The 227,413-nt window shown below is 67.2% G+C and carries 203 protein-coding genes and 3 tRNA genes (2 of these 206 running past the window's edge); 85 read left to right on the top strand and 121 right to left on the bottom strand.

Going from position 1 to position 227,413, the window contains the following annotated elements; all coding sequences use genetic code 11:
* The 8 genes from AC5P7I_RS06395 to AC5P7I_RS06430 all read left to right on the top strand — a co-directional run.
* Positions 1-548: the 3' portion of a suppressor of fused domain protein gene (locus AC5P7I_RS06395; protein WP_049441482.1), read on the top strand. 55 nt of this gene lie to the left of the window's left edge; the window shows 548 of its 603 coding nt (coding positions 56-603); its start codon lies off the left edge, out of view; its stop codon occupies positions 546-548.
* A 186-nt stretch (positions 549-734) separates the two neighbouring features.
* A complete protein-coding gene (gene rpsP, locus AC5P7I_RS06400) occupies positions 735-995 on the top strand; it encodes a 30S ribosomal protein S16 (protein WP_005415733.1) in 261 nt (86 codons plus the stop codon).
* A 44-nt stretch (positions 996-1,039) separates the two neighbouring features.
* A complete protein-coding gene (gene rimM / locus AC5P7I_RS06405; protein WP_010483256.1) occupies positions 1,040-1,552 on the top strand; it encodes a ribosome maturation factor RimM in 513 nt (170 codons plus the stop codon).
* A gap of 8 nt (positions 1,553-1,560) precedes the next feature.
* Positions 1,561-2,319, top strand: a complete 759-nt coding sequence (gene trmD / locus AC5P7I_RS06410; protein WP_262088420.1) for a tRNA (guanosine(37)-N1)-methyltransferase TrmD — start codon at positions 1,561-1,563, stop codon at positions 2,317-2,319.
* Between the two features lie 154 nt (positions 2,320-2,473).
* Complete coding sequence (rplS, locus tag AC5P7I_RS06415) at positions 2,474-2,875, top strand: 50S ribosomal protein L19 (RefSeq protein WP_005415736.1); 402 nt, start codon at positions 2,474-2,476, stop codon at positions 2,873-2,875.
* Between the two features lie 82 nt (positions 2,876-2,957).
* A complete protein-coding gene (locus AC5P7I_RS06420) occupies positions 2,958-3,338 on the top strand; it encodes a DUF6404 family protein (RefSeq protein WP_164077111.1) in 381 nt (126 codons plus the stop codon).
* 79 nt (positions 3,339-3,417) lie between these two features.
* A complete protein-coding gene (locus tag AC5P7I_RS06425; protein ID WP_164077110.1) occupies positions 3,418-3,852 on the top strand; it encodes a DUF1801 domain-containing protein in 435 nt (144 codons plus the stop codon).
* A 38-nt stretch (positions 3,853-3,890) separates the two neighbouring features.
* Positions 3,891-4,298 (top strand): DUF1801 domain-containing protein, encoded by a 408-nt coding sequence (locus AC5P7I_RS06430; RefSeq protein WP_164077109.1) that lies wholly within the window; start codon positions 3,891-3,893, stop codon positions 4,296-4,298.
* Positions 4,299-4,367: 69 nt separating this feature from the next.
* Here AC5P7I_RS06430 and AC5P7I_RS06435 read toward each other — a convergent pair whose 3' ends face one another.
* Entirely contained in the window at positions 4,368-5,828 is a 1,461-nt protein-coding gene (locus AC5P7I_RS06435) for an MATE family efflux transporter (protein WP_262088382.1), read from the bottom strand.
* A gap of 62 nt (positions 5,829-5,890) precedes the next feature.
* Between AC5P7I_RS06435 and AC5P7I_RS06440 the strand changes: the two genes are divergently transcribed.
* Both AC5P7I_RS06440 and AC5P7I_RS06445 read left to right on the top strand, forming a co-directional pair.
* Positions 5,891-6,130, top strand: a complete 240-nt coding sequence (locus AC5P7I_RS06440; protein WP_014646407.1) for a hypothetical protein — start codon at positions 5,891-5,893, stop codon at positions 6,128-6,130.
* Between the two features lie 9 nt (positions 6,131-6,139).
* On the top strand, positions 6,140-6,547 hold the full coding sequence (locus AC5P7I_RS06445) for an RNA-binding S4 domain-containing protein (protein WP_069117404.1): 408 nt from the start codon (positions 6,140-6,142) through the stop codon (positions 6,545-6,547).
* Positions 6,548-6,585: 38 nt separating this feature from the next.
* Here the strand turns inward: AC5P7I_RS06445 and AC5P7I_RS06450 are convergent, their stop codons facing one another.
* The 4 genes from AC5P7I_RS06450 to AC5P7I_RS06465 form a co-directional block, all read right to left on the bottom strand.
* Positions 6,586-7,188 carry a DUF937 domain-containing protein gene (locus AC5P7I_RS06450; RefSeq protein ID WP_046429556.1) on the bottom strand — a complete coding sequence of 201 codons (603 nt, stop codon included), beginning with the start codon at positions 7,186-7,188 and terminating at the stop codon, positions 6,586-6,588.
* A 108-nt stretch (positions 7,189-7,296) separates the two neighbouring features.
* Positions 7,297-8,940, bottom strand: a complete 1,644-nt coding sequence (locus AC5P7I_RS06455; RefSeq protein ID WP_049441489.1) for a catalase — start codon at positions 8,938-8,940, stop codon at positions 7,297-7,299.
* Between the two features lie 189 nt (positions 8,941-9,129).
* Positions 9,130-11,721 (bottom strand): DNA mismatch repair protein MutS, encoded by a 2,592-nt coding sequence (mutS, locus tag AC5P7I_RS06460; RefSeq protein ID WP_262088383.1) that lies wholly within the window; start codon positions 11,719-11,721, stop codon positions 9,130-9,132.
* A gap of 135 nt (positions 11,722-11,856) precedes the next feature.
* On the bottom strand, positions 11,857-12,249 hold the full coding sequence (locus AC5P7I_RS06465) for a barstar family protein (protein WP_262088384.1): 393 nt from the start codon (positions 12,247-12,249) through the stop codon (positions 11,857-11,859).
* Between the two features lie 1,169 nt (positions 12,250-13,418).
* On the opposite strand from AC5P7I_RS06465, the gene AC5P7I_RS06470 reads away from it, so the two are divergent.
* Both AC5P7I_RS06470 and AC5P7I_RS06475 read left to right on the top strand, forming a co-directional pair.
* On the top strand, positions 13,419-15,641 hold the full coding sequence (locus AC5P7I_RS06470; RefSeq protein WP_262088385.1) for a methyl-accepting chemotaxis protein: 2,223 nt from the start codon (positions 13,419-13,421) through the stop codon (positions 15,639-15,641).
* A gap of 166 nt (positions 15,642-15,807) precedes the next feature.
* Positions 15,808-16,176: a glycine zipper 2TM domain-containing protein gene (locus AC5P7I_RS06475; protein ID WP_014646414.1), complete on the top strand. Its 369-nt coding sequence runs from the start codon at positions 15,808-15,810 to the stop codon at positions 16,174-16,176.
* A gap of 129 nt (positions 16,177-16,305) precedes the next feature.
* Here AC5P7I_RS06475 and AC5P7I_RS06480 read toward each other — a convergent pair whose 3' ends face one another.
* The 5 genes from AC5P7I_RS06480 to AC5P7I_RS06500 form a co-directional block, all read right to left on the bottom strand.
* Complete coding sequence (locus AC5P7I_RS06480) at positions 16,306-17,433, bottom strand: ABC transporter permease (RefSeq protein ID WP_014646415.1); 1,128 nt, start codon at positions 17,431-17,433, stop codon at positions 16,306-16,308.
* The gene (locus AC5P7I_RS06485) at positions 17,430-18,617 is read right to left on the bottom strand and encodes an ABC transporter permease (protein WP_069117398.1); all 1,188 of its coding nucleotides are present in this window, start codon (positions 18,615-18,617) and stop codon (positions 17,430-17,432) included. The genes AC5P7I_RS06480 and AC5P7I_RS06485 overlap by 4 nt, the downstream gene beginning before the upstream one ends.
* Complete coding sequence (locus tag AC5P7I_RS06490; RefSeq protein ID WP_069117396.1) at positions 18,602-19,615, bottom strand: HlyD family secretion protein; 1,014 nt, start codon at positions 19,613-19,615, stop codon at positions 18,602-18,604. The genes AC5P7I_RS06485 and AC5P7I_RS06490 overlap by 16 nt, the downstream gene beginning before the upstream one ends.
* Positions 19,608-21,008 carry a TolC family protein gene (locus AC5P7I_RS06495; RefSeq protein WP_262088386.1) on the bottom strand — a complete coding sequence of 467 codons (1,401 nt, stop codon included), beginning with the start codon at positions 21,006-21,008 and terminating at the stop codon, positions 19,608-19,610. Before AC5P7I_RS06495 ends, AC5P7I_RS06490 begins: the two co-directional genes overlap by 8 nt.
* A gap of 78 nt (positions 21,009-21,086) precedes the next feature.
* Positions 21,087-21,980: a LysR family transcriptional regulator ArgP gene (locus AC5P7I_RS06500; RefSeq protein WP_032958043.1), complete on the bottom strand. Its 894-nt coding sequence runs from the start codon at positions 21,978-21,980 to the stop codon at positions 21,087-21,089.
* A gap of 106 nt (positions 21,981-22,086) precedes the next feature.
* On the opposite strand from AC5P7I_RS06500, the gene AC5P7I_RS06505 reads away from it, so the two are divergent.
* Entirely contained in the window at positions 22,087-22,701 is a 615-nt protein-coding gene (locus AC5P7I_RS06505; protein ID WP_014646420.1) for a LysE/ArgO family amino acid transporter, read from the top strand.
* Here the strand turns inward: AC5P7I_RS06505 and map (AC5P7I_RS06510) are convergent.
* The 18 genes from map (AC5P7I_RS06510) to AC5P7I_RS06595 all read right to left on the bottom strand — a co-directional run bounded on the left by map (AC5P7I_RS06510) (position 22,698) and on the right by AC5P7I_RS06595 (position 37,310).
* Positions 22,698-23,480: a type I methionyl aminopeptidase gene (gene map / locus AC5P7I_RS06510; RefSeq protein ID WP_262088421.1), complete on the bottom strand. Its 783-nt coding sequence runs from the start codon at positions 23,478-23,480 to the stop codon at positions 22,698-22,700. The two genes, AC5P7I_RS06505 and map (AC5P7I_RS06510), sit on opposite strands and share 4 nt — an antisense overlap.
* 7 nt (positions 23,481-23,487) lie before the next feature.
* Entirely contained in the window at positions 23,488-23,700 is a 213-nt protein-coding gene (locus AC5P7I_RS06515) for a ParD-like family protein (protein WP_262088387.1), read from the bottom strand.
* A 68-nt stretch (positions 23,701-23,768) separates the two neighbouring features.
* Positions 23,769-24,128, bottom strand: a complete 360-nt coding sequence (locus AC5P7I_RS06520) for a bleomycin resistance protein (protein WP_014646423.1) — start codon at positions 24,126-24,128, stop codon at positions 23,769-23,771.
* Between the two features lie 139 nt (positions 24,129-24,267).
* Positions 24,268-25,152 (bottom strand): arginase family protein, encoded by an 885-nt coding sequence (locus AC5P7I_RS06525; RefSeq protein ID WP_262088388.1) that lies wholly within the window; start codon positions 25,150-25,152, stop codon positions 24,268-24,270.
* A gap of 3 nt (positions 25,153-25,155) precedes the next feature.
* Positions 25,156-26,220, bottom strand: a complete 1,065-nt coding sequence (locus AC5P7I_RS06530) for a GNAT family N-acetyltransferase (protein WP_053494653.1) — start codon at positions 26,218-26,220, stop codon at positions 25,156-25,158.
* A gap of 28 nt (positions 26,221-26,248) precedes the next feature.
* Complete coding sequence (locus AC5P7I_RS06535; protein ID WP_014646426.1) at positions 26,249-27,649, bottom strand: aspartate aminotransferase family protein; 1,401 nt, start codon at positions 27,647-27,649, stop codon at positions 26,249-26,251.
* A 64-nt stretch (positions 27,650-27,713) separates the two neighbouring features.
* Positions 27,714-28,430 (bottom strand): MtnX-like HAD-IB family phosphatase, encoded by a 717-nt coding sequence (locus tag AC5P7I_RS06540; protein WP_262088389.1) that lies wholly within the window; start codon positions 28,428-28,430, stop codon positions 27,714-27,716.
* 168 nt (positions 28,431-28,598) lie between these two features.
* A complete protein-coding gene (locus tag AC5P7I_RS06545; RefSeq protein WP_014646428.1) occupies positions 28,599-29,807 on the bottom strand; it encodes a DegT/DnrJ/EryC1/StrS family aminotransferase in 1,209 nt (402 codons plus the stop codon).
* A gap of 10 nt (positions 29,808-29,817) precedes the next feature.
* Complete coding sequence (locus AC5P7I_RS06550) at positions 29,818-30,216, bottom strand: DMT family transporter (RefSeq protein WP_032958031.1); 399 nt, start codon at positions 30,214-30,216, stop codon at positions 29,818-29,820.
* A complete protein-coding gene (locus tag AC5P7I_RS06555) occupies positions 30,213-30,572 on the bottom strand; it encodes an EamA family transporter (protein WP_014646430.1) in 360 nt (119 codons plus the stop codon). The genes AC5P7I_RS06550 and AC5P7I_RS06555 overlap by 4 nt, the downstream gene beginning before the upstream one ends.
* Before the next feature lies 1 nt (position 30,573).
* Entirely contained in the window at positions 30,574-31,410 is an 837-nt protein-coding gene (locus tag AC5P7I_RS06560; RefSeq protein ID WP_032958029.1) for an alpha/beta hydrolase, read from the bottom strand.
* An 80-nt stretch (positions 31,411-31,490) separates the two neighbouring features.
* Complete coding sequence (locus AC5P7I_RS06565) at positions 31,491-32,870, bottom strand: sensor histidine kinase (protein WP_049441505.1); 1,380 nt, start codon at positions 32,868-32,870, stop codon at positions 31,491-31,493.
* Complete coding sequence (locus tag AC5P7I_RS06570; protein WP_014646433.1) at positions 32,867-33,550, bottom strand: response regulator; 684 nt, start codon at positions 33,548-33,550, stop codon at positions 32,867-32,869. The genes AC5P7I_RS06565 and AC5P7I_RS06570 overlap by 4 nt, the downstream gene beginning before the upstream one ends.
* A 298-nt stretch (positions 33,551-33,848) precedes the next feature.
* Positions 33,849-34,463, bottom strand: coding sequence for a DUF4326 domain-containing protein (locus AC5P7I_RS06575; RefSeq protein WP_262088390.1), 615 nt, complete (start codon positions 34,461-34,463; stop codon positions 33,849-33,851).
* On the bottom strand, positions 34,424-34,867 hold the full coding sequence (locus tag AC5P7I_RS06580) for a DUF488 domain-containing protein (RefSeq protein WP_262088391.1): 444 nt from the start codon (positions 34,865-34,867) through the stop codon (positions 34,424-34,426). Before AC5P7I_RS06580 ends, AC5P7I_RS06575 begins: the two co-directional genes overlap by 40 nt.
* Before the next feature lie 7 nt (positions 34,868-34,874).
* The gene (locus AC5P7I_RS06585; protein ID WP_262088392.1) at positions 34,875-35,549 is read right to left on the bottom strand and encodes a dual OB domain-containing protein; all 675 of its coding nucleotides are present in this window, start codon (positions 35,547-35,549) and stop codon (positions 34,875-34,877) included.
* Between the two features lie 107 nt (positions 35,550-35,656).
* The gene (locus tag AC5P7I_RS06590; RefSeq protein ID WP_262088393.1) at positions 35,657-36,787 is read right to left on the bottom strand and encodes a metallophosphoesterase; all 1,131 of its coding nucleotides are present in this window, start codon (positions 36,785-36,787) and stop codon (positions 35,657-35,659) included.
* 73 nt (positions 36,788-36,860) lie between these two features.
* Positions 36,861-37,310 (bottom strand): winged helix-turn-helix transcriptional regulator, encoded by a 450-nt coding sequence (locus AC5P7I_RS06595; RefSeq protein WP_014646435.1) that lies wholly within the window; start codon positions 37,308-37,310, stop codon positions 36,861-36,863.
* A gap of 89 nt (positions 37,311-37,399) precedes the next feature.
* Here AC5P7I_RS06595 and AC5P7I_RS06600 point away from each other — a divergent pair, with 89 nt between their 5' ends.
* Positions 37,400-38,602 carry an MFS transporter gene (locus tag AC5P7I_RS06600; RefSeq protein ID WP_401750001.1) on the top strand — a complete coding sequence of 401 codons (1,203 nt, stop codon included), beginning with the start codon at positions 37,400-37,402 and terminating at the stop codon, positions 38,600-38,602.
* Positions 38,603-38,697: 95 nt separating this feature from the next.
* Here AC5P7I_RS06600 and AC5P7I_RS06605 read toward each other — a convergent pair whose 3' ends face one another.
* Positions 38,698-40,113, bottom strand: a complete 1,416-nt coding sequence (locus AC5P7I_RS06605; RefSeq protein WP_262088394.1) for a GGDEF domain-containing protein — start codon at positions 40,111-40,113, stop codon at positions 38,698-38,700.
* Between the two features lie 286 nt (positions 40,114-40,399).
* On the opposite strand from AC5P7I_RS06605, the gene AC5P7I_RS06610 reads away from it, so the two are divergent.
* Positions 40,400-42,649 carry a TonB-dependent siderophore receptor gene (locus AC5P7I_RS06610; protein WP_262088395.1) on the top strand — a complete coding sequence of 750 codons (2,250 nt, stop codon included), beginning with the start codon at positions 40,400-40,402 and terminating at the stop codon, positions 42,647-42,649.
* Between the two features lie 180 nt (positions 42,650-42,829).
* On the top strand, positions 42,830-43,810 hold the full coding sequence (locus AC5P7I_RS06615) for a cation diffusion facilitator family transporter (protein ID WP_032958024.1): 981 nt from the start codon (positions 42,830-42,832) through the stop codon (positions 43,808-43,810).
* A 38-nt stretch (positions 43,811-43,848) separates the two neighbouring features.
* Here AC5P7I_RS06615 and nfi read toward each other — a convergent pair whose 3' ends face one another.
* The gene (gene nfi / locus AC5P7I_RS06620; RefSeq protein ID WP_014646440.1) at positions 43,849-44,523 is read right to left on the bottom strand and encodes a deoxyribonuclease V; all 675 of its coding nucleotides are present in this window, start codon (positions 44,521-44,523) and stop codon (positions 43,849-43,851) included.
* A 93-nt stretch (positions 44,524-44,616) separates the two neighbouring features.
* Here nfi and gpmA point away from each other — a divergent pair, with 93 nt between their 5' ends.
* Positions 44,617-45,366 carry a 2,3-diphosphoglycerate-dependent phosphoglycerate mutase gene (gene gpmA / locus AC5P7I_RS06625; RefSeq protein ID WP_014036448.1) on the top strand — a complete coding sequence of 250 codons (750 nt, stop codon included), beginning with the start codon at positions 44,617-44,619 and terminating at the stop codon, positions 45,364-45,366.
* 110 nt (positions 45,367-45,476) lie between these two features.
* On the opposite strand, the gene AC5P7I_RS06630 is transcribed toward gpmA, so the two are convergent.
* Positions 45,477-45,938: a hypothetical protein gene (locus tag AC5P7I_RS06630; RefSeq protein ID WP_230374561.1), complete on the bottom strand. Its 462-nt coding sequence runs from the start codon at positions 45,936-45,938 to the stop codon at positions 45,477-45,479.
* A 137-nt stretch (positions 45,939-46,075) separates the two neighbouring features.
* Here AC5P7I_RS06630 and AC5P7I_RS06635 point away from each other — a divergent pair, with 137 nt between their 5' ends.
* Positions 46,076-48,169 (top strand): M13 family metallopeptidase, encoded by a 2,094-nt coding sequence (locus AC5P7I_RS06635; RefSeq protein WP_142234437.1) that lies wholly within the window; start codon positions 46,076-46,078, stop codon positions 48,167-48,169.
* A gap of 189 nt (positions 48,170-48,358) precedes the next feature.
* On the opposite strand, the gene AC5P7I_RS06640 is transcribed toward AC5P7I_RS06635, so the two are convergent.
* The 4 genes from AC5P7I_RS06640 to AC5P7I_RS06655 form a co-directional block, all read right to left on the bottom strand.
* A complete protein-coding gene (locus tag AC5P7I_RS06640) occupies positions 48,359-48,976 on the bottom strand; it encodes an HD-GYP domain-containing protein (RefSeq protein WP_197621020.1) in 618 nt (205 codons plus the stop codon).
* A 45-nt stretch (positions 48,977-49,021) separates the two neighbouring features.
* Positions 49,022-52,486: a transcription-repair coupling factor gene (gene mfd, locus AC5P7I_RS06645; RefSeq protein WP_262088396.1), complete on the bottom strand. Its 3,465-nt coding sequence runs from the start codon at positions 52,484-52,486 to the stop codon at positions 49,022-49,024.
* Between the two features lie 149 nt (positions 52,487-52,635).
* A complete protein-coding gene (locus tag AC5P7I_RS06650) occupies positions 52,636-53,181 on the bottom strand; it encodes a GNAT family N-acetyltransferase (protein ID WP_014646444.1) in 546 nt (181 codons plus the stop codon).
* Positions 53,182-53,276: 95 nt separating this feature from the next.
* Entirely contained in the window at positions 53,277-54,134 is an 858-nt protein-coding gene (locus AC5P7I_RS06655; RefSeq protein WP_014646445.1) for a 23S rRNA (adenine(2030)-N(6))-methyltransferase RlmJ, read from the bottom strand.
* A 35-nt stretch (positions 54,135-54,169) separates the two neighbouring features.
* Between AC5P7I_RS06655 and creB the strand changes: the two genes are divergently transcribed.
* The 7 genes from creB (at position 54,170) to AC5P7I_RS06690 (ending at position 62,013) form a co-directional block, all read left to right on the top strand.
* Complete coding sequence (creB, locus tag AC5P7I_RS06660) at positions 54,170-54,895, top strand: two-component system response regulator CreB (RefSeq protein ID WP_080376403.1); 726 nt, start codon at positions 54,170-54,172, stop codon at positions 54,893-54,895.
* A gap of 3 nt (positions 54,896-54,898) precedes the next feature.
* Positions 54,899-56,359, top strand: a complete 1,461-nt coding sequence (creC, locus tag AC5P7I_RS06665; RefSeq protein ID WP_262088397.1) for a two-component system sensor histidine kinase CreC — start codon at positions 54,899-54,901, stop codon at positions 56,357-56,359.
* Between the two features lie 81 nt (positions 56,360-56,440).
* The gene (gene creD, locus AC5P7I_RS06670; RefSeq protein ID WP_075076206.1) at positions 56,441-57,760 is read left to right on the top strand and encodes a cell envelope integrity protein CreD; all 1,320 of its coding nucleotides are present in this window, start codon (positions 56,441-56,443) and stop codon (positions 57,758-57,760) included.
* Between the two features lie 10 nt (positions 57,761-57,770).
* Positions 57,771-58,181 carry a hypothetical protein gene (locus AC5P7I_RS06675; protein WP_014646449.1) on the top strand — a complete coding sequence of 137 codons (411 nt, stop codon included), beginning with the start codon at positions 57,771-57,773 and terminating at the stop codon, positions 58,179-58,181.
* Positions 58,182-58,336: 155 nt separating this feature from the next.
* Positions 58,337-59,929 carry a M20/M25/M40 family metallo-hydrolase gene (locus AC5P7I_RS06680; protein ID WP_049441520.1) on the top strand — a complete coding sequence of 531 codons (1,593 nt, stop codon included), beginning with the start codon at positions 58,337-58,339 and terminating at the stop codon, positions 59,927-59,929.
* A gap of 154 nt (positions 59,930-60,083) precedes the next feature.
* On the top strand, positions 60,084-61,487 hold the full coding sequence (gltX, locus tag AC5P7I_RS06685) for a glutamate--tRNA ligase (protein WP_262088398.1): 1,404 nt from the start codon (positions 60,084-60,086) through the stop codon (positions 61,485-61,487).
* Positions 61,488-61,521: 34 nt separating this feature from the next.
* Entirely contained in the window at positions 61,522-62,013 is a 492-nt protein-coding gene (locus tag AC5P7I_RS06690; protein ID WP_004150412.1) for a Fur family transcriptional regulator, read from the top strand.
* A gap of 111 nt (positions 62,014-62,124) precedes the next feature.
* Here the strand turns inward: AC5P7I_RS06690 and AC5P7I_RS06695 are convergent, their stop codons facing one another.
* The 4 genes from AC5P7I_RS06695 to AC5P7I_RS06710 form a co-directional block, all read right to left on the bottom strand.
* Positions 62,125-63,279 carry an HlyD family secretion protein gene (locus tag AC5P7I_RS06695; protein WP_262088399.1) on the bottom strand — a complete coding sequence of 385 codons (1,155 nt, stop codon included), beginning with the start codon at positions 63,277-63,279 and terminating at the stop codon, positions 62,125-62,127.
* An 8-nt stretch (positions 63,280-63,287) separates the two neighbouring features.
* Complete coding sequence (locus AC5P7I_RS06700) at positions 63,288-64,961, bottom strand: MFS transporter (RefSeq protein ID WP_032956775.1); 1,674 nt, start codon at positions 64,959-64,961, stop codon at positions 63,288-63,290.
* Positions 64,961-65,527, bottom strand: coding sequence for a TetR/AcrR family transcriptional regulator (locus tag AC5P7I_RS06705; protein WP_014646454.1), 567 nt, complete (start codon positions 65,525-65,527; stop codon positions 64,961-64,963). Before AC5P7I_RS06705 ends, AC5P7I_RS06700 begins: the two co-directional genes overlap by 1 nt.
* A 199-nt stretch (positions 65,528-65,726) precedes the next feature.
* Positions 65,727-67,937, bottom strand: a complete 2,211-nt coding sequence (locus AC5P7I_RS06710) for a TonB-dependent receptor (RefSeq protein WP_262088400.1) — start codon at positions 67,935-67,937, stop codon at positions 65,727-65,729.
* 136 nt (positions 67,938-68,073) lie between these two features.
* Here AC5P7I_RS06710 and AC5P7I_RS06715 point away from each other — a divergent pair, with 136 nt between their 5' ends.
* Positions 68,074-68,487: a MerC domain-containing protein gene (locus AC5P7I_RS06715; protein WP_008264835.1), complete on the top strand. Its 414-nt coding sequence runs from the start codon at positions 68,074-68,076 to the stop codon at positions 68,485-68,487.
* A gap of 110 nt (positions 68,488-68,597) precedes the next feature.
* Positions 68,598-68,777 carry a 30S ribosomal protein THX gene (locus AC5P7I_RS06720; protein WP_004150462.1) on the top strand — a complete coding sequence of 60 codons (180 nt, stop codon included), beginning with the start codon at positions 68,598-68,600 and terminating at the stop codon, positions 68,775-68,777.
* A 130-nt stretch (positions 68,778-68,907) separates the two neighbouring features.
* Here the strand turns inward: AC5P7I_RS06720 and AC5P7I_RS06725 are convergent, their stop codons facing one another.
* From AC5P7I_RS06725 to AC5P7I_RS06735, 3 genes are all read right to left on the bottom strand, one after another.
* Positions 68,908-70,158 (bottom strand): alkaline phosphatase family protein, encoded by a 1,251-nt coding sequence (locus tag AC5P7I_RS06725; protein ID WP_262088401.1) that lies wholly within the window; start codon positions 70,156-70,158, stop codon positions 68,908-68,910.
* 104 nt (positions 70,159-70,262) lie between these two features.
* The gene (locus tag AC5P7I_RS06730; RefSeq protein WP_164109072.1) at positions 70,263-70,754 is read right to left on the bottom strand and encodes a methylated-DNA--[protein]-cysteine S-methyltransferase; all 492 of its coding nucleotides are present in this window, start codon (positions 70,752-70,754) and stop codon (positions 70,263-70,265) included.
* The gene (locus tag AC5P7I_RS06735; protein ID WP_014646458.1) at positions 70,751-72,229 is read right to left on the bottom strand and encodes a DNA-3-methyladenine glycosylase 2 family protein; all 1,479 of its coding nucleotides are present in this window, start codon (positions 72,227-72,229) and stop codon (positions 70,751-70,753) included. Before AC5P7I_RS06735 ends, AC5P7I_RS06730 begins: the two co-directional genes overlap by 4 nt.
* A gap of 470 nt (positions 72,230-72,699) precedes the next feature.
* On the opposite strand from AC5P7I_RS06735, the gene AC5P7I_RS06740 reads away from it, so the two are divergent.
* The 4 genes from AC5P7I_RS06740 (at position 72,700) to ubiM (ending at position 76,126) form a co-directional block, all read left to right on the top strand.
* Complete coding sequence (locus AC5P7I_RS06740; RefSeq protein ID WP_262088402.1) at positions 72,700-73,863, top strand: COG3904 family protein; 1,164 nt, start codon at positions 72,700-72,702, stop codon at positions 73,861-73,863.
* A gap of 58 nt (positions 73,864-73,921) precedes the next feature.
* On the top strand, positions 73,922-74,467 hold the full coding sequence (locus tag AC5P7I_RS06745) for a DUF4019 domain-containing protein (protein WP_262088403.1): 546 nt from the start codon (positions 73,922-73,924) through the stop codon (positions 74,465-74,467).
* A gap of 11 nt (positions 74,468-74,478) precedes the next feature.
* Positions 74,479-74,868, top strand: coding sequence for an MAPEG family protein (locus AC5P7I_RS06750; protein WP_046429692.1), 390 nt, complete (start codon positions 74,479-74,481; stop codon positions 74,866-74,868).
* 79 nt (positions 74,869-74,947) lie between these two features.
* Positions 74,948-76,126 carry a 5-demethoxyubiquinol-8 5-hydroxylase UbiM gene (ubiM, locus tag AC5P7I_RS06755; RefSeq protein ID WP_164165458.1) on the top strand — a complete coding sequence of 393 codons (1,179 nt, stop codon included), beginning with the start codon at positions 74,948-74,950 and terminating at the stop codon, positions 76,124-76,126.
* 11 nt (positions 76,127-76,137) lie between these two features.
* Here ubiM and AC5P7I_RS06760 read toward each other — a convergent pair whose 3' ends face one another.
* Entirely contained in the window at positions 76,138-76,359 is a 222-nt protein-coding gene (locus AC5P7I_RS06760; RefSeq protein ID WP_014036469.1) for an RNA-binding S4 domain-containing protein, read from the bottom strand.
* Between the two features lie 266 nt (positions 76,360-76,625).
* On the opposite strand from AC5P7I_RS06760, the gene AC5P7I_RS06765 reads away from it, so the two are divergent.
* From AC5P7I_RS06765 to AC5P7I_RS06790, 6 genes are all read left to right on the top strand, one after another.
* Positions 76,626-78,563, top strand: coding sequence for a DEAD/DEAH box helicase (locus tag AC5P7I_RS06765; protein WP_046429684.1), 1,938 nt, complete (start codon positions 76,626-76,628; stop codon positions 78,561-78,563).
* A gap of 218 nt (positions 78,564-78,781) precedes the next feature.
* Positions 78,782-81,205 carry a putative bifunctional diguanylate cyclase/phosphodiesterase gene (locus tag AC5P7I_RS06770; protein WP_262088404.1) on the top strand — a complete coding sequence of 808 codons (2,424 nt, stop codon included), beginning with the start codon at positions 78,782-78,784 and terminating at the stop codon, positions 81,203-81,205.
* A 109-nt stretch (positions 81,206-81,314) separates the two neighbouring features.
* Positions 81,315-82,979 (top strand): sensor domain-containing diguanylate cyclase, encoded by a 1,665-nt coding sequence (locus tag AC5P7I_RS06775; RefSeq protein WP_262088405.1) that lies wholly within the window; start codon positions 81,315-81,317, stop codon positions 82,977-82,979.
* Between the two features lie 34 nt (positions 82,980-83,013).
* Entirely contained in the window at positions 83,014-83,736 is a 723-nt protein-coding gene (locus tag AC5P7I_RS06780) for a pseudouridine synthase (protein WP_014646467.1), read from the top strand.
* A gap of 117 nt (positions 83,737-83,853) precedes the next feature.
* On the top strand, positions 83,854-84,924 hold the full coding sequence (locus AC5P7I_RS06785; protein ID WP_014646468.1) for a sensor domain-containing diguanylate cyclase: 1,071 nt from the start codon (positions 83,854-83,856) through the stop codon (positions 84,922-84,924).
* A gap of 142 nt (positions 84,925-85,066) precedes the next feature.
* Positions 85,067-86,227, top strand: coding sequence for an AAA family ATPase (locus AC5P7I_RS06790; RefSeq protein WP_049406996.1), 1,161 nt, complete (start codon positions 85,067-85,069; stop codon positions 86,225-86,227).
* 30 nt (positions 86,228-86,257) lie between these two features.
* Here AC5P7I_RS06790 and AC5P7I_RS06795 read toward each other — a convergent pair whose 3' ends face one another.
* On the bottom strand, positions 86,258-87,205 hold the full coding sequence (locus AC5P7I_RS06795; protein ID WP_014646470.1) for a DMT family transporter: 948 nt from the start codon (positions 87,203-87,205) through the stop codon (positions 86,258-86,260).
* A 79-nt stretch (positions 87,206-87,284) separates the two neighbouring features.
* Between AC5P7I_RS06795 and AC5P7I_RS06800 the strand changes: the two genes are divergently transcribed.
* The gene (locus AC5P7I_RS06800; RefSeq protein ID WP_032956806.1) at positions 87,285-87,899 is read left to right on the top strand and encodes a Pr6Pr family membrane protein; all 615 of its coding nucleotides are present in this window, start codon (positions 87,285-87,287) and stop codon (positions 87,897-87,899) included.
* Here the strand turns inward: AC5P7I_RS06800 and AC5P7I_RS06805 are convergent.
* Both AC5P7I_RS06805 and AC5P7I_RS06810 read right to left on the bottom strand, forming a co-directional pair.
* The gene (locus AC5P7I_RS06805) at positions 87,820-88,695 is read right to left on the bottom strand and encodes a DUF72 domain-containing protein (protein ID WP_262088406.1); all 876 of its coding nucleotides are present in this window, start codon (positions 88,693-88,695) and stop codon (positions 87,820-87,822) included. The two genes, AC5P7I_RS06800 and AC5P7I_RS06805, sit on opposite strands and share 80 nt — an antisense overlap.
* The gene (locus tag AC5P7I_RS06810; protein ID WP_014646472.1) at positions 88,692-89,135 is read right to left on the bottom strand and encodes a VOC family protein; all 444 of its coding nucleotides are present in this window, start codon (positions 89,133-89,135) and stop codon (positions 88,692-88,694) included. The genes AC5P7I_RS06805 and AC5P7I_RS06810 overlap by 4 nt, the downstream gene beginning before the upstream one ends.
* Positions 89,136-89,245: 110 nt before the next feature.
* Here AC5P7I_RS06810 and AC5P7I_RS06815 point away from each other — a divergent pair, with 110 nt between their 5' ends.
* From AC5P7I_RS06815 to agp, 3 genes are all read left to right on the top strand, one after another.
* A complete protein-coding gene (locus tag AC5P7I_RS06815; protein ID WP_262088407.1) occupies positions 89,246-90,808 on the top strand; it encodes a serine hydrolase in 1,563 nt (520 codons plus the stop codon).
* A gap of 156 nt (positions 90,809-90,964) precedes the next feature.
* Positions 90,965-92,797: a multidrug efflux ABC transporter SmrA gene (gene smrA / locus AC5P7I_RS06820; protein ID WP_032956816.1), complete on the top strand. Its 1,833-nt coding sequence runs from the start codon at positions 90,965-90,967 to the stop codon at positions 92,795-92,797.
* A gap of 120 nt (positions 92,798-92,917) precedes the next feature.
* Positions 92,918-94,141, top strand: coding sequence for a bifunctional glucose-1-phosphatase/inositol phosphatase (gene agp / locus AC5P7I_RS06825; protein WP_262088408.1), 1,224 nt, complete (start codon positions 92,918-92,920; stop codon positions 94,139-94,141).
* Positions 94,142-94,150: 9 nt separating this feature from the next.
* Here the strand turns inward: agp and AC5P7I_RS06830 are convergent, their stop codons facing one another.
* The gene (locus AC5P7I_RS06830; RefSeq protein WP_262088409.1) at positions 94,151-95,149 is read right to left on the bottom strand and encodes a polysaccharide lyase; all 999 of its coding nucleotides are present in this window, start codon (positions 95,147-95,149) and stop codon (positions 94,151-94,153) included.
* 211 nt (positions 95,150-95,360) lie between these two features.
* Between AC5P7I_RS06830 and AC5P7I_RS06835 the strand changes: the two genes are divergently transcribed.
* A complete protein-coding gene (locus AC5P7I_RS06835) occupies positions 95,361-95,597 on the top strand; it encodes a hypothetical protein (protein ID WP_046429698.1) in 237 nt (78 codons plus the stop codon).
* 89 nt (positions 95,598-95,686) lie between these two features.
* Here AC5P7I_RS06835 and AC5P7I_RS06840 read toward each other — a convergent pair whose 3' ends face one another.
* Complete coding sequence (locus AC5P7I_RS06840; protein ID WP_032956825.1) at positions 95,687-97,495, bottom strand: DUF885 domain-containing protein; 1,809 nt, start codon at positions 97,493-97,495, stop codon at positions 95,687-95,689.
* Positions 97,496-97,607: 112 nt separating this feature from the next.
* On the opposite strand from AC5P7I_RS06840, the gene AC5P7I_RS06845 reads away from it, so the two are divergent.
* Both AC5P7I_RS06845 and AC5P7I_RS06850 read left to right on the top strand, forming a co-directional pair.
* Positions 97,608-97,964 (top strand): GFA family protein, encoded by a 357-nt coding sequence (locus AC5P7I_RS06845; protein ID WP_014646478.1) that lies wholly within the window; start codon positions 97,608-97,610, stop codon positions 97,962-97,964.
* Entirely contained in the window at positions 97,961-98,776 is an 816-nt protein-coding gene (locus tag AC5P7I_RS06850) for a DUF4349 domain-containing protein (protein WP_197557382.1), read from the top strand. Before AC5P7I_RS06845 ends, AC5P7I_RS06850 begins: the two co-directional genes overlap by 4 nt.
* A gap of 31 nt (positions 98,777-98,807) precedes the next feature.
* Here the strand turns inward: AC5P7I_RS06850 and AC5P7I_RS06855 are convergent, their stop codons facing one another.
* Together AC5P7I_RS06855 and AC5P7I_RS06860 are read right to left on the bottom strand one after the other, a co-directional pair.
* On the bottom strand, positions 98,808-99,101 hold the full coding sequence (locus AC5P7I_RS06855) for a hypothetical protein (RefSeq protein WP_005408721.1): 294 nt from the start codon (positions 99,099-99,101) through the stop codon (positions 98,808-98,810).
* Positions 99,102-99,169: 68 nt separating this feature from the next.
* Positions 99,170-100,114, bottom strand: a complete 945-nt coding sequence (locus AC5P7I_RS06860) for a LysR substrate-binding domain-containing protein (protein ID WP_014646480.1) — start codon at positions 100,112-100,114, stop codon at positions 99,170-99,172.
* A gap of 115 nt (positions 100,115-100,229) precedes the next feature.
* Between AC5P7I_RS06860 and AC5P7I_RS06865 the strand changes: the two genes are divergently transcribed.
* Positions 100,230-101,102, top strand: a complete 873-nt coding sequence (locus AC5P7I_RS06865) for a DMT family transporter (protein ID WP_014646481.1) — start codon at positions 100,230-100,232, stop codon at positions 101,100-101,102.
* 588 nt (positions 101,103-101,690) lie between these two features.
* Here the strand turns inward: AC5P7I_RS06865 and AC5P7I_RS06870 are convergent.
* Positions 101,691-102,593 (bottom strand): peptidylprolyl isomerase, encoded by a 903-nt coding sequence (locus AC5P7I_RS06870; protein WP_262088410.1) that lies wholly within the window; start codon positions 102,591-102,593, stop codon positions 101,691-101,693.
* A gap of 136 nt (positions 102,594-102,729) precedes the next feature.
* On the opposite strand from AC5P7I_RS06870, the gene AC5P7I_RS06875 reads away from it, so the two are divergent.
* Both AC5P7I_RS06875 and AC5P7I_RS06880 read left to right on the top strand, forming a co-directional pair.
* Entirely contained in the window at positions 102,730-103,095 is a 366-nt protein-coding gene (locus AC5P7I_RS06875; protein ID WP_004150914.1) for a PadR family transcriptional regulator, read from the top strand.
* Complete coding sequence (locus AC5P7I_RS06880) at positions 103,092-104,081, top strand: sensor domain-containing protein (protein WP_142234456.1); 990 nt, start codon at positions 103,092-103,094, stop codon at positions 104,079-104,081. Before AC5P7I_RS06875 ends, AC5P7I_RS06880 begins: the two co-directional genes overlap by 4 nt.
* Positions 104,082-104,280: 199 nt before the next feature.
* Here AC5P7I_RS06880 and AC5P7I_RS06885 read toward each other — a convergent pair whose 3' ends face one another.
* Together AC5P7I_RS06885 and AC5P7I_RS06890 are read right to left on the bottom strand one after the other, a co-directional pair.
* Entirely contained in the window at positions 104,281-105,588 is a 1,308-nt protein-coding gene (locus AC5P7I_RS06885) for a polyhydroxyalkanoate depolymerase (protein ID WP_014646484.1), read from the bottom strand.
* A 93-nt stretch (positions 105,589-105,681) separates the two neighbouring features.
* Positions 105,682-106,272 carry a class I SAM-dependent DNA methyltransferase gene (locus AC5P7I_RS06890; RefSeq protein WP_262088411.1) on the bottom strand — a complete coding sequence of 197 codons (591 nt, stop codon included), beginning with the start codon at positions 106,270-106,272 and terminating at the stop codon, positions 105,682-105,684.
* 149 nt (positions 106,273-106,421) lie between these two features.
* On the opposite strand from AC5P7I_RS06890, the gene AC5P7I_RS06895 reads away from it, so the two are divergent.
* On the top strand, positions 106,422-106,877 hold the full coding sequence (locus tag AC5P7I_RS06895) for a CopD family protein (RefSeq protein ID WP_014646486.1): 456 nt from the start codon (positions 106,422-106,424) through the stop codon (positions 106,875-106,877).
* A gap of 139 nt (positions 106,878-107,016) precedes the next feature.
* On the opposite strand, the gene AC5P7I_RS06900 is transcribed toward AC5P7I_RS06895, so the two are convergent.
* From AC5P7I_RS06900 to AC5P7I_RS07015, 24 genes are all read right to left on the bottom strand, one after another.
* A complete protein-coding gene (locus AC5P7I_RS06900) occupies positions 107,017-107,976 on the bottom strand; it encodes an acetyl-CoA carboxylase carboxyltransferase subunit alpha (protein WP_014646487.1) in 960 nt (319 codons plus the stop codon).
* A gap of 113 nt (positions 107,977-108,089) precedes the next feature.
* The gene (locus AC5P7I_RS06905) at positions 108,090-108,959 is read right to left on the bottom strand and encodes a hypothetical protein (protein WP_014646488.1); all 870 of its coding nucleotides are present in this window, start codon (positions 108,957-108,959) and stop codon (positions 108,090-108,092) included.
* Between the two features lie 64 nt (positions 108,960-109,023).
* Complete coding sequence (gene dnaE / locus AC5P7I_RS06910; RefSeq protein WP_014646489.1) at positions 109,024-112,614, bottom strand: DNA polymerase III subunit alpha; 3,591 nt, start codon at positions 112,612-112,614, stop codon at positions 109,024-109,026.
* Between the two features lie 237 nt (positions 112,615-112,851).
* Positions 112,852-113,511: a ribonuclease HII gene (gene rnhB, locus AC5P7I_RS06915; RefSeq protein ID WP_014646490.1), complete on the bottom strand. Its 660-nt coding sequence runs from the start codon at positions 113,509-113,511 to the stop codon at positions 112,852-112,854.
* Positions 113,508-114,710 carry a lipid-A-disaccharide synthase gene (gene lpxB / locus AC5P7I_RS06920; protein ID WP_134967132.1) on the bottom strand — a complete coding sequence of 401 codons (1,203 nt, stop codon included), beginning with the start codon at positions 114,708-114,710 and terminating at the stop codon, positions 113,508-113,510. The genes rnhB and lpxB overlap by 4 nt, the downstream gene beginning before the upstream one ends.
* A gap of 53 nt (positions 114,711-114,763) precedes the next feature.
* Positions 114,764-115,555: an acyl-ACP--UDP-N-acetylglucosamine O-acyltransferase gene (lpxA, locus tag AC5P7I_RS06925; protein ID WP_014646492.1), complete on the bottom strand. Its 792-nt coding sequence runs from the start codon at positions 115,553-115,555 to the stop codon at positions 114,764-114,766.
* A gap of 16 nt (positions 115,556-115,571) precedes the next feature.
* A complete protein-coding gene (gene fabZ / locus AC5P7I_RS06930) occupies positions 115,572-116,030 on the bottom strand; it encodes a 3-hydroxyacyl-ACP dehydratase FabZ (protein WP_005415845.1) in 459 nt (152 codons plus the stop codon).
* The gene (gene lpxD, locus AC5P7I_RS06935) at positions 116,027-117,049 is read right to left on the bottom strand and encodes a UDP-3-O-(3-hydroxymyristoyl)glucosamine N-acyltransferase (protein ID WP_262088412.1); all 1,023 of its coding nucleotides are present in this window, start codon (positions 117,047-117,049) and stop codon (positions 116,027-116,029) included. The genes fabZ and lpxD overlap by 4 nt, the downstream gene beginning before the upstream one ends.
* A 382-nt stretch (positions 117,050-117,431) precedes the next feature.
* Entirely contained in the window at positions 117,432-119,795 is a 2,364-nt protein-coding gene (gene bamA / locus AC5P7I_RS06940; protein WP_032956838.1) for an outer membrane protein assembly factor BamA, read from the bottom strand.
* Positions 119,796-119,869: 74 nt separating this feature from the next.
* Positions 119,870-121,228, bottom strand: coding sequence for an RIP metalloprotease RseP (gene rseP / locus AC5P7I_RS06945; protein ID WP_014646495.1), 1,359 nt, complete (start codon positions 121,226-121,228; stop codon positions 119,870-119,872).
* A gap of 55 nt (positions 121,229-121,283) precedes the next feature.
* Positions 121,284-122,474, bottom strand: a complete 1,191-nt coding sequence (locus AC5P7I_RS06950; protein WP_014646496.1) for a 1-deoxy-D-xylulose-5-phosphate reductoisomerase — start codon at positions 122,472-122,474, stop codon at positions 121,284-121,286.
* A 2-nt stretch (positions 122,475-122,476) separates the two neighbouring features.
* Complete coding sequence (locus AC5P7I_RS06955; RefSeq protein ID WP_014646497.1) at positions 122,477-123,313, bottom strand: phosphatidate cytidylyltransferase; 837 nt, start codon at positions 123,311-123,313, stop codon at positions 122,477-122,479.
* Positions 123,310-124,077 carry a polyprenyl diphosphate synthase gene (gene uppS / locus AC5P7I_RS06960; protein WP_032956844.1) on the bottom strand — a complete coding sequence of 256 codons (768 nt, stop codon included), beginning with the start codon at positions 124,075-124,077 and terminating at the stop codon, positions 123,310-123,312. Before uppS ends, AC5P7I_RS06955 begins: the two co-directional genes overlap by 4 nt.
* Before the next feature lie 5 nt (positions 124,078-124,082).
* The gene (gene frr / locus AC5P7I_RS06965; protein WP_014646499.1) at positions 124,083-124,637 is read right to left on the bottom strand and encodes a ribosome recycling factor; all 555 of its coding nucleotides are present in this window, start codon (positions 124,635-124,637) and stop codon (positions 124,083-124,085) included.
* A gap of 96 nt (positions 124,638-124,733) precedes the next feature.
* Positions 124,734-125,462 carry a UMP kinase gene (gene pyrH, locus AC5P7I_RS06970; RefSeq protein ID WP_014646500.1) on the bottom strand — a complete coding sequence of 243 codons (729 nt, stop codon included), beginning with the start codon at positions 125,460-125,462 and terminating at the stop codon, positions 124,734-124,736.
* 121 nt (positions 125,463-125,583) lie between these two features.
* Positions 125,584-127,122 (bottom strand): sensor domain-containing diguanylate cyclase, encoded by a 1,539-nt coding sequence (locus AC5P7I_RS06975; RefSeq protein WP_032956845.1) that lies wholly within the window; start codon positions 127,120-127,122, stop codon positions 125,584-125,586.
* 258 nt (positions 127,123-127,380) lie between these two features.
* Complete coding sequence (gene tsf, locus AC5P7I_RS06980) at positions 127,381-128,256, bottom strand: translation elongation factor Ts (RefSeq protein ID WP_032956847.1); 876 nt, start codon at positions 128,254-128,256, stop codon at positions 127,381-127,383.
* 125 nt (positions 128,257-128,381) lie between these two features.
* The gene (gene rpsB, locus AC5P7I_RS06985; RefSeq protein ID WP_005408748.1) at positions 128,382-129,188 is read right to left on the bottom strand and encodes a 30S ribosomal protein S2; all 807 of its coding nucleotides are present in this window, start codon (positions 129,186-129,188) and stop codon (positions 128,382-128,384) included.
* Positions 129,189-129,408: 220 nt separating this feature from the next.
* Complete coding sequence (locus tag AC5P7I_RS06990) at positions 129,409-130,107, bottom strand: fimbrial biogenesis chaperone (RefSeq protein WP_049403809.1); 699 nt, start codon at positions 130,105-130,107, stop codon at positions 129,409-129,411.
* Entirely contained in the window at positions 130,107-130,322 is a 216-nt protein-coding gene (locus tag AC5P7I_RS06995) for a hypothetical protein (RefSeq protein WP_032956850.1), read from the bottom strand. The genes AC5P7I_RS06990 and AC5P7I_RS06995 overlap by 1 nt, the downstream gene beginning before the upstream one ends.
* A 152-nt stretch (positions 130,323-130,474) precedes the next feature.
* Positions 130,475-131,512 (bottom strand): Csu type fimbrial protein, encoded by a 1,038-nt coding sequence (locus AC5P7I_RS07000; RefSeq protein ID WP_262088413.1) that lies wholly within the window; start codon positions 131,510-131,512, stop codon positions 130,475-130,477.
* Complete coding sequence (locus AC5P7I_RS07005) at positions 131,509-133,878, bottom strand: fimbria/pilus outer membrane usher protein (protein WP_262088414.1); 2,370 nt, start codon at positions 133,876-133,878, stop codon at positions 131,509-131,511. Before AC5P7I_RS07005 ends, AC5P7I_RS07000 begins: the two co-directional genes overlap by 4 nt.
* A gap of 7 nt (positions 133,879-133,885) precedes the next feature.
* On the bottom strand, positions 133,886-134,635 hold the full coding sequence (locus AC5P7I_RS07010; RefSeq protein ID WP_049403820.1) for a fimbrial biogenesis chaperone: 750 nt from the start codon (positions 134,633-134,635) through the stop codon (positions 133,886-133,888).
* Entirely contained in the window at positions 134,635-135,165 is a 531-nt protein-coding gene (locus AC5P7I_RS07015; RefSeq protein WP_032956855.1) for a Csu type fimbrial protein, read from the bottom strand. The genes AC5P7I_RS07010 and AC5P7I_RS07015 overlap by 1 nt, the downstream gene beginning before the upstream one ends.
* A 230-nt stretch (positions 135,166-135,395) precedes the next feature.
* On the opposite strand from AC5P7I_RS07015, the gene map (AC5P7I_RS07020) reads away from it, so the two are divergent.
* Genes map (AC5P7I_RS07020) through dapE form a run of 6 tightly spaced genes read left to right on the top strand, consistent with a single transcriptional unit; the run spans position 135,396 to position 142,286 of the window.
* Positions 135,396-136,181 (top strand): type I methionyl aminopeptidase, encoded by a 786-nt coding sequence (gene map / locus AC5P7I_RS07020; RefSeq protein ID WP_005412748.1) that lies wholly within the window; start codon positions 135,396-135,398, stop codon positions 136,179-136,181.
* Between the two features lie 20 nt (positions 136,182-136,201).
* Positions 136,202-138,811: a [protein-PII] uridylyltransferase gene (locus AC5P7I_RS07025; protein WP_445978323.1), complete on the top strand. Its 2,610-nt coding sequence runs from the start codon at positions 136,202-136,204 to the stop codon at positions 138,809-138,811.
* On the top strand, positions 138,811-139,890 hold the full coding sequence (dapD, locus tag AC5P7I_RS07030) for a 2,3,4,5-tetrahydropyridine-2,6-dicarboxylate N-succinyltransferase (protein ID WP_164076957.1): 1,080 nt from the start codon (positions 138,811-138,813) through the stop codon (positions 139,888-139,890). The genes AC5P7I_RS07025 and dapD overlap by 1 nt, the downstream gene beginning before the upstream one ends.
* 2 nt (positions 139,891-139,892) lie before the next feature.
* Positions 139,893-140,759, top strand: coding sequence for a hypothetical protein (locus tag AC5P7I_RS07035; RefSeq protein WP_262088415.1), 867 nt, complete (start codon positions 139,893-139,895; stop codon positions 140,757-140,759).
* A gap of 31 nt (positions 140,760-140,790) precedes the next feature.
* Positions 140,791-141,162 (top strand): Spx/MgsR family RNA polymerase-binding regulatory protein, encoded by a 372-nt coding sequence (locus tag AC5P7I_RS07040; RefSeq protein ID WP_197602840.1) that lies wholly within the window; start codon positions 140,791-140,793, stop codon positions 141,160-141,162.
* The gene (gene dapE, locus AC5P7I_RS07045; RefSeq protein ID WP_069117346.1) at positions 141,159-142,286 is read left to right on the top strand and encodes a succinyl-diaminopimelate desuccinylase; all 1,128 of its coding nucleotides are present in this window, start codon (positions 141,159-141,161) and stop codon (positions 142,284-142,286) included. Before AC5P7I_RS07040 ends, dapE begins: the two co-directional genes overlap by 4 nt.
* Before the next feature lie 120 nt (positions 142,287-142,406).
* Here dapE and AC5P7I_RS07050 read toward each other — a convergent pair whose 3' ends face one another.
* A complete protein-coding gene (locus AC5P7I_RS07050; RefSeq protein WP_164076955.1) occupies positions 142,407-143,285 on the bottom strand; it encodes an SEL1-like repeat protein in 879 nt (292 codons plus the stop codon).
* 338 nt (positions 143,286-143,623) lie between these two features.
* Between AC5P7I_RS07050 and asnB the strand changes: the two genes are divergently transcribed.
* Positions 143,624-145,315, top strand: coding sequence for an asparagine synthase B (gene asnB / locus AC5P7I_RS07055; RefSeq protein ID WP_164076954.1), 1,692 nt, complete (start codon positions 143,624-143,626; stop codon positions 145,313-145,315).
* Between the two features lie 101 nt (positions 145,316-145,416).
* Positions 145,417-146,805 carry a cation:proton antiporter domain-containing protein gene (locus tag AC5P7I_RS07060; RefSeq protein WP_262088416.1) on the top strand — a complete coding sequence of 463 codons (1,389 nt, stop codon included), beginning with the start codon at positions 145,417-145,419 and terminating at the stop codon, positions 146,803-146,805.
* An 82-nt stretch (positions 146,806-146,887) separates the two neighbouring features.
* On the opposite strand, the gene AC5P7I_RS07065 is transcribed toward AC5P7I_RS07060, so the two are convergent.
* Complete coding sequence (locus AC5P7I_RS07065; protein WP_046429734.1) at positions 146,888-149,215, bottom strand: penicillin acylase family protein; 2,328 nt, start codon at positions 149,213-149,215, stop codon at positions 146,888-146,890.
* A 123-nt stretch (positions 149,216-149,338) separates the two neighbouring features.
* Here AC5P7I_RS07065 and bfr point away from each other — a divergent pair, with 123 nt between their 5' ends.
* Positions 149,339-149,827, top strand: coding sequence for a bacterioferritin (gene bfr / locus AC5P7I_RS07070; protein WP_005408763.1), 489 nt, complete (start codon positions 149,339-149,341; stop codon positions 149,825-149,827).
* A gap of 319 nt (positions 149,828-150,146) precedes the next feature.
* On the opposite strand, the gene parC is transcribed toward bfr, so the two are convergent.
* Complete coding sequence (gene parC, locus AC5P7I_RS07075) at positions 150,147-152,390, bottom strand: DNA topoisomerase IV subunit A (RefSeq protein WP_053496133.1); 2,244 nt, start codon at positions 152,388-152,390, stop codon at positions 150,147-150,149.
* A 60-nt stretch (positions 152,391-152,450) separates the two neighbouring features.
* Positions 152,451-153,332 (bottom strand): helix-turn-helix domain-containing protein, encoded by an 882-nt coding sequence (locus AC5P7I_RS07080; protein WP_046429737.1) that lies wholly within the window; start codon positions 153,330-153,332, stop codon positions 152,451-152,453.
* A gap of 172 nt (positions 153,333-153,504) precedes the next feature.
* Here AC5P7I_RS07080 and emrR point away from each other — a divergent pair, with 172 nt between their 5' ends.
* From emrR to emrB, 4 genes are read left to right on the top strand one after another with little or no spacing between them, the layout of a single operon-like run.
* The gene (emrR, locus tag AC5P7I_RS07085) at positions 153,505-153,948 is read left to right on the top strand and encodes a multidrug efflux system transcriptional regulator EmrR (protein WP_014646521.1); all 444 of its coding nucleotides are present in this window, start codon (positions 153,505-153,507) and stop codon (positions 153,946-153,948) included.
* Positions 153,945-155,438, top strand: coding sequence for a multidrug efflux transporter outer membrane subunit EmrC (emrC, locus tag AC5P7I_RS07090; protein ID WP_262088417.1), 1,494 nt, complete (start codon positions 153,945-153,947; stop codon positions 155,436-155,438). Before emrR ends, emrC begins: the two co-directional genes overlap by 4 nt.
* 11 nt (positions 155,439-155,449) lie before the next feature.
* Entirely contained in the window at positions 155,450-156,631 is a 1,182-nt protein-coding gene (gene emrA, locus AC5P7I_RS07095) for a multidrug efflux MFS transporter periplasmic adaptor subunit EmrA (protein ID WP_032956867.1), read from the top strand.
* 7 nt (positions 156,632-156,638) lie between these two features.
* Positions 156,639-158,225 (top strand): multidrug efflux MFS transporter permease subunit EmrB, encoded by a 1,587-nt coding sequence (emrB, locus tag AC5P7I_RS07100; RefSeq protein WP_005408769.1) that lies wholly within the window; start codon positions 156,639-156,641, stop codon positions 158,223-158,225.
* Between the two features lie 153 nt (positions 158,226-158,378).
* On the opposite strand, the gene AC5P7I_RS07105 is transcribed toward emrB, so the two are convergent.
* A tRNA-Leu gene (locus tag AC5P7I_RS07105) sits at positions 158,379-158,463 on the bottom strand.
* Between the two features lie 50 nt (positions 158,464-158,513).
* Positions 158,514-159,413 carry a LysR family transcriptional regulator gene (locus AC5P7I_RS07110; protein WP_262088422.1) on the bottom strand — a complete coding sequence of 300 codons (900 nt, stop codon included), beginning with the start codon at positions 159,411-159,413 and terminating at the stop codon, positions 158,514-158,516.
* Between the two features lie 98 nt (positions 159,414-159,511).
* On the opposite strand from AC5P7I_RS07110, the gene AC5P7I_RS07115 reads away from it, so the two are divergent.
* Positions 159,512-160,258 carry a sulfite exporter TauE/SafE family protein gene (locus tag AC5P7I_RS07115; protein ID WP_262088418.1) on the top strand — a complete coding sequence of 249 codons (747 nt, stop codon included), beginning with the start codon at positions 159,512-159,514 and terminating at the stop codon, positions 160,256-160,258.
* 56 nt (positions 160,259-160,314) lie between these two features.
* Here the strand turns inward: AC5P7I_RS07115 and AC5P7I_RS07120 are convergent.
* Together AC5P7I_RS07120 and AC5P7I_RS07125 are read right to left on the bottom strand one after the other, a co-directional pair.
* A tRNA-Leu gene (locus AC5P7I_RS07120) sits at positions 160,315-160,399 on the bottom strand.
* Between the two features lie 207 nt (positions 160,400-160,606).
* Positions 160,607-160,691 (bottom strand) — tRNA-Leu (locus tag AC5P7I_RS07125).
* Between the two features lie 128 nt (positions 160,692-160,819).
* On the opposite strand from AC5P7I_RS07125, the gene rnr reads away from it, so the two are divergent.
* The 3 genes from rnr to rlmB all read left to right on the top strand — a co-directional run bounded on the left by rnr (position 160,820) and on the right by rlmB (position 164,667).
* A complete protein-coding gene (gene rnr, locus AC5P7I_RS07130) occupies positions 160,820-163,279 on the top strand; it encodes a ribonuclease R (RefSeq protein WP_262087140.1) in 2,460 nt (819 codons plus the stop codon).
* An 84-nt stretch (positions 163,280-163,363) separates the two neighbouring features.
* Positions 163,364-163,846 (top strand): GFA family protein, encoded by a 483-nt coding sequence (locus tag AC5P7I_RS07135; RefSeq protein WP_014646528.1) that lies wholly within the window; start codon positions 163,364-163,366, stop codon positions 163,844-163,846.
* Positions 163,847-163,923: 77 nt separating this feature from the next.
* Entirely contained in the window at positions 163,924-164,667 is a 744-nt protein-coding gene (rlmB, locus tag AC5P7I_RS07140) for a 23S rRNA (guanosine(2251)-2'-O)-methyltransferase RlmB (protein WP_005408775.1), read from the top strand.
* A 104-nt stretch (positions 164,668-164,771) separates the two neighbouring features.
* Here rlmB and AC5P7I_RS07145 read toward each other — a convergent pair whose 3' ends face one another.
* From AC5P7I_RS07145 to AC5P7I_RS07155, 3 genes are read right to left on the bottom strand one after another with little or no spacing between them, the layout of a single operon-like run.
* Positions 164,772-166,211: an efflux transporter outer membrane subunit gene (locus tag AC5P7I_RS07145; protein ID WP_049407969.1), complete on the bottom strand. Its 1,440-nt coding sequence runs from the start codon at positions 166,209-166,211 to the stop codon at positions 164,772-164,774.
* Positions 166,208-168,166 (bottom strand): MacB family efflux pump subunit, encoded by a 1,959-nt coding sequence (locus tag AC5P7I_RS07150; protein WP_049442200.1) that lies wholly within the window; start codon positions 168,164-168,166, stop codon positions 166,208-166,210. Before AC5P7I_RS07150 ends, AC5P7I_RS07145 begins: the two co-directional genes overlap by 4 nt.
* Entirely contained in the window at positions 168,163-169,404 is a 1,242-nt protein-coding gene (locus AC5P7I_RS07155) for an efflux RND transporter periplasmic adaptor subunit (protein ID WP_262087143.1), read from the bottom strand. Before AC5P7I_RS07155 ends, AC5P7I_RS07150 begins: the two co-directional genes overlap by 4 nt.
* 204 nt (positions 169,405-169,608) lie before the next feature.
* On the opposite strand from AC5P7I_RS07155, the gene AC5P7I_RS07160 reads away from it, so the two are divergent.
* The 3 genes from AC5P7I_RS07160 (at position 169,609) to AC5P7I_RS07170 (ending at position 174,956) form a co-directional block, all read left to right on the top strand.
* Positions 169,609-170,337, top strand: a complete 729-nt coding sequence (locus AC5P7I_RS07160; RefSeq protein WP_041863210.1) for a response regulator — start codon at positions 169,609-169,611, stop codon at positions 170,335-170,337.
* A 6-nt stretch (positions 170,338-170,343) separates the two neighbouring features.
* The gene (locus AC5P7I_RS07165) at positions 170,344-171,753 is read left to right on the top strand and encodes an ATP-binding protein (RefSeq protein ID WP_164076950.1); all 1,410 of its coding nucleotides are present in this window, start codon (positions 170,344-170,346) and stop codon (positions 171,751-171,753) included.
* Positions 171,754-171,929: 176 nt separating this feature from the next.
* Positions 171,930-174,956 carry a ligand-binding sensor domain-containing diguanylate cyclase gene (locus AC5P7I_RS07170; protein WP_041864114.1) on the top strand — a complete coding sequence of 1,009 codons (3,027 nt, stop codon included), beginning with the start codon at positions 171,930-171,932 and terminating at the stop codon, positions 174,954-174,956.
* 162 nt (positions 174,957-175,118) lie between these two features.
* On the opposite strand, the gene rnt is transcribed toward AC5P7I_RS07170, so the two are convergent.
* The 11 genes from rnt to pstS (AC5P7I_RS07225) all read right to left on the bottom strand — a co-directional run bounded on the left by rnt (position 175,119) and on the right by pstS (AC5P7I_RS07225) (position 184,713).
* Positions 175,119-175,769, bottom strand: coding sequence for a ribonuclease T (gene rnt, locus AC5P7I_RS07175; RefSeq protein ID WP_032956522.1), 651 nt, complete (start codon positions 175,767-175,769; stop codon positions 175,119-175,121).
* A 131-nt stretch (positions 175,770-175,900) separates the two neighbouring features.
* Positions 175,901-176,422, bottom strand: coding sequence for an HvfX family Cu-binding RiPP maturation protein (locus AC5P7I_RS07180; RefSeq protein WP_164076949.1), 522 nt, complete (start codon positions 176,420-176,422; stop codon positions 175,901-175,903).
* A 24-nt stretch (positions 176,423-176,446) separates the two neighbouring features.
* Complete coding sequence (locus AC5P7I_RS07185) at positions 176,447-177,202, bottom strand: HvfC family RiPP maturation protein (RefSeq protein WP_069117332.1); 756 nt, start codon at positions 177,200-177,202, stop codon at positions 176,447-176,449.
* Positions 177,195-178,070, bottom strand: a complete 876-nt coding sequence (locus AC5P7I_RS07190) for an HvfB family MNIO-type RiPP peptide maturase (RefSeq protein ID WP_164076948.1) — start codon at positions 178,068-178,070, stop codon at positions 177,195-177,197. The genes AC5P7I_RS07185 and AC5P7I_RS07190 overlap by 8 nt, the downstream gene beginning before the upstream one ends.
* Entirely contained in the window at positions 178,057-178,410 is a 354-nt protein-coding gene (locus tag AC5P7I_RS07195) for an HvfA family oxazolone/thioamide-modified RiPP metallophore (RefSeq protein ID WP_014646537.1), read from the bottom strand. Before AC5P7I_RS07195 ends, AC5P7I_RS07190 begins: the two co-directional genes overlap by 14 nt.
* 236 nt (positions 178,411-178,646) lie before the next feature.
* Complete coding sequence (phoU, locus tag AC5P7I_RS07200; protein WP_005408787.1) at positions 178,647-179,354, bottom strand: phosphate signaling complex protein PhoU; 708 nt, start codon at positions 179,352-179,354, stop codon at positions 178,647-178,649.
* A gap of 76 nt (positions 179,355-179,430) precedes the next feature.
* Positions 179,431-180,261 (bottom strand): phosphate ABC transporter ATP-binding protein PstB, encoded by an 831-nt coding sequence (gene pstB, locus AC5P7I_RS07205; protein ID WP_005408788.1) that lies wholly within the window; start codon positions 180,259-180,261, stop codon positions 179,431-179,433.
* Positions 180,262-180,280: 19 nt separating this feature from the next.
* Positions 180,281-181,144 carry a phosphate ABC transporter permease PstA gene (pstA, locus tag AC5P7I_RS07210; protein ID WP_014646538.1) on the bottom strand — a complete coding sequence of 288 codons (864 nt, stop codon included), beginning with the start codon at positions 181,142-181,144 and terminating at the stop codon, positions 180,281-180,283.
* On the bottom strand, positions 181,144-182,112 hold the full coding sequence (pstC, locus tag AC5P7I_RS07215) for a phosphate ABC transporter permease subunit PstC (protein WP_005412771.1): 969 nt from the start codon (positions 182,110-182,112) through the stop codon (positions 181,144-181,146). The genes pstA and pstC overlap by 1 nt, the downstream gene beginning before the upstream one ends.
* A 79-nt stretch (positions 182,113-182,191) precedes the next feature.
* Positions 182,192-183,280, bottom strand: a complete 1,089-nt coding sequence (gene pstS, locus AC5P7I_RS07220) for a phosphate ABC transporter substrate-binding protein PstS (RefSeq protein ID WP_262087154.1) — start codon at positions 183,278-183,280, stop codon at positions 182,192-182,194.
* Between the two features lie 416 nt (positions 183,281-183,696).
* Positions 183,697-184,713, bottom strand: coding sequence for a phosphate ABC transporter substrate-binding protein PstS (gene pstS / locus AC5P7I_RS07225; protein ID WP_014646540.1), 1,017 nt, complete (start codon positions 184,711-184,713; stop codon positions 183,697-183,699).
* Positions 184,714-185,267: 554 nt separating this feature from the next.
* Between pstS (AC5P7I_RS07225) and AC5P7I_RS07230 the strand changes: the two genes are divergently transcribed.
* On the top strand, positions 185,268-186,500 hold the full coding sequence (locus tag AC5P7I_RS07230; protein WP_014646541.1) for a porin: 1,233 nt from the start codon (positions 185,268-185,270) through the stop codon (positions 186,498-186,500).
* Positions 186,501-186,581: 81 nt separating this feature from the next.
* On the opposite strand, the gene nth is transcribed toward AC5P7I_RS07230, so the two are convergent.
* Genes nth through AC5P7I_RS07245 form a run of 3 tightly spaced genes read right to left on the bottom strand, consistent with a single transcriptional unit; the run spans position 186,582 to position 188,414 of the window.
* The gene (nth, locus tag AC5P7I_RS07235; protein WP_014646542.1) at positions 186,582-187,274 is read right to left on the bottom strand and encodes an endonuclease III; all 693 of its coding nucleotides are present in this window, start codon (positions 187,272-187,274) and stop codon (positions 186,582-186,584) included.
* On the bottom strand, positions 187,274-187,627 hold the full coding sequence (locus tag AC5P7I_RS07240; protein ID WP_049442206.1) for a hypothetical protein: 354 nt from the start codon (positions 187,625-187,627) through the stop codon (positions 187,274-187,276). The genes nth and AC5P7I_RS07240 overlap by 1 nt, the downstream gene beginning before the upstream one ends.
* A gap of 4 nt (positions 187,628-187,631) precedes the next feature.
* Positions 187,632-188,414, bottom strand: a complete 783-nt coding sequence (locus tag AC5P7I_RS07245) for an enoyl-CoA hydratase/isomerase family protein (RefSeq protein ID WP_262087158.1) — start codon at positions 188,412-188,414, stop codon at positions 187,632-187,634.
* Positions 188,415-188,581: 167 nt separating this feature from the next.
* Between AC5P7I_RS07245 and AC5P7I_RS07250 the strand changes: the two genes are divergently transcribed.
* From AC5P7I_RS07250 to AC5P7I_RS07260, 3 genes are all read left to right on the top strand, one after another.
* Positions 188,582-189,283: an FKBP-type peptidyl-prolyl cis-trans isomerase gene (locus AC5P7I_RS07250; protein WP_014646545.1), complete on the top strand. Its 702-nt coding sequence runs from the start codon at positions 188,582-188,584 to the stop codon at positions 189,281-189,283.
* A 166-nt stretch (positions 189,284-189,449) separates the two neighbouring features.
* Complete coding sequence (locus AC5P7I_RS07255; protein ID WP_041863217.1) at positions 189,450-190,253, top strand: CoA pyrophosphatase; 804 nt, start codon at positions 189,450-189,452, stop codon at positions 190,251-190,253.
* A complete protein-coding gene (locus tag AC5P7I_RS07260; protein ID WP_164232477.1) occupies positions 190,250-191,152 on the top strand; it encodes a sulfurtransferase in 903 nt (300 codons plus the stop codon). Before AC5P7I_RS07255 ends, AC5P7I_RS07260 begins: the two co-directional genes overlap by 4 nt.
* A gap of 262 nt (positions 191,153-191,414) precedes the next feature.
* On the opposite strand, the gene AC5P7I_RS07265 is transcribed toward AC5P7I_RS07260, so the two are convergent.
* Positions 191,415-191,981, bottom strand: coding sequence for an N-acetylmuramoyl-L-alanine amidase (locus AC5P7I_RS07265; RefSeq protein WP_014646548.1), 567 nt, complete (start codon positions 191,979-191,981; stop codon positions 191,415-191,417).
* A 72-nt stretch (positions 191,982-192,053) separates the two neighbouring features.
* Between AC5P7I_RS07265 and AC5P7I_RS07270 the strand changes: the two genes are divergently transcribed.
* Together AC5P7I_RS07270 and rlmKL are read left to right on the top strand one after the other, a co-directional pair.
* On the top strand, positions 192,054-192,581 hold the full coding sequence (locus AC5P7I_RS07270; protein ID WP_032961606.1) for an alpha/beta hydrolase: 528 nt from the start codon (positions 192,054-192,056) through the stop codon (positions 192,579-192,581).
* Positions 192,582-192,726: 145 nt separating this feature from the next.
* Positions 192,727-194,865, top strand: coding sequence for a bifunctional 23S rRNA (guanine(2069)-N(7))-methyltransferase RlmK/23S rRNA (guanine(2445)-N(2))-methyltransferase RlmL (gene rlmKL / locus AC5P7I_RS07275; protein WP_046429770.1), 2,139 nt, complete (start codon positions 192,727-192,729; stop codon positions 194,863-194,865).
* A 121-nt stretch (positions 194,866-194,986) separates the two neighbouring features.
* Here rlmKL and AC5P7I_RS07280 read toward each other — a convergent pair whose 3' ends face one another.
* From AC5P7I_RS07280 to aptA, 6 genes are all read right to left on the bottom strand, one after another.
* On the bottom strand, positions 194,987-195,316 hold the full coding sequence (locus AC5P7I_RS07280; protein WP_046429772.1) for a DUF3325 domain-containing protein: 330 nt from the start codon (positions 195,314-195,316) through the stop codon (positions 194,987-194,989).
* Positions 195,313-196,950, bottom strand: a complete 1,638-nt coding sequence (locus AC5P7I_RS07285; protein ID WP_046429773.1) for a PepSY-associated TM helix domain-containing protein — start codon at positions 196,948-196,950, stop codon at positions 195,313-195,315. Before AC5P7I_RS07285 ends, AC5P7I_RS07280 begins: the two co-directional genes overlap by 4 nt.
* Positions 196,947-197,261: a DUF3649 domain-containing protein gene (locus tag AC5P7I_RS07290; protein ID WP_046429774.1), complete on the bottom strand. Its 315-nt coding sequence runs from the start codon at positions 197,259-197,261 to the stop codon at positions 196,947-196,949. Before AC5P7I_RS07290 ends, AC5P7I_RS07285 begins: the two co-directional genes overlap by 4 nt.
* Positions 197,262-197,506: 245 nt before the next feature.
* Positions 197,507-198,793, bottom strand: coding sequence for a DUF445 domain-containing protein (locus AC5P7I_RS07295; RefSeq protein WP_046429775.1), 1,287 nt, complete (start codon positions 198,791-198,793; stop codon positions 197,507-197,509).
* Between the two features lie 124 nt (positions 198,794-198,917).
* The gene (locus AC5P7I_RS07300) at positions 198,918-199,796 is read right to left on the bottom strand and encodes a ParB N-terminal domain-containing protein (RefSeq protein WP_014646555.1); all 879 of its coding nucleotides are present in this window, start codon (positions 199,794-199,796) and stop codon (positions 198,918-198,920) included.
* Between the two features lie 63 nt (positions 199,797-199,859).
* Positions 199,860-201,212 carry an omega-aminotransferase AptA gene (gene aptA, locus AC5P7I_RS07305; RefSeq protein ID WP_014646556.1) on the bottom strand — a complete coding sequence of 451 codons (1,353 nt, stop codon included), beginning with the start codon at positions 201,210-201,212 and terminating at the stop codon, positions 199,860-199,862.
* Between the two features lie 103 nt (positions 201,213-201,315).
* Here aptA and AC5P7I_RS07310 point away from each other — a divergent pair, with 103 nt between their 5' ends.
* Positions 201,316-202,812: an aldehyde dehydrogenase gene (locus tag AC5P7I_RS07310; protein ID WP_046429777.1), complete on the top strand. Its 1,497-nt coding sequence runs from the start codon at positions 201,316-201,318 to the stop codon at positions 202,810-202,812.
* 200 nt (positions 202,813-203,012) lie between these two features.
* Complete coding sequence (locus AC5P7I_RS07315) at positions 203,013-204,314, top strand: MFS transporter (RefSeq protein ID WP_032961593.1); 1,302 nt, start codon at positions 203,013-203,015, stop codon at positions 204,312-204,314.
* On the opposite strand, the gene AC5P7I_RS07320 is transcribed toward AC5P7I_RS07315, so the two are convergent.
* The 3 genes from AC5P7I_RS07320 to AC5P7I_RS07330 all read right to left on the bottom strand — a co-directional run bounded on the left by AC5P7I_RS07320 (position 204,295) and on the right by AC5P7I_RS07330 (position 207,844).
* Complete coding sequence (locus AC5P7I_RS07320) at positions 204,295-204,756, bottom strand: bacteriohemerythrin (RefSeq protein ID WP_004151683.1); 462 nt, start codon at positions 204,754-204,756, stop codon at positions 204,295-204,297. The two genes, AC5P7I_RS07315 and AC5P7I_RS07320, sit on opposite strands and share 20 nt — an antisense overlap.
* 85 nt (positions 204,757-204,841) lie before the next feature.
* Positions 204,842-206,185 carry a diguanylate cyclase gene (locus tag AC5P7I_RS07325; protein ID WP_046429784.1) on the bottom strand — a complete coding sequence of 448 codons (1,344 nt, stop codon included), beginning with the start codon at positions 206,183-206,185 and terminating at the stop codon, positions 204,842-204,844.
* 96 nt (positions 206,186-206,281) lie between these two features.
* Positions 206,282-207,844, bottom strand: a complete 1,563-nt coding sequence (locus tag AC5P7I_RS07330) for an MASE1 domain-containing protein (RefSeq protein ID WP_046429786.1) — start codon at positions 207,842-207,844, stop codon at positions 206,282-206,284.
* Between the two features lie 459 nt (positions 207,845-208,303).
* On the opposite strand from AC5P7I_RS07330, the gene AC5P7I_RS07335 reads away from it, so the two are divergent.
* Positions 208,304-208,792 carry a hypothetical protein gene (locus AC5P7I_RS07335; RefSeq protein ID WP_049405537.1) on the top strand — a complete coding sequence of 163 codons (489 nt, stop codon included), beginning with the start codon at positions 208,304-208,306 and terminating at the stop codon, positions 208,790-208,792.
* A gap of 158 nt (positions 208,793-208,950) precedes the next feature.
* On the opposite strand, the gene AC5P7I_RS07340 is transcribed toward AC5P7I_RS07335, so the two are convergent.
* Positions 208,951-210,543 carry an MASE1 domain-containing protein gene (locus AC5P7I_RS07340; protein WP_046429789.1) on the bottom strand — a complete coding sequence of 531 codons (1,593 nt, stop codon included), beginning with the start codon at positions 210,541-210,543 and terminating at the stop codon, positions 208,951-208,953.
* A gap of 225 nt (positions 210,544-210,768) precedes the next feature.
* A complete protein-coding gene (locus tag AC5P7I_RS07345; protein ID WP_046429788.1) occupies positions 210,769-212,046 on the bottom strand; it encodes an NAD(P)/FAD-dependent oxidoreductase in 1,278 nt (425 codons plus the stop codon).
* A 161-nt stretch (positions 212,047-212,207) separates the two neighbouring features.
* Here AC5P7I_RS07345 and AC5P7I_RS07350 point away from each other — a divergent pair, with 161 nt between their 5' ends.
* The 7 genes from AC5P7I_RS07350 to AC5P7I_RS07380 all read left to right on the top strand — a co-directional run bounded on the left by AC5P7I_RS07350 (position 212,208) and on the right by AC5P7I_RS07380 (position 220,107).
* A complete protein-coding gene (locus AC5P7I_RS07350) occupies positions 212,208-212,969 on the top strand; it encodes a gamma-glutamyl-gamma-aminobutyrate hydrolase family protein (protein ID WP_032960941.1) in 762 nt (253 codons plus the stop codon).
* A complete protein-coding gene (locus AC5P7I_RS07355; protein ID WP_046429791.1) occupies positions 212,966-214,363 on the top strand; it encodes a glutamine synthetase family protein in 1,398 nt (465 codons plus the stop codon). The genes AC5P7I_RS07350 and AC5P7I_RS07355 overlap by 4 nt, the downstream gene beginning before the upstream one ends.
* A gap of 92 nt (positions 214,364-214,455) precedes the next feature.
* The gene (locus tag AC5P7I_RS07360) at positions 214,456-215,565 is read left to right on the top strand and encodes a polyamine ABC transporter substrate-binding protein (protein ID WP_014646565.1); all 1,110 of its coding nucleotides are present in this window, start codon (positions 214,456-214,458) and stop codon (positions 215,563-215,565) included.
* 189 nt (positions 215,566-215,754) lie between these two features.
* Positions 215,755-216,891, top strand: coding sequence for an ABC transporter ATP-binding protein (locus AC5P7I_RS07365; protein WP_014646566.1), 1,137 nt, complete (start codon positions 215,755-215,757; stop codon positions 216,889-216,891).
* Complete coding sequence (locus tag AC5P7I_RS07370; RefSeq protein WP_014646567.1) at positions 216,888-217,820, top strand: ABC transporter permease subunit; 933 nt, start codon at positions 216,888-216,890, stop codon at positions 217,818-217,820. Before AC5P7I_RS07365 ends, AC5P7I_RS07370 begins: the two co-directional genes overlap by 4 nt.
* A complete protein-coding gene (locus AC5P7I_RS07375; RefSeq protein WP_005415928.1) occupies positions 217,817-218,659 on the top strand; it encodes an ABC transporter permease subunit in 843 nt (280 codons plus the stop codon). The genes AC5P7I_RS07370 and AC5P7I_RS07375 overlap by 4 nt, the downstream gene beginning before the upstream one ends.
* 83 nt (positions 218,660-218,742) lie before the next feature.
* Positions 218,743-220,107 carry an NAD-dependent succinate-semialdehyde dehydrogenase gene (locus tag AC5P7I_RS07380; RefSeq protein WP_049408076.1) on the top strand — a complete coding sequence of 455 codons (1,365 nt, stop codon included), beginning with the start codon at positions 218,743-218,745 and terminating at the stop codon, positions 220,105-220,107.
* 166 nt (positions 220,108-220,273) lie between these two features.
* On the opposite strand, the gene AC5P7I_RS07385 is transcribed toward AC5P7I_RS07380, so the two are convergent.
* From AC5P7I_RS07385 to AC5P7I_RS07415, 7 genes are all read right to left on the bottom strand, one after another.
* A complete protein-coding gene (locus AC5P7I_RS07385; RefSeq protein WP_014646569.1) occupies positions 220,274-221,296 on the bottom strand; it encodes a magnesium and cobalt transport protein CorA in 1,023 nt (340 codons plus the stop codon).
* Positions 221,297-221,302: 6 nt separating this feature from the next.
* A complete protein-coding gene (locus tag AC5P7I_RS07390) occupies positions 221,303-222,562 on the bottom strand; it encodes a DUF4105 domain-containing protein (protein WP_262087173.1) in 1,260 nt (419 codons plus the stop codon).
* Positions 222,559-223,440, bottom strand: coding sequence for a CorC family transporter (locus AC5P7I_RS07395; RefSeq protein ID WP_014036584.1), 882 nt, complete (start codon positions 223,438-223,440; stop codon positions 222,559-222,561). Before AC5P7I_RS07395 ends, AC5P7I_RS07390 begins: the two co-directional genes overlap by 4 nt.
* A 64-nt stretch (positions 223,441-223,504) precedes the next feature.
* Positions 223,505-224,071 (bottom strand): hypothetical protein, encoded by a 567-nt coding sequence (locus AC5P7I_RS07400; RefSeq protein ID WP_014646571.1) that lies wholly within the window; start codon positions 224,069-224,071, stop codon positions 223,505-223,507.
* Positions 224,072-224,148: 77 nt separating this feature from the next.
* Positions 224,149-224,724, bottom strand: coding sequence for a hypothetical protein (locus AC5P7I_RS07405; RefSeq protein ID WP_014646572.1), 576 nt, complete (start codon positions 224,722-224,724; stop codon positions 224,149-224,151).
* 77 nt (positions 224,725-224,801) lie between these two features.
* Positions 224,802-225,287, bottom strand: a complete 486-nt coding sequence (gene ybeY / locus AC5P7I_RS07410; protein WP_014036587.1) for an rRNA maturation RNase YbeY — start codon at positions 225,285-225,287, stop codon at positions 224,802-224,804.
* Entirely contained in the window at positions 225,284-226,270 is a 987-nt protein-coding gene (locus AC5P7I_RS07415) for a PhoH family protein (protein ID WP_032960924.1), read from the bottom strand. Before AC5P7I_RS07415 ends, ybeY begins: the two co-directional genes overlap by 4 nt.
* A gap of 523 nt (positions 226,271-226,793) precedes the next feature.
* On the opposite strand from AC5P7I_RS07415, the gene AC5P7I_RS07420 reads away from it, so the two are divergent.
* Positions 226,794-227,413, top strand: partial view of an HlyD family secretion protein gene (locus tag AC5P7I_RS07420; RefSeq protein WP_014646574.1) — the 5' portion only. Its footprint extends 337 nt past the window's final position; only the first 620 of its 957 coding nucleotides appear in the window; its start codon is at positions 226,794-226,796; its stop codon lies beyond the right edge, outside the window.

The raw sequence follows: 227,413 nt of genomic DNA on the forward strand, positions 1-227,413 counted from the left end.
TGGGCTCTGAGGGGCGGCCCAAGGTCCAGGCCTTTCACGATGATCATCGCCTACGTTCAGTCGATATCCTCACGACGTTCAGCTCTCCGGAAGCAGGGCTGAAGTCCATCTCGTCCATCGGCCTATCGGATTCTGGGTTACGTCATGCGGAGGGGCACGAACTGGAAACGCGCGTCGAGCTGTGTGCGTGTGCAGAACAGGACGCGCTGCATTGGGACAACGTCGTCGCCTCGACGGCTTTCGCGATCATGCGCGATCGTGCGGCGGTGCAGCCTGGTAGCGTGATTCCCGACATCCTGCAGGACTACTTCCCGTCGACCCGGATGCCGCACGTCTATCTGGTGCCGCCCTTCTTCTGGAATGACGCCAGGTTCCCGGGGCTGCAGTTCCCGCCGGTTGCCATCAACTGGCTGCAGTGCATCGCCATCCACGAATCCGAGCGGCAACTTGTCGAGCGGATTGGCGGCGATGCATTTGACGACCTGCTGCAGCGGCACGAGGTAGATGTGCTGGACATGCATCGGGCGCCGGTAGCGGGAGCGCTCTGACGCTATCGCCCCGGGAATCTTGGAGGGGCGGTCGGAGGTTGATCACTTTGCTGAACGAAAGTGGCGAGGCATAGCACTGCGCTACCGTGAAGATGGATACAGCCCGGGGTTGGCTCGGCCGGGCTCTGCCGCTATAATCGCCCGCTTACCTCGCCATCCTGGCGACTGGGCAATAGGAAAAACACCATGGTCAAGATTCGACTGACCCGCGGCGGCGCCAAGAAGCGTCCGTTCTACCACATCATCGTCACCGACGTGCGCAGCGCGCGCGACGGCCGCAACATCGAGCGCGTTGGCTTCTACAACCCGGTTGCCCAGGGCGCCGAGAAGCGCATCGAGCTGGACCTGGCCCGCGTTGACCATTGGGTCAAGAACGGCGCCCAGCCGACCGACAAGGTCCGCAACCTGATCAAGGAAGCGACCAAGTCCCAGGCCGCTGCGGCCTGATCCTGACGGGCCACGCTTCGGCGTGGCCCTCTTGGTTGAAGCAGATGAAAGATATCGAGCGCCGCATCCTGCTGGGCAGGGTTGTCGGCGCTTTTGGTGTGCGCGGCGAAATCAAGCTCGAGTCCTGGACCGAGCCACGTTCCGCCATTTTCCGTTACCAGCCGTGGATCGTGCGCAGCCCGTCCGGCGTGGAAACCACGATTGAAGGTGTGCGTGGCCGCGACAGCGGCAAGCACCTGGTCGCCCGTTTCCCCGGCGTCGAGGACCGCGATACCGTCGAAGCGATGCACGGCACCGAGATCTACGTGGCCCGCAGTGCATTGCCGCCACCGAAGCCCGATGAGTACTACTGGGTGGACCTGGAAGGCCTGGACGTGAAGACCACCGAGGGCGTTGCCCTGGGCCAGGTCTCGCACCTGTTCAGCACCGGAGCCAACGACGTGGTGGTGGTCCGCGGTGACCGCGAGCGGATGATTCCGTTCGTGCAGCCGGACTTCGTCAAGTCGGTCGACTTCGAGGCCAACCTGGTCGTGGTCGACTGGGATCCCGAGTTCTGAGCGTGAGCATGCGTTTCGACGTCATCACCCTGTTCCCCGAGTTCCTCGCCCAGTCCGCCGGACTGGGCGTGGTCGGGCGCGCGCAGGAGAAGGGGCTGTTCAGCCTGCACGGCTGGAACCCCCGTGATTACGCCGAAGGCAACTACCGCCGCGTGGACGACCGTCCGTTCGGTGGTGGCCCGGGCATGGTGATGCTGATCGAGCCGTTGCAGGCCTGCCTGCAGGCGATCCGTGAGGCCGATCCGACCCCGGCGCGGGTGATCTACCTCAGCCCGCAGGGGGCGCCGCTGACCCAGGCCAAGGTGCGGGAACTGGCGGCGCTGCCGCGCGTGGTCCTGCTCTGCGGCCGCTACGAGGGCATCGACGAGCGTTTCCTGGAGGCCAATGTCGACGAGGAGATCTCCCTCGGCGACTACGTGCTGTCCGGGGGGGAACTGGGCGCGGCGGTGATCATCGACGCCGTGGCCCGCCTGCAGGACGGTGCCCTGAACGACGCCGAATCGGCGGCGCAGGACAGCTTCGAGGGCGACCTCGGCCTGCTCGACTGCCCGCATTACAGCCAGCCGGCCCAGCACCCGCTGGGTGACGTGCCGGACGTGCTGCGCTCGGGCAACCACGCGGCCATCGCCGCTTGGCGCCGCCAGCAGTCGCTGCTCCGGACCGCCGAGCGGCGCCCGGACCTGCTGGATGAACAGGCACTGGACAAGGCCGACCGCAAACTGCTGGAGCAGGGCCGTCAGGCCCGGAACCAGAAGGCCAGCCCCTAGCGCAGGGTCGGCTTTATCGGCTATCATGGCCAATTACCGTCGACCCTGGTCGGCGCGCGCAGTACCCAAAACAAACGTGCAGCACAGTCCGGTGACTGCATGAGCCTACGTTGTCGATACGACACGCCCACCCGAACAAGAATCGGTGTAACCCATGAGCAAGCTGAACAAGTCCATCGTCGCGGAATTCGAATCCGCCCAGATCACCCGTGAACTGCCGAAGTTCAGCCAGGGCGACACCGTTGTCGTCAACGTGAAGGTGAAGGAAGGCAGCCGCGAGCGCGTGCAGGCCTACGAAGGCGTCGTCATCGCCACCAAGAACGCCGGCCTGAACTCCTCGTTCACCGTCCGCAAGATCTCGCACGGCTACGGCGTCGAGCGCGTTTTCCAGACCCACAGCGCCATCATCGACTCGGTCGAAGTGAAGCGTCGTGGTAAGGTCCGCGCCGGCAAGCTGTACTACCTGCGTGGCCTGGAAGGCAAGGCTGCCCGCATCAAGGAAGACCTGGCTGCCGCTGCTGCCGCCAAGGCTGCCCGTCTGGCCGACAAGGCCTGATAAACAACTTCGGTTGTTGCCGCGACGGCCACCTTCGGGTGGCCGTTTGCGTTTCCGGCATCGCATCGGCCACGATCAGGTGATGAACGACATCAACCTTCGCTATCCGGCCGTGATCCAGTCGGCGTTGCGCTTTCTCGACGGCAAGGGGCTGGCACGCGTGCAATCGGCGCCGTTGCTGCATCGCCTGTTGTGGCGCCTGGGCATCGCACTGCCGCCACCGATCCTGGCCGGCTTTGGCACCAACGCGTTGGTGCAGGGCCTGCTGTTCGGGCTGTTCTGGACCGCGCTGATGTGGCTGATGCTGTGGCAGGGCAGCGAACGTCCGCTGGTGCTGTTGCTGGTGGCCGATCTGGTGGCCGGCGCGCTGTTCGGCCTTGTGATGGCGGCGCTGATGCGCTCGCTGCGCCGCCACCGCAAGCTGCCGGATTGGCGCCAGTTCCGGGCGCGGCAGGCGGACTGAGCCGATGGCGCACTGCGCCGTGACCGACGGCTACGGGCCGCGCTAGGCTGCCGCATCATCCCGATGCCCGTACCGTGCGATGCCTGCCAAGCGAACCGCACCCACCGCTGCGCCCACCCTGCTGTCCGGTGGCAACCCGCAGATCGCCAAGGGCGAGGGCGATGCCCCGGTGCGGGCGTACATCGCCGCCATGCCGGACTGGAAACGCCCGATTGGCGCGCGACTGGATGCCCTGATCGAACGGGCCGTACCCGGCGTGCACAAGGCGGTGAAGTGGAACTCGCCGATGTATGCGATGGCCGTCGGCGCGGGCTGGTTTCTCAGCTTCCATTGCTTCACCCGCTACATCAAGGTGGCCTTTTTCCGCGGCGCTGCACTGACGCCGCCGCCACCGGAGCCGTCCAGGAGCGGCGACACGCGCTACCTGCACATCCACGAATCCGGCCTGTTGGATGAAGCGCAGTTCCTGGACTGGGTGCGCCAGGCCGCCGCGTTGCCCGGCGAGCGCATGTAAGCCCACCGTTCTGATTCCTTTCCCGACGAGAACCGCTGATGGCCACGCACGCGCCGAACCCTGACGATGCCGGAACCCCGGCGACCGAACTGATCGATGCACGCATCGCCGAGCTGGGAGACTGGCGCGGCGAAACGCTGGCACGCGTGCGTGCATTGATCCATGAAGCGCTGCCGGACGTGCAGGAAGCCTGGAAGTGGCGCGGTACACCGGTGTGGGAGCACAACGGCATCCTGTGCACCGGCGAAACCTACAAGCAGGCAGTGAAACTGACCTTCGCCAACGGTGCGGCGCTGACCGATCCCAAAGGCCTGTTCAACGCCAGCCTGGAGGGCAACACGCGGCGTGCGATCGACATCCATGAAGGTGCGATGCCGGATGCCGCTGCGTTCAAGGCGCTGCTGCGCGCAGCGGCGGCGTTCAATGCGGCGAAGAAGAAACGGTAGAGCCGGCCGCTGGCCGGCTGTTGCGCGATGCTGCTGGAGAGGTGTGAGGTTGCCGGCCAGCGGCCGGCACTACCGTGGCGGTGCGGCATCCGGGTCGGCCACCGGCGACGGCGGACAGGCCGGAATCTCCGACGGCGTCGCCAGTTCTTCGGCATGCGAGGGCCTGCCCATCATCTTCGCCTTGCGCCAGCCGCCCCAGCGGTAATACGCCAGCGACAGCAGCATCGACACCAGCGAGCTGACCGGGAAGCTCCACCAGATTGCATCGGCGCCCCAGTACGGCTGCAGCAGTTCGGCGAACGGCACGCGCACGCCCCACAGCGAGCCGGCCAGGATCAGCAGTGGCGGAATCACCGCGCCGGTGGAGCGCACCACGCCGGAGATCACGAAGCTGACGCCGAAGAACAGGAACGAGCCGATCACCACATGGTTGAGGTGGCGGGCGATGTCCAGCGCCTGGCTGGCCGGCGGCAGGAACAGCGCCAGCAGCTGGCGATCGAACACAACCAACGGCAGGATCAGCGCGCCGGTCAGCAGGAAGTTGAACAGCACGCCCTGGCGTGCGGTACCGCGCACGCGGTCCCAGCGCTGCGCACCGACGTTCTGTGCGGCCATCGAAGAACACGCCGCACCGATCGCCATCGCCGGCATCTGCAGGTAGTTCCACAGCTGCAGGGACGCGCCGTAGCCCGCGCCGGTGTCGGTGCCGTACTGGTTGACCATGGTCATCAGCAGGATCACCGACAGCGAGATCAGCACCATCTGCAGGCCCATCGGCACGCCCTTGACCACCAGCGCCTTGAGGATGGTCATGTCGAGCTTGAACAGGCGCAGGTCGGCGCGGCCCAGCCACAGGGTGTGGCGCTTGTGCCGCATGTACAGCAGCAGGCCGGCCAGCGACAGCGTCTGCGCGACCAGCGTGGCCCAGGCCGAGCCGGCGATGCCCAGCGCGGGGAAGGGCCCCATGCCGAAGATCAGTACCGGGTTCAGCACGATGTCCAGTGCCACCGATACCATCAGGAAGCGGAACGGCGTGCGCGAATCACCGGCACCGCGCAGGGCGGCGGTGAGAAAGGCGAACGCGTACAGCGTCGGCATCGCCAGGAAGATGATCTGCAGGTAGGCCTCGGCCAATGGCAGCGAGGCGGCCGGGGTGCCCATCGCCGCCAGCAGCGGATGGGCCATGAACCAGCCGGCGATGGCGATGATCACCGACAGGCCGATGAAGAAGGTGGCACTGGTGCCGACCACGCGCCGCGCCTGCGCGATGTCGCGCGCGCCGATCGCCTGTCCGATCAGGATGGTCGAAGCCATGCCGAAGCCGAACACCGAGCCGATAAGGAAGAACATGATGTTGTTGGCGTTCGCGGTGGCGGTCAGTGCCGCCTCACCGAGGAAGCGCCCGACCCAGACCGCATTCACCGAACCGTTCAGCGACTGCGCGATGTTGCCTGCCAGGATCGGCAGGGAAAACAGCAGGAGATTGCGGCCGATCGGGCCGGAGGTCAGGTCAAGCGGCGCTTTGGCCATGGAGTGGTGATCGAATCCCGGGAGGCGCACACTAGCACCAAGCCGGTTTGCGGGATGTGGCAATGCATCAACGACTGCAGGTGAAGTGGAGCCTGGCGCTGGCCTTGATCAGCGTCGTACTGGCCGCATGTTCGACAGGTGACCGGCTGGGCGATACCCAGGTGCGGCCCACCGACCGGCCCGAGTGCCTGGTCGGCAGCCAGCGCCAGGATCTTTCTGCCGGCGTACCCACGCTGATCGGGGGCAGCGGCTGCCGCACCGACCCCGACAACCCGCGTCCCCTGAACAAGCGAACGGAGTAGTCCCTGCCGATGACCGAGCTTTCCCCGCTGCCGCCCAGTGTCCGACTGGACATCTGGCTGTGGGCGGCCCGTTTCTTCAAGACCCGCAGCCTGGCCAAGCAGGCCATCGAGACCGGCAAGGTCAGCGTGGCTGGGCAGCGCCCGAAATCCTCACGCGCGGTGCGCGTCGGCGAGCAGCTGCAGGTGGAACGCGGCGAGGAGCATTTCGAGATCCAGGTGCTGGGGCTGAGCGATCAGCGCGGGCCGGCGCCGGCGGCGCAGCAGCTGTATGCCGAGAGTGAGGCCTCCAGGGCCCGCCGCGCCGAGCAGCGGGCGCTGCGCATCGCCGCACGCGATGGTTTCCAGCCGCCGGAGCACAAGCCGGACAAACGCGCACGGCGGTTGATCCGCGCGCTCGGCGATATCGACGCGTTGTAAGTTGCAGGGCGCCAGACCGGGTCCGGCGCCCCCTTGGCTCAGCGCTTGCCGCCCAGCAGGCTGCCGCCGATCTTCAGCAGATCGCCCACGCCGAGCTGGCCGTCACCGTCCTGGTCCAGCACGCTGCCAAGCAGGCCGCCGGCAAGGCCGCCCTGTTGCTGCACCTGCTGCTTTTCCTGGCCGAGGGCCTGGCTGAGCGAGCCGGCATCGGCCTGGCCACCACCGAGGCGCTGGGCGAGGAAGGCCATCACGATCGGTGCGAGCATCTGCAGCAGCTGGCTGGTACGGCCGCTGTCGAGCTGGGTGGCCTGGGCCAGGCCGGTTTCCACCTTCTGCTGGCTGCCGCCGAAGATGTGGCCGAGGATGCCGGCACCGTCGCTGGCGGCGCCACCGCCACCGCCGCCCAGTACCGAGCCGAGCACGCTGCCCAGGTCCAGGCCGCTGTGGTTGTTCTGCAGTGCACCGAGCAGCGCCTGTGCGCCCTGCGGCTGCGAGGCGTTGTTGCCCAGCGCGCCCATCAGCACCGGTAGCGCGGCACTGATCGCACCGGAGGCCTGGGTATCGCTGATGCCGAGCTGCTGCGATACCTGCTGCAGCGGGGCGCCCTGCAATTTGGCGAGAAGTTCGTCGGTCAGGCTCATCTGCGGAATCCTTGATTGGGGTTGGGCGTGCAGAAGGTACGACGCAGACCGTTAAAACGGCGACGCCGCCTCACGGGGAGGCGGCGTGGCGTTCACGGGGCGGGGCGATCAGAGCTCGATGTCTTCGGCGCCCGGGGTCGCGGTGGGGAAGTCCGCTTCCGGCTGGGCCGGCTTGAACGGATCCGTCGGCTGGCTGGCCAGCGCCTTCAGCGCCGCGGCAACACCAGCGCCATAGGCCGGGTCGGCCTTGCTGCAGTTGTCGATGTGGCGCTGCTTGATGAAGTCCGGCGCATCGCCCAGGGCACGGGCGGTGTTGGCGAACAGTCGCTCCTTCTGTGCCTGGTTGTAGCTGCGGAACAGCGCACCGGGCTGGCTGAAGTAGTCGGCGTCGTCCTCACGGAAGTTCCAGAAGTCGGCGTCGCCGCGGATCTTCATCGGCGGTTCGCGGTACTGCGGCTGTTCCTGCCACTGGCCGTAGCTGTTGGGTTCGTAGTGCGGCAGGCCGCCGTAGTTGCCGTCCACGCGCATCGCACCGTCGCGGTGGTTGCTGTGCACCGGGCAGCGCGCCGCGTTCACCGGAATCTGGTGGTGGTTCACGCCCAGGCGGTAGCGCTGCGCATCGGAGTAGGCGAACAGGCGCGCCTGCAGCATCTTGTCCGGCGACGGGCCGATACCCGGCACCAGGTTGCTCGGCGCGAACGCTGACTGCTCCACGTCCTGGTACCAGTTGACCGGATTGCGGTTCAGTTCGAACTGGCCCACTTCGATCAGCGGGTAGTCGCTCTTCGGCCACACCTTGGTCAGGTCGAACGGATGGATGCGGTAGGTTTCCGCCTCCAGTTCCGGCATGACCTGGATGAACAGTTTCCACTTCGGGAAGTCGCCCTTCTCGATCGCGGCGAACAGGTCGCGGCCGTGGCTTTCGCGGTCATGGCCGACCAGGATCTGCGCCTGCGCGTCGGTCAGCGATTCGATGCCCTGCTGGCTGACGAAGTGGAACTTCACCCAGAAGCGCTCGCTGTCGGCGTTGGTGAAGCTGTAGGTGTGCGAGCCGAAACCGTGCATGTGGCGGAAGCTGCGCGGAATGCCGCGGTCGCTCATCACCACGGTCACCTGCAGCAGGGCTTCGGGCAGCAGCGTCCAGAAATCCCAGTTGTTGCGTGCGCTGCGCAGGTTGGTATGCGGGTCGCGCTTGACGGCCTTGTTGAGGTCGGCGAACTTGCGCGGGTCGCGCAGGAAGAACACCGGCGTGTTGTTGCCGACCAGGTCCCAATTGCCTTCTTCGGTGTAGAACTTCAGGGCGAAGCCGCGGATGTCACGCTCGGCGTCGGCGGCGCCACGCTCGCCGGCCACCGTGGTGAAGCGGGCGAACATCTCGGTCTGCTTGCCGACCTTCTCGAACAGCTTGGCGCGGGTGTACTTGCTGATGTCGTGAGTGACGGTGAAGGTGCCGAATGCGCCCGAGCCCTTGGCGTGCATGCGGCGCTCGGGAATGATCTCGCGGTTGAGGTTGGCCAGCTTTTCCAGCAGCCACACGTCTTCCATCAGCAGCGGGCCACGCGGGCCGGCGGTCTTGCTGTTCTGGTTGTCCACCACCGGTGCGCCGAAGGCCGTGGTCATCGGCGTGACCGGTTCATCGCCGTGCTTCTGCTTCGGGGTAGTGCTCAGCTCGCGTTGCTGCTGGGCGCCTTCCGCAGGCGACGGCGCGGTGTGATACGGACATTTCGGGCTGTTGTTATCGGACTGGCTCATGGCTGGCTCCTGCGGGTGAAGACGGGATGGAACATCTTCACTCGACTTTAGCTAGGGCCAGATGAAATGAATAATCGAATGATCCGCTCAGTTTGATAGTTTTTGTCAATTGAAACAAAGAATCAGATTTGCCGGATCTTTCGACAGGCCTCCCGCGTGGCGGCGGGAAGCCAGGGGTGCGTGCTGCGGTTACAGCAGTGCTTTCAGTCGGTACAGCGCTTCCAGTGCCTGCTTCGGCGTCAGTTCGTCCGGATCGATGGCGGCCAGTGCTTCCTGTGCCTTGTTCGACGGCGCCGCGAACAGGCCGAACTGCTGCGGTGCATCCAGTGCCTGCGGCGCCAGCTCGGCGGCATGGCTCTCACCGCCGCGCTGTTCCAGCTCGGCCAGTCGACGGCGCGCCTGCGCCACGGTGGCGCGCGGCAGGCCGGCCAGTGCGGCCACCTGCAGGCCGAAGCTGCGGTTGGCCGGGCCGTCCTTAACAGCGTGCATGAACACCAGCGCTTCACCGTGCTCGACGGCATCCAGGTGCACGTTGGCGATGCCGCTGCGGCCGCCCTCGTGCTGCTCGTCGGCCAGCGCGGTCAGCTCGAAGTAGTGGGTGGCGAACAGCGTGTAGCAGCGGTTCTGGTAGGCCAGGTGGCGGGCCACCGCGTCGGCCAGCGCCAGGCCGTCGTAGGTGGACGTGCCACGGCCGATTTCGTCCATCAGCACCAGCGAATGCGCGGTGGCGTGGTGCAGGATGTAGCTGGTCTCGGCCATCTCGACCATGAAGGTCGACTGCCCGCGGGCGAGGTCGTCACCGGCGCCGATGCGGGTCAGGATGCGGTCGATCGGGCCGATCAGCGCCCGGCTGGCCGGCACGAAGCTGCCGATGTGGGCCAGCAGCACGATCAGCGCGTTCTGCCGCATGTAGGTCGATTTACCACCCATGTTCGGACCGGTGATGACCAGCATGCGGCGGTCCGGATGCAGATCCAGATCGTTGGGTTCGAACGGCTGCTCGCGCACCGCCTCGACCACCGGATGGCGGCCACGCTCGATCTTCAGGCACGGTGCCGTTTCAAGTTCCGGTCGCGACCAGTCCAGCGCCTGCGCGCGTTCGGCGAAGGCGGCCAGCACGTCCAGTTCGCTCAGCGCGGCGGCGCACTGCTTCAGCGGTTCCAGCTGCGCGCCGAGGGTATCCAGCAGCTGCTCGTACAGGTACTTCTCGCGCGACAGCGAACGGTCGCGCGCGGACAGCACCTTGTCCTCGAATGCCTTCAGTTCTTCGGTGATGTAACGCTCGGCATTGGTCAGCGTCTGGCGGCGGGTGTAGTGCACCGGCGCGCGATCGGACTGGCCCTTGCTGATTTCGATGTAGTAGCCGTGCACGCGGTTGTAGCCCACCTTCAGGGTGGGAATGCCGCTGCTCTCGCGCTCGCGCAGTTCCAGGTCAACCAGGAACTGGTCGGCATGGGTGGACAGGCGGCGCAGCTCGTCCAGCTCTTCATCGAAGCCATCGGCCAGCACGCCGCCGTCGCTCAGCTTCAGTGGCGGCATTTCGGCGATGGCGCTGGCCAGCAGCTGTGCGCACGCGTCGTGCTCGCCCAAGGCGGCATGCAGTGCCTGCAGGCGCGGTGAATCCAGCGGCGCCAGCACTTCGCGCACCGCCGGCAGCAGGCCCAGGCCATCGCGCAGGGTGGAGAAATCACGCGGGCGCGCCGAACGCAGTGCGACGCGGGTCAGGATGCGTTCCAGGTCGCCGAGGCGGCGGAACTGTTCGCGGATGTCGGCATCGCTGCCGTGATCGATCAGGGTTTCCACCGCATGGTGGCGCTGTACCAGCACCTCGCGCAGGCGCAGCGGGCGGTGCAGCCACCGGCGCAGCAGGCGCCCGCCCATTGGCGTCACCGTGCTGTCGAGCACGCCCAGCAGGGTATTGCGGGTATCGCCGTCGACGCGCGTATCCAGTTCCAGGTGGCGGCGGGTGGCGGCGTTCATCGCGATCGCCTCGGCGGCGGTTTCCATCGCGATCGAGGTCAGGTGCGGCAGGCGCTGCTTCTGGGTTTCCTCGACATAACCGAGCAGGGCGCCGGCGGCGGCGGTGGCACGTGGCTTGTCATCGATACCGAAGCCGCTCAGATCGTGCAGCTTGAAGAAGTTCAGCAGCTGGCGGCGGCCGCTGTCCGCGTCGAACAGCCACGGCGCACGGCGGCGCACGCCGGTGCGGTGGCGCAGGAAGTCGGGCCAGTTCTCCTCGTCGGGCACCAGCAGCTCGGCCGGTTCCAGTCGGGCCAGTTCGGCTTCCAGCGCGTCGTCGGTCTCGACTTCATTGACCAGGAAGCGGCCACCGGCCAGGTCGGCCCAGGCCAAGCCGTAGCCTTGCTTCGTGCGCGACAGCGCCATCAGCAGGGTGTCGCGGCGTTCGTCCAGCAGCGCTTCGTCGGTGACGGTGCCGGGGGTGACGATGCGCACCACCTTGCGTTCGACCAGGCCCTTGGCCAGCGCCGGGTCGCCGATCTGCTCGCAGATCGCCACCGACTCGCCCAGCGCCACCAACCGCGCCAGGTAGCCTTCATAGGCATGTACCGGCACGCCGGCCATCGGAATCGGCGCGCCGCCGGAGCTGCCACGCTGGGTCAGGGTGATGTCGAGCAGGCGCGCGGCCTTGCGCGCATCGTCGTAGAACAGCTCGTAGAAGTCGCCCATGCGGAAGAACAGCAGCAGGTCCGGATACTCGGACTTGGCTGCGAAGAACTGCTTCATCAGCGGGGTGTGTTCGGCGGACTTTTCTTTGGACATGGGGCTCGTGAATCCGGGGCGTCCGTTCGCGCCGGAGGGCAGCGGCAACGGAGCGGGTACAGGGCCGTCCATGGTAACTGCTGGGGCACAGGGCTGCCGCCACCGGTGGCAGGCGGGTACCGCACAGCCACGGGGTCAGGCCGGGACCAGGGTGATCTGCCGGTGGCTGGCGAAGATATCCATCACGATCTCGAAGTAGGTTGGGCCCTCGCCCCGTTGCAGGGCGTCCAGCTGGCGCGAAATGGTCCGCGTGTTGAAGGTGCCCGGGGCTTCCAGCTTGGACTGCAGCCACTGGCATGTGGTAGTTCGTCCCAGTGCGGCGCGGCTGTGCTCGATATCACTCCAGATCACCGTGGCCCGCTCATGGCCGGCCAACACGCCATGGACGCCATGCAGCAGATCATCCAGGGCGTCCAGGCTTGGCCCGAGCTGCCAGTCCTCGCCGGGCATGAACACGCGGTTGATCTCCGCGTACAGGCTGGGGATGTCGTGAATGGCACAGCCTTCGATCTGCAGGATGAGCGACATATGTCGACTGTAGCGTTGTTCCCTGTGCATTGGACATGGCTGAGCGCCGGATGCTTTGCGGACCCATGCTGGGGTTTGGCAAACTACTTTGCTGAGTCAAAGTGCTCGGCACTCCCGTCGTGGCGCGCGCCGGTTTGCAGGGAAGAAAACGACGTGACCCATCGCCAATAGCAGGGCCATCAGCTGGTAGAGAGTTCGCCCGAAGTCTTCTTCTTCATTGATTGGTGCCATCGGCAGCAGGACCCCCTCGGGCGCGTTCAACTTCCACTGTCAATGATGACTGGCTGGGTGATGGAAATAGATTCTCCTCCTGTATCATCGGCAAGAAAGGTCTGGGAAATTGTTTCTGGGATGGTCAGTAAGTTTGTATCTGCATCTCCGGTGCGATGGGGGTTGTTTGATCTGTCCCCGTTGTGAGCAGGGTGAGGTGTTGAAAGCTCAAGTAAAGGAGCGCGGCGTTCAGATATTTGTCTGCGACGAGTGCGATGCCGTGTGGTTCTCCTTCGCTGCTATAGGGGTCTCTCCGTTCAGAGACCTTGAGCGGTATCTCGAGGAAATTTCCGTCGCGCGGTCCTGGGAGTCAATTTCCGTGGACAGGCATGAGTAGAAAGTACGCAGTTTCCATGCACTCCTCGACCGTATTGCCTCAGCGCAGCGCGTGGGTCAGTGCAGCGTGGGGTGACCTTCCCGTCTCCCACTTCCAGAGCGACGAAAATCTCAATGGCTGCGGTTTTATTGACTTGAAGGTCAATAAGTGGGAGATCAGTGGCAGTCGATTGCAATGGGGTCTGGACCCCTTCATCAGGGTTGAAATACTCAAGGGTCGGGGCCCTGCGATGGCAGATGCCAGATTGCAGCCCTGACGGTAGTCGCGAAGCAGCGCGTTGTTCCTCTGGACAGGAGGGTGCCGGGATCGATGGGCTTCATCCTCCCCCTCCGTCCATCAAGTGACGGTTTCTGCGGTCACGACTCGCAAGCGCTGCGTGATGACTGCGATTGATGTGCTCGTGCATTGATATGCCCGGCAGGAATAACCACCTCCATTAAGTGTTTCCTTCACACCTGTCTGCACAGTTCCATAGATTTGGATCGATACAATAATATCGACCCATAAAGTTTCCCTGTGCTGCGCCGCCATCGATCGTACGGCCATGATCAAGGGAATTGAGATGCTCGCCTTACGCAACCTCCGAGTGGGATCCCGGCTGGGTGCCGGGTTTGGATTGCTGCTGCTGTTCATCGTGGCCATCGTTGGCCTGGCGCTGTACGGAAATCACCTGAAGTCCGCCCAGTTCGAGAAAGTGGTGGACGTCAACATGGTGAAGATGCGGCTGTTGAACGACATGCTGGATACCAACAACGCGGTGTTGATGCACCGCCGCCTGATGGTGATCAAGCGCGGCGAGGATTTTGACAGGGATTATCAGAAGGCGCAGGAGCTGTCGCAGACCTACGACGGTATCTGGGCCAGGTACATCAGGATTCCGCGCGACGCGACCGGCGATACCCTGGTGGCGAAAATCGACGCGGCACGCAAGGCCACCGACGCCTCCACCCGGCATCTTCACGAGCGCATGAAGGCCGGGGATTTCGACGGCGCGGCCAAGGAACTGCTTGCCGAGCAGGGGCTGGCAACCGCGTGGAACGAAGCGATCTGGACCCTGCTGCGGCATCAGGAGACACTGACCGAGCGCAGCCGCGAGGAATACCGTTCAACCGAATCCTGGACCGGCACGCTGTCGATCGTGTTCGGCGTGTTGAGCCTGGTACTGGGCTCGCTGGCCGCGTGGGCCATCACCCGCAGCCTGACCCGCCCGCTGGAAGGCGCGGTGAAGCTGGCCGACGGCATCGCCAATGGGCGGCTGGACAACAGCATTGACGCCTCCGGCAACGATGAGGTCACGCAGCTGCTCAGGTCGATGCAGCGCATGCAGGCGCAGTTGCAGTCGGTGATGGCGGCGCAGGGCGAGTTGGCCCGCCAGCACGATGCGGGCAGCCTCAGCTATCGCATGGACGAGAGTGCCTTCCCTGGTGACTACGGGCGCATGGTGCACGAGACCAACGCGCTGGTCGGCTCACACGTGCAGGTACAGAACCGGCTGATCGAAGTGATGAAGCATTACGCCCGTGGCGACCTGTCGGTGGACATGGATCCGCTGCCGGGCGAGAAGGCGGCGATCACCCAGGCAATGGACGAGACCAAGACCAGCCTGTCGGCGATCAACAGCGAGATCCGCCGGCTGGCGACGGCCGCGGCGGCGGGCGACTTCAGCCTGCGCGGCGATGAAGATCGCTTCGCCTACGATTTCCGCGACATGGTGGCCGGGCTCAATCGCCTGATGCAGACCACCGACCAGAACCTGGTGCAGGTGTCGAGCCTGCTGCAGGCGATCTCGCGCGGTGACCTCACCGTACGCATGCAGGGCGACTTCCACGGCGTGTTCGCCCGCATGCGCGATGACTGCAATGCCACCGTCGATCAGCTCAAGCAGATCGTCGGGCGCATCCAGGCCAGCGCGTCCAGCATCAATCTGGCGGCAGGCGAAATCGCCTCGGGCAACACCGATCTGTCGCGGCGCACCGAGCAGCAGGCGGCGAACCTGGAAGAGACGGCGGCGTCGATGGAGGAACTGACCTCCACCGTGAAGCAGAACGCCGAGCACGCCCGCCAGGCCAACCAGCTCGCCATCGGTGCGCACGGTGTCGCCTCGCAGGGCGGCGAGGTGGTCGGCCAGGTGGTCACCACGATGTCGGCCATCGAAGCCTCGTCGAAGAAGATCGCCGAGATCATCTCGGTCATCGACGGCATTGCCTTCCAGACCAACATCCTGGCGCTGAATGCCGCAGTGGAAGCCGCCCGTGCCGGCGAGCAGGGCAGGGGCTTTGCGGTGGTGGCCAGTGAGGTGCGCACGCTGGCACAGCGCTCGGCCGGTGCGGCCAAGGAGATCAAGGGGCTGATCGAGGATTCGGTTGGCAAGGTCGCCGATGGATCGGCCCTGGTCCGACAGGCAGGCACCACGATGGGCGAGATCGTTGCTTCCGTGCAGCGCGTGACCGACATCATGGCCGATATCTCTGCTGCCTCGCAGGAGCAGAGCTCGGGCATCGAACAGGTGAACCAGGCGGTGGTGCAGATGGACGAGACCACGCAGCAGAATGCGGCACTGGTGGAAGAGGCCAGTGCTGCGGCGCGTTCCATGGAGGAGCAGGCGAACCTGCTGGCCGAGGCGGTTTCGGTGTTCCGCACCGGCGCGGTAACGGCGGCTGCAGCCGTGCGTCCGGCCCTGGCTGCGGTGGCCGCGAAGGTCACCCCGGTGCGCAGGGCGGCAACGCTGTCGCCGCGCATCGAGCCGACACTGGCGGCCAATGCCGGGGGGTGGGAAGAGTTCTAGCAGAGGGCAATGCCGGCAAGGAGACGGCGCCCATCACGCTGGCTGATCGTGATGGGCGCGGATTTTCTTCCTGAACGCGCGATGGCCGATGAGGCCGCGGACACGCGCATTTCACTTCCGGTTGCCAGCGGCGGGAGGACACTTGCGCCATACCGGAACCTAGGAGATGGCCATGAAGACCTCGACCCGATTGCTTGTGCTGGGCACCCTGCTGGCGGCTTCGTCGGTGGCCGGCGCGCAGACCTATGGTCCGCGCGATGAGGGACGCCGATTCAACGATGGCAGCCGCGTGGTCTGCAAGAACGTGGAAGTGCAGCGCAACTCGCGCGATCCGAACCGCATCGCCGGTACGGCCACTGGCGCGGTGATCGGCGGCCTGCTGGGCAACCAGGTGGGCGGCGGCAATGGCAAGAAGCTCGCTACCGTGGCCGGTGCTGTTGCCGGTGGTGCGGCGGGCCGCCAGATCCAGGGCAACAGCCAGCAGAAGAACGGCGACCGCGTGGTCGAGCGCCGCTGCGAACGCGTCTATCGCTGATCGATCGCCGACGGCCCCCGTTTTTCCCCTTCCACATCGCAGTACTCGAACGCCGGCCTCGCGCCGGCGTTCTTCATTGCAGGAAAAGGGGACGGAGGGGATTAAGTCGCAATCCCCCCAACCGGCCGCTTACGACTTAATCCCCTCCGTCCCCTTTTTTGCGAGGAGGCGCCAGGTGGCGAGGCTGCCGTAGAGCAGCAGCAGGACGGTGAGGGTGATCAGTTCGTGGCTGACTTCGGCCAGGCTGGCGTCCATCTGGTTCAGGCGCACCATCAGGTTGATGCCGGAGGTGGTCGGCAGCAGCTGCGCCAGCCAGACCAGCGGTTGTGGCGTCATCACCGAGGGCCACGACAGGTTGGCGAGGAAGAACAGCGGGATCGAGGTGGCGATGATGTACTGGAAGGCGCGTTCGCGGGTGCGGAAGAAGCTGCCGACGAACAGGCCGAAGGCCACCGTCGCCGCGATGAACAGCGTGCCACCCAGCAGCTGGCCCAGCGGGTTGCCTCCGCGTGGATAGTCCTGCACCCAGGCAGTGAACCCGGCATACCAGAACAAACCGAACAGGCCGATCAGGCCGAAGCCCAGTGCCATGCCGGCCAGGGTCGGCAGGTCGAAGCGCAGGCGCCGGCCGAGCGCGAGGCGGCGGCCGCCGAGCAGGACGCCGATGCCCATCAGCAGCGTCTGGTGCACGATCAGCTCGGCCACGCCGGGAACGATGGCGCTGCCATAACCTTCCTGCGTGTTGTACAGGGGGCGCTGCACAAGCGTGACCGGCGGTGCCTGCGGTGCGCCCATGAAGGCGGCCTGGCCGACCACGGCATCACGCCCGAACGCACCCAGCGCGTCAGCCACGCTGCCCAGCACCCAGCTGGCGCGGCCCAGGTAGGCACCGTTGCCAAGCAGTACCAGCTTGGCCGGGTGGCCGCGCAGGATGTCGCGCTCCAGATTGGCCGGGATCACGACGATCCCTTCGGCATGGCCGGCTTCCAGCTGCCGGCGTGCGCTGTCGACGTCCGCGGGTTGACCGACCACGCGCGCAACGCGCAGTGCGTCGAGCTTTCGCAGCAGCTCGCGGCTGGTCGCGCTGTGGTCTTCGTCCACCACCAGCACCGGCAGGTTGCCGGCCACCTGGTGCCGGTAGGCGGCTGGATAGAAGAACGAGTACAGGATCACCGCCCCGACCATCACCACGATCGCGTAGCGGTCGCAGAGCACTGCCATCAGGGTCTGCCGCAGGCTGCGCCAGAGTGCGCTCATGCGTCGGCCCCTGCGGGCTGTGCGGCGGCAGGTGTGCGCGCAAAGGCGATCAGGCGCAGGCCGCCGACGCCTCCTGCCACCACCGCCATCAACAACAGCGTGGCCAGCGGCCACACCGAAACCTGCAGCGGCGAACCGATGAACTGCTGCTGGGTCTGCAGCTTGATGTAGGCGCTGAGGGGCAGCAGTTGATGCCAGATACGGGTGAACAGAGGGCCGTCCAGCACCGGGAAGGTGGCGCTGGAGAAGGCCAACGCGGTGCCGATGCTGAGGCCGACTGCGGACAGCGCGGTACCCATGTCGCGGGTGACGCCGACGAAGAACAACGCGTAGGCGGCCGTGGCCAGGTAGAACAGTGGCTGTGCGAGCAGCAGCAGGAGCACGCTGCCGGCCACGCCGTCACCGCGCAGCCAGGCCAGGTAACCGATGCCGAGCGCGCCATACAGCGAGAACAGCAGGATGTATGGCGCGACCTTGCCGGCAATCGCCGGCCATGGCGTGCGTCCCAGCCAGGCGGGCAGGGTGCCGTCGCGGATCTCGCGGCCAAGGCTGCCGGCCACTGCAAGTGCCAGTACCAGCGACAATACCGCCGGGAAGATCAACGGCAGCAGGAACAGCTCGTAGCTGCGTGCCGGGTTGTACAGAATGTCCGACTGCACCGCGATGGGTGCCGCGCGCAGCTTGCCCGGGCCGACCTGCAGGCCGATGCGCTCGCGCAGCAGGCGCGCGTTCCAGGCCGAGACCGCGTCGCCGATATCGCGCGACGCGGACTGGCCGGTGGTCATGTAGGTGGCGTTGTAATAGGCGAACACCGTGCCCTGGCGTCCACGCAACGCCTGCCGGGTGACATCGCGCGGCACCAGTACGATGGCGAACACATCCAGCCGACGCAGCTGCGAACGTGCGTCTTCCAGGTCCACCGGCTGGCTGGCGACGCGCACGCCGGGACTGGCGTCGAGCATGCGCAGCAGCAGGCGGCTGTCACTGCTGTGGTCGAGGTCGACCACGGCGATCGGGATATCGCGCATCACCGAGGGCGTGAACATCCAGGCCATCACCGCCAGCATCAGCAGCGGCAGCAGGGTGACCAGCATCAGGTCGGCGCGGTTGCTGCGCAGCGACTGCAGCTCGCGCCGCCAGCTGGCGGCGAAGCCGCCGCGGCCGGGGCTCAGTGCTGGGGCCATGCGAACAGCACGCTCATGCCGGGGCGGAAGCCCTCGATGCGGCGTACCGGGCGCACCCGCACCTCGAAGCTGCGGACGTCGTAGCCGGACGACTGGCGGGTGGTACGCCAGGTTGCATAGTCACCGGCCGGATTGATGAAGTAGACCTCGAATTCGCCGTCCAGGCCGAGCGCCGGCACGCTGCCCTGCAGCTTGCTGCCGGCCTTCAGGCCCTGCATCTGCGATTCGCGCAGGTTCATGGCGACCCACATGCGGTCGATGTCGACCAGGGTGAACACCGGGTAGCCGGCCGGCACCAGCTCGCCCGGGTCGGCCATGCGCTTGTTGATTTCGCCGGCCACCGGCGCGCGCCCTTCCACTTCGACACGCGCGGCGTTGACTTCGGCCACCGCGCCCTGTGCCTGTTGCACCTGACCCTGCGCGGCACGCTTGTCCTGCTCGCGCGCGCCGGCCAGGGCCATGTCGTACTGCGCGCGCGCGGCACGGGCCAGTTCACGCGAACTGGTGGCCTGGGCATGCGCTTCATCACGCTTCTGCCGGGTCATCACCCCTTCGTTGAACAGGTTCTGCACGCGCTGGTAAGTGGCTTCAGCCAGCGCCGCACCGGCTTCGGCCCGCTTCCAGTTCGCTTCGGCGGCGCGGATGTCTTCGCTGCGCGCGCCTTCGTCGGCCTTGTCGGCCACTGCCTGTGCGGCGGCCAAAGCGCCGTGCGCCTGCTGTTCCTTGGCGGCCACTTCGGGGCTGTCGAGCAGGAACAGCACCTGCCCGGCCTGCACGCGGTCGCCCTCGCGCACCTTCAGTTCGGCCACGCGCGCGGTGATCTTGGCGGCCACGTTGATCGTGTCCGCATCGGCCATGCCCTGGATCTGGTCGGCCGGGCTGCGCCAGGCCAGCCACAGGCCGAGCACCACCACGACCAGCAGCACCACTGCCAGGATCGGTCCCAACCGGCGCTTGCCCGGGGGCGTCGTCGCATCGTCGTGCAGCACATCACTCATGGTCGATCACCTCGTCCGCCCGCCGCCGGAACTCTTCGAAACGGTCCATCTGTCCACTGATCTCCAGCAACTGTGCCAGCGCAATATCGTATTGGTAGGCGGCCTGTGCGCGCTCGACGCGGGCGCCACCCAGGCCGAGCCGCGCGTCGATCACATCCAGCGAAGTCGCCTGGCCTTCGCGGAACGCCAGCTCCTGCAGGCGCAGGTTTTCCTGTGCCTGGGCGATGCTGCTGTCGAGCAGCACGTACTGCTGGCGTGCGGTTTCCAGCTCGTTCCAGGCCTTGCGCACACCCAGCGCGACCTGGTTCTCGGCCTCGCGCAGGCCCGCTTCGGCCTGGTCCTGCTGCGCACGCGCGGCGCTGATCTGCGCCGGCCGCGAGTTCGGCGACAGGAAGGTGTACTTCAGGCCGATGCCGAACGCCCAGTCCGGATCGGTCAGCATCTCGTCGCGGCGACGGAAGTCGTACTGGCCGAAGGCGAAGATCTGTGGTTTCAGCTTGGCCTGCTGCACGCGCACGCCCTGTTCGGCCTGCGCCACCATCGCCCGCAGGCGCGCGAGCTGCGGCTGCCGCGCCTGCGCGGTGCGTTCGAAGCTGGCCACCGGTTCCAGTGGCACGCGCTGCACGAACAGCGGCGACACCGGCTGCACCTCGCCGCCACTGCGCAGCAGCGTGGCCAGTGCGGCCTTCAGCGTGGCCAGGTCGTTCACCGTCTTCTGGTATTCGCGCTCGGCCTTGTCGCGGGCCACGGTGGCCTGCAGGCGCTGCGCGCGGGTGGCGAAGCCCTCGCGTTCCAGCTTCTCTGCGTCGGACAGGTGGCGGTTGAGGCCATCGCGCACATCGCGGCGCACGTCCACCGCCTGCTCGGCCAGGCGCTGGCCGAAATAGGCCTGGGCCAGCTGCACGGTCAGCGATTGGCGTTGTGCTTCGCGCTCGGCGCTGGCCTGTTCGTGGGCGGCACTGGCCGCACGTTGCGCGGCCGGAATCACGCCGCCGGTGTACAGCGGCAGTACTGCAGTCACCACCGGGCGGGTACGCCAGTCGCGTTCGGTGAACGACAGCGGCGAGTCGATGCCAAAGGCCTCGGCCACCGGAGCCAGCGAACCCAGGGGCAGGGTGAGCGTCTTCTGGAACTGCAGCCGGCGCACTTCGCCGGTGATCTCCGGCAGGCGCAGCAGGCGGGTCGCGTCCTGCAGGTCCTGCTTGTTGCGCACGGCGGCGTCGGCAGCGGCCAACGCATCGGAGACCTGCTCCAGACGTTGCCGTGCCTGTTCCCAGTCCAATGCCGGTGCGTCGCTGGTGGGCTGCGCGGGGGCAGCGAATGGCAGGCAGGCTGCCAGCGCCAGCGCGGCCTTCGCGCGGTGCATCCTTGTACGTCGGCCGATCACGCCCATGCCGTCCCAGTAGTGAAGAAGTGCGCAAACGGTAGTGCGTGCAGCGTGAAGCCCGGGTCTGCGATCATCGGTTTGTCCTCAACGAAGGGTGCCTCTGGCCGCAGTGCGCAGCGCCTGGGTGATGTGCTGCAGCGTGCTTGAGCGCACGGCGGCATGCTGCCAGTACAGCGGCACATCGAGCCAGCGGCGGGGTTCCAGTACCACCACGCGGCCGGTGCGCACGGCGGGCGCGACCAGGGTTTCCGGGGCCATGCCCCAGCCGAGTCCGCACGCGGCGGCTTCGACGAAACCGGTGGAGGAGGGCAGGTAGTGTAGCGGCGGCTGCAGCCGCGCGCGGGTCAGGCGCCGCACGAAGCGCCACTGCAGTTCATCTTTGCGGTTGAACACCAGCATCGGTGCGTGCGCCAGGGTTGCGGCCTGCATGCCATCGCGGAAGTACTGGCGGGCGAAGCCGGGCGAGGCGATGGCGTGGTAGCGCATCGCGCCGAGCGGGTGCACGTTGCATCCCTTCACCGGTTGGCTTTCGGCGGTGACCGCGCCGAGCACGCTGCCATCGCGCAGCAGCTGCAGGGTGTGGTCCTGGTCGTCCATGCGCAGGTCGAACAGATAGCCGTGGCGCTGGTGCAGGTCGGCGATGGCCGGTACGAACCAGGTATCAAGCGAGTCATCGTTGACCGCCAGGGGGATCGGCGTGCGCGCAGCGTCGCTGCCACGCTCGGGTAGCAGCTCGGCCAATGCCTCGGCCTCCAGCGCCTGCATCGGTCGCACCCGGCGCAGCAGCGCTTCACCCGCGGCGGTCGGCCGGCAGGGTGCCTGGCGCACCACCAGTACCTGCCCGAGCCTGTCCTCCAGGGCCTTGATCCGCTGCGACAGTGCTGACGGGCTGATCGACAGGCGGCGTGCCGCAGCCTCGAAGCTGCCTTCCTCCAGCACCGCGGCAAACGCGGCCAGTTGCGGGTGTACCAGGTCCATGCCGGTGCCTCTTCAGTTTTCCTGCACAGGGTAAAGAAAAATCAGTTTGTCTAATCAAGGCTGTTGGCCGCACCCTGCGCGTCCCCTCGCTGCCTGGCCTGTCCCGATGTGGATTGCCGCTACCGCCGCCGGCCTGTTCGCAGGTGCCGGCCTGATCATCGCCATCGGCGCGCAGAATGCCTTCGTGCTGCGCCAGGGCCTGCAGCAGCGCAATGTGGGGACGGTAGTGCTGGCCTGCGCCGGCGCGGATATCGCGCTGATCCTTGCTGGCGTTGGCGGCATGGGCGCGCTGGTGCTGCAGTGGCCGCTGCTGCTGCAGGTGCTGCGCTTCGGTGGTGCGGCCTTCCTGTTCTGGTATGGCCTGCGGGCGGGGCTGCGCGCGTGGCGCGGTGGCAGTGCCCTGGCCGCCGCCGAGGCGCAGGGCGGCAGCGGACGGCAGGTACTGCTGACCTGCCTGGCGTTCACGCTGCTCAACCCGCACGTCTATCTGGATACGGTGGTGCTGCTGGGCAGTCTGTCCACGCGCTACCCCGGTGACCTGCGCTGGGCGTTCGCCGCCGGTGCCTGCGCCGCCAGCGTGGCCTGGTTCTGCACGCTGGGCTATGGCGCGCGCCTGTTGCAGCCGGTGTTCCGCAGGCCGGGCGCCTGGCGGGTGCTGGATGCCGCCGTGGCGGTCTTCATGTCCTGCCTCGCCACGCTGCTGCTGTTGCGCCCGCTCTAGGCCGCGTCCACCGCGCACTGCGGGGTTTCGCCGGGGCGCAGGGTCAGCACGCGCACGCCGCTGCGGGTGACCGCCACGGTGTGCTCGAACTGCGCCGACAGCTTGCCGTCGCGGGTGTAGACCGGCCATTGGTCCGGCTGCTGACGGATGGCCGGCTTGCCCTGGTTGAGCATCGGCTCGATGGTGAACACCATGCCTTCTTCCAGCACCATGCCGGTGTTGGGATGGCCGTAGTGCAGGATCTGCGGTTCCTCGTGCATCTGCTGGCCGATGCCATGGCCGCAGTATTCCTTCACCACGCTGTAGCCGTGGCTGCGCGCGTGGCGGGCGATGGCGTGGCCGATATCGCCCAGGCGCGCTCCCGGGCGCACCGCAGCGATGCCTTTCCACATCGCCTGGTAGGTGGTCTGCACCAGCCTGCGCGCGGCGTAGTCGACCTCACCGACCAGGTAGGTGGTGCTGGAGTCGGCGATGTAGCCGTTCTTCTCCAGGGTGATGTCGAGGTTGACGATCTGGCCGTTGCGCAGCACGTCGGTGGTGCTGGGAACGCCGTGGCAGACCACGTTGTCGATCGAGGTGTTGAGCACATACGGGAAGCCGTACTGGCCCTTGCTGGCCGGCCGCGCCTGCAGCTCATCGACGATCATGCGCTCGACGAAGTCGTTGATCTCCATCGTGCTGCGTCCCTGCAGCGGCAGCTGGTCGAGCGCGGCGAACACCTGCGCCAGCAGGCGCCCGGATTCGGCCAGCAACGCGATTTCGTGCGGCTGCTTGATCATCGTCATGTCAGGCCCGCCCGGACGCCAGCGCCTGCGGCTGCACCCCGGCTGCCCGCAGTTCGCTGGCGACGATGTCCTGGAAGCTCAGCGTGGGGTTCATCTCGCACAGCATGCCGACCCGGATCCAGAAGGTGGCCTGGGCGTTGATCGAACGGCTGGAGACGGTGCAGGCACGGCGCAGCTGGTCGTGCAGGGTGTCATCGATGTTGACGATGCCCATGGGCGGTCCTGGCGGAATGGATATACGAAGCATATATGTTCCGTATATCCGCCTCAAGCCCGCGTCGTTCAGTCCACGTGGGTGGCAAAGCGCAGTCGGTTGCCGTCCGGGTCACGCAGGAGCATCTCGCGGCTGCCCCATCCGGTGTCGTGCGGTGGCTGCTCGATCGGTACGTTGGCGGCACTGAAGGCGCGGTGCAGGGCGTCGACGTCTTCAACGATGAAGTACACCGCGCCGCCGACCTCACAGTCGCCGCTGTGTTCGGTGAGGAAGATCGTCTGGCCGTCGCGGGTGAGCTGGGCGAACAGCGGGAAGCCGGGTTCGAAGCGGTGTTCCCAGTCGACCACGAAACCCAGCCCCTGCACGTAGAACGGCAGGGTGGTGTCGGCATGGCGCATGCGCAGTTGCGGGATGACGGTCTGGGGCATCGCGAGGCTCCGGGGCGGGAGTCCAGTGTAGTGCCGGCCGCTGGCCGGCATCCCGGCGAGCCTGGGAACGATGAGGTTGCCGGCCAGCGGCCGGCACTACCGAAGCCACGCCGGCCAGCGGCCGGCACGACCGGCGCGGTCAGCAGGCGGTCGGCACGGCGGCCATCGCCGCCAGCAGTTCGCGATTCACCTGCTGGTGCCGTGCCTGCCACACCGGCAGATCCTCGGCGCTGACGTCAGGTTGGCCGTCCAGCGACGACAGCCAGCGCTTGAAGCGGCTCTGGTAGTTGGCCAGCGACACTTCGCCGGTGATGTCGCTGCCGACCAGGCCGCCGACGCGCAGCGCTTCGATCACCACCAGTGCGTGTTCCAGCTGGAAGCGGCCCTGGTCCCAGTTGCTGCGGGCGACGTCCTCGGCGAACACATCCTTGTCGATCGACAGGTAGGTCGGTTGCGGCGACTTGGCCTGCTCGGCGGCGAACGCGGCAACCAGTGCCTCCGGGTGCTCGAACCGTCGGAATGCACGGCCGCTGCCGAGGCGGTGGCCCCAGCCCACGTCCACATCCATGCACCAGTAAGTCAGGCGCCCGCCCATCAGCGGGCGCCAATGGTTCTCCCAGGCGTGGCCCAGGCCGATGTCACTGGAGGTGATGCCGAGCACATGGATGTGCGAGATCTGCGGCAGCTTGCTGGCCGCGTTCACCCACGACCCGCAGTGCATGCCGAACGGGAAACGCATGTTGTCCGGATGGTTGTCCAGCACCACCAGCTGGAACGGCTGGTGCGCACGCATGCGACGCAGCAGCGGCAGGCTGAGGTGGTGGAAGTCGCCACTGCCGAGCATCACCGTGCCGAGCTGGGCCGGCAGCGGTGCCAGCACTTCAGCGGCGAAACGGTCCAGGGTTGAAGTGCTGCAGGCGAAGCGCAGCGGATCGTGCCACTGCGGCAGCGCCAGGGTCTGCGCCTGTGGCAGCGGCAGTACGCCACCGTCCAGGTCCAGGATCAGCGGAAAACGCGACGACATCGTTCAACCGCCTCCATCAGGTTCACCCTGCAGGTACGGGGCCAGCTTGCGCAGGGCAGCGCGCAGCAGCGGGGAGCGGGCGTGGATCGCGTGCCGGGTGGAGGTGAAGCGGGCGCCCAGCTCGGCCTTGATCCGCGAGTCGGTCCAGCCGGCCACGTAGTGGCTCAGGCCGTGCTGCAGCGCGTACTCGAGGTTGTGCATCCAGCTGACCGCGTACAGGTTGTGCTCGCGTGATTGCGGGTAGGCCAGGCCGATGTACTTGTCCACCAGCTTTCCGGCGTGGATGTAGCACAGGTTCCAGCCGATCAGCAGACCCTGGTGGCGGTACAGGAACATCCGTCCCTGGCCCTGGCTGTCGGCCAGCAGGTGTTGGAAGTAGGGCAGGTCGAGCTGGTCGAAATGCACCGCGCTCTGCGCGAACACGCCCAGGTACAGCGCGTACAGTTCGGCCTGCAGTCGCGGGTCTGCGAGGGCCGGATCGCCGGTGGCGATGCAGTCGATCTGCAGGCCATCGCGCGAGCGCAGCTTGCGCCGGATGTTCTTGCGGCGCGAGGACGACAGGCGTCCGAGATAGCCATCGATCGAATCGAAATCGATCGCCACCCAGGCCAGCGGCATGCCTTCCAGTTCGACGAAGCCGCGTGCCAGCAGCGCCTGCAGGAAGGCGCTGCTGTGTGCATTGGCCGCGTCGTCCAGCAGCGGCGAATCGATTGCCAGGTCCTTGACCACCAGCAGCCGGGAATCGCCGATCGCGTGACGCGTCACGTCCTCGGCCAATGCCTCTGGTGCGACGTGCGCGGGCAACGGGGTGTACTCGGTGCTGGTGGCACCGACGAAGCGGGTCTTCCAGGTGATCCAGGGCCGCCACAGGCGCGACAGCGGCAAGCCAAGCAGCTTGCCGCGCAGGTCGTCGTCCATCGTGGTGGTCAGGTCGAGCGGCGCACGGAAGGTCGGCAGGCCGCTGGGAAGCAGGCCTGCCTCGAATCCAAGCGGCGGGTGGGCCAGGAAGCCCTCCAGCAGCGCGGCCGGTTCCAGCGCGGTGCTGGATGCGCGTGACGTCATCTCCATCGGCACGGGAACCGGCAGCGCATCGACCTCAGCCCTTGGCCTTGGTCAGCGCCTGGTCGAGCAGGGTGATCGCCAGGTCGATCTCTTCGTAGCTGATGTCCAGCGACGGCGCGAAGGTGATCACGTTCTTGTACCAGCCACCCACGTCGAGCACGAGGCCCATGCGCTTGCCGTCGTGCAGGAGGTCACCGGCCAGGCCGATGTCGACCATGCGGTCCAGCAGTTCCTTGTTGGGGGTGTAGCCGTCGGTCTGGCAGATCTCGGCGCGCAGGGCCAGGCCCAGGCCGTCGACGTCGCCGATCTCCGGGTGACGCTTCTGCAGGCCACGCAGGCCGTCCAGGAAGTACGCGCCCTTCTCCGGCACGGTGCGCTCGTAATCCATTTCCTTGCCCAGCTTCAGCACTTCCAGGCCGAGGCGGGTGCCCAGCGGATTGGAGTTGAAGGTGGAGTGGGTGGAGCCCGGCGGGAACACGGTCGGGTTGATCAGTTCTTCGCGCGCCCACAGGCCCGACAGCGGGTTCAGGCCGTTGGTCAGCGCCTTGCCGAACACCAGCACGTCCGGGGTAACGCCGAAGTGCTCGATTGACCACAGCTTGCCGGTGCGCCAGAAACCCATCTGGATTTCATCGACGACCATCAGGATGCCGTACTTGTCCAGCACGCGCTTGAGGCCAGTGAAGAAGTTGCGCGGCGGGATGACGTAGCCACCGGTGCCCTGGATCGGCTCGACGTAGAACGCGGCGTACTCGGCCTGGCCGACCTTGGGATCCCACACGCCGTTGTATTCGCTTTCGAACAGGCGCTCGAACTGCCACACGCAGTGGTCGGAATACTCGTCCGGGGTCATGCCCTTCGGGCGACGGAACGGGTACGGGAACGGGATGAACATCGCGCGCTCGCCGAAGTGGCCGTAGCGGCGGCGGTAGCGGTAGCTGGAGGTGATCGACGAGGCACCCAGGGTGCGGCCGTGGTAGCCGCCTTCGAAGGCGAACATCAGGCTCTTGCCGCCGCGCGCGTTGCGCACGATCTTCAGCGAATCTTCAATGGCCTGCGCGCCGCCGACGTTGAAGTGCACGCGGCCGTCGAGGCCGAACTTCTGGTGCATGTCCACGGCAATGGTCTTGGCCAGCTGCACGCGGGTCGGGTGCAGGTACTGGCTGGCGACCTGCGGCAGGGTGTCGATCTGGTCCTTCAGCGCGTCGTTCAGGCGCTTGTTGCTGTAGCCGAAGTTGCAGGCCGAGTACCACATCTGCAGGTCGAGGTAGGGCACGCCCGCACCGTCGAACATGTAGCTTCCTTCGCCGCGCTGGAAGATCTTCGGCGGGTCGACGTAGTGGACGGTGTCGCCGAAGGAGCTGTAGCGGGCTTCGTCGGCCAGCAGCTGCGCGTCGGAGGCAGCCGCGTCGGCGTTCTTGTCAAAAATGTTCATGCAGTTCGGTTCCGTGAAGGACGTTCGAAAGGGGTGACGGGGGAGCGCGCCTGGAAGGGAGTGCTCAGGCGGTGGCCAGCAGCAGGGGCAGTGCGGCGGGCTGCGGGCTGGCGTCGAGGCGACGTGGCTGCAGCAGGCTGCCATCGAGCAAGCGCGGCAACAGTGCGATTGCATCGTGGAAGGTATCGATGGCGGCATGCTCGATGCCGGCCTTCGTGCAATGGGTGATCAGGCGGCGCTTGGCGAACACGAAGTCGGCATCTTCGGAGACGCAGAAATCCGAGCTGCCATCGCCGATCATCAGCACGCGTGGTGCTTCGTCGACACGCGCCTGCGCGGCGCAGGTGCACTTGCAGGTACCACTGCGGCATCCTTCGGCCTGGTAGGGCGACTCCAGTTCCCAATGGTCTTCGCACCAGCGCAGGTGGTTGGCCACCACCGGCAGTCGCGACAGGCCGTGGTTGGCGAGGATGCGGTGGATCGCATAGTCCAGCCCGTCGCTGACGATGCGCAGCGGCACGCCCAGCTGTTCGGCGCGGCTGACAAAGGCGGCGAAGCCCGGATCGATCTGCACCTGGTCCAGGTGCGCGTCGAGCGTGGCCGGGTCCAGCTTCAGCAGCCGCACCTGGCCCTGCATGCATTCACGCGAGCCGATCTGTCCCGCCTTCCACTGGTCTTCCAGTTGCTGCCAGCCCGGCTGGCCGTACTTCTCCAGCAGCGAGTCGATGACATCTTCGAGGCTGATGGTGCCATCGAAGTCACACAGGATGCTCCAGTGCATGGGCAGGTCCGTCGATGAAAGAAACGTCCGGCACGATGCCGGGGCAGGCTCAATGTAGGCAGGCAGCCTTTCTCGTTCCTTTCCTGTTGAAAGCCTGCACCGCCGGGTGGGGAAAGTGTTCAGGAATCGAGCGTGCTGAATGGGCGTGATGCCGTGAAAACCGCGCTTTCAGGGCTGCGCAGCGGCCAGCGCCCGCAGGATCTGCGCGGTCTCTTCCCGGGTCTGCCAGGCGCTGTTGCCGAGGGTCAGCATGCGTGCGGCGAAGTCGCGCGCGTTCGGCATGTCGTCCTGCGGCACGATGCCACGCAGGTAGGCGTAGTCGGGCAGGGCATGGATGAACATGCGGCTGGCACCGAGGCCGCGCGGCCACAGTTCGTCCAGTGCGGCATCGCGCGCGCGCTGGCTGGGCAGCAGCAGCATCAGCATCGGCCAGGTGCCGCCGGTGCCGGCCAGGCCATCGACCACCTCCACCGCCGGCAGCTGTGCCAGCTGCACACGCAGCTGCAGTGCGCGCAGGCGCCCGGCCTGCAGGAACGCAGGCAGCCGCCGTGCAGCGTGGGCGCCCACGTTCTGCCGCCACTGGCTGACCCGGTGCTGGGGGATGTCCAGCGGGAAAATGTCTCCGACCGCGTCTTCCAGATCGCCGCGTTGCAGGGCGCTGCGCAGCGGATTGCCGTACACCAGCGACAGCAGCGAGGGGCGGTAACAGGCGGCAAGACCCAGCAGCTGCACGCTGCGAAGCAGCTCCCAGCGCAGGCTGAAACGTACCTGTTCGGCGGCATGTTCGGCCAGCGCGGCGCGCAGCTCGTCATCGCGGCTGACCAGTAGGCCGCCTTCATGCAGGCTCAGCCCCTTGCCGGCGGCCAGGCTGAAGAATCCGATGTCGCCACGCAGGCCCACGCTGCTGTTGCCGACCCGTGCGCCCAGCGCCTGTGCGGCATCTTCGATCACCCAGGCGCCGGCGCCGCGTGCGACCTCGCAGGCCCGTTCGACATCGGCGATGCGCCCGCCGAGGTGGGTGGGCAGGATCGCCAGCGTCCGTGCGTCGGCCAGGCGCGAGAGCTGTGCCGGATCAAAGTCGAAATGGCCACGCCGGGTATCGCACAGCTGCACGCGCAGGCCGAGGCTGTGCACCGCGATCGGCACCAGCGGACAGGTATAGGCCGGCAGGATCACGGTATCGCGCTTGGGCGCGCGCTTGCGCAGGGTGCGCAGTGCGATCAGCAGCGCGTGGGTGCCGGAACAGGTCAGCTGCAGCGGCGGTGTGCCGAGCTGGGTGGCCAGGATGTCGCGCAGGTCGCCGCCGCCGGGAAGGAAGTCGCTGGCCTGCATCGGCAGGCCAGCGGTCGGCGGCAGTTCGCGCGCGAACAGGCTCATCGCAGCCCGCTCACGAAGTGCTGTCAGCGGGGCTGTGCGGATCATCCGCTTCGGCGCGGCCGAGGCAGACGATGCCAGCCACGATCAGTACCGCACCGACAAGGTGGTGCAGGGTCAGCGGCTCTTTCAGCAGCCAGGCCGACAGCAGCAGCACACTGATCACCTCCAGGTGCGAGGCCGCGAACGCCGGGCCGATCGGCGCATGGCGCAGCAGGCTCATCCAGGTGAAGAACGCGCCGATGTAGCCGAGGACCGCGCCGTATACCCACGGCTGCGACAGCACGCGCAACAGCCACGCGGTGTTGGCCTCGACCGGCAGCGCGGCGTCACCGGCGTACTTGAAGCACAGCTGGGCCAGCGTGTCGAAGGCCATCAGCAGGGGAAAGCCGATCACATACAGGCGCCTCATGAGCCGGCCCCCACCACCGCCACGCCCGCCGTGACCAGCAGCATGCCGGTCACCCGCAATGGCGTGAGCTTTTCGCGGAACAGGATGCGGCCGGCGATCATCAGCGCGACGATGTTGATCGAGCCCAGCAGCACGCCCTTGGACAACGGCACCAGCGACAGGAACGCGATCCAGGCAACGAACTCAAGCACGTAGCAGGCGATGCCGATCCACAGCCAGGGGCGGCTGAGCATGTGTTTCCAGCGTTGCAGTCCTTCGCCATCCTGCGGGTCGCTGGCGGCGGCCTTGAAGGCGAGCTGGCCACCGGTATCGAGCACCACATTGGCCAGCCACAGCAGCGTGGCGAGTGCCCCCATCTCAGGCCACCGCCTTGAGCACGCCGCTGCGTTCACCGATTTCGGTGAAGAAACGCGCGCTGCGGCGGATCACCTCGCGGCGTTCGCGGTCGATCGTGATCATGTGGTAGCTGTCTTCCAGCACCACCAGTTCCTTCGGGCCGCTGACCCTCGATATCACCAGTTCGGCGTTGCCCATGCTGGCCACGTCGTCTTCGCGGGCGTGCATCACCAGGCACGGTGCGGTGACCTGGTGCAGGTGGCGGCGGGTCCAGTTGCTCAGGGCGCGCATCTCGGCCAGCGCGTGCCAGGGGTTGCCCGGCAGGCCGGCCGCGGCGCTGTCGCCGGACAGCATGGCGGCACTGACCTGCGCACGCAGGCGCTCGTCACGCAGGCCATAGGGCGGCTCTTCCATGAACATGCGGTCGCGGCCGATGTTGAAGCGCTTGAACCACGGCAGCAGGAACGACAGGCGGGCCACGGCGGGAATGTTCCAGCCGTCGTAGCGGAAGGTGGCGCCATACACGCCGACGCCGGACACCCATTCGGGGCGGCGTGCAGCCAGCGCCAGCGCCAGTACCGCGCCCATCGACAGGCCGCCGACGAACAACTGGTCGACCTTGCCACGCAGGCTCGCCGCTGCATCTTCCACGCCCTGGTACCACTGTTCCCAGGTGGTCGCCAGCAGGTCATCCACGGTGCCGCAATGGCCGGGCAACTGCACGCCGTGTACGGTGAAGCCGGCGTTGTTCAGGCCCTTGCCCAGCATGCGCATTTCCGCCGGGGTGCCGGTCAGGCCGTGGACCAGCAGCACGCCCTGCGGGCCACCGGGGAGGAAGAAGTCGTGCGATTCGGTCACCTGGCGGCTCCGGGACGGCAGTGGGGATGGTCAGGATCGCAAGCGCGATTTTCGCCAGCCTTTCAGCGCCCCGGTACGGGTCAGGGGGCCTTCAGCAGCGGCAGTGTGATGGCGACCTTCAGGCCCCCACCGGCGCGGTTGAGGAAGGTCAGGCGGCCGCCGGAATGCTCCACCGCTTCGTGCGCGATGGCCAGGCCCAGGCCGGTGCCGCTGGCTGCGGTGCCAGGCGCACGGAAGAAGCGCTCGCCCAGCCGTGGCATCACGTCCTCGGGCACGCCGGGGCCGTTGTCCTCCACGTACAGTTCGACGTCATTGTCATCCAGCGCATGCACGCCGACCGTGACGGTCGCATCGCGGCCGGCATAGCGCAGCGCGTTGTCGATCAGGTTGTCCAGTGCTTCCTGCAGCTGGGCACCGTTGCCGAGCACGCGCAGCGGGTGGGGGCTGCCGCGGTAGCCCAGATCGATGCCATCGCGGATCGCTTCGGGCACGCGCATGCCGACCCACTGCGGCACCAGCTCGCACAGGTCCAGTGCCTCCACGGTATCGGGCACGGTCTGCGCCCGGCTCAGTGCGAGCAGCTGGGTGCTGACCCGGGCGGTGCGCTGGTTGAGCCGGCGGATGTGCTGCAATGCCTCGCGCACCGTGTCCGGGTCACCATGGGCCAGTGCCTGGTCCACGTGCAGGGCCATGCCGGCCAACGGCGAGCGCAGCTGGTGCGCGGCGTCGGCGATGAAACGGTTCTGCAGCGTGATCATTTCCGCCTGGCGCGCGAACAGATCGTCGATGGTGCTGATCAGCGGCTGGATCTCTTCGGGCACGTCGGCATCGGAGATCGGTGCCAGTTCGCCGCGGCGCTGCGCCAGGCGGGTCCTCAGCGGGGTCAGGATGCGCAGGCCATGGGTCACCCCGAACCAGACCAGCGCGGCGGTGCCCAGCGCCAGCATGGTCATCAGCGGGATGATGATCATCAGGATCTCTCGCGCGCGCTGGCGTCGTTCGGCCATGCTTTCGGCCACCGTCACCGCCAGCTGGTCCTGCGGATCGTTCATCGCACGCGTGCAGACGGTGGCCATGCGCACCGGCTGGCCGTTGAGAATGCCATCGTACAGGGTGGGGTCCACGCCGGTGCATTCCTGCGAAGGCGCGTAGGCACTGAAATCCGCATTGCCGCTGAGTGTCCCCTGGCGGCTGCTGTCCACGTTGAAATAGCGATGGCCGTCGGGCTCGTATTCGATCAGGAAGCGCGCCTGCGGAGACAGGTCGCTGGTCACCGGCATGGTGCTCAGCATCTGCGCGAACGAGTGCGTGTCGTCGATCAGGTTACGGTCGTGGATGCGGTTGGAATAATCCAACGCAACGTAATAGGCCAGGATCGTATTGAAGGTAAGCAGGCCCAGCATCGGCAACGCCAGGAAGGCGAGCAGGCGCCGGCGCAGGCTGGGGGGGCCGCTGATCACGGGGCGCTGTCGTCCTGCGCGTCTTCCAGCATGTAGCCCAGTCCGCGCACGGTGCGGATGCCCATGCCGCCGGGCTGCAGCTTGCGGCGCAGGCGGTGCAGGGCGATGTCCAGGCCGTTGTCGGTCAGGTCCTGGCCCCAGTCGCACAGCGCCTCCACCAGCTGTGCGCGCGAGACGATGCGCTCGGCGCGTACCGCCAGTGCCGACAGCAGGCCGAACTCGCGTGCGGTCAGTTCCAGCGACTGGTCGTCGATCCACACCCGATGCCCGGCCAGATCGATGCGCAGGCGGCCGATGCGCAGGTCCGGGTTGCCATTGCTGGTCACGCGGCGCAGCTGTGCGCGCACGCGGGCTTCGAATTCGTCCAGTGCGAATGGCTTGACCAGGTAGTCGTCGGCACCGAGGTCAAGCACGCGCACGCGTTCGGCCAGGCCGTCGCGGGCGGTCACCACCAGTACCGCCAGGCCATCGCCGCGCTGGCGCAGGCGCTGCAGCACGTCGCGGCCATCCAGCTGCGGCAGGCCCAGGTCCAGCACCAGCAGCGCGTATTGGGTCGAACCCAGCGCGGCGTCGGCGTGCGCGCCGTTGTCGACGTGGTCGACCACATGCCCCTGCCGGCGCAGCGAGGCGCACAGGCCGGAGGCGATGTCCGGGTCGTCTTCAGCAATCAGAACGCGCATACACAGAGGGCTCCTCGGGCGGGGGGGGAGGGGCGGTCCCGCCGGCCCGGTGCAGACCGGTCGGCGTCTCGGCTGCGGAGGATAGCGGCAAACCGGGTGAAGAGGGGGCGGCTACTCCTCGAACTGTGAGAATCCGCAGAGGCCGAAATTCACGTTCCTTTCTTTCGACGTTATCGAGCGCTTGATTTGAATGGAATGACACTGAGTTCTATGGATGTTGTTGGGATTTTGCTATCAGCTGGATCTTCTGTGCTCGCAGTCCTCGTGTTCCTTAAATGAGTTGAGTTTCTTATTTGGATTAGAGTCCGTCGTCAAGCGAGTTTACGTAATCGGCAATGATGTCTCCATGGCAGGCGGATGGCTTGCAGTGACATCCAAGAATTTTTCCTCTGATTGATTCTATGTTGGCGTCGTGATTTTCAAAAAATCTGAGGAGCTTTCGATCAAAATCATATTTATACTTCCTTAGCACTTCCTCGCGATCTCCTTCTCTTCCGATTGGATACGGATTTCCCCAGACTGTTCCTCGTCCTATGTACACGTCAAAAATTTCACCTCTGTCCTTGTTTGCAACTGTCGTTAGTTTTATGGGTATTCTCTTCTGTGGAATATTTCTTTTTGTCAGTGCGGTTATTAGTGATGGGTCTGATCTCTGGTCCAGGAATAGTATTGCGTGTGTGCAGTCATTTGCGGCGTCTTCTGTTTGATGGAATGTGGATCCGTTCGAAAGGCAGTAGCTGGCAAGGAGTTCTTCTGGGTCGCAAATTGCCGAAAATGATGGCTTGCTAATTTTTGAAGTGTAATTCCTGATCTTTCTGTTGAATTTATCTTGCGATTTGAATCCTTTTGGGTAGTTTACAAATATGTTGTTTTCTATTTTAGGTGAATTATTTCTACTTTCTCGTCGTTCCATTTTCTTTTCAAGTATTCGGCCACTAGGCGGCGGTGGCAGTGGTGGGGTTTATCTTCGCTGCAAAGGAGGCAGCTGTGCTCAATTACGCTCTTGTCCAGGGTGTGTTCGATGTTTCTTTTTTCCATTAGGTTGATGAATTCGGACTCATACGATTCCCATGACATTTTTTTGTCTTGATATGCTTTGAGTGCTTCCTTCTGTGGTGCAAGGTCGGTGATGTGGATGTACTCTATTCCACATATTTTCTTTAAGAAGAATTTTAGGTCGTCTCGCTTGGCGAATCCCGAAAGTTGGGAGATGTTGTTAAGTCGGACGTCAATCAGTGTTTTTGTGTTTGACTCTTCCAAAATTCTGAAGAAACGCTGCGCAGACTTTTTTGTGAATCCGATGGTTGATATCTTCATTTTATAATTAAAGTGCTGCTGCTACGAGTTTGTAGGCGTGGCCCTTGTAAGGCTCGCCAAGGCTAATGGTGAGGTGGGTGACTGATGCGTCCTTGTACCTCCCGTTCTCCATGGATAGGTACCTCTCTATGATTGATGGGTCGGTAACCTTTAGGGAATATTTAGTTTCGTTAAAACTAAAGTGAGCCCTAACCGATCTTTTGTGGTCGCCAAAGCTGGCTCCCTCAGCGAGTACTGTGAATTCAAGATCCTGTGGCTGTATCAGGTAGAGGGTTTCTCTCTGGTGTGTAAGAATGTTGATATCGACACGGTCGTTGAGTCCCGAATAGGATGAGTCGCCGTTCTCCCAAAGTGTGCTTGGCCTGTCTTCAAGGGTTTTCAGAATTGACTTATCGAAAGTCGACTCTTTGATCCAGTAGTGGCGATTATCAATAACAACGTTTTCTTTCTGGAACTGATGGTTGTCTTTCTTTAGTACGGCTATGTTGATTACGTCGAAGACTTGCGCCGTTTTTCCAGATTCGTAAACCCGGTCCTGTTCTGTTATCTCTTTCCCTTCGGTCGTGCCGACGGGTCTAATCCACACCCAATCGCCGCTATTTAGCCTTATCTTTCCAGCTATGCATCTTCCGCTGTGCTTCTTTGAGTTGGCTAGACAGTAAAAGTCGTCAATTCGTTGCATTAGATCAATCCTTGATATGAACGGCGTTAGGCCGAACATAGCCTGCCACGAATTTGGAAGCGGTTGTAGTGCTCCTGCACGGTCCGATGCTTACTGTTGCGGATGGATCATTTGCTTGTTTCTTTTGCCCAGCCTTCTGCCAGCGGCACCCGTGAGCCGTCCAGCAGGCCGCGGCTGAGCCTGCCATCCTCGATGAACAGCAGTTCGCCGTTCTCGCCGTTCTTGATGCTGCTGTCGATGGCGATCACGCGGTCGCCGTGGAAGCTGCTGACGTGTGGCATCGAGGTATGGCCAACCACGATGCGCTTGAGCTGCAGGCGGTCGAGCACGGTCTGTACCCCCGCGGTGTCGAGGCGGCCATCGAAGTAGCCGCGGTACCAGATCGGGCTGGTCTTGCCGTCATACAGCGGTGCGGTGGCCGGGTCGGCCTTCACTTCGGCCTTGGGCAGGCCCAGAGAGGCCTGGTAGGCCGCATTGGTGCGTGCCGGGTCCAGCGCCAGCTGCACCGCTTCGGGCGAGATGCCGCCATGCAGGAACAGGGTATCGCCAATCTTCAGCAGCACCGGGCGGGTGCGCAGCCACTGCCCGATCACCGAGTCGGCGCCATACAGTTGCGGGTAGCTGCGGCCCAGCAGCTGGGCGCTGCGCAGGTACTTCGGGTTGACGTAGCGCAGGTCGTCGTACAGCACCATGGTTTCGTGGTTGCCTAGCACGAAGTGCACTGCGCCACCGGCGGCGGCGGCCTGCTGCTGCAGGCCGTACAGCAGCCAGAACGCCTCGGTCACCTGCGGGCCGCGGTCGAATACATCGCCAGCGATGACCAGCGTGTCCTTGCCCAGGGCCCAGCGATCCTGGGCGTCGATGACCTGGTGGGCGCGCAGCAGGCGCACCAGCAGCCCGTACTGGCCATGGATGTCCGACAGCGCGACGATGCGCGGCGCGGCCGGCAGCACGGAGACCGAGGCCGCATTCGGCGCGGCCACGTGCACGGTGTGTTCGTAGCCACAGCGCGGCGCGATATCGGTGCCCGTCGTGTTGATGGCCAGCGAGCGCGACTCGACCTTGTCGTCGCAGATCCACTTGGCCTGCAGCTGGTCGCCCCGGCGGAATACATAGGGGCCATCGGCCTGCACGTGGTCGGCGGGCGCGGCAACCTCGCGGGCCTGCGTGGTTGCTGTGGCGCAGGCCAGCAGCGGCAACAGCAGGGCGGTCAGCAGGAAAGGGCGATAGCGCGGCATCGGCGGCGTCCGGCGGCGGAAACCTCCGATGCTAACCGGCGCGGCCGGATCGTGGTGTGCGCGAATGGGCGGATCAGGCGCCGCGCCGGTCGTCCTTGAGCTTGCGCACGCGGGTGGCGGCGGCCTGCAGCGGCTGACCGTCGCGCCCGTGTGGCTGCATGTAGGGCAGTGGTCGCCGCGTGCTGGATTCGATCAACTGCGAATGGGCTTCACCGGCGCTGAAGCGATGGCGTTCTCCCCACTGGCGCAGCGCGACCAGCAGCGGGAACAGTTCCTGGCCGGCGTGGGTGAGCACGTATTCCTGGTAGGCCGAGCCATCGGAGGCCGGTTGCAGTTGCAGGATGCCGGCCTCGACCAGCCTGCGCAGGCGATCGCTGAGGATGTTGCGCGCCGCGCCGAGGCTGCGCTGGAAGTCGCCAAAGCGCGTGACGCCGTCGAAGGCATCGCGGATCACCAGCAGTGCCCAGCGATCACCGAGCAGGTCGGCGCTGCGGGCAACGGGGCAGGGACTGTTGGCGTGCATGCTGTGGCCTCCGAATGTGGTTGCAGTTTAAAACCAATGACGATAGCCTGCATCAAGTTTCAAATTGCAACTACATCATGAGCGCATCGATGTCCCGCCCATTGCTGACCCTGCTCGCGGTCGCGGCCGGCGCCAGCGTTGCCAACGTCTATTACGCGCAACCGCTGCTGGATCGGCTGGCACAGGCCTTCGCACTGGACCGTGCCGTGGCGGGCGCAGTGTTGGCGGCAACCCAGGCCGGCAGTGTGCTGGCATTGCTGGGCCTGCTGCCGCTCGCCGATCGCGGTGACCGGCGACGCCTGCTGCGGATGCAGTTGATGGCGCTGGTGCTGGCCCTGCTGTGGCTGGCAGCGGCACGCACGGCCGGTTGGCTGTTGTCGGGCATGCTGCTGGCCGGGCTGTTGGGCACCGCGCTGACCCAGGGCTTGATCGCCTATACCGCCACGCTTGCGCCGCCCGAGCAGCGCGGGCGCCTGGTGGGCGTGGTGCAGGGCGGCGTGTTCATCGGCCTGTTGCTGGCGCGCGTTGTATCGGGCGCGGTCGCGGCCACCGTCGGCTGGCGGGCGGTCTATCTGCTGTCGGCAGCGCTGATGGCGGCCCTGGCCGTGCTGCTGTGGCGGCGCCTGCCGGCGGTGCCGGTGCCGGCGGTACCACCGCGCTGGCGCGAACTGCTGGGTTCGATGCTGGGCATGCTGCGCCGGGACCGCGCGCTGCGCGAGCGTGGGCCGCTGGCATTGCTGCTGTTTGCTGGCCTCAACGTGTTCTGGGCGGCGGTGCCGCTGCCGTTGTCGGCGCCGCCGTTGCAGTGGTCCACCGCGGCCATCGGCGCACTGGGCCTGGCCGGCGTAGTGGGCGCCTTGATGGCGGCGCGGGTCGGGCACTGGATGGACCGCGGTTTCGCCGGTCGGGTCAGTCTTGGCGCGTTGCTGCTGATGCTGGCCGCGTGGTGGCCGCTGCTGGGCCTGCCGCAGGCGCTGTCGTTGCTGCTGCTGGGCGTGATCGTGCTCGACCTCGGTGGGCAGGCACTGCACGTATCGAACCAGGCGCTGCTGCTGCGTGCACCGGCAGAACAGCATGGACGCCTGGTGGCGTTGTACATGCTGTTCTATGCAGTGGGCAGTGGTGCCGGTGCGGCTGCCGGGCCCTGGATGCAGGCCCGGCATGGCTGGCCTGCCGTGTGCCTGCTGGGTGCAGGCATCGCGGCGCTGGCGCTGTTGTGGTGGGCAGCATGGCGGGTGGTGGCGTCCAATGCATCGGCTGGCGCGCGAACCGGTAGAGTCGACTGTCGGTAGAGTCGACTGTCAGTCGACTGCTCTTCGCCCCGCGTGCGAAAAATCCCGCGCTGCGCGCGATAGTCGACCAGCGGTCGACTCTACCTGTCCTGTCGTCATCGCTGCAGTGCGCGCCGCCCCGGGGCTTCCTCAAGGTCCGCGCTGGCCACTACCACGCGGTTGCGGCCGCTGCGCTTGGCCTCGTACATCGCCGCATCGGCCCGTGCCATCAGCCGCTCGTAGTCCGGGTGGCCGTCATGGCCGGCTACGCCGATGCTGGCGGTCAGTGCCAGTACCTGGCCGTTGGCCAATGCCACCGGTGACTGCGCGATCTGCCGCCGCAGGCTTTCGGCGATCACCGCGGCCTGTGATTCGCTGGCCGCGACCAGCACCACCACGAACTCCTCGCCGCCATAGCGGAACAGGTAGTCACTGCCGCGGGTCAGCTGGCCGAGCAGGCCGGCGACGTGCTGCAGCGCGCGGTCCCCGGCGTCGTGGCCGTGGCCGTCGTTGATCGCCTTGAAGTGATCCAGGTCGAGCAGCAGCAGCGAGAATGGCGTGCGGTTGCGCGTGGCCAGCTCGATCTCCCGGCGCAGCACGGTAGGCAGGAAGCGGCGGTTGAGCAGGTTGGTCAGCGCATCGCTGCCGGCATCCAGCTCGCCGATGCGCTCGAACAGCAGCGTCATCAGGGTGCGGATGGCGGCCAGGTCCTCGCGGATGGCCGACAGCACCGCCAGTCGTTGTGCCGGGGCATCGTTGCTCGCCCGCTGCAGGTTGCTGTCGATGCGGGCCATCAGCTGGCCGACCTGCCGGGTCTCGCTGCTCTCGCCGAAGCTGGGGATGCCCTTGTGGGTGAACCACAGGCCGAACTCGGAAGTGGCCAGGCTGGCGCTGTCGCTGGCCTGTACGTGGCCAGCGAGCGCGTAGAGCAGGGCGTTCTCCCAGTCCAGCAGCAGTGCGCGCTGGCGTTCGCGTTCGGTGCCGACGTTCTGCACCAGCGAGAACAGCCGGTACGCCGCATCGGCACGGGTCGAGCGCTCGCGTGCATGGGTATAGGCCAGGGTCATGCCTTCCATGGCGATGTCCATGATCGCGCTGAGGCAGTCGATGGCGGCGAACGCAGTGGCACTGTCGGGCGCGTCGTCGTGCAGGCGCACGAACAGTTCGTGCTTGAGCACGCGCGCGCCGCGGGTGACCAGGTCCACCGGAATGCCGACCCGGGCATGCACATCGCCGATTACCCGCTGCGAGGCAACGGCGCCGGCAATACCGTCGGCATTGGTGGTCAGCAACTGCACCAGCCAGCGCTGCATGGCCGGCTGCAGGCGCTGCTTGACCTGGTCGTGGGACAGGAAGCGGCGTGCACGCCCGTCCTGCAGCAGCACCTCGTAGAAGCGTTGGGCCAGCGCCGGCGGGGCATCGGCGGCGGCGGCGTGCAGCAGCGCGGTGGCGGCAGGGCCGGCCTGTTGCAGGCAGTGCTGCCAGGCCTCGGCCAGCGGTTGGCTGGCATCGTCCAGTTGGGGTGGTTCCACGTCGATCTCTGACTGCGTACGGCAAACCACGGGTATCGGCCGCGGTGGCGCACGGTTGATGGCGGGTTGGCCGGTCAGTTTATGCGCGATGCAGGGTTGCACGGCGCGCAAAGCACGTCGGCGCCGCGGCGGCAATGAGTGAACGCATTTGAGAATCACTCGCATTGATGGGAGAATGCGCGCACGGATCGGCCCGCAGGCGACTGCAGCGACGCTCCGCCTCCTCCTCGTCGTTGCCTCAAGCCCTTTGCCAGAGGCCCCGTTGCCCTGCCAGAAGGTCCAGATCATGTCTCCTGCCGTTGTCCTTTCGCCGCGCCCGCTGGCGCTCGCCGTTGCCGCCCTGCTGGCGGGAAGCGCCCTGACCGCCCAGGCCGAAACCGATGCCACCGATATCGACACGGTGCATGTCACCGCCTCGCAGATTGCCCGCCAGGCACTGGGTACCTCGACCATCACCGCCGAGGACATCGCCAAGCGCCCGCCGGCCAACGACATCGCCGAGCTGCTGCGCACCATGCCGGGCGTCAACCTCACCGGCAACAGCGCCTCGGGCCAGTACGGCAACAACCGCCAGATCGACCTGCGTGGCATGGGGCCGGAAAACACCCTGATCCTGGTCGACGGCAAGCGCATCGGTGCGCGTGACGCCGTGCGCATGGGCCGTAGCGGTGAGCGCAATACCCGCGGTGATACCAACTGGGTGCCGGCGGAAATGATCGAGCGCATCGAAGTGCTGCGCGGCCCTGCGGCGGCACGCTATGGCTCCGGTGCGTCCGGCGGCGTGGTCAACATCATCACCAAGCGCCCGACCGGCGACCTGACCGGAGCGGTCGACCTGTATGGCCTGGTGCCCGAGCACAGCGCCGAAGGCGGCAGCGAGCGCGTCGGCCTGCAGCTGAGCGGGCCGATGACCGACACCCTGTCGTTCCGCCTGTACGGCAACCTCAACAAGACCGACGCCGACTCACTGGACCTCAACCGCCAGTACGCCACCAACCCGAACGCGGTGCCACCGGCTGGCCGCGAGGGTGTCAAGAACCGCGACGTCAACGCGTTGCTGCGCTGGGACATCACCGCCGACCAGGTGGTGGAGTTCGAAGCCGGCACCAGCCGCCAGGGCAACATCTACGCCGGTGACCGCGCGGTCAGCACTACCGGTACCTCGACCGGCGTTGACCTGGCGGCGCTGGCCGAAGGCGAAGCGGAAACCAACCGCATGTACCGCAACACCGGCGCGATCACCCATCGCGGCCGCTGGGGCGACGTGACCTCGCGGGTGACCGCCGCGGTGGAAGCGGTCAACAACTCGCGCATCAATGAAGGCCTGGCCGGTGGCCCGGAAGGCAGCTTCAACGGCACCGACTGGTCGACCTCGCGCCTGCGCAACTACCAGCTGGATGGCGAAGTGAGCTTCCCGACCTCGCTGGGCAGCGCCGAGAACATCTGGACGCTGGGCTTTGAATACCTGGACAGCCGCCTGACCGACCCGTACTCGATGAGCCAGTCCAGCAGCAGCGGCGGCGGCATCCCGGGGCTGTCGGCCGATCGCGCGCGGGGCAAGGCCGACGCGCAGACCACCGCAGTGTTCGTCGAAGACAACATCTACCTGGGTGAGCGCTGGATCGTCACCCCGGGCCTGCGCTTCGACCACCACAGCCAGTTCGGCAACAACACCAGCCCCAGCCTCAATGCGCAGTTCCGCATCAACAGCGACTGGGTGGTGAAGGGCGGCATCGCCCGCGCGTTCAAGGCGCCGAACCTGTACCAGTCCAATCCGGACTATCTGTACTACACCCGTGGCAACGGCTGCCCGAATGCACTGCCGAGCCTGGGTGCCGGTTGCTACATGCGCGGCAACGCGGACCTGAAGGCGGAAACAAGCCTGAACAAGGAACTGGGCATCGAGTGGGCACCGCAGAGCGGCTGGCAGGCCTCGTTGACCTACTTCCACAACGACTACAAGGACAAGATCCAGGCCGGCTACACCCAGGTTGGCCTGACCGCCGACACCAAGGGCCGCATCTTCCGCTGGGAGAACGCGCCCAAGGCGATCGTGCAGGGGCTTGAAGGCAACCTGGTGATCCCGCTGCTGGGCGAGCAGGGCAACCGCCTGAAATGGAGCAACAACTTCACCTACATGGTGGAAAACGAGAACAAGAGCACCGGCCAGCCGCTGTCGGTGATCCCGAAGTACACCGTCAACACGATGCTGGACTGGCAGGCCACCGACAAGCTGTCGGTGCTGCTGACCGGCACGTTCTACGGCAAGCAGAAGCCGGCCACCGCCAACATCAACAATGATCCGCGCTGCACCGGCAGCTGCGATCCCTCGATCGCGCTGCAGGACCGCGGTGCCTACAACATCTGGGGCGTGAGCGCGCGCTACAGGGTGACCGGGACCGTCAGCTTCGGCTTCGGCGTGAACAACCTGGCCGACAAGCGCCTGTTCCGCGAGGCCAACAGCAGCGATGCCGGTGCGGCGACCTACAACGAACCGGGCCGCGCGTACTGGGCCAGCCTGCGCTTCGGGTTCTGACCGCACGCGGACGCCGGTCCGCTGCGGTCGCCAGGCCAGGCCTGGCGCTGCCGGCCACGCTCCGGTAGCGCCGGGCCATGCACGGTGAGGGATCGCCTGGGCTGCAATGTTATAAACACCGTAATAGTCTCCCCCGCCAGCACGGCGTAGCCTGCACCGCATCGCAAAGGAGCTGTTGCCATGGGCCACGACCACGATCACCTGCCATCCCAGATCCGCCACGAGAAACCCTTGTGGTGGGCGCTCGGCCTGACCTCCACCTTCCTCGTCATCGAGGTGGTGGGCGCGTTCTGGACCAACAGCCTGGCGCTGCTGTCCGACGCGGCACACATGGCCACCGATGCACTGGCACTGATGATCGCGCTGGTCGCTGTGCGGTTGAGCCGACGCCCGCCGGACGCGCGCCGCACCTACGGCTATGCACGCCTGGAAGCGCTGGGCGCGATGATCAACGGCGCCATGCTGTTCGTGGTCGCCGCCTACATCCTGTGGGAGGCGATCGGTCGTTTCCGCGAACCGCAGGAGATCGCATCTTCGGGCATGCTGGTGATCGCCGCCGCAGGCCTGGTCATCAACCTGATCTCGATGCGCCTGCTGCAGGCCGGCAGCGGCGAGAGCCTGAACGTGAAGGGCGCCTACCTGGAAGTGTGGGCGGACATGCTTGGCTCGGTGGCGGTGATCGCCGGTGCGTTGTTGATCAAGTGGACCGGCTGGAAGCCGATCGACCCGATCCTGGCGGTGCTGATCGGCCTGTGGGTACTGCCGCGCACCTACGTGCTGATGCGCGAGGCGATCAACGTGCTGCTGGAAGGCGTGCCCAAGGGCATGGACGTGGCCAAGGTGCGCGACAGCCTGTCCGGTCATGCTGCGGTGCTGGACGTGCATGACCTGCATGTGTGGGCGCTGGCCTCCAGCACGCCGGCGCTGACCGCGCACATCGTGATGCGCGACGGCACCGACGCCGATGCGCTGCGCCGTGAGCTGGGCGGGCGCCTGCACGATGACTTCGGCATCGAGCACGTGACGCTGCAGATCGAAGCGGACCACTGTGGTGAAGCCTGCGCTGGACCGGCGTCGGCCAAGGGCGGCGCGCAGCAGGGCCATGAAGGCCACGACCACGGTGAGGACGCGCAGGGCCATCGCGGCCACGTGCATCATTGAATGAAAATGAAAGCCGCACCGGGGAATGCCCGGTGCGGTCATTCGTCCCGTCGCGAGGCCAGCCGATCCGCCAGCCGGGTCGGTTCCGGCAGCCGGTAACCGCGCAGCGTGCGCTGCACCCAGTCCAGCGCGGTATCGGCACTGACCCGATGGCCGCCGGCCACGAACAGCGGCTTGCAGCGCACCTTGCTGCGCAGCACCCAGCCCAGTTGTTCGTCGCCATCCTGCAGCGGCGCATGTGCACCGGCCTCGGCGCCCGGTTCGACGAACCGGCCCACCAGCTTCGACTTGGCCACGCCGATGCTGGGCAGGTCGGTGACCACGCCCAGATGCGCGGCCACGCCCAGCCGGCGCGGATGGCTGATGCCATGGCCATCGACGAACACCAGGTCCGGCGTGCGCGGCAGCAGCGCCAGCGCGGCCAGCAGTGCCGGCAGCTCGCGGAAGCTGAGCAGGCCGGGGATGTAGGGCATCACCGTGGGGATGCGCGCGATCTCCTGCGCCACGGGCTTCAGCGTCTCCACGTCCAGCAGTACCGCCGCGGCGCGGGTGATGGCGCCGTCGTCTTCAAAGCCAACATCCAGCCCGGCCAGCCAACGGACGTCGCGTGGCAGGCGGTCCTGGCGCTCCACGCGGCCGGCCAGCTGGAGCTGCTGCGCGCGTGCCGCGGAGACGCTGCCTTCCCAACATCCGGGATCGATCACCGTATTCATCGGTCACAGCATCGCACGGGCGGCGCCACGGCCCGGTGAGCGGCGGCCGGGCTACAATGGCGGCCTGCCTTTCCTCGCGTTGGAGACCCTGCAGTGACCCGTAAACTCGTACTGTTGCGCCATGGCCAGAGCCAGTGGAACCTGGACAACCGCTTCACCGGCTGGGTCGATGTCGACCTGACCGAGCAGGGGCGCCGGGAAGCGGCCGCCGCCGGTCGCCTGATGCGCGAGGAAGGCCTGCAGTTCGACGTCGCCCACACCTCCGTGCTCAAGCGTGCCATCCACACCCTGCAGGGTGCGCTGGCCGAGCTGGAGCAGGACTGGCTGCCGGTGAACAAGTCCTGGCGCCTCAACGAGCGGCACTACGGCGGCCTGCAGGGGCTGGACAAGGCCGAGACCGCGGCCAAGCACGGCGAAGAGCAGGTCAAGGTCTGGCGCCGTTCGTACGACATCCCGCCGCCGCCGATGGACCTGGAAGATCCGGGCCACCCGATCCATGACCGCCGCTACGCCGGTCTGGACCGCAACGCGCTGCCGGGCACCGAATCGCTGGCCACCACCCTGGACCGCGTTCTGCCGTACTGGCACGACGCCATCGCGCCGCAGCTGAAGGACGGCAAGACCGTGCTGGTCACTGCCCACGGCAACTCGCTGCGCGCGCTGTACAAGTACCTCAACAATGTCTCGCGCGAGGAGATCCTCGAGCTGAACATCCCGACCGGCATCCCGCTGCTGTTCGAACTGAACGACGACCTGACCGTGCAGTCGTTCCGCTACCTGGGCGACCCGGAAGCAGCGCGCAAGGCCGCCGAAGCCGTGGCCAACCAGGGCAAGGCGAAGTAAGAAGCACAAGGCCGGCGCAAGCCGGCCTTCGCTTTTGTCGAGCCGAGCCCACGCTCGGCCGGCGCTGTCGCAACCCGGTAGAGCCAACCCATGGGGGCTGCATCAGCCAGCTACGAGGGATCCATGCGGCGCACCTTCGGCGGCCGCAACGCGGCAATGTCGATGACGTGTTCCTGGCATATCACCTGATAGTGCGTGAATGGGCCCGGGTAACTGCCATCGGCAAAGGTGGCATGGTCCAGATAATCGAGGAACTTCGAACGGCTGTAGCGGCGGAACAGGTTGCCGCTCCAGGTTTCGGCGTCGTCCCAGCTCTGGTAGGACTCGTTGTGCACGGCGTAGCTGATGTAGTGGTCCCAGATCAGCTCAAAACGCTGCGAGTGGGGCATCACCTCTATCGCACGCGCATCATCGATTGAACGTCCATGAGCGAGCTCCACACGGGAGGGCTTTCCGACCACCAGGCCTTCCTCGACGACCAGGCGCAGACGATTCGCTTCCGGCTCGCCGATGCCCGCCAGGAACAGACACTCACAAGCGTCGATGGCCTGCAGCAGCGCAGCTTCGTCCATGGTCATGAAGTCCAGTGATCGCGGAAGCCAGAGCATAGCGGCATGCAGACGGAGCCGCGCCATGCGCTCGTGACCTTTGGCCGGTCCCCAGCGTCGCTCCCGCGGCTACCCTGTGAAATTACCCGCAGGAGAGCCTCATGAACGTCCGCAACCTGGTCCCGCTGGGCCTGACCATCGCCATCGCTGCCTCACTGGCGGCCTGTGGCAAGAACGAAACCGCCCCGGCGGCCAGTGCCGACGCCAAGCCGGCCTTCGACCTGTCGCAGATCAAGACGCCGCTGATCTCGCTCAACAGCGCCGACCTCGATCCGGCCATTCCGGCCTGTACCGACCTCAATGGTTTCGTCAACAGCAAGTGGCTGAAGGCCAACCCGGTGCCGGGCGACCAGACCACCTGGGGCAGCTTCGAGATCCTGCGCGAGCGCTCGCTGGAAGTGCAGCACGCGCTGGTGCAGCAGGCCGCCGCCAGCCAGGCCAAGGCGGGCTCGGTGGAAGCGAAGATCGGTGACATCTGGAAGACCGGAAACGATGAAGCGAAGATCGAAGCTGCCGGCCTGGCGCCGCTGCAGCCGCAGCTGGACAAGATCACCGCGCTGAACGACACCGCCGCCATCACCCGGTACCTGCGCGACAGCCAGGCCGAGGGCAAGGGCGTGCTGTTCTCGCTGTTCGCCAATGCCGACTACAAGGATTCGGCCAACGTCATCGCCTACGTCGGCCAGGGTGGCCTGGGCCTGCCGGAGAAGGGCTACTACTTCGACGATGCGCAGGCCAAGATCCGCGACGCCTACGTGGCCTATATCGCACAGGTGCTGACCCTGTCCGGCGTGGACGCGGCGCAGGCCGCCGAGCAGGCGAAGGCCGTGATGGCCTTCGAAACCCGCCTGGCCAAGGCCTCGATGTCGCGCATCGAAATGCGTGACCCGGCCAAGCGCTACAACCCGCTCAGCGCGGCTGAGGCCGACAAGCTGACCCCGAACTTCAGCTGGACCGCGCTGTTCGAGACCCTCAAGGTGCCGGCCGCGCAGAAGTTCTCGCTGGCCCAGCCGGGCTTCTTCGGTGAAATGGACAAGATGCTGGCCGATGTGCCGGCCAGCACCTGGCAGGCCTACCTGCGCTTCCACACCATCGACGATGCCTCGCCGTACCTGAGCAGCCAGTTCGAGAAGGCCAACTTCGATTTCTACGGCACCACCCTGCGTGGCCAGAAGGAAATGCAGCCGCGCTGGAAGCGCGTGCTGGAGTCGGTCAACGGTGGCATGGGCGAAGCCCTGGGCCAGCTGTACGTCGACGCCGTGTTCCCGGCCGAGTCGAAGGTCGCCATGCAGCACCTGGTGGAAAACCTGTCGCAGGCGCTGAAGGCGCGCCTGGAGCAGCTGCCGTGGATGGGCGAAGAAACCAGGAAGAAGGCCCTGGAGAAGTGGGCCAGCTTCACCCCGAAGATCGGTTACCCCGACAAGTGGCGTGACTGGGCGGGCCTGCAGACCAACGGCGACAGCTACCTGGGCAACATGCAGGCGGCGCGTGCGTTCAACTACCGCTACATGCTGGACAAGATCGGCAAGCCGGTGGACAAGACCGAGTGGGGCATGACCCCGCAGACCGTCAACGCGTACTACAACGCCACCAAGAACGAGATCGTGTTCCCGGCGGCGATTCTGCAGGCACCGTTCTTCGACGCCAAGGCCGATCCGGCGCTGAACTACGGCGGCATCGGTGCGGTCATCGGCCACGAGATGATGCACGGCTACGACGACTCGGGCAGCCAGTTCGCCGCCAACGGCAACTTCGACAACTGGTGGACCGACGCCGACCGCAAGGCCTTCACCGCGCGTACCGACCAGCTGGTCGCGCAGTTCGACGGCTATGAATCGGTGCCGGGCGTGTTCGTGAAGGGCAAGCTGACCCTGGGCGAGAACATCGGCGACCTCGGCGGCCTGACCGTGGCCTACGACGCGTTGCAGATGGCGCTGAAGGAAGACCCGAAGGCGAATGTCGAAGTGGATGGCCACAGCCAGGACCAGCGCTTCTTCATGAACTGGGCCACCGTATGGCGCCGCAACTTCACCGATGGTGAGCTGCGCGTCCGCCTGAACACCGATCCGCACGCCCCGGCCAACTTCCGTGCCAACGGCGCACCGTCGAACATGCCGTCCTATGCCGCTGCATTCCAGTGCAAGGCCGGCGACGCGATGGTGCGTGCCGACGACAAGCGCGTGGTGATCTGGTAATCGATCACCCGTGACTGCGTGATGCGAAAGGCCCGGCGAATGCCGGGCCTTTTGTCTTCCAGGCCGGTAGCGCAGCGCCGACTGGTAGAGTCGACTGTCGCGCGCAGCGCGGGATTTTCGCGATCTGGACGAAGAGCAGTCGACTGACAGTCGACTCTACCGACGGGTCGTTTCACCTTCCGGAAGATCTCAGGCCAGCTCCGGCTCCCGCGCCAGCATGCGTTGGAAGCGCTGCAGCACGTAGGGATCCACCAGCCCTCCAGACTGCGAATCGATGATCCGCAACGCGGTTTCGTGCTCCATCGCGTCGCGGTACGGGCGCACGCTGGTCATCGCATCGTAGGCATCGGCGATGGTGACGATGCGCGCGCCCAGCGGGATGGATTCGCCGCGCAGCCCATCGGGATAGCCGCTGCCATCGAAGGCTTCGTGATGGGCGCGGATCAGCCGCGCCACGGGCGCGGCGTCGCTGCGGCCGGTGGCCAGGAAGATGTGCTCGCCGCGCACCGGATGCTCGCGCATGATCGCGCGCTCCTCATCGGTATGCCGGCGCGGCGCCAGCAGTACGTCGTCGGGAATGCCGATCTTGCCGATGTCGTGGAAGCGCGCGGCCAGGCCGACCTGCGCACAGGCCTCGTCGTCGAGATCGCAGTGCGCGGCCAGCCGCTGCGCGAACAGGCCGACGCGGTCGCAGTGATGGCGGGTGTAGGCGTCGCGCATCTGCAGCGACATCGAGAGGGCATCGATCAGGCAGGCCTGCGCGTGCAGCAGGTCGGGGGCGGGTACGGCGTCAGGAAACATGGTCATCCGCCCGCACCGGGTGGGGGCCGGTGCGGGGTGTTCGGGGGGCGATCAACCCGGGGCGAGGGTGGTCAGAAGGGCGCGGGCCGCGTTGAAGCGGTCTTCCGGCAACGGCAGCGGGTGCTTGATGCGCAGCTTGTCGGGCCCTTCCATGGCGTACAGGTTCGGTTGCTTCTGGATCAGCTGGATCACCGCCATCGGGTCGATGTTCGGCTTGGATTCGAACACGATGCGGCCACCATTTTCGCCCAGGTCCAGCTTGCGGATGCCCAGCGTGTTGGCCTTCAGCTTCAGCTCGGCGATGGCGAACAGGTGCTTGGCCGCATCCGGCAGCAGGCCGAAGCGATCGATCATCTCCACCTGCAGTTCGCGCAGCGCATCGCTGTCGCGCGCGCTGGAAATACGCTTGTACAGGGTCAGGCGGGTATGCACGTCCGGCAGGTAGTCTTCCGGGATCAGTGCCGGCACATGCAGTTCGACCTCGGCACCACGCACTTCCTCGCCGGCATCAAGGTCGGGCAGCTTGCCCTGCTTGATGCTGCGCACCGCGCGCTCCAGCAGCTCGGTGTACAGGCTGAAGCCGACCTCGGCCATCTGCCCGCTCTGGTCCTCGCCGAGCAGTTCGCCGGCACCGCGGATTTCCAGATCGTGCGTGGCCAGGGTGAAGCCGGCGCCCAGCTCGTCCATCGAGGCGATCGCTTCCAGGCGCTTCTCAGCGTCGGGGGTGATCGCGCGGCGGTCGGGCGTGATCAGGTACGCGTAGGCGCGGTGGTGTGAACGTCCGACGCGGCCACGCAGCTGGTGCAGCTGGGCCAGGCCGAAACGGTCCGCACGGTTGATGATGATGGTATTGGCGTTGGGGATGTCGATGCCCGACTCGATGATCGTGGTCGACAGCAGCACGTTGAAGCGCTGCTTCTGGAAATCCAGCATCACCTTTTCCAGCTCGCGCTCGGGCATCTGCCCATGGGCGATGCCGATGCGCGCCTCCGGCACCAGCTCGGACAGCTCGCGCTGCATGCGGCCGATGCTTTCCACGTCGTTGTGCAGGAAATACAGCTGGCCACCACGCGCCAGCTCGCGCTGGAAGGCTTCGCGCAGCAGCGCGTTGTCCCACTGGGTGATGAAGGTCTGCACCGCCAGCCGGTTCGGCGGCGGCGTGGCGATGATCGACAGGTCGCGCAGGCCGGCCATGGCCATGTTGAGCGTGCGCGGAATCGGTGTGGCGGTCAGGGTCAGCAGGTGCACGTTGGCGCGCAGCGCCTTCAGCGCTTCCTTCTGGCGTACGCCGAAACGCTGCTCCTCGTCGACGATGACCATGCCCAGGTCCTTGAACTTCACATCCGGCTGCAGCAGGCGATGGGTACCGACGATCACGTCGATGGTGCCGGCGGCGACCTTTTCCAGCTCGGCCTTGATTTCCTTGGTGGTCTTGAAGCGCGACAGCACCTCGACCTTCAGCGGGTAATCGGCGAAGCGGTCGCGGAAGTTGCGGTAATGCTGTTCGGCCAGCAGCGTGGTCGGCACCAGCACAGCCACCTGCTTGCCGGCACTGGCGGCCGCAAAGGCCGCACGCACCGCCACCTCGGTCTTGCCGAAGCCGACGTCGCCGCAGACCACGCGGTCCATCGGCTGGCTGCTGGCCAGGTCGCGCAGGGTGGCGTCGATCGCGGCCAGCTGGTCCGGGGTCTCCTCGAACGGGAAACCGGCCGCGAACGGCTCGTACATCGCGCGGTCGACCTGCAGTGCCAGGCCGGCACGCGCCTGGCGGCGGGCCTGGATCTCCAGCAGTTCGGCGGCGACGTCGCGTACTTTCTCGGCGGCCTTGCGCTTGGCCTTGCTCCACTGCTCGCCACCGAGCGAATGCAGCGGCGCGGTTTCCGCCGACGCACCGGAATAGCGGCTGATCAGGTGCAGCTGGGCGACCGGCACATACAGGCGGTCGCCCTTGGCATATTCGATTTCGAGGAACTCGCCGGGCATGCCGCCGACGTCCATCGCGATCAGGCCACGATAGCGGCCGACGCCATGATCCTCGTGCACGATCGGCGCGCCCTCGGTCAGTTCACCGAGGTCGCGGATGATCGCTTCCGGCTCGCGGCCGGCACGGCGCGTGCGCCGGGTGCTGCCGGCGCGCTCGGGGAACAGCTGGCGCTCGGTCAGCACCGCGATGCGCGGATCGTCCAGCGCGAAGCCATCCTCCAGTGGTGTTACCGCGATCGCGAAGCGCGCATCATCGGCGAGGAAGCTGGGCAGGTCGGCCACCACCGGCGGCTTCAGCTCGGCGGCCTGCAGCACTTCCAGCAGCGCCTCGCGGCGGCCGGGTGAATCGGCGGCGATCAGTACCCGGCCCGGATAATGGCCGAGGAAGGATTTCAGCGCATCGCCAGCGGGGGCTTCGCGCGCGGCCACCGGCAGCGGTGGCAGCGGCTGGTCGCCCAGCGCGTGCGCGTCGGCGATGCGCGCATGGTCAGCCGCCCACACCTCGATGCGCGGGGCATCGTTCAGGCGCTCGCGCAGCAGCTCCGGCGACAGGTACAACGCCGACGGCGGCAGCAGCGGGCGCTCCACATCATGGCGGCGCTGCTCATAGCGGTCCGCAGTCTGCGCCCAGAACGCGGCGGACGCTTCATACGCACCGGCACAGACCACCGGCAGGCTGCCGCTGGGCAGGTAGTCGAACAGGGTTGCGGTGCGTTCGAAGAACAGCGGCAGGTAGTACTCGACGCCGGCCGGCGCCAGTCCGGACTTCAGGTCCTGGTACAGCGAACTGCGCCGGGTATCGACATCGAACCGCTCGCGCAGCGTGGCCAGCACGCGGGCGATGCTGGCTTCATCCATCGGCACTTCGCGGCCGGGCAGCATGTGCACCGCCTCGACCTTGTCCAGCGAACGCTGGCTTTCCGGGTCAAAGGCACGGATCGAGTCGATGTCCTCGTCCAGCAGTTCCACCCGCAGCGGCTCGTCGGCACCCATCGGGTACACGTCGAGCAGGCCGCCGCGCACAGCGAAGTCGCCCGGGTCCATCACCTGCGGCACGTTGCGGTAGCCGGCGCTTTCCAGGCGGCGCTTCTCGGCTTCCAGGTCCAGGCGCTGGCCGACCTTCAGGTCGAAGCTGCCACCGATCACGTAGCTGCGCGGGGCCAGCTGCTGCAGCAGGGTCTGCACCGGCACGATCACCAGGCCACGCTTCAGCGCGGGCAGGCGGTGCAGGGCGGCCAGGCGCTGCGAAATGATGTCCGGATGCGGACTGAAGCGGTCGTAGGGCAGGGTTTCCCAGTCCGGGAAGGCGACCACCGGCAGGGCCGGATCGCCGCCGAGCAGGGTGTGCAGGTCGGCTTCGAGCTGGTTGGCACCGTGGTTGTCACGGGCGATCACCAGCAGCGGGGCGTCGTGCGCACGCGCGGCCTGGGCAAGGTACCAGGCCAGGGCGGTCGGCGAGGCGGGGGCGCGCCACCAGGCGCGGAGCTGGCCGGCGCGCGGCAGCGGCGGGGCGGGGTATGAGGTACGCGACATGGACCCCGGATTTTAGCAGAAGCCCGATCGAAGCCCGGTGGGTCGTGCCGGCCGATTGCCGGCAGCCTCATGTGCCGTTGGGGTAACGCAGTTCAGGCCAGCGGCCGGCACTACCGGCAGGCGTCGCCGGGCGGGGCCCGGCGCATCTGTCAGTTGTCCAGCTCCAGCACCATCCGCACCAGGCCTTCGGCACCGGCCGGGTGCGGGACCGGCTTGAAGCCCAGCGAGGCGGCCAGCTGTTTCATCGGCTCGTTCTCGGCGGCGACGTCGCCGTACAGGCGGTCCAGGTACTTGCCGCGGCCCCACTTCACCAGCTTGCGCATCAGCTGCCGGCCCAGGCCCTGGCCAATGAGGAAGCGGCTGATCAGGATCGCGTACTCGGCTTCACGGGTGCCGGGGATGATCGAGGCCCGGGCGACCGCGCCGACCACCGCTTCGCCAGCAGGCAGGGATTCGGCTGCGACCAGGGTGATCTCGGTCTTGGGATTCGGGTGGGTCAGGCGCTGGGTGGTTTCCGGCGAAAGCTCGGTCACCGCCTGCAGGAAACGATCACGGATTTCTTCCGGCCCGAACAGGCTGAACGCCGCTTGCAGCGGTGCGCCATCTTCCGGGCGGATGGGGCGGATCAGCAGCTCGTGGCCGCTGGGAGCCTTGAAGATCTCATGCCAGGGCGGCATGCGGTTGCGAGTGGCCATACCGGGTGATTCCTTGGTGGTCCATCGATTGTGGCATCACCGGGGCTGCATTCCGTGAACGAAAGGCTCACGGCGGTACAGCCTCGTGAAGGCCGTCATTCGGGGGCTTTGAGCCAATCGAGGCGGGTGCTGGCCCCCGGTTCGCCCAGGTGCTGGCGCAGCGCCGGCAGGGCCGGGCCGACCACCCGGTCGAACTGCCACGGCGGGTTGAGCAGCAGCATGCCGCTGCCGTTGAGGCGCAGCGGCGAGTCGTCCGGGCGCACCAGGAACTCGATCGTCATCGCCGATTTCACCGGCAGAGCGGTGGCCTTGCGCAGGAAGTGCAGGATGGTGCGGCGCTGCTTGATCGGGAACCACACCGCGCAGGTCGCCTGCGGCCAGCGCGCCAGGGTCTCGGCCAGGGCGGCCAGAACGGCCTGGTACTCGGCGTCCTGGGCCTCGTACGGCGGGTCGATCAGCACCAGGCCACGGCCGATCTTGCTGCCGTTGAACTTCGGCGGCAGCAGCGAGCGCAGCAGGGCATAGCCATCGCCAGCGCGCACATCGACGCGGCTGTCATGGGCGAACAGGGCCTTCAGCGTGGCCGTTTCGGCTTCCTGCAGCTCGCAGACCGCCATGCGGTCCTGCGCGCGCATCGCCTGTGCGCTCAGCAGCGGCGAGCCCGGGTAGTTGGTCAGCGCGCCCACCGGGTTGTCGGCCTGCACCGCCTTCAGGTAGCGCTCGACCACCTCCGGCAGCCTGGGCTGGGCCATCAGCCGCATGATCCCGGATTCGGCCTCCAGGGTCTTGCGGCTCTCTTCGCTGGCCAGCAGGTAGCGGCCGGCACCGCCGTGGGTGTCGAGCACGAAGAACGGGCTGTCCTTGCGCTTGAAGCTGTCGATCAGGGCCAGCTGCACGATGTGCTTGAGCACATCGGCGTGGTTGCCGGCGTGGAAGGCGTGGCGATAGTTCATGGGCGGCAGTGTACGGGGCGGCGGCCGCAGCGGCTATGCTGCGCGCCATGACAGCTCCCGTTGCCCATGTCCTGGTGGTCGAGGACGAAGCCGCCATCGCCGAAACCGTGCTCTATGCGCTGCGCAGCGAAGGCTATGCCGCCAGCCACTGCCTGCTGGGCGGCGAGGCCCTGCAACGGCTGCAGGCCGGCGATATCGACGTGGTGGTGCTGGACGTGGGCCTGCCGGACCTGGGCGGTTTCGAGGTCTGCCGGCGGCTGCGTGCGCAGCCCGGACCGGCGGCGCAGCTGCCGGTGATCTTCCTGACCGCCCGCAACGATGAAGTGGACCGCGTGCTCGGCCTGGAACTGGGCGCCGACGATTACATGACCAAGCCGTTCTCGCCGCGTGAGCTGGTGGCGCGGGTGCGTGCGCGCCTGCGTCGCGTGGCACCGGTCGTGGCAGCCCCCGGCGCAGATGCGGGCTGGCAGGAACATGGCGCCTTCGCCATCGACCGCGAAGGCCGGCGTATCCGCTTCCGCGGCCATGCGCTGGACCTGACCCGATACGAGTACGCGTTGCTGGAAGCGCTGCTGCAGCGCCCCGGTGCCATCCTCAGCCGCGCGCAGCTGATGGACCGGGGCTGGGACAGCAGCGCCGACAGTGCCGACCGCACCGTCGACACCCATGTAAAGACGTTGCGCGCCAAGCTGCGTGCGGCTGGTGCCAGCGACGACCCGATCCGCACCCACCGTGGCCTTGGCTACGCGCTGGAGGTCTAGCCGATGCGTCTGGTACTGAAGCTGTTCCTCGGCTTCTTCCTGATCACCGGCATCGCCGCGTTCTTCGTGATGCGCGTATTCGTCAACGAGGTGAAGCCCGGTGTGCGTCAGGCGATGGAATCGACCCTGGTCGATGCGGCCAACGTGCTGGCCGAGATGGCCGCCGCCGACGTCAAGGACGGCACCATCCGCAACGGCAGCTTCACCCGCAACCTGGCCAAGGCGCGGCAGCGCGACCTGAAGGCGATGGTCTGGCGTTTTCCCAAGCGATCGCTGGATTACCGGGTGACCATCACCGATGCCAGGGGCATCGTCATCTACGACTCGCTGGGCCGCGACCTCGGGCGTGACAATTCGCGCTGGAACGATGTCTACCGCACCCTGCGTGGCGAGTACGGCGCCCGCTCCAGCCCGGAAATACCAGGCGAAGAAGGCGATACGGTGATGCACGTGGCGGCGCCGGTATACGACCCGGCCGATGGGCGCACCCTGATCGGCGTGCTCAGCCTGGCCCAGCCCAACCGCAGCATCGATCCGTTCATCGCCGCCAGCCAGCGCGCCATCATCGAGCGCGGCGCCTGGTTGATCGGGCTGTCGGCGCTGGTCGGCGTGCTGGTGACGATGTGGCTCACCACCGGCCTCGGCCAGCTCAGCCGCTATGCACGCGCGGTCAGCGCCGGCGAACCGGTGCCACCGCCACGGCGCCGCCGCGACGAGATCGGCGACCTGGGCCAGGCGCTGGAAACCATGCGCCGCAAGCTTGAGGGCAAGGCCTATGTCGAACAGTACGTGCAGTCACTGACGCATGAAATGAAGAGCCCGCTGGCGGCGATCCGCGGTGCCGCCGAGCTGCTGCAGGAGCCGCTGCCCGAGGCCGACCGCGTGCATTTCGCGCGCAGCATCGTCGACCAGCAGGAGCGGCTGACCGAGACCATCGACAAGCTGCTGGCGCTGGCCGAAGTGGAACAGCACGGCTGGCTGCAGACCCGCGATCCGATCGCGCTGCCAACGTTGCTGGCCGATGCGGCAGCGGCGGCGCAGGTGCGTGCGCAGGCGGCCGGCGTGCAGGTCAGCATCGGCAGCGCGCCCGACCTGCGCGTGCAGGGCGATGCCTATCTGCTGCGGCAGGCGTTGCACAACCTGATCGACAACGCCATTGCCTTCTCACCGCCCGGCGCGGACATCGCACTGCAGGCCGAGGTGGACGGGCAGGGCGTGCGCCTGCAGGTGGCGGATCGCGGTGCCGGCATTCCCGACTACGCGCGCGAACGGGTGTTCGAACGCTTCTATTCGCTTGCCCGCCCGGGCAGCGGCCGGCGCAGTTCCGGCCTGGGCCTGCCGTTCGTGCAGGAGGTCGCGCGCCTGCACGATGGTCGCGCCAGCCTCGACGCGCGCGACGGCGGTGGCACCGTGGCCAGCCTGTGGCTGCCGTTGTCAGTGCCGGGCCAGCGTCCGCGCCGCTGACTTCACACTCGCTTCAACTTCGCCACAAACCCTGCTCACCGCAGCGGTCCATCCTGCAGCCCTCTCCAACGAGGATGGACCATGAAATCCCTGAAGATGCTGCTGAGGTTCGCCATTGTCGGCGGGCTGATCCTGTTGCTGCTGGTGCCGCTGATGATGATCCGCGGGGTCATCACCGAGCGCAGCCAGTACCGCGACGAGGCCTTTGCCCGGGTGGCCGACAGCCGTGCCGGCACGCAGCAGCTGGTGGGCCCGGTACGGGTGGTGCCGTGGGTGGAACGCAAGCAGGTTGAACTGGTTGACCCGCTGGGCGTCAAGAAGACCGAGATCCAGGTGACCGAGGGCCACTGGCTGCAGATGCCGGCGTCGCTGGAGGTGGGCGGCGAGATGCTGCCGAGCCAGCGCGAGGTCGGCCTGTTCAAGGTGCCGGTGTACAGCTGGAATGGCCGGTTGAAGGCGACCTTCGCCGAAGACGACTATCCGGTGAAGAACGGCCGCACCTATGGCCAGCCCTATGTGGCGCTGGGGGTTTCCGATGTGCGCGGCCTGGTGGGCACGCCGAACCTGCGGGTGGACGGCAAGCAGCTGCGGTTGCTGCCCGGTGTAGGCGTGGCCAGCGAAATCGGACGTGGCCTGCATGCGCCGGTGAGCGGTTTCGCCGCGGATCAGGGCGGCGCGCTGGCCGCCAGCACCGTTGAACTGGAGCTGCGCCTGGATGGCAGCCGCATGCTGTCGGTGGTGCCGGTGGGCGATGACACCCGCATCGCGCTGCGGTCGAGCTGGCCGCATCCGTCGTTCAGCGGCGCCTTCCTGCCCAACGAACGGCGTGTCGATGCACAGGGCTTCGATGCACGCTGGGCGGTGTCCTCGCTGGCCTCCGATGCACAGCGCCAGCTGCGCAGCGAGGGGACGATCGATTCGCAGGCCGTGACGGTGTCGCTGGTCGATCCGGTCGATACCTACACCCAGGCCGACCGTGCCTCGAAGTACGGCGTGCTGTTCGTGGTGCTGACCTTCGTCGGCTTCATCCTGTTCGAACTGATCAAGTCGCTGCGCATCCATCCGCTGCAGTACCTGATGGTCGGCCTGGCGCTGGCGATCTTCTTCCTGCTGCTGATCAGCCTGTCCGAGCACATCGCGTTCTGGAAGGCCTACCTGGTCTCGGCCGTGGCCTGCATCGGCCTGCAGGCGGTGTACCTGGCCAACGTGCTGGGCCACTGGAAGCGCGGCCTTGGCTTCGCTGCGCTGCTGACCGTGCTGTACGGCGCGCTGTATGGCCTGCTGGTGTCGGAGAACAACGCACTGCTGATGGGATCGCTGCTGCTGTTCGTGATCCTGGCGCTGGCGATGTGGGTGACCCGCCGGGTCGACTGGTACGCGCTTGGCGCGGACCTGAAGTAAGGAGCACGCCATGAGCTGGCGCCAGGGATTGCGGCAACGGGCGCGGCAGGGCATTCCGGCCCTGCTGGAAGTGGATGCACTGCTGCAGGCACATGGCGTGCTGGCGGCCCTGCCGGGGGCACGGATCGCCCCCGGCCTGGTCCGCTTCCAGCTGGCCGCGGTGACCTGCGAGGGATTGCAGGGCAAGGGCCTGGCCTGGTTGCAGGGCGCGCGGCAGGGACGCGGTGCGCTGGCGGGGAAGGTGCCGCGCTACCGGCCATGGAAGGCCGGGGCGGAAGCACTTGCGGAAATCGGCATTGGTGGCCTGCCCGATGACTGGCCCGCGCATGCGGCGGTGTATGGCTGCAGCAGCATCGACCGGCGGCACTGGTTGCTGCTGCTGCCGGAGCGGGCGCAGCTGTGGCTGGGGTGGAGTGGGTGAGGTGGTTTGGCAGATGCGACCCAACCACTCTTCTGTGGGGGCGAACCCTGGTTCGCACGCTTCCGCGCCGCCCATGACCGATGGGACGGTATCGCGGCGCCGCTGCTGGCTAGACTCGATGGGTTGATGAGCAGGCCGGAAGGCAGGGGTGCGATGTGTTGAAGTGGGGCGTGCTGGCCGTAGCGCTGGCAATGGGTGGCAATGCAGCGGCGCAGCAGCGCGAATCAGTGGACCTGGACATGGTCAGCCGCATCCGCCAGGAGGCCTTCCACCGTTCGCAGGTGATGGACACCTTCAGCTATCTCACCGAACGCATCGGCCCGCGGCTGACCAACTCCCCGGCGATGGGCCGCGCCAACGCGTGGACCCGCGGCAAGTTCAACGAATGGAAGCTGGACAACGTCCACGACGAAGCGTTCGATGACTTTGGCCGTGGCTGGGAGTTCACCTCGGCCAGCGTGGAAATGCTGGGCGACCGTGTGCAGCCGCTGCATGCACTGCCCAAGGCCTGGACGCCGGGCACCAAGGGGCCGGTTGAAGGCGAGCTGGTCCAGGTCGAGATCAAGAAGCCCGAAGACATCGAGAAGTATCGCGGCAAGCTGCGCGGCAAGATCCTGCTGCTGGGCGAGGCGCGCGAGTACAAGCGCGGCACCGAGCCGGATTCCCATCGGCATGACGCGACTTCGCTGGAAGGCCTGCAGGCGTTCACCCTGCCCAAGGACCAGGACGCCACCGCCGAGCGCGCCAAGCGGGTCAAGGAGTACCAGGAACGCCAGCAGCTGGCGACCAGGGTCAATGCGTTCTTCGTCGAAGAAGGGGCGCTGGCCTCGATCAGCATCAGCAGCTGGGACAACGGCATCATCCGCGTTGCCGGTGGTGGTTCGCGCAAGGCCGGCGAGCCGGTCGGCATCCCCGAGCTGGCGATGATCAGCGAGCACTTCAACCCGCTGGTGCGCGCGCTGAAGGCCGGGCAGACCGTGCGCCTGCGCGTGGATGTGGCCGCGCGCTTCACCGATGACGCCGACCAGCCCGGCTACAACACGCTGGCCGAGATCCGCGGCAGCAGCAGGCCTGATGAAGTGGTGATGATCGGCGCGCACCTGGATTCCTGGCACAGCGGCACCGGCGCGGCCGACAACGCCGCAGGCGTGGCGGTGATGATGGAGGCCATGCGCATCCTCAAGGCCACCGGCGCCAGGCCCAAGCGCACCATCCGCGTGGCGCTGTGGAGCGGCGAGGAGCAGGGCCTGATCGGCTCGCAGGCCTATGTGGCCAAGCATTTCGGCCGGTTCCCGGAGCCCACCGACCCGGCGCAGAAGGCGCTGCCGGCGTCGCTGCGCGAGCCGACCGGTGCACTGCAGAAGACCCGCGATTACAGCAAGTTCCAGGTCTACTTCAACATGGACAACGGCTCCGGCCGCTTCCGGGGCATCTACGCCCAGGAAAACCTGGCGGCGATGCCGATCTTCGAAGCCTGGCTGGCGCCGTTCCATGACGTCGGCGCCACCACCGTGGCGACCCGCAACACCGGCAGCACCGACCACATCAGCTTCGACCGCATCGGCCTGCCGGGCTTCCAGTTCATCCAGGACCGGCTGGACTACTTCACCAATGTCCACCACAGCCACCTGGACACCTGGGACCACGCCGAACCGGAAGACCTGAAGCAGGCCGCAGCCATCGTCGCCTCGTTCGCCTACAACGCCGCGATGCGCGAGCAGCCGTTCCCGCGCAAGGCGGAACCGTAAAAGGGGACGGAGGGGATTAAGTCGCATCTCCCCTCCGTTTCCCGGTTGCAGTGCCCACGGGCTGGGCAATCGCGACTTAATCCCCTCCGTCCCCTTTTTCCGTCGGGGGCGGCGGGCTGGTAAAATCGGGGGATTCCCGTTCCTCGAGCCGTCCATGACCTGCCGCACCCGCTTCGCCCCCAGTCCCACCGGCTACCTGCACATCGGTGGTGCCCGCACCGCGCTGTACTGCTGGCTGGAGGCCCGCCACCGCGGCGGCGAGTTCGTGCTGCGCATCGAGGACACCGACCGTGAACGCAGCACCCAGGGTGCGATCGACGCCATCCTGGAGGCGATGGAGTGGCTGGGCCTGGACTATGACGAAGGCCCGATCTATCAGACCGACCGCGTCGCCCGCTACCGGGAAGTGGCAGAGCAGCTGATCGCCGACGGCAAGGCCTACTACGCCTACGAAACCCGCGAAGAGCTGGACGCGATGCGCGAGGCCGCCATGGCCAGGCAGGAAAAGCCGCGTTACAACGGCGCTGCACGCGAACTGGGCCTGCCGTACAAGGACGACCCGAACCGCGTCATCCGCTTCAAGAACCCGCTGGAAGGTACGGTGGTGTTCGACGACCTGATCAAGGGCCGCATCGAGATCGCCAACAGCGAGCTGGATGACATGGTCATCTTCCGCCCGGACGGCTACCCCACCTACAACTTCGCGGTGGTGGTGGACGACTGGGACATGGGCATCACCGAGGTCATCCGCGGCGACGACCACATCAACAACACCCCGCGCCAGATCAACCTGTACGAGGGCATTGGTGCGCCGGTGCCGAAGTTCGGCCACATGCCGATGATCCTGGACGAGCAGGGCGCCAAGCTGTCCAAGCGCACCGGTGCGGCCGACGTGATGCAGTACAAGGACGCCGGCTACCTGCCCGACGCGCTGCTGAGCTACCTGGCCCGCCTGGGCTGGTCGCACGGTGACCAGGAGCTGTTCAGCCGCCAGGAACTGATCGACCTGTTCGACGTGAAGGACTGCAATTCCAAGGCCTCGCGCCTGGACATGGCCAAGCTGGGTTGGGTCAACCAGCACTTCCTGAAGACCGAGGACGTGGCCGCCATCGTGCCGCACCTGGTCTACCAGCTGCAGAAGCTGGGCCTGGACGTGGCCGCCGGCCCGGCCCCGGAGGATGTGGTGATCGCCCTGCGTGAACGCGTGCAGACCCTGAAGGAAATGGCCGAGAAGGCCGTGGTCTGGTACCAGCCGCTGACCGGGTACGACGAAGCGGCGGTGGCCAAGCACCTCAAGGCCGGTGCCGAGGTGGCGCTGGGCAAGGCCCGCGAGCTGCTGGCGGCGCTGCCGGAGTGGACCGCCGAGTCGGTGGGCGTCGCCCTGCACGACACGGCCGCAGCGCTGGAGATCGGCATGGGCAAGGTCGCCCAGCCGCTGCGCGTGGCCATCACCGGCACCCAGGTCAGTCCTGACATTTCCCATACCGTTTACCTGGCCGGCCGCGAGCAGGCCTTGAAACGCATTGATGCGGCCATCACCAAGGTAGCAACGGCCTGAGGCATCCTTGCCAGGCCCGAACCGGAGAACACGCATGCCCGCCAAGACCGCCACTGCCTGTACCGCCCCGCACCACCACGTCCACGACGCATCGGATTTCGTGGCGGTGGTCGAGCGTGTCTCGCGCGAACGCGGGCTGCGCCTGACCCCGATCCGCGCCAACGTGCTGAAGCTGATCGCCGAGGCCGGCAAGCCGGTCAAGGCCTACGAGCTGCTGGAATGGGTGCGCAACGGCAAGGGCGTGGGCGCCGATGCCCCGCCCACCGTGTACCGCGCGCTGGACTTCCTGATGGCCAATGGCTTCGTGCACAAGCTGGAATCGGTGAATGCCTTCGTGGCCTGCCACCATCCCAGCAGTGCCGCGCATTCGGTGCCGTTCCTGATCTGCAACAGCTGCCACAGCGCGGTGGAACTGGAAGACCGCGAGATCGTCACCCAGCTGGAGAAGCGCGCCAAGGAGCTGGGCTTCCAGCCGCAGGCACAGACGCTGGAAGTGCATGGCCTCTGCGCGCGCTGCGCCGGCTAACGCAACGGTAGGGCCGGCCGCTGGCCGGCATTTTGGAAACGGGGTCAGATCCCTTTGCCACTGGCAAAGGGATCTGACCCCGTTTCATACCGGTGCGGCAGGGCCTGCGTCCTAGTCCATCGGCTTGGACCGGGTATCCACCCGCACGATCACCGACATGCCGGGCCGCAGCTGCTTTGCCAGCTTCTGATCCCTGTTGATCGATATCCGCACCGGCAGCCGCTGCACCACCTTGGTGAAGTTGCCGCTGGCATTGTCCGGGCGCAGCACGCTGAATTCCGACCCGGTCGCTGGGGCGATCTCCTGCACGCGGCCCCGCAGCACCTGGCCCTGGAACGCGTCCACCGAGAACGTCGCCGGTTGGCCGATCGCCATGCCCCAGGTCTGGCCTTCCTTGTAGTTGGCCACCACCCACAGCGTGTCAGGTACCAGGAACAGCAGCTGCGAACCGGCAGCGACGTACTGGCCCACGCGTACGCTGGCTTCGCTGATCTGGCCGTCGCGTGGTGCGTGGATCACCGTGTTGGCCAGGTCGATGCGGGCCAGTTCCAGCTGCGCCTGCGCGCTTTCCACCTGCGCTTCCAGGCTCTTGCGCGCGACCTGGGTCGACACCAGCGTTTCCTCGGCGATGCGGATCTGCGCCTGCGACTGTTGCACGCTGGCCTGTGCCGACGCCTGGGTGGTGCGGAACCTGTCGCGGTCGTTGATGGACACCAGCTGCTGCGCCGCCAGTTCCTCGTAGCGTTTCAATTCATTGCGCGAACGCTGCAGTTCGGCCTGGCCAGCCGACAGCGTGGCGCGGGCGGAGGCAATCTGTGCGCGGTTCTGCGCCTGTGACTGGTCCGAGTTGGCCAGCGCCGCGCGCGCGCTGTCCAGCGTCGCCTGCGCCTGGGCCACGCGCTGCGCATAGATGCGGTCATCGATGCGCAGCAGCGGCTCGCCCTGCTTCACATGCTGGAAATCCTTCACCAGCACTTCGGTCACATAGCCGTTCACCTGCGGCGCCATCACCGTGATCTGGCCGCGTACATAGGCGTTGTCGGTCACCATCACGCTGCTGGTGAACGGCCACAGGTGCCAGGCGCGCAGGATCAGCGCAATGCCCAGCAAGGCCACTACCACCATCACCACCACGCTGCGGGCGCTGGGCTTGAGGTACTTCGGCGCGACCGCAGGTTCTACCGGCGTGGCCGCGGGCGCCGCGTCGGTCGGCGGCGGTGGGGTGACGTTGTCGGTGTCGTCGGGGCGGGGCGGGACGGGAGGCATGGGAGGACTCAACGGGACGCGGCCGGCGTGGACGCGGTGGAAAGGGCGGGGTGGCGCTTGCGCCATTGCTTGAGCACGGCGGTGCGCAGCGACAGCAGCAGCAACCAGCACAGGAAGCCGATCGCCAGCCAGCCGCTCAGCGTGAACACGTCATTGAAGCCACGCACGTTGGCTTCGCGGCGCGTGGTCTGCGCCAGCTGCGCGCTGCCCTGCGCACTGCGCAGCACCGGGTCGGTGATCTGCGCAGCGTACAGCTGCTGCTGGATGCGCAGCCGTTGCGCGACCACCGGATCGGCCGGATCGAGCTGGCTGGTCAGCGCGCTGGAATACAGCTGCTCGCGATGCAGCTGGAAGGTCCCCAGCACCGCCGAACCTGCCAGGCCACCCAGGGTCTGCGTGATCGACAGCGTCACCAGGAAGGTGATCATGTGGTCGACGCCCTGTTTCAACGCGGCGGAGATGCCGAGCATGATCAGCGGGCCCATGAACATGCCGGCACCGACCGAGGCCAGGAACTGGCTGGCGTAGAAGTCGTGCGGCCGGTCCAGGCTGGTGCGGTGCTGGTCGAAGAACGCGGCGGCGCCCAGCAGCAGGATCGCCATCAGCAGCTGCGCGATCAGCCGCTTCGGTCCGAAGGTGAGCGAGGCGCCGGCGATGCCGACGATCACCCCGGCCAGGATCACTACGAACAACGGCCGCATCTGGTCAGGCCCCATGCCCAGCGTGCGCATCAGGTTGACCACGCCGTAGGACTGCTCGGTGGTCAGGAAGCGGATCAGGAACGCGCCGACGATGAAGTGCAGCACCGGCAGCTTCGACAGCCAGCGGATCTGCAGCAGCGGATTGCGCCGGTAGTGTTCGATGATGAAGGCGGTGGTGGACAGCACGATCGAGGCGACCAGCGCCCAGCCCAGCCATGGGGTGTTGAGCCACCAGCGGGTGTAGCCCTGCGCCAGCACGATCACCAGCAGCGCGACCGCCGGCGCGAGCAGGGCGAAAGTGAGGAAGTCCAATGGCTCGAACGCCTTCACCTGGATGCCGGGCGGCAGCTTCAGCACTACCACTGCCGCGAACGCGCACAGGGCCAGGCCGGCTTCGAAGGAGTACAGCTGGTGCCATTGGCCGGTATCGACCAGGCCTGGTGAAACGATCCAGGCGATCGGCACCGCCAGCTGCGACAGGCCGACACCGACCACCAGCAGGTTGCCGGTGAATCGCCGCGGCAGCGCCTGCAGCATGTACAGCGTGCCCAGTGTGGAACAGGCCGCACCCGCGAAGCCGCTGGCGGCTCGGGTCAGCATCGTGGTCTCGAAGCTGCCGACGAACAGGTGCAGCACCGCCAGCGCCGCATACAGGCCCAGGCCGATCTCGGCGAACAGGCGGATGCCGTACTGCTGGCGGAACTTGAAGGCCAGCAGGTTGGCGGTGACATTCACCATCGCATACGCGGCCACCAGCCAGCTGCCCTGGGTCGGAGTGAGCGCCAGCTGGCCCTGCAGGAACGGCAGGTTGGCGGTGACCAGCGCATTGCCGAGGCCGCCGGTGATCGCCACCAGCAACGATACCAGCGCATAGGCCGCGCGCCGGTACGGCGGGTGCCAGGGCATCGACGCCGAGCCGGGCATGGTCGGCTTCTCATGCTCCTCCCAATCCGGAACCGGCTTCAGATACGGCTGGACCATCAACGGGCCTCGCTGGCAGCTCCCTGGAGACCCCCACGCAGCAGCTGCAGGGCACGCCCGGCCAACTGGGCGCGCTCGTCGCGGGTCTTGCCGCGCAGGGCCGCACCCAGCATGCCCGAGATCAGTGAAATATCCGTCTTTTCCAGGTCGTCACGGCACAGCCCGGCGGCCTTGGCGCGCGCGATCGGTTCCTCCAGCAGGTCGCGCACGGTCTCGCGCGCGGCGCGCATGGACGGCACGTCCGAATCAACCGCACGCCAGTAATCGGCCAGTGCCGGCGAATCGATGATGCGCTGGGCCATGCCCTCGAACACCTCGAACAGGGCGTCATCGCGGTCACCGAGCTGTTCGACCTGGCGCCGGATGCGGTCGACCGTGCGCTGCAGCAGCGCCTGGATCAGCGCGGTGCGGTCGGGGAAGTTGCGGTACAGGGTGGCGCGGCCCACCTGGGCGCGTTCGACCACCAGATCCAGCGGGGCGGTGACGCCATGTTGGCCGAAGACATGATCGGCGGCGTCGAGGATGAGGGCACGGCGGGCAGCTGCATCGGCACGTTGAGCGGTCATGGAATTATTTTCGGACAAAAGTGTCCGATTGGCGAGACTTTGAGTGACGGGATTGTCCGGTTGTTGTCGTACGCACACCTTTGTGACGGATGCGTGATGGCGTGGGACGGAATGAAAACGGGGGCCCGAAGGCCCCCGTTCAATGCGGTGGTGCCAGAGCCCTTTCCTTCGGAAAGGGATCCGACCCCGCCGTGCGCGATCAGAAGAACGCGCGGATCCCGAATGCGACTCCACGGCCTGGCAGCGGCGAGTAGTCGCGCAGCAGCGAGGTATGCGGGCGCACTTCGCGGTTGGTCAGGTTGCTGCCATCCAGGAACACCTCGTAGCTGTTGCCCGCGTTGCGATCCCAGCGGTAGGCCAGGTGCGCGTCGACCAGGGTGTAGCCGTCGCTCGGGGCTTCGTTCTGGGCGACGTCCTTCTGGCGGCTGTAACGCACTGCACCGACCGAGGCGCGCCAGCCGTCCTTCGACCAGCGCAGGTCGGCGCCGACGCGGGCCGGGGCGATGCGCGGCAGGTAGCCGGTGTTGGCCAGCTCCACGTTGTAATTGTGGTTGTGGTCGCCGTGCGGTACGGCGATGTCGAGGTTGCGGCTGCCGTTGCCATCCAGCTTGGCCTTCACATAGTCACCGAACAGGCGCAGATCCCAGTCACCGGCGCCACCCTCGAACAGGTGCACCAGCGCTTCGGCCTCGGTGCCGCGGAACACCGCGTCCTGCTGCGTCCAGGCGCGGACCGGCAGGCCTTCGGTAACACCGGTGTCGGCGAGGTAGATGAAGTCCTTGAACTTGGTCTGGTAGACCGACGCGGAGAAGTCCAGGCGATCGCTGTGGGTATGGATGCCCAGTTCGACGCGCTGGCCGCGCTCGGTTTTCAGGTTGGCGTCGCCGATCTCCAGCGAGCGGGTGGCGATGTGCGCGCCGGCGGCGTACAGCTCTTCGTTGGTGGGTGCACGCTCTGAGCTGTCCACGCCGATGCGCAGGTCAACGGCATCGTTGAGCTTCCAGATACCGGCGGCAGACAGGTTGGTGGCACCGAACGTGCGGCGACGGTAGTCACCGGTCGGGTCCAGCTTGACCTGGTCGTGGCGGCCACCCAGTTCCAGCTTGAACGGGCCGAACTGCTTTTCCTGCAGCACGAACAGGCCGATGTTCCTGGTGCCGGTATCCGGTACGAACGCTTCTTCGCCCTTGGCGCCGAAATCGCTGTTGCCGAACTGCAGGCCGAACGCGCCGTCCCAGCCGCCGATCTGCTGCTGCACGGCTTCCAGGCGCGCTTCGATACCACGGTTGGTGAAGCGCGTCGACGGCGTGCCGGCCTCCAGCTCCACGTGCTCGTAGTCGGTGTAAGCCACGCGTGCGTTGATGTTCTTCAGGAACGAGACCGGGTTGTAGATGCCGGCCTTGGTCTCGAAGCGGTTCTGCACCATGTCGATGCGCACGTCATGCTCGTCGCCGCCTTCCTCTTCATCGCCGTGGTCGTGACCGTGGTCATGGCCATGGTCATCACCATCGGCATGCACGTGCGCGCCGTTGGGAATGCCGTAGTTGGTGCGATAGGTGCTGGCCGACACACCGAAGTAACCACCGTCGCCCAGCCACGTTGCGCCGACGCCGCCGGCGCGGGTGCGGATCGAACTGTTGTCCAGGCGGCCGCGGCGCGGTTCTTCGCCCTCGGCTGCGTCGTGATCATGGTCGTGATCGTGGTCATGGTGGTCTTCAAGGCTGTCGATCACCGCGTAGCCGGGAATGCGGTAGTCGTCGCCATTGCGCACCAGGCCATCCACGTGCAGCACGACGTTGCCGCTGACACCATCGAGGCGGAACATGCCGCTGCGCTCATTGTTCACCGAGTTGCCGCGCAGCTCGGCGCGGCCGCTGAGCGGGCGCTCCGGCAGCTCGCGCGCGATGCGGCCATCCACCACATTGACCGCACCACCGATGGCGCCGCTGCCGAACAGCAGCGTGGCCGGACCCTTCAGCACTTCGATCTGGTCGGCCAGGAACGGCTCGATGCTGGTGGCATGGTCGGCGCTGACCGTGGAGGCGTCCATGTTGCCCATGCCATTGGACAGCACGGCAACGCGCGGGCCTTCCTGGCCGCGGATGATCGGGCGGCCGACGCCGGGGCCGAAGAAGGTGCTCTGTACGCCGGGCAGCTTGGCCACGGTATCGCCCAGGGTGCCGGCCTTCTGCTCGTCCAGGCGCTCACCGGCCAGCACGTCCACCGGGCGCGCCAGGGATTCGGCATCGCCCTGCAGCGGCGACGCGGTGACCTGTACCGAGGAGAGTTCGGTCAGGTGGCGGTCACGGTGGGAGGTGTCCTGGCCGGCTGCAAAGGCGACGGACGGCAACAGGGCGGCGAGGGCCAGGGCCAGGGAATGCGGCTTGAGCCGAGGGGTGTGGGCGGGCATGGGCAGGTCCTTTGTTACAATGTATCAATCGCAGGGCGCACGAATCCCGTCGAGGGGACAGGGGGAGGGGAAACCGTGCGGTTCGGAGAGGGATGTTATATTATTCCATAACGATTCGCCGACCCTGCTGGAAGTCATGTCCCTGTCCTCACGCCTGCGCCACCTGCTCGACCGTTTCGGTGCCACTGGTTCGATGCTGTGCGCAGTGCATTGCGCGGTGATCCCCGTGCTGCTGGCGGCGGCGCCGTCGCTGGGCCTGTCGTTCTGGCTGAGCGATGGCGTGGAACAGGCGCTGGTGGTGTTCGTGACCCTGCTCGGGCTGTTCAGCCTGGTCTGGGGCTATCGCCGCCACGGTGCGCTGCGTGCGCTCGGCTTCCTGATCCCCGGCCTGGTCGCGCTGTGGGCCGGCGTGCTGTACGACCCGCTGCACCACAATGCGGTGCCGCATGCGGTGGTGATGACCATCGGCGGCCTGCTGGTGGGCGTTGCCCACCTGGTCAACCTGCGCCTCAACCACGGCCACGTGCACGACGCAAGCTGCGCGCACTAGGCACGCCGTGATAGGATTTCCGATCGTGCGCGGGGGCGCCCAGCAAGGCGGCCCCGCCGAACCCGTGTCAGTACGGGGTAACCAGATTTCACACTTGAGGAGTTGAAGACATGGGTAAGGGTGACCGCAAGACCGCCAAGGGCAAGCGCTACAACGCCAGCTACGGCAACGCCCGTTCGCACACCGCGAGCAAGGTCGCCGTAGGCGCCGCCGCCCCGGTTGCCAAGAAGACCGTGGCCAAGGCTCCGGCGAAGAAGGCCGTGGCGAAGAAGGCCGTCGCCAAGGCCTGATCAGGCCGACCGACCGGTCCAAGGAAAACGCGGCGCCTGGCGCCGCGTTTTTTTATGCGCGTTCCTGCAGGGCCGAGCCCATGTTCGGCTGGCGTAATGCAGCCGAGCATGGGCTCGCTCTACAGGGAATTCAGCGCAGGGTCTGCTTCAGCGTTTCCGGATTGCCATCGTTCGGCGCGGCCGGCACCTGCAGCAGGTGGGCCAGCAGCGGGTAGACGTCGACATTGTCGAAGCCGTCGATCACCAGGCCCTGGCGGAACGACGGGCCGCTGGCCACGAACACCGCACGCATCGACGGTAGGGCATTGTCGTAGCCGTGCGAGCCACGGTCCTGCTTCGCGCGCTTGGCGATCTTCTCGCGGTGCAGCGCATCCCAGCCTTCATCCATCGCACAGACGATGGCCGGAACCCGCGGATGCGTGCCGTAGTGCCAGCGCGCCGGCAGGTTCTCCTTCTTCCAGCACTCGTAGTGCGCATGGCGGCCGAGCAGGGCGCGTTCGGCCTCAGCCTCACGACCGGCCACTGGCGCGAAGCCCACCGACTGGCCCTGGCTGACGTTGCGCGCGATGGACGGGTCGGCCATCGATTCGGTGGCGATCACGTGGCCGTCGGCGACGCTGGCCATGCCGTGGTCGGACACCACGATCACATTGGTGGCGGCGACCAGGCCGCGCTGCTGCAGGCCGTCGAGCACCTGGCCGACGATCAGGTCGGCGCGTGCGATGGCGTCGGCGTACTGCTTCGACCCGGGGCCGTAGTTGTGCCCGGCCTTGTCCACGTGCTCCATGTACAGCGTGGTCAGTCGCGGGGCATCGGCGTCGGTCTGTGCCAGCCAGTCGAGCACGATACCGGCACGCTGCTCCAGCGGTTCCTTGCCGTCGTAGATGCGCCACTGGCTGGGGCGCACACCACGGATTTCCGATTCACTGCCCGGCCACGACGTCGTGGCTGTGCGCACGCCGGCGTTCTCGGCGCCGACCCAGATCGGTTCACCGCCCCACCAGGCACTGGTGGTGACGGCCTCGCGGTTGCTCAGCTCGAAACGGCCCAGCGCTTCATCGTCCATGCTGTTGTTGACGATGCCATGGTGGTCCGGGCGCAGGCCGGTGACGATGGTGTAGTGGTTGGGAAACGTCAGGGAAGGATAGGACGGTGTCATCCAGCGGGCGCGCACGCCGCCGTCGATCATCCGCTGCAGGTTCGGGGTCAGCCCGCGGTCCAGCGCATCGGCGCGCAGGCCGTCGATGGAGATCAGCAGCAGCTTCGGCGGTGCGGCCGATGCGACGGACGTGGGAACGGAGGCGGTAGGGGCAGGCGCAGTGGTGCAGGCAGCCAATGGCAGCAGCAGCGCCAGCGAACAGGTCAGGCGTACGGAAGTCATCCGTGCATGATAAGCCGGTGCAATTACCGGCCCAAGACATGACGCGCCAGGATCGCCCGGGGTCAGATCCCTTTTCCACGGGAAAAGGGATCTGACCCCGATGTTCAGGCGAACAGCGGGGGCTGGCGTTGTTCCAGCCGCAGCAGCGCCGCCTTGGTTTCCAGGCCGCCACCGAAGCCGGTCAGTGCACCGTTGCTGCCGATCACGCGGTGGCAGGGCAGGATGATCGGCAACGGGTTGCGCCCATTGGCCGCGCCCACCGCGCGGGTCGCGCTGGGCTGTCCCAGGTGTTGCGCCAGCTGCAGGTAGCTCCAGGTCTGGCCGAACGGAATCAGCGCCAGCGCTTGCCACACGCGCAGCTGGAACGGCGTACCACGCGGCGCCAGCTCAAGGTCGAAGCTGTTGCGCTCGCCGTGCAGGAACTGCAGCAGCTGCTCGCGTGCTTCCGGCAAGGCATCCGGTGCGTAATACCAGTCATCACGCCCGCGCGCGGGGTGGCGGTTCTCCGGGAACAGCACGTGTGACAGGCCACGCTCGTCGCCGGCGATGGTCAACACGCCGATCGGGCTGTCGAAACGATCGAACAACAGTGTCATGTCGGTTCTCCAACGAATGTGCCGGACAGGTGCCACAGGTGCAGCACGGCGTAGGCGCGCCAGGGACGCCACGGTTGCGAGCGCGCTTCGGTTGCGCGTTCGCTCAGCCGCTGGCCCTGCGCGTGGCCGAGGACCTGCTGCAGTACAAGATCGCCGGCCGGGAAGGCATCGGGCTGGCCGAGGCCACGCAAAGCGATGTACTGCGCGGTCCATGGGCCGATGCCGGGCAGTGCCACGCAGCGGGCAACAAACTCTTCCAGCGCCTGGCCGGGCCCGAAGTCGAGCTGGCCGCTGGCGCAAGCGGTGGCCAGTGCACGCACGGTCGCGGCGCGGCTGCGCGGCAGGCCGATTGATTCCAGAGGCGCCTCGGCCAATACCTCGGGTGCCGGGAACTGGCGATCAAAGTCGGACGACATGCCCGGCAGGTGCGCGCCATAGGCATCGACCAGCCGCCGCGCGAAGGTGGTGGCGGCGGCAACAGTAACCTGCTGGCCGAGCACGGCGCGCACGCCCACTTCGAAGCCATCCCAGCCGCCGGGCACGCGCAGCCCGGGGCGTTCGGCGATACCGCGCGCCAGCAAGGGTTCCTCGCCCAATGCGGCGTGCACCTGCTGCAGGTCGGCATCCAGATCAAACACGCGACGCACGCGGCGCACGATGTCCGGGATCAGGCGCGGATCCACCGCACCCAGCTGCAGGCGCAGCTCCGGGCGCTTCGGGTCGGCAGTGACGCGCAGCAGGGTGGGGCGCTCCGGCGTGCCCAGCACGCGCTGATAGCTGTCCTCGCCAATCAGCTCGATGCCGGGCAGGCTGCGCTTGCGCAGGAACGCCAGCATGCGCGGGAAGTCCAGCGGCGGACGGTAGCCCAGGCGCAACACCAGGCCGCCATCGTCGGCGGCCAGCGGTTGATGCTGGCGGCGCAGTGCGGTGGGGGCCATGCCGCAGCCCTGCAGGAATGCGGTATTGAAGCGGCGCAGGCTGTTGTATCCGGCGGCCAGTGCGACGTCGGTCACCGCCAGCGTGGTCTCGGTCAGCAGTTGCTTGGCCAGCAGCAGGCGATGGGTGGCGTGGATCTGCCCGGGCGTCGCACCCAGGCGTTCGACGAACAGGCGCTGCAGCTGGCGCGCGCTGAGGCCGAGCTTCGTAGCAAGATCGGCCACCGGCTGCTCCTGCAGGAAGCCGCCGTGGATCAGGGCCAGGGCGCGCTGTACGGTCTGCCCGGCCAGTGCCTGCTGGGCCTGTGGTGCCAGCTCCGGGCGGCAGCGCAGACACGGGCGATAGCCGGCGGCGGCGGCAGCAGCGGCGGTCGGGTAGTAGGTGATGTTGCGCGGCTTCGGGGGCGGTGCGGGGCAGACCGGGCGGCAATAGATGCCGGTGCTGCGCACGGCGGTGAAGAACACGCCGTCGAAACGTGCGTCGCGGGCCAGGCGGGCGCGGTCGCAGGCGGCGGTGTCGAGGGCGAGGGCGGTGTCCATGGCGGCAGTCTAGGCGGGTGCGGGCGGGGATACTCGCCACATTCGGACATGGATGCTGAAGGGGGTCACGCCGGGCTGCGCCCGGACCCGCGGTAGTGCCGGCCGCTGGCCGGCAACAGCAACAGCAGAAGCGGGATTCCTGTGGGATGGCGTGGTGGGTCCGGTGGCAGGGGACGCCGTGAACCCCCAGACCGGCCCAGCCGCTGGCGGCTGTGCGTTCGGGCGCTTGCGAAGCAGTGCTTCGCAAGCAAAGCGCCCTCACCCCTGGGGACTTGGTCGCGGCATCCATGCCGCTCGCACCCCTGCCACCGGCCCCACCACGCCTTCGACAGGTTCCTGAGGCTGTTGGTAGGTGTCGACCTTGGTCGACACGCTTTCCCAAGGGTCAGAAGGGGTTCAGTGCCACGCGCTGAATGCGCGGCCTGGACGGGTAGACTGTGGCTCTTGGTCCCATGAATCCCGGTTGCCCGATGTCCGCCAAATTCCGCTGGTTGCCCCTGTTGTGCCTGGCCCTGGCGGGCTGCAGTCAGCTGGAGAATCCGGGCAACGTGACCGCTGCCGACAAGGCAGCGCGGGCGCCGGCCAGTGATGGCGAGAACATGGTTTCGATCAATGCCGCCGACGCGCCACCGGCACCAGCGCCGCCGCGCAGCCAGGCGGGTCGGCCGTGGCCGCAGGCGCAGCTGGAAAATGGGCGTGCGTGGGTCAGTTGCAGCACGGAATATGCGGGCGATGCCGGCGACGGTGTCGAACTGGAAGGGCTGCAGCGCGAGCAGATCACCCAGGCCCTGGCGCCGTGTGCCGAGCGTCGGCTGATGCGCGTGCGTTACGCCGGCAAGATCAATCCCGGCTTCGCCGAAATGATGTGGCGGTTGGCGGTGGTCGCTGACGAACTGAAGATCCACAAGCGCATCCTCGACCTGGACTCCAGTGGTGGCCAGGTGGAGTCGGCGATCGTGGCCGGTGACAGCATCGGTGAATCGGGCTGGACCATCTGGGTGCGCGAAGGCTCCATCTGCCACAGCGCCTGCGTGTTCGTGCTGGCTGCCGGTGACAACCGCCTGCTGTCGGGCAAGGTCGGCATCCACCGCATGATGCGGATCAGCTCCAAGGCCACCTCGCGCGCCGAGCTCAACCGCGAGCTGCACGAGGTCTACGACAACGTGAAGGATTACCTGCAGCGCAATGGCGTGGCGGTGGGCGTGGCCGATCTGATGATGACCGTGCCCAATCGCAGCCTTCGCCTGCTGACGCCGGATGAGCTGCGCCAGTACGGCCTGGATGGCACCAACGCGGTGCAGGACGATCTGGAACGGATCAAGCAGATGCGCGCCTGCGGCGATGACTTCGTGCAGCGCAAGGACGCGTTCCTGATTGCCTTCGACCAGCAGTGCAAGCGCGACGGCGCCGACATGGAATCGATCAACAGCTGCGGCCAGGCCCTGAAGCAGCGCTTCGGTTTCCCGGATGCGGTATGCCCGGACGAAAGCCCGCTGTCGGAGATCGATGTGGCGACGCTGCCACCGGCACCGTCGGAGCCGCCGCCGGTGGCCGAGCAGCCGCCAGCGAACACCGCCGCGCCCGCCGCGCAAGCTGATGCGGCAGCGGTGGAGGGCAACGCTCCGGCACGCTGACGGCGTAGTCACCGCGCTGGCGTAGACTGCGGTTCTCTCCAGAAAACCGGCGGTGTCCATGAAGCGCGCGTTCCTGCTGCTGTCCCTGCTGCCCCTGACCGTGTTGGCGCAGGCCCCTGCGCCGGCCACGCCTGCACCGGCCCCGGCACGCCCGGCACCAGCCTCGCCGGCAGCTGCGAAGCCCGCTACCGCCGGTTCCCCTGCGTTGACCGCTGCTCAACAGGCGCAGGTGCAGAAACAGGACGCGGAAATGGGCGCCGCCGCAGTGAAGGCAGCGCAACTGGTCGACGCCAACCGCGCCGGCGAATTGTGGGATGGCGCTTCGGCCGTCGCGCGTCGTGCGGTGCCGAAGGCCGCCTTCGTCAGCCAGTTGGCCGCCGAGCGCACGCGCCTGGGTGCGCTGGCCGGGCGTGGCCAGCCGGCCATCACCCGGGTCAAGTACAGCGCCGGTGCAGCAGTGCCCGAAGGGCTGTACATCAACGTCAGCTTCCCGACCCGTTTCGCCAACAGCGCACAGCCGGTGCGCGAGCTGGTCTCGTTCCGTTTCGACGAGGACCAGGTGTGGCGCCTGGCCGGTTACAGCCTGCGCGCGTCGGCACCCTGAGGAGGTGAATGATGGCAACTGAACTGACGATGCTGGCCTGGTCGGTACTGCTGGGCTTCGTGTACATCTTCGCCACCTCCACGGTGGTCACCCGCGAGCGCGGGATGAAGTGGAATGCTTCGGCACGCGATGGCGATGCAAAGCCACTCAGCCCGCTGGCCGGCCGCCTGCAGCGCGCGCAGGCCAATTTCCTGGAGACGTTTCCGTTCTTCGCCGCCGCCGCCATCGCAGTGGTCGTGGCCGGTCGCGGCAACGACACCACTGCACTGGCCGCGCAGGCCTACTTCTGGGCGCGTGTGGTCTATCTGCCCCTGTACGCCGCAGGCGTGCCCTACGTGCGCAGCCTGGTGTGGCTGGTGTCGCTGCTATCGATCCTGGCGCTGGTGTTCGCACTTCTGTAAGTCGGCCTGATCCAGATCAAGGCCGCTCAGGCGCGCGGCGCTATGCTGGCGCGGACTGGATCAACGGCAGGAGGCGCGCATGCGCAGGATGGACGTGGTGGTGGTCGGCGCCGGACCGGCAGGTCTGTGCTTCGCGCGCGCGCTGGCCGGCAGCGGGCTGCAGGTCGGGCTGGTCGAAGTGCAGCCGCGCCAGGCGCTGGCCGAGGCCGCCTTTGATGGCCGTGAGATCGCGTTGACCCATGCCTCGCGGCAGAGCATGGAGCAGCTGGGGCTGTGGCAGCGCCTGCCGCACGCTGAAATTGCTGATCTGCGCGATGCCAGGGTGATGAACGGCGGCTCGCCGTTCGCGCTGACCTTCGCCAGCAGCCAGGTCGACGGCCAGCCGCTGGGCTGGCTGGTACCCAACCATCTGATCCGTCGCGCCGCGTGGGATGCCGTGCAGGGCCAGGACGGCCTGGAGCTGTTCGACGGGCGCAAGGTGCTGGGCGTGCAGGCCGATGCGCAAGGCCACGTGGTCAAACTCGATGACGGCAGCCAACTGCATGCGCGGCTGCTGGTGGCCGCTGACAGCCGCTTCTCCGCCACCCGCCGCATGCTCGGCATCGGTGCGCAGATGCGCGACTTCGGCAAGTCGATGCTGGTGTGCCGCATGCAGGTCGAGCGCGACCATCACCACACCGCCTGGGAGTGGTTCGGCTACGGCCGCACGATGGCGCTGCTGCCGCTCAACGAGGGCCAGGCATCGGCGGTGATCACGCTGCCGCCGCGGCAGATCGAGGCGCTGCTGGCGATGGACGAGGTGGCCTTCGGTGAGGCCATCAGTGCCTGCTTCGAACACCGCCTGGGCCGGATGCAGCCGGTGGCCACGCCGCAGGCGTATCCGCTGGTGGGTGTGTACGCGGATCGCTTCGTCGGCGAGCGTTCTGCGCTGATCGGTGATGCCGCGGTGGGCATGCATCCGGTCACCGCGCATGGCTTCAACCTGGGCCTGGCCAGCGCACAGCGGTTGGCGCAGGGCATCATCGCGCAGCAGCGCCGTGGTGCCGACATTGCCGCCGCCGGCATGCTGGCCAGTTACCAGCGTGGTCATCGGCTGGCGTCGCGGCCGCTGTACGAGGTCACCAATGCGATCGCCAGCCTGTACACCGACGACCGTCGACCGGCGCGCCTGCTGCGTGCGGCCGGCCTGCGCCTGGCGCAGGGCGTGGCACCGTTCAGGCAGCTGATTGCCTCGCACCTGACCCAGCGCGTGGCCTGAACAGCTTCAGATCAGCCTGCAGCCAGCACCCGGATCTGGCTGTCGGCGAATTCGACCACCTGGCCTGCGCGGATCTTGCAGGCCTTGCGCAGTTCCACTTCGCCGTCCACCCGTACCTGGCCCTCGCTGATGACCATCTTGGCCTCGCCGCCACTGGTGACCAGATCGGCCAGCTTGAGCAGCTGCTTGAGTTCGACGTAGTCACCGTCGAGGTCGAATTCGAGAATCTGCATGGAGCGGGGTTCCTGGGAAGAGGGCGCAGGCCAGCGGCCGGGCCGGGAAGAGGGCGCGTATTGTGCGCCAGCACGGGCCCGACGGCATCTGTGAGGAAAGCTGTATGCCTCGTTCAGCATCAATGCGGTATCATTCCGCTCTGAGCGAGTGAAATCTCCTCCGACCGAGCAGCGCCAGGGCACGCGATAAGAAGGGCGCCCAAAGCGCGGACCATCACCTTTTTTATCGCACTGCCAGGAAGACGGCAGTGCCTTCGGAGTTCCCCATGTCCCAAGATTCCCAAGCGCCGCTGCAGTTTGCGCAGCTCGGCCTGTCCGAGCCCGTGATGCAGGCCGTCACCGCCATCGGCTACGAAACCCCGTCGCCGATCCAGGCCGCCACCATCCCGGCGATGCTGGAAGGCCGCGACGTGCTGGGCCAGGCCCAGACCGGTACCGGCAAGACCGCTGCCTTTGCACTGCCGGTACTGTCCAACATCGACCTGCAGCAGATCAAGCCCCAGGCCCTGATCCTGGCGCCGACCCGCGAGCTGGCCATCCAGGTTGCCGAGGCGTTCCAGTCCTATTCGTCGAAGATCCCCGGCTTCCGCGTGCTGCCGGTGTACGGCGGCCAGCCCTACGGCCAGCAGTTGTCGGCCCTGCGCCGCGGCGTGCATATCGTGGTCGGTACCCCCGGCCGCGTGATCGATCACCTGGACCGCAGCACCCTGGACCTGTCCGAGCTGAAGACGCTGGTGCTGGACGAAGCCGATGAAATGCTGCGCATGGGCTTCATCGACGACGTCGAAGCGGTGCTGAAGAAGCTGCCGGAGCAGCGCCAGGTGGCCCTGTTCTCGGCCACCATGCCGCCGCAGATCCGCCGCATCGCGCAGACCTACCTGCAGGACCCGGTGGAAGTGACCATCGCGGCCAAGACCACTACTTCGGCCAACATCCGCCAGCGTTACTGGTGGGTGAGCGGCATGCACAAGCTGGACGCGCTGACCCGCATCCTGGAAGTCGAGCCGTTCGACGCGATGATCATCTTCGCGCGGACCAAGGCCGGCACCGAAGAACTGGCCAGCAAGCTGCAGGCGCGTGGCCTGGCCGCTGCCGCCATCAACGGTGACATGCAGCAGGCCCAGCGTGAGCGGACCATCGCCATGCTGAAGGAAGGCAAGCTGGACATTCTGGTCGCCACCGACGTGGCCGCGCGCGGCCTGGACGTGGAGCGCATCAGCCACGTGCTGAACTACGACATCCCGTACGATACCGAAAGCTACGTGCACCGCATCGGCCGTACCGGTCGTGCCGGCCGCAGCGGCGAGGCGATCCTGTTCGCCACCCCGCGCGAGAAGGGCATGCTGCGCCAGATCGAGCGCGCCACCCGCCAGCCGATCGAAGAGATGCAGCTGCCGAGCGTGGAAGCGGTCAACGACACCCGCATCAACAAGTTCACCTCGCGCATCAGCGAAACCCTCGGCGCCGGTGGCCTGGACTTCTACCGCCAGCTGCTGGAGCGCTTCGAGAACGAGCAGAACGTGCCGGCCATCGAGATCGCTGCCGCGCTGGCCAAGCTGCTGCAGGGCGATACCCCGTTCCTGCTGCAGCCGCCGGTGCGTGCCCCGCGCGAAGAGCGCGCACCGCGCGAGCGCTTCGACCGTGGTGACCGCCCGGAACGTGGTGATCGCTTCGACCGCAACGAACGGGGTCCGCGCTTCGAACGTGGCCCACGCCGTGACGACGCCGAAGGTGGTTTTGAACAGCGTCCGCGCCGTGAGGTTCCGCCGCGTGGTGCACCGGAGCAGGGCATGGAGACCTACCGTATTTCGGTCGGTCACCAGCATGGCGTGAAGCCGGCCAACATCGTCGGCGCCATTGCCAACGAAGCCGGCCTGGAAAGCCGCTTCATCGGCCGCATCGACATCCACGACGACTTCTCGCTGCTGGACCTGCCGGCACAGATGCCGCCGGACGTGCTGTCGCACCTGCAGAAGGTCTGGGTGTCCGGCCAGCAGCTGCAGATGCGTGCGCTGGCTCCGGGTGAAGACACCAACCCGGCCCCGCGCCCGTTCAAGCCGCGCTTCGACAAGCGTGGCCCGGGCGGTCCGGGTGGCCCGCGTCGTGGCGGCCCGGGCGGCCATGGTGGCGACCGCGGCGGTGACCGCGACAGTCGCCCGCCGCGTCGTGACGGCTTCAAGCCGCGCGGCCCGCGCAGCTTCTAAGCCGCACCCGCAGCCGTCCACACCACCGCCAGCCCCCGGGCTGGCGGACAGAAAAAGGGGACGGAGGGGATTAAGTCGTATCTGGCTGGTCATGCGCCTGTGCCAAGAACGACTTAATCCCCTCCGTCCCCTTTTTCGCATGGCCCACACATTGCCGGTCCTAGGCTGAGCCGGTTCCTAAGGAGGTTGTCACCGCAGCACATTCGGGGGGATCCGGGATGGGTAGGAGTGGCACGGACCAACACAGCCGGCGGGTGCCGATGACCCGGGGGCTGGGACTGCGATTTGCGCTGTTGACCGGCATGGCGATCGGACTGGTCGCACTGTCCGCCCTGATCCAGGAACTGCAGGCGGCCTCTACTGCCTGGATCGCCGGCCAGGGCTACTGGTCGCGTGGCCAGCAGGATGCCACCGCCGCACTCAGTCGCTACCTGGCGCGTGGCGATGCCGAGGACCTGGACGACGCACGCCAGGCCCTGCAGGTGCCGTTGGGCGATCTGCAGGCGCGACTGGCGCTGGAACAGGCCGAACCGGACGAGGAGAAGGCCAGGCAGGGCTTCCTGCAGGGCGGCAATGCGCGTGCCGACATCCCACGCCTGGTGTTCTCGTTCCGCTACGCGCGCGACATCGGTGCATTCCGCGAAGCGAGCGCGTTGTGGCGGCAGACCGATGGCGACCTGATGGCGCTGCAGCAACTGATCGATGAACTGCAGCTGCGGCACGACGGCAACCTGGTGCCCGTTGCCGCACGCGACCGCTACCTGCAGCAGCTGCGTGACCTGGACCAGCGGATGAAGGTGCAGAGCCAGGCGTTCTCGCAGGCGCTGCTGCGGATGGCGACGCTGGTGAGGCTGGCCACGTTGATGGTGGCGGGCCTGTCGGTGCTGGCGATCAGCCTGATGGCGGTCGCCCTGGCGCGCCGCGTCGGCAAGGACCTGACCGAACACGAGAGCCGTTTCCGCGCGGCGTTCTACCAGGCCAACGTCGGCATGCTCAAGCTCGATGCCGAAGGCAAGGTGATCGAGGCCAACCAGGCGATGGCCGATATCCTCGACCATCGTCGTGACATGCTGCTGCAGCTGTCGCTGGGCGACCTGCTGATGGACGGCGAGCTGGTCATCGATGGGGTGGGCCGCATCGATTGGGACCGCCAGCTGCGCCCGAGCGAACTGCGCTTCCGCCGTCGCGATGGCAGCCTTGTCTGGGGCCGCTGGAGCGGCACCGGCGTGCGCAGCACCGGCGGTGGCCTGTCGGTGTTCGCCATCATCGAAGACGTCAGCCAGAACCATGCACTGGCGCGCGAGATCGAGCACCACGCCAGCCACGACCCGCTGACCGGCCTGATCAATCGCCGCGAGATCGAACGGCTGCTGGAACGCGCGCTGCTGCAGGTGCGCAGCGAAGGTGGCACGCACGCGCTGTGCTACATCAACCTGGACCATTTCAAGCTGGTCAACGACAGCTTCGGTCACGCCGCCGGCGACCAGATGCTGCGCAGCTTCGCCGACTACCTGGTGGCGGCGGTGCGCGATGGCGACTGGGTGGGCCGGCTGGGCGCGGACGAGTTCGCCGTGTTCCTGGCCCATGCCGGGCAGGACGAGGCCAAGCGCGTGCTGCAGCGGGTAATCCGCAACCTGGGGCAGGCGACGTTCCCGGTCAGCGAAGGCAGCCCGCAGCTGAGCTGCAGCATCGGCGTGGTCGAGGTCAGCGCCGATGCGCCGGATGTGAACTGGCTGATGAGCGCCGCCGACAGCGCGTGCTATGCGGCCAAGCAGGCCGGCCGCAACCGCGTGCACTGCTTCAACGAGAACCGCATGGCGCTGGAGGAACGGCGCCAGGAAGCCGAGCGGCTGCAGGGCGTCAGCCTGGCCATGGCCGAAAACCGCATGGTGTTGTATGCGCAGCGCATCGCCCGCGTCGGCGATCCCTCCTACCTGCACTACGAGGTACTGGTGCGCATGCGTGGCAGCGATGGCAGCCTGCACCTGCCGGGCCAGTTCATGCCGGCGGTGGAGCGCTATGGCATGGCCGTGGCGCTGGACCGGCACGTGCTTGGCCTGCTGTTCCGGCACCTGCAGGTGTGCCCGGCACACGTGCGGCAGCTGGGCCTGTGCAATGTCAACGTCTCGGCGCAGTCGATCGCCGAGCCCGGCTTCCTCGCCTTCGTCTGCGACCTGCTGGAGCGCAACCGCGCGCTGGCCTCCAAGCTGTGCTTCGAGATCACCGAGACCGCTGCGATCAGCAACCTCAGCCAGGCGCGTGCCTTCATCGATGCAGTGAAGGCGCGTGGCTGCCGGATGGCGCTGGACGATTTCGGTTCCGGGCTGTCCTCGTTCGGCTACCTGCGCCAGCTGCCGGCCGACATCCTGAAAATCGACGGGGCCTTCGTGCGCGACATGGATACCGATCCGGTCAGCCATGCCACCGTGCGCGCGATCAGTGAACTGGGGCGCGAGCTGCAGATGGAGGTGGTGGCCGAATGGGTGGAGACTGCCGACGTCGCCGCCGCGCTGACCCGGCTTGGGGTGCAGGGCCTGCAGGGTTATGCGGTCGAGCGGCCGCAACCGCTGGAGCGGATGACCCTGGCCGACCTGCGGCCGGTGCGCCTGGTGGCGGTGAAAGGTCCGCCCGCCGCTGGCTGAACGCCCGTCGGCGACTTTGGTCTACACGTGGGCTGCAGCCGCGGCTGCGATAATGCCCGGCAGGGGCGACGCGCAGTGGGCGCGGGCGTAAGCAGGAACAGGACGTGGCGTGGGCGGCAGGCAGGGGCAGTACGGAACGGGAGCGGTGCTGGTCGTGCTGCTGGTGTGGTTGGCAATGCCGTGGCCGCTGTCGGCGGCCGTAGCCGAAGCCGGGCGTGACTACCTGCTGGTCGGTGCGGCGACCGATGAACCCACCCCGCATCGCGCATGCACGCCGGAGATGCTGGCGGGGCCACGGCAACAAGTGCAGGTGTCCGCGCCAACGGGCGGCTGGTCGGGCCAGCCGCAGGCACTGGACGTGTTCAATGTGTTCGCGGGCGAAGTCCGCGTGCAGCATGGGGATCGCGAAATCTGCGGCAACATGCACGATGCCCGTACCCGTGATTCCCGGTTCCGCGCAGGCATCGGCCTGGTCGCGGTGCCGCCGGCGGGCAGCCATGAACCGTTCCTGGTGTCATGGCAGACGCCGCTGAAGGCGCGCTGGGTACCGACCCTGCGGCTGGGCGCGCCCAGTCCCGTGCAGCAGAACGATACTGCCCGCCTGCTGGTGCGCGCGGCCTGCATTGCCGTGGCAATCGCACTGGCGTTGTCGGCCCTGATGGCCTTCCTTACCACCCGCGACCGCAGTTTCCTGGTCTACATCGCCGGTACCACCGTGCTGGTGCTGTGGCAGGCGATTCTCGGAGGGCTGAGCGGCTACCCCGAGCCATGGCTGCCGGTGGGTGAGCGCAGCGCGTGGTGGCTGCTGTCGTTGACCGCTGCATCCCAGGCGCTGGTGCTGCCCGCGTTGTGGCGACTGAACGGCGGCGACCGCCTGCTGCCGCGATCGCGCCCGATGCAGCTGCTGGCGCTGTGGGGATTGCTGGCGCTGGCCGCGTGGGTGCCCTGGCTGCAGCGGGACAGCCTGGCCTGGGTGGCGCAGGTCCTGCAGGTGTCCTACCTGCTGGGCTGCGGCCTGGCATTGATGGCCGGGGTGTGGGCATGGCTGCGCGGCGACCGCTGGGCGCAGGCGGGGTTGGCGGCGCTGGCACCGATGCTGGTGTTGATCCTGGCCGACGCCTGCCGCGCTGCGTGGTTGCTGGAGTACCGCGTGGAGGCACTGCAACTGTCGGTGACCTGGCTGCTGATGATGGCTGCCTATGCGCTGAACCAGCGGCTGGGCCGCCTGCGCCAGCAGCGCGATGAACTTCGCCAGCTGGCCGAGACCGATGGCCTGACCGGGCTGCCCAACCGCCGTGCCGGGCTGCAGCAGCTGGCACGGCACCTGGAACGGGTCGATCGCGAGCGCGGCCCGCTGGTGATCGGTTTCCTCGATATCGACCTGTTCAAGGACATCAATGACCGCCATGGCCACGCCGTGGGTGACCAGGTACTGGTGGCGGTGGCACGTGCATTGCGTGCCGCGGTCCGCAGCCAGGACCAGGTGGTGCGGATGGGTGGCGAAGAGTTCCTGCTGCTGATGCCGGGCATGCCGCGCGAGGCGGCATCGGCGCGTCTGGATCGCCTGCGCCAGCACCTCACCGAGGCGGCCCGGGCGCTGCAGGTGCCCGGTCTGGAGGTCACCGCCAGCATCGGCCTGGCGCAGTGGCGGCCGGGCGAGGACGATCTCGCCGCGCTGCTGCGCCGGGCCGACCACGCCATGTACGTGGCCAAGCGTGCCGGCCGCAACCGGGTATTCGACGGCGAAGAACTCGATCCGCCGCCCCCGGCATGAAGCGCAGCGGGCGGGGATGCCGGATAATAGGGCGATGACCACCCGACTCAACAAACATATCGCCGACACCGGCTTCTGCTCCCGCCGCGAGGCCGATCGCCTGATCGCCGCCCGCCGGGTCACCGTCAACGGCCATCCGGCCGGCACCGGCGCGGTGGTGGGCGAGGAAGACCAGGTGCTGGTCGACGGCCAGCCGCTGCGCGCGCGCGTGGCCCGCAAGCCCGGTGCCCGCCGCCATGTCTACATCGCGCTGAACAAGCCGGTCGGCGTCACCTGCACGACCGAGACCTCGGTCAAGGGCAACATCGTCGACTTCGTCGGCCATGAACAGCGCATCTTCCCGATCGGCCGCCTGGACAAGGAGTCCGAAGGCCTGATCCTGATGACCAGCAACGGCGACATCGTCAACCAGATCCTGCGCGCCGAGAATGGCCACCAGAAGGAGTACCTGGTGGCGGTGAACAAGCCGGTCACCGACGAGTTCCTGCGTGGCATGGCCCGTGGCGTTCGCATCCACGACCAGATGACGCTGCCGTGCAAGACCTCGCGCATCGCCAAGTTCGGTTTCCGCATCACCCTGCAGCAGGGCCTGAACCGACAGATCCGCCTGATGGCGGCCGAGTTCGGCTATCGGGTGACCCAGTTGCGTCGCGTGCGCATCGACAACATCAAGATCGGTGCGCTGAAGCCGGGCCAGTGGCGCAACCTGACCGAGCAGGAGCTGCAGGGCCTGCTGCCGAGGCAGCTGGACTGGTAAACGGCTTCTGTAGAGCCGAGCCCATGCTCGGCTGCTCTTTTGTCCGGGTGCAGCCGAGCATGGGCTCGGCTCTACATCAGCTAGACTTCGCGGTGACCTGCCGGAACGTGACGCTGCATGATCAAGCCCGACAAGCCTGCCAATGAAGCCCTTCGGCTTGAGGCGCTGTACCGCTACCGTATCCTCGATTCGGAGCGTGAAAAATCCTTCGACGACCTGGTGGTGATCGCCAAGGCGGTCTGCGGCACCTCGATGGCGGCGGTGACCCTGATCGACGTCGAGCGGCAATGGTTCAAGTCGATCCAGGGCATCGATGCGGCAGAAAACCTGCGCAGCGAATCGATGTGCGGCCACGCGATCCTGCAACCGCAGCAGGTCATGGTGGTCGAGGACGCGCTGCAGGACATCCGCTTCCACGACAATCCGGTGGTGGTGGGCGATCCGCACATCCGCTTCTATGCGGGCGCGCCTCTGATCAGCTCCGATGGCCTGCCGCTGGGCACGCTGTGCGTATTCGATGCGCAGCCACAGCACCTGGCCAGCGACAAGGCTGAAGCGCTGGCGGCGCTGTCGCGGCAGGTGATGCTGGTGATGGAACTGCGCCGCTTCGCGCTCGACATCCAGAAACACATGCTGGAGCGCGATGACTACGAGCGACTGCTGTCTGAGTACCAGGACGTACTGCTCGCGCAGAATGCCGACCTGGCCGAACAGAGCCGCACCGACGCGTTGACCGGCCTGCCGAACCGCCGTGCGATGGCGGCAGCGCTGGAAGAGGCGGTGGCGGTGAACGGAGACCAGCCCGGGGTGGCCTGCGTCGCGCTGCTGGACATCGACCATTTCAAGCACATCAATGATTTCCAGGGCCACGCCACCGGTGACCGCGTGCTGGCCGAACTGGGCGTGCTGCTGCGTTCGCATTTCGCCGGTCGCGGCATGGCCGCGCGCTATGGCGGCGAGGAATTCGTGGCGGTGATGCCGGCTACCGACCTGCGCACCGCCGAACTGCAGTGCGAGTTCCTGCGCCTGGCCGTGGCTGATCTGCCGCTGGGATTCCCGGTCACGATCAGTATTGGAGTGGCCCAGCACCAGCCCGGTGAAAGCGTGGATGACACGCTGGCACGTGCCGACAAGGCGCTGTACCGGGCCAAGGGCAATGGCCGCAACCGGGTGGAAGTGGCCGGCTGAAGCATCTGCCACCCGCGCGGTAAACGGATGCCGCTCCAGTAGATCAATACGATGCGTGGATGCTGTCACCGATTCACATCGCGTCGCAGCTCCTGCGATCAGAACCGGGCAGCATGATCCCCTGGTTCCCCGGACGCCGACCATGCTGCAGACCCTGGCCATCGCCCACTATCGTTCGTTGCACGGGCTCGTACTGCCGTTGCAGCAGTTGAATGTGGTGACCGGTGACAACGGCAGTGGCAAGTCCAGCCTGTACCGTGCCCTGCGCCTGCTGGCAGAGACCGCGCAGGGCGGCGTCGCGGCGGTGCTGGCCCGCGAAGGCGGGCTGGGCTCGGCGCTGTGGGCGGGTCCGGAAAAGATGGACCGTCGGGTTGCTGCCGGCGAAATCCCCCTGCAGGGCGGCCCACGCCAGGAATCGGTGGGATTGAAGCTGGGCTTCGCCACTGACGAATTCGGCTACGCCATCGATCTGGGCTACCCGCCGCCCAGTCGATCGGTCTTCGCACTGGACCCGCAGATCAAGGCCGAGGCGATCTGGGCCGGCCCGTTCCTGCGCAGCGCCAACCTGCTGGTCGACCGTCGTGGAGCGATGGTGCGGCAGCGCCATGCGCGCGGTTGGGATCTGGTGGATGACCGGTTGTCGCTATTCGACAGCCTGTTCACCCAGGTCGGCGATCCGCAGCGCCTGCCGGAAACCATCGCCCTGCGCGAGTACATCCGGCGTTGGCGCTTCTACGATCATTTCCGCAGTGATGCCGATGCCCCGGCGCGGCAACCGGCGATGGCCACGCGCACGCCGGTGCTGCATCACGACGGCCGGGATCTGGCGGCGGCCTGGGTCACCATCCTCGAGATCGGTGACCCGGTGGCGTTGGCACGCAGCGTCGATGACGCGTTCCCGGGCGCCACGGTCGGTTTCGAGGAGCTGGATGGACGCTTGGCGCTGCGTTTCCACCAGCCTGGGCTGCTGCGGCCCTTGTCGATGGCCGAACTGTCCGACGGCACGCTGCGCTTCCTGCTGCTGGCCGCTGCGCTGCACACGCCGCGTCCACCGCCGCTGCTGGTGCTCAACGAGCCGGAGACCAGCCTGCATCCGGACCTGCTGCCGGCGCTGGCGCGGCTGATCATCGCAGCCAGTGCGCGCAGCCAGGTATGGGTGGTGTCGCACGCCAGCCGGCTGATCGCGGCGCTGGAACAGGCGCCAGGGTGCCATTCGCTGCATCTGTACAAGGAACAGGGCCGCACGTTGCTGAGCGGGCAGGGCCTGCTGGATGCACCTGCATGGCACTGGCCGCAGCGTTGATACGGGCATCCACGCCATGCGTGGATGCACTCAATCGGCGATGTTGCGCGCCTCGGCCGTGCCAAGGATTTCCGGATGCTGCACCGGCTTGCGGCGGTTCAGCAGCGGATGCAGGAACACCGCGCCGACGATGATCGCCACGCCCAGGTAGAACCACGGGGTGACTTCGTGCTGCTCGCGCAGCAGCACCACCGCCAGCACCACCGCATAGACCGGCTCCAGGTTGGTCACCAGCTGCACCGTGTAGGCGCTCAGGTGGCGCAGTGCGACCAGGGCCAGGGCAAACGGCAGCAGCGTGCAGAACCCGGCCAGCACCAGCAGCAGGATGCCGTCGTGCAGGTCCGGGACCACCCACAGCGGGCTGGCCAGCGCAGGCAGCAGGTAGGGCATCAGCGGCGCCAGCAGGGTCAGGGTGAGGGTGCCCGCACCCAGCTCCAGCGCGGTGACCGTGAGCGGATCTGCGTGGCTGACCATGCGCTTGTTGAGCGAGCCGAACACTGCCACCAGCAGCGCCGAGATCGCGCCGATCAGCACACCCAGGCGCATGCCGTCGGGCACGCCACCGACCACCAGCGCGACACCCGGCAGCACCGCCAGGCCGAACGCCAGTTCACGCAGCTGGAATGGCCGCTTGGCCACCCACGGTTCGATGATCGAGGTGAACACCGGCGCCAGCGCGATGCAGGTGGCGGCCACCGACGCATTGGCCAGCTTTACCGCACCGTAGAACGTCAGCCAGTGCAGGGCGACCAGGGCGCCGATGCCGGCATAACCGGCCACCAGCCGCACTGGCAGCGTACGCAGTCCACGCCAGACCCGCGGCAGCAGCGCCAGCATCGCCGTCACCAGCAGCATGCGCCACCACACCAGCGGCAGTGCGGGCAGGGTGATCAGCTTGCCGAGGATGGCGGTGACGCCCCACAGCAGGACACAGAAGTGAATCTGCCACAACGCTTTGCGGGTGTCGGGTGTGCTCATCCGCCTATTGTGCGGCAATCGCACGGCCGCCGGCGATGCCTGTGGCATGCTCGCGGAAACTCCCCAGGGGAACCCCGCAATGGCTGCCAACCGTTCCGCCCAGCGTGCATGGGCAGCGCTGACTGCACTGATGGCGGCCACCTCGTTGCTGCTGCAATACCTGTTGCTGCTGCATGGCCCCGGGGCGGCTGCCGGGGTCGGCATGGCGACGCTGCGCTTCGTTGGTTACTTCACGATTCTCAGCAACCTGGCGGTGTGCCTGGGATGCGTCCGGCTGATCCGTGCGGGTGTGCTGAACGCGACTGTCGCCGCGGCGATCGCGTTGTGCATCGGGGTGACCGCGTGCATCTACGTGCTGGCGTTGCAGGGGCTGTGGCAACCCACCGGGCTGCAATGGTGGGTCGATGCCGGCCTGCACTACGCTGTGCCGGCGCTGTACCTGCTGGGGTGGTGGTGGCTGCTGCCGCATGGCGCGCTGCGCTGGCGCGCACTGGGCGGGGTGCTGCTGGTACCGCTGGTGTACCTGGGCTGGGCGATGCTGGTGGCCGAAGTGACAGGACAGGCGCCGTATCCGTTCCTCGAACTGCAACGCCTGGGGCTGGCGGCGTTCCTGCTCAACGTGCTGCGCGTTGCGAGCGTGTTCGTGGTGGGGTGGACCCTGCTGTGGGGGCTGGACCGCTGGCGCTGTCGATGAGGCGCTGCAGGGCCATCGCTGCCGCCGGGTTGCGCGCTTTGCCTGCGCCGATGCACAGCAGGTAGACCTCGCGCGGGGCCTCCGCAGCGGGCCCGGCCAGGCAGGGCAGGTCATCCACTGGTTCACCGCGTGACCAGCGGCGTGCGCGTTCGGCCCAGCGTTGCTGCACGGGCACCGGCAGGCCCTCGTTCAAGCGGGCCTGGCTGCGCTTGATCCGCGCATAGACGAAGCCGGCACTGACATCACCGTGCAATGGCGCCTCGTCGCTGTCCTCGATCACCAGCGCCACGCCATGGCGGCGGGCGGCGTCGACCAGTGCCGGGCCATGTGCCTCGGCGTTGCGGACCTCCAGCGCATGCTGCAGCGGCACCCCGTCCAGCTGCTTAGGCAGCTGTGCCATCAGCGCCTCCAGTGCATCGGCGTCGGCCGGGTGGCGCGGATCGAACTGCCACAGCAATGGGCCGAGCCGGTCACCGAGCGCCAGTGCCGCCTGCAGGAACGGTGTGGCCGCTTCCACGGTGCTGGACAGGTCGCGTCGCTGCACCAGGTAGCGCGGCGCCTTCATCGAGAAGCGGAAACCGTCGGGTGTCTGCGCAGCCCATTGCGCGCACTGGGCCGCAGTTGGCGTGCGGTAGAACGTGCCGTTGATCTCGATGCAGCGCAGGGCGCGGCTGGCGTGGGCCAGTTCCTCCCGCTGCGGCAGGCCTGCTGGATAGAACACACCGCCGCGCCATTCGGGAAACACCCAGCCGCCGATGCCGCAGCGGATCTCTGCCTGCCTGCCGGCCGTGGTCACTGGCCGTGGTCCGTGCGCCACGGGTCGTAGCTGCCGAACCACCACAGGTAGCCTTCCGGGTCGGCGCAGGCGTAGCCGCGTCCGCCATAGTCCTGGTCGGCGATGTCGATGACGATGCGGGCACCGGCGGCCTTGGCCCGCGCGTAGTGCGCATCGGCATCGGTGACGATCACGCAGGCGCTCTGGGTCTGGCGTCCGCCGACCTCGTCAGGCAGGGCAGCGTGTTTGCTCCACGCACTCTGGTTGCTGGCCGAGCCCAGCATGATCATGCCGCTGCCGAAGGTGAGCTGCGCATGGAAGACCGTATCGCCATCGGCGTAGACGGCCTGGGCATGGAAGCCGAAGGCGCGCTGCAGCCAGTCAATGGCGGCCTGCGCGTCGCGATAGCGCAGGCACGGAATGATCGTGGAGCCGCTGCTGGGTTGGCCGTTCTCGCCCATGACACCCCTCCTATGGCACAGGGCAGGATGCGCCGCCGGACGTTACCATCCCGCGAAACCCCGGTGACGGCCTGCACATGGCCGCCACCCCTGTTCGGAGATCGTGCTGGATGAAACCCTGGATCGGAGGAGCCGTGCTGCTGGCGTGCACGACCATGGCGAGCGCGGCGACCCCGCCGCCGCTGCAGGACCTGGATGCGACCGTCGAGCGCGTGCGCGCGCAGTTCGACGTGCCCGGCATTGCCGTAGCGGTGGTCAAGGATGGCGAGGTGGTGCTGGAGCGCGGCTGGGGCGTGCGCGAGCAGGGCAAGCCGGAACCGGTGCAGGCCGATACGCTGTTTGCCATTGCGTCCAACACCAAGGCGTTCACGGCCACCTCGCTGAACCTGCTGGCGGAAGAGGGCAAGTTGAAGATGGACGACAAGGTGATCGACCACCTGCCGTCGTTCCGCATGTCCGACCCGTTCGTGACCGGGCAGATGACGATCCGCGACCTGCTGTCGCATCGCAGCGGCCTGAGCCTGGGCGCCGGTGACCTGCTGTTCTGGCCAACCACGTCCTACAGCAACGCCGAAGTGGTGCAGCGGCTGGGCAAGGTGCCGCTGAAGGGCGGCTTCCGCGAAAGCTATGCCTACGACAACATCCTGTACGCGGTCGCCCAGCAGGTGATCGAGCACGTCTCGGGCGTGAGCTACCAGCAGTTCCTGCAGACCCGCATCTTCGACAAGGTGGGCATGGCCGGCACGCGCTACAACGCCGACCACCTGAAGCCAGGTGACACGGCGGCGGTCGGCCACGCCAAGTACGATTTCAAGGACCTGCGCACCGTCGCACCGCTGACCTGGTCGAACAATGCCGGCGCCGGTGGCATTTATTCCAGTGCGCACGACATGGCGCGCTGGATGCAGGTGCAGCTGGCCGAAGGCAAGCTGGCCGACGGCACTGCGCTGTTCAGCGAAAAGAGCCAGCAGCAGATGTGGCGGATGATCACCCCGCAGTCGATCCCGGCGCCGAGCGTGCCGGAGCTGGCACCGGCACGGGCCAACTTTGCCGGCTATGGCGAAGGCTGGAGCCTGAGTGACTATCGCGGCCGGAAACTGGTCTGGCACACCGGTGGCTGGCCGGGCATGGTCTCGCGCTTGACCCTGGTGCCGGGCGAGAAGCTGGGCGTGGTGGTGCTGACCAACCAGGAAGTGGGCGCGGCGTTCAACGCGATCACCCTGAGCGTGCTTGATGCCTATCTGGGCGGCGACAAGCACGACTGGGTGGACGCCTATGCCAAGGCCGTGGCCAAGGGCCAGGACAAGGCCGACGAGGCCTGGGCCAAGCATCAGAGCGCGCGCGACAAGGGCAGCAGGCCGTCGCTGGCGCTGGCCGGCTACACCGGCACGTTCCGCGACCGCTGGTATGGCGAGATGCAGGTCAGTGCCGCAGGCAAGGGCCTGCGCCTGCGCTTCATGAAGACCGCGCAGCTGAGCGGCCGCCTGGAGCACTGGCAGCACGACACCTTCATCGTGCGCTGGGATGACCGCTCGCTCAACGCCGATGCGTTCGTGAACTTCAGCCTGGACCCGGACGGCAAGGTGCGCGAGGTGCGCATGCAGTCGATCTCCGACCTGACTGATTTCAGCTTCGATTTCCAGGACCTGCTGTTCACCCCGGTCAACGAATGAAGGTAGTGCCGGCCGCTGGCCGGCAACCTCATGATCTTCCGAAATGCCGCAAGGGTGCCGGCCAGCGGCCGGCACTACCGGAGTGGCGGCGATCATCGGCTGGCGTACACATCCGGCGTGGGATACTTCGCCGCTTGCAAGAGGCGAGGGAGTGCGATGTTCCGTTGGTTTGAATCCCTGATCCCGGTGTTCCCGCCCGTGGATGGGCGCATGCCACCGCGCAAGGTGCTGCCGTTCTACCTGCACTACCTGCGCCCGGTGTGGCCGGTGCTGCTGGCGACCCTGATCGCCGGCCTGCTGCTGGCGCTGGTGGAAGTGGCGATGTTCGATTACCTGGGCCGCATCGTCGACATGGTCGCCGAGCAACCGGGGGCCGATTTCTTCAAGCGCCATGCCAATGAACTGGGCTGGATGCTGTTCATCACGGTCATCGCGCGGCCGATCCTGGTCGGCCTTCACAACCTGCTGGTCAACCAGGCGATCGTGCCCGGCCTGAGCAACCGCTCGCGCTGGCTGATGCACAACTACGTGGTGCGGCAGAGCCTGAGCTTCTTCCAGAATGACTTCGCCGGCAGCGTCGCCAACCGGGTGATGCAGACCGGTACCTCGCTGCGCGAGTCGGCGGTGCAGATGGTCGACTCGCTCTGGTACATCGTGGTCTACACCGGCACCGCGCTGTACCTGTTCGCGCAGGCGGACTGGCGGCTGATGGTGCCGCTGATCCTGTGGCTGCTGGCCTATGCGGTGATCATGGTCTACTTCGTGCCGCGCGCGAAGGAACGGGCCTGGATTGCGTCCGAAGCGCGTTCCAAGGCGATGGGCCGCATCGTCGATGGCTACACCAACATTCCCACGTTGAAGCTGTTCGCCCATGGCGGGCGCGAGCAGGCCTATGTGGCCGAATCGATCCAGGAACTGGCGGTCAAGCACCGCGCGCAGACCCGGGTGACCACCGGCATGGACCTGACCATCGCCATCGTCAACGGTTTCCTGATTGCCGGTACCTGCGGGCTCGCGCTGTGGTTGTGGAATGGCGGCCACATCACCGTCGGTGCGATCACGCTGGCGACCGGCCTGGTGATCCGCATCCACAACATGTCCGGCTGGATCATGTGGACCATCAATGGCATCTTCGAGGACATCGGTACGGTGCAGGACGGCATCACCACCATCGCCCAGCCGCTGACCGTGCAGGACCGCGAGGACGCGGTGCCGTTGCAGGTGACCCGCGGTGGCGTGCACTTCCAGGACATCCACTTCCACTATGGCAAGAAGGGTGGCGTGATCGCAGGCCTGGACCTGGTGGTGAAGCCGGGCGAGAAGATCGGCCTGGTGGGTCCTTCCGGTGCCGGCAAGTCGACCCTGGTCAACGTGCTGCTGCGCCTGTACGACCTGGAAAGCGGCCGCATCCTGATCGACGACCAGGACATTGCCTACGTCACTCAGGAAAGCCTGCGCCAGCAGATCGGCGTGGTCACCCAGGACACCTCGCTGCTGCATCGCTCGATCCGCGACAACCTGCTGTACGGCCGTCCGGACGCGACCGATGAGCAGTTGCGCGCTGCGGTGGCCAAGGCGCGTGCCGAAGCCTTCATCGACACGCTGGTGGATGGGCAGGGGCGTCGTGGTTACGACGCACATGTCGGCGAGCGTGGCGTGAAGCTGTCAGGTGGCCAGCGCCAGCGCATCGCCATTGCCCGCGTGCTGCTGAAGGATGCCCCGATCCTGGTGCTGGACGAAGCGACCTCGGCGCTGGACTCGGAAGTGGAAGCGGCGATCCAGGACAGCCTGGATGAGCTGATGGGCGGCAAGACGGTGATCGCGATCGCGCACCGGCTGTCGACCATCGCACGCATGGACCGGCTGGTGGTGATGGACCAGGGCCGCATCGTCGAGACCGGCAGCCACGCCGAACTGATCGCCGCCGGTGGTCTGTACGCGCGCTTGTGGGCGCGACAGACCGGTGGTTTTGTGGCCGCCGATCAATGATTGCTTTCGGGGTCGGAGCCTTCTCTGCGAGCAGGATCCGACCCTGGCCACGTATGCCTTGGGGTCGGATCCCTTTCCGCAGGAAAGGGCTCTGACCCCAGCGTGTTTCCGGAGACCTGCATGATCCGACCCGTACGCTCCTTGTTGCTGGCACTCATTCTGGCCACCACGGCCGCAGCCGCGGCACCGACACCGGTGCAAGGCGACCAGCTCGAGCAGGTCGTCCTGCTCAGCCGCCACAACCTGCGCGCGCCGGTGGTGGCGTCGGGCGCCCTTGCCCATGCCACGCCGGAACGCTGGCCACGCTGGGATGTAGGCCCCGGCGAGCTGACCACCAAGGGCGGCGTGCTGGAGGTCTACATGGGGCGCTACATCGGCCAGTGGCTGCGCCAGGCGCAATTGTTGCCGGCGTCGGGTTGCCCGCAGCCGGCTGACTTCCACGCCCATGCCAACAGCCTGCAGCGTACCCAGGCCACCGCGCAGTTCTTCATTGCCGGTGCGTTTCCGGGCTGCCATGTTGCGGTCGAACAGCGCATGGCGCTGGGGACGATGGATCCGCTGTTCGACCCGGTGATCCACAACGATGACGCGGCATTCCGCAAGCGCGCGCTGGCGGCAATGCAGCAGGCGCTGACAGCATCGGATCTGGCATCCGCACTGTCCGTGGTGGAGGAAATCACCCGTTACCCGCAGTCGGCGGCCTGTACGGGGCGCAGCGACTGTCATCTGGTGCTGGGCGACACGACCTTCAATGCGGAGCCGGGCAAGGAGCCACGCGCTTCGGGTTCACTGGCACTGGCCAGCGGTCTGGTCGATGCCCTGCTGATGGAGCATTACCAGGGAAGTGGCGTTCCGCGCGAAGGTTGGGGCCGCTTGAACACGGAAGGCCAATGGCTGGCGTTGGCGCAGATCCGCAACCGCTACCAGGACATCCTGTTTGGAACACCCGCGGTGGCGCGTGACGTGGCCGCTCCGCTGCTGGCGCGCGTGGATGCGTCGTTCGGTGATCCGGCGTCGCCGAAGGTGATCCTGCTGGTCGGCCATGATTCCAATATCGGTTCGGTGCTGGCGGCGTTGGGAATCCGCGACTACAGCCTGCCAGGCCAGTTCGAGAAGACGCCGATCGGTGGCCTGCTGCAGTTCGAGCGTTGGCGTGACCGCCAGGGCGGTGGCGAGCGTTTCCGCCTGGCCTACGTCTATCCGACCGCCGCGCAGCTGCGCGATGCCGTGCCGCTGACCGAGGCACAGCCGCCGGGACGCGTCGCACTGCCCTTGCCGGGCTGTGACCGGCAGGGCTGCAGCCGTGCGCAGTTCCAGCAGCTGCTACAGCGGGCCCGTCGCTGAAACAGGGGGCTATCGCAGCGGCGTGCGCACGATGCCCTGCGCAGCCATCAACGTAAGGTCGCCGCCCAGCCGTGGGGAACGGAACGGTCCGCGTGCATGCGCGGCATCGAACAGGCCGCCATCGGGTGAGCGCAAGCGGTAGAACTCGACCCAGCCGCTGGCCTGCAGGGGCAGCTGTGCAACGCCGGTGTGTTCGTTGAACCATGCAGGGTCCTTGCTGCCTTCGATGACGCGGCGGGCAAGGCGGTCAATGGCGCGATCCCTGCTGGCGTACCAGTCCTGGCCGCGCAGCCGTGCCAGCTCGGCCATCATCACCAGCGGCGCCAATGCGTAGTCGTGATAGTGCAGGGCGCGTTGCCCGCGCGCCATCTCCAGCGGCAGGCTGCCATCGTCCTGGATGTCATCGACGCCCTGCTGGAAGGCGGCGTGGCCGGCTTGCCACAGGGCATCGTCGTCGGTGGCCAGTCCGGTGGCCAGCACGCCCAGGCCGCCCCAGTAGTAGTGGTTGTTGCGGCGCCGTTTCGGATTGTTCCAGTACGCCAGGTTGGCCCGGGCCAGCCTCTGCAACCACGGATCGATGCGCGCGCGCTGCCGGGCATCTGCCTGGTCGTGCACCTTCAGGTAGGCCATCGCTACCGCATCGAGCATCCACTGCCGCATGTAGAACGACTGGTTGTTGTTGACCCGGATCATCTGCCCGAGCATGGCGCCGTCGTCGGCCCACGCACCCAGCCAGGCCAGTGTGCATTGCGCCGCCGCCCGGTCACCGGTGCGCAGGTAGTCATCGCTCATGCGTGCCACGTCGGCGGCATAGCGGTCCAGCGGCGCGGTTGCGTCCTTGTTCTGCTGGCGAAGTGCCGGGTGGATCACCGAACCAGCCTTGTCGGTGTAGTAGCCCAGGGCACGGATGTCGGGCTGTCCCGCCGGTGGCGGCGGGCAGGCAGCGTAGGCAGGAGTGCTGGCCAACAGCGCGGGCAGCAGCGCAAGACGCAAGAGGGGGAGAGACATGGACGCCGGCGGAAGGGGGAACCTGGCGAAAGATGCGCCCGGAGTTGTTCGCCAGGTGTGAGGTCACGCACGCCCGATGTGCAACGGTTCAGGACCGGAGCGGCTCCAACGTGGCGGGAAGGATGCGTTGCCCTGTAGGCGACGCGTGCCCTTCTGGGCTGCGGGGTTGCGATGTAGTCTGCGGGTGATTCACCTACTCTGGAGATCGACCATGAAAATCACGGACTTTCTGGTAATGGATCACTATGGCGACCAGATCGACGCCGATCCCCATGGCAACAACATTGCATTCTGCTGTTTCGACTGCGGGCATCCCATACTGGCCGTCGCGCTGGAGAACCAACGTGGGTTTGATGAAGTGCATCCGGCGGCATGCCGGGGCTGCAAGGTGAAGTACTTTCTTGATATCCGCAGCAATGCCGGGAAGCTGTACATACACCGGATGTGAGGCCGTCGGGCGCTTCAAACGAGAACGGCCCGGGAAGCCCGGGCCGTGAGGTGCTGCCAGAGCCGCGGGGCATTCAGCCCCGCAGCCGATCACTCGATCGGCTGGTCCAGCATCAGCTGGCGTGCGAAACGCACCGGCGGTGCGCCGTAGGACAGTACCTGGTCGTGGTACGCCTTCAGGTTGAACTTGTCGCCCAGCTTTTCCTGCACCGCCTTGCGGGTGTCGAAGTGTTCCTGCGCACCCACGAAGTAGGTCGGCAGCTGCGCCGAGGTCAGCTGCGCGCGCACCCACTTGCCGGCCGCTTCGCTTTCCTGCTGGAACGCGTCGTGGGTCATCAGGTGCATCGCCTTCTCGCGATCCCAGTTGTCCACGTGCACGCCCTGGTCGAGGATCGCGTTGGAGATCGTGCGCAGGTAGAACTTCAGCTGCACCAGGTGGAACAGCGGGTCGTTGTCGAGGTAGCCCTGCTCCTGCATCATGCGCTCGGTGTAGACCGCCCAGCCTTCGGCGAACAGGCCCGAACGCAGCACCGCACGCAGGGTGGAGGGGAACTTGGCCGAATGCCAGCCCTCCAGGTAATGGCCCGGGGTGCCTTCGTGGATGCTCAGCAGGTGGATCATGCGCGAGTTGTATTCACGCAGGAACGAGTCGACCTGCTTCTCGTTCCAGTCGTCCGGAATCGGCGACACGGCGTAGAAGGTCTTCAGGTTCTTGTCCAGCGGGCCCGGAGAATCGCAGTAGGCCACGGCCACGCCACGCTGGAATTCCGGCATCAGGATGATGTCCACCGGCGCATCGGGCAGGGTCACCAGGTCGTGCTCGCGCACGAACGCGGTGGACTGCTCCAGCGCGGCCTTGGCATCATCGACCACCTTGTCGCGCGCCGGCTTGTCGGCGTAGGCCAGTTCCAGTGCGGCCTCGATCGCCTTCTGCTGCTGCTCGTCGGTCGGCTGGGCCGGCATCTCCGGCGCACCCGGCTTGTCCTTCAGTACGGTCTGCGCGATGCCGTACATGTCCTCGCGCACGCGCTTGAGTTCGGCGCGTGCACGCTCACCGATCTCCTGGCGCGACAGCGAGGAGCTCAGCGCGAACTTCAGCTTCTGGTCGTACTTTTCCGCACCAATGCGGAAGTCGCCCTTGGCGTTCGGCACCAGGGTCTTGTCCAGCCAGGTCTGCTGCTCGTCCACGGCCTTCTTCAGGCCGTCGATGGCGGCCTGCAGGCGCTGCTGGTCGGCCTGCGGCAGTTCGCCGATGTGCGGGGTGATGAAGGTATCGACGATGCTGAGGATGCCCTTGTTCTGCTTGGCCACCGTCTCGGCATGGATCTTCGGAACGCGGGCCGGATCCAGGTTCTCGCGTGCCTGGGCGAAGATCGCCGGCAGCTTTTCCATGCGCGCGGTCGCCGACTTCAGGCGTTCCGGCAGCGGCGCGAACTCCCGGGCCATCAGGCCATAGATCGCGCTGCCGGCGATGCCGTTGTACAGCTGCGGGTCCCACTTGCCGGACTGGAGCACTTCGGCGTTCCAGATTTCCGACTGCAGCTGGTTGCGCAGGATCGCCGCGTCCACCTGGTTCTCGCGGCCCAGCTTGGCCACCTCGATCTTGTCCAGCTCACCCAGCAGCGCCTTGTAGGCGGCCACGGTCTTCTGCTGGCCGGCGGCGCTCAGGTCGTCCAGTTCGCTGTCGTAGCGGTGGTCACCGATCTGGGTGGCGCTGACCGGCGACAGCTGCATCCAGGTGTCCAGGGCGCGCTTGGACAGATCGGCGAAGGCGGCATCGACCGCCGCGTCACCGGCCTGCTGGCTGGTGGCCGGGGTGGAAGCGTTGGTCGGGGCGTCGGCAGGCTGGCAACCGGCCAGCGCAGCGACCAGGGCGAGGGCAAGAAGATGCGGGCGCATCGGCATTCCTGTACGGGGTCAAACCCTGAGCATAGGGCCCCGTCGCTGCTTTGTCCCCGTGCCATAGGATTACCATGGGCGGATTCAAGGACCCTCCAAAGGAGCGCAGGACATGGAATACCAAGGAAGCTGCCATTGCGGCAGGATCGCATTCACCGTACAGGCCGAGGCGCCGATCAGCGACGTCATCGACTGCAACTGCTCGATGTGCCGCCGTCGCGGCAGCCTGCTGTGGTTCGCCCCGCGCGAGGCGTTCCAGCTGGCCACCGATCCGGCTGACGTGGCCACCTACCACTTCAACAAGGCGCATATCGACCACCACCACTGCCGCCAATGCGGTATCGCCCCCTACAGCGAAGCGATCGATCCGCGTACCGGCACACCGATGGTGGCGGTGAACGTTCGCTGCGTGCCGCAGGTGGATCTGGCCGGTCTTTCGGTGACCTCCTACAACGGAGCCGCGCTGTGAGGCCGCTGTGCGCGTGGACGCGCACGCTGGCAGTGCCGGTGCTGCTGTTGGCACTGGCAGCCTGCGCCAAGAACGGTGAGCGCGCTGCAGAGGCGGGCGCGACCGCGGCCGATGCCGCTGTTGCTTCGCCGGAAGGCGCATTCCTGGCCTACGAACATGACGTGCAGGTGCAGCTGGAGGCGGCGCAGATCGCACCGCGCATCCAGCAGATCGCCCAGGCCTGCCAGAGCGCGAAGTTCGGCGACTGTGCAGTGTTGCAGGTCGACCAGCGCGGCGGCGAGCAGCCCAGCGGTGAAGTGAAGGTGCGCATCGCGCCGAAGGGCACCGAGCCGCTGATCGCGATGGCCGGTGAGGGCGGCACGCTGCAGTCGCGCAACACGCGCGCGGAGGACCTCGCGCAGGAAGTAGCGGACACCGCGCTGACCAAGTCCCGGCTGGAGAAGGAACACGCGCGGCTGTTGTCCTACCAGGACCGCAAGGACCTGAAGATCGAGGACCTGATGGCGATCACCACGCGGCTGTCGGAGATCGAAGCAGGCGTCGAGCAGGCCAACAAGGATGCCGCACAGCAGCGTCGGCGCATCGATACCCAGCTGGTGACGATCCACGTCGACACCACCTCGGGCCAGCGCAGCCGCAGCGAGATCGGCGAGGCGCTGAGCGAGTCGGGCAGCATCCTCAGCGGCAGCATTGCGTTCCTGATCCGCGCCGTCGCCGCGTTGCTGCCGGTGGGTGTGCTGGCCCTGGTCGTGGCCTGGGGTGTGCGGGCGTGGTGGCGTCGCCGCCGTCGCACGCTGCCGCCCACCCGCTGAGGTGACGGCTGATGCCGGCAGGGAGCCGGCGTCAGCCCTCGTCGGTCTCGTACTCGACGAACACATCCAGCTCCAGCGCCAGTTCCTGCACCGCGTCGCGCACCTTCTGCGCGGTGCTTTCATTGCCGACTTCCACTTCCAGCTCGTGGATGCCCGGGCCGATGTCATCGGACAGCCCGGCCGAACTGGAATCGTCGTCGTCCATGTGCGGCATCAGGTCGTCGGTTTCCTCGACATGTTCGATGCCCTCCAGGCCGAGCAGCAGGTCGCTGATGGCGCGGGCGTCGTCTTCGGTTCCGGTGATGCGCAGTCGCAGCATGGCCATGGCGTAGGTACGTTGTGGAGTTGCCTGCAGCCTAGCCAGCGCCGGGCAAAGAACGGGTGAGGGCGCAGTCAGGCGCGTGTGGCCGGGCGTCCGAGCAGGCTGTCCGGCAATGCGGGAATCGGCGTGCGTTCGTCCTGCGCCTGCTCCAGCAACCAGTCGATGAACAGGCGTGCGGCCGGGCTCGGCGGTTGTCCTTCGGCATGCACCACGTGATACGCATAGCGCGCCTTCAGCGCCGGGCCGGGCAGGCGTACCACCTCGTAGCGCTGCAGGTAGGGCTGCGCGATGTGGGTACGTGCCAGCACCGCGCCCATGCCGTACACCGCTGCACGCATCGCATCGGTGCTGTCGGCGAAGGTGTGCATTGGCGGCAGCGGCGAGGGCGGGCGCACGCCGGCATGACGGAACCAGTCGCGCCAGCCCTGCGGCGACAGGTCGGTCAGCAGCGGCAGGTCGGCGATGCGCGCCGGATCGACCAGTGCTTCGACCCCGGCCAGCGCCGGCGAGGCCACCGGGAACAGGTAGTCGTCCATCAGGTGCTGCGCACGCAGGCCCGGCCACTGGCCCAGACCGTAGCGGATGCCGACTTCCGGCCCATTGTCGTCGTAGCGATCCAGGCCGCTGCCGGTGTGCAGCTCGATGCGGATGTGCGGATGGGCCTGGGTGAAGCGCGGCAGCCGTGGCAGCAGCCAGCAGTAGGAGAGCGAGCGCAGCGTGGTGATCCGCAACGGCACGCTGTCGGCATCCGGCTGCAGGTGATGGGCGACGGCCGCGACATCGGTGAAGGCGGCGCTGGCGGCGTCGGCCAGTTGCCGGCCCTCGGCGGTCAGGCGCACGCCGCGGGCGTGGCGCAGGAACAGGCGTACTTCCAGCACTTCTTCCAGCCGGCGCACATGGTGGCTGACCGCGCTGGCGGTCAGGTGCAGCTCCTGCGCGGCCTGGGCGAAGTTCTGGTGGCGCGCGGCGACCGCGAACACGGCCAGTGCGGGGAGCAGGGAAGGGCGTAGCTGCATGTCGAGCCTCAAACCATATTTGTGGCTGGCAGCGATACTACGCGCTTGTGCGGCAGGCGTCTGCGCCCGATCCTGTCTGCCTTGGCGAAGAATTGACGATGGACGGAGGCGAGGCATGAATGCGGTCCCACAGGCAGCCGAGCGCGACTGGCGCACACCGCTGGAGTTGACCCTGCTGGGCGCCATCTGGGGCTGCTCGTTCCTGTTCATGCGGGTGGCGGTGCCGTCGTTCGGTCCGTTCGCGCTGGTCGAGGTGCGGCTGGTGCTGGGCGCGCTGGTGCTGCTGCCGTTCCTGTGGCGTGCCCGCGCGCAGTTCCCACCGCGGCGCTGGCTGTGGCTGGCGCCGATCGGGCTGATCAACTCGGCGCTGCCGTTCGTGCTGTTCGCCTACGCGGCCGAGCGAGCCCCTGCGGCGATCGGCGCCATCTGCAATGCGATGACCGTGCTGTTCGCCGCGCTGATCGCGTTCCTGTTCTTCGGTGAAAAGATCGGCATGCGCCGTGCGGGCGCGCTGCTGGTCGGCTTCGCCGGCGTGGTGGTACTCGCCACGGCCAAGGTCTCGGGCCTGAGCATCGGCACTGCAGTGCTGGCTGGTGCCGCGGCTTCGTTGCTGTACGGCCTGGGCGTGAACCTGGTGAAGCGGCACATGACCGGCCTGCCTTCGGCGGCGGCCGCTGCTGCAACGCTGTCGTGTGCCTCGCTGTGGATGTTGCCGATGGCGGTGACCCACTGGCCGCAGGCGGCGATTCCGCTGAAGGCGTGGGGCGCGGCGATTGCCTTGGGCGTGGCCTGCACCGGGCTGGCGTTCCTGATGTTCTACCGCCTGATCGGTCGTATCGGCCCGTCGCGGGCGTCGACGGTGACCTACCTGATTCCGCTGTTCGGCGCGGCGTTTGCGTGGTTGTTCCTGGGTGAGCCGGTGACGTTGCAGATGTTGATTGCCGGTGTGTTGATTCTGGGGAGCGTGGCGGTGAGTCAGAAGGGCTGAGCGCGCCGACGCACTGGTAGTGCCGGGCGCTGCCCGGCAGCTCTTTTCCACGCCTGCGGAGAGGTGTCACTTTCTTTGCTCGTGCAAAGAAAGTAACCAAAGAAACACGCCGCCAGGCCGCGAGCCGGTGCTGCGCACCGGTGCCCTGCGCTCCTCGGCCCGTCGAGGGACGGCGCGGGAACTCGCTGCGCTCAGACACCCGCGCCTCTTCGCCCTCGCCAGACCTGCGGTGCTCGGCTCGCTCAAGGCGGACTGGAAGGTCAAGATCAACAGCAAAAGCATCCACGCATTGCGTGGATCTTCTGGGTGCAGCTGTGGCCTTTGAACTGGGTCCGCCTTGAGCGACCCGAGCATCGCAGGGGAATCAGGGGCGAAGAGGTGCCGATGTCCTGTAGAGCCGACTGCTAGTCGGCTGCCTTGTGCACACCGTCCCCTGATTCACCGAGAAGCGCAGGGGACCGACGTGCGAAGCACGGCGGCTCGCGACCTGGCGGCGCGTTTCTTTTGGTTACTTTTCTTTGCGTACAAAGAAAAGTAACGCCCATGAACAGTGAAGCACCTTCAGCACGCGTCACGCGCAGGAAACCATCAGCGAACCGGCACCGGAATATTGCACAGATCGATATGCCCGGCCGGGCGCTTGTAGAAATCATCCACGCGGTTGCGCCGCGCCTCCACCGTATCGGCGAAGGTCTTCGAGTCGGTACGCAGTACCTGGATCGGCGTGCGCTCGGCTGCCGGCACGTCGCTGGCGCGGCGGATCGACACGATCGGCGTGCGCAGTGTCGGGTCGGTGTAGAAGCCCATCGGCGCCGGCCCGCGCGGCGTCGCGCTGAGCAGCTCCATGCCCTTCAGCACGCGACCGACCAGGGTGATGTTGCGGTCCAGTTGGCGCGGCGACTGTCCGGTCACCACGTACAGTTCGGCACCGATGCTGCTGTCTTCCTCGTTGCTGCGGCCCGCGCCCAGCATGCCGTAGCAATGTGCCAGCCAGGCCTTGCCGGCCTGCGGGTCCTGGCCGACCGGGAAGCCGTCGACAAAACCGGTCTGCGCGGCCCAGCCATCGCGGTCCGGCAGCACGGTGACCTTCAGGCCGGCGCTGGCGCGCTCGAACTCGGCCGGCAACTTGCGCGCGGCGCTGCCGAACGGCTTGGCCTTGGCTGCGTCATCGGCGTCGGCATCGCCGAACTGCACCACGAAGTTGTCCTGCGAGCGGTAGATGCTGGTGCCGTCCCAGAAATGCTCGTGGGCGAAGGTCTGGATGTTGGCGACATGGCGCGGGGCGAACTGCGGTGCCAGCTCGATGATGACCCGACCGGCCGGCAGGTCCATGTACAGCAGGTTGGCCGGGTCCGGGGTGCGCCAGTCGCTGGCCGCCGAGGCGTCGAGGATCTGCTGAGGGCTGCGGTAGGGCGTGGCCGCGCTGGCCAGGGCGGGCAGCAGGCAGGCCAGGGCGAGGGCGGTCAGGGCAAGGCAATGGCGGTGCGGCATGGGAACCCCGGAACATGAACGAGGCTTCGATTCTGCGCGAGCCGCGCAGCGGCGCCAACCGGGAGAGTGACTAACGACACATTCGCTATACCGAACTTCGCACTACTGTGGACTTCAACGTAGTGGAGGGCCGGTCATGTCCGAGGACGATGTCCACCTGAAGAAGTTCCAGAAGGAACTCAGCGCCGGAACGGTGTCGCTGGCCCTGCTGGCGGTGCTGGCCCGGGCCGGGGAGCCGCTGTACGGCTACCTCATTGCCAAGGAGCTGGAGCGGGTGGGCGAGGGCGTGCTGAGCGGCAAGCAGAGCGCGCTGTACCCGGTACTGCGCAACCTGGAGGGCGCCGGCCTGCTGGAAAGCCATGTGGAACCTTCCAGCAGCGGGCCGCCGCGGCGCTACTACCGCATCAACGAACGTGGCCGCGAGGTGCTGGCGCAGTGGCGCCAGGCCTGGCAGGCCACCCGCGATTCCGTCGATTCCGTGTTGGAGGGGGTACCGCAATGAACGACCCGAGCCTGGCAGGCCGCGCCCTGCCCACGACCATCCCGCAGTACCTGGCGCAGCTGCGCGCGGCGCTGGAAGGTGCCGATCCGGCGATGGTGCAGGACGCGCTGTACGACGCCGAGGAATACCTGCGCTCGGAGCTGGCGGCGCAGCCCGGCCGCAGCGAGGCCGAGGTGATCGCCGACGTTGCCGGCAGCTATGGCGCGCCGGATGAAGTGGCCGACATCTACCGCGAGACCGAAGTGACGGTGAACCGCGCGCTGCGTACGCCGCGTGCGGATACCGCGCCGGTGCTGCGTGCAGCGGCGGAAGCCAGTGGCGTCGAGCCGGCCTCACCGCCGCAGGCGCCGGTGCAGCGTTCGCTGCTGGCGCGCTTCTTCGGCGTGGTGACCGATCCGCACACCTACGGTGCGCTGTTCTACATGCTGCTGTCGCTGGCCACCGGCATCTTCTTCTTCACCTGGGTGGTGACCGGCCTGTCATTGTCGCTGGGCCTGCTGATCCTGATCATCGGCATTCCGCTGACCGTGCTGTTCTTCGGCTCGGTGCGCGGGCTGGCGCTGCTGGAAGGACGGCTGGTGGAAGCGCTGCTGGGCGAGCGCATGCCGCGCCGCCCGCGTTACACCGACCGCAGCCGCACCTGGCTGCAGCGCATCGGCGACATGTTCACCGATGGCCGTACCTGGCTGACGCTGCTGTACTTCGTGCTGATGCTGCCGCTGGGCATCATCTACTTCACCATCGCGGTGACGTTGCTCTCGCTGTCGCTGAGCCTGATCTGGGCGCCGGTCGCGGCGATCTTCAGTGGTGACATCCCCGGCGTGTACATCAACGACGTGAATGTACTGCCGATGGCGGCCTCGCCGCTGGTGGCGATCGCGGTTGCTGCGGCGGGCGCACTGCTGCTGGTGCTGACGATGCACCTGGCACGCGGCATCGGCAAGCTGCATGGGCTGATTGCCAAGAACCTGCTGGTGCGGTTGTAAGCGGGCGCACATGCTTCGGCAGGTGCCAACCTTGGTTGGCACAAGCCATCAGCGTCGGGACGTTTGGTGGGCCTTGCTTTGGCAGGTGCCAACCTTGATTGGCACGATCCATCAGCTGCAGGGATTCACGGTAGAGCGCCAACCAAGGTTGGCATCTACCAAGGCGTACCGACCAAGGTCGGCACACGCCAGAGGCGAGTTACCCCGCCTTGCGCCGCAACGGGGTGACGTTGCTCTTCTTCTTCGCGGCCTTCGCCGCAGGGGCTTCGGCATGCGCGGCGAAGAAGTCGCGCACCTTCGGGTACACCACCTCGCGCCAGCGACGGCCGCTGAAGATGCCGTAGTGGCCGGCACCTTCGACGATGAAATGCTCACGGCGGTCCGCAGTGATGCCGGTGCACAGCGCCTGCGCGGCTTCGGTCTGACCAAGGCCGGCGATGTCGTCCAGCTCGCCTTCGATGCTCAGCAGCGCGGTATCGCGGATTGCCGACGGATCGACCTTCTCGCCGTTGACCACCCACTCGCCACGCGGCAGCAGGAAGTCCTGGAACACCACGCGGATGGTATCGAGGTAGTACCTGGCCGGCATGTCCAGCACCGCGTTGTACTCGTCGTAGAAACGACGGTGCGCGTCGGCGTCTTCCAGGTCGCCCTTGACCAGGTCGGTGTAGAAATCCCAGTGCGAGCTGAAGTGGCGGCTCGGGTTCATCGACAGGAAGCCGGCGTGCTGCAGGAAGCCCGGGTACACGCGGCGGCCGGCACCCGGATAGCTGGCCGGCACGGTGTGGATGACGTTGTTCTCGAACCACGACAGCGGGTTCTGCGTGGCCAGGTTGTTCACTGCGGTCGGGCTGCAGCGCGCATCGATCGGGCCACCCATCATCACCAGCGTGCGCGGCGTCGGTTCACCACGGCTGGCCATCAGTGAAACCGCGGCCAGCACCGGTACGGTCGGCTGGCACACGCTCACCACGTGCAGGCGTTCGACGCCGAGGTGGCGGATGAACTCCTGGATGTAGGCGATGTAGTCATCCAACCCGAACTCGCCTTCGCTGGCCGGCACCATGCGCGCGTCGACCCAGTCGGTGACGTACACGCGGTGGTCGCGCAGCAGCGTGCGCACGGTGTCGCGCAGCAGCGTGGCGTGGTGGCCGGACAGCGGCGCCACCACCAGCACGAACGGCTGGTTGAGCATGGTGTGCAGCTGGTCGGCTTCATTGCTGTGGCGCTTGAAGCGCAGCAGCTTGCAGAACGGCTTGCTCACTTCCTCGTGCACGACGATCGGCACGCGCTCGCCATCGACGTCGATTTCGTTGATGCCCCACTCGGGCTTCTCGTAATCCTTGCCGATGCGGTGGAAGAGTTCATTGACCGCCGCCAGGCGATCAGCGCCGGGCATCTGCGACCACCAGTGGCCCTGGTTGGCGAAGAACCTGGCGTTGGCCTGGGCCTGGTGCACCCAGGGGGCGAGCAGGTTGCGGGTCAGTTCGTGCAGTTGATAGAGCATGACGACCGAATATGTATGGTCATATGTTGCCGCGCAGCATATCCCATCCAGGTGTCCCGCAGGTTAAGTCGGCTGAAAATAATGAATCCGGATTCACATCCGTTCCAGCGCGGCCGCATCGCCCGCCAGGGCGGGGCCGAGCCAGCAGTGCGACCCTACCGGCTGCAGGCCCTGGCCGGCCAGCGTGCGGCGGTACCAGCGCGCCGGTCGGGCCTGGAGGCCGTCGTGGTCGCCTTCGAACGCGTCCTCGGCGGCGAAGGTCTCCAGGAAGGCCACGCCGCCGGTCAGCTCGGCCACGCCGGCCAGTCCTGCACGCAGCTCGCGGTCGGGCACGTAGTGCATCACGTCCGAACACACCAGCAGGTCAACCGGGGCGCAGGGCCGCAGCCAGGCGAAGTCGCCGAAGCGGGCCAGGTGCAGGTTGCGGGTCCTGCCGTAGCGGCGCACAGCGTACTCGCTGCTGTCGAAGCCGAGATATTCGACCTTCGGACGCAGCTTCAGCAGCGGCGCGCGCCAGGCGCCTTCACCGCAGCCGATATCCAGCACGCTGCGGATCGGTCGCTCCAGGTAGTACTCGGCGCTGGCCACGGCCAACGCCACCTTGCGCCCCAGGCGGGCGCTGCCGCCGATATCGGTACGGCGGTACCAGCGTTGGAAATAGGCGGCGTCGTAGGTCTTGTCCATGGGGCAGTGCGCGATCGGGGAAAACGGCGCCTATCGTACGGTGTTGCGGCGCGCCATGCGTCGATGTGTCGCGGCGCGCGTGCCTGCGGCGGCTTCGCCACGGCATGCGAGAATGGCCGCCAACCTACGCCAGCCGCCGGAGCGAGCGCATGCAGAGCTACTACTGGGTCAAGACCTTCCACATCGTGTTCGTGGTGGCGTGGATGGCCACGGTGTTCTACCTGCCGCGCATCCTGGTGAACCTGGCCGAGACCGCGGGCCAGCCGGCGGTGACCGAGCGCCTGCAGCTGATGGGCCTGCGCCTGTACCGCTTCGGCCACTCGATGTTCGGCCTGGCGTTCCTGCTCGGCCTGGTGCTGTGGCTGGGCTACAAGGTCATCCCCGATTTCCCGACCATGGTGGCGCCGGGAGCTGCCGGCTGGCTGCACGCCAAGCTGGGGCTGGTGGTGGTGCTGCTGGTGTACTTCGGCTGGACCGGCCGCCTGCTCAAGGGCGTGGCCAAGGGCCGGGCGCTGCCGTCGTCGCGCGCGCTGCGCTGGATCAACGAGATCCCGCTGCTGGCGTTCATTCCGATCGTGTGGCTGGTGCTGGCCAAGCCGTTCTGAGGCGGGGTCACCTGCGTCCGGTAGATCCACGCCATGCGTGGATGCTGTCAGGGCGCAAACGAAGGAGCCGGGCAAATGCCCGGCTCTTTCATTTCTGCAATCACCTCGTGTTGCCGGCCAGCGGCCGGCACTACCGGGCTTAGGCTGCTTCGTACGTGCCGTAACTGCGCAGGCGCGTGTAGCGCTGTTCCAGCAGCTGTTCGGTGGACAGCTTGTCCAGCGCGTCCAGTTCGTTCAGCAGCACGGCCTTCAGGCGCTTGGCCATCTGCGTCGGGTTGCGGTGGGCGCCACCGGTCGGCTCGCGCACGACCTTGTCGACCAGGCCCAGGCTCTTCAGGCGCGGCGCGGTCAGGCCCAGCTGTTCGGCCGCTTCCTTGGCCTTGCCCGCGTCCTTCCACAGGATCGAGGCGCAGCCTTCCGGGGTGATGGTCGAGTACACCGCGTATTCCAGCATCACGGTGCGGTCGCCCACACCCAGTGCCAACGCACCGCCGGAGCCGCCTTCACCGATCACGGTGCAGATGATCGGCACCTTCAGCTCGGCCATCTCGATCAGGTTGCGCGCGATCGCTTCGGACTGGCCGCGCGACTCGGCGTCGATGCCCGGCCAGGCGCCGGCGGTGTCGATCAGGGTCAGCACCGGCAGGCCGAAGCGCTCGGCCATCTTCATCAGGCGCAGTGCCTTGCGGTAACCCTCCGGCTTGGGCATGCCGAAGTTGCGCTTGATCTTTTCCTTGGTGTCGCGGCCCTTCTGGTGGCCGATCACCATTACCGCGCGGCCATTGATGCGGGCCAGGCCGCCCATGATCGCCTTGTCGTCGGCGAAGGCGCGGTCACCGGCCAGCTCCTGGAACTCATCGAACATGACGCGGAGGTAGTCGGCGGTGTACGGGCGCGACGGGTGGCGGGCCAGCTGCAGCACCTGCCACGAGGTCAGGTTGCGGAAGATCTGCGCGGTGCGCATGCGCAGCTTGTCCTGCAGCGCGTGCACTTCCGCCTCGACATTGACCGCCGGCCCGGCACTGGCGTTGCGCAGCTCCTGGATCTTGGCTTCCAGGTCGGCGATGGGTTGCTCGAAGTCGAGGTAGTTCGGATTCATCGGAAGCCGTCGTGTAAAGAAGGGGGGAATTCTAGCCGAATGCGTGCAAACCACCCGTACGCCTTCGTCTGGAAGGCGACGGTAGCGCAGCCGGGCAGGGGGCGCCAGTCAGCTCAGGGCACCACCAGGGCGCTGCGGCCCATCAACTGGCTGCGCTGGGAGACGAAGTCGTTGTAGGCCTCGTTGGCTTCCCGGCCAAGGCCGCTGCCCAGGGTGGCAGTGGCCGAGGTGAAGGCCATCTGCGCGGCGAAATCCTGCTTGCGCAGGGCCTTCTGTTCATCGGCGGTGGTGGCCTTCAGCCAGCGCGCATAGACCTCGCGCAGGGGCGCGGCGTGGGCCTCGAAGGCCGGCACCAGCGCCGGCAGGCTGGCCGGGGCCGGTTCCAGGCTATAGGCCGGGGCCACGTAGCCACCTGGCTGTTCGCGCTTGAACGCGCCGGGCTCGCCCATGCCTTCTTCCACGTAAGCGATGAAGTCGGGAGCGGTGAACACCTTGGCCACGATCTGGCCGCCGCTGGAATCAACGTGGGCCACCACCTTTTCCTTGGGGAAGGGTTCGCGCACGCCGTAGGTCCAGGTCTTGTCGATGAACAGGTCGTGGCGCTTCTCGAACGGGCCTTCGAAGTCGACGCCGCCGAGCTGGATACCGCTGTTGCCGACGCCGAAGTTCTTCACCTTGCTCTCGTCGGTGACGTAGATCTCGCGGGCGATCACGTACTCGCTGAGGGTCGGATTGATCAGCCCGCCACGACCGTCGACGTAGACGATGAAGCGCACATCACCGAGCTTGTCGGTATGCAGGCGATGCTCGCCGACAGCGAGCGAGACCGGGCGCGAGCCCTGTGCGGCCACCGGCAGGTCCTGGCCGTCGATGCTCAACGCCAGCGGCGTGTCGGTCGGGTTGTCGATCTGGAACTCGATCTTCGACGGGGAGCAGGCGGCCAGGGCCAGTGCGGCAGCGAACGGGAACAGCAGGGTCTTCATCGGCAATCGTCCTTGATACTTGGAACGGGGAAACAGGGGAGACAGGGCAGTGAGGGAGCCAGCCTCAGCTGGCCCATGGCGGGCTGTAGCGCACCTTCAGCGTGCGCACGGCCGGGTCGGCGCGCAGCGCCTCCATCAGCTTGGAATCGATGCGTACCGCGCTCTGCCCGGACACATCGAGCATGCCGGCGACGCCGCCGTGCGGCCCCTTCAGCAGCAGGTCCAGGCGCAGTGGCGTCCGTCCCGGGCGATGGCGGTCGAGCAGCGCATCGATGCGCTCCCAGACCGGGCGCTGCTGGCGCAGGTCCAGGCGCAGCGACAGCCGCGTGGCGTAGTTGGCGCAGACCTCATCGAAGTCCCAGCACTGGCGGATGCGCAGCGCGAAGCCGCCATTGAACTCGTCCTCGCGCAGGCCGCCCTTGACCACCAGGATGCGGTCCTTGGTCATCAGGTGGCCGAACTCGGCCATCGCGTCGGAGAACGCGCTGCACTCGACGCGGCCACGTCCGTCCTCAAGCTGGATGAAGATCTGGCTCTCGCCCTTGCGGCGCACGCCGACCACCTGGCCGGCCAGCACCGTCTGCACTTCCGGGCGCCAGCGCTTTTCGCCGCCGCCACCACCACCGCTGTTGGCGCTCCAGATCTTCTCCACCGAACCCAGGTCGTTGCCGACCAGATCGCGCACATCGTCGCGCCAGGGATCGAACGGGTGGCCACTGAGATAGAAGCCCAGCGTGTCGCGCTCGCCGTTCAGGCGCTGCAGCAGCGGCCACTCCTCGGCTTCGGGCAGGTCCAGCTGGATCGTGGTCGCGCTCGGGTCCGGGCCACCGAACAACGAGTTCTGTCCCGAAGCCCGCTCGCGGGCCATCTGGTCGGTAGCCTTGATTACCTCCGGCAGCTGCAGCATCAGCGAGGCACGGTTGCGGCCGAGCTCGTCCAACGCACCACAGTTGATCATCGCTTCCAGCGTGCGCCTGTTGAGCTTGGCCGAACCAACGCGCGTGCAGAAGTCGAGCAGGTCCTTGAACGGGCCGCCCTTCAGCCGCTCCTCGACCACCGCCTCGCAGGCACCCTGGCCGACGCCCTTGATCGCCCCGAGGCCGTACTGGATGGTGTCCGGCGTCACCGCTTCGAACATGAAGGCCGACTGGTTCACCTTGGGCGGCAGCACGGTCAGGCCGAGGTTGCGCACCTCGTCGAGGAAGCCGACCACTTTGTCGGTGTTGTCCAGATCGGACGACAGCGTGGCCGCCATGAACTCAGCCGGGTAATGGCGTTTCAGCCAGGCGGTCTGGTAACTGACCAGCGCGTAGGCAGCGGCGTGCGACTTGTTGAAGCCGTAGCCGGCGAACTTCTCCATCAGGTCGAAGATTTCGTCGGCCTTGGGGCCATCGACGCCGCCCTTGGCTGCACCTTCGCGGAAGATCTCGCGGTGCTTGGCCATTTCGGCCGGCACCTTCTTGCCCATCGCGCGGCGCAGCAGGTCGGCGCCGCCCAGCGAGTAGCCGCCGACGATCTGCGCCATCTGCATGACCTGCTCCTGGTACACCATGATGCCGTAGGTGTCCTTCAGGATGGCTTCGGTGCGCGGATCGGGATAGATGATCTCTTCCTGCCCGTGCTTACGCGCATTGAAGGAGGGAATCAGGTCCATCGGGCCGGGGCGGTACAGCGACACCAGCGCGATCAGGTCTTCGAAACGGTCGGGGCGCGCGTCCTTCAGCAGGCGGCGCATGCCCGAGGATTCGAACTGGAACACCGCGCCGGTATTGCCGTTGGCGAAGATGTCCCTGTAGGTGGGCGTGTCGTCCAGCGGGATCGCGGCGATGTCCACCGGCGGGATGCCGGCGCGCTCATGGCGCTTGTTGATCGCCTTCACCGCCCAGTCGATGATGGTCAGCGTGCGCAGGCCCAGGAAGTCGAACTTCACCAGGCCCACTTCTTCCACGTCGTTCTTGTCGAACTGGGTGACCGGGTTCTTGCCGAGGCCGTTCTCGTCGTGTTCGGCGTACAGCGGGCAGAACTCGCTCAGCGGCTCGGGCCCGATCACCACGCCACCGGCGTGCTTGCCGGCGTTGCGGGTCAGGTCTTCCAACTGCAGCGCCAGGTCGATCAGGTCGCGGACATCGTCCTCGGTCTCGTAGCGCTGGATCAGTTCGGCCGACGCCATCTCAGAGCTCGGGCCTTCCTTGCCCTTGCCCAGCGCATCTTTCAGGTGGATGCCCAGAATGTTCGGGATCAGCTTGGAGACGCCGTCGACCAGGCCGTACGGGAAGCCGAGCACGCGGCCGGAGTCGCGCACCACCGCCTTGGCGGCCATGGTGCCGTAGGTGATGATCTGGCTGACGCGCTCGCGCCCGTACTTGCGGGCGACGTAGTCGATCACCTCGTCGCGGCGGTCCATGCAGAAGTCGATGTCGAAGTCGGGCATCGACACGCGTTCCGGGTTCAGGAAGCGCTCGAACAGCAGGTTGTACGGCAGCGGGTCCAGATCGGTGATCTTCAGCGCCCACGCCACCAGCGAACCGGCACCCGAACCACGGCCGGGGCCGATCGGAATACCCTGGTTCTTGCCCCACTGGATGAAGTCGGCCACGATCAGGAAGTAGCCCGGGAAGCCCATCTTGATGATGGTGTTGAGCTCGAATTCCAGGCGCTCGAAATACTCTTCGCGGGTCTTGCCCGGCGCCAGCGGATTCTTCTCCAGGCGCTCTTCCAGGCCATCGCGCGACATCTTCTGGATCCAGGTGTCCAGCGTCTCGTCGTCCGGCACCGGGTAGTTGGGCAGGAAGTAGGTGCCCAGCCGCATCTCGATGTTGCAGCGCTCGGCCAGCGCCAGCGTGTTGTCGATCGCATCGGGGATGTCGGCGAACAGCGCGCACATCTCCTCGGCCGACTTCAGGTACTGCTGGTCGCTGTATTCGCGCGGGCGCTTGGGGTCGTCCAGCACGCGGCCGGTGGAAATGCACACGCGCGCTTCGTGCGCGCTGAAGTCCGACGGCGACAGGAAGCGCACGTCGTTGCTGGCCACCACCGGCAGGCCACGCTGGCCGGCGGCCATCAGCGCGAACTGGTTGAAGGTTTCCTCGCCCTCGCGGCCGGTGCGGGTCAGCTCCAGGTGCAGGCCATCGCCGAACACGCGCTGCCAGTCGGCCAGCTGCTGCTCGGCCAGTTCATGCTTGCCGTCCAGCGCCAGGCGCCCGGCCAGGCTCTGCCGCCCGGCCAATGCGAACAGGTTGGCGTTGCCGGCCTTCAGCCAGTCCGGGTGCACGGCCACGCCGCCCTCGGGGCGATGGCCTTCCATCCAGGCGCGGGTCAGCAGCCGCGACAGGCTCAGGTAACCCTCGCGGTCGCGGCACAGCAGGGTCATCCGCCACGGGTCCTGGCCTTCCTCGGCGATCAGCACGTCGGCACCGGCGATCGGCTTGATGCCCACGCCTTCGGCGGCCTTGTAGAACTTGACCAGGGCGAACAGGTTGTTGAGGTCGGTCACCGCCAGCGCGGGCAGGCCGAGTTCGACCGAGCGCGACAGCAGGTTGGCCTGCTTGGCCTTCTTCGGGTCCGCCTGGTCCGGTTTGGCCGGCACACGGATGGTGGAGTCCGCCAGCGAGAACTCGGTGTGGACGTGGAGATGTACGAAGCGGGAGTTGGACATGCCGGACCAGGTTGGAGCGCGCGGGCCCCGGGTGCTGACGGAAGATCGTCGCCGGGGTCGGGAAGCGCTGGAATGCCCGGTCAGGGTAGCGAGGGCAGGGGGTTGCCACAAGGCTTGACAGGGGCACGGCGTGGCGCCGGATTCAGGCGTGCGGGAGGCCGCCTTCTGTAGAACCGAGCCCATGCTCGGCTGTCCACAGCAGCCGAGCATGGGCTCGGCTCTACAACTCCAGCAGGCTCAGGCGATGGCCGCCGCCTGCGTCAGGCCCAGGCACTCACGCACCGGGGCGAAGCTGCGCCGGTGTTCCATGCAGGGGCCGTGCTCGCGCAGGGCGGCCAGGTGGGCCGGGGTGCCATAGCCCTTGTGCTGTTCGAAGCCGTACTGCGGGTGGCGGGTATGCACGTCCTGCATGTAACGGTCGCGCGAGACCTTGGCCAGGATCGAGGCGGCCATGATCGCGCGGTCGATGCCATCGCCGCCGACCAGCGCCTGCGCCGGCAGCACCAGGCCCTTGGGCACCACGTTGCCATCGATGCGGGCGAAGCCGGCCACATGGGCAACCGCTGCAACGACGTCACGCATGCCCTGCAGGGTGGCCTGGTAGATGTTCAGGCGGTCGATGGTGTCCACGTCCACCAGCACCACGTGCCAGGCCAGGGCACGCTCGATGATGCGGTCATGCAGCTGTTCGCGGCGGGCCGCCGTCAACTGCTTGGAATCGTCCAGGCCGTTGATGCGTGGCCGTGACGGATCGAATACCACCGCCGCCACCGCCACCGGCCCGGCCAGCGGGCCACGTCCGGCCTCGTCGACGCCAGCGACCAGGCGTTCCGGCTCGACCACCGTCGCGCCGTCGAACAGGGCCAGGCTGGCCGCTGCGGCGTGACGGCGGCTCATGCCTGCGCCTGGTCGCGCATCAGCAGTTCGCCGACGGCATCGGCGGCACGCGCCGAAGCATTGCGGCGCAGGCGCTCGTGCAGTCGCACGTACGTGTCCTGCAGGTCGATCACCCGCTGCGGGTGGTCGAACCATTGCTGGATGGCCGCGGCCAGCCTGTCCGGCGTGCAGTCGTGCTGCATCAGCTCCGGCGCCAGGTCCTGGCCGGCCAGGATGTTGGGCAGGGCGAAGCGGTCGACCTTGATCAGGCCCAGCGCCTTGACCAGGCGATAGGTCAGTTCGTTGACGCGGTAACCGACGACCATCGGCCGCTTCACCAGCATGGCTTCCAGGGTCGCGGTGCCGGAGGCCAGCACCACCACGTCGGCGGCGATCATCGCGTTGCGCGCCTGGCCATCCAGCACGTGCGAGTAGGCCACCGGCAATGCCGAGCGCGACAGCTGTTCTTCGATCAGCTGCCGGCAGGCCGGGTTGGCGGCAGGCACCACCACATGCAGGCCCGGAATGCGTTCAGAGACCTGCCAGGCGGCTTCGAAGAAGGGTTCGCCCAGGCGCGAGATCTCGCCCAGGCGGCTGCCCGGCAACACCGCCAGCACCTTGGCCGAGGTCGGCAGCCCGAGCGCGGCACGGGCTTCCTCGCGGTTGCCCTGCAGCGGAATGTCATCGGCCATCGGGTGGCCGACGAAGCGTGCGTCGATGCCGTGCCTTGCATAGATCGGCGGTTCCATCGGGAACAGGCACAGCACCAGGTCCGCGCTGCTGCCGATCTTCTCGGCGCGCTTCTCGCGCCAGGCCCAGACCGAGGGACTGACGTAATGCACGGTGCGCACGCCGCGTTGCTTCAGCCAGCGCTCGATGCCCAGGTTGAAGTCGGGTGCGTCGATGCCGATGAACACGTCCGGCTGCCATTCCAGGGCGCGCTGGCGGAACGCCGAGCGCAGCTTGAGCAGCCGCGGCAGGTGGCGCAGCACTTCGGTCAGGCCCATCACCGCCAGCTCGCTGGCATCGTGCCAGGTCTGGCAGCCGGCGCTGCGCATGGCATCGCCGCCAATGCCGGCGAACTCGGCATTCGGGAAGCGCGCCTTCAGTTCACGCACCAGGCCCGCACCGAGCAGGTCGCCGGACGCTTCGCCGGCAACCAGCGCGATCCGCAACGGGCGCTCGCTGAGCACCCGCTGTGCGGGAACGCTGCCGGCCATCGAGGCCAACGGAATCACCGCGGCGCCGGCCGCCGCCTGGCCGGTCGTGCTGCTCATCGCAGCAAGGGCCTCTCGGCGTGCTCGATGAAGTCCAGCATGGCCTTCACGTCATTGCTGTCACGCGCCTGTTCGGTCAGCTGCTGCTTGGCTTCGGCCAACGGCAGGCCGGCCACGTACAGCGTGCGGTAGGCACGCTTGATGGCCGAGATGCGGTCGGCGTCGAAGCCGCGGCGCTTCAGGCCTTCGCTGTTGATGCCGCGCGGGCGGCCCAGCGAATCGGTACCGACCATGGTGAACGGCGGTACATCGCCATTGGTCAGCGCGCCCATGCCGAGGAAGGCATGCGCACCGATGCGGCAGAACTGGTGGGCACCGGCGAAGCCGCTGATGATCACGTAGTCGCCCACGGTCACGTGGCCGGCCAGGGTGGTGTTGTTGGAGAACACGCAGAAATTGCCGACATGGCAGTCGTGCGCCACGTGCGTGTAGGCCAGCATCCAGTTGTCGTTGCCGATGGTGGTGATGCCGCCGCCGCCGCCGGTGCCACGGTTGAGCGTGACGAACTCGCGGAACACGTTACGGTCGCCGATCACCAGTTCGGTGCGCTCACCGGCGAACTTCTTGTCCTGCGGCTCGCCACCGATCGCGGCGTGGCCGACGAAGCGGTTGTCGCGGCCGATCCGGGTCGGGCCGTGGATGCTGCAATGGGGGCCCACCACCGTGCCGGCGCCGATTTCAACATCGGGGCCGATCAGGGTGAAGGCGCCCACCTGCACATCGTCGGCCAGGCGCGCGGCCGGATCGATGACGGCGGTGGGGTGGATCCGCGGTGCGTTGTCAGTCATTGCTGCCTCCAGTGGATCAGCCCTTGGCGCCGGCGCACATGACCTCGGCCGACGCGACGACTTCGCCGTTGACCTTGGCTTCGCCGTAGTACCAGCCCATGTTGCGGATCAGGCGCTTCATCTGCACGTCCAGCATCAGCACGTCGCCGGGCACGACCTGCTTGTTGAAGCGGGCGTTTTCCACCTTGACCATGTAGAACAGCTTGGACTGCGCATCGCGGCCGAGCGTGAGCTGGGTCATGACGCCGCCGGCCTGCGCCAGCGCTTCGATGATCAGCACGCCGGGCATGATCGGGCGGCCCGGGAAGTGGCCCTGGAAGAACGGCTCGTTGATGCTGACGTTCTTCTGCGCCAGGATGCGCTTGGCCTCGACGTCGAGTTCAAGCACCCGGTCCACCAGCAGGAACGGGTAGCGGTGCGGAAGCAGTTCCTGGATCTGGCAGACATCGATCGGAAGCTGCAGCGAATCGTTCATTCTTTCTCCTTGCCAGCAGCCAGGACGCGGCGAGCCAATGCGTCCAGCTGCTTGAAGCGCGCGGCGTTCTTGCGCCACGTGCGGTTGTCGGTCAACGGGGTGCCGGACGAGTACTCGCCTGGCTCATGGATGGAGTTGCGGACCACCGACTTGCCGGTGATCACGACCTTGTCACAGATTTCGAGGTGGCCGACCACGCCAACGTGGCCGCCAAGCAGGCAGTAGCGGCCGATCTTGGCGCTGCCGGCGATGCCGGTGCAGCCGGCGATGGCCGAATGCGCGCCGATCTGCACGTTGTGGGCGATCTGCACCAGGTTGTCCAGGCGCACATCCTCGTCCAGCACGGTGTCTTCCAGCGCGCCGCGGTCGACGCAGGTATTGGCGCCGATCTCGCAATCGTCGCCGATGCGGACGCCGCCGAGCTGCGGCACCTTGATCCACTTGCCAGCGTCCATCGCCAGGCCGAAACCGTCGGCGCCGAGCACGGCACCGGGATGCACGCGCACGCGCTTGCCCAGCGTGACCCGGGTGACCAGGGTCACGCGGGCGATCAGTTCACAGCCGGCATCCAGGCTGCAGTCCTCGCCGATCACGCTGCCGGTGCCGATGATGCAGTTCTCGCCGACCACGCTGCGCGCACCGACCGAAACGAACGGGCCGATATGGGCGCTGGCGGCCACCTGGGCGCTGGGGTCGATGACGGCGCTGGGGTGGATGCCCGGCGGGCGGGTCGGCGCGATGTCGAACAGCGCGGCGATCTTGGCGAACGCGGTGTACGGGTCCTTGGCGACGAGCGCAGTGCCCGGGGCGGCCTCGGCGTCGTCGGCACGCAGGATCACCAGCGAGGCCTGGCTGTCGGCCAGCTGGGCGCGGTAGCGCGGGTTGGCAAGGAAGGTCAGCTGGCCAGGGCCGGCATGGGCGAGGGTGGCCACGCCATGGATGGCGGTGGCGGGGTCGCCATGGACCTGCAGGCCGAACTGCTCGGCGAGTTGCTGGGCGGTGTAGGTGGGAGTATTCACGGCGGGAGTTTAACGTGTGACGCCATTTCGGTCATGCGGGGGGCAGGGCTTGGCGCCTGCCTGGTACGGGCGGGAGGCGGCGGGTGGCCCTGGCCAGGACACGCAAAACCCCCTCCATGGTGCTCGATGGCGCCATCCATGGCGCCAACGGTCCTGTCCAGGGCCACCCGCCGCCTCTGGACAATTTCCCGCGAGCGCGGCCAAAAGCCCGTGCCGTGCAGCGTCATCTGCAAAACGAAAACGCCGGGCAATGCCCGGCGCTTCGCACCCCGTCTGGTGGAGAGCCCCCCTTTGTTAAGGGGGGCGCGCCAGCGGCGCGGGGGATAGGTGAAATGCGCGGGCAATTCACCGGAGGTGGATCAGTTCTGAGGAACAACGTTCCTCAGAACTGGCCACCGAACGTGAATTGCAGACGCTCGATCTTGTCATCGTCTTCCTTCTTCAGCGGGAAGGCGTAGCTGATCGAGATCGGGCCGACCGGGGCGCGCCACAGCAGGGCCACGCCGGTGGACACGCGCAGCTCGTTGGCCTTGAAGTTCTGGGTGCCGTTGTAGACGTTGCCGAAGTCGACGAAGGCCGACACGCGTGCCGACGGGCTGTCGAACAGGCGCGGGAAGTAGGCTTCGACCGAACCGACGGTCTTCAGCGAACCACCCAGCGGCTGGCCTTCCGGATAACCGGTGGTGACTTCGCGCGGGCCGAGGGTGTTGTCCTCGAAGCCGCGCACCGAGTTGGTGCCACCGGCGTAGAAGTTCTCGAAGAACGGCAGGCCGCTGGCGGTGACGGTGCGGGTGGTGCCATCCGGATTGGTCAGCGTACGGGTGTAGTCGTTGCCGTAGGCATCGCCGTAGCCGATTTCCGCGCGGGTGTTGATCACCAGCGACGGCATGATCGGCCAGTACTTGCTGATCTGGTAGTTCAGCTTGTAGTACTCGATGGTCGAACCCGGCAGCGTGGTTTCCAGGCCGATGCGCTGGTAGGTGCCGCGCGTCGGCATGAAGTAGTCGTTGCGCGAGTCGCGCGCCCAGCCCAGCTCGGTGCGCCAGGCGTGGAAGGTGCGCTTACCGACCGCGTTGATGTAGTCGATGATCGACTGCGGGGTCGAGCCCTGGTAGGTGGTGATCTGGTTGCTGTCGATGCCGAACATCAGCGAGACGGTATCGGTCTCGGTCAGCGGCACGCCGAACACCACCTGCGCCGAACCATTGGTGCTGTTGTACTGCGCGGTATTGAAGTCGGAGTAGTCCAGTTCGCGCCAGGACAGGTTATAGCCCAGCGACACGCCGTCATCGGTGAAGTACGGGTTGGTGTAGCTGAAGCCGTAGCGCTGCAGGTAGCTGCTGCGCGAGGCTTCGACCGACACGCGGTTGCCGCCGCCAAGGAAGTTGTTCTGCGACAGCTGCACCGAGGTGGTCATGCCGTAGGACTGCGAGTAGCCCAGGCCGAACACGAAGCTGCCCGAGGTGGTTTCCTTGACGTTGTAGACGACGTCGACCTGGTCGTTGCTGCCGCTGACGGCCGGGGTCTCCACTTCCACCGATTCGAAGTAGCCCAGGCGCTGCAGGCGGATCTTGGAGCGGTCGATCGCGGCCTGCGAGTACCAGCTGTTCTCGAACTGGCGCATTTCGCGGCGCATCACCTCATCGGAGGTGCGGGTATTGCCACGGAACAGGATGCGGCGCACCGACACGCGCGGGCCGGGCACGACCTGCATGTTGATGGCGACGGTCTGCTCGGCGCGGTTGGTGGTCGGGATCGGGTTCACCTTGGCGAACGCGTAGCCGATGTTGGACAGCGAATTGGTGATGGTGTCCGAGCTGAATTCCAGCAGGGCACGCGAGAACGTGTCGCCGGACTTCTGGATCACCATGCGCTCGACGTCCTCCTGCGGGAGGATGGTGTCGCCGCTGACCTTGATCTCGGAGATCTTGTACTGCGCACCCTCGGTCACGCCCGCGGTCAGGAACATGTCGCGCTTGTCGGGGCTGATCGAGACCTGGGTGGAATCGATGCTGAAATCGACGTAGCCGCGGTCCAGGTACCAGGAGTTGAGCTTTTCCAGGTCACCGGACAGCTTTTCCTTGGAGTACTGGTCGTCACGGCGGTACCACGACGCCCAGTTGTGCTCCTTGGACTCCCAGGTCTCCAGGATGTCCTTGCTCTCGAACTTTTCGGTGCCGACCAGGTTGACGTGGCGGATCTTGGCCGCCTTGCCTTCCTTGATGGCGATGGCGATGTCCACGCGGTTGCGGTCCAGCGGGCTCACCGTCGGGGTGATGTCGACGTTGTATTTGCCACGGTCGTTGTACTGGCGGCGCAGTTCCTGGGTCACGCGGTCCAGGCTCAGGCGATCGAAGGTGCCGCCCTCGGTCAGGCCGATGTCGGACAGGCCCTTGAGCAGCTGGTCGGACTTGATGTCCTTGTTGCCGGTCACGGTCAGCTTGTTGATCGCCGGACGTTCCTTGACGGTCACCACCAGGATCGTGCCCTGGCGGTCCAGCTGCACGTCTTCGAAGAAGCCGGTCTTGTACAGGGCGCGGATCGTCTCGCCGACCTTGTTGTCGGTGACCGTCTCGCCACGTTCCACCGGCAGGTAGGTGAATACCGTGCCCGAGCTGATGCGCTGCAGGCCATCGACGCGGATGTCGCTGACAGTGAAGGGCTCGGCTGCCTGGGCCAGGGCGGGAGCGCCGGTGACGGCGGCGAGGGCGAGGGCCAGCAGGCGGCGATTGGGGAGTCGCGTCATGTCACGTCCGGTAGGAAGGTCGATTTCATTGGTGCGGGATGCCGACGCTGTAGACGGCAACAACATGGAAAAGTTCATCGCGGGACCAGGCCGAGGATGTCGTTGTAGAACGCCAACCCCATCAGCCCGGCCAGCAACGCCAGGCCGATGTATTGGCCGGCGGCGATGGCACGCTCGCTCAGCGGGCTGCCCTTGACCAACTCGATAAGGTAATACAGCAGGTGGCCGCCGTCCAAGATCGGGATCGGCAGCAGGTTGATGATGCACAGGCTGAGGGACAGCAGGGCAAGGAACTGCAGGAACCAGTCGAGGCCGCGCTTGGCCGAGACATTGGCCACGCGGGCGATGGTGACCGGCCCGGAAACGTTCTGAAGCGAGGCCTTGCCGGTGACGATGCGGCCCATCATGCCCAGCGAGTCGGCCGCCAGGCGGCCGGTTTCGCGTACCGCGACGGTGACCGAGTCCAGGGGACCGTAGCGCAGGAGGGTGTCGTAGGGGGGGCTGAACTTGGTCGGGAACTGAACGCCGATCTGCCACGTGGGGCCGCCCTTGGCGTCCTGGCCCTTGCGTGGCGTCACTTCCAGCGCCAGGCGCTCGCCGCCACGCAGGACCTCGATCATGCCCGGGCCACCGGCACGGCCCAGGGCCTGGATCTCGCCGATCACCTGGTCGGCGCCGTCGATGCGCTGGCCGTCAATGGCCACGATCAGGTCGCCCGGCTGCAGTTGCCCGGCCACCACGGAGTCCGCGGTGAGCGACTCGACCAGCGCGGGCTGCAGCCACGACTGCCAGTACATGCCAGCCAGGATCGGCACCCGCCGCTCATCGAAACCCGCCGGCAGCTGCGACAGCGGCAGGGTGCGCGTGCGCACCTGGTCGGCCGTATCCAGCACTTCCAGCTTCACGTCGCGGCGGTCCATCGCGGCCGCGGTCAGTGCCATGCTGGCCTCGCCGAGGGTGACCACCTGGCGGTCGTCCACGCGCAGCACGCGGTCGCCGCTGGCCAGGCCGGCACTGGCGGCGATGCCGCTGACGCGGCCGACGGTGGGCGAGTAGTCCTGCTTGCCGATCACGAACATCGCCCACAGCAGGAGGATGCACAGCAGCAGGTTGGCGATCGGGCCGGCGGCAACGATCGCGATGCGCTGCCAGACCGTCTTGTGGTTGAAGGCCTGGCCGCGCTCGTGCGGGTGGACTTCGACCTCGCGTTCGTCGAGGAACTTCACGTAGCCACCCAGCGGAATGGCGGCGATGGCGAACTCGGTACCATGCCGGTCGCGGCGCGACCACAGCGGCCGGCCGAAGCCGACCGAGAAACGCAGGATCTTGACCCCGCACAGGCGTCCGACCCAGTAATGCCCGAACTCGTGGAAGGTGACCAGCAGCCCGAGGCTGACAATCATCCACCAGACCGATCCGATGAAGTCAGTCATGCAGGCTCACAGTGGCGGGCAGGGGCGGCGGCGTCATGCTGGGCGAGGCGGTCGTTCAGGCGGCGTCGATGGCGTTCAGGGTGAGCTGGCGTGCCCGCTGGTCGGCGGACAACAGGACCTCCAGTGTATCGGCTGCTTGCGTCGGCAGTGTTGAAAGAGCGTTAGCAACCAGCGCCGGGATCGTCAGGAAACCGATCCGGCCCTGAAGAAACGCTGAAACCGCCTCCTCGTTGGCAGCATTCAGCACCGCCGGTGCGGTGCCGCCGGCCTGCATGGCCTGCCAGGCCAGCGCCAGGCAGGGGAAGGCGTCGGTGTCCGGGGCCTCGAAATCCAGCCGGCCCTGGGCCAGCAGGTCCAGCCCGGCCACGCCCGATTCGATGCGCTGTGGCCAGCCCAGGCCAACCGCGAGGGTGGTGCGCATGTCCGGCAGGCCCATCTGCGCCAGGGTCGAGCCGTCGACGAACTCGACCAGCGAATGGACCAGGCTCTGCGGGTGCACCAGCACTTCGATGCGCTCACCGGGCACGCCGAACAGGTGGTGGGCCTCGATGACTTCCAGGCCCTTGTTCATCAACGTCGCCGAATCGACCGAGATCTTCGGTCCCATCGACCACTTCGGGTGGGCAACGGCCTGGGCCGGGGTGACCTGGGCCAGTTCGGCGCAGCTGCGGCCACGGAACGGGCCGCCGGAGGCGGTCAGCAGGATCCGGCGCACGCCGGCGCCGTCGACGCTGGCGTCGCGCGAGCGCAGGCACTGGAAGATGGCGCTGTGTTCGCTGTCGATCGGGATGATTTCGGCGCCGGCACGTTCGGCGGTACGGGTCAGCAGTTCGCCGGCCAGCACCAGCGATTCCTTGTTGGCCAGCAGGATGCGCTTGCCGGCGGCGGCCGCGGCCAGGGTCGAGGACAGGCCGGCAGCGCCGACGATGGCCGCGACCACGGTATCGCAGGCGTCGCTGGCGGCCAGCTGGTCCAACGCGGCATGGCCGGCATGGGCTTCGGTGGCCAGTCCGGCGTCGCGCAGGCCGTCACGCAGTTCGGCGAACAGCGATTCGTCGGCGATCACCGCGTGCGCGGGCTTGTGCTGGCGGCACAACGCCAGCAGCCCCTGCACCTGGCGTCCGGCGGCGAGCACGGTCGCCTGGTAGCGCTGCGGGTGGCGGGCGATCACGTCCAGCGTGGAGGCACCGATCGAGCCGGTGGCGCCGAATACGGCGACCCGGCGCAGGTCTGCAGCAGCATTCATGGTCAGAACCCGAAGATTTCCTTGCCCAGCGCGAACACCGGGACGGCGGCGAGGACGCCGTCGACCCGGTCGAGCACGCCGCCATGGCCCGGGATCAGGTGGCCCGAATCCTTGGCGCCCGCGTGGCGCTTGATGAGGCTCTCGAACAGGTCACCCAGCACCGAGGCGAACACGGCCACGACCGCGGTGATCAGCAGGCCCGGCAGGTGTGCGGTATCGATCCCGGCCAGCCAGCCCAGGCCGACGGCCACGGCGACACCGGCCAACAGGCCGCCGAACAGGCCTTCCCAGGTCTTGTTGGGGCTGATCCGCGGGGCCAGCTTGTGCTTGCCGAAATGGCGGCCGGCGAAGTAGGCGCCCGAGTCGGCCGCCCACACCAGTGCCAGCGCAGCCAGCAGCCACAGGTGGCCCTGCTTGCCCGGCGGATCGCCACCGGCATGGATCAGCACCAGCGCGGCCCAGGCGGGCACGATGGCAAGCGTGCCGGCCAGCATCTTCAGGATGCGCGAGGGCGCCGACGGCTGTGCACCGAAATTGAAGAAGCGCAGCCAGACCAGCGCGGCCAGCCACCAGGCAACGCCGGCCAGCGTGGTTATCTGGAACAGCACCAGCGTACTGCCATCGGCCCAGACCAGCAGCACCATCAGCAGCAGGTTCAGCACCAGAAGTACGGTGCGTGCCAGGGTGTCTTCGATACCGGCCAGCTTCAGCCATTCCCACAGGCCGATCAGCAGCACCGCAGCGGCGGCGGCGGCCAGCCATTGCGTGGGCAGCAGCAGGATCGCCGCAATGGCAACCGGCGCCATGATCAGCGCGGCGAGGACTCGGGTCTTGGTCATGGGCTGGAAGTCTCGGTGGCCAGTGCGGCAATCTGGGCGCTGGTCAGGCCGAAACGACGCTCGCGGCCGGCATAGGCGTCCAGCGCCTGCTGCAGCTGCCCGGCATCGAAGTCCGGCCACAGGGCCTCGGTGAACCACAGCTCGGTGTAGGCCAGCTGCCACAGCAGGAAGTTGCTGATGCGGGTGTCGCCGCCGGTGCGGATGAACAGGTCCGGCGGCGGCAGGTCGGCAAGGGCGACCTGGCTGCCCAGCAGCGATTCGTCGATCTGCTCGGGCAACAGGCGACCGGCCGCCACTTCGACGGCCAGGGCGCGCGCGGCGCGGGCGATGTCCTGGCGGCCGCCATAGCTGGCCGCGATCGACAGGGTCAGGGTGGTGTTGTCGGCGGTGCGCTGTTCGGCCAGCTGCATGCGGCTGACCAGCCCGGCACCGAAGCGCTCGCGTTCGCCGATGAAGCGTACGCGCACGCCGCGCCGGTGCAGCTCGTCCACCTCGCGGTCGAGCGCGCCGAGGAACAGCTTCATCAATGCATCCACTTCCTCCTGCGGCCGGCCCCAGTTCTCGCTGGAGAAGGCGAACAGGGTCAGCGCCGGAATGCCCAGTTCAAGGCAGCGCTCGATGGTGCGGTTGACCGCGCGCGCGCCGGCACGGTGGCCGATCACGCGGGGGCGACGGCGCTGCTGTGCCCAGCGCCCATTGCCATCCATGATGATGGCAATGTGGCGGGGCAGGGCGGCCGGTAACGGAGGCGGGGCTGAAGGCATCGACTTCAGACCGACAGCAGTTCTTTTTCCTTGTCGGCAACGACCTTGTCGACGTCCTTGATGTTGGCGTCGGTCAGCTTCTGGATGTCGTCTTCGCCGCGCTTCTTCTCGTCTTCGCTGATCGCCTTGTCCTTGACCAGCTTGGCGATTTCCTTGTTCGCGTCCTGACGGATGTTGCGGATCGCGATCTTGGCGCCTTCACCTTCCTTCTGCACCTGCTTGGCCAGCTCCTTGCGGCGCTCTTCGGTCGGCGGCGGCATGTTGATGCGGATCGCGGTGCCGAGGGTGTTCGGGGTGAACTCGGCGTTGTAGAGACCCTTTTCGATCTCCTTGATCATGCCCTTGTCGAACGGCGTGACCAACAGCGAGTGCGCGTCGGCGTTGGAGATCGAGGCAACCTGGTTCAGCGGGGTGCTGGCGTTGCCATAGGCACTGACCGTCACGCGGTCCAGCAGGGCAGGCGTGGCACGCCCGGTCCGGATGGAGGTGAGGGTGTGCTTCAGAGCGTCGATGCTCTTGGCCATGCGCGTCTGCGCGTTGTTCTTGATGTCGTTGAGCATCGCCCGGTCCTGGATGTATCTGGAATCGGGCGATTATAGGCGAATACGGGACGCTGCCGGGCCTGAATCGGCCCGATCGCCGCTTCGCGCTCAGGCTCAGGCCGGGTCGCGGCCCTGGACCAGGGTGCCGATGTTCGCGCCGTTGAGGATCTTCAGCAGCTCGCCCGGCTGGCCCATGTCGAACACGCGCATCGGCAGGTCGCTGTCGCGGGCCAATGCGAAGGCCGCCGTGTCCATCACTTCCAGGCCGCGGCGGATCACTTCGTCGTAGCTCAGGCTGTCGAAGCGGACCGCATCGCTGTGCTTGTTCGGGTCCTTGTCGTACACGCCATCGACCTTGGTGGCCTTCAGCAGCAGGTCGGCGCCGATCTCGATCGCGCGCAGGGCGGCGCCGGAATCGGTGGTGAAGAACGGGCTGCCGACGCCGGCGGCGAAGATCACCAGGCGGCCCTTTTCCAGGTGGCGGATGGCGCGGCGGCGGATGTAGTCCTCGCACACGTCGTTGATCTTGATCGCGCTCATCACGCGGGCCTTGGCGCCCAGCTTCTCGAGGGCATCCTGCATGGCCAGGGCGTTGATGACCGTGGCCAGCATGCCCATCTGGTCGCCGGTGACCCGGTCCATGCCGCCGGCGGCCAGGCCGGCGCCGCGGAAGATGTTGCCGCCGCCGATCACCAGCGCTACTTCGGCACCGGCCTGCTGGGCTTCGATGACCTCGCGGGCCAGGCGATTGATGACCTTCGGGTCGATGCCGTAGTCCTCGTCTCCCATCAGCGCCTCCCCGGACAGTTTCAGAAGGATGCGGCGATAGGCGAGCTTGGACATGAGGACCTCGGGTGCGTGGAAATCGCGGGCGATTCTACGCGCATGCGGCGTCGTGCCAAAGTGTTTTGTGCACTGCGGCGCAGAATCCGGTCGTTCGCCCCGGTCAAACGGGGCTTCCCGTTCAGCCCAGCTCGGCGCCAGCGGTGGCCGACAGCTCGTCGTGGCCGAGGGCACCTGGCGAGCGGGCGATCACCCGGTTGCGGCCCAGGTTCTTGGAGCGGTACAGCACGTCGTCGGCTGCGCGCAGCAGGTCCTGCACGTCGGCGAAGCGCTCGTAGCCACCCTGGGTGGCCACGCCGGCGGAGAAGGTGACGAACAGCGGCCCGCCCTCCAGCTCGGCCATCGGCGTGGCGACGATATTGGCCAGCACCCGGCGGATCACGTCCAGGGCCACGCTTTCGCTGGTGTTTGGCAGCAGCGCGACGAATTCCTCGCCGCCGAAGCGGGCGACGGTGTCACTGTTGCGCAGCTGGCCCTGCAGCTTGCCGGCGAAGGCGCGCAGTACCTCGTCGCCGGTCAGGTGGCCGTGGGCGTCGTTGATCTTCTTGAAGTCGTCCAGGTCGATGAAGGCCACCGACAACGGCCAGCCCTGGCGGCCGGCGCGCAGGAATTCCTGCTCCAGCACCGCTTCCAGCTGGCGGCGGTTGAGCACGCCGGTCAACGCGTCACGATGGGCCTGGTCGGCGAGGCGCTTGGCGCGCGCCTCGAACTCGTCGGCGCGGCGTCGTGCCTGGTCGGCGTCCTGCAGTTCGCGCAGGTTGCGCAGCGTGGCCAGCTCCTGCGCGTGATCGATCAGCTCGCGCACCCGCGCCGGTGAATTGAGGCCGGCATCAAACAGGCTGGCGATGTCGGGCAGGGCTTCACTGATGCGGGCGAGGACCTGGTCGAAGCGCGCGCTGTCCAGCTCCAGGCGGTCGTGCACCTGCTGCAGGGCGCGCTCACGCGCGGCGTCGGCGTCGCTGTCCAGCCAGATGTCGGCCACCGCGCCGGACAGCTGCACGCAGGCCTGGAACGGCGATTCGGCGACGTCCTCGTCCTCGCTGTGGCTGATGCTCTCCACCAGGTAGCGGGGCAGGCCCCATTGCTCGGCCACCCACGCGCCGACCTCGGCATGGCTGCAGCCCAGTTCCTCGCGTTCGCGGGCGACCAGGTCGGTGTTGTCGCGTGCCTCGCGCAGCAGCGGCAGGTAGCGCTCCGACTCGGCCTGGGCCAGGCACAGTACGCCCAGGTCCTGCAGCAGGCCGGCCAGCATCAGTTCTTCCAGCCGGCGCAGGCCTCGCGCCTGGCCCAGCTGGCTGGCAGCCAGGGCGCTGAGGATGCTGCGCTTCCAGGCGCGCTGGCGCAGGTCGTGGTCGGCGCCGGTGCCGCCGGTCAGGCCCTGGGTGACAGTGAAGCCGAGGGCGAGGCTGATCGTGGCGTTCAGGCCCAGCATGGTCAGCGCCTGGCCGAGGTTCTCGATCCGGCGGCGGCTGGCGTACAGCGGCGAATTGGCGATGCGCAGCATGCGAGCGCTCAGCGCCATGTCGATGGCGATGATGTCGGCAGCGGTGGCGATGTCCGCTTCCGGGTCCTGGGCCAGTTCGATGATGCGCAGGGCAATACCGGGTGGCGAAGGCAGGTTGCGGCAGAGCGCCAGGGCAGCTGTCAGCTCGGGAGGCATGTCGGGTCGTTCAATTCCATTAGGACAAGAATACCTAGGAATGCATCACAGTCCGCGATTTTCGTTCCTGCTAAATGACTGTGGATTCCCTGCGCCGAGTATCGGCTTGATTCGCGCGCAACGCAAAGGTGCCGGTTGTGCGCACCAACGGTGCGCACCCACCGGTGGGCCATGGGTTGATCCCTGGGCCCATGCATAAAAAAAGAGCCGCGGTTTCCCGCGGCTCCTTCTGGTCGCTTCACAGCCGGAAGGCTGGAATCAGACCTGCATCGCCTTGGCAACTTCGGCGGCGTAGTCTTCCACCACCTTCTCGATGCCTTCGCCGACGATCAGCAGCTTGAAGCCTGCCACGTCGGCGCCGGCGGCCTTGACCACCTGCTCGACGGTGGTGTCGCCCAGCACGTAGGTCTGGCCGTACAGGGTCACGTCGCTGACGATCTTGTTGATCTTGCCGCTGATGATCTTTTCCAGGATGTCGGCCGGCTTGGCCTTGTCCTTATCGGTCATCTTGGCCAGCTCGATTTCCTTTTCCTTCTCGACGAACTCGGCCGGGACGTCCGCAGCCTTGTTGTGCGGCGGCTTCAGCGCGGCCACGTGCATGGCCAGGCCACGGGCCAGCTCGACGTCGCCGCCGATCAGGTCGACCAGCACGCCGACCTTGCCGTTGGTGTGGACGTAGGCGCCGATGTTGCCGGTGGTGTCGACCTTGACCATGCGGCGGATCTGGATGTTCTCACCCAGGGTCTGCACGGCGGTGGCGCGGGCTTCCTCGACGGTACGGCCGTCGGCCAGCGTGGCGGCCTTCACGGCTTCGACGTCGTTGGCGCCCGATGCCAGGGCAGCAGCGGCGACGGCGTTGACGAAGGACTTGAAGTTGTCATCGTTGGCGACGAAGTCGGTTTCCGAGTTGACTTCGACCAGCACGGCCTTGCCGCCGTCCTGGGCCAGGCCCAGGCGGCCTTCGGCGGCCACGCGGTCAGCCTTCTTGTCGGCCTTGGCGGCGCCGGACTTGCGCATGGCTTCAGCAGCGGCGTTGATGTCGCCGTTGGCTTCGGTAAGCGCCTTCTTGCATTCCATCATGCCGGCGCCGGTGCGCTCGCGCAGTTCCTTGACCAGGGAAGCAGTGATTTCCACGGGATTACCTCACGAAAGAAAGGGGTTGGGCCGGCATGGTGGCCGGCCCGTGTGACACGGTCCTGTCACGCGCCGATGGCTGCGTGCAGGGAGGGTGGACGCCGGGCGTCCACCCGGGGCCTGGATCAGGCCTGGGCGTCGTCGCCCTTCTTGGCAGCCTTCTTGGCCGGAGCGCGGCGGGCCGGCTTCTCTTCGCCTTCAGCAGCGGCTTCAGCGAATTCTTCCTCGCGCACCGAAGCGGCGTGCGGGGCAGCCGCCTTGCCTTCCAGCACGGCGTCGGCAGCGGCGCGGGCGTACAGCTGCACAGCGCGGATGGCGTCGTCGTTGCCCGGGATGGCGTAATCAACCAGTTCCGGGTTGTAGTTGGTGTCGACCACGGCGATGACCGGGATGCCCAGCTTCTTGGCTTCCTTGATCGCGATGTCTTCGTGGCCGATGTCGATCACGAAGATGGCGTCCGGCAGGCGGTTCATGTCCTTGATGCCGCCCAGCGAGGCTTCCAGCTTGTCGCGCTCGCGACGCAGGCCCAGCACTTCGTGCTTGACCAGCTTCTCGAAGGTGCCGTCGGTTTCACCGGCTTCCAGTTCCTTCAGGCGGGCAACCGACTGCTTGACGGTACGGAAGTTGGTCAGGGTGCCGCCCAGCCAACGCTGGTTCATGAACGGCATGCCGCAACGCTCGGCTTCTTCCTTGATGGTTTCGCGGGCGCTGCGCTTGGTGCCCAGGAACAGGACGGTGCCGCGCTTCTGGGCAACCGACGAGATGAAGTTCATCGCATCGTTGAACAGCGGGACGGTCTTTTCCAGGTTGATGATGTGGATCTTGCCGCGGGCGCCGAAGATGTACGGAGCCATCTTCGGGTTCCAGTAGCGGGTCTGGTGGCCGAAGTGGACGCCGGCTTCCAGCATCTGACGCATGGTGACCTGGGGCATTGCAATACTCCTGATATGGAACCAGCGATTCCGCCCGCGGGGATAGGTATGCGGGACGCGTGGAAGCGCGATCGGTTCCGGGGTTGGGCTTCCCTGTTGCCTCCGTGGCCGAACTCCTTGCGGAGCACCCCGGCACGGATGGGGGCAGCAGGTGTGGATTCACCGGTGACGTCCGGTGTGGACGGGTTCGCGCGCACGCTGGCGGCAGGAATCCGGTCGATTATAGCCCGCTGGGGGCGCTTGCTGCAATTGCAGGGTCAGTTGCGGCCAGATCGACCTCGCGGCCGTCCTGCAGGCGTGCCTGGAAGCGGCCGCCTGCATAGCCATCGGCGCGGGCAGGCAGGGGCCAGCGGCGTTCATGGCCCGCCAGAATGTAGCCGGCCAGGCCAGCCGTCAGCAGCGTTGCCTGGCCGTCCGCCGTGATGAAGCGCAGATCGTGCAGGCGGCCGTGCAGGGTACCGGCATTGCTGAGTCGCAGTACGGCCAGAGACCCGTGGGCCTCGACGCGGCCCAGCAGCCGGGCCTGCAGTGCTGGCCCCGCTGGGCCGCGGAACAGCGGCAGCGAATAGCGCGGCAACCCCGGCAACGTCGGTGCCAGTACGACCCGATAGGCCTGTTCAGCGGCCGCCGCTGGCGGATCGCCTGGCAACAGCCAGACGCGCTGGGTGCTGCCGGGGGCCAGGTCCAGCCGCGCCGGGCTGACCCGGATCTGGTCGCTGGGGTGCAGTCGTTCGGCGTCCAGCTGCTGATCCCACGCCAGCACCTGCACCTGGCCCTGCCAGCGGCCGGGCCCGGGGTTGTGCAACCACAGTTCGGCGCTGCCGCCCTGGGCCGGCAGCTGCAGGGTGGTCGGCAACAGCTCCAGCGCTGCGGCAGGCAGTGCCAGCAGCAGTGCCAGCAGGATCAGCAACGCGCGCATCAGTAGATGAGGGTCACGGAGGGTGTTGCGTTCCCGTCCGTCGCCGGTGGTGCGAGCTCGCGGACCTGGCGCGGCGCCTGGGGTGCGTCACTGCGCTGGTGCGGTGCCGGGCAGCGGATGCCGCCGCCATCGTCGCTGCAGGATTCAACCACGGTCAGCCGGATCTGCAGGGGGCTGCTGGGTTCGGCCCATGCCGGCAGGCTGGCGACCAGCATCGCCCCGATCAGGAATGTGCGAACCACCTGCCATCCACCATGCTGAAAGACTTGCTGCGCGGTATCGGCGGGATGTGCCGGAACTGTAGCGCCGAGCCGGCGCTCGGCACGGCCTTCGTCCGGTGGGTGCCGACCGTTGGTCGGCACGCCGGTCAGTAGGTGATCGTCACCGTCACCAGGTCGTTGTAGGTGCCGGCCGGCGGCTGGCCGCTGACCGGTGGCACCCGGCCATGGATGGTCAATTGCTGCGCGCTGCCGGTACCGGTGCCGCTGGCCGTGTCGACGGTCAGGGTATTGCCCCAGCGCAGGCTCCGCGCCGAGTCCCGGTAGAGCTCGTAGGCGAGGTAATAGGTGCTTCCGCCGAGGGTGGTGGCCATGCGCCGGGTGGTGGTGGCGGTGGGATTGTTCTGGCCGTTGTTGAGGCCGACCTGGAAGGCAGTGTTCTTCAGGCAGGTCAGGGTGAGGGTGGCGGTCCGGTCGATGTTGGCCGGAATGCCGCCGGTGACGTTGCCGAAGTCCATGGTGGTGGTGACGTAGCTGCCACATTGCGGCAGCACGTTGGCGGTGGCGGTGAAGCTGAAGGCTGCACTGGCGCTGTTGGTGCCGGTGGCGCCGCCATTGCAGGTGGCGGGCACGGTGGCGGTACCGAGCAGGACTTCGTTCCAGGCCCAGGTCAGGACCACGTTGGCCCCGCTGAAGGTGCTGCTGTACGCGCCGGAGGCCAGGATCTGGTTGGCCGGGATCTGCCCGAACAGCTGTATGGACTGCGCACCGCTGCCGCCCGTCACCAGCGGCACGTTGTAGGTCATGGTCAGTTCCTGCGCAGGTGGCGTGCCGCGCGGCACCAGTCCGGTGACCTGGCCGAAGCTGGCGTTGTTGTACAGCTGGAAATTCAGGGTGTCACTGCTGGAGGTGACCATCGTGCGGAAGGTGGAACTGCTGCCGCCGCCACTGCCTGCGCCGATGCCCACGCAGACGCGCACGCCGGTGGTGGCCAGCAGGCTCAGCGCGGCGGTGGTGCAGGTCACCGTGATGTTGAGGTTGGCCGTACTCGGGCCGGGTGCATTGCTGTTGATGTTGCCGAACGGCAGGGTCGGATTGGCGACCGCCGTGCAGACCGCGGTGGCACCGGCGGGCGCCGCTGCCAGCAGGCCGGCGCAGAGCAGCAGGACGAGCAGCAGCACCCTCATGGCGCCACCTCCGGGATGCACTGCTGCGGCGCCGGCTTCGGCCGTGCGCCGGACGCCACCACCTTGGGCAGGTCCGGCACTTTCACGCGGCAGGGGCCGCGGCTGGTGGTGGCGTACAGCACGCTGCCGGCGGCAACGTCTTCCAGATAGAGCAGGCCGTCGTAGCCGACCGTGGCCTGGCGGCCATCGGGCAACCGCACCTCGCTGCCGACCTCCAGAGGCTGGCCGTCCATTGCCAGCAGGGTCAGGCTCAGTGACGGCCGCGAGCGCAGCTGGAAGGTCACGCGGGTGCCGGCGCGCTGGCGCGGGGTCACCCAGTCCTCGATGCGGTCGGCGCGCATGTCTTCGGGCAGGTCCAGGGTGTCGATCGAGACCCGGTTGCGCTGCCAGGACAGCAACGGACTGACCAGCAGCAGGCCGCGATCATCGGTGACGCCGATCAGGCGGTTCTCCAGCCGCACCGGGACGCCGCCCACCCCATTGGTGCTGATCACCGCGAACGCATCGGACACCTCGCGCGTGGCGAAGGTGTGCCCGCCCATCCACACCAGGCTGCCGCTGGCGCTGGCGTAGGCATAGTTGAGTCCACCCTGGCGCGAGGCGCCGAACGAGTAGCGACCGACATCGTTGAGGATGCCGACCTCGGCCAGGCCGCCGTTGCCGTCCTCGCCGTGGCGCAGCTGCGCGCGCCAGCCGACGCCGCCGGCGCTGCCATCGCCCGGCACTGGCTGGGTCACGTCCGCCACCCAGCTCTGGCTGTCGCCGTTGCGCTGGCTCGAAAGGCTGGCCTGGCGGTTGTTGCCCAGGCTGGCAGTCACCGACAGGTAGATGCTGCGGTCGTCGCTGCGGTCCAGGTTCTGGTTTACCGAAAGATAGGCCGACCAGCGCTGGCTCCAGGTACGTGACCAGAACAGGCTGGCATAGCGGTTGTCGTCTCCATCCGGGTAGCGCAGGCGCAGATAGCTGGCGCTGAGCGTGCCCAGCCGCAGCAGGTCCAGGCCGAGCGTGGCCTGCTCGCTGATGCTCGGCGGCAGGTTGCCCTGCAGTGCGCCGAGGTCGCGGTAATCGCCATGGCTGCGTACGCTGCGCAGATTGACGTTGAAGCGACGGTTGTTCCAGCTGTAGCCCAGTGCCCATTGCCCACCCTGCAGGCCGTGGTAGCCGCTGTGCGCATAGGCGGCATTGAACACGCCAGCGGCGCCGAGCAGCCACCAGCCACCGACACCGGCCTGGGCCAGGCCGCCGCCGCCTTCGGCATGCGCCTCGCCGGTGAACGTGTCGGTGACACCGCCGCGCCAGCTGGCACTGGCCACCGTGCGATCGTCATAGGCGAAGGAGCGCTGGCCAAAGTCCTCGCGCAGGTGGCCGACGCCGGCCGACCAGTCCGAAAGGCCCCTGGCCAGCAGCTGCTGGGTGCCATAGAAACTGAAATCCAGCGTCTGCATGCGGCCGAACGCATCGGTCACCACCACCTGCGCGTTACCGGTGCCGCTGATGCCGGGCTGCGCCGCCAGCTGGAAGGGCCCGACCGGCACCTGGCCGCTGTACTGGCGCAGGCCATCGACATACAACTCGACCGTGGAGGGCACCACCGCCTGGCCGAGGAAGCTGGGCGTGGGCGTGAGCACGCGGTAGGGCTGCAGGCCGTAGTTGCGGCCGATCTGCAGGCCGCCCAGGCGAACCGGGCGGGTCCAGTCGACGAAGCCGCTGTAGAAGTCACCGACCTCCAGCGTGGTTGCACTGTCCGGGAAATCCAGGCTCCAGCGTGTGTCCAGGCGCACGCTCTCGCCGCGCCAATGGCGGTCGCCGGGTTGCTGGTAGCGGCGGCTGATGGCGGTGTTTTCGAAGGTGCCGTTGCCGATACCGAACACGCGCAGCTCCGCGCTCAGGCTGAGGTTGCTGAGCGTGTCCACCCGGCTGGCGTAGACGTCGTAGTTGAGCAGCGCGCCGGGCGAGGCACTGCCGGTGGGCGCGCGCGTCTGCGGGCGGCTGAGCACGGTGGTGGGCAGGATGAGCTGGTCCAGCGGCACGTCCAGTGCCAGGGTCTGCATGTGCGCGTCATAGCGCACCACCGCACCGCTGATCTGGTCCAGGTAGACCGGCGCATCGCCGCTGGCGTTGAAGCCAAGCTGGCGCAGCACTTCGGGGCTGGCCTGCAGCCGGCCGCGGTTCTCGGTGAATGGCAGCAGGCCGCGCGGGGTGCTGTTGAGCGACACATCCAGGTACAGCGCCTGGCTGGCGGTCAGCGGGGTCGGGGGAGGCAGGATGGCATCGGCCGACACGCCGGATACATCAACGGCCGCCACGCCGGACACATCGGCGGCCTCGGTCGCCGCGGGAGCCAGGGCCGCCAACAGCGCGCCCATCAACGCCTCAGCGAGCCGGTGGGGGCGACAGTGGCGTCTGTTCCGACTCGCCATTGAGCTTGGCCGTGATCTGGTCGTTGTCGCGGTCGATCGCCGTGCGTTCGATCGGCCAGCGCATCACCTGGCCCGGCAGCACGTAGCCCAGCAGCCCGGGATGGACAATGCGCGGGCGCGCGGCGCTGCCCAGCGCAAGATCGGCGATCTGTGCGTAGCTGTCGCCCGTATTGGCGACTTCCACGCCATTGCGGCCGTCCGCCAGTTTCACCAGGTGCGCCTGCAGCCGTGGGGCCAGGCGGCCGGCCGAAGGCTGCACGAATACCGGGATCGAATAGCGCAGCACGAACTGCATGCCCTCGGCACGGGTGGCCAGGTCGGGTACCTCGTCCACGATCAGCCGGTAGTGCCGCTGTGCAGGCGGTGGCTCGCTGTCCGGACGCATCACCCGCACCAGCTGCTGCTGGCCGGCGGCCAGTTCCTGCATCGGCGGCGTGGCCATCACTTCATCGGTGGGCAGCAGCTGTTCCTGGCCGTCCTGCTGCACCCAGCGGAACACGCGCACCTGCAGCGTCACCGGTGAGGTGCCGCTGTTGGTCAGCCACAGCTCGCCGGCACGCTGGCGGGCTTCCAGCTGCAGGCTGGTCGGGGCGACCTGCAGGCTGGTGGCGCCGGCACCGGCGGGGGCCAGCAGGTACAGGGCGAGCAGCGCCACGCCGGTGGCGCGCCACGGGCGGGGTCCGGCCATGCGGGCGTGCTCCATCAATAGGTGATCGTGGCGGTAACCGTATCCAGGTAGTTACCGGTGGCCGGGTTGTTGGTGCTCAGGTTCAGGATCTGGCCATAGACGATGTAGGGCACGGCCAAGCCAGTGCCGATGCCGGCCTGGGTATTGGTGCCGGTTGTGGCGCCCCAGACCAGGGTATGTGCGGCATCCTGGTAGAGCTGGTAGCCGACATAGTTGTTGGCGGTCACCGCGGCATTGGTGTTCTTCATGCGCCGGGTGGTGACGTCGTTGGCGGTGCCGGCGTTGGCGCCCGCGTTCAGCGCAATCGTGTAGGGCGTCAGTGCCGAGCACTGCGCGGTCACCGTACCCTGGCCCAGGGTGGGCGTGGCGGTGGTCGAGGCCGCCGTGCCGAAGTCGACGTTGGTGGCGGCCGCCGCCGTGATGGTGCAGGCCTTGGTGACCACCAGGGTGACGTTGAAGGTGGTGGTGTCGGCGGCCAGCGCCGGGCTGGAAAGCAGCAGCCCGGCCATGACCCATGTCAGCGGGGATCGAACTGGGGATCGCATGGACAACCTCCCTGACCCGAAGGTCCGTTGAACAAGGCGAAGACGGCACGTTCGGCTCCGCTTTGACGACAGTGGGTCCAGCTTAGGAGGCGTAAGTGTCTGTAATCCGTGATAAATAGGCAGGCGCAAGAGTGGAGGCCATCACGCTTTCACTTTCCTTGCCGGAATCGTGCATGGCCCGGATCGCCAGTTGGGCGGCGTTCGTTCAGATTGCGGCCGGATCGGCGATAATGGGTGCCATGAGCGTGAATCTGAAAACCCCGCAGGAAATCGAGATGATGCGCATCGCCGGCCGCCTGGCCAGCGAAGTGCTCGACATCGTCACCCCCCACGTCAAGCCCGGTGTCACCACCGAGGAACTGGACCGCATCTGCCACGACCACATCGTGAACGTGCAGGGTGCCATTCCGGCCAACGTCGGCTACCGCGGCTTCCCGAAGACCGTGTGCACCTCGGTCAACAATGTCATCTGCCACGGCATCCCCAGTGAAGGGAAGGTGCTCAAGGATGGCGACATCATCAATATCGACGTCACCGTCATCAAGGACGGCTGGCACGGCGACACCAGCCGCATGTACTTCGTCGGCACCCCGTCGGTGATGGCCCGCCGCCTGGTGGAAACCACTTACGAAGCGATGTGGCGCGGCATCCGTGCGGTGCGTCCGGGCGCCACCCTGGGCGACATCGGCCATGCCATCCAGAGCTACGCCGAAGGCGAGCGTTTCAGCGTGGTGCGCGAGTACTGCGGCCACGGCATCGGCAAGGTCTACCACGACGAGCCGCAGGTGGTGCATTACGGCCGCCCGGGCCAGGGCCTGGTGCTGCAGCCCGGCATGACCTTCACCATCGAGCCGATGATCAACGAGGGCACCCGCTACAACAAGGTGCTGCCGGATGGCTGGACCGTGGTGACCAAGGACCGCAAGCTGTCGGCGCAGTGGGAGCACATGATCGCGGTCACCGAGACCGGCGTGGACGTGCTGACCCTGTCGCCAGGCGAGTCGCAGGTTTCCTGAAGATGCTGCCGGCGAGTTCGCTGCTGGACACGCCGGCCGCGTCGCTCAACGACCCGGATTGGGCTGCTGCCGCGCGCCAGGCGCTGCAGCAGGCCGACGCGCGCCTGTACCGCCGCTTCGACCAGGGCGACAACATCGAGCGCCTGCTGGCGTTGCGCGCGCGCGCTGCCGACCATCTGATCCGCCTGGCCTGGCAGCGCTGCCTGCCGGCCGACAGCGGCCTGTCGCTGTTCGCGGTCGGCGGCTATGGCCGCGGTGAACTGTTCCCGCGTTCGGACATCGACCTGCTGGTGTTCGGCGATCCGCCGGCACAACTGGCGCACGAGGCGGCATTGGCGCGCCTGTTCGCGCTGCTGTGGGACTGCGGATTGGCTGTCAGCCATGCGGTGCGTTCTGCATTGCAGTGCCGGGAGGCGGCGGCTGACCAGACCGTGCTGACCGCGCTGATCGAGGCGCGCCCGATCCTGGCCGATGATGCTGCGCGCCGCGCGCTGCGCGAGGCGATCGACGACCGCGAACTGTGGCCGGCACGCGCCTTCTTCCTGGCCAAGCTGGAAGAGCTGCGCAACCGCCACCAGCGCTTCGGCGATACCGCCGACAACCTGGAGCCGGACCTGAAGGATGGCCCCGGTGGCCTGCGTGATCTCAATACGCTGGGCTGGATGGCGTTGCGTGCCTTCGGCGTGCGCGACCTGGAGGCCCTGGTCGGGCTCGGCCACCTGGGCGCCGACGAAGCCGCGGCGTTGAAGCGCGAACGTGCAGTGCTGGCGCGGTTGCGCTTCGGCCTGCACCTGGTCGCGCGCCGTCCGGAAGAGCGCCTGCGTTTCGATTACCAGAAGACCCTGGCCGCGCGGCTGGGCTTCGAAGACGATGCCGAGAACCTCGGCGTCGAGAAGATGATGCAGGGCTTCTACCGCGCCGCGCTGGTGGTGCGCCGGATCAGCGACCGGCTGCTGCAGCGCTTCGAGGAGCAGTTCGACGGCGAGGCCCAGCCGGAGCCGCTGACCGTGGGTTTTTCCCTGCGCCGTGGTTACCTGGCCGCCAACGAGGCCGACTGGCCGCGCGGCGACATCGGCCAGGTGTTCGCCCTGTTTTCCAGCTGGGCCAACAACCCGCAGGTACGCGGCCTGCATTCGCTCACTGCGCGTGCACTGGCCGAGTCGCTGCCGCTGCTGCCGGCCTATGACCAGGCCGATGCCGATGCACGCGAGCAGTTCCTGGCCCTGCTGCGCGGCCAGCGTCCGGTCGATACGCTTTCGCGCATGGCGCGGCTGGGCGTGCTTGGCCAGTGGATTCCCGCGTTTGCCCAGGTCAGCGGGCGCATGCAGTTCGACCTGTTCCATGTCTATACGGTCGACCAGCACACGCTGATGGTCCTGCGCAACATCGGCCAGTTCGCCAGCAGCCGCGCCGACGAGCGCTTCTCGATCGCGCACGAAGTGTGGCCGCGCCTGCGCAAGCCGGAACTGCTGCTGCTGGCCGGCCTGTTCCATGACATCGCCAAGGGCCGCGGCGGCGACCACTCGGAGCTGGGCGCGGTGGACGCGCGCGCGTTCTGCCAGGCGCATGCGCTCAGTGGCACCGATACCGAGCTGGTGGCATGGCTGGTCGAACAGCACCTGCGCATGTCGGTGACCGCGCAGAAGCAGGACATCGCCGATCCGGTGGTGATCCATCGCTTCGCCACCCTGGTCGGCAGCCGCGACCGCCTGGATTACCTGTACCTGCTGACCTGTGCCGACATCGCCGGCACCAGCCCGAAACTGTGGAATGCCTGGAAGGACCGCCTGCTGGCCGATCTGTACTTTGCCACCCGGCGCGCGCTGCGCGAGGGGCTGGAGCACCCGGTACCGGCCGCCGAGCGCGTGGCCGAGGCACGTGACAGTGTGCGCGCACTGGTGCGCGAGCAGGGTTACGACGATGCCACCATCGACCGCCAGTTCGCGGTGATGCCGGATGAGGGCTTCATCCGCCTGCGCCCCGAGCAGCTGGCCTGGCAGGCCGCCGCACTGGTGCCGGTGAAGCAGGGCCAGGCGCTGGTGAAGGTGCGCCGGATCAGCGTCGACGACCCGGCGCTGGAAGTGTTCGTGCACTCGCCCGACCGTGATGGCCTGTTTGCCGCGATCGTGATGACCCTGGACCGCAAGGGCTACGGCATCCATCGCGCGCGCGTGCTGGACGGTCCGGCCGACACCATCTTCGATACCTTCGAAGTGAACCCGGCCGACACCTTTGCCGATGGCAGCAGTGCCAACCTGGAAGCGGCACTGCGCGAGGCACTCAGCGGTGACCTGTCGCGCCTGCGGCCGTCGCGCCGGGTGGTACCGCGGCAGCTGCGGCACTTCCGCTTCGCCCCGCGCATCGAGTTCCGCGATGAACCGGGCGCAACCCGATTTGCCCTGGTCGCACCCGACCGTCCCGGCCTGCTGGCCGATGTGGCGTTCGTGCTGCGCAACCAGGGCCTGCGCGTGCATGATGCGCGCATTGCCACGTTCGGCGAACGCGCCGAAGACACCTTCGTGATCAGTGACGAACACGACCTCCCCCTGACTGAACCTGCCCGGCAGCAGCTGCATGACGCGATGCTGGCCTGCCTGGACCCTGATCGAAACGCCGGAGACCCCGCCTGATGGCCACCAAGCCCGCCAAGAAGACCGCCGCGACCCCCAAGAGCGCAGCGGCCCGGAAACCCGCTGCTGCCGCACCGGCCGCGAAGAAGACTCCTGCGCCGAAGAAGGCCGCTGCGGCGAAGGCCCCGGCGAAGAAAACGGCTGCAGTGAAGCGTGCTGTGAAGAAGCCGGCCCCGGCCAGGAGCGCCGAAGCCGTCCGCGCCGAAACCATCGCCCGCAAGTCGCTGCGCAAGCCGTCGGCACCAGGCGTGGAAGAACTCAAGTTCGGCATCGAGAGCGCCTTCGAGCGCCGCGCCACCTTGACCCTGCACGAGCTGGAAGGGTCGACCAAGCCGCTGGTCAACCGCGTGATCGACGGCCTGGAGAGCGGTGAGTTCCGCGTCGCCGAGCCGGACGGCCAGGGCGGCTGGAAGGTCAATGAGTGGCTGAAGAAAGCCGTGCTGCTGTATTTCCGCGTCAACGACATGGCGGTGGTCGATGCACGCCCGGCGCCGTTCTGGGACAAGGTCGAATCGCGCTTCGCCGGCTATGACGAAGCGAAGTTCCGCCGTGGTGGCGTGCGCGTGGTGCCAGGCGCGATCGCCCGCCGCGGTACCTACTTCGGCAAGGACGTGGTGCTGATGCCGAGCTTCACCAACATCGGCGCCCATGTCGGCGAAGGCACCATGGTCGACACCTGGGCCACCGTCGGTTCCTGCGCGCAGATCGGCCAGCACTGCCATCTGTCCGGCGGCGCCGGCATCGGTGGCGTGCTGGAGCCGCTGCAGGCCAGCCCGACCATCATCGAGGACCACTGCTTCATCGGTGCGCGTTCGGAAGTGGTGGAAGGCGTGGTGGTCGGCCACCACAGCGTGATCGGCATGGGCGTGTTCCTCAGCCAGAGCACCCGCATCTACAACCGTGCCACCGGCGAGGTCACCTACGGCTACATTCCGCCGTACAGCGTGGTGGTGTCCGGCTCGCTGCCGAGCAAGGACGGTACCCATTCGCTGTATTGCGCGGTGATCGTCAAGCAGGTTGATGCCAAGACCCGCAGCAAGACCAGCGTCAACGACCTGCTGCGCGGCCTGGCTGACTGAAGATGACGGCGCCGGAGGATCTGGCGCAGTCCGCGATCTACCAGCATCCGTCCGACACCCTGTTCGGGCGGATGCTGCCGCGCCTGCTGCACGCTCTACGCTGGACCAGGCTGCGCCGCGCGCTGTCGCGGCGCTGGCCGATGCCGGCGCTGCTAAGCGATGTGCGCGACGTGGTCTACGTGAGCTGGTGGGTCGACGTACGCCAAGCGCCGATGCCACCACCAGGCCATCACTACGTGGTCCATGCCGGACGCACGCCCTACACCATCCTCAGCTACCGGCACGGCCACTTCGGGCCCGCGCTGGCCGGGCCGCTGCGCTCGCTGATGCCGTCTCCCCGGCAGAGCAACTGGCGCTGGTACCTGCGTCGTGACGGCGATCGGGACGGGACGCCGGTGGTGCTGTTTGATCGCAACGTGATGGACCAGCTGGCCTTCGTCGCCGGCGCGCGCGCTTTCAGCGATGCCATGCAGCCGCATCTGTCGGTGCGCTTCGCGCACGTGGTGCGCGCCGATGGCGGTGGGTACACCCTGATCGAGGGCGGGCAGGGCAGTGCGCCGGCGCTGCACCTGCAGTGGCAGGGCGCTGCGGGCTGGGACGATGCCGGGTGGGCGGCGGCCTTCGGCGGCTACCAGGCCCTGCTGCGCTTGCTGACCTGCCAGGACGAGGCCATCGCCCGCACCTGCGACCAGCGCTGGGCCAGCACCCGCATTGCTCTGCCGGTGGACATCGCGCAGCTGCAACCGCTGCAGCTGGAAGGCGAACAGCAGTGCCCGCGCCTGCAGGCGATGGGCGTGGCGCTGCACGAGGGGCTGGCCTTCCAGCTGCCAAGAGTACCTTTCCGGGTCGTGTCCGAGCGCCTGTTGTGAGATTCTGGCCCTCTGTTTTCCAGCATCACAGATGGCCATGAGCACCACTGTCTACGGTTTGAAGAACTGCGATACCTGCAAGAAGGCGACCAAGTGGCTGGACCGCTTCGGCGTGCCGTACACCTTCGTCGACTACCGCGACAACAAACCCAGCCCGGAAATGCTGCTGGCGTGGGCCGCGCAGCTGGGTGGCCTGGCCGCGATGGTCAACAGGTCCTCCACCACCTGGCGGCAGCTGCCGGACAACCGCAAGGCCGCCGATTCCGAGGCCGAATGGAAGCTGCTGCTGCGCGAGTACCCGCAGCTGATCAAGCGCCCGCTGGTGGTCACGGCCGATGGCACGGTCAGCCAGGGCTTCAGCGACAACGGCTTCAAGGCCCGCTTCGGCGTGGGTGACGCATGAGCGCGGTGCTCGACCTGACCTGCGAGCTGATCGCGCGGCCCTCGGTGACGCCCGATGATGCCGGTTGCCAGGCGCTGCTGGCGGCACGCCTGAAGCAGGCCGGGTTCCAGTGCGATCACCTGCGGCTGGGTGAGGTCGACAACCTGTGGGCGACCCACGGCCAGGGCGCGCCGGTACTGGTGCTGCTGGGCCATACCGACGTGGTGCCGACGGGCCCGCGTGAGGCCTGGGCCAGCGACCCGTTCATGCCGCAGATCCGTGACGGCGTGCTGTACGGCCGTGGCACCGCCGACATGAAGGGCAGCGTGGCGGCGTTCGTGGTAGCCGCCGAGCAGTTCGTTGCCGCGCATCCTGATCATCCCGGCACGCTGGCGGTGCTGCTGACCAGCGACGAGGAAGGCGACGCCATCGATGGCGTGCGCCACGTCGCACGCCTGTTCGCCGAACGCGGCCAGCGCATCGACTGGTGCATCACCGGCGAGCCGTCCTCGACTGCGACGCTGGGTGACCTGCTGCGCGTGGGGCGTCGCGGCAGCCTGTCGGCCAAGCTGCGCGTGCAGGGCGTGCAGGGCCACGTGGCGTATCCGGAGAAGGCACGCAACCCGATCCACCAGGCGGCGCCGGCCCTGGCCGAGCTGAGTGCGCGGCGCTGGGATGACGGCTACGAAAGTTTCCCGCCGACCAGCCTGCAGGTCTCCAACATCCATGCCGGTACTGGTGCCAACAACGTGATTCCCGGCGAGCTCGAGGTGGATTTCAACATCCGCTACAACCCGCACTGGGACGCACCGAAGCTGGAAGCGGAGATCACCGCGCTGCTGGAACGGCATGGCCTGCAGTACACGCTGAAGTGGCACCGCAGCGGCGAGCCGTTCTACACCCCGGAGGGCACGCTGCGCGCCACCGCGCGTGCGGTGCTGGCCGAGCACATCGGCCGTGCACCGGAAGAAAGCACCGGCGGCGGCACCTCCGATGCCCGCTTCATCGCGCCCTTGGGCGCGCAGTGCATCGAAGTGGGGCCGGTCAACGCCAGCATCCACCAGGTGGACGAGAACGTGCGCGTGGCCGATCTGGAGGCATTGCCGGGGCTGTACCAGCGGCTGGTGGAGCGGCTGCTGGCGTGAACCTGCGACGCTGGGTGCCGACCGTTGGTCGGCACGCCTTTCGCCGGCATTGCTTTCCTGTAGGGCCGAGCCATGCTCGGCTGCTTCTGCAGGGAATGCCCAGCCGAGCATGGCTCGGCTCTACTCAGAAAAAATGAAGAATGGCGGCTTGATCGCTTTTTCCCAGTAGCTCGGCGCCGCCATGTAGAAGCGCTGCGCCTCGGCCCGGGCGAACCAGCGTGCGGCTGCGTCGGTGTCCTTCTCCACGCCCGGTGCACCGCGGCCCAGCAGCAGTCCGGCGAAGTACTGGCCGAACACATTGCCCTTCTCGCCGGCACGCTGGTACAGCTGCAGCGCACGTGCGGGATCGCGCGGCAGTCCCATGCCCTTTTCCAGCAGCGCGCCCAGGTCTACCTGCGCTTCGGCATCGCCACGCTCGGCGCGGCGCTGGATCTGCGCAACCAGTGGATGCACGGTGCCATCCTGTGCGGCCACCGCATCCGGTAGCCGTGACGATGAACTCGGGTAGCGCTCGTAGATCATTCCGCGCAGGTCCCAGCGCAGCGCCTGTTGCGCGTCGCCTCGCTGACGATAGGCCTTGGCGAGTTCGTAGAACGCATAGGGATTGCCGTGGTAGGCCGCCGCCAGGTAGGCGCGTTCTCCGCGTCGCCAGGACGCACGCAGCACCGGCGCCGGATTGATGTGGGGGCTGTCGGCATGCCGCAGCGTGCCGGAGATCCAGATCCTGCCCAGTGCTTCTTCCGCCTTGGTGTTGTGGAAGGTCCAGGGTGTGACCGCGGCGGCACGCTCGTAGTAGGCGATGGCGCGTGGATCGTTGAAGCGCTCGAAGGTTTGCGCAGTGTCAAAGGCACCTTCGAAGCTGCCGTCGGTGCCGCGTTGTTCCAGGCCCTGCAGCTGGGCCGGCGGCAGGGGCGACGGTGGGGGCAGGGTCTGGCAGGCGACCAGGCCCAGGCAGAGCAGGGCGGCCAGCGCCACGTTGCGTCCAGTGCGGTGTTGCATTTCCATTACACGTTTCACGGCGCGCCATTATGCGCGCCGGGGAGTGGTTGCCAACGCAACGGTTGCGCTGCGCCGGAAAGCGGGGTAGGGTCGATGCCATGTCGATCCGCCTGGCCACCGCCGTCAATAACAACAACCGCAATAATCTGCGCGCGAATAATCGTGCGCGGCCGATGCGGGACTGCGACCTGGGTAGATAGACAGCAACACACGCCCGGACACCAGAAAACCCGCATCAGCCGATGCGGGTTTTTTTGTGCCCGGGCGCAGCCTGCCCGGGCCTGGATGGCCGGTCGAACACCTTCCCACCCGTGAAATTCCCCAACAGGAGCTCCCCCATGTGTTCGATCTTCGGAATCTTCGGCCTGCAGGCCGGTGACGATCTTCCCACCCTGCGCCGCCACGCGCTGGAACTGTCGCAACGCCAGCGCCACCGTGGCCCGGACTGGAGCGGCGTGTACCTCGACGAAGGTGCGCTGCTGGTCCATGAACGGCTGGCCATCGTCGATCCGGCCGGTGGTTCGCAGCCGCTGCTGTCGGCCGATGGCCAGCTGGCGCTGGCGGTGAACGGCGAGATCTACAACCACCAGGCGTTGAAGGCGGCGCTGACCACCACCTACGACTTCCAGACCGGCTCGGACTGCGAGGTGATAAACGCGCTCTACCGCCAGGGCGGCGCGCCGACGCAGTGGCTGGAACAGCTCAACGGCATCTTCGCCTTCGCGCTGTGGGACCGTGACAGTGGACGCGTGCTGGTGGCGCGCGACCCGGTGGGCGTGGTGCCGCTGTACTGGGGCCACGATGCCCAGGGGCGCTTGCGCGTGGCCTCGGAAATGAAGGCGCTGGTCGATACCTGTGCCGATGTCGCGCAGTTCCCGCCGGGCCACTATTTCGACAGTGCCAGCGGTGAGCTGGTGCGCTACTACCAGCAACCGTGGCGCGACTACGCCGACGTGCAGGGCCGCCGGGCCGATCTGGCTGAACTGCGCCAGGCGTTCGAGCATGCGGTGGAGCGCCAGCTGATGAGCGATGTGCCTTATGGCGTGCTGCTGTCCGGTGGCCTGGACTCGTCGCTGGTGGCGGCGGTGGCCGCGCGCTATGCACGTCGTCGCATCGAGGATGGGGGACAGACCGAAGCCTGGTGGCCGCGCCTGCACTCGTTCGCGATCGGCTTGAAGGGCTCGCCCGATCTGGCCGCCGCAGCGATCGCCGCCGAAGCGCTGGGCACCGTGCATCACGGTTTCGAGTACACGTTCGAGGAAGGCCTCGATGCGCTGCCGGAGGTGATCCGCCACATCGAGACCTACGACGTCACCACCATCCGCGCATCGACGCCGATGTTCCTGCTGGCGCGGCGGATCAAGGCGATGGGCGTGAAAATGGTGCTCTCCGGCGAGGGCAGCGACGAGATCTTCGGTGGCTACCTGTACTTCCACAAGGCACCGGATGCGCGTCAATTCCACGACGAGCTGGTACGCAAGCTCGACGCCCTGCACAACTACGACTGCCTGCGCGCCAACAAGTCGATGATGGCCTGGGGCGTGGAGCCGCGCGTGCCGTTCCTGGACCGTGAGTTCCTCGATGTGGCGATGCGCTTCGATGCCGCACACAAGATGGTCGGTGCCGGTTTTGGCGGCCGCCGTATCGAGAAGGCCGTGTTGCGCGAGGCGTTCGACGGCTACCTGCCGGACAGCATCCTGTGGCGGCAGAAGGAACAGTTCAGCGATGGCGTGGGCTATGGCTGGATCGATGGGCTGAAGGCACATGCCGAGGCGCAGGTGAGCGACCGTGTACTGGCGGCCGCCGACAAGCGCTTCCCGCACAACCCGCCGCAGACCAAGGAGGCGTACTACTACCGCCACCTGTTCGAGCAGTTCTTCCCGAGCCGGGCAGCGGCCGAGACCGTGCCGGGAGGCAAGTCGATCGCCTGTTCGTCGCCCGCGGCCATCGCCTGGGACGCCAGCTTCGCCGCGGCGGCAGATCCCTCCGGTCGCGCGATCGCCGGCGTGCACGAGCAGGCACTGGCCTAAGCACCCCAAAAAGGGGACGGAGGGGATTAAGTCGTTTGTGCCATTAACGCCTTAATCCCCTCCGTCCCCTTTTTGTATGATCGCCCCCTGCACATTGGGGAATGTTCATGGACGTACAGGCAGGCGGCAACGCGCCGCACACGAAATGGGGATGGCGCTACCTGGCCTGGGCCGGGGTTCCGTTGCTGGCTGGCGTGCTGCTGGCGCGGTATGCCGGGCCGGCGGCGCCCGAGGCGGTTGCCCGTGCCTCCGTCGCCGCCGAAGGCGGCTGGGTGCAGCATCTGGCGTCTCCGCTGGGCCTGTTCCTGCTGCAGCTGCTGGTACTGCTGCTGGTGGCCAAGGGCGCGGGGGCGCTGCTCAAGCGCATGGGACAGCCGGCGGTGATCGGCGAAATGGCCGCTGGCCTGATGATGGGGCCGCTGGTGCTTGGCAGCCTGCTGCCGCAGCTGCATGGTGCGCTGTTCCCGGCCAGTTCGCTGGGCCCGCTGGGCATGCTCAGCCAGCTGGGCGTGCTGATGTTCCTGCTGGTGGCCGGTGCCGAACTGGACCTGGCGGCGCTGCGTGGCCGCCGGCGTTTCGCCTTTACCGTCAGCCATGCCGGCATTGCAGTGCCGTTCGTGCTCGGCGTCGCCTTGGCGATCTGGCTGTATCCGCAGCACGGCCCACAGGGTGTGGGCTTCACCGCATTCGCACTTTTCGTAGGCATCTCGATGAGCATCACGGCCTTCCCCGTGCTGCTGCGCATCCTGGCCGACCGCGGGATCACACAGACGCCGCTGGGGCAGACCGCGATCGCCTGCGCTGCCTTGGGCGATGCCACCGCGTGGTGCCTGCTGGCGCTGATCGTGGCTGCCGCCCAGGCCAGCGGCTGGTTGCCGGCCAGCCTCAACCTGGTGTGCGTGGTCGCGTTCGTGGCGCTGATGCTGGGGCTGGTGAAGCCGTGGTTCGCGCGCCGGCAGATTGCGCCGGGCCGCGAGGGGCGCTGGCTGCTCGGCATCCTGCTGCTGTCGCTGGGCAGTGCGCTGGTCACCGAGATGCTGGGCATCCACGCGCTGTTCGGCGCGTTCGCTGCGGGTGTCGCGGTATCGTCGAACGCGCAGCTGCGTGACCTGCTGATGGCACGTGTCGAGCCGTTCGCGGTCACGCTGCTGCTGCCGTTGTTCTTCGCCATGACCGGGCTGCGCATGCGCGCCGATGCGCTGCAGGCCAGCGACATCGTGCTGTGCGTGGTGGTGATCGCGGTGGCCACGACGGGCAAGCTGCTGGGCACCTTCAGTGCCGCGCGCAGTGCCGGCATGCCCAGGCGCGAAGCGTGGCGGCTGGGCGCGCTGATGAACACCCGCGGCCTGATGGAGCTGATCGTGCTCAACCTGGGGTATGAGCTGGGCCTGCTCGGTGACCGCCTGTTCGCGGTGCTGGTGATCATGGCACTGGTGACCACGGCGATGACCGGGCCGCTGCTGAACCTGATCGAACGGCGCAGGGCCTGAACGTTGAACGGTAGTGCCGGCCGCTGGCCGGCAACCTGGTGATGCTGGACACACCTGCATGGATGCCGGCCAGCGGCCGGCACTACCGCGCTGGCACCAGTGTCATCACGTGCTGCGTCTTGCCCGGCAGGAACGGTGTCGGGCGCCCATGCACCCAGTCCTCGTGGCCGGCACCCCAGTACGGTGACAGCGGATGGCCGCTCTGGCCGCCGGGCATGTGCACGATGCCGTCGGCCTCGTGGCCGGGCGAGACCACCATGCGCTCGGAGGCGCCGAAGTTCGGCGTCTGCACGCGCGGCATGTCCCGGTCGCCGGGCAGGCGGTCGGCGGGCATGCACAGCCAGCGCTTGGCGATGTCCGGCAGCGCCCGTGCGATGGGGTGGCAGATCGCCGCGGTATTGCGTTCACCCCAGCTGCGCTTGGCCAGCGGCCCCTGCTTGGCCAGCTCACCCTCGGTACGGCGGGCGGCGTCGATCAGCAGCGCATCCCAGCTGTCGAAGGCCGGTGGCAGCAGGTTGGCCGGGCGCTGTTCCAGCATCGGCCAGGCCACGCCTTCCAGCTGTGCCAGGCGTGGGTCCAGGTAGGCATCGCCCAGCTGCGCGTTGGCCGGGGCCAGCAGTGCATCGGACAGCGTGGCCATGACCTGCGTGCGGAATTCACGCACCACCCGGTAGCTGACCGAACTGGCCGAGGCGCGCCCGCCCCATTGATGGCTGGCCTCCTTCAAACGCTTCAGCGCAGGGTCGTCACTGCGTTCGATGACGTCGTGCAGCAGAGCCCACCAGCGCTGCAGGAACACCGCGCGGTCGTCGAGCTGGATCGCCAGCAGGTCGTGCTCGTCGAAGCGCTCCTGGATCGCCAGCAGGTCGCGGATCTGCCGCGCCCGCGCACCCAGGTCATAGCCGCCGTTGCCGACGCTGGCGAGTGCCTCGCCGTCGAGGACGCGTCCATTGGCGGTCCACAGGCGATGGTTGGGGGGATCGATCAATGCCGGCGAGGCATCGCTGCGGATCGGCCACGGCGCGCAGCCCTGGTTGCTGGCGGCATTGAAGCCGGCCGGTGCACAGCCGGGGCCGCGGTCCGGGCGAGCGCCGATCAGGCGCCAGGCAATGCGCCCGCTGCGATCACCGACCACCAGGTTCTGTGCGGGGATGCCGGCACGGTCGGCGAAGTGCAGTGCACCGTCGAGGTCACCGGCGCGGGCCAGGTCAGCGAAATCCAGGCGTACGGCACCGGGCAGGTGTGCGACCCAGCGCAGGGCGTCGCCACTGCCATCGGCATGGGTATGCAGGATCGGCCCCCAGTCGGTTTCGCGCACCGCGAACAGCACGTCGGCCTGGCCGGCCACGGCGATGCGCTCTTCGTGCACGGTCACGGCGGCGTTGGCCGGTTCCGTGCGATAGTCCGCCGTGTCGATGTAGCTGTTGGTGAAGCCCCAGGCGACGTGCCCGTTGCTGCCGACGATCACCGCCGGCAGGCCCGGCAGGGAGAAGCCGGTGACATCGACCTGGCCGCCGGCGGCCTGTGGGTCGGGGTAGCGCAGGCGCACGCGGAACCACAGGCCGGGTGCACGCAGGCCCAGGTGCATGTCGTCGGCAACGATGGCGCGGCCGTCGGCGGTAAGCGCCCCGGCCACCGCGAAGTTGTTGCTGCCGATGACGTCGCCCTCTTCCTGCTCAGTGCCCGTTTTTCCCTTCAATGTGCGCAGGTCCAGCTGGCTGGCATCGGGCAGGGCGGCGTTGCCGGTGGGTTCGCCAAACAGCGGCGCATCCCATTCGGTGCCGTCGTGGGCGATCAGCGCGTACAGCGCCGGCGGCACCACTGCGCGGATGCGGCTGAGCGCAAGCTCGGTCTGGTTGCCGGGGTCCTGCAGGTCGGCATACATGGCCAGCCCGGTCAGCACGCTGTCGCTGGCCTGCCACGGTTGTGGTGATTGCCGCAGCAGCAGGTAGGCCCATGGGCGCACGGAGAGATCGGCCAGGCCTTCGTTGACGCCATCCACGTAGGCGCGCACGGCCGTGCCGTTGTCGCCCAGTGCGGCCTGCAGATTCGCCTCGGTGCGTGCACGCAGCCGGTGCACGCGCATGCGCTTGTCGGCGTCGATGGCCTTCGGCCCGAACAGCGCCGACAGCTCGCCAGCGGCACTGCGGCGCATCAGGTCCATCTCGAAATAACGTTCCTGCGCGTGTACGCGGCCGAGCGCACGCATCGCGTCGGCCTGGCTGCCGGCAGTGATGGTGACCACGCCCAGCCCATCGCGCTCGATGGTGACCGGCTTGGCCAGCCCCGGCAGCGCATGCTCGCCGTCCAGGTCGGCCAGGCTGCCGCGCAGCAGCAGCCACAGCACCAGTGCGGTGACCAGCACAATGGCGATCAACACGCCCAGCACCCAACGCCATGTACGTCGCATCGCACGTCCTTTCCGAACTCGTGGGCCGATTGTAGCCGCAGGCGCAACTGCGACTGATTCCGATTAGATCACCGTATTTTGAAATGCGGCACCCTATGCCGCATCGATTCACAGGAGCCCCCCATGAAAGGCAACCCGGACGTCATCGCCTGCCTGAAGGAACTGCTGCGCGGCGAGCTTGCTGCGCGCGACCAGTACTTCATCCATTCCCGCCGCTACGAGGACCAGGGCCTGTTCGCGCTGTACGAGCGCCTGAACCACGAGATGGAAGAGGAAACCCAGCATGCCGATGCGCTGCTGCGCCGGATCCTGTTCCTGGGTGGCGACCCGGACATGCGCCCGCATGCCACCGAGCCGGGCAAGACCGTGGAGGAGATGCTGCAGAAGGATCTCGATACTGAATACGCCGTTCGGAACAATCTCGCCGCCGGCATGAAGCTGTGCGAGGAGAAGGGCGATTACGTGAGCCGCGACATCCTGCTGGCGCAGCTGAAGGACACCGAGGAAGACCACGCCTGGTGGCTGGAGCAGCAGCTGGGCCTGATCAAGCGCATCGGCCTGGAGCTGTACCAGCTGAGCAAGATCGACGGCAACGGCGCCCCGGCGCACTGAGCGGGCATCGTTTTTTGTAGAGCCGAGCCAATGCTCGGCTGCCTTCTGGTAGAGCCGACCGCTGGTCGGCTGCTCTGCAGAAAGCAGCCGACCAGCGGTCGGCCCTACCAGGAGCCAAAAGCAGCCGACCAGCGGTCGGCTCCACCAGCAGCACAGCGTTCTGTCGCCCGCCAGCACCGGAGCACCGCCAGCCAGCCTTCGCCCGCCAGCCGCTCCACCGCCCGCCAGCCGACAACGAAAAAGCCGGGGAATGCCCCGGCTTTTTCGTGCCTGGGGTCAGAGCCCTTTCCCATGGAAAGGGATCCGACCCCCGTACCTCTTATTCGACCGACAGCCCTTCCACCTTCTGCCAGCCGCGCGGCAGCAGGTGGCCGCGGGTGGCACGGGCGCCGAGGTAGGCGTCGAGCTCGTTGAACTTCAGGCCCATGGTGCGCTGGCCGCTGCGCACCTGCAGGGTCTGCCCCGGGCTGATCGCCACGATGGCGACCACGCGTTCGGTGGCGAGCTTGGCCTTCGGGATCTCGATGATCTTGTTGCCCTTGCCCTTGTCCAGTTCCGGCAGGTCGTTGGCGGCGATCGCCAGCAGGTTGCCGGAGCTGGTCACCGCCACGATGCGGTCGGTGGCCACGTTGGCGACCATCGACGGGGTGAGCACCGACGAGCCGGACGACAGGTTCAGCATCGCCTTGCCGGCCTTGTTGCGGCCGATCAGGTTCTCGAAGCGGGTGACGAAGCCATAGCCATGACTGGAGGCCAGCACGAAGCGGGCATCCGGCTCGGCACTGGCCAAGGTCACGAAGCTGGTACCGGGAGCCGGCGAGAAGCGGCCGGTCAGCGGCTCACCATTGCCACGCGCGGAGGGCAGGGTATGCACCGGCGTCGAGTAGGCGCGGCCTTCGCTGTCGAGGAACGCGACCTGCTGGGTGCTGCGCGCACGCACTGCGCCCTGCAGGGCGTCGCCGTCGCGGTAGGACAGGGCGGACGCATCGACGTCGTGGCCCTTGGCCGCTCGGATCCAGCCCTTCTCCGACAGCACCACGGTCATCGGCTCGCTCGGCACCAGCTCGGTCTCGTCGATGGCCTGCGCGGCCTGGCGCTGCACCAGCGGCGAGCGGCGTGCGTCGCCGAACTTCCTGGCGTCGGCGGTCAGTTCGTCGCGGATCAGCTTCTTCAGCTTGGCCTTGCTGTCGAGGATGCCGAGGATCTTCTCGCGCTCCTTGGCCAGCTCGTCCTGCTCGCCACGGATCTTCATCTCTTCCAGGCGGGCCAGCTGCTTCAGCTTGGTTTCCAGGATGTACTCGGCCTGTTCCTCGGACAGGCCGAAGCGCGCGATCAGCGCGCCCTTCGGTTCGTCCTCGGTACGGATGATGTGGATCACCTCGTCCAGGTTGAGGAAGGCGACCAGCAGGCCTTCCAGCAGGTGCAGGCGGCGCTCGACCTTCTGCAGGCGGTGCTGCAGGCGGCGGGTGACGGTGTTGCTGCGGAAGGTCAGCCATTCGCTGAGCAGCATCTTCAGGTTCTTCACCTGCGGACGGCCGTCCAGCCCGATCACGTTGAGGTTGACGCGGTAGCTGCGCTCCAGGTCCGTGGTCGCGAACAGGTGGCCCATCAGCTGGTCCGCGTCGACGCGGTTGGAACGTGGCACCAGCACCACGCGCACCGGGTTGGCGTGGTCGGATTCGTCGCGGATGTCCTCCAGCCACGGCAGCTTCTTGGCGCGCATCTGCGCGGCGATCTGCTCGATCACCTTCGACGGCGACACCTGGAACGGCAGCGCCGTCACCACGATGTTGTTGGCCTCCTTGGTGAAGGTCGCACGTGCACGCACGCTGCCGTTGCCGGTCTCGTAGATGTTCCGCAGGTCGTTGGCCGAGGTGATGATCTCGGCGCTGGACGGATAGTCCGGGCCCTGCACGTGCTCGCACAGGTCGCGCACGCTGGCATCGGGGTGGTCCAGCAGGTGCAGCAGTGCGCTGACGATCTCGTTGAGATTGTGCGGCGGCACGTCGGTGGCCATGCCCACGGCGATGCCGGTGGTGCCGTTGAGCAGCAGGTGCGGCAGCCGTGCCGGCATCCAGGTCGGCTCCTGCAGAGTGCCGTCGAAGTTCGGTGCCCAGTCGGTGGTGCCCTGGCCCAGTTCGCCCAGCAGCACTTCGGCGATCGGGGTCAGCTTGGATTCGGTGTAACGCATCGCCGCGAACGACTTCGGGTCGTCGCTGGAGCCGAAGTTGCCCTGGCCCTCGATCAGCGGATAGCGGTACGAGAACGGCTGTGCCATCAGCACCAGGGCCTCGTAGCACGCGCTGTCGCCGTGCGGGTGGTACTTACCGATGACGTCACCGACGGTGCGCGCGGACTTCTTCGGTTTGGACGCGGCATTCAGGCCCAGCTCGCTCATCGAATAGATGATGCGGCGCTGCACCGGCTTCAGGCCGTCGCCGATGAACGGCAGGGCGCGGTCCAGGACCACATACATCGAGTAGTCGAGGTAGGCGCGTTCGGCGTACTCGCGCAGCGGCAGTTGTTCGAATCCGTGGAACACGGGGCGGGCAAGTTCGGTCATGCGGCGTTGTTACCTGTTGTCGGGAGGCGGCGACGGCGGTCGCCGCTCGCAATCCTGTGATTATCCGGATGCGGCGGGGGATGCCAAGCCGCGCGCAGGGTCCAGCCCGGTTTCCAGGCCGTGCCCGGCCCGTGCCAGGTAGCGACCGGGCGGCAGCCCGAAGTGGCGGCGGAACACGGTAACGAACGCGCTGGCGCTGCTGAAGCCCAGCGCGTGGGCGATGTCGGCCACGCTGCGGCCGTCGGTCAGCTGGCGCAGGGCCTCTGACAGGCGCGCCTGCTGCCGCCACTGGGCGAAGCTGAGCGTGGTCTCGTCGCGGAAGTGACGGGTCAGGCTGCGCGGTGACAGACCGGCCCAATGCGCCCATTCGGCCAGGCTGCGTTCGTCGGAGGGGTCGGCCAGCAACTGCGAGGCGATCTTCAGCAGGCGCCGGTCGTGCGGCATCGGCAGGTGCATGCGCTGGCGCGGCGCGGTGCGGATCTCGTCCAGCAGCACGTCGATGATGTGCTGGCGCTCGGGCGTGGTGTCATGGCCGAGCGGCCATTCGCAGATGCGGTCGGCCAGCGCCTGCGCCAGCTTGGACAGGCCCAGCACGCAGGGGTCGGCGGGCAGGGTGGCGCAGGCCGGTGCAGCCAGTGCCATGCCCCAGCCGCGCAACGGGCCGTCGAGGGTGACGGTGTGCGGTTCCAGCGGCGGCATCCAGCCGGCCGAGCCCGGCGCCAGCGACCACGTGCCATGCGAGGTGCGGGTGGTCAGCAGGCCGCGTTCGACGCAGATCAACTGGGCACGCTGGTGGTGGTGCCAGTCGACCTCGCGGGCCAGGCCCTGCTGGCTGTCGAAGCGGAAGGCGATGACCGGCGGGCCGTCGTTGCGCTCGAACCAGTCCAGTGCCTCATCTCTGAGTAGGCGTTTGGGAACCTGAATTTCTGCCTTGTTCATCATGTCCGCTGGCTGAAATGTGACATCCATTGGCTGGATTGTACTACCGGGCCACCTGACCAGATCATTAAGGTAGGCGCCTTCACTGATCGAGCCCGCTGCTGCAACACAGCATTCGATGCCAGATCGAATATTTCCATTGAGAAATATTTTTTTTGGAAGAGAATGCTCCCCCATGATCTGTCCTGCAACCACTCCCCCCAGCTTCGGCCTGCTGCTGCGCCAGGTGCGCGACGGCCTGGTGCGCCAACTCGACGCGTCCATGGCGGAAGAAGATCTGGGAATCGGCTTCACCCATTACATCGGGTTGAAGGTGCTTTCCCACATGGCGCCCTGCACCGCCAACGAACTGGCCCAGGCCATCGACCAGGTGCCCAGCGCGGTCACCCGCCTGCTGGACAAGCTGGAGGCGCTGGGCTGCGTCCGCCGCGAGGCGCATGCGCAGGACCGGCGGGCACTGCAGATCGTGCTGACCGACGAAGGCCGTGCGTTGTGGGCGCGGCTGAAGCTGCGCGGCGACGCGGTGATGGATTACGCGCTGCGTGATCTTTCCGCCGACGAGCGCACGCTGCTGCTGTCCCTCCTTACCCGAATCCGCGATTCACTGACGACCCCATGAACCCGATCCCGCATTCCACTCTCCGCCGGTCCGGGCGCGCGCTGCTGGTGTCAGCGCTGGCGCTGGCCCTGGCCGCCTGCGCCAGCAGTCGTGGCCTCAACCCGCAGGGCCACGTGCTTGACGTGGACAGCCTGCACAGCGAACGCACCCTGGCTGACACCGACCTGAGCGCCGCCGGCTTCCCGGCGCAGGACTGGTGGAAGGCACTGGGCGATGCGCAGCTGGACGCACTGGTCGCCGAAGGCCTGGCCGGTCATCCGAGCCTGGACGCCGCCGACGCGCGCCTGCGCCAGGCCCAAGCCCAGGTCGGTACCGCGCGCGCCGACGAGCTGCCCAGCCTGTCGGTGTCCGGCGGCTACACCGGCCTGCGCCTGCCCGAGTCGATGGTCGGCAGCGAGATGGGCGGCCGCTATGGCGGCAGCAGCCAGGTCGCCTTCGATTTCAGCTACGGCGTGGACCTGTGGGGCGGCAAGCGCGCTGCCTGGGAAGCCGCCGTGGATGGCACGCATGCCGCCACCGTTGAAGCCCAGGCAGCACGCCTGAACCTGTCCACCGGCATTGCCCAGGCCTATGCCGACCTGGCTTACGCGTGGCAGCTCAACGACGTGGCCGAGGAAGAACTGACCCGCTCGCAGAAATCGCTGCAGCTGACCCGCCAGCGCCGCAGCGCCGGCATCGACAGCGATCTGCAGGTGCGCCAGGCCGAGGCCCGCGTGCCGGCCGCGCAGCAGCAGGTGCTGGCCGCGCAGCAGCGCATCGACGCCGCCCGCACCGCGCTGGCTGCACTGGTCGGCAAGGGGCCGGACCGTGGCCTGTCGATCCAGCGCCCGCAGCCGTTGAACCCGATGGCACTGCAGCTGCCGGGCGTACTGCCCAGCGAACTGCTCGGCCGTCGCCCCGATATCGTGGCTGCGCGCTGGCGCGTGGAAGCGGCCGACAAGCAGATCAAGGTCGCCAAGACCAAGTTCTACCCGAGCTTCAACCTGACCGCGCTGGCCGGCGTGGTCGCCCCGAACGTGGGTGACCTGCTGAAGAGCAGCTCGACCTTCGCCTACATCGGCCCGGCGTTGAGCCTGCCGATCTTCGAAGGCGGCAAGCTGCGCGCCAACCTGGCCAACACCGACGCGCAGTACGACCTGGCGGTGGCCAACTACAACCAGGCCGTGCTCGATGCACTGCGCGACGTCGCCGACCAGGTCAACGCGGTGCGCTCGCTGGCGCAGCAGGCGCACGCGCAGCAGCAGGCAGTGGACACCGCACGCTCGGCCTTCGACCTGGCCCAGCAGCGCTACCGCGCCGGCATCGGCAGCTACCTGGACGTGCTGACCGCGCAGTCCACCCTGCTGCAGTCGCAGCAGCAGCTGGCCGGCCTGCAGTCGCAGCAGGTGCAGACCTCGGTGCGCCTGAGCAAGGCGCTGGGCGGTGGTTTCCAGCCCGCCGACACCGACCGCGCACCGATCGCCTCCCATTCCGATTCCTCGCATTCCTGAAGACGCCCGCCATGAGCCAGACCCAAGACACCGCGGCCCCGGCCGCCCCCAACCGCCGCGGCAACCTGCTGCGCGGCCTGTTCGTGATCGTCGTGCTGCTGCTTGCCGCCCTGGCGCTGTGGTACTTCATGTTCGGCCGTTGGTTCGAAGAGACCGACGATGCCTACGTGCAGGGCAACCAGGTGCAGATCACCCCGCTGGTGGCCGGTACCGTGGTCGCCATCAATGCCGATGACGGCATGCGCGTGGAGCGCGGCCAGCTGCTGGTGCAGCTGGACCCGTCCGACACTTCGGTGGCGCTGCAGCAGGCCGAAGCCAACCTGGCCAAGACCGTGCGCCAGACCCGTGGCCTGTACCGCAGCGTGGAAGGCGCGCAGGCGGACCTGAACGCCCGCCAGGTGACCCTGAAGCGCGTGCGCGAGGACTTCGCCCGCCGCAAGGATCTGGCCGCCACTGGCGCCATTTCCAACGAAGAACTGGCCCACGCCCGCGACGAGCTGGCTGCGGCCGAAGCGGCCGTTGCCGGTTCGCGCGAGACCGTCGAGCGCAACCGCGCGCTGGTCGACGACACCGTGATCGCCACCCAGCCGGACGTGCAGGCCGCCGCCGCGCAGCTGCGCCAGGCCTTCCTCAACAACGCCCGCGCCGGCATCGTCGCGCCGGTCACCGGCTACGTTGCCCGTCGTTCGGTGCAGGTGGGCCAGCGCGTGCAGCCGGGCAATGCCCTGATGGCCGTGGTGCCGACCGAGCAGATGTGGGTCGAGGCCAACTTCAAGGAAACCCAGCTGCGCCATATGCGCCTGGGCCAGGAAGTGGAGCTGAAGTCGGACCTGTATGCCGGTGACGTGAAGTACAAGGGCCGCATCCAGAGCCTGGGCCTGGGTACCGGCTCGGCGTTCTCGCTGTTGCCGGCGCAGAACGCCAGCGGCAACTGGATCAAGATCGTGCAGCGCGTGCCGGTGCGCATCGCCATCGATGCCAAGCAGCTGGCCGAACACCCGCTGCGCATCGGCCTGTCGATGAAGGCCGAAGTGAGCCTGCGCGACCAGAAGGGTGAAGTACTGCCGAGCACCCCGGCCAAGGGCACCGTGTTCGACACCGACGTATATGCCAAGCAGCTGCATGATGCCGATGAGGTGATCCACACGATCATCCAGGGCAACCTGCCGCAGCAACAGGCAAAGGTGGGCTGAGGTCGCCATGTCCGCACAAGCTCCAGCCGCACCCGGCGCTCCGGGTGCACCGGCGGCGCCGGGTGCGGCCTCCGGGTTCCTGCCACCCAGCGTCGCCCTGTGCACCGTGGGCCTGGCGATGGCGTCGTTCATGCAGGTGCTCGACACCACCATCGCCAACGTTTCACTGCCGACCATCGCCGGTAATCTCGGCGCCAGTTCGCAGCAGGCGACCTGGGTCATCACTTCGTTCGCGGTCAGCACGGCCATCGCGCTGCCGCTGACCGGCTGGCTCAGCCGTCGCTTCGGCGAGCGCAAGCTGTTCGTCTGGGCCACGCTGGCCTTCGTCATCACCTCGCTGCTGTGCGGCCTGGCGCAGAGCATGGGCATGCTGGTGCTGTCGCGTGCGCTGCAGGGTTTCGTGGCCGGCCCGATGTACCCGATCACGCAGTCGCTGCTGGTCTCGATCTATCCGCGCGAGAAACGCGGACAGGCATTGGCGCTGCTGGCGATGATCACGGTGGTGGCGCCCATCTGCGGTCCGATCCTCGGTGGTTGGATCACCGACAACTACAGCTGGGAATGGATCTTCCTGATCAACGTGCCACTGGGCATCTTCGCTGCGCTGGTGGTGGGCAACCAGCTGAAGGGGCGCCCGGAGCAGATCGAGAAGCCGAAGATGGACTACGTCGGCCTGGTCACCCTGGTGATCGGTGTCGGTGCCCTGCAGCTGGTGCTCGACCTGGGCAACGACGAGGACTGGTTCTCGTCGATGAAGATCGTGGTGCTGGCCTGCGTGGCGGTGGTGACGCTGACGGTGTTCCTGATCTGGGAGCTGACCGACAAGGATCCGATCGTTGACCTGAAGCTGTTCCGGCACCGCAACTTCCGCGCCGGCACGCTGGCGATGGTGGTGGCCTACGCGGCGTTCTTCAGCGTGGCGCTGCTGATCCCGCAGTGGCTGCAGCGTGACATGGGCTACACCGCGATCTGGGCAGGCCTGGCGACCGCGCCGATCGGCATCCTGCCGGTGATCATGACGCCATTCGTCGGCAAGTACGCATCGCGCTTCGACATGCGCATGCTGGCCACGGTGGCCTTCATCGTGCTGTCGATGACCAGCTTCCTGCGTTCGAACTTCAACCTGCAGGTGGACTACATGCACGTGGCCGGCGTGCAGCTGATCATGGGCATCGGCGTCGCGCTGTTCTTCATGCCGGTGCTGCAGATCCTGCTGTCGGACCTGGATGGGCGCGAGATCGCGGCGGGCTCCGGCCTGGCCACGTTCCTGCGTACGCTGGGTGGCAGCTTCGCGGCGTCACTGACGACGTGGCTGTGGGCGCGGCGTACCCAGGTGCACCATGCCGACCTGACCGAGCACATCTCGGCCTATCAGCCCGGCATGCAGGACCAGGTGACGGCGATGGGGCAGGGCGACCTGCAACACGGTGCAGCGGTACTGAACAACATGATCAACCACCAGGCATCGCAGATGGGCTTCAACGACATCTTCTTCCTGCTGGGCTGGATCTTCCTGGCGATCATCACGTTCCTGTGGCTGGCCAAGCCGCCGTTCGGCGCGGGTGCAGGTGCTGCCGCCGGTGGCGGGCACTGACCGCTCATTGCTGTTGAAACGCAGAAACCCCGCCGCAAGGCGGGGTTTTTCTTTTGGTGGATCCACGCCACGCATGGGTGGATCTCGGAGCGTGAATTCCCAGACCCCGGAAACGAAAAAACCCGCTTTCGCGGGTTTGATCATCTTGAGTCGTGGTGCCCAGGAGAGGACTCGAACCTCCACGGTTTTACCCGCTAGTACCTGAAACTAGTGCGTCTACCAATTCCGCCACCTGGGCGACTCAGGAGATGAATTATGGGGAGCGACAGAAGATGTGTCAACAACATTTCACACTTTTTTCTGGGGCTGCACGCCCAGGTGATGCAGCAGGCTGCGCATCGCCGGTGACAGTCGTGTCCACTCGGCAAAGCACGCGCACAGGCGTCGTTGCGCCCACGCATCGGCGAGCGGTACGGCGACGGTGTGCGTGCTGCGCCGATGCTGGCGCGCGATGGTCCGCGGCACGATGCCGACGCCGATGCCGTGGCCGACCATGATGCACACGCCTTCGAAGGTCTTCATGCGGATGCGTACATCCAGGCGGCGCCCGATGTCGCGCGCCTGGTCCTCGATGTAGGTCTGCAGTGCATTGCCATCGGCCAGGGCAACGAAGGTCTCTCCGGCAGCCTCGGCAAAAGCCAGGCTGCGCCGCGAGGCGAGGCGGTGGTCGGCCGGCAGCAGCATCACCAGGGGATCTTCGGCGACCACATGCTGCTGCAGGCCGGCAGCGTCGACCGCATCGCTGATGATGCCGGCCTCGGCCTGGCCCGCATTGATCGCACGCACGACCTCGGGGCTGGTGCGCTCCAGCAGTTCCACATGCAGGCGTGGCCGTTCGGCCAGCCACGGCGCGAGCCGCGAGGGCAGGTAGTTGGTCAGCGCGGCGGTGTTGGCATACAGGTGCAGGGTGCCGCGCGAACCCTGCGCGAACGCCTGTAGTTCGCCACGCAGCTGTGCCTGCTGCTGCAGGATCAGGTGTGCGTGGTGGGCGAGGGCGGCGCCGGCCTCGGTCAGGCTGACGCCGCGTGGGTGCCGGTGCAACAGCGCGGTGCCGGCATCGGCTTCGATCGTGCGCAGGCGCTCGCTGGCTGAACCCAATGCCAGGTTTGCCTGTGCCGCGCCGGCGGTGATGCTGCCGGCTTCGGCGATTGCCAGGAACAGGCGCAGGTCGGCGATGTCCATCCGCATGTCGTGCCTCATTGCTGATCCGGCGCCTTCGGGTCAGCCGAAGGCTGGGCCGGGAAGACCGCATTGTGCGCCTGGCGAGGGCCCGGTCCAATGAAGCCATGCATGAATCGACGTACTTCTATTTGCTGCTGGTGGTGGTGTTCGTGCTGGCCGGCGTGGTCAAGGGCGTGACAGGGATGGGGTTGCCGACGGTGGCGATGGGCCTGCTGGGCAGCACCCTGTCACCGGTGGCGGCGGCGTCGATGCTGTTCATTCCAACCTTCGTCACCAATGCGTGGCAGCTGTTGTCCGGACCGTCGCTGGGTCGCATGGTGCGCCGACTGTGGCCGATGATGCTGGCGGTGGTGGGGGTGACGCTGGGTTCAGCGGCGCTGCTGGTGCGGGTCGATCGCACCGCATCGCGCATTGCACTCGGCGTGGCGCTGGTGGTCTATGCCGCCTATGCGCTGCTTGCGCCGGTGTTCCGCGTGCCGCAGCGACGCGAGCGCTGGCTGGGGCCGCTGGTGGGGGCACTGTCGGGCGTGGTGACCGGGGCCACCGGCGTGTTCGTGATGCCGGCAGTGCCGTACCTGCAGTCGCTCGGGCTGCAGCGCGACGAACTGGTGCAGGCGCTGGGGCTGGCGTTCACCGTGTCGACGATATCGCTGACCGCCGGGCTGGTGCTGCACGGTGCATTCGGTATCCAGCAACTGGGCCTGAGTGCACTGGCCGTGCTGCCGGCGTTGCTGGGCATGTGGCTGGGGCAACTGATCCGGCAGAGGATCAGCGCACGGGTATTCCGCGCCTGCTTCCTGGGGTTCCTGCTGCTGCTCGGGCTGGAGCTGGTGCTGCGGCCGTTGTTCTGATGCCGGATTCCGGGCATGAAAAAACCCGCTTTCGCGGGTTTTTCTCATTCTCGACGTGGTGCCCAGGAGAGGACTCGAACCTCCACGGTTTTACCCGCTAGTACCTGAAACTAGTGCGTCTACCAATTCCGCCACCTGGGCGTCGAGGAGCGAGATTATGGGGTGCCGTGACGGGGGTGTCAACACTTTTTGCTGATCCCGGGTCGGTTGCCGTTGCGCATGCGAAACGGGCTCTGCCCCCCATCTCACTCGCTTGGGGCCAGAGCCCTTTCCTCTGGAAAGGAATCCGACCCCGGCTGCCGGATCACAGGCAAAAAAAATCCCCGCCGAAGCGAGGAGTTTTTTCGTTGGTGCCCAGGAGAGGACTCGAACCTCCACGGTTTTACCCGCTAGTACCTGAAACTAGTGCGTCTACCAATTCCGCCACCTGGGCGTTCCAGAGGCGCAATTGTGAAGATGAATCCGCAGGCTGTCAACGACTTCCTGAATATTTTTGACGCGATCGCTTGAAGGCGACCGCTGACCCGTTCTGCACGCCGCCAGCGGCTACCATGTAGGGCGATGACTACCAAAAAACCAAGCAAGGGCGGGAGCAAGTCCCGCAGCCAGGCCCCGAACAAGGGCGCCAAGGCGGGGGCAGCCCGCACCACCAAGTCGGGCAAGCCGCTGCCGGGCTGGTTCCCCGAATTGAATGAAGGCGGTGTACCGCCACGCGGCCGCAAGGTCCGCAGTACCGATGCACCGGGCCCGGCCCCGGGCCGCAAGCTGCCGCCGGCCGGCAAGGTGATCGACGATCCCTATGCCGCCCGCGAAGCGGAGAAGTACGAACAGCCCATCGCCAGCCGCGAGGCCATCCTGGCCCTGCTGGAGCGCTGCGAAGGGCCGCAGACCGCCGAGGAACTGGGCGCGCGCCTGGGCCTGACCGCTCCGGACCGGGCCGAAGCGCTGTCGCGCCGGCTCGGTGCGATGGTCCGCGACGGCCAGCTGGTGCAGAACCGTCGCGGCGGTTTCGCCCCGATCCAGACCCTGAACCTGGTCACCGGTGTGGTGATCGCCAACCCGGAAGGGTTCGGCTTCCTGCGCCCGGTCGAGGGCGGCGACGACCTGTTCCTGCCGCCTTATGAAATGCGCAAGGTCATGCACGGCGACAAGGTGCTGGCCCGCGTGACCGGCATCGATTACCGCGGCCGTCGCGAAGGCAGCATCGCCCGCGTGCTGGAGCGCGGCATGACCCGCCTGATCGGCCGCTTCAGCATCGAGATGGGCATCAACTACGTGGTGCCCGACGACAAGCGCGTGCAGCGCAACGTGCAGGTGCCGCCGGACCAGACCGGTGGTGCGCGCGACGGCCAGCTGGTGGTCTGTGAACTGACCCAGGCGCCGGACAGCCGCCGCCCGCCGATCGGCCGCATCATCGCGGTGCTCGGCGACAAGCTGACCGCGTCGCTGGTGGTGGAGACCGCCATCCATGGCCACGAGCTGCCGTTCGAGTTCCCGCAGGAGGTGCTGGACGAAGCGGCCTCGGTGCCGCTGGTGGTCGAGCCGGCGATGATTGGCGACCGTGTCGACCTGCGCAGCACGCCGCTGGTCACCATCGATGGCGAGGATGCCAAGGACTTCGACGACGCGGTGTACTGCGAGCCGAATGCCGAGGGTTTCCGCCTGGTGGTGGCGATTGCCGACGTCTCGAATTACGTTCGCCCTGGTACGCCGCTGGATGAAGAGGCGCAGAAGCGTGCGACGTCGGTGTACTTCCCGGGCTTCGTGGTGCCGATGCTGCCGGAGACACTGTCCAACGGCATCTGCTCGCTGATGCCGAAGGTCGACCGCATGTGCTTTGTCTGCGACATGCAGATCGACCGCGATGGCCTGGTCACGCATTCGCGCTTCTACGAGGCGGTGATGAACTCGCATGCGCGCCTGACCTACACCCAGGTCTGGAAGGCGGTGGGCGAGGACGATGCCGATACCAAGGCCTGGATGGGCGACCTGCTGCCGCAGGTGCAGCGCCTGCACCAGCTGTACAAGGTGCTGTCCAAGGCACGCGCCAAGCGCGGTGCCATCGAATTCGAAAGCAGTGAAGTGCGCTTCGTGCTGGACAACCGTGGTGAAGTGACCCAGGCCGGCATGCTGGTGCGCAACGACGCGCACAAGCTGATCGAGGAGTGCATGATCGCGGCCAACGTCGAGGCCGCCAGGTACCTGCTGTCGCGCCATGTGCCGGCGCCGTACCGCATCCACGAGAAGCCGCCGGAAACCAAGTACGCCGACCTGCTGGAATTCCTCAAGGAGTTCAAGCTGAGCCTGCCGCCGTGGTCGAAGGTGCGCCCGGGCGATTACACCAAGCTGCTGAAGAAGATCCGCGACCGCCCCGATGCCACGCTGCTGGAATCGGTGTTGCTGCGCAGCCAGAGCCTGGCGATCTACAGCCCGGAGAATCACGGCCACTTCGGCCTGGCGCTGGAGGCGTACGCGCACTTCACCTCGCCGATCCGCCGTTACCCCGACCTGCTGGTGCACCGTGCGATCAAGCATGCGTTGTCCGGCAAGCCGCTGGACAAGTTCACCTACAACGCGCGCGAAATGGCGGCCCTGGCGCTGCAGTGTTCCGAGCGCGAGCGCCGTGCCGACGAAGCCGAGCGCGAGGTCGACGAGCGTTACCGCGCGGCGTGGATGGAAAAGCACGTGGGCGGCCAGTTCGACGGCGTGATCAGCGGCGTGACCAGCTTCGGCCTGTTCGTGGAACTGGACGAGTCCAAGGTGCAGGGCCTGGTGCATGTGACCCAGCTGCCGCAGGACTATTACAAGTTCGACGCCACCCGCAAAACGCTGACCGGCGAACGCCGCGGCAGCAGCTACCGGCTGGGTGACCGCGTGCGGATCCTGGTGCTGAAGGCCAGCATGGAAGAGCGCAAGATCGACTTCCGCCTGGTCGAGCACAAGGGCGAGGACGAGGGCGATGGCCTGCCGCCGCCGCCCGAGCGGGGCAAGCCGGCCAAGCGCACCAAGAAGAAGTATTGAAAGGTGTGCCGACCAACGGTCGGCACCTACCGCAACTGGTAGGTGCCAACCTTGGTTGGCACGACGTTCCGGAGGAACCCCAGCATGCAAGGCCAACCCGAATACAGTGGCGGCTGCCAGTGCGGCGCGGTCCGCTTCCAGGCGCGTGGCGAGCTCACCGACAGCTCGATCTGCCATTGCCGGATGTGCCAGAAGGCGTTCGGTGCCTATTACGCGCCGCTGGTATCCGTGCGCGGCGTGCAGTTCAGCTGGACCCGCGGCCAGCCGCGCTATTTCCAGTCGTCCAACGTGGTGCGGCGTGGTTTCTGCGCCGACTGCGGTACACCCCTGACCTATGAAGCCCCGGATGGCGTGGCCGTGGCTGCCGGCGCCTTCGATGAGCCGGAACGCCTGCCACCGACGATCCAGTACGGGGTGGAGCGCAAGCTGCCGTTCGTCGACAGCCTGTCCGGCCTGCCGGCGCGGCGCACCGAGGACGACGTCGCCGCGCTGGAGTTCCTGGCCACCATCGTCTCCCACCAGCACCCCGACCACGACACCCCGCACTGGCCGCCGCGCAGTCGGTAACGCCCCTCTGCGGCCGGTCGCAGCGCCCGGCCTGCCGATGCTCTACCATAGCCACCCCCTTTCCGGTCCCCGCCCGCATGAGCAAGAACAGCCAGTGGATTGTCGGCGTCAACGCCGTCGCCTCCTCCATCGAGAACGACGCCGAGAACGTCCGCGAAGTGCTGGTCGAGGCCGGTGCGAAGAACCCGCGCCTGACCGAGATCGAAGAGAACGCCCGCCGCAAGGGCATCGATGTGCGCAAGGTGAACAGCCAGGCGCTGGACGGTGTTGGCGGTTCGGTGCGCCACCAGGGCGTGGCCGCGCGCTACGCCGCCGCCCGTACCTACAGCGAGAACGAGCTGGAAGGGCTGGTCACCGCGGCCGAGGGCAAGGCCCTGCTGCTGGTGCTCGACGAGGTGCAGGACCCGCACAACCTCGGCGCCTGCCTGCGCTCGGCCGCTGCCGCCGGGGCGACCGCGGTGATCATCCCGAAGGACAAGTCGGCCACGGTCAATGCCACTGTGCGCAAGACTTCGGCCGGTGCCGCCGACCTGATCCCGGTGGTGGCGGTGACCAACCTCTCGCGCTGCCTGAAGGACCTGCAGAAGCAGGGCGTGTGGATCTACGGCCTGGCCGGTGAAGCCACGGCCTCGCTGTACCAGCTGGACCTGAAGGGCAACATCGCGCTGGTGCTGGGCGGCGAAGCCGATGGCCTGCGCCGCCTGACCCGCGAGAACTGCGATGGCCTGGTCAAGATCCCGATGCCGGGCGAGATCGAGAGCCTGAACGTCTCCGTCGCCGCCGGCGTCAGCCTGTTCGAGGCCGTGCGCCAGCGCGGTTGATCGGCCAGCGCGATGTGATCGGGGTCAGATCCCTTTTCCAATGGGAAAAGGGATCTGACCCCGTTTCATGGGAAAAGGGATCTGACCCCGTTTCATGTCCCGCCTCACCCCGCGCTGCCGCCCAACGCCTTGAACAGCGTCACGTCGTTGTTGAGCTGGCCCTGGCGCGCGCGTGCCAGCGACAGTTCGGCATCACGCCGGGTCTGCTGCGCTTCCAGCCAGGTGCGCAGATCGGTGGCACCCACGCGGTAACGCACTTCCTGCGCGCGTTCCACTTCCACCGCTTCGTCGTATGAAGCCTGCGAGGCCGCCACCTGGCGCGCCAGCTGCTCGCGCGCCGACAGTGCGTTGTCCACTTCCGAGAGCGCGGTATACAGCGTCTTGCGGAAGTTGCTGGCGGCGATCTGGTAGGTGGTGCCGGCGATATCGGTATCCAGCTGCGCACGCTGCAGGTTGAGGAACGGCAGCGACAGGCCGGCGCCCAGCGTGGCCACCGGGTTGCGCAGTACGTCGCCCAGCGAGGTCGCGCTGGAACCGAGGCTGCCGGTCAGGCTCAGCGCAGGGTAGTACTGGGTGGCGGTGACCTTGATGGTCTTCAGGCTGTTGCGCAGGCGAAGTTCGGCCGCGCGCAGATCGGGGCGGCGGCCGAGTAGATCGGTCGGCAGGCCTTCGCTGATGGCTGGGCTGCGTGCACCCAGCAGGTCCTGTGGTTCGTCCTGCTGGGGCCAGGGCGTGCCGTCCAGCAGCACGGTCAGCGCGTTGCGCACCTCCACCCGCTGCTGTTCCAGCGCGCTCTGCAAGGACCGCTGCGACTGCAGGTTCTGCAGTGCCTGGCGCACTTCCAGGCGCGATACCGCACCGGCGTCGAAGCGGGCCTGCACCAGTTCGCGGGTGCGTTCCAGGCGCTCCAGGTTGGCCTGGCCGGTGGCGATCGACTGGTTGAGGTAGGCCAGGTTCCAGTACTGGGTGATGGTGTCGCTGATCACCAGCAGCGCGGTGTTCTGCCGATCTTCCTCGCTGGCCTCGGCTTCCCAGCGGGCGATGTCGCGCTGGGTGCGCAGGCGGCCCCACAGGTCCACTTCCCAACCCAGCGAGACGCCGGTGGAATAGCTGCGGCGCCAATCATCAGACTGGTCGGTGGCGCGGCTGGCGCTGCCGCTCACGCCGGATGACGAGGGCTGCGGCCACAGTGCGTTGCTGGCCAGGCCGGCCTGCAGGCGCGAACGCTGCACGGCCAGGCCGGCGGCGGCCAGATCGCTGTTGGCGGCCAGCGCCTGCGCCACCAGGCGGTCCAGGCGTTCATCGCCGAAGCCGGTCCACCAGGTGTCCTGGCGGATGTCGCGGCCCGGTGTATCCAGGCTGCTGCGCGGGTCATCGGCTGGCGCGTTGAGGGTGGCATCGCCACGTCCATACTGCGCCGCCACGGCCGGGTCGTGCACCGGGTAGCGGCCGACCGACGCGCAGCCGGACAGGGCGAGTAGAACGGCACCGGCCAGCAGCAGGTGCCGGGGAGCGGGGAAGGGCAGTCGGGTCATCATCTTCATTCGCGGGCCAGGGCCTCCACCGGGTCGAGCTGCGCGGCGTTGCGCGCTGGCAGGAAGCCGAACGCAACGCCGATCAGGGTCGAGCAGGCAAACGCGGCGACGATCGAGGCGGTGGAGAACAGCACCTGGAAGTCGCTGGCGAAGCGGCCGATCATCGAGCCCAGCAGCAGGGCCAGGCCGATACCGAGCACGCCGCCGAGCAGGCAGACCAGCACCGCTTCAATCAGGAACTGCTGGCGGATATCACTCTGCCGTGCACCGACGGCCATGCGCACCCCGATCTCGCGGGTGCGCTCGGTCACCGATACCAGCATGATGTTCATCACGCCGATGCCACCGACCAGCAACGCGATGGCGGCGATGGCACCGATCAGCAGGGTCATCGTGCGCGTGGTCTGCTCGATGGTCTCGCGGATCTCGGCGCTGTTGCTGAGGAAGAAATCCTCGGTGCCATGGCGCAGGGTCAGCAGGCGGGTGATCGCTTCCTGCGCGGCGTCCATCGGCGTGTCATCGTCCACGCGCACGGTGATGCTGGACACGTGGCTCTGGCCGAGCATGCGCGACATCACCGTGGTGTACGGCACCCACACGCTGAGGCTGGTGCTGCCGCCGAAGCCGAAACTCTGCCGCTTGGCCACGCCGACCACGCGCGCCGGCACGTTGCCGAGCAGGATCACCTGGCCGACCGGGTCGACATCGGGAAAGAACTGGGACTGGGTGTTCTCGTCGATCACCGCCACCTGGCCCAGGCCCTTGACCGCATCGGCATCGAAGAAGCTGCCGCTGAGCAGGGTCACGCCCTTGACCCGGAAGAACTGCTCGCCAACGCCGCTGACCTGGGCGGTGGACGACTGGTTGCGGTAACGCGCGGTGACCGAAGTCGATACGCTGGGGGTGGCGCTGTCCACGTAGCTCTGCCTTGCCAGTGCATCGGCATCGCTGGCCTTGAGCGTCTGTACGCGCGCCGAGCGCATGTCGCCGAAACCGCGGCCGGGATAGACGTCGATGGTATTGGTGCCGAGCGCGCTGATGTTCTGCAGGATCTGCTGCTGGGAGCCATTGCCCAGCGCCACCACCGAGACCACCGAGGCGATGCCGATGATGATGCCGAGCATGGTCAGGAAGGTTCGCAGCCGATGTGCGTTCATCGCCAGCAGCGCCATGCGGAACGCTTCGGTGAAGCGGTCGCGCGCGGCCCGCCAGCTGTTGCCGCGGGCGACGCCGGTACTGGCCTCGCGCTGCGCACGGTAGGTCGGCGCATTCGGGTTGGCGCGGTCGGCGATGATCTCGCCATCGCGGATTTCGATGATGCGCTGCGCGTGCTCGGCCACGCTCATGTCGTGGGTGACGATGATGATGGTGTGGCCTTCGGCATGCAGTTCGCCGAGGATCGCCATCACTTCCTCGCCGGATTTCGTGTCCAGCGCGCCGGTCGGTTCGTCGGCCAGGATCACCTCGCCGCCGTTCATCAGGGCGCGTGCGATCGACACGCGCTGCTGCTGGCCACCGGACAGCTGGCCCGGCTTGTGATGCATGCGGTCGCTCAGGCCCAGCCGCTGCAGCAGTTGCTCGGCACGCGCATTGCGCACCGGGCCGGGGCTGCCGGCGTACACCGCCGGCACTTCCACGTTGCCGCGCGCGTCCAGGTCGCCGAGCAGGTGGTAGCGCTGGAAGATGAAACCGAAATGCTCGCGGCGCAGTTCGGCCAGTTCGTCCGGTTGCATCTTCCCGGTTTCGCGGCCGGCCACCTGGTAGCTGCCACGGGTGGGACGATCGAGGCAGCCGAGGATGTTCATCAGCGTCGACTTGCCCGAGCCGGACTGGCCGACGATGGCCACCATCTCACCGGCGTGGATGTCGAGATTGACGTCGCGCAGCACGGCGATCACATCATCGCCGGCCGGGAATTCACGTCGCAGGTCGCGCAGGCGCAGCAGCGGCGCCGTCGTGCTCATCGGCGCCCCATGCCCGGGCCGCCAACCCGCATCTGCATGCCGCCGCGGTTGCCGCCGCCGGCGCTGGCACCGGCCGCACCCGCTTCGCCAACCACCACGCGCTCGCCTTCCTTCAGCCCGGACAGGATCTCGGCCGAGGCGCCATTGTTGATGCCCACCGTGACCTTGCGCGGCTGCGGCTGGCCCTTGTCGTCCAGCACCCGCACCATGCGCTCGTCGCCACGGCGCTTCGGCCCCAGCGCCACTGCCGGCACCATCAGCACGCCCTTGGCCTGGTTGAGCAGCACCGAGACCTGCGCGGTCATGTCGATGCGCAGCGTGCTATCCGGGTTCTCCACGTCGAACAGCGCGTTGTAGTAGACCGCGCTGCTGGAACTGGAACTGGAGGAGCTGCTGGAGCTGGATGAATTCTCGTTGGCGATCGAGGCTGGCGCCGGATTGATCTGGCGCAGCGTGGCGTGGTACTTGCGGTCCGGGTCGCCGAGCGTGGTGAAGTACACCGGCATGCCGGCCTTGATCTTGACCACGTCGGCCTCGGAGATCTCCGCATTGACGGTGACCACGTCCAGCCGCGCCAGCATGACGATGGTCGGCGCGGTCTGGTTGGCGTTCACCGTGCGGCCTTCCTCCGCCACCACCGCCACCACGGTGCCGTCCATCGGCGCGGTGATGCGGGTGTAGGCCAGGTTGGCGCGGGCGGTGCCCAGCTCGGTTTCGCGGCCCTTGATCTGCGCCTCGTAGGACTGCAGCTGGGCACGGGCGGTCTTCAGCTGCGCCTCGGCGGCATCGTATTCCTGGCGCGAGGTGGCCTCGGCGGCCAGCATCTGCTGCTGGCGCGCGAATTCCAGTTCGGCCTGGCGCAGGGTGGCCTGCTGGACGGCGCGCTGGGCGGTGACCTGGTCCAGCGAGGCCTGCGCGTTGAGCACCTGGTTCTGCTGGGTAGTGGCGTCGATCTCGGCAATCAGGTCGCCTTCCTTCACGGTGTCGCCCAGCTGCACCTTCAGCGACTTGATCTGGCCCGAGGCCTGCGCACCGACGCTGACCAGCTTGTAGGCATCGATCACGCCGGTGGCGTCCACCGTCTGCTCGATGTCACCGCGGCTGACCGGCGAGGTGGCCACCGCCGGCGCGGCGGGCTTGCGCAGCAGCCACCAGGCGGTCGCGGCGACGATCAGGGCAAGCAGGGCGATCAGTATCAGGCGACTCCGGCGGGTCGCGGGCAGCAGGCGGAACGTCACGTCGTGGCTTCACTCTCGGGGCCGCGCGTGCGGCGTTGGCGGGCATTGTGAAGACCGGGCGATGGACGGCTCAATCCTCGGGGTATGTCTGTATGTAACACTGTCGGTGAATACGCGTAACCACAGGTATCCCGCCCGTGGGTGGATACACTGGTACGCATTGCCCCGGATGCGGTTCAGCTGCCGACACGGGATGATCGCGACATGGAGACTGAAAACCCGATGCATCGACTGCTGATCGTCGACGACGACAACGACATCCGCACGCTGCTGGCCGAGCAGCTCGGCCGCGCCGGTTACCTGGTGAGCACGGCGGCCGATGGCACCGCCATGCGCCAGCTGCTGGACCGCGAGCACGTGGACCTGATCGTGCTCGACCTCAACCTGCCGCGCGAGGATGGCCTGACCCTGTGCCGCGACCTGCGTGCGCGTTCCAACACGCCGGTGATCATGCTGACCGCGCGCGCCGAGCCGATCGACCGCGTGCTGGGCCTGGAAATGGGCGCCGACGACTACCTGGCCAAGCCGTTCGAGCCCCGCGAGCTGCTGGCGCGCATCCGCAACGTGCTGCGCCGGACCGAGGCGCTGCCGGCCAACCTGGAGCCGCTGGCGGTGCGCCGTGCGCGCTTCTCGCGCTGGGTGTTCGACCTGGAGCATCGCCACCTGGTCGATCCGGATGACCGCGTGGTGGTGCTGTCCGGCGCCGAGTTCCGCCTGCTGCGGGTGTTCATCGCGCACGCCAACAAGGTGCTGTCGCGCGAGCAGCTGGTCGCGCTCAGCAGTGGCCGCAACTACGAGGCACAGGACCGCGCGATCGACCTGCAGGTCAGCCGCCTGCGCAACAAGCTGGGCGACGACGGTGGCCCGGACGGACTGATCAAGACGGTGCGCAACGAGGGCTACGTGCTGGCCTCCGCGGTCAACCTGGAATAAGCCGCGATGAAGCGCCTGCGCCATTTCCTGTCCTCGATGGTCGGGCGGTTGTTCGTGATCCTGCTGCTGGGCATGGCGGTGGCTGCGATCGGCGCGACCATGCTGGCCACTTCCAAGCGCCAGCAGGAGTTCGAGCGGCAGAACCTGAACCGCATCGCCGACCGCCTGCAGGGCTACGTCAACCTGCTGGACGGCAATCCGGAGCTGCGCGAGCGCCTGCTGGCGATCGGCGGGCCGAGCGTGCGCGCGCTGCAGCCCGGAGCCCGCCTCGGGCGTGCCGACACGGCGCTGATGGAAGTGCTGGAAGACCGCCCCGGACCGGTGTCGCGCGCGCATGTGCACTTCGCTTCGTTCCGCTCCTGCATTCCCAAGCTGCAGGACCTGCTGCCGCCGCCACCGCCGGGTCACCGGCGGCCGCCGCGCGAACGCGACCCGGCGTTCATCCCGCCCAAGTGCCGCGCGGTGGACGTGACCCTCAACGACGGCACGCTGCTGAAACTGGCGCTGGACTCGCCGGCGGTGGCGCACAACGGCATCCTCGCCGTGGACCCGTGGTTCCTGACCCTGCTGGTGCTGGCGATTGCCGTGCTGGCCTATATCGTTGCGCGCATGGCCAGTGCGCCACTGCAGGAACTGGCCGCCGCTGCCGAGGATCTCGGCGACGATCTGCAGCGCGACCCGTTGCCATTGCGCGGGCCGCATGAAGTGCAGCGCGCCGCCGAAGCCTTCAACGCCATGCAGCACCGCCTGCAGCGGCACCTGGCCGAACGCACGCAGATGCTGGCGGCGATCACCCATGACCTGCAGACGCCGCTGACCCGGTTGCGCCTGCGCCTGGAGAATGTCAGCGACGAAGCCCTGCGCGAGCGCCTGATCGGTGACCTGGCGGCGATGCAGGCGCTGGTGCGCGAGGGCCTGGAACTGGCCCGCAGTGCCGAGAGTGCCGAGCAGCGCGCCGCACTCGACCTGGATTCACTGCTGGAGAGCATCGTCGAGGACACCGCCGAAGGCGGCGCCGACGTGGTCTTCGAGGGGGGCAGTGGTTCGGTGCTGATGCTGCGTCCGCTGGCCATGCACCGCCTGTTCTCCAACCTGGTGGACAACGCGGTGATGTACGCGCAACGGGCGCGGGTACGGGTCGAGCGCAGCGGCGGTGCGATCACCGTAGTGGTGGCCGATGACGGCCCCGGCCTGGCCGAAGAGCAGCTGGAGGCGGTGTTCGATCCGTTCGTGCGGGTGGAAACCTCGCGTTCGCGCCAGACCGGCGGGGCCGGCCTGGGCCTGACCATCGCCCGCGCCCTGGCCGAGAAGGACGGCGCTCGGCTGTGGCTGCGCAACCGGGCCGAAGGTGGCCTGGAGGCGGTGGTGCAGTGGCCGGCCAGTGCCCAGGTGGTGGCGCCCGGCCGCGCCGGCTGAGCCGGCGGGCCGCGGACGGTGACGCCGGGGCCGGGGTTTGGCCTATCATCTGCCCATCTCCCCAGTCTCCCCTCGATGAGCCAGCCCGTTCCCGCCGGCATGCCAGTGCGCGCTGCCCGGCTGTTCCCGCACGCTGCCGCGCCCTGCAGCCGCACCTGGCCGCCGCTGCTGCGGTGATGGGCGGGCAGGGGGACGAGGGGCGCTGGGTGGAGCGCCGCGCATCAGGATTCAGGCGGGCACTGCGGCAGGGCCTGCTGTGGTTGCTGCTGGCCCTCGCGCTGCCGCTGGCGGCACAGGAGGGCGCGCCCCCGCTGCGCGACTACGCCATCGACGTATGGACCTCGCGCAACGGCCTGCCGCACAACTCGCTGCGCGACATCGCACAGACGCCGGAGGGCCATCTGTGGTTCGCCACCTGGGAAGGGCTGGTGCGCTACAACGGACTGGACTTCACCGTGTTCGACCGCAGTACGCGCCCGGGCCTGCGCGACAACGGCATCGGCGCACTGTTCGTCGACCGCCAGGGTGGGCTGTGGATCAGCGATTCGCGCGGCAACGTCAGCCACCGCGGCAGCGACGGCCAATGGCGGGTCTGGGAGCACCAGGCCGGTACACCGCAGGTGCTGATCCAGTCCATGCAGATGGACAGCCAGGGCCGGCTGTGGCTGCTGTACGAAGGCAAGGGCATCGGCTACCTGACGCCGGATGCCGGCATCGTCTACCAGGCACCGGCGGCGGACCTGCCGATGGCGATGAGCTTCACCAAGCTGGTGGTCGATGCACAGGACCGGGTATGGGTCGGCACGCTCGACGGGCTGGTGCTGCGCGACAACGACGGCGTGCTCAAGCGCGCGCCCGCCGCGTGGGGGCTGGGCGCCGGCAGCGGCCTGTCGTGGCCGTACCGGGCACCGGATGGCGCGCTGTGGATCGTCGCCGGCGAGCGCCTGTACCGGGTGGAGGACGACCAGCTGGTGCTGGTGCACCGCCTGCCGGGCCAGCTGCACATGACCTCGATGCTGCAGGACCGGCATGGCGATCTGTGGCTGGGTACCGAGAACCAGGGCCTGCTGCGCATTTCCGCCCATGGCCTGGAGCGGCTGCCGGCCGGCCTGAACCTGCCGGGCGGACGCGTGGTCAGCCTGCGCGAGGATGCCGAAGGCAGCATCTGGGTGGGAGCCAATGGGGGCCTGTACCGCCTGCGCGAAACACTGTTCAGCAGCTTCACCGAGCGCGATGGGCTCAGTGGCGACTACGTGCGCACGGTGTTCGAGGATCGCGACCGCCAGCTGTGGGTCGGCAGCGCCAGCGGCCTTGACCTCCAGACCCGCGACGGTCGTTTCCGCGCGGTGCCGCTGCACAACCGCGGCGGCAAGGCGCCCTCGGTACTGAGCCTGGCACAGGGGCCGGACGGTGACCTGTGGGTGGGAACCTTCGGCGACGGCGTTTACCGGCTGGGTCGCGATGGGGGCCTGCGCCACAACTATGCGGCGGCTGACGGCATGCCGGGCGGCAACATCCGTGCGATCACCGTTGACCCGCAGGGCGTGGTCTGGGCCGGCACGCAGAAGGGCGTGGTGCGCATCGACGGCGACCGGGTGCAGGTCTCGAACGTGCCGGGCATGCCCGGCGGCCTGATCACCGCGCTCGAGCATGATCACCAGGGCAACCTGTGGATCGGCACCATCGAAGGCATCCGCGTGCTGCGTGGCGACCACGTGCAGTCGATCGACCTGGCCCCGCTGGGGGGCGGCCGCAGCGTGTTCGGCTTCCACCAGCTGGGCGATGCGATGTGGATCAGCAGTGATCGTGGCCTGTACCGCTGGCGCAACGGTGCGCTGGCGCGGGTCGGCCTGGAGCAGGGCATGCCGGTGGACGCGGTGTTCCAGCTGGTGCCGGACCGCCTCGGCAATGTCTGGATCAGCAGCAACCGTGGTGTGCTGCGCACCGACATGGCTACCCTCAATGCGGTGGCCGATGGCCGCACGCCGCGGGTGGTGCTGGAGCGCTACAACGAGATCGACGGCATGGCCAATGCACAGGCCAATGGCAGCTCCAGTCCATCGGCGATCCTGCGCCAGGATGGCACGTTCTGGGTGGTCACCGCCGGTGGCCTGAGCACGGTCGACCCGCAACGCCTGCAGCGTTTCCGCGAGCGGCCATCGCCGCCGGCGGCGATCGAGAGCGTGCAGGTGGATGGTGCGCCGGTGCACTGGGAGGGACCGGATCGCAATTACATTCCCGGTGGCCGCCGGTTGGCGGTGAGCTATGTCGGCCTGAGCTACCTGATGTCCGACCGGATCCGCTACCGCACGCGGCTGGATGGCCTCGATGCCGGCTGGGTCGAGCGTGGCCCGCAGCGCAGCGTCGAGTTCGTTGGCCTGCCGCCGGGCGACTACACCCTGCATGTGGCTGCGGCGCATCCGGGCGGCAGCTGGGGCCAACAGGAGGCGGTGTGGAGCTTCAGCGTCGAGCCGTTCTGGTGGCAGCGGCGCAGCGTGCAGGCGCTGGGCGGGCTGTTGCTGCTGGCCGGCCTGGTGGCACTGTACCGCCTGCTGCTGCAGCAGCTGAAGGCCAGCAACCTGCGCCTGGCGCGGCGGGTGGACGACGCGACCTTCGACCTGCAGGCCAAGACCGTGCACCTGCAGGCGCTGAACCAGGAAAAGACCGAGCTGGCCGAGCGCCTGGCGCGCCAGGCCGAAGCCTTCGAGCGCCAGGCCCGCGAGGATGCGCTGACCGGGCTGGCCAACCGCCGCGGCTTCGACGAGACGCTGGCGCGTGACTTCGCCCGTTCGCAGCGTAGTGGTCATCCACTGTGCCTGGTGGTGCTGGACATCGACCATTTCAAGGACGTCAACGACCGCCACAGCCACAGCATCGGCGATGCCGTGCTTGTGCAGGTGGCGACGCTGATCGCAGCCGCCAGCCGCGACTCCGACCTGCCGGCGCGCACCGGCGGCGAAGAGTTCGCGCTGCTGCTCAACGACACCCGCCTGGAGGAAGCCGCGCAGCTGTGCGCGCGCCTGCGCGGCCTGTTCCATGACCACCCCGACTGGGCCGGTGTGGAAGGCCTGCGCGTGACCTTCAGTGCGGGGCTGGTGGAGCTGGATGCCGACGACCGCACCCCGGCGCTGCTGTACCAGCGCGCCGACCGCGCGCTGTACCGCGCCAAGAGCGACGGCCGCGATCGCACGAGCATTGGTTGATCGCATCCACGCATGGCGTGGATCTACTGTGCGGCGATTGATTCGCCACCATGCATCGATGGAACGACGTCGGCCTGTAGAGTCGAGCCGTGCTCGACCACCGCGCGGCAGCGCGGAAAAAGGTGCAGCCGAGCATGGCTCGGCTCTACAGAAAGCGCTTTCTTACCGCGGCCAGGCGTTGGCGATGGTGCAGAACAGCCGCGCGGTCTGCTCGGTGTCATATACCGCGCTGTGCGCTTCATTCGCATCCCAACCCAGCCCGGCGGCAGTGGCCGCACGCGCCAGCACGGTCTGGCCGTAGGCGATACCGGCCAGGGTGACCGTGTCGAACACGCTGAACGGATGGAACGGATTGCGCTTGTGGCCGGTCCGCGCCACGGCCGCGTTGACGAAGCCGAGGTCGAAATGGGCATTGTGGCCAACCAGGATCGCGCGCTGGCAGCCGTACTTCTTCATCGCCGCACGCACCGGAGTGAAGATGTGGTCCAACGCCGCTTTTTCTTCCTTGGCCAGCCGGAACGGATGGTCGAGGATGATGCCGGTCACTTCCAGCGACTTCGGGTCGATCTCCAGGCCCTCGGCCGGGACCACGTGGGCACTGGCGGTCTGGCCGGGGTAGAGCAGGCCGTTCTCGTCCATCTCGATCGGCACCGCAGCGATTTCCAGCAGCGCGTTGCGCTGGCTGTCGAAGCCGCCGGTTTCGACATCCACCACCACCGGCAGGAAGCCGCGGAAGCGTTGTGACATCGCGCGCTGCGCCTGGGGAAGTGCGGAATCGGGAACGGCGGCAGGTGCGGGGATGGGGTCAGTCATGCGTGAATTCTATCAGAGCGGCCCTGAGCGCCCGGCCACGCAGCCCATGCCAGCCACCGTGGTGGCACGAACGCAGAACCCGGTAGGTGCCAACCTTGGTTGGCACATGACGCGCCGACCAAGGTCGGCATCTACCGAACCGCTGGCCGCGCAGGTGTGGCCGAGGGAGACCACCGCGCCAACCAGGCGTCCACGCTCAGCTTGCCGGCGCCGGTGAAGATCAGCGGCAGCAGCATGGCCATGAACAGCACCGGCAGCTTGAAGTTGCCGAAGCCCTGGTCGCTGATCGCATAGCCCATGGCCAGGTCGGCCAGCGAGTTCCACTCCATCGGCCAATGCACCGCATAGGTGGCCACCACGGTCAGCACCAGCAGGCTCGCGGCGGCGAAACGGGTGCCGAAACCGAACAGCAGGCAGGCCGCCCCGAGCAGTTCGAACCAGGTCGCCAGTTGCCAGTTCAGGGTGGCCGGCAACTGGTCGAACGGGAATGGAAAGGCGTCCTGCAGGTCGGCGAACCAGTTCTGGCCGCGCAGCTTCTCGCGGCCGGATTCGAAGAATTCCAAGGCCAGCAGCAGGCGCAGGCCGAGCGGGGCCAACCAGGGGGCGAGACGGTCCAGCTGGTCACGCGCGGCGGCCAGGGTCGGAAGGTTCATCAGGGGATCTCCGCAAATGGGGTGTCAGGGCGGGGCGGTGAGCGGGCCGATCACGCCGGCCTGCAGGAACTGCCGCAGCAGCGCGGCACCGGGGCCGGCCAGCGCGTCTTCGGCCAGCCCATGCGTGGTGGCGAGGCGTTGCAGGTACGTACGGCCTTCCAGCCCAGGCTGTTCACCGATGCTGGACAGCAGGTGCACCGCCAAGGGGCTGAGCGCGGCGAATCGCACTTCACCGTCGGCTTCGCGGCGGACCAGCAGGCCGGTGGGTTCTGGGAGGGGCTGGGTCGGCGCATCCTCTGCACCGAGACGGTGCACCGGCCACTGGTACAGCAGCGGCCACGCCAGCGGCGAACGCTGCAGCGGCACCCGCAGCGGATCGACATCGCCAGGCGCAGGAAGTGGCTCGGCCTGCAACTGGTACAGCGCGGTTTCCACCCACTCGTAGTGGGCCAGTTCGGCCAGCGCCGGGTGCGGCAGCTGCGACTGTGCCTGCAGCCACTGCACGAACTCGGCGGCCAGCTCGGTGAACAGGGGGGTCTGGCAGCGATGGGTGGCGAAGTAGTGGCGCACCAGCGCGCTCCATGCCGGTTCGCCGAGCAGGCGGACGCAGACCGGGAAACCGTTGCTCAGGAGCCCGAGCAGGTTGTTGAACAGCAGGTGCTGGTACACCGCCAACCGGCGTGCATCCAGGCCGGCCGGTGCCGGCACCGCCTGTGGATCGCGCAGGTGCGCGGTGAACGCGTGCTGCTGCGCGCGCAGGGTGTCGATAGCGTCAGCCATGTGCAGCCCCGGCGTGTGCGGCCTGCAGGCGGCGGATGGTCTGCAGTTCGCCCTGCAGTTCCGCATAGGGCGGGAAATTGAAATCGCGTTCGAGCAGGGTGGGGCGTGGGCCGATGCGAGCATAGGTACGCGCCAGCAACTCCCAGACCGGATCAATCACCGCGCTGCCATGGGTATCGATCTTCAGGTCGGGTGCCTCGTCCAGGTGCCCGGCCACGTGCAGGCAGACGATGCGCTGCGCGGGCAGGCCGGCGATGAAGGCATCGGCATCGTAGCCGTGGTTGCAGGCGTTGACGTAGACGTTGTTGACGTCCAGCAGCAGGTCGCAGTCGGCTTCGGCGAGCACCGCATTGGTGAACGCCAGCTCGTCCATCGCCGGTTCCGGCGCCAGGTAGTAGGACACGTTCTCCACCGCGATGCGGCGGCCGAGCAGGTCCTGCACGTGGCGGATGCGCTGCGCGGTATGGCGCACGGCTTCGTCGGTGAAGGGAATCGGCAGCAGGTCGTACAGGTGGCCGTCGTCGCTGCAGTAGCTCAGGTGCTCGCTGTACAGCGGCACGCGGTGCTTTTCGAGGAACCGGCCGACCTGCTCCAGCAGCTGGGTGTCCAGGGCGGCACTGCCGCCCAGCGACAGCGACAGGCCGTGGCAGCTCAGCGGATGGCGGTGTGCCAGTTCGGCCAGGGCATCACCGGCCGGGCCGCCGACATGGATCCAGTTCTCCGGCGCGCATTCCAGGAAGTCGAAGTCGCCTGCCGGAGCGTCACGCAGATCCTGCAGCAGCGCCCGGCGCAGGCCCAACCCTGCAGCCGCCGCGCGAAGCGGCGACTGCGGGTGGACGAGGCTGGCGCGGACGTCAGTGCTTGCCACCGCACTTGCCTTCGCCGCACTTGCCTTCAGCCGACTTCGTGTCGCCGGTCTTGGCCTTGGCGCCCGCTGCGCCGGCAGCCTTGCCCTTGTCGGCACCGCACTTGCCTTCGCCGGTCTTGCCGTCGGCACCACACTTGCCTTCGGCGTGCTTGGTCGCGTCGGCTGCCATCTTGGTATCGGCGGCCTTGGCATCGGTGCTGGCCTTGGCTGCCTGGCCGGCCACCAGGTAGCCCTGGGCGAGGTCGCTCATGCTCAGCGCCGAGGCGCTGGCGGTCATGCCCAGGCCGGCGGCCAGAGCGGTAGCGGTCAGCAGGGACAGGGTCTTGTTGGAACTGCTCATCGGTCTTACTCCTGGGTGGTGGGCAGGTGCCCGGGGTGAATCGATGGTGCAGCGATCCTACTCAACGAATCCTCGCCAAGAACTCAAATTTTCGTGAGATCTGTTACAGAAGCATCCGGCAGGTCCGCACCGGGCAAGCCCGGCGGGCCCAATGCGGGGGAACTCCCCAAAAAAGAAGGCCGCTGTCACCAGGACAGCGGCCACCTTGGAGTCGACTCCGGTGTTGCAGTGCAGCGTCAGGGCTGGCCGGTGCTGGAGGTCTCGTCGCGCTTTTCACGCGGTGGCAGCGGCTGCTCGCCATGCACCAGGAACCATACGTTCTCGGCGATGTTGGTGGCGTGGTCGCCCACGCGCTCCAGGTTCTTGGCCATGAACAGCAGGTGCGTGCACGGGGTGATGTTGCGCGGGTCTTCCATCATGTAGGTCAGCAGCTCGCGGAACAGCGCGGTGTACTGCGCGTCCAGGCGGGCGTCGTCCTCACGCAGTTCCAGCGCGGCATCAGCATCGTTGTCGCGGTAGGCGGCAATGGCACGCCGGACCTGCTGCGCGGCCAGGCGGCCCAGTGCACGCAGGCCCTGGATCTGCGGCAGCGGCGGCACCTTGCCCAGCGCGATCGAGCGTTTGGCGACGTTGGCAGCGTAGTCACCGATGCGCTCGATGTCGGCCGGAATGCGCAGGCCGGCAAGGATCTCGCGCAGGTCGCGCGCCATCGGGCCACGCAGCGCCAGGCGCATCACGTCGTGGCTGATCTGCTGTTCCAGCGCATCGATCGCCTCGTCGTTGGCGATGATGCGATGGGCAGCGTTCTCGTCGCGCTTCTCGATCACGTCCATCGACGCTTCGAGCTGGGCGACGGCCATCTCGCCCATGCGCACGATCTCGGCCACCAGGCGCTGCTGCTCTTCGTCGTAGCTCTTGACGATGTGGTCGTTGGGAAGGTTCATGGTTGTTCCACTCTGTAGAGTCGAGCCACGCTCGACTGATGGTGTCTGCAGGGTCGAGCCGTGCTCGACTGACGTTTCAGCCGAAGCGGCCGGTGATGTAGTCCTCGGTCTGCCGCTGCGACGGCTGCGAGAAGATCACTTCGGTGCGGTCGTGCTCGATCAGGTCGCCCAGGTACATGAAGGCGGTGTAGTCGGACACGCGTGCGGCCTGCTGCATGTTGTGGGTGACGATCACGATGGTGTACTCGTGCTTGAGTTCTTCCACCAGCTGCTCGATGCGGCTGGTCGAGATCGGATCCAGCGCCGAGGTCGGCTCGTCCAGCAGCAGCACCGACGGGCGCAGGGCCACGGCACGGGCGATGCACAGGCGCTGCTGCTGGCCGCCGGACAGGCCCAGTGCGCTCTGCCCCAGCTTGTCCTTCACTTCGTCCCACAGCGCGCCCTGGCGCAGCGCCTGCTCGACGCGGTCTGCCATGTCGGCCTTGCTCAGCTTCTCGTGGTGGCGGATGCCGTAGGCCACGTTCTCGAAGATGGTCATCGGGAACGGCACCGGCTTCTGGAACACCATGCCGACCTTGCTGCGCAGGCGGTTCATCGGGTACTTCGGCGACAGGATGTTCTCGCCGTCCAGCAGCACTTCACCGCGCGCTTCCAGCTTCGGGTACAGCGCGTAGATGCGGTTGAAGATGCGCAGCAGGGTCGACTTGCCGCAACCGGAAGGACCGATCAGCGCGGTCACGCGCTTTTCCGGGATTTCCAGGTTGATGCCCTTCAGGGCGTGGAACTTGTCGTAATAGAAGTCCAGTCCACGCGCAGCCAGCTTCACCGGCGACGGCGTGTGCAGGCTCTCGTGCGAGGACGGCACGGCGATGCGCTGCATCGGCACGGCGTTGGAAAGGTCGTTCATGGCGTTATCCACGGAAAGGTCAGTCATGGGAGATACGGTTGCGCAGCAGGATGCCGCGGGCGGCAAGGCTGACCAGCAACACGAAGACAGTCAGCACCAGGGCACCGGCCCATGCCAGCACCTGCCAGGATTCATACGGGCTGCCGGCGAACTGGTTCATCACCACCGGCACCGAGGCCATCGGCTGGAAGATGTTGTTGTTCCAGTACTGGTTGCCGAAGGCGGTGAACAGCAGCGGTGCGGTCTCGCCGGAGATGCGGGCCAGTGCCAGCAGGATGCCGGTGATGATGCCGGCCGAGGCACTGCGGTACAGCACCTGCACGATCACCTTCCACTGCGGGATGCCCAGCGACAGGGCCGCTTCGCGCATCTGCGAGGGCACCAGGCGCAGCATCTCGTCGGTGGTGCGTACCACCACCGGCAGCACGATGAAGGCCAGCGACAGCGCACCGGCGAACGCCGAGAAGTTGCCGCCGGTCTGCATCACGTACAGGGTGTAGACGAACAGGCCGAGCACGATGGACGGGGCCGACAGCAGGATGTCGTTGACGAAGCGGACCACGGTGCCGGCCTTGCGGGCGTTGCCGTACTCGGCCAGCCAGGTGCCCGCCAATACGCCCAGCGGGGTGCCGATGCCGATCGCCAGCGCACACATCACGGCGCTGCCGAAGAACGCGTTGGCGAGGCCGCCTTCCTGCATCGGCGGCGGCGTCATCTTGGTGAACAGATCCAGGTTGATGCCGGCCAGGCCCTTGGAGGCCAGGGTGAACAGGATCCAGCCCAGGAAGAACAAACCGAACAGCGCGGTGGCGCAGGAGGCGGTGATCGCAACGACATTGCCGATGCGGCGGCGCAGGTACAGGGAGTCAGCGGTGCTGGACATCAGTTGCCCTCCTTGCGGGACAGGCGCATCAGCATCAGGCGGGCGATGGCGAGCACCACGAAGGTGACGATGAAGAGGACGAAGCCGAGCAGCAGCAGGGCCGAACGGTAGGTTTCAGTGGCTTCACCGAAATCGTTGGCGATCAGCGCAGCAATGGTGGTGCCCGGTTCCAGCAGCGACGGCGACAGGCGCACGCTGTTGCCGATCACGAAGGCCACCGCCATCGTCTCGCCGAGGGCGCGGCCGAGGCCGAGGAAGATGCCGCCGATCACCGCCGAGCGGGTGTAGGGCAGCACGATGTCCCAGCTCACTTCCCACTTGGTGGAGCCCAGCGCATAGGCCGATTCCTTCAGGCGGGTCGGCACGGTCAGGAACACTTCGCGCATCACCGAGGAGATGAACGGAATGACCATGATCGCCAGCACGAAACCGGCGGTGAGCATGCCGATGCCCAGCGGCGGGCCCTGGAACATCGGGCCGATGATCGGCCATTCGCCCAGGGTCTCGTTGAGGAACGGCGTGACGTACTCGGTCATCACCGGCACCAGCACGAACAGGCCCCACATGCCGTAGATGATCGAGGGAATGCCGGCCAGCAGTTCGATGGCTGTGCCGACCGGGCCACGCAGCCAGCGTGGCGCGACTTCGGTGAGGAAGAAGGCGATGCCGAAGCTGACCGGCACGGCGATGACCATCGCGATGACGGCGGTGACCAGGGTGCCGTAGATCGGGGCGAGCGCGCCGAACTTGTTTTCGACCGGATTCCAGTCGGCGGAGAAGAAGAAGCTCAGGCCCTGCATCTGCAGGGCATGGCGGCCGCCCCACAGCATCGACAGCGCGGCGCAGGCCAGGGCGATCAGGACGAAGATGACGGTGCCGACCAGCACCCATCGGAACAGTTTGTCGTTGCGGGCATCACGCGCATCACGCGTGGACGGGGCGGCTACAGGCTGGGCGATGGCATTCATGGGGACGGCAGGGCCAGGAAGGGGCGGGGCGGCACGGCGTGGAAGCGGTGCCCGCGCGGGGCGGGCACCGTCGAGTCCGTCACTTCAGGTCGGTCGCCCAGTAGGCCTCGATCTGCTTGACCAGTTCGGCCGGCAGCGGCACGTAGTGCAGCTCGTTGGCCTGGGCCTGGCCGTTCTCGAAGGCCCACTTGAAGAAGGCCAGGGTGTCCTGGTTGCGCTTGGCGTCCTTCGGCTGCTTCTGCATCAGCATGAAGTTGGTGGCGGTGATCGGCCACGCCTGCTCGCCCGGGGCGTTGGTGATGACCAGGTTGAAGTCCTTGGCGCTGGCCCAGTCGGCGCTGGCGGCCGCCGCGGCGAAGGTTTCCGCGCTGGGCTCGACCCAGTTGCCGGCGGCGTTCTGCATGGCGGTGTACGGCATGCCGTTCTGCAGCGCGTAGGCCAGCTCGACGTAGCCGATGGAGCCCTTGATCTGCTTCACGTACGAAGCGACGCCTTCATTGCCCTTGCCACCGACGCCGTCCGGCCACTGCACCGAGGTGCCTTCGCCGACCTTGCTCTTCCACTCCGGGCTGACCTTGGACAGGTAGTTGGAGAAGTTGAAGGTGGTGCCCGAACCGTCCGAACGGTGGACCAGGGTGATCTTGCCGTCCGGCAGCTTCACGCCCGGGTTGGCGGCGACGATGGCCGGATCGTTCCAGGTCTTGACCTTGCCCAGGAAGATGTCGGCCAGCAGGGCGCCGCTCAGGCGCAGCTTGCCGGCTTCCAGGCCTTCGATGTTGACCACCGGCACCACGCCGCCGATGGCCGACGGGAACTGGGCCAGGCCGGCCTGTGCCAGCTCTTCGCTGCTCAGCGGCTTGTCGGAGGAGCCGAAGTCGACGGTGCCGGCCTTGATCTGGGCGATGCCGCCGCCGGAGCCGATCGACTGGTAGTTGATCTTGGCCCCGGTGGCGGCGTTGTAGTCGGCCGACCACTTGGAGACCAGCGGGAAGATGAAGGACGCGCCCGCGCCGGACACTTCGGCGGTCACCTTGGCACCGGCAGCGGCCGGGGCAGCGGCACCGTCGGCCGCCGGCTGCTGCGCGGCCTGCTTGTCGCCACCGCAGGCCGACAGGCCCAGGGCGATGGCCAGGGAAAGGGCGGCAAGGCCGGCCGAGTGCAGTTTCATGGTCACTCCATAGCGGGGAAGAGCCGACGTGGTCGGCGGATGCGGCTATGAAATGATGTTTTTGTTACAGCCGTATTACGACCATGACAGAGGTGTCCTGGATCACGTTCTGACAAGGGTTTCACCGGGTTGGCCCCCATCCGGCAGAGCCCCGGAGACCCCGGATCTGCGCACCGGTATGGCGGCCGGTTGGCCCGTGTGGAGTCAAGCCATGTTCGATAGGTCCCTGCCCTCGGTAGGTGCGGACCGTCGGTCCGCACGCTCCAGCACCCAGCCGAGCGTGGGCTCGGCGCTGCAGAGGCAGATGCATGCATCCCCGAAAACAAGAAGAGCGCGAGATCTCGAGGATCTCGCGCCCGGTTGGGGCCGGCGGGGGAGAGAGGACCCGCCGGCCCCGTTCCTGCGGGGGAACGTGCTTACTTCAGGTTCTGCGACCAGTAGGTCTCGATCTGGCGGACCAGGCTGTCCGGCAGCGGCACGTAGTCCAGCTGGCGGGCCTGGGCGTCGCCGCTCTTGTAGACCCAGCGGAAGAACTCCTGGGTGGCCTTGCCGTTGGCAGCGTTCTTCGGCTTCTTGTGCACCAGGATGAAGTTGGTGGCGGTGATCGGCCAGGACTCGGCGCCCGGGGCGTTGGTCATCACCAGGTAGAAGTCCTTGGCGCTGGCCCAGTCGGCGCTGGCGGCAGCGGCGGCGAACGATGCATCGCTCGGCTGGACGAACCTGCCGGCAGCGTTCTTCATCGCCGTGTACGACAGCTTGTTCTGCAGTGCGTAGGACAGTTCGACGTAGCCGATGCCGCCCTTGATCTGCTTCACGTAGGCAGCAACGCCTTCGTTGCCCTTGCCGCCGATGCCGGCCGGCCACTGGACCGAGGTGCCTTCACCGACCGAGCTCTTCCACTCCGGGCTGACCTTGGACAGGTAGTTGACGAAGTTGAAGGTGGTGCCCGAACCATCCGAGCGGTGCACGACGGTGATCTTGGCGCTCGGCAGGGTCACGCCCGGGTTCAGCGCGGCGATGGCCGGGTCGTTCCAGGTCTTGATCTTGCCCAGGAAGATGTTGGCCAGCACGGTGCCGTCCAGCTTGAGTGCGCCCGGGGCGATGCCGGCCACGTTGACCACCGGCACCACGCCGCCGATCACCGACGGGAACTGGGCCAGGCCCGAGGCGGCCAGTTCTTCCGGCTTCAGCGGTGCATCGGAAGAGCCGAAATCAACGGTCTTGGCCTTGATCTGCGCAATGCCGCCGCCGGAACCGATCGACTGGTAGTTGACCTTGTTGCTGGTGGCAGCGTTGTAGTCGGCCGACCACTTCGACATCACCGGGTAGATGAACGAGGCGCCCGCGCCGGTGATTTCAGCGGCGTTGGCGGCGAACACGGACGACGCTGCGAAGACGGCAACGGCAACGCGCGACTTGAAGGCGTGGATCACGGGGTGGCTCCTGGGTTGATTGGGATGCGGGGTTACCCGCCCGGCGCACATTCCATAACGGTTCGATGACAGCGCGGGGACCGTTGTATGACGCATCCGTTACAGCGCTGGCTGGCGCTTGCGCAGCGCGGGCCGTGAAGGTTTCGCGCAGCGGCTGAGGCGGTCGTGCGGGCACAAGGGAGGTGCGCCGGCGCCGGTTGCGGTCACCTTGCATAGGTGGCCGATGAGGTGACGGCTGCCTCCCTTCGCGCGGTCTGCGCCTGGCGTTGCGCAGGGATTCCGCGTCATCCGCGCGAAGCCGGGCGGTGCGGACCAGGGTGACCCGGCGGCTTGCCCGCGTGTCGGTGCCGATACACCACGCCATGGGGCGCAAGGGATCGATAAGCATGTGCGCGCAAATGAGTCGTACGCATGACCGCACGAAGAAATCTGGGGTTGGTGCTCAATCTGTCATTCGGCTGTCATGGTTTTAACGGAACGTTCGCAAAACGCTTGACCGGCCTGCCGGCGTGGCGTTCTGCCCAAGCCATTCCAACCCTCTGGAGAAATCCAAAATGCGTTCCCATTTGCTCGCCGCCGCGGTCGTTGCAAGCCTCGGTCTGGTTTCCGCCGACGCCTTCGCAGCCCCCGCCAGCTCGGGCGTGTCCCAGGCACAGTTGCAGCAGCTGCAGGCACAGATCGCTGCGCTGCAGGCCCAGGTCCAGCAGTTGCAGAACGATTCGCAGGCGCTGCAGGCGCAGTCCGACGCGCAGTCCGAAGTGAACATCACCCAGGCGCAGGCCCTGGAAGGTGCGCAGAAGACCCAGACCAGCGTCGACAAGCTGGCCAAGCTGGTCAATGACAACAAGATTGGCGGTCGCATGTTCTTCGACCTGACCAACATCGACAAGACCAGCAACGGCAAGGACACCGCCGCCAGCGGCACCGGCCTGGACGTCAAGCGCTTCTACCTGACCGTCGACCACAAGTTCAACGACATCTGGTCGGCCAACCTGACCACCGACTTCCAGTACAGCTCGGCCATCGGCAACACCGAACTGTTCGTCAAGAAGGCCTACGTGCAGGGCAGCTTCGACCCGGCCTTCAACCTGCGCGTCGGTGCCGCCGACATGCCGTGGATCCCGTACGTCGAGAAGTTCTACGGCATGCGCTATGTCGAGAACACCCTGACCGACCGCCTGAAGTACGGCAACTCGTCCGACTGGGGCCTGCATGGCTTCGGCAACCTGGGCAACAACTTCAACTACGCCGTCTCGGTCGTGTCCGGCGCCGGCTACAAGAACCCGACCCGCAGCAAGGGCATGGACGTGGAAGGCCGCGTGGCCTACACCCCGAACGAGAACTTCGTGGTCGCCGTCGGCGGCTACAGCGGCAAGCTGGGCAAGGAAACCGACATCCAGAGCGCCGAGAACACCTACACCCGCGCCAACGCGATGGTGGCCTACGCCGACAGCAACTTCCGCGTCGGCGGCGAGTACTTCCAGGCCAAGAACCTCAACAACGTGCTGACCGTTGCCACCGACAAGACCAGTGGCTGGTCGGTGTGGGGCAGCGTGCGCGTGACCGACGGCGGCATCAACGTGTTCGGTCGTTACGATGACACCGACGTCAGCAAGACCCTGGACCCGACCCTGAGCGACAAGTACTGGAACGTCGGCGTCGAGTTCCCGGTCATGAAGAACCTCAAGCTGTCGACCGTGTACAAGTACACGCACCTGGCCAACGCCAGCGACAAGAAGAACGACAAGACCAAGGAATTCGGCGTCTGGGGCGACCTGTCGTTCTGATCTCCTGAAGCACCCTTGTCCATACACGCGGACGGCGGGCCTGGTGCCCGCCGTCTTCGTTTCGTCACAACACGATCCGCGTCACGTCTCGGCTGTGGTCTTTTCCTTGAACCGGCACAGGTCGGCGATCACGCAGCCCGGGCAATCCGGCTTGCGCGCCTTGCACACGTAGCGGCCATGCAGAATCAGCCAATGGTGCGCGTCGAGCAGGAACTCGGCCGGAATCACCTTCACCAGCGTGTCCTCCACTTCGCGCACGTTCTTGCCGGGGGCCAGGCCGGTACGGTTGGAGACGCGGAAGATATGCGTATCCACCGCCATCACCGGCTCGCCGAAGGCGGTGTTGAGCACCACGTTGGCGGTCTTGCGGCCCACACCGGGCAGCGCTTCCAGCGCTTCGCGGTCGCGCGGCACTTCGCCGCCGTACTTCTGCAGCAGGATCGCGCAGGTGGCGATCACGTTCTTCGCCTTGGCGTTGAACAGCCCGATGGTGGCGATGTACGGCTTCAGGCCATCCTCACCGAGCGCGAGGATCTTCGCCGGCGTGTTGGCGACCGGGAACAGGCGGCGGGTGGCCTTGTTGACGCCGACGTCGGTGGCCTGGGCAGACAGCGCCACGGCCACCAGCAGTTCGAACGGCGAGCTGTACTCAAGCTCGGTCTTCGGGTGCGGATTGAGCTCGCGCAGGCGGGTGAACATTTCCACCACGTCGGCGCGCGGCATGCGGCCGCCGCGCCGCGCCGGTGCGCGGGCAGTCTTCTTCGCGGTGGCCATTACGGCTCCTTGCCGGTGACGCGGGCCTTGGCCCGGGCGAGAATCGCGGCCGCCGCGGCGGGCAGGGGGGGCTTCACGTCCGGCGCCGGGGGCGGGGTGCGACGTGCATCGCGCTCGGCTTCGCGGCGGGCCAGGCGCACCGCGCGGGCGCGATAGCGTTCGCGTGCGGCCCAGGCCGTACGCAGTTGCTGCTGGGCCTGCTGCAGCCGCTGCGGAAGGTCCGGGTGGCCAGGCAGCAGCTGTTCGTCGCCGGCTCGGGCGACGTAGTCCATCAGCCCCGCCTGCAGGGCGCCATCGAGATCGTCTGCCTGGACCCGGGCGAACAACTGCGCGGGGTTGGGTCGGGATGCCATGGCGTCAGCGGTTCTGGAAGGCCGGCGGGCGGCGCTGCAGGAAGGCACTGGTGCCTTCACGCATGTCCTCGGTGGCGAACAGCAGGCCGAACTGCGCACTTTCGTATTCCAGCCCGGCCTCCAGGCTGCACTCGCCGCCCACGTGCACCGCGTCGAGCAGGCCACGCAGGGCCAGCGGTGCTGAGCGTGCCAGCTGGCGGGCGACGTCCTGCACGCGGTTGTCCAGCGCGTCGGCCGGCACGACTTCGTTGACGATGCCCAGCTCCAGCGCACGCGCGGCGTTGATCGGCGCCCCCAGCAGGCACAGCTCCAGGGTGGCGGCGCGGCCACACAGGCGCAGCAGGCGCTGGCTGCCGCCGAAGCCGGGAATCAGGCCGAGATTGATTTCCGGTTGGCCGACCTTGGCGGTATCGGCGGCGATGCGCAGGTGGCACGCCATCGCCAGCTCAAGCCCGCCGCCCAGCGCGAAACCGTTCACGCGCGCGATGACCGGCTTGGGCATGCGTTCGATCTGGCGCATCAGGGCCTGGCCCAGCAGCGAGAAATCACGTCCCTGAACGGCGCTGAGGGTGTTCATTTCCGCGATGTCGGCACCGGCCACGAAGGCCTTCGGGCCCGCCCCGGTCAACACCACCACGCGCACCTCCGGATCGGCAGCGGCGACCCTGAAGGCATCGGTCAGCGCCTGCAGGGTCGCGGCGTTCAGGGCATTGAGCTTGTCCGGGCGCTGGACGGTCACGGTGCGGATGGCGCCTTCGTCGGCAACAGCGATCAGGGCATCGGCCACGGGGAAACTCCTGGAACGTTAAAAAAAAGTGATATTGAACTCTGCAAACGCAGACGGGTCATAGCCTGCATCGTGAGTAGCGGTTACACGTTGCGCCCGTTATCCTAACCCGTCGCCTCAGGGCGGCGAAGAACGTCCCTGAGTTACCACCCCTGGAGAACTGTTTGATGAAGTTGCGTTCTATCGCGGTCGCCGTCGCGGCCCTGGCCCTGACGGGCAATGCCTTCGCCCAGGACATCGCGTCCGAGAAGGGCAAGCTGAGTTATTACTTCGGTTACGACTACGGCAACAACCTGGCGGAGCTGACCGGTCGCGGTGAGCAGCTGGACATCAACTCGGTGGTGAAGGGCCTGCAGGATGCCTACGCCAAGAAGCAGCCGGCGATCACCGCCGAGCAGCTGAAGCCGGCCGTTGAAGCGTTCCAGAAGCGCGAGCAGGGCCGTGCCCAGGCTGCCAAGGCCGAGTACGAAAAGGCGGCTGCCGAAAACAAGACCAAGAGCGATCAGTTCATCGCGGCGAACAAGGCCAAGGCCGGCGTGCAGTCCCTGCCGAGCGGCGTCCAGTACCGCGTGATCGAAGCCGGCAAGGGCGCCAAGCCGACCCAGGCCAGCACCGTGCAGCTGGAAGTGGCCGGTCCGTTCCCGTACGGCCAGCGCCCGACCGAAGCCCGCCCTGCCCAGCAGATCCCGTCGATCAAGGTCAGCGAAGTTGAAATGAAGGCCATGCGCGAGACCCTGCTGCAGATGCCGGCCGGCTCGAAGTGGGAAGTCACCCTGCCGCCGGACCAGGCCTACGGTGCCGACCCGCGCACCCCGTTCCCGCCGAACGTGGCTGTGCAGTTCGAGATCAAGCTGGTCAGCGTCAAGTAAATCGAAACAGCAAACGAAACGCGCCGGTGATCCCACCGGCGCGTTTCTGTTTGTGCAGCCCCTGGCGGTGAAACGCCCGCGCTGCGCGCGAGCGTCGACTCTACCGTTGGGCCGGGCCACCCGCGCAAATTCAGCCCGATCGCGCTACTGTTGCCGGGTGCAAACAATGGAAGAAACGGCGCGTGTTGTCGCAAGTCCCTGCATCGGAGTGTGCACGCTGGATCCGCACCGGCAATGCACCGGCTGCGCGCGGCATATCGATGAGATCGCGCGGTGGTCGTCGATGAGCAACGAGGAACGCAGCCGCATCCTGCACCGCGTGCAGCCCCTGCGCGAACAACTGCAGCAATCGCTGCGTGGCTCGCTGGCCGACCACGAGCGACTGATGCGCGCGCTGCACCCCTTGGCCCAACCGCCGGCCGGCGACGGCTGGAACCGCAGTGAGCTGATCGACCTGCTGCCGCCCGGGCCTCCGGTGGAGGCTGCGGTGCTGGCCGGCATCGTCCCGCGCGCCAACGGCGCACAGGTGATCCTGACCCGCCGCACCGAAACCCTGCGCACGCACGGGGGCCAGGTCGGATTCCCCGGCGGCCGCACCGAGCCCGATGACCGTGACGCATTGGCGGCCGCGCTGCGCGAGAGCCAGGAAGAAATCGCATTGGCGCCCGGCCAGGTGCAGGCGCTGGGGTATCTCGATCCCTTCGTCACCATCACCGGCTACCGGGTCACGCCGGTGGTGGCGGTGGTGGATCCGGATTTCGTGCCGGTGCCGCAGCCCAGCGAAGTGGCCGAAGTGTTCGAGGTGCCGCTGGATTATCTGATGGCGCCCGACAGCCTGCGCCAGGTCGAAATCACTCATCGCGGCCGGGTCCGCCACGTCCTGGAGTATGGCTGGCCGGGGCAGCGCATCTGGGGCGCGACCGCCGCCATTCTCTACAACCTGCGTCGTCGCCTGGAGCAAGTGAAATGAAGCCGATCGATCCGCCGTGGACCACCCTGGTCGATGTCACCAGCCTTGCCGCTGCGCTGGGCGCAGGCGTGCGCGTCGTCGATGCGCGTGCCACCGCCAGCACCGCCGTGCGCGTGGTCGATGCGCGCGCTTCGCTGGCCGATCCGCAGGCGGCGGGCGGCCAGTATCTGGCAGGGCACATACCGACTGCGGTGCATGCCGATCTCAACCGTGATCTGTCGGATCTGACCCGAAGCGGCCACGGCCGGCACCCGCTGCCGGACAGCGATGCGTTCGCCGCGAAGCTCGGTACGTGGGGCATCGGTCCCGAAACCCAGGTGGTGGTCTACGACGGCAGCGACGGCAGCATGGCCGCCTCGCGCCTGTGGTGGCTGCTGCGGCTGATCGGGCACACCCGGGTGGCCGTGCTCGACGGCGGTATTGCCGCCTGGCAGGCCGCCGGTCACGCGCTGGCGAGCGGGCCGACTGAAGTGACGGTGTTACCTGCCTACCCGGGCCGTTTCGACACCACCCAGATCGCCAACGCCGATGAAATCAGCGCACGGCTGAAGCACGCGCCGGGCTGGTTGGTCGACGCGCGCGCGGGTGAGCGCTTCCGCGGTGACGTCGAGCCGCTGGACCCGGTCGCCGGCCACGTGCCGGGCGCGGTCAACCGCCCGTTCGCCTTGAACGTACTCGATGGCCACCTGCGCGACCCACAGGCGCTGCGCGCCGAACTGCAGGGCGTGATCGGCAACCGCGATCCGCAGCAGGTGGTGCTGATGTGCGGCTCCGGCGTGACCGCCTGCCATCTGCTGCTGGCGATGGAAACGGCGGGCCTGTCCGGCGCGCGCATCTACGCCGACTCCTGGAGCGGGTGGGTCAGCGACAGCAGCCGCCCGGTGGCGACCGGCGCCTGAGCCGCGCGGGGTCGGATCCGTTTTCCAACGGAGAACGGTTCTGACCCCATCAACCGAAAATCGGGTCAGAGCCCGTTGCGTAGCAACGGGATCCGACCCCGTGTCGATTCGAAGGATCGCGGAGAACTGTTGAAGGCGGGGTGGGGCCGGTTGCGGGGGTGTCCGCAACCGGACCCCCCCCGCCATCCCACGGAATGCCAGCGTTTGACGTTGACGTTGACGTTGCCGTTGCCTCTGCGGGTGCAGGGCGCAGCCCTGCCGCTTACCCAACCGGCTGCAACGGCACCTTCGCCAGCACCCGCGCCCACGGGAACAGCGGCCCCGGATCGCGCTTGCGCGCCACCGTCAACGTCGCATCGTCGCTGGCCGGCACCCGTTCCAGGTCCAGCTGGTCATGCCCGGCAATCCGTCGCAGCGACGGGTAGTGCGCCACCAGCGCCAGCAGCAGCTGTTCCAGCGCCTGCAGCTGTGCCTCGGTGTAGGCCTCGTCCATCGCCTGGTGGCGGCTGTCGAACCAGTCCGGATAGCGCCCGGTATTGACCAGCTCGATGCCCAGCGTATGCGCGTTCATGCCGCGCACGTGATGGGCCACGCGTTCCGGTGCCACGTACTGCACCACGCTGCCATCGCGGTCGATGTAGAAGTGCCCGCTGTTGCCGGCGCCGCTGTCGTACAGTACGCGCTCGCCGTACTCGCGGGCCGTCGCCAGATCGGGCAGTTCGGTGCAGTGGATCACCACCATCTCCAGCGTGGCCGGGTCGCGCAGCGGCAGACGGTCTTCGTAGGGCAGGGGCTGCAGCTGCAGGCCGGGCAGGAGCGGGTTGGGCATCCGGCGATGCTAGCATTGCGGCATGAACCTGCCTTCTCTTTCCTCGTTGGCCCGCTCGCACGGAGCACGTGCATGAGCCGCGGCCACTGCATCCTGTCGCATGGCTTCGAGAGCGGCCCGGAAGCGACCAAGGTCACCGCGCTGGCCGACGTGGCGCAGCGCCTGGGCTGGACCCATGAGCGCCCGGACTACACCGACCTGGACGCGATGAGCGAGGTCAGCCGGGTAGGCGACGTGCCGACCCGCCTGCGCCGCCTGGTCGAGCGCGCCGCCATCGCGGCCCGGCAAGGGCCGGTGGTGCTGGCCGGCTCCAGCCTGGGCGCCTACATTTCCGCCATCGCCTCGTTGCAGGTACCGGTGGCCGGCCTGTTCCTGATGGTGCCGCCGACCACGATGGGCCCGATGCCGGCGCTGGACGCCGCCGCCGTGCCGACCACCGTGGTCCAGGCCTGGCATGACGACGTGGTGCCAGCAGCGGGAGTGATCGCGTGGGCGCAGGCGCGCTCGGCGCAGCTGCTGCTGGTCGACGACGGCCACCGCCTCGAGCGCCACGTGGAGGCTTCCGCGCAGGCCTTCGAACGCTTGCTGCGGCAACTGTGAAGCCCGGGCGCACGGCGCGCCCGCCCGCATTGACTACAATGGCAGCCCCGCCGCCCCCGGCGCGGGCCTGCCGGCCGTGCCTACGGCCCTCCTTTCCGACCGGCCCGGCCCCTGTGCCGCGCCCGACCACCTGCGAACCGATCCCGTGAAATTCTTCGTCTCCTGCGCCAAGGGCCTGGAATACCTGCTTGCCGATGAACTGTCGGCCCTGGGCCTTGGCAAGGCCACTGCCACCATTGCCGGCGTCAACGCCGAGGGCGAACTGGCGCAGGCGCTGCGGATCGTGATGTGGTCGCGCCTGGCCAGCCGCGTGCTGTGGCCCATCGACGAGTTCGAGTGCCCGGATGAGCAGGCCCTGTATGACGGCGTGCGTGCGCTGCCGTGGCACGAGCACATCACGCCGGAGATGACCCTGGCGGTGGACGCGCACGTGTCCGGCGACAAGATCACCCACGCCCGCTTCGCCGCGCAGCGGATCAAGGACGCCATCGTCGACCGCATGCGCGATGAAGGCCTGGAACGCCCCTCGGTCAACACCGATCTGCCCGACGTGCGCGTCAACCTGTCGCTGCGCAAGGGCCGTGCCTCGTTGTCGATCGATCTCGGCGGCGGCCCGCTGCATCGCCGTGGCTGGCGTGGTGCTGCCCACGAGGCACCGCTGAAGGAAAACCTGGCCGCCGCGCTGCTGCTGCGCGCGCAATGGCCGCGCCTGCACGCTGCCGGTGGTGGCCTGCTGGATCCGATGTGCGGCAGCGGTACCCTGCTGATCGAAGGTGCGCTGATGGCCGCCGACGTCGCTCCCGGCCTGATGCGTCATGGCAGCCTGCCGCCGAGCCGCTGGCTGGGCTTCGACAAGGCCGCCTGGAAGTCCATCCAGAGCGAAGCACGTGAGCGCGAAGCGGCCGGCCTGGCCGCGCTGAAGCCAGTCATCCACGGCAGCGACATCGATCCGACCGCGATCCAGGCGGCACGCGAGAACGCCGAGGTCGCGGGCGTCGCCCACGCGATCCGCTTCACGCGCGCCGACGTGGCCGACCTGTCCGCGCCGGAGCAGGAGATCGGTGCGGTGGTCTGCAACCCGCCGTACGACGAACGCCTGGCCGCCGATCCGGCGCTGTACCGCGCGCTGGGCAACGCCCTGCAGAAGGCGGTGCCGCAGTGGCGCGCCAGCCTGCTGTGCGGCAACGACGAACTGGCCTTCGCCACCGGCCTGCGCGCCGGCAAGAAGTACCAGATGTTCAATGGTGCGCTGGAGTGTGCGCTGATCGTCTGCGACCCGATCGCCGTGCCGGGCCGTGATCCGGCACAGCCGCGCGAGCTGAGCGAAGGCGCGCAGATGGTGGCCAACCGCCTGCGCAAGAACCTGAAGAAGTTCAAGAGCTGGCGTGCCCGCGAAGACATCACCTGCTTCCGCGCCTATGACGCCGACCTGCCGGAGTACGCGGCCGCCATCGACGTCTACGAGGAAGACGGCGGCAAGCGCCGTACCTTCCTGCACGTGCAGGAATACGCCGCACCGGCTGCCATTCCCGAGAACGACGTGCGCCGCCGCCGCAACGAGCTGCTGGCCGCTGCGCGCGAAGTGTTCGGCGTGCCGCCCGAGCAGGTCTCGATGAAGTCGCGCGAGCGCGGCAAGGGTGGCAGCAAGTACGGCCGCTTCGAGCAGCGTGACGAGTTCATCGTGGTGCGCGAGAACAATGCACTGCTGCAGGTGAATCTGTTCGACTACCTGGACACCGGCCTGTTCCTCGACCACCGCCCGCTGCGCCGGATGATGGCCGAGCAGGTACGTGGCAAGCGCTTCCTCAACCTGTTCTGCTACACCGGCGTGGCCAGTGTGCAGGCGGCGGTGGCCGGTGCCGCCAGCACCACCAGCGTCGATCTGTCGGCGACCTACCTGCAGTGGTGCTACGACAACCTGGCGTTGAACGGGCAGGGCGGCAACCAGCACCTGCTGGTGCAGGCCGACGCGATGGCGTGGCTGGAGGGCGACCGTGGCCAGTACGACGTGATCTTCTGTGACCCGCCGACCTTCTCCAACTCCGCGCGCGCCGATGACTTCGACGTGCAGCGCGAGCAGATCAAGCTGCTGCGTGCAGCCGTGGCGCGGCTGGCGCCGGGCGGCGTGCTGTACTTCTCCAACAATTTCCGCCGTTTCAAGCTGGAAGAGAACGCCATCGCCGAATTCGCCCAGTGCCGCGAGATCACCGCGCGCACCATCGGCCCGGACTTCGAGCGCAACGCGCGCATCCACCGCGCGTGGGAATTGAAGCGGTTGGGGTAATCGCGACGCCCGGGGTCGGATCCCCTGCGCGAAGCGCAGGGGCTCTGACCCCATCCGGATCTACGCACCAGGGGTCAGAGCCCTTGCGCTTCGCGAAAGGGATCCGACCCCGGTGGCCCGGCTACAGCACCGCCACCACCAGCCCCAGCACCGGCAGCACGATCGCCAACGCCGCGATCCACTTCGGCCGGTACGGGTACAGCCCGAACGACAGCGCCAGACCGCCCAGTGTCATCGTGCCCAGCCACAGCACCGGGCCCATCGCCCAGCCGTGGTCGATCACGCACAGCGCGAACGCCACCGTCAGCAGGGCCCAGCCCAGCACGCGCCACTGGGTGCGCCGTGCGGGCGTGGCTGCGGCGCTGCCGTGCAGGTCGTGCTGGTGCTTTTCCATCGCCAGCGACAACGCGGTGAACGCGGAGAACGACAGGGCCAGTGCCAGCAGCATCATGCGCTGGCCTCCGCTTCGGCGGTTTCCGCAGCGTCCACCGGGGCCCTGGGTGCTGCTGCGGCGGCGGCGCGCTTCTTCTTCTCGGCCGCGCTCAGCGGTGGCGTCCAGCGCTGCATGCGCCAGCCGCACAGCGCCAGCATCGCACCGAACGCGATCATCGACAGATCGACGCCAGCCAGTACCCAGTCACCGCTGCGCAGTGTGATGCCAAGATGCGCGTGCGTGGTCAGCGCGTTGACCACCGGTACCAGCGCGAACGCAGCCGCACCCAGGTACAGCTGCCACGCCCACATCATCCGCTTCGGCCAGATGAAGGCGGCCAGCAGCGCGCCGCCCCAGGCGTAGAAGAACACGCTGGCCTCCGCACTCGCGCGCCCGGCGATGTCCAGCGGCAGCAGGCGGTTGCCCCAGAAGTAGGCCGCGAAAGCGATCGGCAGGCCGGCCACGGTGCCGATGTTCAGCGCATCGACCAGGCGCAGGCCGAAGCCGGTGCGCCCACTCTTGGCATGCTTCGGCCGTTCCTTCACCGCCCACAGCACCACGCCGCTGGCCACCATCAGGCAGCCGACCAGGCCGGACAGGAAGAACAGTGCACGCAGGCCCCAATCGGCGAAGCGCGCCAGGTGCAGGCCGTACAGCACGCCACGGGTGGCGGTGGCGCCGCCGGATGGAGGCGTTTCCTCCAGCAACGTGCCGTTGACCATGTTGTAGCGAACGGCGGGAGTGTCGGTGGACAGGCGCTTGCCGTCGCGTTGGCGGATGTCGATCACCGCATTGGCCGCCCCCGGGTTGGACACGGTGAAGCCGGCCACTTCCACGCCGTGCCAGTGCGCACGTGCGCTGTCCAGCAGCTGCGCGATCGGCAGCGGCGTGGCGCGTCCTTCGGCCGGCGCGGTCACCTCCGGCATGCCACCGAAGGCTTCGCTGAAGAACTTGTCTTCGTCCTGCGGGTAGGCGACTTTCACCCCCCACGGCAGGTACATGACCATCAGGGTGACGATGCCGGTGTAGGTGATCATCGCGTGGTAGGGCAGGGCCATCACCGCGCTGACGTTGTGGAAATCGAGCCAGGAACGCAGGCCCTTGTCCTTGCGGAACGTGAAGAAGTCCTTGAAGATTTTCTTGTGGGTGATGACGCCGGTGATGATCGCCACCAGCATGAACATCGCGCAGAAGCCGACCAGGTAGCGCGCCCACAGCACCGGGATGTAGTGCAGGTCGAAATGCAGGCGGTAGAAGAAATCACCGCCCCGCGTTTCGCGTGCCTTCAGTGCCTGGCCGGTATTCGGGTCCAGCGTGGCTTCGCCGAAGCCACCGCGACGGCCGCGACTGGGATCGGCCAGCTCCGGTGGCAACCGCCAGAACATCTGCATGGCCGGGTTGCGCGGCTGCGGCAGGGTGACGAACCAGTTCCCGGCCTGCGCCGCATTGGCCTGCAGGTAATCCACGGCGCGCTGCGCGGCGACATCGATGCTGACCTGGCTGGACGGAAGTTCCGGTCGCATCCAGCGGCTGATTTCCTCGCGATAGTAGCTGGCGGTGCCCGCCATGAAGATCAGCAGCAGCAACCAGCCGACCAGCAGGCCGGTCCAGGTATGCAGCCAGGCCATCGACTGGCGGAAGCCGTTCTTCATGCCCAGGCCCCCAGCAGGCGCGCAATGGCGGCCATCAGCAGCGCGGGCGCGAGGATGCCCACCCAGGCGCGCAGCGCGCTGCGGGTCGCGAACGCCCACAGCGCTGCGCAGGCGGCCACCAGGATGGCCAGCAGCATGCCGGTCAGCACGGCCTGGCCGCGCGCACCGGGCAGCGCCACCGCGCAGAACACGCTGGTGGCCGAAGCCAGCGCGTAGCCGCCGAAGATCGCGGCCAGCGAGCGTGACAGCACGCCCCAGCGTGGATTGGAGAAGAAGGTGCGGGGGCTGGCGGTTGCGGGCGAGCGGTCCACGGCGTTCCTGCAGGTAGGGGAGGGGATGGAACGCGTCCGCGGCCCCCTTGCGCCCTGCGCATGTCGCCCAGCGTGTCCCATCGACGAAGCACTGCCCGCGCAGGCGGGCAATCCAGAGGTCGGGGATGTACACGGGCGATGGGCGCGTCTTCCGCGCCCGCTTGGCTAAGCGTACAACCGATCAGTAAATGATAGGCATTCGCATTTTATGAATCAAGCATGATGATCCGGGGGCGCACCGGGGCCTAGAACCTGAACACCACTGTCGCCGCATGCAGCAACAGGCCGATCAGCCCACCCACCAGCGTGCCGTTGAAGCGGATGAACTGCAGGTCGCGGCCCACGCTCAGTTCCAGCTGTTCGACCAGATGGCGCTCGTCCCAGCCCTTCACGGTCTGCGCGATATGCGTGGTCACACCCTCGCGCAGGCGGCCGGTCAGGCGTTGCGCACCTTCCAGCAGGTGCTGGTTGAGGGCCTCGCGCAGGGCCGGGTCGGCCTGCAGGCTGGCGCCCAGCGAGGCGAGGCTGCGCTGCAGGTGTCCGACCAGCGCCGAGTCCTCGCGCTGCAGGTCGTCGCGCAGGCTGGCGTGGATGCGCGCCCACAGCCCTTGCACGTAGTCCTGCAGGGCGGGGTGGTCGATCATTTCCCGCTTGAGCTGTTCGATGCGCTCGGCCAGGGCCGGGTCCTCGCGCAGGCGCTGCACGTAGTTCTGCAGCCAGGTCTCGTAGTCCTGGCGCAGCGGATGCTGCGGCTCGGCCAATACCTGCTGCAGTTCTTCCAGCACCGCCCGCGCCAGGCGCTCGGCCAGGCTGTCGCCGATCTCATCGATCGGCTTCACCCAGTTCACCGTGCTCGACAGCGTCGGCCATTCGCGCTGGATGTAGCGCACGATCAGCTGCGAGGCGCGTTCCTTCACTTCTGGCTGTTCCAGCCAGCGGCCGAGCCGCTGCAGGCCCTCGTCCAGCACGCGCTGGTGGCGCCCGTCGGCGGTCAGCAGGGCCAGCAGCTCACCGGCGGTGGCGGCGGCATTCCACTGCCGCAGCTGCTGCACCACGAACGCATGCAGCTGCCGGCGCACCGCTGTCTCGTCGAAGAAGTCCAGTGCCTGCAGGGCCCAGCCGCGTGCCATGTCCGCCAGCATCCGCGAGCGCGCCGGGTCGGCCAGCCAACTGCCGAGGCGGCTGGCCGGATCGAACACCTGCAGCTTGGCCAGCAGCACCTGCGGTTCCAGGAACTGGTCACGCACGAACAGGGCGAGGCTGTCGCCGATGCGTTCCTTGCTGCGCGGGATGATCGCAGTGTGCGGAATCGGCAGGCCCATCGGGCGCCGGAACAGCGCGACGACGGCGAACCAGTCGGCCAGTGCGCCCACGGCTGCGGCCTCGCAGAACGCCGAGACCCAGGCCCAGATGCCGCGTTCGCCCTGCCAGTGGCTGACCGCGAATCCGGCCAGCATCAACAGCAGCAGGCCCAGTGCGAGGGCTTTCAGGCGTCGCAGCTGAGCGCGGCGCGGATCGTGGGCAGGCGTCATGCCGGAAGTCTAACCGCAGCCCGGTGACGCCTGTCTGTAGAGCCGAGCCCATGCTCGGCTGCCTTGCGCGTGGCAAAGAGCAGCCGAGCATGGGCTCGGCTCCACAGAAGCGCGTCGAGAGCGCTTACAGCGCTTCCAGTTGCTTGCGCAACGCAGCCAGCTGCGCGCGCAGGGTGTCGTTCTCGCGGGTCAGCGCGACGACGCGGCGGCGCAGTGCCGGGGCATCCTCGCCCAGTTGTTCCAGCGCCGACAGCACTTCGGCGTCGCGGCTGGCGATCTGCTCCTCGTCCGGTTCCTCGAAGTCCATCTCGGCCGCTTCCGGCTTCGGTGCGCGCGGCTTGCGCTTGGACTCGCGCACGCGCTTGGCGGCCTGCTTCAGCTCGTCCTTGCCACCGGCGGCGGCGGCGCGCTGCTCTTCTTCCGGCAGGTCGGCCACGGCGGCGGCGGCGCTGATCGAGATCACGCCGGCCTTGACCGCTTCCACCACCTCGGCGGCGGCCTGGGCGTGGATGCGCTCGATCATGCCGACCTGGCTGGTGCTCAGCTTGGCTTCGCGCGCCAGCTCGGCGCGGCTGATCTTCGGTGCCGGTTCCCACGGCGGACTGTCTTCACCGGTCTCATCGGCGACGTCGGCGGTGCCATCGCTCTCGCGCTGCAGCTGCGCCTGCTCGACCTGCTTGCGGGCGGCCAGGATGTCGCGCTTGCGCAGCGCCAGCACGCCGCGCTGGAAGTCGGACACGCTGCGGCGGCCCAGATGCTGTTCGATCATCCACAGGTGCACGTCTTCCATGCTCTGGAAGCGGGTGTTCTGCACGGTATTGAAGGGCAGGCCATGCTTCTGGCAGATGCCGAAACGGTTATGGCCATCGACCAGTACATTCCCCCACAACACCAGCGCATCGCGGCAGCCTTCGGCCAGGATGCTGCGCTCCAGCGCGTCATGTTCGTCCGCGGTCAGCGGGTCGATGTAGGCCTTGAGTTCTTCTTTGACGACGATATCCATGGGCACGGCAGCGAGCAGGAGCGGAACCGCCCATTGTACCCGCTCGCCACCACCGGCCCGGGCTCAGGCGGTGGCCCGGATCATCTCGCCCAGGGTGCCGGTGATCTGGTCGATCTGCGCCTTGTCCACGATCAGCGGCGGCGACAGCGCGATGATGTCGCCGGTGCAGCGCACCAGCAGTCGGCCGTCGTGGAAGCAGCGCCGGTAGACCTCGTAGCCCCGGCTGCCCGGCGCATCGCGGCGAGGCGCCAGCTCAACCGCGCCGACCAGGCCGAAGTTGCGGATGTCGATCACGTTGGGCAGGCCCTGCAGCGCATGCAGTCGTTCCTGCCAGTACTCGCCCAGCTCGATGGCGCGCTCGAACAGACGCTCCTCGGCATAGACCTCCAGCGTCGCCAGCGCCGCGGCGCAGGCCAGCGGGTGCCCCGAACAGGTATAGCCATGGAAAAGCTCGATGGCCTGTGGCGGTGCCTGCATCAGGGTTGCATGCACGGCGTCGCTGGCCAGCACGCCACCCAGCGGTACCGCGCCGTTGCTGACCGCCTTGGCGAAGGTCAGCAGGTCCGGGGTGACCCCGAAGCGCTGCGCGGCGAAGGGCATCCCAACCCGGCCGAAACCGGTGATGACCTCGTCGAACACCAGCAGGATGCCGTGCTGGTCGCACAGTTCGCGCAGGCGCTGCAGGTAACCCGGTGCGGGCAGGATCACCCCGGCTGAGCCGGCAATGGGTTCAACGAATACGGCGGCAATCGTCGAGGCATCATGCAGCGCGATCAGCCGTTCCAGGTCATCGGCCAGCTCCGCGCCCTGGCGTGGCAGGCCCCTGCTGAACGCATTGCGCGGCAGGTCCAGGGTGTGGCGCAGGTAGTCGACGCCGCCCAGCTGCAGGCCGAACGGCTTGCGGTTGTTGGGCAGCCCGCCCAGCGCCATGCCGCCGAAACCCACCCCGTGGTAGGCCTTCTCGCGGCTGATGAAGCGGGTGCGCTGGCCCTCGCCGCGCTGGCGGTGGTAGGCCAGCACGATCTTCATCGCGGTATCCACCGCCTCGGAACCGGAGCTGGTGAAGAACACATGGTTGAGCGGGCCCGGCGCCAAGGCGGCCAGCCGCTGCGCCAGCGCGAAGGCCGGCGGCGAGCCCATCTGGAAGGCCGGCGAATAGTCGAGCGTGCGCGCCTGCTCGACGATGGCCTCGACGATGCGCGGCCGTGCATGGCCCGCGTTGCAGCACCAGAGGCCGGCGGTGCCATCGAGGATCTGGCGGCCGTCGACATCCTCGTAGTGCATGCCCTCGGCACGCACCAGCACACGCGGCGCGGCCTTGAACTGGCGGTTGGCGGTGAACGGCATCCAGTACGCCTCCAATGACTCCGGGCGTCGGGTGGCCAGATCGTGCAGGTCGCTCGCGGAACGCTTCATGCCAGCTCCATCGGGTCCGATGGGGGAAATGTAGCGCAGCCACGTCACGGTGGAGTCGCGGCCGCGCCGGTATAACCGGGGAAACTGTTCCGAGGAGCCCGACATGGCCGACTTTCCCGACCGCAGCCACTGGCAGGCACTGGCCCAGCAGCTTTCGATACCCGGACAGGCCTTTATCGAGGGTCGTTACACCCACGCTGCCAGCGGCGCGCGCTTCGACTGCATCAGCCCGATTGATGGTCGCGTGCTGGGGGTGGTCGCCGACTGCGATGCACAGGACGTGGAGCGCGCAGTGGGCGCGGCGCGGCGTGCCTTCGATGCGGGCCACTGGTCACAGGCCAGCCCGGCCCATCGCAAGCGCGTGCTGCTGGCGTTGGCGGCGTTGGTGGAAAAACACGCGGACGAGCTGGCCCTGCTGGAAACCCTGGACATGGGCAAGCCGGTGCGTGATGCGCGTCGTATCGACCTGCCCGGCGTGGTGCGCTGCCTGCGCTGGACGGCCGAAGCGGTGGACAAGCTGTACGGTGAGGTCGCGCCCACCGGCCCGCATGAGCTGGGCCTGGTCACGCGCGAGCCCGCCGGCGTGGTGGCGGCGATCGTGCCGTGGAATTTCCCGTTGCTGATGGCGTGCTGGAAGATCGCGCCTGCATTGGCCATGGGCAACTCGGTGGTGCTCAAGCCTTCCGAGCGCTCGCCCCTGAGTGCGTTGCGGCTGGCGGCGCTGGCCGCCGAAGCGGGCCTGCCGGAGGGCGTGCTGAACGTGCTGCCGGGCCACGGTGCGCGCGTCGGTGAGCCGTTGGCCCTGCACATGGATGTGGACGTGCTGGCGTTCACCGGCTCCACGGCCACCGGCGCGCGGCTGCTGCAGTATTCAGGGCGGTCCAACCTCAAGCGGGTCTGGCTGGAGTGTGGTGGCAAGAGCCCGCACGTGGTGTTTGCCGATGCCCCCGATCTGGATGCCGCTGCGAAGGCGGTGGCACGGGGCATCTTCTTCAACCAGGGCGAGGTCTGTACTGCCGGGTCACGGCTGCTGGTGCAGCGCTCGATCCGCGAGGATTTCGTGCACCAGGTGGTTGCCTACGGCCAGCACATGCAGCCGCGCCACCCGCTTGACGCCGACGCACCGATGGGCGCGCTGGTGGATGCCGCGCATCTGGACAAGGTGATGGGGGATATCGTGCGTGCCGAAAGCGAGGGCGCCCGCCTGCTGCTGGGCGGTCATCGCGCCGATGTCGAGGCGGGCGGTTGTTATGTGCAGCCCACGGTGTTCGATCAGGTGAGCCCCGACCAGGCATTGGCGCGCGAGGAAGTATTCGGGCCGGTGCTGGCGGTGCTCGGCTTTGACGACGAAGCCGAAGCGGTGCGCCTGGCCAATGACAGCCGCTACGGCCTCGCCGCCGGCCTGTGGACGCGCGATCTTGCCCGCGCCCATCGCGTCGCACGCCAGCTGCGCGCCGGCAGCGTCTGGGTGAACGGCTGGGATGGCGGTGACATGACCGCCCCGTTCGGTGGCTACAAGCAGTCCGGCAATGGGCGCGACAAATCGCTGCATGCGTTCGACAAGTACAGCGAGATCAAGGCCACCTGGATCCAGCTGTAACGGCGTCGGGACTTGCGCCCACCTGTGGAGCCGAGCCGATGCTCGGCTGCATTTCGTGGAATGTGGTCGAGCAGGGGCGAGAACCTGCAGAACAATGGCGCCTGCCACCCTCGTTGGCATCGGTGTCGGCTGAAACCATCGTCCCGTGCGGCCACCGGCCCGTGGCAGAATCGGGCGATCCGCCGTTACCCGTGTTGCCGATGTCGACGATCACCGCTGCCGCACCGCCCGTGAACTCTCCCCGCCGCGTCCTGTTGGCCAGCCTGATCGGCACCACCATCGAATTCTTCGATTTCTACATCTACGCCACGGCCGCGGTGCTGGTGTTCCCGCACCTGTTCTTCCCGGACAGCAGCGAACAGGCGGCGCTGTTGCAGTCACTGGCGACCTTCGCGGTGGCGTTCATCGCACGGCCGGTCGGCTCGGCGGTGTTCGGCCATTTCGGCGACCGCATCGGCCGCAAGGCCACCCTGGTCGCCGCGTTGCTGACCATGGGCCTGTCCACGGTGCTGATCGGTCTGCTGCCGACCCACGCGCAGATTGGCCTGTGGGCGCCCGCGCTGCTGGCGCTGTGCCGCTTCGGCCAGGGCCTGGGGCTGGGCGGCGAGTGGGGTGGGGCGGTGCTGCTGGCCACCGAGAACGCGCCGCCGGGCAAGCGCGCCTGGTACGGCATGTTCCCGCAGCTGGGCGCGCCGATCGGTTTCCTGTTGTCGGCGGGCATTTTCCTGGCGCTCGGCCGCTGCCTGAGCCAGGACGACTTCCTGCAGTGGGGCTGGCGTATTCCGTTCGTGGCCAGCGCGCTGCTGGTCGGCCTGGGCCTGTGGGTGCGCCTGAACATCCATGAGACGCCCGACTTCAAGCAGGCACTGGAGCGCAAGGCGCCGGTGCGGCTGCCGATGTGGACGGTGCTGCGTGACCATCCGGTGGCGATGCTGCTGGGCACGCTGGGGGCGTTCGCCACCTTCGTGCTGTTCTACCTGATGACCGTGTTCAGCCTCGGCCATGGCACCGCCGTGCTGGGCTACAGCCGCGAGCAGTTCCTGCTGATGCAGATGGCCGGCATGCTGTTCTTCGCGCTGGGCATCCCGTTGTCGGCGCGCTATGGCGACCGCTGGGGCACGCGTCGCACGATGATCGTGGCCAGCGTGCTGATCATCGGCTTCGGCGTGCTGTTCGCTCCGCTGTTCCAGCCGCACAGTCCCTGGCTGGTCACGGCGTTCCTGTGCCTGGGCCTGTTCCTGATGGGGCTGACCTACGGCCCCTGCGGCACCTTCCTGGCCGAGATCTACCCGGTGGAAGTGCGCTACACCGGCGCCTCGCTGTCATTCAACCTGGCCGGCATTCTGGGTGCGGCGCCGGCGCCGTACCTGGCCACCTGGCTGGCGGAACGCTTCGGCCTGGTCGCGGTCGGCTACTACCTGTGCCTGACTGCGGCAGCGACCCTGTGCGCGCTGGTGGCCCTGCACCGGCGCGCGCTGCGGCTCAGCCAAAGAAGCGCTTGAGCGTGCGCCCCAGCCAACCGCCGCCCTGGTGTTCGCGGGCGAACTGGTTCAAGTGCGCCTTGACCTGTTCGGCGTAGGCCTGGTCATCGCCGCGGATGTGGTTGAACAACCAGCGCGAGAGCATGGTGCGCAGTTCATCGCTGATGTCCTCGCCGGCCTGGAAGCGCATGCGGTACTCCGATACCCGCTTGATGAAGACTTCATGCACGCGCTTGTGCGCGGCACAGAACGGATAGCCCGCTTCCTCCATCAGTTCTTCCTCGAACGCGAAGTGCGACATGGTGTAGTCCACCACTTCGTCGATCACCTCGCCCACTGCCGCACGCTGCATGCTGGCCTGGGCCACGTGCAAATGGTTGAGCATCTCGATGATGCGGCGGTGTTGTTGGTCGATCACATCGATGCCGATGTTCAGATCGTCCTGCCAGACCAGTAGTGCCATCCCCGGCTCCCCTTCATGCGTATGTCGGGGCTGACTGTAGAGCTGCCGCGCTGGCGCGGCGTTGATCTGGATCAAGGCTGCCCGGTCAGGTCAGCGCGGACTCGCGCGGGCGCAGCGGGCTGGCCACCGTGGTGCAGCTGACCCGGTTGCGGCCGCCGGCCTTGGCCAGGTACAGCTGGCGGTCGGCTTCGGAGATCAGCCGATGCAGTGCATCGCGCTGCGGGCGCAGGCAGCACAGGCCGATGCTGACCGTCATGCGCAGGGTGGCAGTGCCGATGTCCACTTCCAGCGCGGCGATGCGCTGGCGCAGTTCCTCGAAGTACAGCAGGGCCTCGTCCTGCTCCATGTCCGGCACCAGCAGGCAGAACTCCTCGCCGCCGAAGCGGGCGGTCAGGTCGTGGCTGCGGGCATGCGCGGCCACCGCACCGGCCACCGCGCGCAGCGCGTCATCGCCGGCTTCGTGACCGTAGGTGTCGTTGATGTGCTTGAAGTGGTCGATGTCGATCATTGCCACCGCCACGCACTGGCCATGCAGCTGCAGTTGCGGCAGCTGGCGCTGGCTCTGTTCCAGGAAGCAGCGACGGTTGGGCAGGCCGGTGAGGAAGTCGCGGGTGGCCAGGTCCTGCAGCGTGCCGATCAGCTCCAGCTGATCCACGTTCTGCGAGACCCGGCAGAAGAACTCCTCGCGCGAGAACGGCTTGCGCAGGAAGTCGTTGGCGCCGTTCTTCAGGAAGCGCGGGATCAGCGAGGCATCGGTATTGCCGGAAATGCCGATCACCGCCACCTTGTCGCGCGAGCGCAGGGTGCGCAGGCGGCGGGTGAACTCCACGCCCTGCATGCCCGGCATTTCCTGGTCGACCACGGCCAGGCGGATCGCAGGATGCGCGTCGATCGCGGCCAGGCCCTCGTTGCCGTCAGCGGCCTCGTGCACCTCGTGGCCATACATGCGCAGCAGGGCGGCGGCATAGCCGCGCGCGGACGGCGAGTCGTCCACCACCAGTGCCGCAATGCGCCGGTTGCGCTCCAGGCGCTGCACCAGCCACACCAGGTAGTCGATGCTGCCCGGCGTGTTCTTCAGCACGTAGTCGATGATCTGCTGCTGCAGTACGCGCTTGCGCAGATCCTCGTCGTAGACGCTGCTGACCACCACGGTGGGCAGGCCGCGCCTGAGGAAGAACTCGACCACCGCGTCGCGGTCGCCGTCGGCCAGCACCAGCCCGGTCAGTACCAGGAACCAGCCCCCATCCTCGCTCAGCAGGCGATCGGCCTCGGCCAGGGTGGAAGCGATCACCACCGGCAGTTCCAGGCGCTGCTCGATGGCCTCGCGCAGCATGCCGGTGAACGCACGGGAGTTTTCGACCAGCAGGATCCGCTGCGGCAGCGGATCGGCCAGGTCGCCATCGACGGCGGCCTGCGGCAGGACGGGCATGATGCGGTGGCTCACGAGGGAGGGACTCGGCACGGATAGCGGCGGTTTCGGGTGCAACTTTAGCCGGAGCAGCGTGCCCTGCGCGTCGTTCACCGATCAGGCAGGCGATGCGAATGCCGCCGCTGTACCCGCAAGCGATTCGTGCAGGACGAGCCGGAGCCGGTTGCCACGGCAATGCACCGTGCCGCCGTAGGCCATTATCCGGCCGGCCAGACGCTCGATGGCCTGCTGAACGGTCCGGTTCGACAGCGTGCGACCGCGGTCAAGCAGGCCAACGACCACCACGATGCCGCGCCGGTCGCCCGCCTGGCCGCTCCGGGCGCGCACGCTGACCTGTCCCGACTCCAGTTCCAGCAGCAGTGACACCGCCTCGATCAGCGAGCGATAGATGGCGAGCTGCAGGTCGACAGTCAGCAGGCAGGGGTTGCCCTCCAGCCGGGGCGGAATCACGCGATGGGAGTTGTCCCAGCTTTCGCATGCGCCGCTAACCCGCAGCGCGATATACAGCCCAACCTGCTCCAGCCCCGTGGGGTAGACCAGACTGGCCTGTTCACGGAACAGCCGCGAGTGCACGGATGAGGCGTGCTGCAGGCTGTTGGCCACCGCATGATGCCCCTGCGCCTTCAGCCAGCTGACCATCTCGCCGAGCGAGCTGTCCATGCCTTCGCCGAGTTGCTTGAGATGGGAGGCGCGCTCGCGAAGCTCACGCTCACGGGTCTGGTGCGAACTACGTGCCAGGCGCAACGCGGTTTCCTCTGCCAGTCCACGGCACCGTGCACGCTCATGGTGATAGCTGATGCTGGACCCCAGGGCGAGCAGTGCGACACTCATCACGGCCATGTTCTGCTGGGTGGCGAAGGTGCCCAGGTCGAACGAGGACGGTAGGCCGGTGCTGGGTGTGGCGAAATGGAGTGGAAGGTTCAACAGCGGAATCGCGATGGCAGCGCCACGCCACCCATGCATGAAGGTCAGGGCGATCGCTGGGAGGGAGGACAGCAGTACCAGGTGGGTGCGTGTGGTGTGGGCGCTGATGGCCGTAAGCTGCATGCACAGGCCCAGGACCAGCATCACCAGGATGGCCGTGACCGTAGGCGCAGCAAAGCGGCGCGTCCAATTGGGGGCCGCGTGTCGTCGCGACCAGAGGAATGCCAACGGCACGAGGGTGATGATGGCGGCGAAGTGGCCAAAGATCGTGCGATCAACTGCGCTAAGCAGGTTGCTCGGCGGTGGGTTCGACCACAGAGCAAATGAAATGCCCATATTGAGAGCCGGGACGAACAACGCCATGCAGAAGGTCAACGACAGCAACCAGAGGCCGGTGGCGGACTCCGATGGCATTCTAATGCGATGCAGGTAGACCACCAGCATCGCCACCGGCATCAGCAGCGTCGAGGCCAGGATGACCCAGGCCAGGCCGTAGCTGTCGATCATGGGAATGCGCAAGGTTGCGAAGTACGCGTACTCGCCAAGCAGCAGGTAGGGCCACAGGCGGGTCGGGACGATCAGTAGTGCCGCTGCCCGGATGCCCGCGGGCAGGAAGAACTGATCCAGCGAGAACTGACGCGAGGCAAGGCAGCCCAGGGCGTAGACGGCCGCGAGTGCGATTCCGACGGGTCGGATCCGGAAGCTCAGTTCAATTGCTTCTTTGAATCGGTCCAAGCCCGCGCCTCTCATCTCCCGGCCAATGATGACTGACCACTTCCGCAGACACTATCGACAGTTGGAGATGGGTGCAATCGAGGTGTCTGGCCTCCCTTTGCGCTGCAATCGGCGGCTTCCCATGCTTCGAGGCCCTACATGCCCGGCAGTGCGGCGGCATAGCCACCAGAGGACGGTGAATCATCCACAATCAGTGCGCCCATGTGTCGATCGCGTTTCAGCCGTTGCACCCGCCACGTTCGGCGGTTGATGCTGTCCGCTGTGTTCGCCGTCACACAATCGACGACATCCTGCTGTTGCACGCGCCTGTCCAGGTCCTTGTCGCAGATGCCGCTGACCCGCACCGTGCGCGGGTTTCGCCGCGGGTATTGGCGATTTCGGAGGCAGCTTCGGCGTGGCATGGGTTTGCATCGATCCAGTGGATTATCTCCGACAGGCACTGCGGAGTCCGCCCGGTATATGCTGATGCGATTGGCGGTAGCATCCTTCTTGATCCGTATCGCATCCAACCTGGAGGTCAGTGTGAGAAGTTTCCGAATTCATGCATTTGCTGGTGCATTGATGTTGGTGCCGGTATCCGTTTTTGCTTTTGCCCCGAGTGACGACCATGGAATCAAGTTGGCCGGCCAAGGACTCGGCCAGTCGATTCCGCAGGCACAAGACCTCAGCGTGGATCCCGGCTGGTTGGTCTATGGGTTCGAGCGCGATGGCATGGATTATTTCCAGGTAAACGATCTCGCAGGGCACGTGCACATCGTGATCGGCAATGCTGCCGGCACGTTCTGGGTGCTGCCGGCAGGTGACCCGTCTGCGAAGGTGTCGTTGCCGGAGCAGCGCCTGCCTGTTCCCGCCAAGGCCACCAGAACGGTTGTCTATCGGGCCCCCGCATTCACGCTGGTCAGATATGCAAGCGGAGCTGATGTGTTGTGGGCAGTAGAGGCACCCTGATACTGACAGTTGCCGGGATATCGGCCAGCTTCAGTATCAGACTGCATGGGCACCCGGTGTTCGCCGGGTGCCCATGACGCCCTGGGCCAGGGGGACGAGCGGGACGTTATGCGATTCTGCTGTGTTGGTTCGATCCGGTCGCTTGACTGTGAAATGCACTACTGCAGCGCAGAGGGTGCGGGGCAGCCGTACCGCGATGGAGTACTGGCTACTGCCTCCAGTCTGGTTTCGCGGTCGAGGAACAGAATCCTGACCCGGTTGCGATAGCAGTCAACGGTCCCGTCATAGGGGAGGGTTCGCCCGGTCAGTCGCTCGAACGCTGCCATCGTTGTCTGCTTGGAAAGGCGTCTGCGCTGTTCCAGCAGTGACACGACCATGAGGATTCCGCGCCTGGAGCCCATTCCGCCGCACCTTGCACGAATGCGAATCTGACCACCTTCATGCTTGAGAAGAATGGAGACCGCATCAATCAGTGTCCGGTAAGCGGCCAACTGCAGTTCCACGCTCAGGTTGCAGGGGTCGCCTTTCAGATCCGGGCGGAGAACGCGCTCCGTCAGCTTCCACGACTCACGGATGCCACCCGCCTGCAGGGCCACGTAAAGCCCAAGATGCTCCAGGCCCGAGGGATAGACCATGCTTGTCTGTTCGCGAAAGAGCCGCGAATGTACATTCGAGGTATGCAGAAGGCTGTTGGCCACTGCGTGATGTCCCTGGGCCTTGAGCCATTCGGCCAGCTCAACCAGCGACGTATCAATGCCGTCGCCGAGCTTGCGAAGGTGCAGGGCACGTTCACGCAGCTCCATCTCGCTGGCCAATTGCGAGCTCCTCGCCAGATGGATGGCGTCCCTTTCCCCCATCTCGCGCAGCCTGTAACGGTGGTAGAAGTGGGTGATGCGTGATCCGAGCAGCAGCAATACGATGCCGCTGATCGCCATGATCTGCTGGGTGATGAAGGCCGCTGGATCGAATGCGGTGGGATGGGTGTTGGGCGTGGTCAGGCCGATGACCATGTTGAGCACCGGCACTGCAAGGGCAGCCCCCTTCCAGCCATACAGGCAGGTAAGCGCGGCCGCGGGGAGTGCCAACAGCAGCAGGAACGTTGCCTTCAATGCAATCCAGTCTGCGGGCAGTTGAGTCGCTGCTATCCCGATCAGCAGCATCGATGAAAGTGCTGCCAGCATCGGGGTCTTTCGTCGAGCGTTCCACTCCTGCCCCACGTCCTGCCGCGCCCACAGCATGGCGATGGGGGCCACCGTCAGAATGCCGATGAAATCACCCACGCTGAAGCGCGCGGCATTGGTCAGGAAGGGTGTGGAAGGAGGTGTTGGCCAGAGCAGATGGGAAAAGCTGAGGTTGAGCAGAGTAATAACGACGCTGGAAGCGGCGGCAATCAACAAGAGGCCGATCGTCTGCGACTCCGCCATCAGTCGCCGTTGCAGCTTCACAATCAGCATCACCGCTGGCATGAGGAATGCGGAGGCAACAATGACCCATGTCAGGCCGTACTTCTCGATCATCGGCACGCGGGACTGTGCAAAGTATGCATATTCGCCCAGCAGCAGGTAGGGCCACAGGCGCGGCGGGCACAACAGCACGGCTGCCACCCGGATGCCGGCTGGCAAATAGAACTGATCCAGCGACAGCTGTCGGGTTGCCCAATAGGCCACTGCATAAAGCAAGGCAATCATCAGGCCAGCCGGACGAATGCGCACCTTCAGCAACAATCCTTCTTTCCACCAGTCCAATCGCACGTCCCCCTCTCCTACGTGTCCCCTGTCAGCATCCATTCGCCGCGGGGCCCGGTTTCTCAGGACGGTATCGGTCTGCGAACGATTATGCAATTGCATAGCTGCGCATTTAGGAAATTGTCCAGCCATCCATCACAGATGTCGCGTGAAAATCTGTGACGTGTGCAGCACGATCAGCGCTGCGGTACGTTTGTCAGAACGTTCAATACAGGTGGAGATGCAGAATCTTCACCACAACGCATCCCGCAGCTTGTACCAGGACATCGCCGCCACCAGCAGCGGCGTGCGCAGCAGCCGGCCGCCGGGGAAGGGCGCATGCCGAAGGCGCTGGAACACGTCCAGGCGCTCGCTCTGGCCGGCAATGGCGGCGGCGATCACCTCGCCGGCCAGCCCGGCGGCGGCCACCCCATGGCCGGAGAAGCCCTGCGCGAAGTACAGGTCGCCGTCCAGCCGGCCCCAATGCGGGGCGCGGTTGCGGGTGATGTCGACGTAGCCGCCCCATACCTGGTCCAGTGCCACGTCGGCCAGCTGCGGGAACACCTGGTGCATGCGCCGTTGCATCACCCCACGCAGGCCGGGTGGGGGCAGCGCCGAGTAGCTGGCGCGCCCCCCGAACAGCAGGCGGTGGTCGTGGCTGAGGCGGAAATAGTCCAATGCCCAGGCGGTGTCGGCCACGGCCATGTCGTTGCCGATCAGGGCGCGGGCGCGCTCGGCCCCCAGCGGCGCGCTGGCGCCGATATAGGTGCCGACCGGCATGATCCGCCGTTCCAGCTCGGGCAGCAGGCCCTGCAGCCAGGCATTTCCGGCCACCACCAGATGCGCGGCGCGTACGCTGCCGTGGGCGGTGTGCAGGGTCGGCTGCGGTCCGCGCTGCACGCGGGTTACCGCCGAATGCTCGTGGATCACCACGCCGGCCGCGCGCGCCGCATCGGCCAGACCGCGCGCATAGGCCAGCGGGTGCAGGTGCGCGCTGAGCGGATCGAACATCGCGGCACGATAGCGCGGGCTGTCCAGCTGCGCGCGCAGGGCGTCACGGTCCCACCATTGCATGGGGTAGTCGTAGTGGCGTTGCAGGTGCTCGCAGTGGACGCGCAGCTCCCGTTCATGGCGTTCGCGGATGGCGACGCTGGCGTGGCCTTCCACCCAATGGCAGTCAATGCCGTGGCGATTGATGCGGGCGCGCATCGCCTGCACCGCGTCGCGCGACCAGTCGAACAGGTGGCGCGCATCATCACGACCGAGCTGACGCTCCAGTTCGTCCACCTCGCAGCCATAGCCGACCAGCGCCTGCCCGCCGTTGCGGCCGGACGCGCCCCAGCCGATCCGCTGCGCTTCCAGCACTACCACGCGCCGGCCACGTGCCGCCAGTTCCAGGGCTGCGGTCAGGCCGGTATAGCCGGCGCCCAGCACCGCAACGTCGGCCTGCACATTACCCTGCAGCGGGGGCAGTGCGGGCGGTTCGGGCAGGCTGGCGGCGTACCAGCTGGGCGGGAACGCGGCGCTCACTGCAGGCCTCGCGGGTGCAGGGCGGGAGGGCGGAGCGGGGCAGGTCGATCGGCGTTCACCCCGGTAGTTTCGCCGATGCGTGACGGCTGTGGTGTGACGGCACCGACTTGCCGCCTTCGCCGGGCGACGGGTAACGTGTCGGCACGCCAAGGAGTTTTCCCATGCGCCGCCTGCCCTGGGTGGGCCTGCCCACCGACAGCACCGTGCTCGGCCATCACCGTTTCGTGGTGGCCGGCGAGAAGTACGTGCGCGCGCTGGCCGAGGCGGCCGAGGTGACTCCGGTAGTGTTGCCGAGCCTGCAGCCACCGCTGCCGGCCGGCGACTGGCTGCAGGGGCTCGATGGCCTTCTGTTGACCGGTGCAGTCAGCAATATCGAACCGCAGCACTATGAAGGTGGTCGCAGCTGGCCAGGCAATCCACATGACCCGGCCCGCGATGCCAATGCCTTTGCGTTGCTGCACGAGGCACTGGCGCTGGACCTGCCGGTGCTGGCGATCTGCCGCGGCTTCCAGGAGTTGAACGTCGCGCTGGGCGGCAGCCTGCATCCGCAGGTGCACGCGGTGCCTGGCCTGGCCGACCATCGCGAAGAACCGCAGGCGCCGGTGGAGGTGCAGTATGGGCCGGCGCACGCGGTCACGCTGGCCGCCGATGGCTGGCTGGCGCAGTGGCACGGCAGTGGCCGCGCGCAGGTCAATTCGGTACACGGGCAGGGTGTCGCCCGCCTGGCGCAGGGGCTGCAGGTCGAGGCCGTGGCCGACGATGGGCTGGTCGAAGCGGCACGCAGCCTGCACCATCGTTTCGTGCTCGGCGTACAGTGGCACCCGGAGTGGCGTGTCATGCAGGCGCCGTTCTATCACGCTATTTTCCGTGCGTTCGGCCAGGCTTGCCGGCAGCACCAACAGAACCGACTGGATTCCCGATGAGTTCCCGAACGCGCCCGCGCAAGACGGCCACGCCCCCCGCACCGCAGGAAAGCACGCTGCTGCGCTGGCTGAAGGAGCGGCGCATCACCGAGGTGGAATGCCTGGTGCCGGACATCACCGGCAACGCGCGCGGCAAGATCATTCCCGCCGACAAGTTCTCGCACGATTACGGCACGCGCCTGCCTGAGGGCATCTTCGCCACCACCGTCACCGGCGAGTTCCCTGACGATTATTACGAGCTGACCTCGCCGTCGGACTCGGACATGATGCTGCGCCCCGATCCGGACACGGTGCGCATGGTGCCGTGGGCGGCCGACGCCACCGCGCAGGTCATCCACGATTGCTACACCAAGAGCGGTGAGCCGCACGAACTGGCGCCGCGCAACGTGCTGCGCCGCGTGCTGGCAGCCTACGCCGAGCTGGGCCTGCGCCCGGTGGTGGCGCCGGAACTGGAGTTCTTCCTGGTGCAGAAGAACACCGACCCGGACTTCCCGCTGCTGCCACCGGCCGGCCGCTCCGGGCGCCCGGAGACCGCGCGGCAGTCGTACTCGATCGATGCGGTCAACGAGTTCGACCCGATCCTCGACCTGATGTACGACTACGCCGATGCGATGAAGCTGGACGTGGACACGCTGATCCACGAGTCCGGCGCGGCGCAGCTGGAGGTCAACTTCACCCATGCCGATGCGATGGACCTGGCCGACCAGGTGTTCCTGTTCAAGCGCACCATGCGCGAAGCGGCGATGCGCCACGGGGTGTATGCCACGTTCCTGGCCAAGCCGATGGAAAACGAGCCGGGCAGTGCCATGCACATCCACCAGAGCCTGGTGCGGGTGAGCGATGGCAGCAACGTGTTCGCCGGCGAGACCGATGCCGAGGGCGAGTTCAGCCCGGTGTTCGGCCACTACCTGGGCGGCCTGCAGAAGTACGCACCGCAGGCGATGGCGTTCTTCGCGCCGAACGTGAACTCCTACCGCCGGCTGGTGTTCGGCGAAGTCTCGCCGAGCAACGTCCACTGGGGCTTCGACAACCGCACCTGCGGCCTGCGCGTGCCGCTGGATACGCCGGAGAACATGCGCGTGGAGAGCCGTTTCGCCGGGTCCGATGCCAATCCCTACCTGGCGATGGCCGCGACCCTGGCCTGCGGCCTGCTGGGCATCCGCGAGCGGCTGGCACCGGATGCGCCGGTGACCGGCAGCGCCAAGGAACTGGGCTACGACCTGCCGCGCTCGCTGGGCGAGGCGCTGGACGGGCTGGAGCGGTGCAGCGAGCTGCAGGCCCTGCTGGGCGAGCGCTTCTGCCGGGCCTACATCTCGGTCAAGCGCAAGGAATACGAGACCTTTTTCCGCGTCATCAGCTCGTGGGAGCGCGAGTTCCTGCTGCTGAACGTCTGAGCATCCGGAATAGAAAAATCCGCCGCCGGGGGGTAGGCTGGCACCCGTCGCCGGCCCCGCCGGCCCCCCCTTCCCGCATTCTGGAGCACCCGATGAAGCTGCGTATCCTCACGCTCGGCCTGGCCTCCGCCATGCTCGCCGCCTGTGGCGGTGGCAATGGCGGCGCGCAGGACAGCCAGGTCCTGAACGTCTACAACTACAGCGATTACATCGCCGAGGACACCATTCCGACCTTCGAGAAGGAGAGCGGGATCAAGGTGACCTACGATGTGTTCGACAGTGACGAGATGGTCGAGACCAAACTGCTGGCCGGCAACAGCGGCTATGACGTGGTGGTGCCGACCCTGAACTTCTTCGGTCGCCAGATCCAGGCCGGTGTGTTCCTGCCGCTGGACAAGAGCAAGATCCCGAACCTGGCCAACCTCGATCCGGCGGTGATGAAGCGCATCGCCACCCAGGACCCGGGCAACCAGTACGGCGTGCCGTACATGATCGGCACCACCGGCATCGGCTACAACGTGGACATGCTGAAGCAGCGCTTCGGCGGCAGCGCCGACATCGCCAACAGCTGGGACCTGGTGTTCAAGCCGGAGAACATCAGCAAGATGAAGGACTGCGGCGTGACCATCCTGGACACGCCGGCGGACATGATCCCGATCGCACTGCATTACCTGGGCCTGGACCCGCACAGCGGCGACCCGGCCGAGCTGCAGAAGGCCGCCGACCTGCTGAAGTCGATCCGCCCGTACGTGCAGAACTTCCACTCCTCGCAGTACGTGGGTTCGCTGGCCAACGGCGGTACCTGCCTGGTGGTCGGCTGGTCGGGTGACATCATCCAGGCCCGCGACCGCGCCGAGGAAGCCAGCAATGGCGTGCACGTGGCCTATTCGATCCCGAAGGAAGGCGCACCGCAGTGGTTCGACATGCTGGCGATCCCGAAGGACGCCAAGCATCCGGAAGCCGCGTACGCCTTCATCAACTACCTGCTGCAGCCGAAGGTTGCCGCGGCCAACACCAACTTCATCCACTACGCCAACCCGGTGCCGACCGCGACCCCGCTGGTGGACGAGGCGATCCGTACCGACCCGACCATCTACCCGCCGGCCGACGTGGCCGAGAAGATGTTTACCTACTCGATCAACACGCCGGAGACCGACAAGCTCTACACCCGGCTGTGGACCGAGGTGAAGACCGGGCGCTAAGGGCTGGCTGGCAGGTGGGTGCCGACCGTTGGTCGGCATGCTTTTCCGGCGGGGCCGACCAACGGTCGGCCCCCACCAGATCTGCAGATCCCCCCGGCCCGGTGGGTGCCACCCGTTGCCGTCATATCCCCTGCAGCCCCCGGCCGTTAGAATGGCGGCCGCTGTCCACCGCCCGCTCCCGGAGCCCCCATGCCCGTTGAAGCCCAGCCGGTAGCCGCCGTCGTCGACACGACCGGTGCGCCCGGCTATCTCTCCATTCGTGATTTGCGCAAGGAATTCGACGGTTTCGTCGCCGTCGACGACGTCAATCTGGACGTGCGCAAGGGCGAGATCTTTGCCCTGCTCGGAGGCTCCGGCAGCGGCAAATCGACCCTGCTGCGCTGCCTGGGCGGCTTCGAGACGCCCACCAAGGGCAGCATCACCGTCGATGGCCAGCGCCTGGACGCGCTGCCGCCGTACCAGCGGCCGGTCAACATGATGTTCCAGTCCTATGCGCTGTTCCCGCACATGACGGTCGAACAGAACATTGCCTTCGGCCTGAAGCAGGATGGCCTGGGCAAGGACGCGATCAGCAAGCGCGTCGGCGAGATGCTCGACCTGGTGCAGATGGGCCACCTGGGCAAGCGCAAGCCGCACCAGCTGTCCGGTGGCCAGCAGCAGCGCGTGGCGCTGGCGCGGTCGCTGGCCAAGGGGCCGAAGCTGCTGCTGCTGGACGAGCCGATGGGCGCGCTGGACAAGAAGCTGCGCTCGCAGATGCAGCTGGAACTGGTCAGCATCATCGAGTCGTCGGGCGTGACCTGCGTGATGGTCACCCACGACCAGGAAGAAGCGATGACCATGGCCACCCGCATCGCGGTGATGGATGCCGGCTGGATCCAGCAGGTCGGCAAGCCGGACGAGGTCTACGAGCAGCCGGCCAACCGCTTCGTCGCCGAGTTCATCGGTTCGGTCAACCTGTTTGACGGGGTGATCGACGAGGACCTGCCCGAGTACGTGACCGTGCGCTCGCCGCTGTTCCCGGCACCGATCTACATCGCCCATGGCATCACCTGTTACGAAGGGCAGCCGGTCGCATTCGCGCTGCGCCCGGAAAAGGTGATGATCGGCAAGGACGAGCCGGAAGGGCACACCAACAAAGCGCAGGGCGTGATCGAGGACATCGCCTATTTCGGCAGCCATTCGGTCTACCACGTGCGGCTGCCCAGCGGCGCCAAGGTGCTGGCCAACTTCGCCAACTCGCAGCGCTGGGCCAGCGACGGCCTGACCTGGGGTGACAGCGTGTGGGTGCACTGGCGCGACAACGACGGCGTGGTGCTGACCTCATGAGCGTCGCCGGCCTGAAGCGCTGGCTGCCGGGGCTGCGTGCCACGGTGATCGGCATTCCGTACCTGTGGCTGCTGCTGTTCTTCGCAGTGCCGTTCCTGATCGTGCTGATGATCAGCTTCTCGCTCAGCCGGGTCGGCTCGCCGCCGTATACCTGGCTGCTGCAGTACGCCGACGGCGGCTTCTCGCTGAAGCTGAACCTGGAGAACTACCTGGCGCTGTTCCGCGATTCGATCTATGCGCAGGCGTTCCTGAGCTCGATCAAGATCGCGGCGATCTCCACCTTCTTCACCCTGCTGATCGGCTATCCGATGGCCTATGCCATCGCGCGCCTGTCGCCGGCCGCACGCAATGTGGCGATGATGCTGGTGGTGCTGCCGTCGTGGACCTCGTTCCTGATCCGCGTGTATGCGTGGAAGGCAATCCTGGACCGCAATGGCCTGCTCGACCAGTTCCTGCAGTTCACCGGCCTGCAGACGCTGATGACGTCGATGGGGCTGCCGAAACTGCAGCTGATCGATACGCCGACCGCCGCCTATATCGGCATCGTCTACTGCTACCTGCCGTTCATGGTGCTGCCGCTGTACGCCAACCTGGTCAAGCATGACCACCGCCTGCTGGAAGCGGCCTACGACCTCGGCGCCAAGCCGTGGCAGGCGTTCCTGCGCATCACGTTGCCGCTGTCGAAGGCCGGCATCATCGCAGGCTGCATGCTGGTGATGATCCCGGCGGTGGGTGAGTTCGTGATCCCGGAAATGCTCGGTGGTTCGGAGACGCTGATGGTCGGCCGCCAGCTGTGGAACGAGTTCTTCAACAACCGCAACTGGCCGGGCGCTTCGGCGATGGCGGTGGCGATGATCCTGTTGCTGCTGGTGCCGATCCTGCTGTTCAACCGTTCCCAGCAGCGCCTGCTGGAAGGGAAGCAGGCATGAGCCCGCGTACCGCCAAGGGCCTGGGGCTGGGCGTGCTGCTGCTCGGCTTCGCCTTCCTGTACCTGCCGATCCTGTTGTTGATGTTCTACTCGTTCAACAGCTCGCGGCTGGCGATGGTCTGGGCCGGGTTCTCCACCCGCGCCTACAGCGACCTGTTCGCCGACCGCGCGCTGATGGACGCGATGTGGACCAGCCTGGTGGTGGCGTTCTGGACCGCCTGTACCGCCACCGTGCTGGGTACGCTGGCGGCGATGGTGATGACCCGCTTCAAGCGATTCCGTGGCAAGCCACTGTTCGGCGCGCTGGTGACCGCGCCGCTGGTGATGCCGGACGTGATCCTGGGCTTCTCGCTGATGGCGCTGCTGGCATCGATGGGCGCGATTCCCGGCTTCCCGGCGCGTGGCCTGGCCACCATCTGGATCGCGCACGTGACCTTCACCCTCTGCTTCGTCACCGTGGTGGTGTCCTCGCGCCTGCAGGAAATGGACCTGTCGCTGGAAGAAGCGGCGATGGACCTGGGCGCCAGCCGGTTGACCGTGTTCACCCGCATCACCCTGCCCATCATCGCGCCGGCGCTGGTGGCGGGTTGGCTGCTGGCCTTCACCCTGTCGCTGGATGACGTGGTGGTGGCCAGCTTCGTGGCCACGCCGGGCTCGACCACGCTGCCGATGAAGGTGTTCGCTTCGGTGCGCATGGGCATCAGTCCGAAGATCAACGCGTTGGCCACATTGCTGGTGTCGGCGGTGTCGATCGCTGCGGTGATCGGCTGGTACATCAACGCCCGCGCCGAGAAGCGGCGCCAGCGCGACCTGCAGCTGGCGCGGCAGGACAACGGCTGAGTACACGGCCTGTCGACAGCGCCGGCAACACCCGGCTCACGGACAGCGGCGCACAATGGGGGTCTTCCAGATGGAGATCCCCCATGACCGTCGAGATCATCGACCCGGCCACCGGCCAGGTGACCTACCGCCATGAACTGATGGGCGCTGCTGACATCGAGCAGCGCCTGCAGGCCGCCGCCGATGCCTTCCCCGGCTGGGCCGATCGCTCGCTGCAGGATCGCGGCGCCGTCCTTCGCCAGATCGCCGCGCAGCTGCGCACGCGTCGCGACGACCTGCAGCAGGCGATGACCCATGAGATGGGCAAGCTCAAGGCCGAGGCGCTGGCCGAGGTCGACAAGTGCGCTGCCGCCTGCGAGTACTACGCCGACCACGCGGCCGACTATCTCAAGCCGCAGCTGATCGATACCGAAGCCCAGCGCAGCTACGTGCGTTACGAGCCGATCGGCTGCGTGTTCGCGGTGATGCCATGGAATTTCCCGGTCTGGCAGGTGTTCCGTTTCCTGGCCCCGGCGTTCATGGCTGGCAACGTGGCCCTGCTCAAGCACGCCAGCAACGTGCCGCAGTGCGCCGACCTGATCCTGGCGGTGTGTCGTGACGGAGGCCTGCCTGAGGGCGTGTTCGACGTGCTGCACATCGACAACGACCAGGCTGCCGAGGTGCTGCGCGACGCACGGGTGAAGGCGGTGACGCTGACCGGCAGCGAACGGGCAGGGCGCTCGATCGCCTCCAATGCCGGCAGCCAGCTGAAGAAGTCGGTGATGGAGCTGGGTGGCAGCGATGCCTTCGTGGTACTCGACGATGCCGACCTCGACAAGGCCGTGGCGGCGGCGGTGAAGTCGCGTTTCGACAACAGCGGGCAGACCTGCATTGCGGCCAAGCGCTTCATCGTGGTCGATGCGGTGGCCGATGACTTCACCCGACGCTTCGTTGAAGCCGCGGGCCAGCGCCAGTATGGCGATCCCAGTGAGCGTGGCACCACGCTGGCGCCGATGGCCCGTGCCGATCTGCGCGACGAACTGCACAAGCAGGTGCAGGCCAGCGTCGCCAAGGGCGCGCGCGTTCTGGTCGGCGGCGAGCCCATTGCCGGCACCCATGCGGGCTATCCGGCGACCGTGCTCGATCAGGTCGGCCCAGGCATGCCTGCCTACGACGAGGAGCTGTTCGGGCCGGTGGCTGCGGTGATCCGGGTCAAGGATGAGGCCGAGGCGCTGCGCGTGGCCAACGACACCCGCTTCGGCCTGGGCGGCAGCGTGTGGACGCGCGACCCGGTGCGCGGCGAAGCCTTCGCGCAGCGCATGGAATGCGGCGCCGCGTTCGTCAACGCCATCGTCAAGAGCGACGCTCGGCTGCCGTTCGGTGGCAGCAAGCAGTCCGGCTTCGGCCGGGAGCTGGCCGACCACGGCATCCACGAGTTCATGAACATCAAGACCGTCTACGTGGCTTGATGCCGAAGGGTAGTGCCGGCCACTGGGCGGCATTGCCCTGGTTGCCGGCCAGCGGCCGGCACTACCAGAAGCGGGGCATGTGCCACGACCAACGGTCGCGGCCTACCGGATTGCTGGGTATCGACACCCCCGTGCATGGTGGGTATCGACCGTTGGTCGATACGCGCTACAACCACTTCGCGCGCTTGAACAACCGGTACAGGCCCACGCACACACCGCCCACGCCGACAATCATCAGCGGATACGACCACGGCTGGCTCAGCTCGGGCATGTGGCTGAAGTTCATGCCGTACCAGCTGGTGATCAGCGTCGGCGCTGCCAGCAGTGCGGCCCATGCACCCAGGCGCTTGACCGTCTCGCCCTGCGCCAGCGTCACCAGCGACAGGTTCACGCTCAGTGCGGTGCCCAGCATCTCGCGCAGGGTGTCGATCACATCGCTGATGCGTACCGCGTGGTCATGCACGTCGCGCACGTAGAGCTTCACTTCATCGGGAATCAGGTCACCCTGGTAGCGGCGCAGCTGCGCCAGCACATCCTGCAGCGGTGCCACCGCCATCCGCATCTTGTTCAGTTCGCGCTTGAGCTCGTAAAGCCGTACCACCGTGCTGCGCTTGTAGCTGTCGGCAAAGATGTCCTTTTCCAGCAGGTCCAGGGTGTCGCGGAAGCGGTGCACGATCGGCAGGTAGTTGTCGACCACGAAGTCGGTCACCGCGTACAGGCAGTACGACGGGCCCATCTTCAGCAGCTGCGGTTCACGCTCGACCCGTGCACGCACCGGGGCGTAGGACAGCGAGGCGCCGTGGCGCACCGTCACCAGGAAACGCGGGCCGAGGAAGGCGTGGGTTTCGCCGTACTGGATGCGTTCGTCCACCATCTGCGCGGTGGTCACCACCACGAACAGCGAATTGCCGTAGGTCTCGACCTTGGGTCGCTGGTGCGCATTGCGCGCGTCCTCGATGGCCAGGTCGTGCAGGCAGAACTCTTCCTGCAGTTTCAGCAGCACATCGTCGTTGGGGTCGTACAGGCCGACCCAGACGAAGCCGTTGCCACTGGCAATGACATCGCTGATGGCATCCAGGCTGATGTCGTGGCGTTTGCCGTCGTCATCGTAGTGGACGCAGTTGATGACGCAGGCGGGGTTGGCCGAGGCAGGGGCGGAAGCGGAGGCGGGCAATGACATGCCCGCCATCGTGCGTCAGTGCCGTGTTTCGGACAAGTGAGGACGGCGCCCCAGTACCCACGCCAGCGCGACGTGGACGGGCAGCAGCAGCACGATCCACTGCACGTTGTACTGCGCCTGCAGGCTCAGCCAGTGCAGCACCAGCGCCGCCACGGCCTGCACCGCCAGCAGCCACAGCACGACCCTGAACATGCGGCCCGGCGCGCGCCGACGCAGCAGCGCGATCGCGCCTGGCAGCAGCAGCACGGCCAGTGGCGAAAGCAGCAGCAGGTTGCGGTTGGCCCAGGCGGCGTAGTGGGTGCTGAAGCCCCACAGGAACACCAGCAGGCTGCCGGCGATGGCACACAGCAGCCAGAACGGCAGGGCCAGCCCGGCCAGCAGGCGCGGGCGGTTGCGCAGCGCCAGCACGCCGCCGGCCACGACCAGCCCAAGCAGCAGCCACGGCCACCAGCGGCGTGCGAATTCCTTCGGCTCCGGGTCGATGCGGTGCGGCAGCAGTTCCTGTTCGGACTGCACCAGCGGCCGGCCATCGCTGTTGCGCGCCTGGCGCAGCGCATCGGCCAGGCGCATCGGCACGAAGGCTTCCTGCCAGCGCGACAGCGCCTGGTCGGCGAACGGCCCGAGGCCGACATCGAAGCCCAGCCACATCCATGGTGCCGGCGAGGCCAGGCGCACCGATTCACTGCGGTAGGTATTGCCGCGCGAGCGCCCCGACAGCTGCGACTGCAGGCCGCCACCCAGCGCCTTGTCCACCGTGTCGCGTACCATCGTGGCGCAGTTGGCGGTGTAGTAGTCGTAGTGGTAGCGCGCGTTTTCCGGCTTGGCCCGCTCGGCCAGGTCGGCGGCCAGTGCACGTGCCTGCTCCGGGCGCAGGTCCAGCCACTGCACGCTGGCGCCACGGCCGGTCTCGTCGTAGTACGACAGATCCTGCTGCAGCGGCAGCGCCACCAGGTAGTACATCATGTCGCCGCGCACGAAGCGGCTGATGAAATCGTCCTCGGACGGATCGAAGTAGCCGAAGTTGTACGAGGTCGCTTCGCCGCTGAGCGGATCGATCACGACGATGGCGTCGTGGCCGAAGCGCTCGAAGAACACCGTGCCCGGCTGCATGGTCACCACCCCGATGCGCGGGGCGGGAGCCTCGGCGCTGGTGGCGGGTGCAGCAGGTTCGGGTGCCGCCGGCTGCGCGAAGGCGGCCAGCGGCAGGGCCGTGGCCAGCACGCACAGTGCCAGCCACAGCCTCAGGCGCAGTGCCAGGAGGGCGCCGCGCTTCAAGCGTCGTCCTGCGCGTCCGGCGGCAGCACGGTCACGTGGAAGGCCTGGACCCGGCGCGCATCGGCGCGGGCCACGCGGAACATGAAGCGGTCCAGCGCCAGCTCGTCACCGACTTCCGGCAGGTGGCCCACGGCCTCGGTGACCAGGCCACCGATGGTGTCGTAGTCCTCGTCGGAGAAGGTAGCGCCGAAGCGTTCGTTGAAGTCGCCGATCGGGGTCAGCGCGTCGACCACGTACTGGCCGTCGGACTGGATGGCGATCTGCGCCGACGGATCCTCGGCCTCGTCATGCTCGTCGTCGATCTCGCCGACGATCTGTTCCAGCACGTCCTCGATGGTGACCAGGCCGGCGACACCGCCGTACTCGTCGACCACGATGGCCATGTGGTTGCGTGACAGGCGGAATTCCTTCAGCAGCACGTTGAGCTTCTTCGCCTCCGGGATCAGCACTGCCGGGCGCAGCAGCTCGCGCACGTTGGCCGGGCCGTTGTCGGCGACCACGCCGCGCAGCAGGTCCTTGGCCAGCAGGATGCCAAGGATGTCGTCCTTGTTCTCGCCGTGCACCGGGAAGCGCGAATGGCCGGATTCGACCACCTGCTTCATCAGTTCCAGGAAGGGCGCTTCGACCGGCAGCGAAACCATCTGCGAGCGCGAGATCATCACGTCGCCCACGGTCAGCTCGGCCACCGAAATGGCGCCTTCCATCATCTTCAGGGTATCGGCGGCGATCAGGCCCTCTTCCTGCGCGGTGTGCAGGACAGCGACCAGCTCGTCGCGGGTATGGGGTTCGCCGGAGAAGGCGGAGGTCAGGCGTTCAAGCCAGCCGCGCTTCTTTTCACTGGGCTCCTGTGCGGAGCTACTACTGTCGTCTTCTGACATCTCTGGAAAAAGGGCACCCGGCAAGCCGGGCGTTGGCCCAAGTCTAGCAGGATGTGGCGGCCTGTCAGTGACCGTCGCTGCCCGGTCCGGTGATCGGCGGCGGGGCCAGTTCAGGCCGGGCGGGGGCTTCTTCCTCGGGCAGGTCCAGGCTGTAGGTGCAGCCGGCCAGGGTTTTGCCGGGATGGGAGGCCACGGTGGAGACGCTGAGGATGATCGACTCGATCCGGGCCTCGCCGGTCTTCGGATCGGTCACGTCGCGGCTGACCAGCTCGCGGCCGGCCATGAACTTGCCGTCCTGGTCGTAGCCGGTCTCCAGCCCCAGCTGCCTGGCCAGCGGCCGCGGATCGGCCTGGTCGAGGATCGCCATGACGCTGGACCCGGCCACGGCGACCCGTTCGGTGCGGGCGCCGAACACGCTGATCGGCTGGGCCAGCCGGTACTCGCTCATGAACTGGTTGCCCTGCGGCAGCGGCTGCAGGCCGTGGGCGACGGCTTTCAGCGGATCAGCCAGCAGGGGCGCCAACGCGGCCTGCTCGGCCACGCCCTGGCGGCATTCAATCAGGGCCGGCAGGTCCAGGGCAGCGGCCGGGGCGGACACGGCGAGCAGCAGGGGCAGGGCAATACGCAGCACGGGCACGGGATCCGCAACGGAAGGCAGGCCGGTGATCGTACCGGTCCCGGCCAGCCATCGCGAGCGCCCCAAGGCAATCAGGGCGGATGCCTGCGCGTGGTCGCTGGGTACCAGCGCAGCCTGACCGGGTAGCCCAGTTGCACTTGCAAGTGGTCGCGCACGGCCGCCGCCGTCGCGCGGTTGGCTGGGGTATCCCGCAGCTCAACCTCCAGTTCCCCGGTCGTGACATCCAGGCTATAGCCGAACAGGTCGGGCAGCTGGGCCAGCAGCCAGTCCCGCTGTGCGTGCAGGCGGCGCTGCATCTCCGCTTCGGTCATCGCGGCGCCGGTGATGTAGCGCACGCGTTGCGGGCCATCCGCCCCTGGATGTGTCTCATCGGCCGCGGGTGCTGGGCCAGTCAGTCGAACGACGACGTTCCAACCTGCCGCGTTGTCCACCCAGATTCCGGCGAGGCGTGCCGCGTGGCGCGCTTTCAAACGTTCCATCAATGCGTGCTGCTGCGCCTCGGCGACCGCCTGACGCGCCGTCTGTTGGCTGACGTCAAAGAACGCCTGCACCTCGGCGACCTTGGCGGCAATGTCGGCGGCGCTGTCGCTGGCCGGGAACGGCGACGGTCGTTCCCGGCCGGGGTCGATGCCCGGGGCAGTGGTCACCTGCAGAAGAGCGGCGATGAGTGCGGGCAGCAGCGCGATGGGCGCGTCCTCCGTGAAGATCCCGGTGTGCGTGGGCCTCAGCGCTCGCCGGCGTAGGGGTCGGCGATGCCGAGCTCGGCCAGGATCTCGCGCTCCAGCTGTTCCATGGCGTCGGCTTCCTTGTCGTCCTCGTGGTCCCAGCCGAGCAGGTGCAGCACGCCGTGCACGGTCAGGTGTGCGTAGTGGGCGTTGAGCGCCTTGCCCTGTTCATCGGCCTCGCGGGCCACCACCGGTGCGCAGATCACCAGGTCGCCCAGCAGCGGAAACTTCACGCCCTTGGGCAGCCCTTCGGGCACTTCGGCCGGGAAGCTGAGCACGTTGGTCGCGTAATCCTTGCCGCGATAATGGCGGTTCAGTGACTGCCCTTCCTTGGCATCGACCACGCGGATGGCCAGGTCGGCCTCGCGGATGCGGCCTTTCAGCGCAGCAGCCACCCACTTGCGGAAGCTGACCGCCGCCGGCAGGCCGGTGCGCGGCAGGGCATAACTGACGGCGACGTCCAGTCGCACGGGACCACGGGTCATGGAGTTGCTCCAGGTTGGATCTGATGCAGGTCACGGCGATCGTAGGCGCTGACGATGCGCGCCACCAGCGGGTGGCGGACTACGTCGCGCGACTCGAAGAAGGTGAAGCTGACGCCCTCGACCTCGCGTAGCACGTCGATGGCATCGCGCAGGCCGGACTTCACGTGCTTGGGGAGATCGGTCTGGGTCAGGTCGCCGGTGACCACGGCGGTGGAACCGTAGCCGAGGCGGGTCAGGAACATCTTCATCTGCTCGATGGTGGTGTTCTGTGCTTCGTCCAGGATCACGAAGGCATCGTTGAGCGTGCGGCCACGCATGTAGGCCAGCGGCGCGATTTCGATGACGTTCTTTTCCAGCAGCTTGACCACCTTCTCCACGCCCATCATCTCGTAGAGGGCGTCGTACAGCGGTCGCAGGTAGGGGTCGACCTTCTGGCTCAGGTCACCGGGCAGGAAGCCCAGCTTCTCGCCGGCCTCCACCGCCGGGCGCACCAGGATCAGGCGCTGCACCCGTGATTCGTTCAGCGCTTCGACCGCGCTGGCCACGGCAAGGAAGGTCTTGCCGGTGCCGGCCGGGCCGATGCCGAAGTTGATGTCATGCGTGGCGATCTGGTGCAGGTAGCGGCCCTGGTTGGCACCGCGACCGCGCACCGTGCCGCGCTTGACCTTGATCGCCACCTCCTGCGCTTCGTAGGAGCGTTCGGCGATCTGCTCGACGTTGGCCTGCGCCAGGCGCAGGTGGATGGCGTGGTTGTCGAAGGTGGTTTCGCCGGCTTCGGCGTACAGCGCTTCAACCAGCTTCTGCGCCTCGACGATGGCTTCGTTGGGCCCGCTGATGCGGAACACGAAACCGCGGTTGGCGATCTCCACGCCGAGCTTCAGCTCGATCTGGCGCAGGTGCCCATCGAAGGGGCCGCACAGGTTGGCCAGCCGCTCGGTGTCTTCCGGCGACAGGGTGAAGTCTCGATGTTCGATGCTTTTCATTGCCTTGGGTGGGGCGGAAGCCTTCCACCGCAGTGTATTCAGGGAGGACAAGGGTAGCGCGCGCAGCGGGCGCGCGGCCAGCACGGGGTCGATACATGCTTTTCCACACCCGGTGTGGACGGGGGCTGCGGAAACCTGTGGATAGACCTCTACAGTGCTTGTGCCACAAGCGTCATGAGGGGGTGGTGAAAAAATCGTCACGGACCCGGGCGTGCCGGCACCCGCAGGACGGGCGGACCGGGAGGGAGGGCACGTCGCAGCGCGTGCCGAGAACTTCCCGGGCGCGCCGGCGTTCTTCGTGATCGCAGCGCAGGTTCCGCTGCCAGGCGAGCAACAGGATCCCGTGTTGCCGGCTTTCCACACCGGTTGTGGAATGATGCCGAATCAACCTGTGGATAGGTGGCGAGGAGCCTTGCAGCCAAAGGCTCGCCAACGCGTGGTGAAAAAACCGTCAGGGCTGATCGGAATCATTGAGGGTGCACGGGGCGGATGGCACCGTGGCGCCGTCGCAGGAGGGGATGGCATGGGCATCGGCAATGGGATGCGTGGAATCGGATTGGTGGGTATCGGCCTGCTGGCCGGGTGTGGGCAGGCGCCGCCTGCAGCGCTCGGCACGCTGGAGTGGGACCGGATCACGGTGCCGGCGCCGGCGGCCGAAGTGATCGCCACGGTGGAGGTACGCGAGGGGCAGCAGGTCAAGGCCGGAGCAGTGCTGATGCAGCTCGACCCCGCCCGCGGCGACGCGCAGTTCGCCGCGGCGCAGGCCGACACGGTGCGCGCGCAGGCCCAGTTGGAAGAACTGAAGATCGGCCCGCGCCAGGAACAGATCGCGCAGGCCCAGGCGCAGCTGGCCGCGTTGCGCGCGCAGTCTGCTGAAGCCACGGCCTACTACCGTCGGGTGCAACCGCTGGCACGCCAGCGCCTGATCGCCGCCGCCGAGCTGGACCGTGCACGGGCGGCTGCCGGCAGTGCCGAGGCCAGCGTGCGGGCCGCCGAGCAGGCCTGGCTGGAACTGGTGCACGGCAGCCGCGCGCAGGACATCGCCCAGGGCCAGGCGGCCGCCGATGCCGCGCAGGCGCAGCAGGTGGTGCAGGGCGTCAACCTGCAGAAGCTGCAGCTGCGCGCGCCGCGCGATGGTGTTGT

It is taken from the genome of Stenotrophomonas sp. YJH_SMC_138, assembly GCF_059369855.1.

Coding starts and splice junctions, on each gene's coding strand:
- rpsP (WP_005415733.1), top strand. CDS start 735: ATGGTCAAGATTCGACTGACCCGCGGCGGCGCCAAGAAGCGTCCGTTC.
- rimM (WP_010483256.1), top strand. CDS start 1,040: ATGAAAGATATCGAGCGCCGCATCCTGCTGGGCAGGGTTGTCGGCGCT.
- trmD (WP_262088420.1), top strand. CDS start 1,561: ATGCGTTTCGACGTCATCACCCTGTTCCCCGAGTTCCTCGCCCAGTCC.
- rplS (WP_005415736.1), top strand. CDS start 2,474: ATGAGCAAGCTGAACAAGTCCATCGTCGCGGAATTCGAATCCGCCCAG.
- AC5P7I_RS06420 (WP_164077111.1), top strand. CDS start 2,958: ATGAACGACATCAACCTTCGCTATCCGGCCGTGATCCAGTCGGCGTTG.
- AC5P7I_RS06425 (WP_164077110.1), top strand. CDS start 3,418: ATGCCTGCCAAGCGAACCGCACCCACCGCTGCGCCCACCCTGCTGTCC.
- AC5P7I_RS06430 (WP_164077109.1), top strand. CDS start 3,891: ATGGCCACGCACGCGCCGAACCCTGACGATGCCGGAACCCCGGCGACC.
- AC5P7I_RS06435 (WP_262088382.1), bottom strand. CDS start 5,828: ATGGCCAAAGCGCCGCTTGACCTGACCTCCGGCCCGATCGGCCGCAAT.
- AC5P7I_RS06440 (WP_014646407.1), top strand. CDS start 5,891: ATGCATCAACGACTGCAGGTGAAGTGGAGCCTGGCGCTGGCCTTGATC.
- AC5P7I_RS06445 (WP_069117404.1), top strand. CDS start 6,140: ATGACCGAGCTTTCCCCGCTGCCGCCCAGTGTCCGACTGGACATCTGG.
- AC5P7I_RS06450 (WP_046429556.1), bottom strand. CDS start 7,188: ATGAGCCTGACCGACGAACTTCTCGCCAAATTGCAGGGCGCCCCGCTG.
- AC5P7I_RS06455 (WP_049441489.1), bottom strand. CDS start 8,940: ATGAGCCAGTCCGATAACAACAGCCCGAAATGTCCGTATCACACCGCG.
- mutS (WP_262088383.1), bottom strand. CDS start 11,721: ATGTCCAAAGAAAAGTCCGCCGAACACACCCCGCTGATGAAGCAGTTC.
- AC5P7I_RS06465 (WP_262088384.1), bottom strand. CDS start 12,249: ATGTCGCTCATCCTGCAGATCGAAGGCTGTGCCATTCACGACATCCCC.
- AC5P7I_RS06470 (WP_262088385.1), top strand. CDS start 13,419: ATGCTCGCCTTACGCAACCTCCGAGTGGGATCCCGGCTGGGTGCCGGG.
- AC5P7I_RS06475 (WP_014646414.1), top strand. CDS start 15,808: ATGGCCATGAAGACCTCGACCCGATTGCTTGTGCTGGGCACCCTGCTG.
- AC5P7I_RS06480 (WP_014646415.1), bottom strand. CDS start 17,433: ATGAGCGCACTCTGGCGCAGCCTGCGGCAGACCCTGATGGCAGTGCTC.
- AC5P7I_RS06485 (WP_069117398.1), bottom strand. CDS start 18,617: ATGGCCCCAGCACTGAGCCCCGGCCGCGGCGGCTTCGCCGCCAGCTGG.
- AC5P7I_RS06490 (WP_069117396.1), bottom strand. CDS start 19,615: ATGAGTGATGTGCTGCACGACGATGCGACGACGCCCCCGGGCAAGCGC.
- AC5P7I_RS06495 (WP_262088386.1), bottom strand. CDS start 21,008: ATGGGCGTGATCGGCCGACGTACAAGGATGCACCGCGCGAAGGCCGCG.
- AC5P7I_RS06500 (WP_032958043.1), bottom strand. CDS start 21,980: ATGGACCTGGTACACCCGCAACTGGCCGCGTTTGCCGCGGTGCTGGAG.
- AC5P7I_RS06505 (WP_014646420.1), top strand. CDS start 22,087: ATGTGGATTGCCGCTACCGCCGCCGGCCTGTTCGCAGGTGCCGGCCTG.
- map (WP_262088421.1), bottom strand. CDS start 23,480: ATGATCAAGCAGCCGCACGAAATCGCGTTGCTGGCCGAATCCGGGCGC.
- AC5P7I_RS06515 (WP_262088387.1), bottom strand. CDS start 23,700: ATGGGCATCGTCAACATCGATGACACCCTGCACGACCAGCTGCGCCGT.
- AC5P7I_RS06520 (WP_014646423.1), bottom strand. CDS start 24,128: ATGCCCCAGACCGTCATCCCGCAACTGCGCATGCGCCATGCCGACACC.
- AC5P7I_RS06525 (WP_262088388.1), bottom strand. CDS start 25,152: ATGTCGTCGCGTTTTCCGCTGATCCTGGACCTGGACGGTGGCGTACTG.
- AC5P7I_RS06530 (WP_053494653.1), bottom strand. CDS start 26,220: ATGGAGATGACGTCACGCGCATCCAGCACCGCGCTGGAACCGGCCGCG.
- AC5P7I_RS06535 (WP_014646426.1), bottom strand. CDS start 27,649: ATGAACATTTTTGACAAGAACGCCGACGCGGCTGCCTCCGACGCGCAG.
- AC5P7I_RS06540 (WP_262088389.1), bottom strand. CDS start 28,430: ATGCACTGGAGCATCCTGTGTGACTTCGATGGCACCATCAGCCTCGAA.
- AC5P7I_RS06545 (WP_014646428.1), bottom strand. CDS start 29,807: ATGAGCCTGTTCGCGCGCGAACTGCCGCCGACCGCTGGCCTGCCGATG.
- AC5P7I_RS06550 (WP_032958031.1), bottom strand. CDS start 30,216: ATGAGGCGCCTGTATGTGATCGGCTTTCCCCTGCTGATGGCCTTCGAC.
- AC5P7I_RS06555 (WP_014646430.1), bottom strand. CDS start 30,572: ATGGGGGCACTCGCCACGCTGCTGTGGCTGGCCAATGTGGTGCTCGAT.
- AC5P7I_RS06570 (WP_014646433.1), bottom strand. CDS start 33,550: ATGCGCGTTCTGATTGCTGAAGACGACCCGGACATCGCCTCCGGCCTG.
- AC5P7I_RS06575 (WP_262088390.1), bottom strand. CDS start 34,463: ATGGAACGACGAGAAAGTAGAAATAATTCACCTAAAATAGAAAACAAC.
- AC5P7I_RS06580 (WP_262088391.1), bottom strand. CDS start 34,867: ATGAAGATATCAACCATCGGATTCACAAAAAAGTCTGCGCAGCGTTTC.
- AC5P7I_RS06585 (WP_262088392.1), bottom strand. CDS start 35,549: ATGCAACGAATTGACGACTTTTACTGTCTAGCCAACTCAAAGAAGCAC.
- AC5P7I_RS06590 (WP_262088393.1), bottom strand. CDS start 36,787: ATGCCGCGCTATCGCCCTTTCCTGCTGACCGCCCTGCTGTTGCCGCTG.
- AC5P7I_RS06595 (WP_014646435.1), bottom strand. CDS start 37,310: ATGCACGCCAACAGTCCCTGCCCCGTTGCCCGCAGCGCCGACCTGCTC.
- AC5P7I_RS06600 (WP_401750001.1), top strand. CDS start 37,400: ATGTCCCGCCCATTGCTGACCCTGCTCGCGGTCGCGGCCGGCGCCAGC.
- AC5P7I_RS06610 (WP_262088395.1), top strand. CDS start 40,400: ATGTCTCCTGCCGTTGTCCTTTCGCCGCGCCCGCTGGCGCTCGCCGTT.
- AC5P7I_RS06615 (WP_032958024.1), top strand. CDS start 42,830: ATGGGCCACGACCACGATCACCTGCCATCCCAGATCCGCCACGAGAAA.
- nfi (WP_014646440.1), bottom strand. CDS start 44,523: ATGAATACGGTGATCGATCCCGGATGTTGGGAAGGCAGCGTCTCCGCG.
- AC5P7I_RS06630 (WP_230374561.1), bottom strand. CDS start 45,938: ATGGACGAAGCTGCGCTGCTGCAGGCCATCGACGCTTGTGAGTGTCTG.
- AC5P7I_RS06635 (WP_142234437.1), top strand. CDS start 46,076: ATGAACGTCCGCAACCTGGTCCCGCTGGGCCTGACCATCGCCATCGCT.
- AC5P7I_RS06640 (WP_197621020.1), bottom strand. CDS start 48,976: ATGACCATGTTTCCTGACGCCGTACCCGCCCCCGACCTGCTGCACGCG.
- mfd (WP_262088396.1), bottom strand. CDS start 52,486: ATGTCGCGTACCTCATACCCCGCCCCGCCGCTGCCGCGCGCCGGCCAG.
- AC5P7I_RS06650 (WP_014646444.1), bottom strand. CDS start 53,181: ATGGCCACTCGCAACCGCATGCCGCCCTGGCATGAGATCTTCAAGGCT.
- AC5P7I_RS06655 (WP_014646445.1), bottom strand. CDS start 54,134: ATGAACTATCGCCACGCCTTCCACGCCGGCAACCACGCCGATGTGCTC.
- creB (WP_080376403.1), top strand. CDS start 54,170: ATGCTGCGCGCCATGACAGCTCCCGTTGCCCATGTCCTGGTGGTCGAG.
- creC (WP_262088397.1), top strand. CDS start 54,899: ATGCGTCTGGTACTGAAGCTGTTCCTCGGCTTCTTCCTGATCACCGGC.
- creD (WP_075076206.1), top strand. CDS start 56,441: ATGAAATCCCTGAAGATGCTGCTGAGGTTCGCCATTGTCGGCGGGCTG.
- AC5P7I_RS06675 (WP_014646449.1), top strand. CDS start 57,771: ATGAGCTGGCGCCAGGGATTGCGGCAACGGGCGCGGCAGGGCATTCCG.
- gltX (WP_262088398.1), top strand. CDS start 60,084: ATGACCTGCCGCACCCGCTTCGCCCCCAGTCCCACCGGCTACCTGCAC.
- AC5P7I_RS06690 (WP_004150412.1), top strand. CDS start 61,522: ATGCCCGCCAAGACCGCCACTGCCTGTACCGCCCCGCACCACCACGTC.
- AC5P7I_RS06695 (WP_262088399.1), bottom strand. CDS start 63,279: ATGCCTCCCGTCCCGCCCCGCCCCGACGACACCGACAACGTCACCCCA.
- AC5P7I_RS06700 (WP_032956775.1), bottom strand. CDS start 64,961: ATGGTCCAGCCGTATCTGAAGCCGGTTCCGGATTGGGAGGAGCATGAG.
- AC5P7I_RS06705 (WP_014646454.1), bottom strand. CDS start 65,527: ATGACCGCTCAACGTGCCGATGCAGCTGCCCGCCGTGCCCTCATCCTC.
- AC5P7I_RS06710 (WP_262088400.1), bottom strand. CDS start 67,937: ATGCCCGCCCACACCCCTCGGCTCAAGCCGCATTCCCTGGCCCTGGCC.
- AC5P7I_RS06715 (WP_008264835.1), top strand. CDS start 68,074: ATGTCCCTGTCCTCACGCCTGCGCCACCTGCTCGACCGTTTCGGTGCC.
- AC5P7I_RS06720 (WP_004150462.1), top strand. CDS start 68,598: ATGGGTAAGGGTGACCGCAAGACCGCCAAGGGCAAGCGCTACAACGCC.
- AC5P7I_RS06725 (WP_262088401.1), bottom strand. CDS start 70,158: ATGACTTCCGTACGCCTGACCTGTTCGCTGGCGCTGCTGCTGCCATTG.
- AC5P7I_RS06730 (WP_164109072.1), bottom strand. CDS start 70,754: ATGACACTGTTGTTCGATCGTTTCGACAGCCCGATCGGCGTGTTGACC.
- AC5P7I_RS06735 (WP_014646458.1), bottom strand. CDS start 72,229: ATGGACACCGCCCTCGCCCTCGACACCGCCGCCTGCGACCGCGCCCGC.
- AC5P7I_RS06740 (WP_262088402.1), top strand. CDS start 72,700: ATGTCCGCCAAATTCCGCTGGTTGCCCCTGTTGTGCCTGGCCCTGGCG.
- AC5P7I_RS06745 (WP_262088403.1), top strand. CDS start 73,922: ATGAAGCGCGCGTTCCTGCTGCTGTCCCTGCTGCCCCTGACCGTGTTG.
- AC5P7I_RS06750 (WP_046429692.1), top strand. CDS start 74,479: ATGGCAACTGAACTGACGATGCTGGCCTGGTCGGTACTGCTGGGCTTC.
- ubiM (WP_164165458.1), top strand. CDS start 74,948: ATGCGCAGGATGGACGTGGTGGTGGTCGGCGCCGGACCGGCAGGTCTG.
- AC5P7I_RS06760 (WP_014036469.1), bottom strand. CDS start 76,359: ATGCAGATTCTCGAATTCGACCTCGACGGTGACTACGTCGAACTCAAG.
- AC5P7I_RS06765 (WP_046429684.1), top strand. CDS start 76,626: ATGTCCCAAGATTCCCAAGCGCCGCTGCAGTTTGCGCAGCTCGGCCTG.
- AC5P7I_RS06770 (WP_262088404.1), top strand. CDS start 78,782: ATGGGTAGGAGTGGCACGGACCAACACAGCCGGCGGGTGCCGATGACC.
- AC5P7I_RS06780 (WP_014646467.1), top strand. CDS start 83,014: ATGACCACCCGACTCAACAAACATATCGCCGACACCGGCTTCTGCTCC.
- AC5P7I_RS06785 (WP_014646468.1), top strand. CDS start 83,854: ATGATCAAGCCCGACAAGCCTGCCAATGAAGCCCTTCGGCTTGAGGCG.
- AC5P7I_RS06790 (WP_049406996.1), top strand. CDS start 85,067: ATGCTGCAGACCCTGGCCATCGCCCACTATCGTTCGTTGCACGGGCTC.
- AC5P7I_RS06795 (WP_014646470.1), bottom strand. CDS start 87,205: ATGAGCACACCCGACACCCGCAAAGCGTTGTGGCAGATTCACTTCTGT.
- AC5P7I_RS06800 (WP_032956806.1), top strand. CDS start 87,285: ATGGCTGCCAACCGTTCCGCCCAGCGTGCATGGGCAGCGCTGACTGCA.
- AC5P7I_RS06810 (WP_014646472.1), bottom strand. CDS start 89,135: ATGGGCGAGAACGGCCAACCCAGCAGCGGCTCCACGATCATTCCGTGC.
- AC5P7I_RS06815 (WP_262088407.1), top strand. CDS start 89,246: ATGAAACCCTGGATCGGAGGAGCCGTGCTGCTGGCGTGCACGACCATG.
- smrA (WP_032956816.1), top strand. CDS start 90,965: ATGTTCCGTTGGTTTGAATCCCTGATCCCGGTGTTCCCGCCCGTGGAT.
- agp (WP_262088408.1), top strand. CDS start 92,918: ATGATCCGACCCGTACGCTCCTTGTTGCTGGCACTCATTCTGGCCACC.
- AC5P7I_RS06830 (WP_262088409.1), bottom strand. CDS start 95,149: ATGTCTCTCCCCCTCTTGCGTCTTGCGCTGCTGCCCGCGCTGTTGGCC.
- AC5P7I_RS06835 (WP_046429698.1), top strand. CDS start 95,361: ATGAAAATCACGGACTTTCTGGTAATGGATCACTATGGCGACCAGATC.
- AC5P7I_RS06840 (WP_032956825.1), bottom strand. CDS start 97,495: ATGCGCCCGCATCTTCTTGCCCTCGCCCTGGTCGCTGCGCTGGCCGGT.
- AC5P7I_RS06845 (WP_014646478.1), top strand. CDS start 97,608: ATGGAATACCAAGGAAGCTGCCATTGCGGCAGGATCGCATTCACCGTA.
- AC5P7I_RS06855 (WP_005408721.1), bottom strand. CDS start 99,101: ATGGCCATGCTGCGACTGCGCATCACCGGAACCGAAGACGACGCCCGC.
- AC5P7I_RS06860 (WP_014646480.1), bottom strand. CDS start 100,114: ATGCAGCTACGCCCTTCCCTGCTCCCCGCACTGGCCGTGTTCGCGGTC.
- AC5P7I_RS06865 (WP_014646481.1), top strand. CDS start 100,230: ATGAATGCGGTCCCACAGGCAGCCGAGCGCGACTGGCGCACACCGCTG.
- AC5P7I_RS06870 (WP_262088410.1), bottom strand. CDS start 102,593: ATGCCGCACCGCCATTGCCTTGCCCTGACCGCCCTCGCCCTGGCCTGC.
- AC5P7I_RS06875 (WP_004150914.1), top strand. CDS start 102,730: ATGTCCGAGGACGATGTCCACCTGAAGAAGTTCCAGAAGGAACTCAGC.
- AC5P7I_RS06880 (WP_142234456.1), top strand. CDS start 103,092: ATGAACGACCCGAGCCTGGCAGGCCGCGCCCTGCCCACGACCATCCCG.
- AC5P7I_RS06885 (WP_014646484.1), bottom strand. CDS start 105,588: ATGCTCTATCAACTGCACGAACTGACCCGCAACCTGCTCGCCCCCTGG.
- AC5P7I_RS06890 (WP_262088411.1), bottom strand. CDS start 106,272: ATGGACAAGACCTACGACGCCGCCTATTTCCAACGCTGGTACCGCCGT.
- AC5P7I_RS06895 (WP_014646486.1), top strand. CDS start 106,422: ATGCAGAGCTACTACTGGGTCAAGACCTTCCACATCGTGTTCGTGGTG.
- AC5P7I_RS06900 (WP_014646487.1), bottom strand. CDS start 107,976: ATGAATCCGAACTACCTCGACTTCGAGCAACCCATCGCCGACCTGGAA.
- AC5P7I_RS06905 (WP_014646488.1), bottom strand. CDS start 108,959: ATGAAGACCCTGCTGTTCCCGTTCGCTGCCGCACTGGCCCTGGCCGCC.
- dnaE (WP_014646489.1), bottom strand. CDS start 112,614: ATGTCCAACTCCCGCTTCGTACATCTCCACGTCCACACCGAGTTCTCG.
- rnhB (WP_014646490.1), bottom strand. CDS start 113,511: ATGAGCCGCCGTCACGCCGCAGCGGCCAGCCTGGCCCTGTTCGACGGC.
- lpxB (WP_134967132.1), bottom strand. CDS start 114,710: ATGGCCGGCAGCGTTCCCGCACAGCGGGTGCTCAGCGAGCGCCCGTTG.
- lpxA (WP_014646492.1), bottom strand. CDS start 115,555: ATGACTGACAACGCACCGCGGATCCACCCCACCGCCGTCATCGATCCG.
- fabZ (WP_005415845.1), bottom strand. CDS start 116,030: ATGAACGATTCGCTGCAGCTTCCGATCGATGTCTGCCAGATCCAGGAA.
- bamA (WP_032956838.1), bottom strand. CDS start 119,795: ATGACGCGACTCCCCAATCGCCGCCTGCTGGCCCTCGCCCTCGCCGCC.
- rseP (WP_014646495.1), bottom strand. CDS start 121,228: ATGACTGACTTCATCGGATCGGTCTGGTGGATGATTGTCAGCCTCGGG.
- AC5P7I_RS06950 (WP_014646496.1), bottom strand. CDS start 122,474: ATGAATGCTGCTGCAGACCTGCGCCGGGTCGCCGTATTCGGCGCCACC.
- AC5P7I_RS06955 (WP_014646497.1), bottom strand. CDS start 123,313: ATGACCAAGACCCGAGTCCTCGCCGCGCTGATCATGGCGCCGGTTGCC.
- uppS (WP_032956844.1), bottom strand. CDS start 124,077: ATGCCTTCAGCCCCGCCTCCGTTACCGGCCGCCCTGCCCCGCCACATT.
- frr (WP_014646499.1), bottom strand. CDS start 124,637: ATGCTCAACGACATCAAGAACAACGCGCAGACGCGCATGGCCAAGAGC.
- pyrH (WP_014646500.1), bottom strand. CDS start 125,462: ATGTCCAAGCTCGCCTATCGCCGCATCCTTCTGAAACTGTCCGGGGAG.
- AC5P7I_RS06975 (WP_032956845.1), bottom strand. CDS start 127,122: ATGCCTCCCGAGCTGACAGCTGCCCTGGCGCTCTGCCGCAACCTGCCT.
- rpsB (WP_005408748.1), bottom strand. CDS start 129,188: ATGCCCCAGGTCACCATGCGTCAGATGCTGGAAGCCGGCGTCCACTTC.
- AC5P7I_RS06990 (WP_049403809.1), bottom strand. CDS start 130,107: ATGCGCGCGTTGCTGATCCTGCTGGCACTGCTGCTGGCACTGCCTGCC.
- AC5P7I_RS06995 (WP_032956850.1), bottom strand. CDS start 130,322: ATGCTGGTCGCCAGCCTGCCGGCATGGGCCGAACCCAGCAGCCCCCTG.
- AC5P7I_RS07000 (WP_262088413.1), bottom strand. CDS start 131,512: ATGAGGGTGCTGCTGCTCGTCCTGCTGCTCTGCGCCGGCCTGCTGGCA.
- AC5P7I_RS07005 (WP_262088414.1), bottom strand. CDS start 133,878: ATGGGCGCGCTGTTGGCGGCCCTGGCTCCCGCGGCGACCGAGGCCGCC.
- AC5P7I_RS07010 (WP_049403820.1), bottom strand. CDS start 134,635: ATGGAGCACGCCCGCATGGCCGGACCCCGCCCGTGGCGCGCCACCGGC.
- AC5P7I_RS07015 (WP_032956855.1), bottom strand. CDS start 135,165: ATGCGATCCCCAGTTCGATCCCCGCTGACATGGGTCATGGCCGGGCTG.
- map (WP_005412748.1), top strand. CDS start 135,396: ATGGGTGCCATGAGCGTGAATCTGAAAACCCCGCAGGAAATCGAGATG.
- dapD (WP_164076957.1), top strand. CDS start 138,811: ATGGCCACCAAGCCCGCCAAGAAGACCGCCGCGACCCCCAAGAGCGCA.
- AC5P7I_RS07035 (WP_262088415.1), top strand. CDS start 139,893: ATGACGGCGCCGGAGGATCTGGCGCAGTCCGCGATCTACCAGCATCCG.
- AC5P7I_RS07040 (WP_197602840.1), top strand. CDS start 140,791: ATGGCCATGAGCACCACTGTCTACGGTTTGAAGAACTGCGATACCTGC.
- dapE (WP_069117346.1), top strand. CDS start 141,159: ATGAGCGCGGTGCTCGACCTGACCTGCGAGCTGATCGCGCGGCCCTCG.
- AC5P7I_RS07050 (WP_164076955.1), bottom strand. CDS start 143,285: ATGCAACACCGCACTGGACGCAACGTGGCGCTGGCCGCCCTGCTCTGC.
- asnB (WP_164076954.1), top strand. CDS start 143,624: ATGTGTTCGATCTTCGGAATCTTCGGCCTGCAGGCCGGTGACGATCTT.
- AC5P7I_RS07060 (WP_262088416.1), top strand. CDS start 145,417: ATGTTCATGGACGTACAGGCAGGCGGCAACGCGCCGCACACGAAATGG.
- AC5P7I_RS07065 (WP_046429734.1), bottom strand. CDS start 149,215: ATGCGACGTACATGGCGTTGGGTGCTGGGCGTGTTGATCGCCATTGTG.
- bfr (WP_005408763.1), top strand. CDS start 149,339: ATGAAAGGCAACCCGGACGTCATCGCCTGCCTGAAGGAACTGCTGCGC.
- parC (WP_053496133.1), bottom strand. CDS start 152,390: ATGACCGAACTTGCCCGCCCCGTGTTCCACGGATTCGAACAACTGCCG.
- AC5P7I_RS07080 (WP_046429737.1), bottom strand. CDS start 153,332: ATGATGAACAAGGCAGAAATTCAGGTTCCCAAACGCCTACTCAGAGAT.
- emrR (WP_014646521.1), top strand. CDS start 153,505: ATGATCTGTCCTGCAACCACTCCCCCCAGCTTCGGCCTGCTGCTGCGC.
- emrC (WP_262088417.1), top strand. CDS start 153,945: ATGAACCCGATCCCGCATTCCACTCTCCGCCGGTCCGGGCGCGCGCTG.
- emrA (WP_032956867.1), top strand. CDS start 155,450: ATGAGCCAGACCCAAGACACCGCGGCCCCGGCCGCCCCCAACCGCCGC.
- emrB (WP_005408769.1), top strand. CDS start 156,639: ATGTCCGCACAAGCTCCAGCCGCACCCGGCGCTCCGGGTGCACCGGCG.
- AC5P7I_RS07110 (WP_262088422.1), bottom strand. CDS start 159,413: ATGCGGATGGACATCGCCGACCTGCGCCTGTTCCTGGCAATCGCCGAA.
- AC5P7I_RS07115 (WP_262088418.1), top strand. CDS start 159,512: ATGCATGAATCGACGTACTTCTATTTGCTGCTGGTGGTGGTGTTCGTG.
- rnr (WP_262087140.1), top strand. CDS start 160,820: ATGACTACCAAAAAACCAAGCAAGGGCGGGAGCAAGTCCCGCAGCCAG.
- AC5P7I_RS07135 (WP_014646528.1), top strand. CDS start 163,364: ATGCAAGGCCAACCCGAATACAGTGGCGGCTGCCAGTGCGGCGCGGTC.
- rlmB (WP_005408775.1), top strand. CDS start 163,924: ATGAGCAAGAACAGCCAGTGGATTGTCGGCGTCAACGCCGTCGCCTCC.
- AC5P7I_RS07145 (WP_049407969.1), bottom strand. CDS start 166,211: ATGAAGATGATGACCCGACTGCCCTTCCCCGCTCCCCGGCACCTGCTG.
- AC5P7I_RS07150 (WP_049442200.1), bottom strand. CDS start 168,166: ATGAGCACGACGGCGCCGCTGCTGCGCCTGCGCGACCTGCGACGTGAA.
- AC5P7I_RS07160 (WP_041863210.1), top strand. CDS start 169,609: ATGGAGACTGAAAACCCGATGCATCGACTGCTGATCGTCGACGACGAC.
- AC5P7I_RS07165 (WP_164076950.1), top strand. CDS start 170,344: ATGAAGCGCCTGCGCCATTTCCTGTCCTCGATGGTCGGGCGGTTGTTC.
- AC5P7I_RS07170 (WP_041864114.1), top strand. CDS start 171,930: ATGGGCGGGCAGGGGGACGAGGGGCGCTGGGTGGAGCGCCGCGCATCA.
- rnt (WP_032956522.1), bottom strand. CDS start 175,769: ATGACTGACCCCATCCCCGCACCTGCCGCCGTTCCCGATTCCGCACTT.
- AC5P7I_RS07180 (WP_164076949.1), bottom strand. CDS start 176,422: ATGAACCTTCCGACCCTGGCCGCCGCGCGTGACCAGCTGGACCGTCTC.
- AC5P7I_RS07185 (WP_069117332.1), bottom strand. CDS start 177,202: ATGGCTGACGCTATCGACACCCTGCGCGCGCAGCAGCACGCGTTCACC.
- AC5P7I_RS07195 (WP_014646537.1), bottom strand. CDS start 178,410: ATGAGCAGTTCCAACAAGACCCTGTCCCTGCTGACCGCTACCGCTCTG.
- phoU (WP_005408787.1), bottom strand. CDS start 179,354: ATGAACCTTCCCAACGACCACATCGTCAAGAGCTACGACGAAGAGCAG.
- pstB (WP_005408788.1), bottom strand. CDS start 180,261: ATGAACGACCTTTCCAACGCCGTGCCGATGCAGCGCATCGCCGTGCCG.
- pstA (WP_014646538.1), bottom strand. CDS start 181,144: ATGTCCAGCACCGCTGACTCCCTGTACCTGCGCCGCCGCATCGGCAAT.
- pstC (WP_005412771.1), bottom strand. CDS start 182,112: ATGAATGCCATCGCCCAGCCTGTAGCCGCCCCGTCCACGCGTGATGCG.
- pstS (WP_262087154.1), bottom strand. CDS start 183,280: ATGAAACTGCACTCGGCCGGCCTTGCCGCCCTTTCCCTGGCCATCGCC.
- AC5P7I_RS07230 (WP_014646541.1), top strand. CDS start 185,268: ATGCGTTCCCATTTGCTCGCCGCCGCGGTCGTTGCAAGCCTCGGTCTG.
- nth (WP_014646542.1), bottom strand. CDS start 187,274: ATGGCCACCGCGAAGAAGACTGCCCGCGCACCGGCGCGGCGCGGCGGC.
- AC5P7I_RS07240 (WP_049442206.1), bottom strand. CDS start 187,627: ATGGCATCCCGACCCAACCCCGCGCAGTTGTTCGCCCGGGTCCAGGCA.
- AC5P7I_RS07250 (WP_014646545.1), top strand. CDS start 188,582: ATGAAGTTGCGTTCTATCGCGGTCGCCGTCGCGGCCCTGGCCCTGACG.
- AC5P7I_RS07255 (WP_041863217.1), top strand. CDS start 189,450: ATGGAAGAAACGGCGCGTGTTGTCGCAAGTCCCTGCATCGGAGTGTGC.
- AC5P7I_RS07260 (WP_164232477.1), top strand. CDS start 190,250: ATGAAGCCGATCGATCCGCCGTGGACCACCCTGGTCGATGTCACCAGC.
- AC5P7I_RS07265 (WP_014646548.1), bottom strand. CDS start 191,981: ATGCCCAACCCGCTCCTGCCCGGCCTGCAGCTGCAGCCCCTGCCCTAC.
- AC5P7I_RS07270 (WP_032961606.1), top strand. CDS start 192,054: ATGAGCCGCGGCCACTGCATCCTGTCGCATGGCTTCGAGAGCGGCCCG.
- AC5P7I_RS07280 (WP_046429772.1), bottom strand. CDS start 195,316: ATGATGCTGCTGGCACTGGCCCTGTCGTTCTCCGCGTTCACCGCGTTG.
- AC5P7I_RS07285 (WP_046429773.1), bottom strand. CDS start 196,950: ATGAAGAACGGCTTCCGCCAGTCGATGGCCTGGCTGCATACCTGGACC.
- AC5P7I_RS07295 (WP_046429775.1), bottom strand. CDS start 198,793: ATGACGCCTGCCCACGATCCGCGCCGCGCTCAGCTGCGACGCCTGAAA.
- AC5P7I_RS07300 (WP_014646555.1), bottom strand. CDS start 199,796: ATGGATATCGTCGTCAAAGAAGAACTCAAGGCCTACATCGACCCGCTG.
- aptA (WP_014646556.1), bottom strand. CDS start 201,212: ATGAAGCGTTCCGCGAGCGACCTGCACGATCTGGCCACCCGACGCCCG.
- AC5P7I_RS07310 (WP_046429777.1), top strand. CDS start 201,316: ATGGCCGACTTTCCCGACCGCAGCCACTGGCAGGCACTGGCCCAGCAG.
- AC5P7I_RS07315 (WP_032961593.1), top strand. CDS start 203,013: ATGTCGACGATCACCGCTGCCGCACCGCCCGTGAACTCTCCCCGCCGC.
- AC5P7I_RS07320 (WP_004151683.1), bottom strand. CDS start 204,756: ATGGCACTACTGGTCTGGCAGGACGATCTGAACATCGGCATCGATGTG.
- AC5P7I_RS07325 (WP_046429784.1), bottom strand. CDS start 206,185: ATGCCCGTCCTGCCGCAGGCCGCCGTCGATGGCGACCTGGCCGATCCG.
- AC5P7I_RS07335 (WP_049405537.1), top strand. CDS start 208,304: ATGCTGATGCGATTGGCGGTAGCATCCTTCTTGATCCGTATCGCATCC.
- AC5P7I_RS07350 (WP_032960941.1), top strand. CDS start 212,208: ATGCGCCGCCTGCCCTGGGTGGGCCTGCCCACCGACAGCACCGTGCTC.
- AC5P7I_RS07355 (WP_046429791.1), top strand. CDS start 212,966: ATGAGTTCCCGAACGCGCCCGCGCAAGACGGCCACGCCCCCCGCACCG.
- AC5P7I_RS07360 (WP_014646565.1), top strand. CDS start 214,456: ATGAAGCTGCGTATCCTCACGCTCGGCCTGGCCTCCGCCATGCTCGCC.
- AC5P7I_RS07365 (WP_014646566.1), top strand. CDS start 215,755: ATGCCCGTTGAAGCCCAGCCGGTAGCCGCCGTCGTCGACACGACCGGT.
- AC5P7I_RS07370 (WP_014646567.1), top strand. CDS start 216,888: ATGAGCGTCGCCGGCCTGAAGCGCTGGCTGCCGGGGCTGCGTGCCACG.
- AC5P7I_RS07375 (WP_005415928.1), top strand. CDS start 217,817: ATGAGCCCGCGTACCGCCAAGGGCCTGGGGCTGGGCGTGCTGCTGCTC.
- AC5P7I_RS07380 (WP_049408076.1), top strand. CDS start 218,743: ATGACCGTCGAGATCATCGACCCGGCCACCGGCCAGGTGACCTACCGC.
- AC5P7I_RS07385 (WP_014646569.1), bottom strand. CDS start 221,296: ATGGCGGGCATGTCATTGCCCGCCTCCGCTTCCGCCCCTGCCTCGGCC.
- AC5P7I_RS07395 (WP_014036584.1), bottom strand. CDS start 223,440: ATGTCAGAAGACGACAGTAGTAGCTCCGCACAGGAGCCCAGTGAAAAG.
- ybeY (WP_014036587.1), bottom strand. CDS start 225,287: ATGACCCGTGGTCCCGTGCGACTGGACGTCGCCGTCAGTTATGCCCTG.
- AC5P7I_RS07415 (WP_032960924.1), bottom strand. CDS start 226,270: ATGAAAAGCATCGAACATCGAGACTTCACCCTGTCGCCGGAAGACACC.